Source organism: Streptomyces sp. NPDC001536 (genome assembly GCF_042894505.1).
Taxonomy (GTDB): Bacteria; Actinomycetota; Actinomycetes; order Streptomycetales; family Streptomycetaceae; genus Streptomyces.
In genome coordinates, this window is record NZ_JBIAVQ010000017.1 from 1 (window position 1) to 214,581 (window position 214,581).

Annotated in this window: 194 protein-coding genes, 7 tRNA genes and 1 riboswitch; of the genes, 58 read left to right on the forward strand and 143 right to left on the reverse strand. The window is 70.8% G+C overall.

What is annotated here, in order from left to right; translation table 11 throughout:
• The first annotated feature begins 430 nt into the window (after positions 1–430).
• Together ACFY0U_RS36525 and ptsP are read left to right on the forward strand one after the other, a co-directional pair.
• Positions 431–880: a PTS glucose transporter subunit IIA gene (locus ACFY0U_RS36525; RefSeq protein WP_388643242.1), complete on the forward strand. Its 450-nt coding sequence runs from the start codon at positions 431–433 to the stop codon at positions 878–880.
• A gap of 79 nt (positions 881–959) precedes the next feature.
• Positions 960–2,630, forward strand: coding sequence for a phosphoenolpyruvate--protein phosphotransferase (gene ptsP / locus ACFY0U_RS36530; RefSeq protein WP_388643651.1), 1,671 nt, complete (start codon positions 960–962; stop codon positions 2,628–2,630).
• A 69-nt stretch (positions 2,631–2,699) separates the two neighbouring features.
• Here the strand turns inward: ptsP and ACFY0U_RS36535 are convergent, their stop codons facing one another.
• Positions 2,700–3,593 (reverse strand): hypothetical protein, encoded by an 894-nt coding sequence (locus ACFY0U_RS36535; RefSeq protein WP_388643245.1) that lies wholly within the window; start codon positions 3,591–3,593, stop codon positions 2,700–2,702.
• A gap of 134 nt (positions 3,594–3,727) precedes the next feature.
• Positions 3,728–5,695 (reverse strand): acetoacetate--CoA ligase, encoded by a 1,968-nt coding sequence (locus tag ACFY0U_RS36540; protein WP_388643247.1) that lies wholly within the window; start codon positions 5,693–5,695, stop codon positions 3,728–3,730.
• Between the two features lie 213 nt (positions 5,696–5,908).
• Between ACFY0U_RS36540 and ACFY0U_RS36545 the strand changes: the two genes are divergently transcribed.
• Positions 5,909–8,275 carry a TIM-barrel domain-containing protein gene (locus tag ACFY0U_RS36545; RefSeq protein WP_388643250.1) on the forward strand — a complete coding sequence of 789 codons (2,367 nt, stop codon included), beginning with the start codon at positions 5,909–5,911 and terminating at the stop codon, positions 8,273–8,275.
• 1 nt (position 8,276) lies between these two features.
• Here ACFY0U_RS36545 and ACFY0U_RS36550 read toward each other — a convergent pair whose 3' ends face one another.
• Both ACFY0U_RS36550 and ACFY0U_RS36555 read right to left on the reverse strand, forming a co-directional pair.
• Complete coding sequence (locus ACFY0U_RS36550; RefSeq protein ID WP_388643253.1) at positions 8,277–8,813, reverse strand: NUDIX domain-containing protein; 537 nt, start codon at positions 8,811–8,813, stop codon at positions 8,277–8,279.
• A gap of 47 nt (positions 8,814–8,860) precedes the next feature.
• Positions 8,861–9,670, reverse strand: a complete 810-nt coding sequence (locus ACFY0U_RS36555) for a M15 family metallopeptidase (protein WP_388643254.1) — start codon at positions 9,668–9,670, stop codon at positions 8,861–8,863.
• 98 nt (positions 9,671–9,768) lie between these two features.
• On the opposite strand from ACFY0U_RS36555, the gene ACFY0U_RS36560 reads away from it, so the two are divergent.
• The 5 genes from ACFY0U_RS36560 to glpK all read left to right on the forward strand — a co-directional run bounded on the left by ACFY0U_RS36560 (position 9,769) and on the right by glpK (position 15,732).
• Positions 9,769–10,197: a Zn-ribbon domain-containing OB-fold protein gene (locus tag ACFY0U_RS36560; protein WP_388643653.1), complete on the forward strand. Its 429-nt coding sequence runs from the start codon at positions 9,769–9,771 to the stop codon at positions 10,195–10,197.
• On the forward strand, positions 10,194–11,384 hold the full coding sequence (locus ACFY0U_RS36565) for a lipid-transfer protein (RefSeq protein ID WP_388643656.1): 1,191 nt from the start codon (positions 10,194–10,196) through the stop codon (positions 11,382–11,384). The genes ACFY0U_RS36560 and ACFY0U_RS36565 overlap by 4 nt, the downstream gene beginning before the upstream one ends.
• Before the next feature lie 122 nt (positions 11,385–11,506).
• On the forward strand, positions 11,507–13,159 hold the full coding sequence (locus ACFY0U_RS36570; RefSeq protein ID WP_388643256.1) for an EAL domain-containing protein: 1,653 nt from the start codon (positions 11,507–11,509) through the stop codon (positions 13,157–13,159).
• Positions 13,160–13,472: 313 nt separating this feature from the next.
• On the forward strand, positions 13,473–14,198 hold the full coding sequence (locus ACFY0U_RS36575) for an MIP/aquaporin family protein (protein WP_388643257.1): 726 nt from the start codon (positions 13,473–13,475) through the stop codon (positions 14,196–14,198).
• A 22-nt stretch (positions 14,199–14,220) separates the two neighbouring features.
• On the forward strand, positions 14,221–15,732 hold the full coding sequence (gene glpK, locus ACFY0U_RS36580; RefSeq protein ID WP_388643258.1) for a glycerol kinase GlpK: 1,512 nt from the start codon (positions 14,221–14,223) through the stop codon (positions 15,730–15,732).
• 99 nt (positions 15,733–15,831) lie between these two features.
• Here the strand turns inward: glpK and ACFY0U_RS36585 are convergent, their stop codons facing one another.
• From ACFY0U_RS36585 to ACFY0U_RS36605, 5 genes are all read right to left on the reverse strand, one after another.
• Positions 15,832–16,440, reverse strand: a complete 609-nt coding sequence (locus ACFY0U_RS36585) for an ATP/GTP-binding protein (RefSeq protein ID WP_388643260.1) — start codon at positions 16,438–16,440, stop codon at positions 15,832–15,834.
• Positions 16,421–20,053, reverse strand: coding sequence for a hydantoinase B/oxoprolinase family protein (locus tag ACFY0U_RS36590; RefSeq protein WP_388643261.1), 3,633 nt, complete (start codon positions 20,051–20,053; stop codon positions 16,421–16,423). The genes ACFY0U_RS36585 and ACFY0U_RS36590 overlap by 20 nt, the downstream gene beginning before the upstream one ends.
• 116 nt (positions 20,054–20,169) lie before the next feature.
• Positions 20,170–20,565, reverse strand: coding sequence for a DUF742 domain-containing protein (locus ACFY0U_RS36595; RefSeq protein WP_388643263.1), 396 nt, complete (start codon positions 20,563–20,565; stop codon positions 20,170–20,172).
• A 9-nt stretch (positions 20,566–20,574) separates the two neighbouring features.
• Positions 20,575–21,009 carry a roadblock/LC7 domain-containing protein gene (locus ACFY0U_RS36600; RefSeq protein ID WP_046262091.1) on the reverse strand — a complete coding sequence of 145 codons (435 nt, stop codon included), beginning with the start codon at positions 21,007–21,009 and terminating at the stop codon, positions 20,575–20,577.
• Complete coding sequence (locus ACFY0U_RS36605) at positions 21,006–23,930, reverse strand: nitrate- and nitrite sensing domain-containing protein (RefSeq protein WP_388643264.1); 2,925 nt, start codon at positions 23,928–23,930, stop codon at positions 21,006–21,008. The genes ACFY0U_RS36600 and ACFY0U_RS36605 overlap by 4 nt, the downstream gene beginning before the upstream one ends.
• 419 nt (positions 23,931–24,349) lie before the next feature.
• Here ACFY0U_RS36605 and ACFY0U_RS36610 point away from each other — a divergent pair, with 419 nt between their 5' ends.
• Complete coding sequence (locus ACFY0U_RS36610; RefSeq protein WP_388643266.1) at positions 24,350–24,898, forward strand: hypothetical protein; 549 nt, start codon at positions 24,350–24,352, stop codon at positions 24,896–24,898.
• Between the two features lie 33 nt (positions 24,899–24,931).
• Here ACFY0U_RS36610 and ACFY0U_RS36615 read toward each other — a convergent pair whose 3' ends face one another.
• From ACFY0U_RS36615 to ACFY0U_RS36630, 4 genes are all read right to left on the reverse strand, one after another.
• Positions 24,932–29,578, reverse strand: coding sequence for a hypothetical protein (locus ACFY0U_RS36615; protein WP_388643267.1), 4,647 nt, complete (start codon positions 29,576–29,578; stop codon positions 24,932–24,934).
• A 37-nt stretch (positions 29,579–29,615) separates the two neighbouring features.
• The gene (locus ACFY0U_RS36620; protein WP_388643268.1) at positions 29,616–30,491 is read right to left on the reverse strand and encodes a hypothetical protein; all 876 of its coding nucleotides are present in this window, start codon (positions 30,489–30,491) and stop codon (positions 29,616–29,618) included.
• A 31-nt stretch (positions 30,492–30,522) separates the two neighbouring features.
• The gene (locus ACFY0U_RS36625) at positions 30,523–32,049 is read right to left on the reverse strand and encodes a hypothetical protein (RefSeq protein WP_388643270.1); all 1,527 of its coding nucleotides are present in this window, start codon (positions 32,047–32,049) and stop codon (positions 30,523–30,525) included.
• 77 nt (positions 32,050–32,126) lie between these two features.
• Positions 32,127–32,822 (reverse strand): GntR family transcriptional regulator, encoded by a 696-nt coding sequence (locus tag ACFY0U_RS36630; protein WP_388643271.1) that lies wholly within the window; start codon positions 32,820–32,822, stop codon positions 32,127–32,129.
• A 130-nt stretch (positions 32,823–32,952) separates the two neighbouring features.
• On the opposite strand from ACFY0U_RS36630, the gene ACFY0U_RS36635 reads away from it, so the two are divergent.
• From ACFY0U_RS36635 to ACFY0U_RS36655, 5 genes are read left to right on the forward strand one after another with little or no spacing between them, the layout of a single operon-like run.
• The gene (locus tag ACFY0U_RS36635) at positions 32,953–34,248 is read left to right on the forward strand and encodes an MFS transporter (RefSeq protein WP_388643274.1); all 1,296 of its coding nucleotides are present in this window, start codon (positions 32,953–32,955) and stop codon (positions 34,246–34,248) included.
• Positions 34,245–35,066 carry a putative hydro-lyase gene (locus ACFY0U_RS36640; protein ID WP_388643275.1) on the forward strand — a complete coding sequence of 274 codons (822 nt, stop codon included), beginning with the start codon at positions 34,245–34,247 and terminating at the stop codon, positions 35,064–35,066. The genes ACFY0U_RS36635 and ACFY0U_RS36640 overlap by 4 nt, the downstream gene beginning before the upstream one ends.
• A gap of 32 nt (positions 35,067–35,098) precedes the next feature.
• The gene (locus ACFY0U_RS36645; protein ID WP_388643278.1) at positions 35,099–35,857 is read left to right on the forward strand and encodes a LamB/YcsF family protein; all 759 of its coding nucleotides are present in this window, start codon (positions 35,099–35,101) and stop codon (positions 35,855–35,857) included.
• Complete coding sequence (locus tag ACFY0U_RS36650) at positions 35,854–36,471, forward strand: allophanate hydrolase subunit 1 (protein WP_388643281.1); 618 nt, start codon at positions 35,854–35,856, stop codon at positions 36,469–36,471. The genes ACFY0U_RS36645 and ACFY0U_RS36650 overlap by 4 nt, the downstream gene beginning before the upstream one ends.
• A complete protein-coding gene (locus ACFY0U_RS36655; protein ID WP_388643282.1) occupies positions 36,468–37,337 on the forward strand; it encodes a biotin-dependent carboxyltransferase family protein in 870 nt (289 codons plus the stop codon). Before ACFY0U_RS36650 ends, ACFY0U_RS36655 begins: the two co-directional genes overlap by 4 nt.
• A gap of 88 nt (positions 37,338–37,425) precedes the next feature.
• Here the strand turns inward: ACFY0U_RS36655 and ACFY0U_RS36660 are convergent, their stop codons facing one another.
• From ACFY0U_RS36660 to ACFY0U_RS36680, 5 genes are all read right to left on the reverse strand, one after another.
• A complete protein-coding gene (locus tag ACFY0U_RS36660; protein ID WP_388643284.1) occupies positions 37,426–38,271 on the reverse strand; it encodes an SGNH/GDSL hydrolase family protein in 846 nt (281 codons plus the stop codon).
• A complete protein-coding gene (locus tag ACFY0U_RS36665) occupies positions 38,268–39,422 on the reverse strand; it encodes a glycosyltransferase (RefSeq protein WP_388643286.1) in 1,155 nt (384 codons plus the stop codon). Before ACFY0U_RS36665 ends, ACFY0U_RS36660 begins: the two co-directional genes overlap by 4 nt.
• Positions 39,419–40,552 (reverse strand): glycosyltransferase family 4 protein, encoded by a 1,134-nt coding sequence (locus ACFY0U_RS36670; RefSeq protein WP_388643287.1) that lies wholly within the window; start codon positions 40,550–40,552, stop codon positions 39,419–39,421. Before ACFY0U_RS36670 ends, ACFY0U_RS36665 begins: the two co-directional genes overlap by 4 nt.
• Before the next feature lie 158 nt (positions 40,553–40,710).
• Positions 40,711–42,129: a HEAT repeat domain-containing protein gene (locus ACFY0U_RS36675; RefSeq protein WP_388643289.1), complete on the reverse strand. Its 1,419-nt coding sequence runs from the start codon at positions 42,127–42,129 to the stop codon at positions 40,711–40,713.
• A 300-nt stretch (positions 42,130–42,429) separates the two neighbouring features.
• On the reverse strand, positions 42,430–42,822 hold the full coding sequence (locus tag ACFY0U_RS36680; RefSeq protein WP_388643291.1) for an ankyrin repeat domain-containing protein: 393 nt from the start codon (positions 42,820–42,822) through the stop codon (positions 42,430–42,432).
• Between the two features lie 262 nt (positions 42,823–43,084).
• On the opposite strand from ACFY0U_RS36680, the gene ACFY0U_RS36685 reads away from it, so the two are divergent.
• Positions 43,085–43,279: a hypothetical protein gene (locus tag ACFY0U_RS36685; RefSeq protein WP_046262076.1), complete on the forward strand. Its 195-nt coding sequence runs from the start codon at positions 43,085–43,087 to the stop codon at positions 43,277–43,279.
• Positions 43,280–43,319: 40 nt separating this feature from the next.
• Positions 43,320–44,876, forward strand: a complete 1,557-nt coding sequence (locus tag ACFY0U_RS36690; RefSeq protein WP_388643294.1) for an ABC transporter ATP-binding protein — start codon at positions 43,320–43,322, stop codon at positions 44,874–44,876.
• Positions 44,877–44,984: 108 nt separating this feature from the next.
• Here ACFY0U_RS36690 and ACFY0U_RS36695 read toward each other — a convergent pair whose 3' ends face one another.
• Positions 44,985–46,484: a PLP-dependent aminotransferase family protein gene (locus ACFY0U_RS36695; RefSeq protein WP_388643297.1), complete on the reverse strand. Its 1,500-nt coding sequence runs from the start codon at positions 46,482–46,484 to the stop codon at positions 44,985–44,987.
• A 99-nt stretch (positions 46,485–46,583) separates the two neighbouring features.
• Here ACFY0U_RS36695 and ACFY0U_RS36700 point away from each other — a divergent pair, with 99 nt between their 5' ends.
• The 4 genes from ACFY0U_RS36700 to ACFY0U_RS36715 all read left to right on the forward strand — a co-directional run bounded on the left by ACFY0U_RS36700 (position 46,584) and on the right by ACFY0U_RS36715 (position 50,034).
• Positions 46,584–47,237 (forward strand): YitT family protein, encoded by a 654-nt coding sequence (locus tag ACFY0U_RS36700; protein ID WP_388643299.1) that lies wholly within the window; start codon positions 46,584–46,586, stop codon positions 47,235–47,237.
• Positions 47,234–48,001, forward strand: a complete 768-nt coding sequence (locus tag ACFY0U_RS36705) for a glycerophosphodiester phosphodiesterase (RefSeq protein WP_388643300.1) — start codon at positions 47,234–47,236, stop codon at positions 47,999–48,001. The genes ACFY0U_RS36700 and ACFY0U_RS36705 overlap by 4 nt, the downstream gene beginning before the upstream one ends.
• Positions 48,002–48,057: 56 nt before the next feature.
• Positions 48,058–49,404 (forward strand): MFS transporter, encoded by a 1,347-nt coding sequence (locus ACFY0U_RS36710; protein WP_388643302.1) that lies wholly within the window; start codon positions 48,058–48,060, stop codon positions 49,402–49,404.
• Between the two features lie 255 nt (positions 49,405–49,659).
• A complete protein-coding gene (locus ACFY0U_RS36715) occupies positions 49,660–50,034 on the forward strand; it encodes an RNA polymerase-binding protein RbpA (RefSeq protein WP_010046329.1) in 375 nt (124 codons plus the stop codon).
• A 106-nt stretch (positions 50,035–50,140) separates the two neighbouring features.
• Here the strand turns inward: ACFY0U_RS36715 and fxsA are convergent, their stop codons facing one another.
• From fxsA to ACFY0U_RS36735, 4 genes are all read right to left on the reverse strand, one after another.
• The gene (gene fxsA / locus ACFY0U_RS36720; RefSeq protein ID WP_388643305.1) at positions 50,141–50,695 is read right to left on the reverse strand and encodes an FxsA family membrane protein; all 555 of its coding nucleotides are present in this window, start codon (positions 50,693–50,695) and stop codon (positions 50,141–50,143) included.
• A gap of 78 nt (positions 50,696–50,773) precedes the next feature.
• A complete protein-coding gene (locus tag ACFY0U_RS36725; protein ID WP_388643307.1) occupies positions 50,774–51,568 on the reverse strand; it encodes a polyprenol monophosphomannose synthase in 795 nt (264 codons plus the stop codon).
• A 536-nt stretch (positions 51,569–52,104) separates the two neighbouring features.
• Positions 52,105–53,703, reverse strand: coding sequence for an amidohydrolase (locus ACFY0U_RS36730; RefSeq protein WP_388643310.1), 1,599 nt, complete (start codon positions 53,701–53,703; stop codon positions 52,105–52,107).
• Between the two features lie 123 nt (positions 53,704–53,826).
• Positions 53,827–54,267, reverse strand: coding sequence for an Lrp/AsnC family transcriptional regulator (locus tag ACFY0U_RS36735; RefSeq protein WP_030677853.1), 441 nt, complete (start codon positions 54,265–54,267; stop codon positions 53,827–53,829).
• A 269-nt stretch (positions 54,268–54,536) separates the two neighbouring features.
• Here ACFY0U_RS36735 and ACFY0U_RS36740 point away from each other — a divergent pair, with 269 nt between their 5' ends.
• Positions 54,537–54,971 carry a hypothetical protein gene (locus tag ACFY0U_RS36740; RefSeq protein ID WP_388643313.1) on the forward strand — a complete coding sequence of 145 codons (435 nt, stop codon included), beginning with the start codon at positions 54,537–54,539 and terminating at the stop codon, positions 54,969–54,971.
• Between the two features lie 29 nt (positions 54,972–55,000).
• Here the strand turns inward: ACFY0U_RS36740 and ACFY0U_RS36745 are convergent, their stop codons facing one another.
• The 3 genes from ACFY0U_RS36745 to ACFY0U_RS36755 form a co-directional block, all read right to left on the reverse strand.
• Positions 55,001–56,095 carry a phosphotransferase family protein gene (locus ACFY0U_RS36745; protein ID WP_388643314.1) on the reverse strand — a complete coding sequence of 365 codons (1,095 nt, stop codon included), beginning with the start codon at positions 56,093–56,095 and terminating at the stop codon, positions 55,001–55,003.
• 27 nt (positions 56,096–56,122) lie between these two features.
• Positions 56,123–57,223: a hypothetical protein gene (locus ACFY0U_RS36750; RefSeq protein WP_388643317.1), complete on the reverse strand. Its 1,101-nt coding sequence runs from the start codon at positions 57,221–57,223 to the stop codon at positions 56,123–56,125.
• Positions 57,224–57,563: 340 nt separating this feature from the next.
• Complete coding sequence (locus tag ACFY0U_RS36755) at positions 57,564–58,736, reverse strand: acyl-CoA dehydrogenase family protein (protein WP_388643320.1); 1,173 nt, start codon at positions 58,734–58,736, stop codon at positions 57,564–57,566.
• 336 nt (positions 58,737–59,072) lie between these two features.
• On the opposite strand from ACFY0U_RS36755, the gene ACFY0U_RS36760 reads away from it, so the two are divergent.
• Entirely contained in the window at positions 59,073–60,311 is a 1,239-nt protein-coding gene (locus ACFY0U_RS36760) for a glycoside hydrolase family 18 protein (RefSeq protein ID WP_388643323.1), read from the forward strand.
• Positions 60,312–60,375: 64 nt separating this feature from the next.
• Here ACFY0U_RS36760 and ACFY0U_RS36765 read toward each other — a convergent pair whose 3' ends face one another.
• The 3 genes from ACFY0U_RS36765 to ACFY0U_RS36775 form a co-directional block, all read right to left on the reverse strand.
• A complete protein-coding gene (locus ACFY0U_RS36765; protein WP_388643325.1) occupies positions 60,376–61,038 on the reverse strand; it encodes a TetR/AcrR family transcriptional regulator in 663 nt (220 codons plus the stop codon).
• A 62-nt stretch (positions 61,039–61,100) separates the two neighbouring features.
• Positions 61,101–61,241 (reverse strand): SCO1431 family membrane protein, encoded by a 141-nt coding sequence (locus tag ACFY0U_RS36770; RefSeq protein ID WP_388643327.1) that lies wholly within the window; start codon positions 61,239–61,241, stop codon positions 61,101–61,103.
• Positions 61,242–61,340: 99 nt separating this feature from the next.
• Positions 61,341–62,705 (reverse strand): peptidase C39 family protein, encoded by a 1,365-nt coding sequence (locus ACFY0U_RS36775; RefSeq protein ID WP_388643330.1) that lies wholly within the window; start codon positions 62,703–62,705, stop codon positions 61,341–61,343.
• A gap of 221 nt (positions 62,706–62,926) precedes the next feature.
• On the opposite strand from ACFY0U_RS36775, the gene ACFY0U_RS36780 reads away from it, so the two are divergent.
• Positions 62,927–63,547 (forward strand): uridine kinase, encoded by a 621-nt coding sequence (locus ACFY0U_RS36780; protein ID WP_388643332.1) that lies wholly within the window; start codon positions 62,927–62,929, stop codon positions 63,545–63,547.
• Positions 63,548–63,980: 433 nt separating this feature from the next.
• Positions 63,981–65,846 (forward strand): AAA family ATPase, encoded by a 1,866-nt coding sequence (locus tag ACFY0U_RS36785; RefSeq protein WP_388643335.1) that lies wholly within the window; start codon positions 63,981–63,983, stop codon positions 65,844–65,846.
• A gap of 108 nt (positions 65,847–65,954) precedes the next feature.
• Here the strand turns inward: ACFY0U_RS36785 and ACFY0U_RS36790 are convergent, their stop codons facing one another.
• The 9 genes from ACFY0U_RS36790 to ACFY0U_RS36830 form a co-directional block, all read right to left on the reverse strand.
• The gene (locus ACFY0U_RS36790) at positions 65,955–67,025 is read right to left on the reverse strand and encodes a hemolysin family protein (RefSeq protein ID WP_388643338.1); all 1,071 of its coding nucleotides are present in this window, start codon (positions 67,023–67,025) and stop codon (positions 65,955–65,957) included.
• Positions 67,022–68,350, reverse strand: coding sequence for a hemolysin family protein (locus tag ACFY0U_RS36795; RefSeq protein WP_388643339.1), 1,329 nt, complete (start codon positions 68,348–68,350; stop codon positions 67,022–67,024). The genes ACFY0U_RS36790 and ACFY0U_RS36795 overlap by 4 nt, the downstream gene beginning before the upstream one ends.
• Positions 68,351–68,524: 174 nt before the next feature.
• Entirely contained in the window at positions 68,525–68,968 is a 444-nt protein-coding gene (locus ACFY0U_RS36800) for a PH domain-containing protein (protein WP_388643341.1), read from the reverse strand.
• 14 nt (positions 68,969–68,982) lie between these two features.
• Positions 68,983–69,840: an ATP phosphoribosyltransferase gene (hisG, locus tag ACFY0U_RS36805; protein WP_388643343.1), complete on the reverse strand. Its 858-nt coding sequence runs from the start codon at positions 69,838–69,840 to the stop codon at positions 68,983–68,985.
• Positions 69,841–69,887: 47 nt separating this feature from the next.
• Entirely contained in the window at positions 69,888–70,160 is a 273-nt protein-coding gene (locus ACFY0U_RS36810) for a phosphoribosyl-ATP diphosphatase (protein WP_018534786.1), read from the reverse strand.
• A 34-nt stretch (positions 70,161–70,194) separates the two neighbouring features.
• Entirely contained in the window at positions 70,195–70,680 is a 486-nt protein-coding gene (gene ribH / locus ACFY0U_RS36815) for a 6,7-dimethyl-8-ribityllumazine synthase (RefSeq protein WP_030613284.1), read from the reverse strand.
• A gap of 17 nt (positions 70,681–70,697) precedes the next feature.
• Positions 70,698–71,996 (reverse strand): bifunctional 3,4-dihydroxy-2-butanone-4-phosphate synthase/GTP cyclohydrolase II, encoded by a 1,299-nt coding sequence (locus ACFY0U_RS36820; RefSeq protein WP_388643346.1) that lies wholly within the window; start codon positions 71,994–71,996, stop codon positions 70,698–70,700.
• A complete protein-coding gene (locus tag ACFY0U_RS36825; RefSeq protein WP_388643349.1) occupies positions 71,993–72,634 on the reverse strand; it encodes a nicotinamide riboside transporter PnuC in 642 nt (213 codons plus the stop codon). Before ACFY0U_RS36825 ends, ACFY0U_RS36820 begins: the two co-directional genes overlap by 4 nt.
• Positions 72,631–73,236: a riboflavin synthase gene (locus ACFY0U_RS36830; RefSeq protein WP_388643351.1), complete on the reverse strand. Its 606-nt coding sequence runs from the start codon at positions 73,234–73,236 to the stop codon at positions 72,631–72,633. The genes ACFY0U_RS36825 and ACFY0U_RS36830 overlap by 4 nt, the downstream gene beginning before the upstream one ends.
• Positions 73,237–73,382: 146 nt before the next feature.
• A riboswitch (FMN riboswitch) is annotated at positions 73,383–73,513 on the reverse strand.
• Positions 73,514–73,735: 222 nt separating this feature from the next.
• Between ACFY0U_RS36830 and ACFY0U_RS36835 the strand changes: the two genes are divergently transcribed.
• Both ACFY0U_RS36835 and ACFY0U_RS36840 read left to right on the forward strand, forming a co-directional pair.
• Positions 73,736–74,623 carry an RNA polymerase sigma-70 factor gene (locus ACFY0U_RS36835; RefSeq protein WP_388643354.1) on the forward strand — a complete coding sequence of 296 codons (888 nt, stop codon included), beginning with the start codon at positions 73,736–73,738 and terminating at the stop codon, positions 74,621–74,623.
• An 89-nt stretch (positions 74,624–74,712) separates the two neighbouring features.
• Entirely contained in the window at positions 74,713–75,453 is a 741-nt protein-coding gene (locus tag ACFY0U_RS36840) for an SDR family oxidoreductase (protein ID WP_388643357.1), read from the forward strand.
• Between the two features lie 39 nt (positions 75,454–75,492).
• Here ACFY0U_RS36840 and ACFY0U_RS36845 read toward each other — a convergent pair whose 3' ends face one another.
• Entirely contained in the window at positions 75,493–76,674 is a 1,182-nt protein-coding gene (locus ACFY0U_RS36845) for an ROK family transcriptional regulator (RefSeq protein WP_388643359.1), read from the reverse strand.
• 132 nt (positions 76,675–76,806) lie between these two features.
• Between ACFY0U_RS36845 and ACFY0U_RS36850 the strand changes: the two genes are divergently transcribed.
• The gene (locus ACFY0U_RS36850) at positions 76,807–78,018 is read left to right on the forward strand and encodes an MFS transporter (protein ID WP_388643360.1); all 1,212 of its coding nucleotides are present in this window, start codon (positions 76,807–76,809) and stop codon (positions 78,016–78,018) included.
• Here the strand turns inward: ACFY0U_RS36850 and ACFY0U_RS36855 are convergent.
• A complete protein-coding gene (locus ACFY0U_RS36855) occupies positions 77,978–78,436 on the reverse strand; it encodes an acyl-CoA thioesterase (RefSeq protein WP_388643363.1) in 459 nt (152 codons plus the stop codon). The two genes, ACFY0U_RS36850 and ACFY0U_RS36855, sit on opposite strands and share 41 nt — an antisense overlap.
• A gap of 146 nt (positions 78,437–78,582) precedes the next feature.
• Here ACFY0U_RS36855 and ACFY0U_RS36860 point away from each other — a divergent pair, with 146 nt between their 5' ends.
• Positions 78,583–79,977, forward strand: coding sequence for a uracil-xanthine permease family protein (locus tag ACFY0U_RS36860; RefSeq protein WP_388643366.1), 1,395 nt, complete (start codon positions 78,583–78,585; stop codon positions 79,975–79,977).
• Here the strand turns inward: ACFY0U_RS36860 and ACFY0U_RS36865 are convergent.
• Positions 79,959–81,080: a glycoside hydrolase family 6 protein gene (locus tag ACFY0U_RS36865; protein WP_388643658.1), complete on the reverse strand. Its 1,122-nt coding sequence runs from the start codon at positions 81,078–81,080 to the stop codon at positions 79,959–79,961. The two genes, ACFY0U_RS36860 and ACFY0U_RS36865, sit on opposite strands and share 19 nt — an antisense overlap.
• 172 nt (positions 81,081–81,252) lie before the next feature.
• On the opposite strand from ACFY0U_RS36865, the gene ACFY0U_RS36870 reads away from it, so the two are divergent.
• Both ACFY0U_RS36870 and ACFY0U_RS36875 read left to right on the forward strand, forming a co-directional pair.
• On the forward strand, positions 81,253–81,939 hold the full coding sequence (locus tag ACFY0U_RS36870) for a DUF5995 family protein (RefSeq protein ID WP_388643369.1): 687 nt from the start codon (positions 81,253–81,255) through the stop codon (positions 81,937–81,939).
• 66 nt (positions 81,940–82,005) lie between these two features.
• Positions 82,006–82,461 (forward strand): hypothetical protein, encoded by a 456-nt coding sequence (locus tag ACFY0U_RS36875; RefSeq protein ID WP_388643372.1) that lies wholly within the window; start codon positions 82,006–82,008, stop codon positions 82,459–82,461.
• Here ACFY0U_RS36875 and ACFY0U_RS36880 read toward each other — a convergent pair.
• The 8 genes from ACFY0U_RS36880 to ACFY0U_RS36915 all read right to left on the reverse strand — a co-directional run bounded on the left by ACFY0U_RS36880 (position 82,422) and on the right by ACFY0U_RS36915 (position 92,007).
• Positions 82,422–84,137 (reverse strand): flavin monoamine oxidase family protein, encoded by a 1,716-nt coding sequence (locus ACFY0U_RS36880; protein WP_388643375.1) that lies wholly within the window; start codon positions 84,135–84,137, stop codon positions 82,422–82,424. The genes ACFY0U_RS36875 and ACFY0U_RS36880 overlap by 40 nt on opposite strands.
• 48 nt (positions 84,138–84,185) lie before the next feature.
• A complete protein-coding gene (locus ACFY0U_RS36885; RefSeq protein ID WP_388643378.1) occupies positions 84,186–84,974 on the reverse strand; it encodes a carbon-nitrogen hydrolase family protein in 789 nt (262 codons plus the stop codon).
• Between the two features lie 330 nt (positions 84,975–85,304).
• Positions 85,305–86,519, reverse strand: a complete 1,215-nt coding sequence (locus ACFY0U_RS36890; protein WP_388643379.1) for an MFS transporter — start codon at positions 86,517–86,519, stop codon at positions 85,305–85,307.
• 105 nt (positions 86,520–86,624) lie between these two features.
• Positions 86,625–88,031 (reverse strand): HAD-IA family hydrolase, encoded by a 1,407-nt coding sequence (locus ACFY0U_RS36895; RefSeq protein ID WP_388643381.1) that lies wholly within the window; start codon positions 88,029–88,031, stop codon positions 86,625–86,627.
• A gap of 90 nt (positions 88,032–88,121) precedes the next feature.
• Positions 88,122–89,177 (reverse strand): ABC transporter ATP-binding protein, encoded by a 1,056-nt coding sequence (locus ACFY0U_RS36900; protein WP_388643383.1) that lies wholly within the window; start codon positions 89,175–89,177, stop codon positions 88,122–88,124.
• A 3-nt stretch (positions 89,178–89,180) separates the two neighbouring features.
• Positions 89,181–89,993 (reverse strand): ABC transporter permease, encoded by an 813-nt coding sequence (locus tag ACFY0U_RS36905; protein ID WP_388643386.1) that lies wholly within the window; start codon positions 89,991–89,993, stop codon positions 89,181–89,183.
• Positions 89,981–90,865 carry an ABC transporter permease gene (locus tag ACFY0U_RS36910; protein ID WP_388643388.1) on the reverse strand — a complete coding sequence of 295 codons (885 nt, stop codon included), beginning with the start codon at positions 90,863–90,865 and terminating at the stop codon, positions 89,981–89,983. Before ACFY0U_RS36910 ends, ACFY0U_RS36905 begins: the two co-directional genes overlap by 13 nt.
• Positions 90,862–92,007: an ABC transporter substrate-binding protein gene (locus ACFY0U_RS36915; protein ID WP_388643391.1), complete on the reverse strand. Its 1,146-nt coding sequence runs from the start codon at positions 92,005–92,007 to the stop codon at positions 90,862–90,864. Before ACFY0U_RS36915 ends, ACFY0U_RS36910 begins: the two co-directional genes overlap by 4 nt.
• Before the next feature lie 210 nt (positions 92,008–92,217).
• Here ACFY0U_RS36915 and ACFY0U_RS36920 point away from each other — a divergent pair, with 210 nt between their 5' ends.
• Positions 92,218–92,958, forward strand: a complete 741-nt coding sequence (locus ACFY0U_RS36920) for a GntR family transcriptional regulator (RefSeq protein WP_388643394.1) — start codon at positions 92,218–92,220, stop codon at positions 92,956–92,958.
• 140 nt (positions 92,959–93,098) lie between these two features.
• Here ACFY0U_RS36920 and ACFY0U_RS36925 read toward each other — a convergent pair whose 3' ends face one another.
• From ACFY0U_RS36925 to rpe, 7 genes are all read right to left on the reverse strand, one after another.
• On the reverse strand, positions 93,099–93,551 hold the full coding sequence (locus ACFY0U_RS36925; RefSeq protein WP_046260034.1) for an Lrp/AsnC family transcriptional regulator: 453 nt from the start codon (positions 93,549–93,551) through the stop codon (positions 93,099–93,101).
• Positions 93,552–93,561: 10 nt separating this feature from the next.
• A complete protein-coding gene (locus ACFY0U_RS36930) occupies positions 93,562–95,019 on the reverse strand; it encodes an amino acid permease (protein ID WP_388643397.1) in 1,458 nt (485 codons plus the stop codon).
• A 454-nt stretch (positions 95,020–95,473) separates the two neighbouring features.
• Positions 95,474–96,916 (reverse strand): GuaB1 family IMP dehydrogenase-related protein, encoded by a 1,443-nt coding sequence (locus ACFY0U_RS36935; protein ID WP_388643400.1) that lies wholly within the window; start codon positions 96,914–96,916, stop codon positions 95,474–95,476.
• A 131-nt stretch (positions 96,917–97,047) separates the two neighbouring features.
• Positions 97,048–97,347, reverse strand: a complete 300-nt coding sequence (locus ACFY0U_RS36940) for a barstar family protein (protein WP_388643403.1) — start codon at positions 97,345–97,347, stop codon at positions 97,048–97,050.
• On the reverse strand, positions 97,344–97,715 hold the full coding sequence (locus ACFY0U_RS36945) for a ribonuclease domain-containing protein (RefSeq protein WP_388643406.1): 372 nt from the start codon (positions 97,713–97,715) through the stop codon (positions 97,344–97,346). The genes ACFY0U_RS36940 and ACFY0U_RS36945 overlap by 4 nt, the downstream gene beginning before the upstream one ends.
• Before the next feature lie 40 nt (positions 97,716–97,755).
• The gene (locus ACFY0U_RS36950; RefSeq protein WP_171144130.1) at positions 97,756–98,799 is read right to left on the reverse strand and encodes a sugar-binding domain-containing protein; all 1,044 of its coding nucleotides are present in this window, start codon (positions 98,797–98,799) and stop codon (positions 97,756–97,758) included.
• A 78-nt stretch (positions 98,800–98,877) separates the two neighbouring features.
• Positions 98,878–99,564 carry a ribulose-phosphate 3-epimerase gene (gene rpe, locus ACFY0U_RS36955; RefSeq protein WP_388643408.1) on the reverse strand — a complete coding sequence of 229 codons (687 nt, stop codon included), beginning with the start codon at positions 99,562–99,564 and terminating at the stop codon, positions 98,878–98,880.
• Positions 99,565–99,698: 134 nt separating this feature from the next.
• On the opposite strand from rpe, the gene ACFY0U_RS36960 reads away from it, so the two are divergent.
• Positions 99,699–101,840: an MMPL family transporter gene (locus tag ACFY0U_RS36960; protein WP_388643411.1), complete on the forward strand. Its 2,142-nt coding sequence runs from the start codon at positions 99,699–99,701 to the stop codon at positions 101,838–101,840.
• Between the two features lie 80 nt (positions 101,841–101,920).
• On the opposite strand, the gene ACFY0U_RS36965 is transcribed toward ACFY0U_RS36960, so the two are convergent.
• The gene (locus ACFY0U_RS36965) at positions 101,921–103,339 is read right to left on the reverse strand and encodes an RsmB/NOP family class I SAM-dependent RNA methyltransferase (RefSeq protein ID WP_388643414.1); all 1,419 of its coding nucleotides are present in this window, start codon (positions 103,337–103,339) and stop codon (positions 101,921–101,923) included.
• A gap of 79 nt (positions 103,340–103,418) precedes the next feature.
• Positions 103,419–104,351: a methionyl-tRNA formyltransferase gene (fmt, locus tag ACFY0U_RS36970; protein ID WP_388643416.1), complete on the reverse strand. Its 933-nt coding sequence runs from the start codon at positions 104,349–104,351 to the stop codon at positions 103,419–103,421.
• A 254-nt stretch (positions 104,352–104,605) separates the two neighbouring features.
• Between fmt and ACFY0U_RS36975 the strand changes: the two genes are divergently transcribed.
• Positions 104,606–105,148, forward strand: a complete 543-nt coding sequence (locus ACFY0U_RS36975) for a hypothetical protein (protein ID WP_388643418.1) — start codon at positions 104,606–104,608, stop codon at positions 105,146–105,148.
• 222 nt (positions 105,149–105,370) lie between these two features.
• On the opposite strand, the gene ACFY0U_RS36980 is transcribed toward ACFY0U_RS36975, so the two are convergent.
• The 14 genes from ACFY0U_RS36980 to pyrR form a co-directional block, all read right to left on the reverse strand.
• Positions 105,371–107,524 (reverse strand): primosomal protein N', encoded by a 2,154-nt coding sequence (locus ACFY0U_RS36980; RefSeq protein WP_388643420.1) that lies wholly within the window; start codon positions 107,522–107,524, stop codon positions 105,371–105,373.
• A gap of 108 nt (positions 107,525–107,632) precedes the next feature.
• Positions 107,633–108,841, reverse strand: a complete 1,209-nt coding sequence (gene metK, locus ACFY0U_RS36985; protein ID WP_388643423.1) for a methionine adenosyltransferase — start codon at positions 108,839–108,841, stop codon at positions 107,633–107,635.
• 240 nt (positions 108,842–109,081) lie between these two features.
• The gene (gene coaBC / locus ACFY0U_RS36990) at positions 109,082–110,284 is read right to left on the reverse strand and encodes a bifunctional phosphopantothenoylcysteine decarboxylase/phosphopantothenate--cysteine ligase CoaBC (protein ID WP_388643661.1); all 1,203 of its coding nucleotides are present in this window, start codon (positions 110,282–110,284) and stop codon (positions 109,082–109,084) included.
• 100 nt (positions 110,285–110,384) lie between these two features.
• On the reverse strand, positions 110,385–110,657 hold the full coding sequence (rpoZ, locus tag ACFY0U_RS36995; protein WP_003982715.1) for a DNA-directed RNA polymerase subunit omega: 273 nt from the start codon (positions 110,655–110,657) through the stop codon (positions 110,385–110,387).
• Positions 110,658–110,721: 64 nt separating this feature from the next.
• Positions 110,722–111,279: a guanylate kinase gene (gene gmk, locus ACFY0U_RS37000; protein ID WP_388643426.1), complete on the reverse strand. Its 558-nt coding sequence runs from the start codon at positions 111,277–111,279 to the stop codon at positions 110,722–110,724.
• 60 nt (positions 111,280–111,339) lie between these two features.
• Complete coding sequence (locus tag ACFY0U_RS37005; RefSeq protein WP_003977346.1) at positions 111,340–111,663, reverse strand: integration host factor; 324 nt, start codon at positions 111,661–111,663, stop codon at positions 111,340–111,342.
• A gap of 339 nt (positions 111,664–112,002) precedes the next feature.
• The gene (gene pyrF / locus ACFY0U_RS37010) at positions 112,003–112,842 is read right to left on the reverse strand and encodes an orotidine-5'-phosphate decarboxylase (protein WP_388643429.1); all 840 of its coding nucleotides are present in this window, start codon (positions 112,840–112,842) and stop codon (positions 112,003–112,005) included.
• Positions 112,839–113,945 carry a quinone-dependent dihydroorotate dehydrogenase gene (locus tag ACFY0U_RS37015; protein WP_388643431.1) on the reverse strand — a complete coding sequence of 369 codons (1,107 nt, stop codon included), beginning with the start codon at positions 113,943–113,945 and terminating at the stop codon, positions 112,839–112,841. Before ACFY0U_RS37015 ends, pyrF begins: the two co-directional genes overlap by 4 nt.
• Positions 113,946–114,018: 73 nt before the next feature.
• Positions 114,019–117,327, reverse strand: a complete 3,309-nt coding sequence (carB, locus tag ACFY0U_RS37020) for a carbamoyl-phosphate synthase large subunit (RefSeq protein WP_388643434.1) — start codon at positions 117,325–117,327, stop codon at positions 114,019–114,021.
• Positions 117,320–118,462 (reverse strand): glutamine-hydrolyzing carbamoyl-phosphate synthase small subunit, encoded by a 1,143-nt coding sequence (gene carA, locus ACFY0U_RS37025; protein WP_388643437.1) that lies wholly within the window; start codon positions 118,460–118,462, stop codon positions 117,320–117,322. Before carA ends, carB begins: the two co-directional genes overlap by 8 nt.
• Entirely contained in the window at positions 118,459–119,040 is a 582-nt protein-coding gene (locus tag ACFY0U_RS37030) for a hypothetical protein (RefSeq protein WP_388643440.1), read from the reverse strand. The genes carA and ACFY0U_RS37030 overlap by 4 nt, the downstream gene beginning before the upstream one ends.
• Entirely contained in the window at positions 119,037–120,323 is a 1,287-nt protein-coding gene (locus tag ACFY0U_RS37035; protein ID WP_388643443.1) for a dihydroorotase, read from the reverse strand. Before ACFY0U_RS37035 ends, ACFY0U_RS37030 begins: the two co-directional genes overlap by 4 nt.
• Before the next feature lie 5 nt (positions 120,324–120,328).
• Complete coding sequence (locus tag ACFY0U_RS37040; RefSeq protein WP_388643446.1) at positions 120,329–121,306, reverse strand: aspartate carbamoyltransferase catalytic subunit; 978 nt, start codon at positions 121,304–121,306, stop codon at positions 120,329–120,331.
• A gap of 86 nt (positions 121,307–121,392) precedes the next feature.
• Positions 121,393–121,971, reverse strand: coding sequence for a bifunctional pyr operon transcriptional regulator/uracil phosphoribosyltransferase PyrR (gene pyrR / locus ACFY0U_RS37045; RefSeq protein WP_388643449.1), 579 nt, complete (start codon positions 121,969–121,971; stop codon positions 121,393–121,395).
• Between the two features lie 254 nt (positions 121,972–122,225).
• On the opposite strand from pyrR, the gene bldD reads away from it, so the two are divergent.
• Positions 122,226–122,726 carry a transcriptional regulator BldD gene (gene bldD / locus ACFY0U_RS37050; protein ID WP_003956405.1) on the forward strand — a complete coding sequence of 167 codons (501 nt, stop codon included), beginning with the start codon at positions 122,226–122,228 and terminating at the stop codon, positions 122,724–122,726.
• Positions 122,727–122,904: 178 nt separating this feature from the next.
• Here the strand turns inward: bldD and nusB are convergent, their stop codons facing one another.
• The 15 genes from nusB to ACFY0U_RS37125 all read right to left on the reverse strand — a co-directional run bounded on the left by nusB (position 122,905) and on the right by ACFY0U_RS37125 (position 136,677).
• Entirely contained in the window at positions 122,905–123,339 is a 435-nt protein-coding gene (nusB, locus tag ACFY0U_RS37055; RefSeq protein ID WP_046260054.1) for a transcription antitermination factor NusB, read from the reverse strand.
• Positions 123,340–123,341: 2 nt separating this feature from the next.
• The gene (gene efp / locus ACFY0U_RS37060; RefSeq protein ID WP_046260055.1) at positions 123,342–123,908 is read right to left on the reverse strand and encodes an elongation factor P; all 567 of its coding nucleotides are present in this window, start codon (positions 123,906–123,908) and stop codon (positions 123,342–123,344) included.
• Positions 123,909–123,959: 51 nt separating this feature from the next.
• Complete coding sequence (locus tag ACFY0U_RS37065) at positions 123,960–125,066, reverse strand: aminopeptidase P family protein (protein ID WP_388643452.1); 1,107 nt, start codon at positions 125,064–125,066, stop codon at positions 123,960–123,962.
• 136 nt (positions 125,067–125,202) lie between these two features.
• The gene (locus ACFY0U_RS37070; protein WP_388643454.1) at positions 125,203–126,045 is read right to left on the reverse strand and encodes a Pro-rich N-terminal domain-containing protein; all 843 of its coding nucleotides are present in this window, start codon (positions 126,043–126,045) and stop codon (positions 125,203–125,205) included.
• 164 nt (positions 126,046–126,209) lie between these two features.
• A complete protein-coding gene (aroB, locus tag ACFY0U_RS37075; RefSeq protein ID WP_388643456.1) occupies positions 126,210–127,301 on the reverse strand; it encodes a 3-dehydroquinate synthase in 1,092 nt (363 codons plus the stop codon).
• Positions 127,298–127,813, reverse strand: coding sequence for a shikimate kinase (locus tag ACFY0U_RS37080; protein WP_388643459.1), 516 nt, complete (start codon positions 127,811–127,813; stop codon positions 127,298–127,300). Before ACFY0U_RS37080 ends, aroB begins: the two co-directional genes overlap by 4 nt.
• Positions 127,810–128,994, reverse strand: a complete 1,185-nt coding sequence (gene aroC / locus ACFY0U_RS37085; RefSeq protein ID WP_388643461.1) for a chorismate synthase — start codon at positions 128,992–128,994, stop codon at positions 127,810–127,812. The genes ACFY0U_RS37080 and aroC overlap by 4 nt, the downstream gene beginning before the upstream one ends.
• Positions 128,995–129,165: 171 nt before the next feature.
• The gene (locus tag ACFY0U_RS37090; RefSeq protein WP_388643462.1) at positions 129,166–129,504 is read right to left on the reverse strand and encodes a hypothetical protein; all 339 of its coding nucleotides are present in this window, start codon (positions 129,502–129,504) and stop codon (positions 129,166–129,168) included.
• A 6-nt stretch (positions 129,505–129,510) separates the two neighbouring features.
• On the reverse strand, positions 129,511–129,963 hold the full coding sequence (locus ACFY0U_RS37095) for an acetyltransferase (RefSeq protein WP_388643464.1): 453 nt from the start codon (positions 129,961–129,963) through the stop codon (positions 129,511–129,513).
• Positions 129,964–130,082: 119 nt separating this feature from the next.
• Entirely contained in the window at positions 130,083–130,922 is an 840-nt protein-coding gene (locus ACFY0U_RS37100; RefSeq protein ID WP_388643466.1) for a shikimate dehydrogenase, read from the reverse strand.
• Positions 130,903–132,612, reverse strand: a complete 1,710-nt coding sequence (gene mltG / locus ACFY0U_RS37105) for an endolytic transglycosylase MltG (protein ID WP_388643470.1) — start codon at positions 132,610–132,612, stop codon at positions 130,903–130,905. The genes ACFY0U_RS37100 and mltG overlap by 20 nt, the downstream gene beginning before the upstream one ends.
• Before the next feature lie 122 nt (positions 132,613–132,734).
• A complete protein-coding gene (gene ruvX, locus ACFY0U_RS37110) occupies positions 132,735–133,199 on the reverse strand; it encodes a Holliday junction resolvase RuvX (protein WP_388643663.1) in 465 nt (154 codons plus the stop codon).
• Positions 133,200–133,201: 2 nt separating this feature from the next.
• The gene (gene alaS / locus ACFY0U_RS37115) at positions 133,202–135,874 is read right to left on the reverse strand and encodes an alanine--tRNA ligase (protein WP_388643472.1); all 2,673 of its coding nucleotides are present in this window, start codon (positions 135,872–135,874) and stop codon (positions 133,202–133,204) included.
• Positions 135,874–136,233 (reverse strand): hypothetical protein, encoded by a 360-nt coding sequence (locus ACFY0U_RS37120; protein WP_388643474.1) that lies wholly within the window; start codon positions 136,231–136,233, stop codon positions 135,874–135,876. The genes alaS and ACFY0U_RS37120 overlap by 1 nt, the downstream gene beginning before the upstream one ends.
• Before the next feature lie 9 nt (positions 136,234–136,242).
• Positions 136,243–136,677, reverse strand: coding sequence for a DUF948 domain-containing protein (locus ACFY0U_RS37125; protein ID WP_388643476.1), 435 nt, complete (start codon positions 136,675–136,677; stop codon positions 136,243–136,245).
• Between the two features lie 161 nt (positions 136,678–136,838).
• On the opposite strand from ACFY0U_RS37125, the gene ACFY0U_RS37130 reads away from it, so the two are divergent.
• Positions 136,839–138,974 (forward strand): ATP-binding protein, encoded by a 2,136-nt coding sequence (locus ACFY0U_RS37130; RefSeq protein ID WP_388643479.1) that lies wholly within the window; start codon positions 136,839–136,841, stop codon positions 138,972–138,974.
• 30 nt (positions 138,975–139,004) lie between these two features.
• On the opposite strand, the gene rpsD is transcribed toward ACFY0U_RS37130, so the two are convergent.
• From rpsD to ACFY0U_RS37145, 3 genes are all read right to left on the reverse strand, one after another.
• Entirely contained in the window at positions 139,005–139,619 is a 615-nt protein-coding gene (gene rpsD / locus ACFY0U_RS37135) for a 30S ribosomal protein S4 (RefSeq protein WP_030053239.1), read from the reverse strand.
• 304 nt (positions 139,620–139,923) lie between these two features.
• Positions 139,924–141,279, reverse strand: a complete 1,356-nt coding sequence (locus tag ACFY0U_RS37140) for a replication-associated recombination protein A (RefSeq protein ID WP_388643482.1) — start codon at positions 141,277–141,279, stop codon at positions 139,924–139,926.
• Positions 141,280–141,338: 59 nt separating this feature from the next.
• Positions 141,339–141,995, reverse strand: coding sequence for a vitamin K epoxide reductase family protein (locus ACFY0U_RS37145; protein WP_388643485.1), 657 nt, complete (start codon positions 141,993–141,995; stop codon positions 141,339–141,341).
• A gap of 146 nt (positions 141,996–142,141) precedes the next feature.
• Here ACFY0U_RS37145 and ACFY0U_RS37150 point away from each other — a divergent pair, with 146 nt between their 5' ends.
• From ACFY0U_RS37150 to ACFY0U_RS37165, 4 genes are read left to right on the forward strand one after another with little or no spacing between them, the layout of a single operon-like run.
• The gene (locus ACFY0U_RS37150) at positions 142,142–143,008 is read left to right on the forward strand and encodes an ABC transporter ATP-binding protein (RefSeq protein ID WP_388643488.1); all 867 of its coding nucleotides are present in this window, start codon (positions 142,142–142,144) and stop codon (positions 143,006–143,008) included.
• Positions 143,005–143,850: an ABC transporter permease gene (locus ACFY0U_RS37155; protein WP_388643491.1), complete on the forward strand. Its 846-nt coding sequence runs from the start codon at positions 143,005–143,007 to the stop codon at positions 143,848–143,850. The genes ACFY0U_RS37150 and ACFY0U_RS37155 overlap by 4 nt, the downstream gene beginning before the upstream one ends.
• Complete coding sequence (locus tag ACFY0U_RS37160) at positions 143,847–145,046, forward strand: sensor histidine kinase (protein ID WP_388643494.1); 1,200 nt, start codon at positions 143,847–143,849, stop codon at positions 145,044–145,046. The genes ACFY0U_RS37155 and ACFY0U_RS37160 overlap by 4 nt, the downstream gene beginning before the upstream one ends.
• Positions 145,043–145,669 carry a response regulator gene (locus tag ACFY0U_RS37165; RefSeq protein WP_388643496.1) on the forward strand — a complete coding sequence of 209 codons (627 nt, stop codon included), beginning with the start codon at positions 145,043–145,045 and terminating at the stop codon, positions 145,667–145,669. The genes ACFY0U_RS37160 and ACFY0U_RS37165 overlap by 4 nt, the downstream gene beginning before the upstream one ends.
• A gap of 48 nt (positions 145,670–145,717) precedes the next feature.
• Here ACFY0U_RS37165 and hisS read toward each other — a convergent pair whose 3' ends face one another.
• Together hisS and ACFY0U_RS37175 are read right to left on the reverse strand one after the other, a co-directional pair.
• Positions 145,718–146,980, reverse strand: a complete 1,263-nt coding sequence (gene hisS, locus ACFY0U_RS37170) for a histidine--tRNA ligase (RefSeq protein WP_388643499.1) — start codon at positions 146,978–146,980, stop codon at positions 145,718–145,720.
• Positions 146,981–146,990: 10 nt separating this feature from the next.
• Positions 146,991–147,701 (reverse strand): MBL fold metallo-hydrolase, encoded by a 711-nt coding sequence (locus ACFY0U_RS37175; protein ID WP_388643501.1) that lies wholly within the window; start codon positions 147,699–147,701, stop codon positions 146,991–146,993.
• Between the two features lie 180 nt (positions 147,702–147,881).
• On the opposite strand from ACFY0U_RS37175, the gene ACFY0U_RS37180 reads away from it, so the two are divergent.
• Positions 147,882–148,694 carry a peptidylprolyl isomerase gene (locus ACFY0U_RS37180; RefSeq protein WP_388643503.1) on the forward strand — a complete coding sequence of 271 codons (813 nt, stop codon included), beginning with the start codon at positions 147,882–147,884 and terminating at the stop codon, positions 148,692–148,694.
• A 135-nt stretch (positions 148,695–148,829) separates the two neighbouring features.
• Positions 148,830–150,059, forward strand: a complete 1,230-nt coding sequence (locus ACFY0U_RS37185) for a DUF349 domain-containing protein (RefSeq protein ID WP_388643505.1) — start codon at positions 148,830–148,832, stop codon at positions 150,057–150,059.
• 71 nt (positions 150,060–150,130) lie between these two features.
• On the opposite strand, the gene ACFY0U_RS37190 is transcribed toward ACFY0U_RS37185, so the two are convergent.
• From ACFY0U_RS37190 to pgsA, 15 genes are all read right to left on the reverse strand, one after another.
• Complete coding sequence (locus ACFY0U_RS37190) at positions 150,131–152,665, reverse strand: RelA/SpoT family protein (protein WP_388643508.1); 2,535 nt, start codon at positions 152,663–152,665, stop codon at positions 150,131–150,133.
• A 289-nt stretch (positions 152,666–152,954) separates the two neighbouring features.
• Positions 152,955–153,494, reverse strand: coding sequence for an adenine phosphoribosyltransferase (locus ACFY0U_RS37195; protein WP_388643510.1), 540 nt, complete (start codon positions 153,492–153,494; stop codon positions 152,955–152,957).
• Positions 153,491–154,600, reverse strand: coding sequence for a protein translocase subunit SecF (gene secF / locus ACFY0U_RS37200; protein ID WP_388643513.1), 1,110 nt, complete (start codon positions 154,598–154,600; stop codon positions 153,491–153,493). The genes ACFY0U_RS37195 and secF overlap by 4 nt, the downstream gene beginning before the upstream one ends.
• 2 nt (positions 154,601–154,602) lie before the next feature.
• Positions 154,603–156,360 (reverse strand): protein translocase subunit SecD, encoded by a 1,758-nt coding sequence (gene secD / locus ACFY0U_RS37205; RefSeq protein WP_388643516.1) that lies wholly within the window; start codon positions 156,358–156,360, stop codon positions 154,603–154,605.
• 132 nt (positions 156,361–156,492) lie between these two features.
• Positions 156,493–156,996 (reverse strand): preprotein translocase subunit YajC, encoded by a 504-nt coding sequence (gene yajC / locus ACFY0U_RS37210; protein ID WP_388643518.1) that lies wholly within the window; start codon positions 156,994–156,996, stop codon positions 156,493–156,495.
• Between the two features lie 174 nt (positions 156,997–157,170).
• On the reverse strand, positions 157,171–158,241 hold the full coding sequence (ruvB, locus tag ACFY0U_RS37215) for a Holliday junction branch migration DNA helicase RuvB (RefSeq protein WP_388643521.1): 1,071 nt from the start codon (positions 158,239–158,241) through the stop codon (positions 157,171–157,173).
• A 10-nt stretch (positions 158,242–158,251) separates the two neighbouring features.
• Entirely contained in the window at positions 158,252–158,857 is a 606-nt protein-coding gene (gene ruvA, locus ACFY0U_RS37220) for a Holliday junction branch migration protein RuvA (RefSeq protein ID WP_388643524.1), read from the reverse strand.
• Positions 158,854–159,393, reverse strand: a complete 540-nt coding sequence (ruvC, locus tag ACFY0U_RS37225) for a crossover junction endodeoxyribonuclease RuvC (protein ID WP_388643526.1) — start codon at positions 159,391–159,393, stop codon at positions 158,854–158,856. Before ruvC ends, ruvA begins: the two co-directional genes overlap by 4 nt.
• Before the next feature lie 141 nt (positions 159,394–159,534).
• Positions 159,535–160,287, reverse strand: a complete 753-nt coding sequence (locus ACFY0U_RS37230; protein ID WP_388643529.1) for a YebC/PmpR family DNA-binding transcriptional regulator — start codon at positions 160,285–160,287, stop codon at positions 159,535–159,537.
• Between the two features lie 48 nt (positions 160,288–160,335).
• Complete coding sequence (gene pdxT, locus ACFY0U_RS37235) at positions 160,336–160,947, reverse strand: pyridoxal 5'-phosphate synthase glutaminase subunit PdxT (protein ID WP_388643532.1); 612 nt, start codon at positions 160,945–160,947, stop codon at positions 160,336–160,338.
• 7 nt (positions 160,948–160,954) lie between these two features.
• Entirely contained in the window at positions 160,955–161,860 is a 906-nt protein-coding gene (pdxS, locus tag ACFY0U_RS37240) for a pyridoxal 5'-phosphate synthase lyase subunit PdxS (protein ID WP_171141454.1), read from the reverse strand.
• Between the two features lie 116 nt (positions 161,861–161,976).
• Positions 161,977–162,519, reverse strand: coding sequence for a hypothetical protein (locus ACFY0U_RS37245; RefSeq protein WP_388643536.1), 543 nt, complete (start codon positions 162,517–162,519; stop codon positions 161,977–161,979).
• A gap of 44 nt (positions 162,520–162,563) precedes the next feature.
• The gene (locus ACFY0U_RS37250) at positions 162,564–163,733 is read right to left on the reverse strand and encodes a glycosyltransferase family 4 protein (protein ID WP_388643539.1); all 1,170 of its coding nucleotides are present in this window, start codon (positions 163,731–163,733) and stop codon (positions 162,564–162,566) included.
• On the reverse strand, positions 163,730–164,638 hold the full coding sequence (locus tag ACFY0U_RS37255) for a phosphatidylinositol mannoside acyltransferase (RefSeq protein WP_388643542.1): 909 nt from the start codon (positions 164,636–164,638) through the stop codon (positions 163,730–163,732). The genes ACFY0U_RS37250 and ACFY0U_RS37255 overlap by 4 nt, the downstream gene beginning before the upstream one ends.
• Positions 164,635–165,363 carry a phosphatidylinositol phosphate synthase gene (gene pgsA, locus ACFY0U_RS37260; protein WP_388643665.1) on the reverse strand — a complete coding sequence of 243 codons (729 nt, stop codon included), beginning with the start codon at positions 165,361–165,363 and terminating at the stop codon, positions 164,635–164,637. Before pgsA ends, ACFY0U_RS37255 begins: the two co-directional genes overlap by 4 nt.
• Before the next feature lie 215 nt (positions 165,364–165,578).
• Here pgsA and ACFY0U_RS37265 point away from each other — a divergent pair, with 215 nt between their 5' ends.
• Together ACFY0U_RS37265 and ACFY0U_RS37270 are read left to right on the forward strand one after the other, a co-directional pair.
• Entirely contained in the window at positions 165,579–167,774 is a 2,196-nt protein-coding gene (locus ACFY0U_RS37265; protein ID WP_388643544.1) for an elongation factor G-like protein EF-G2, read from the forward strand.
• Positions 167,775–167,993: 219 nt separating this feature from the next.
• Entirely contained in the window at positions 167,994–169,661 is a 1,668-nt protein-coding gene (locus tag ACFY0U_RS37270; RefSeq protein ID WP_388643547.1) for a hypothetical protein, read from the forward strand.
• A gap of 21 nt (positions 169,662–169,682) precedes the next feature.
• On the opposite strand, the gene ACFY0U_RS37275 is transcribed toward ACFY0U_RS37270, so the two are convergent.
• Complete coding sequence (locus ACFY0U_RS37275) at positions 169,683–170,240, reverse strand: HIT family protein (RefSeq protein WP_388643550.1); 558 nt, start codon at positions 170,238–170,240, stop codon at positions 169,683–169,685.
• 67 nt (positions 170,241–170,307) lie between these two features.
• Here ACFY0U_RS37275 and ACFY0U_RS37280 point away from each other — a divergent pair, with 67 nt between their 5' ends.
• Positions 170,308–170,964, forward strand: a complete 657-nt coding sequence (locus tag ACFY0U_RS37280) for a potassium channel family protein (protein WP_388643553.1) — start codon at positions 170,308–170,310, stop codon at positions 170,962–170,964.
• A gap of 30 nt (positions 170,965–170,994) precedes the next feature.
• On the opposite strand, the gene thrS is transcribed toward ACFY0U_RS37280, so the two are convergent.
• The 3 genes from thrS to ACFY0U_RS37295 all read right to left on the reverse strand — a co-directional run bounded on the left by thrS (position 170,995) and on the right by ACFY0U_RS37295 (position 174,852).
• Positions 170,995–172,971 carry a threonine--tRNA ligase gene (gene thrS, locus ACFY0U_RS37285; protein WP_388643556.1) on the reverse strand — a complete coding sequence of 659 codons (1,977 nt, stop codon included), beginning with the start codon at positions 172,969–172,971 and terminating at the stop codon, positions 170,995–170,997.
• Positions 172,972–173,062: 91 nt separating this feature from the next.
• Positions 173,063–174,289 carry a hypothetical protein gene (locus ACFY0U_RS37290; RefSeq protein WP_388643559.1) on the reverse strand — a complete coding sequence of 409 codons (1,227 nt, stop codon included), beginning with the start codon at positions 174,287–174,289 and terminating at the stop codon, positions 173,063–173,065.
• Positions 174,286–174,852, reverse strand: coding sequence for a DUF4365 domain-containing protein (locus ACFY0U_RS37295; protein WP_388643562.1), 567 nt, complete (start codon positions 174,850–174,852; stop codon positions 174,286–174,288). Before ACFY0U_RS37295 ends, ACFY0U_RS37290 begins: the two co-directional genes overlap by 4 nt.
• A gap of 168 nt (positions 174,853–175,020) precedes the next feature.
• Between ACFY0U_RS37295 and ACFY0U_RS37300 the strand changes: the two genes are divergently transcribed.
• Positions 175,021–175,749: a 3'-5' exonuclease gene (locus ACFY0U_RS37300; protein ID WP_388643564.1), complete on the forward strand. Its 729-nt coding sequence runs from the start codon at positions 175,021–175,023 to the stop codon at positions 175,747–175,749.
• Between the two features lie 57 nt (positions 175,750–175,806).
• Here the strand turns inward: ACFY0U_RS37300 and ACFY0U_RS37305 are convergent.
• Together ACFY0U_RS37305 and ACFY0U_RS37310 are read right to left on the reverse strand one after the other, a co-directional pair.
• Positions 175,807–175,878, reverse strand: a tRNA-Val gene (locus tag ACFY0U_RS37305).
• 39 nt (positions 175,879–175,917) lie between these two features.
• Positions 175,918–176,364, reverse strand: a complete 447-nt coding sequence (locus tag ACFY0U_RS37310) for an SRPBCC family protein (RefSeq protein WP_388643567.1) — start codon at positions 176,362–176,364, stop codon at positions 175,918–175,920.
• A gap of 86 nt (positions 176,365–176,450) precedes the next feature.
• Here ACFY0U_RS37310 and ACFY0U_RS37315 point away from each other — a divergent pair, with 86 nt between their 5' ends.
• A complete protein-coding gene (locus ACFY0U_RS37315; protein ID WP_388643570.1) occupies positions 176,451–178,787 on the forward strand; it encodes an SCO7613 C-terminal domain-containing membrane protein in 2,337 nt (778 codons plus the stop codon).
• Between the two features lie 69 nt (positions 178,788–178,856).
• Here the strand turns inward: ACFY0U_RS37315 and ACFY0U_RS37320 are convergent, their stop codons facing one another.
• The 7 genes from ACFY0U_RS37320 to ACFY0U_RS37350 form a co-directional block, all read right to left on the reverse strand.
• On the reverse strand, positions 178,857–181,595 hold the full coding sequence (locus ACFY0U_RS37320) for a Tat pathway signal sequence domain protein (RefSeq protein WP_388643572.1): 2,739 nt from the start codon (positions 181,593–181,595) through the stop codon (positions 178,857–178,859).
• Between the two features lie 113 nt (positions 181,596–181,708).
• A complete protein-coding gene (locus ACFY0U_RS37325; protein WP_388643575.1) occupies positions 181,709–182,308 on the reverse strand; it encodes a hypothetical protein in 600 nt (199 codons plus the stop codon).
• Positions 182,309–182,332: 24 nt separating this feature from the next.
• Complete coding sequence (locus ACFY0U_RS37330) at positions 182,333–183,205, reverse strand: carbohydrate ABC transporter permease (protein ID WP_388643577.1); 873 nt, start codon at positions 183,203–183,205, stop codon at positions 182,333–182,335.
• A complete protein-coding gene (locus tag ACFY0U_RS37335; protein WP_388643580.1) occupies positions 183,202–184,158 on the reverse strand; it encodes a carbohydrate ABC transporter permease in 957 nt (318 codons plus the stop codon). The genes ACFY0U_RS37330 and ACFY0U_RS37335 overlap by 4 nt, the downstream gene beginning before the upstream one ends.
• Before the next feature lie 14 nt (positions 184,159–184,172).
• Positions 184,173–185,459: an ABC transporter substrate-binding protein gene (locus tag ACFY0U_RS37340; protein ID WP_388643583.1), complete on the reverse strand. Its 1,287-nt coding sequence runs from the start codon at positions 185,457–185,459 to the stop codon at positions 184,173–184,175.
• Between the two features lie 329 nt (positions 185,460–185,788).
• Positions 185,789–185,860: transfer RNA gene (locus tag ACFY0U_RS37345), tRNA-Val, on the reverse strand.
• Between the two features lie 63 nt (positions 185,861–185,923).
• On the reverse strand, positions 185,924–186,376 hold the full coding sequence (locus tag ACFY0U_RS37350; protein WP_388643586.1) for a TIGR02611 family protein: 453 nt from the start codon (positions 186,374–186,376) through the stop codon (positions 185,924–185,926).
• A 191-nt stretch (positions 186,377–186,567) separates the two neighbouring features.
• Here ACFY0U_RS37350 and ACFY0U_RS37355 point away from each other — a divergent pair, with 191 nt between their 5' ends.
• Positions 186,568–186,981 carry an SsgA family sporulation/cell division regulator gene (locus tag ACFY0U_RS37355; protein ID WP_004002642.1) on the forward strand — a complete coding sequence of 138 codons (414 nt, stop codon included), beginning with the start codon at positions 186,568–186,570 and terminating at the stop codon, positions 186,979–186,981.
• 242 nt (positions 186,982–187,223) lie between these two features.
• Entirely contained in the window at positions 187,224–187,784 is a 561-nt protein-coding gene (locus ACFY0U_RS37360) for a CGNR zinc finger domain-containing protein (RefSeq protein WP_388643589.1), read from the forward strand.
• Positions 187,785–187,850: 66 nt separating this feature from the next.
• Here the strand turns inward: ACFY0U_RS37360 and ACFY0U_RS37365 are convergent, their stop codons facing one another.
• Positions 187,851–188,003, reverse strand: a complete 153-nt coding sequence (locus ACFY0U_RS37365) for a hypothetical protein (protein ID WP_170068264.1) — start codon at positions 188,001–188,003, stop codon at positions 187,851–187,853.
• A gap of 155 nt (positions 188,004–188,158) precedes the next feature.
• Positions 188,159–188,599 carry a hypothetical protein gene (locus tag ACFY0U_RS37370; protein ID WP_388643593.1) on the reverse strand — a complete coding sequence of 147 codons (441 nt, stop codon included), beginning with the start codon at positions 188,597–188,599 and terminating at the stop codon, positions 188,159–188,161.
• Between the two features lie 199 nt (positions 188,600–188,798).
• On the opposite strand from ACFY0U_RS37370, the gene ACFY0U_RS37375 reads away from it, so the two are divergent.
• Positions 188,799–189,323, forward strand: coding sequence for a DsbA family protein (locus ACFY0U_RS37375; RefSeq protein ID WP_388643595.1), 525 nt, complete (start codon positions 188,799–188,801; stop codon positions 189,321–189,323).
• Between the two features lie 12 nt (positions 189,324–189,335).
• Here the strand turns inward: ACFY0U_RS37375 and ACFY0U_RS37380 are convergent, their stop codons facing one another.
• From ACFY0U_RS37380 to ACFY0U_RS37390, 3 genes are read right to left on the reverse strand one after another with little or no spacing between them, the layout of a single operon-like run.
• Positions 189,336–190,163: a GNAT family N-acetyltransferase gene (locus ACFY0U_RS37380; protein ID WP_388643598.1), complete on the reverse strand. Its 828-nt coding sequence runs from the start codon at positions 190,161–190,163 to the stop codon at positions 189,336–189,338.
• A gap of 54 nt (positions 190,164–190,217) precedes the next feature.
• The gene (locus ACFY0U_RS37385; RefSeq protein WP_388643601.1) at positions 190,218–191,039 is read right to left on the reverse strand and encodes an aminotransferase class IV; all 822 of its coding nucleotides are present in this window, start codon (positions 191,037–191,039) and stop codon (positions 190,218–190,220) included.
• A complete protein-coding gene (locus ACFY0U_RS37390; RefSeq protein WP_388643604.1) occupies positions 191,036–192,079 on the reverse strand; it encodes a chorismate-binding protein in 1,044 nt (347 codons plus the stop codon). The genes ACFY0U_RS37385 and ACFY0U_RS37390 overlap by 4 nt, the downstream gene beginning before the upstream one ends.
• Positions 192,080–192,256: 177 nt before the next feature.
• On the opposite strand from ACFY0U_RS37390, the gene ACFY0U_RS37395 reads away from it, so the two are divergent.
• The 5 genes from ACFY0U_RS37395 (at position 192,257) to ACFY0U_RS37415 (ending at position 192,707) form a co-directional block, all read left to right on the forward strand.
• A tRNA-Gly gene (locus tag ACFY0U_RS37395) sits at positions 192,257–192,329 on the forward strand.
• A gap of 39 nt (positions 192,330–192,368) precedes the next feature.
• Positions 192,369–192,442 (forward strand) — tRNA-Cys (locus ACFY0U_RS37400).
• 1 nt (position 192,443) lies between these two features.
• Positions 192,444–192,515: transfer RNA gene (locus ACFY0U_RS37405), tRNA-Val, on the forward strand.
• Positions 192,516–192,534: 19 nt separating this feature from the next.
• A tRNA-Val gene (locus tag ACFY0U_RS37410) sits at positions 192,535–192,606 on the forward strand.
• 29 nt (positions 192,607–192,635) lie between these two features.
• Positions 192,636–192,707, forward strand: a tRNA-Val gene (locus ACFY0U_RS37415).
• Between the two features lie 54 nt (positions 192,708–192,761).
• On the opposite strand, the gene ACFY0U_RS37420 is transcribed toward ACFY0U_RS37415, so the two are convergent.
• From ACFY0U_RS37420 to ACFY0U_RS37435, 4 genes are all read right to left on the reverse strand, one after another.
• Positions 192,762–193,052, reverse strand: coding sequence for a zf-TFIIB domain-containing protein (locus tag ACFY0U_RS37420; protein WP_388643606.1), 291 nt, complete (start codon positions 193,050–193,052; stop codon positions 192,762–192,764).
• Positions 193,053–193,132: 80 nt separating this feature from the next.
• A complete protein-coding gene (locus ACFY0U_RS37425) occupies positions 193,133–194,077 on the reverse strand; it encodes a phosphotransferase family protein (protein WP_388643609.1) in 945 nt (314 codons plus the stop codon).
• Between the two features lie 536 nt (positions 194,078–194,613).
• Complete coding sequence (locus ACFY0U_RS37430; RefSeq protein WP_388643611.1) at positions 194,614–194,793, reverse strand: hypothetical protein; 180 nt, start codon at positions 194,791–194,793, stop codon at positions 194,614–194,616.
• A 234-nt stretch (positions 194,794–195,027) separates the two neighbouring features.
• A complete protein-coding gene (locus ACFY0U_RS37435; RefSeq protein WP_046261530.1) occupies positions 195,028–195,267 on the reverse strand; it encodes a hypothetical protein in 240 nt (79 codons plus the stop codon).
• 196 nt (positions 195,268–195,463) lie between these two features.
• On the opposite strand from ACFY0U_RS37435, the gene ACFY0U_RS37440 reads away from it, so the two are divergent.
• Positions 195,464–196,795 carry a protein kinase gene (locus tag ACFY0U_RS37440; RefSeq protein ID WP_388643667.1) on the forward strand — a complete coding sequence of 444 codons (1,332 nt, stop codon included), beginning with the start codon at positions 195,464–195,466 and terminating at the stop codon, positions 196,793–196,795.
• Here ACFY0U_RS37440 and ACFY0U_RS37445 read toward each other — a convergent pair.
• The 11 genes from ACFY0U_RS37445 to ACFY0U_RS37495 all read right to left on the reverse strand — a co-directional run bounded on the left by ACFY0U_RS37445 (position 196,792) and on the right by ACFY0U_RS37495 (position 210,322).
• Positions 196,792–197,184 carry an NUDIX domain-containing protein gene (locus ACFY0U_RS37445; RefSeq protein ID WP_388643613.1) on the reverse strand — a complete coding sequence of 131 codons (393 nt, stop codon included), beginning with the start codon at positions 197,182–197,184 and terminating at the stop codon, positions 196,792–196,794. The two genes, ACFY0U_RS37440 and ACFY0U_RS37445, sit on opposite strands and share 4 nt — an antisense overlap.
• Positions 197,184–198,002 carry an RNA methyltransferase gene (locus tag ACFY0U_RS37450; RefSeq protein ID WP_171147777.1) on the reverse strand — a complete coding sequence of 273 codons (819 nt, stop codon included), beginning with the start codon at positions 198,000–198,002 and terminating at the stop codon, positions 197,184–197,186. Before ACFY0U_RS37450 ends, ACFY0U_RS37445 begins: the two co-directional genes overlap by 1 nt.
• 64 nt (positions 198,003–198,066) lie before the next feature.
• Entirely contained in the window at positions 198,067–199,299 is a 1,233-nt protein-coding gene (gene cobA, locus ACFY0U_RS37455; RefSeq protein WP_388643616.1) for a uroporphyrinogen-III C-methyltransferase, read from the reverse strand.
• 146 nt (positions 199,300–199,445) lie between these two features.
• Positions 199,446–203,315 (reverse strand): nicotinate-nucleotide--dimethylbenzimidazole phosphoribosyltransferase, encoded by a 3,870-nt coding sequence (cobT, locus tag ACFY0U_RS37460; RefSeq protein WP_388643618.1) that lies wholly within the window; start codon positions 203,313–203,315, stop codon positions 199,446–199,448.
• A gap of 366 nt (positions 203,316–203,681) precedes the next feature.
• A complete protein-coding gene (cbiE, locus tag ACFY0U_RS37465; RefSeq protein WP_388643621.1) occupies positions 203,682–204,893 on the reverse strand; it encodes a precorrin-6y C5,15-methyltransferase (decarboxylating) subunit CbiE in 1,212 nt (403 codons plus the stop codon).
• 103 nt (positions 204,894–204,996) lie between these two features.
• On the reverse strand, positions 204,997–205,635 hold the full coding sequence (locus ACFY0U_RS37470) for a GNAT family N-acetyltransferase (protein ID WP_388643623.1): 639 nt from the start codon (positions 205,633–205,635) through the stop codon (positions 204,997–204,999).
• 148 nt (positions 205,636–205,783) lie between these two features.
• A complete protein-coding gene (locus ACFY0U_RS37475) occupies positions 205,784–206,608 on the reverse strand; it encodes a MetQ/NlpA family ABC transporter substrate-binding protein (protein WP_388643625.1) in 825 nt (274 codons plus the stop codon).
• Positions 206,609–206,637: 29 nt separating this feature from the next.
• Positions 206,638–207,471 (reverse strand): MetQ/NlpA family ABC transporter substrate-binding protein, encoded by an 834-nt coding sequence (locus ACFY0U_RS37480; protein ID WP_388643628.1) that lies wholly within the window; start codon positions 207,469–207,471, stop codon positions 206,638–206,640.
• A gap of 78 nt (positions 207,472–207,549) precedes the next feature.
• Positions 207,550–208,275 carry a methionine ABC transporter permease gene (locus tag ACFY0U_RS37485; RefSeq protein WP_388643631.1) on the reverse strand — a complete coding sequence of 242 codons (726 nt, stop codon included), beginning with the start codon at positions 208,273–208,275 and terminating at the stop codon, positions 207,550–207,552.
• Positions 208,272–209,306 (reverse strand): methionine ABC transporter ATP-binding protein, encoded by a 1,035-nt coding sequence (locus ACFY0U_RS37490; RefSeq protein ID WP_388643633.1) that lies wholly within the window; start codon positions 209,304–209,306, stop codon positions 208,272–208,274. Before ACFY0U_RS37490 ends, ACFY0U_RS37485 begins: the two co-directional genes overlap by 4 nt.
• 365 nt (positions 209,307–209,671) lie before the next feature.
• Entirely contained in the window at positions 209,672–210,322 is a 651-nt protein-coding gene (locus tag ACFY0U_RS37495; RefSeq protein WP_388643635.1) for an HAD family hydrolase, read from the reverse strand.
• Between the two features lie 89 nt (positions 210,323–210,411).
• On the opposite strand from ACFY0U_RS37495, the gene ACFY0U_RS37500 reads away from it, so the two are divergent.
• The gene (locus ACFY0U_RS37500) at positions 210,412–210,771 is read left to right on the forward strand and encodes a hypothetical protein (RefSeq protein ID WP_388643637.1); all 360 of its coding nucleotides are present in this window, start codon (positions 210,412–210,414) and stop codon (positions 210,769–210,771) included.
• Positions 210,752–211,189, forward strand: a complete 438-nt coding sequence (locus ACFY0U_RS37505; protein ID WP_388643639.1) for a hypothetical protein — start codon at positions 210,752–210,754, stop codon at positions 211,187–211,189. Before ACFY0U_RS37500 ends, ACFY0U_RS37505 begins: the two co-directional genes overlap by 20 nt.
• 7 nt (positions 211,190–211,196) lie before the next feature.
• On the opposite strand, the gene ACFY0U_RS37510 is transcribed toward ACFY0U_RS37505, so the two are convergent.
• The 3 genes from ACFY0U_RS37510 to ACFY0U_RS37520 form a co-directional block, all read right to left on the reverse strand.
• Positions 211,197–211,694: a GNAT family N-acetyltransferase gene (locus ACFY0U_RS37510; RefSeq protein WP_388643641.1), complete on the reverse strand. Its 498-nt coding sequence runs from the start codon at positions 211,692–211,694 to the stop codon at positions 211,197–211,199.
• 46 nt (positions 211,695–211,740) lie between these two features.
• Positions 211,741–212,247 carry an RNA polymerase sigma factor gene (locus tag ACFY0U_RS37515; RefSeq protein ID WP_388643643.1) on the reverse strand — a complete coding sequence of 169 codons (507 nt, stop codon included), beginning with the start codon at positions 212,245–212,247 and terminating at the stop codon, positions 211,741–211,743.
• A gap of 74 nt (positions 212,248–212,321) precedes the next feature.
• Positions 212,322–213,485: a glycerophosphodiester phosphodiesterase gene (locus ACFY0U_RS37520; RefSeq protein WP_388643646.1), complete on the reverse strand. Its 1,164-nt coding sequence runs from the start codon at positions 213,483–213,485 to the stop codon at positions 212,322–212,324.
• Between the two features lie 332 nt (positions 213,486–213,817).
• Between ACFY0U_RS37520 and ACFY0U_RS37525 the strand changes: the two genes are divergently transcribed.
• On the forward strand, positions 213,818–214,492 hold the full coding sequence (locus ACFY0U_RS37525; RefSeq protein ID WP_388643648.1) for a lysophospholipid acyltransferase family protein: 675 nt from the start codon (positions 213,818–213,820) through the stop codon (positions 214,490–214,492).
• The last annotated feature ends 89 nt before the right edge of the window (positions 214,493–214,581 follow it).

Consider the following 214,581-nt stretch of genomic DNA (forward strand, 5'->3'; position numbering starts at 1 on the left):
GGGTATCAACTAAATCTGGCGTTGATTTTTGGCACGCTGTTGAGTTCTCAAGGAACGGACGCTTCCTTTGTACTCACCCTCTCGGGCTTTCCTCCAGGCGCTTCCCTTCGGTGTTCCAAACTCTATCAGTGTTTTTCCGACTCCCTGACCACTCTCCTGCGGACATGCAGAAGGTGACCCCGAGATAGGATCTGACAAGTTTGGGTGCTGCTGAGCAAGGACGCTGAGTAGCGCCGCTCGGCCTCAAGCAGGAGTACGACTGTACACGCGGCCCTGAAGCGCGTGCAAATCGTTTGGACTGGTGGTCTAGACCACTACGCGGTATCTTCCATGCGGAACCGTCAGTTCATATGGCATACGCTGCTCACAGTGCGCCGTCCGGGACAGGCAGTGACGACGCATATCGATCTCCACCCCTGGGAGGCTTCCCATGACCACCGTGACGTCCCCGCTTGCAGGACGCGCCATCGGACTGGCTTCTGTGCCCGATCCGGTCTTCTCCGGGGCCATGGTCGGCCCGGGTACGGCGATCGACCCCGTGCGCGAGGCCTCTGAGGCTGTCGCGCCCGTGGACGGAGTCATCGTCTCGCTCCACCCGCATGCCTTCGTCGTTGTCGACGATCAAGGTCACGGCGTGCTCACTCACCTGGGTATCGACACGGTTCAGCTCAACGGCGAGGGTTTCGAGCTGCTCGTCAACAAGGGCGACACCGTGACGCGCGGTCAGAGCATCGTGCGCTGGAACCCGGCCGCCGTGGAGGCTGCCGGCAAGTCCCCGGTCTGCCCGATCGTGGCTCTCGAAGCCGCGGCCGAGGCACTCTCCGAACTGCGTGACGACGGCGATGTGAAGGCCGGCGACAGTCTCTTCTCCTGGAAGTGACATCGACTCCGTCCCAGGACGGCAAGTAGTGGCAACCATCGCGGCGGCGGGACCCGCCGCACTATCGGAGACGGGTGAGATGGAGACAACGCTGCGAGGCGTCGGCGTGAGCCATGGTGTGGCGATCGGCGAGGTTCGGCACATGGGAACGGCGGTCCTGGAGCCGCCTGCCAAGCAGATCCCGCCTCAGGACGCGGAGCGTGAGCAGGGGAACGCCCGCAAGGCGGTGGAAGCGGTGGCGGCCGACCTGATGGCGCGCGGCAATCTGGCCGGGGGCGAGGCACAGGCGGTGCTCGAGGCGCAGGCCCTGATGGCCCAGGACCCGGAATTGATGGCCGACGTGGACCGGCGTATCGCCGTCGGCAGCACGGCCGAGCGGGCCGTGTACGACGCGTTCGCCGCGTACCGCGAGCTGCTGGCGGGTGCCGGTGAGTACCTCGCGGGACGCGTCGCGGACCTCGACGACGTGCGGAATCGTATCGTCGCCCGTCTGCTCGGAGTGCCCATGCCGGGCATCCCGGACAGCGACGATCCGTATGTCCTCGTGGCGCGTGACCTCGCGCCCGCTGACACAGCTCTGCTGGACCCCACTCTGGTACTCGGCTTCGTGACCGAGGAGGGCGGGCCGACCAGCCACAGCGCGATCCTGGCGCGGGCGCTCGGTGTACCCGCCGTGGTGGCGCTGCCGGGCGCCGGTGAGCTCGCCGAAGGCACTGTGATCGCCGTGGACGGCAGCACCGGCGACATCTTCGTTAACCCGAGCCAGGAGAAGAAGGCGCAGCTGGAGGCTGCCGCCGCCGAGCGCAAGGCCGCACTCGCTGCGTCGACCGGGCCGGGTGCCACGGCCGACGGGCACAAGGTGCCGCTGCTCGCCAATATCGGCGGTCCTGCGGATGTTCCAGCCGCCGTCGAAGCCGGTGCGGAGGGTGTCGGTCTTTTCCGTACCGAGTTCCTCTTCCTCGATGACAGCAAGAACGCTCCCTCCGGGGAGAAGCAGATCGAGGCCTACCGACAGGTTCTCGAGGCGTTCCCCGAGGGCCGTGTCGTCGTGCGTGTGCTGGACGCCGGTGCGGACAAGCCGCTCGACTTCCTGACCCCGGGCGACGAGCCGAACCCCGCGCTGGGTGTGCGGGGTCTGCGGACGCTGCTCGACCACCCGGACGTGCTGCGTACGCAGCTGACGGCTCTGGCGAAGGCCGCTGAGGGTCTGCCGGTCTACCTTGAGGTCATGGCCCCGATGGTGGCGGACCGAGCGGATGCCAAGGCGTTCGCCGACGCGTGCCGTGAGGCGGGCCTGCGGGCGAAGTTCGGCGCGATGGTCGAGATTCCGTCGGCGGCGCTGCGGGCGCGTTCGGTTCTGCAGGAGGTCGAGTTCCTGTCGCTGGGGACGAACGACCTCGCGCAGTACACCTTCGCCGCGGACCGTCAGGTGGGTGCGGTGTCCCGTCTGCAGGATCCCTGGCAGCCGGCTCTGCTCGACCTGGTCTCGCTGTCCGCCGAGGCGGCGAAGGCCGAGGGCAAGAGCTGTGGTGTCTGTGGTGAGGCGGCGTCCGACCCGCTGCTGGCGTGTGTGCTGACCGGTCTGGGTGTCACCTCTCTTTCCATGGGCGCGGCGTCGATTCCGTATGTGCGGGCGACGCTGGCGAAGTACACGCTGGCCCAGTGCGAGCGTGCCGCGGCGGCCGCTCGGGCGGCGGACAGTGCCGAGGAGGCGCGCAGCGCCGCTCAGGCGGTGCTGTCCGGCGAGTAGTCGGGCTGTTCCGGTCGTCGGTGCTTCTTGAGGGGCGCTCCACCTATGGGTGGGGCGCCCCTCCTGCGTTCAGTGGTGGTGTCCCGGCGTCGGGCCGTCCGGTCCGAGGTCGGGTGGCACGCAGTAGTCGACGTTCGATTCCGGTGAGATCAGGTCTCCGGATTCGATGTCGGTGCAGTACGCGTCGAAGACCTCGCCGGCGGTGAGGGGTTCGAGTCCTTCTCCGCGCAGCCGCCAGCCGTAGATGCGGTCGGTGGTGCCGGGAACGCTGGTCCGCATGACGAGTCCGCCGGGGGTCCGGGTCGCCAGGCCGAGAGCCAGGACCGTGGCGAATTCGAGGGCCTCGGCCTCGTCGAGTTGTGTGGTGCCGTCTGTGTTGATGTCGGCGTGGAGGACGGAGACGAGTGTTTCCGGCTTTGCCGTGACGCTGCAAACGAGGTGCCGGTTGCCTGGATGGGCCGTGTCGAGGATGCGGACGAGGAGGTCGGAGGCTCGGGCGAAGGCGGCTCGTCCGATGTCCTCACCGCAGGAGGCGCAGGCACCGAGGCGTGCCAGGAGCGTGGAGGCGTACTCCCAGGTGGCTTGGCGTACTGCTTCGTCGATCAGGTCGGGGACGAGTTCCGCCAGGGGGCGTCCGTCGTACGGGATGGTCGGGCCCGTGGCGGCGAGTTCGGCGGTGAAGCGGGTGCGGCTGGACGGGATGTCGGGTTCGAGGCCGGTGTCGGCGCAGTAGTCGGCGTACTCCTGTGGGTCGAAGAGGGCTACCGCGGTGTGGGTGCCTTGGGAGGCACGGGTTTTGAGGAGTGCCTCGACCTGTTGGAGATAGAGGGAGTGGTCGTCGAAGGTGAAGCTGCGGTAGCGCCGCATGCTCCGGAAGTCGTGCTCGTCGGTGAGCAGCCCGATGGTGCCGGCGATCTCGCGGCGCAGAACGCGTCGCATGGTCGGGTGGTCGGTGTGCGCCATGTTTCCCCCTGTGAGCTGTCGATCAATGCTCACTCACAGTAACCGGGGGCACTGACAACGGGGGCGGGGCGAGGTGGCGGGCGGCGCCGACGCGGTGTGAGGAAGGGGTCGGACTGCGTCGGCGGCCGAGTCGGTCAGGCGCGCTTGCGGGCCAGGTCCTCGTAGAAGTGGAGCAGGTCGAGGTTGTCGATGGAGCCCGGATTGACGGCCTTGTCGAGGGGGGTGCCCTGGAGGAGGCGCTTCACGGGGACTTCGATGCGCTTGCCGGTGAGGGTGTGCGGGATGCCGGGGACTTCGATGATCTCGTCGGGGATGTGCCGTGGGGAGAGCTGTTCACGGATGGTCTGCTTGACGCGGCCCAGGAGGGTCTCGTCGAGGACGGCCCCGGGGGCCAGGTGGACGAAGAGGGGCATCCAATAGCCGCCGTCGGGCTGCTCGATGCCGATGACGAGAGACTCCTTGATCTCGGGGAGGCGCTCGACGGCTTCGTAGATGTCGGCGGACCCCATGCGGACGCCCTGGCGGTTGAGCGTGGAGTCGGATCGGCCGTGGATGACGACGGAGCCGCGGGAGGTGACGGTGATCCAGTCGCCGTGGCGCCAGACGCCTGGGTAGGTGTCGAAGTAGCTGCCGTGGTAGCGGCTGCCGTCCGGGTCGTTCCAGAAGCGGATCGGCATCGACGGCATGGGGTTGGTGACCACGAGTTCGCCGACCTCGTCGATGAGGGGTTTGCCGGCGGGGTCCCAGGACTGGAGGTCGGTGCCGAGGCCGGGGGCCTGGAGTTCGCCGATGTGGACGGGGAGGGTGGGCACGGCGCCTGCGAAGCAGGAGCAGACGTCGGTGCCGCCGCTGACCGAGGCGATCCACAGGTCGTCGCGCACTTCGTCGTGGAGCCAGCGGAAGCCGTCGGGCGGCAGCGGGGAGCCGGTGGTGGCCACGCACTGCACCGTGGAGAGGTCGAAGTCGCGGCCGGGGTGCACGCCCGCCTTGCGACAGGCCATGACGTACGCGGCCGAGGTGCCGTAGAGGGTGGCGCGGGTGCGTTCGGCGATGCGCCACTGGGCGCCGGTGTCCGGGTAGCCGGGGCTGCCGTCGTAGAGAACGATCGTCGTGCCCGTGAGGAGGCCGGAGACGAGGAAGTTCCACATCATCCAGCCGGTCGACGTGTACCAGAAGAAGCGGTCGTCGGGGCCGAGGTCGCAATGCAGGCCGAGCTGTTTGAGGTGTTCGACGAGGATGCCGCCCTGGGACTGGACGATGGCCTTGGGCAGGCCGGTCGTGCCGGAGGAGTACAGCACCCAGAGCGGGTGCTCGAAGGGCACCTGTTCGAAGACGGGTTCGACGTCACCCTGTGTCAGGGCCGCCCAGTCCAGGGCGCCGTCCGGGGCGTCGGTGCCCAGGAGGGGGATGTGGACGACGGCCCGCAAGGTGGGCAGTTCACGGCGCAGTTCAGCCACCGTGTCGCGGCGGTCGTGCTCCTTGCCGCCGTAACGGTAGCCGTCGACGGTGAACAGGACGACGGGTTCGACCTGCTGGAAGCGGTCCAGGACGCTGCGGGCGCCGAAGTCGGGGGCGCAGGACGTCCAGACGCCGCCCACCGCGGCGGTGGCCAGAAGGGCGACGACGGCCTGCGGGATGTTGGGGAGGTAGCCGCTGACTCGGTCGCCGGGGCGTACGCCCAGGGCGCGCAGTTCGGCGGCGAGGGAGCCGACCTGGCGGCGTAGTTCGGACCAGGTGACGGGGCGCGGTTCGTTGGTCTCGTCGACATGCAGGAGGGCCGGTTCGTCCGCGCGGGTGGCGGCCGCGCGCAGGGCGTGTTCGGCGTAGTTCAGGGTCGCCCCGGGGAACCACTGGGCGCCGGGCATCGAGCGGTCGCCCAGTACGCGCGCGTAGGGCGTCGAGAACCGTACGTCGAACCATTGCGTGACGGCTTTCCAGAAGGTGTCCAGCTCGTCGACGGACCAGCGGTGCAGTGCGGGGTAGCCGCCTTCGGCCGGGGCGCCGTGGTGCTCGGCGGCCCAAGTCTGGAATCTGGTGACCTGCGCCTGTGCGATGCGTTCCGGATCTGGCTGCCAGAGCGGCTGAGGGTTCACGGTCGACATGGGGCGGCTCCCGGACTGTGCGCGTCGTGTGCGTCTCCCGCGCACGGGCTGGGGTGTGCGCGCGACGCGGATGACACGGACGATGCCATGTGATCGACTTCTGCACCAGGGTGCGCCCCACACAGTCCGTGTCGTGAAGATGTGGTCCCGGCACGGGTGAACGGCAGTTGAACGACACGCGTGTGTGGGGCGGTCAGTGGCAGGGTGAGCAGCATGAACGGTCGTGACCTGGTGCGTTCGATAAAGACGGTCGGTTCGGCGGGGGCGGCCCAGGGGTTGCGTTCCGTACGGGCCTCGTGGCGTATGCGGCGGGCGGATGCCGCCGGGCTGCCGCCGCGGGGGGCCGAGCGTGCTCGGGTGCCCGGGCCGGTGCGGGAGGTGGAGCCGGGGCCCGGCGGCGGGGTCGTCCGGTTCAGCCGTTCCGAGCTGCGGATCACGGTCGCGGTGAACGGGGCGGTTTTCTGGGGCTGGGACGGAGCGGCTCCCGAGCCGTCGTACGCGCTGGCGGGGCGCTGTCCTGAGCCGGATCCGCGGGCGGTGCTGGAGCCGGACAAGGACGGCGGCTGGCGGGTGGTGGCCGAGCGGGCGACGGTCGTCGTCTCCCGGCACGGTGCGATCGAGGTGCGTACGCCCGGTGGAGTGACCGTGCGCCGGGATCTGCCGCCGCGATGGTGGGAGCCGGTCGGTGGGGGCGCGGCGCGCTGGATGCAGCGGTCGGAGGTGCCCGCGGACGCGCGGTTCTTCGGGCTCGGCGGGCGGGCGTCGGGGCCCCGGTTGAGGAACGGGACGTACCGGCTGTGGAACACCGATCCCGGCAGGTCCTTCGGTACGGCCGACGATCCGCTGTACATCACGATGCCGGTGCAGTTCGTGGTGTCCGACGCGGCGACGCATCTGGCGTTCCACGACACCTCGTGGGACGGCACGGTGACGTTGCGGGAGGGCGAGGAGGGTGCCGGTTCCGGGCACGACCGGGCCGGGACGTGCGAGCTGCGGATGACCGGTGGTCCGCTGCGCTGCTGGGTGATGGTGGGCACCCCCGCGCGCGTGCTGCTCGCCTGGGCCTCGCTCACCGGTGCGCCCGCGCTGCCGCCGGAGTGGGCGCTGGGGCACCATCACGCGCGGTGGGGATTCGGGAGCGAGCAGGAGGTGCGGCGGATCGTCGCGGGCTACCAGGAGCGTGGACTGCCGCTGGACGCCGTCCACTTGGACATCGACCACTTTGACGAGCACCAGGTGTTCACCGTCGACCAGGAGCACTTCCCCAAGCTGCCGCAGCTCGCCGAGGAGCTGCGGCGGGACGGGATCCGGCTGGTGTCGATCGTGGACGCGGCGGTCAAGGCCGAGCCCGGCAATGCCGTGTTCGACAGTGGTGTCACCGAGGACGCGTTCGTGCGGGATGCTGCGGGGCGGCTCGTTCGGGGAGTGGTCTGGCCCGGCGAGGCGGTCTTCCCGGATTTCACGCACGCGCGTGTGCGTGAGTGGTGGGGCCGCCTCTATGAGGAGCGGCTCGCTCAGGGGTTCGCGGGCTTCTGGCACGACATGAACGAGCCCACCTCGTTCGCGGCCTTCGGGGAGTCGACCCTGCCGCGCTCGGCCCGCCATGAGCTGGACGGTCAGGGCGGTGACCATCGTGAGGCGCACAACGTGTACGCGCTCTGCATGGCCCGCGCGGGGTACGAAGGTGTGCGGGAACTGGCTCCTCAGGAGCGTCCGTTCGTGTTCTCGCGGTCCGGGTGGGCCGGCATGCAGCGCTATGGGGGTACGTGGTCGGGTGACGTGGCCACGGGCTGGCCGGGGCTGCGGGCGTCTCTGTCTCTGGTGATGGGGCTCGGCCTGTGCGGGGTGCCCTATTCGGGGCCGGACGTGGGCGGCTTCGACGGGAGTCCGTCGCCCGAGCTGTATCTGCGCTGGTTCCAGCTGGGCGCGTATCTGCCGTTGTTCCGTACGCACGCGAGTCTGCGGGCGGGGCGCCGGGAGCCGTGGGAGTTCGGTCCGGAGGTGCTGGAGCACGCGCGCGTGGCGCTTCTGGAACGCCGGCGGCTGCTGCCGTACTTCGTGACGCTGGCGCATCTGGCGAGGCGTACCGGGGCGCCGTATGTGCGGCCGTTGTGGTGGGGGGCGCCCGAGGACCGGGCGCTGCGGGAGTGCGAGGACGCGTTCCTGCTGGGCGACAGTCTGCTGGTGGCGCCGGTGCTCGATCCGGGGGCGGACCGGCGTGCGGTGCAGCTGCCGCGCGGGCGGTGGTACGACACGGTGACCGAGCGGGCGTATCAGGGGCCGGGGCAGGTCCTCGTGGACGCTCCCTTGTCGCGGATCCCGGTGCTCGCGCGCGCGGGTGCCGTTCTTCCCGTGCGCGGGGAGGACGGTGGGCTGGAGCTGGAGGTGTGGGCGCCGGCCCGGGGACGGACCGGCGGCGGGCTGGTCGTGCCCGACGCGGGTGACGGGTGGGACGAGCCGGAGATCGAGCGTTATGCGGCCCGTTGGCAGGGACGGCGGGTGGTTGTCGAGCGGGAGGGTGAGGACGGCGTGAGTGCGCCGCCTCACCGGGTGCGTGTGCGGGGGGTCGGGGAGCGCTAGGTCAGATGTACCGGCCCTCGAACCAGGCCCGTACGGCACGTGTGTGCAGCGGGAAGGCGAGCTCTTCGGGCCTGCGCAGGAGGTGCCAGCCCTCCGTCTCGTCCGTCGCGGCGGATGCGGGCAGGCCCTCTGCCGGGCGTTCCGGAAGCGACCCGAACAGCAGGAGGTGGCCGTCGGGCGAGCTCATGGCGTCGACGAGGCGTACGTCGCGGCTCGCCGCGTCGATGCCGGTCTCCTCCTTGAGTTCACGGACGACGGCCTGGCGCCAGTCTTCCCGGTCGTCGATGTAGCCGCCGGGCAGTGCGATGCCCCCGCGCGCGGGGGCGATGGTTCGGGTGACGACGACCAGGGCGGTGCCCTTCGTGTCGTAGACCGGCTGGAGTGCCACCGCGACGGGCAGCGGGTTGCGGTAGGCCACGGTGGCGCAGTCAGGACAGGTGCGGGGCCAACCGGAGACGCCCTCTCCGTAGGGCGCTCCGCAGCTCGAACAGTGGGAGTCGCGCGCGGAGTTGGGGGTGGGGTGTTGAGTTTCGGACACGCGGCGGACTGTATCCGATCACAGGAAGGGCGTCTTCCGGGGGCTGCTCAGTGTTTGCTCGTGAGGGACTTCCAGGACACCGGGAAGTCGAAGAAGGTGTCCGGGTAGGGCTCCGGCTTGAACGTGTAGTGCCACCATTCCTCAGCCAGGTTCACGAAGCCGAGGTCTTCCAGGGTGGTCTTGAGCAGGAGCCGGTTGTCTCGTTGTGCGCCCTGGATGCGGGGGTCGAGGGTGTGGGAGAGGGTGTCGAAGCAGTCGAATCCGGTGCCCATGTCGATGGAGTTGTCGGGGAAACGCTCGTCCTGGGGCGCGTAGCAGGGGACGAGGGTCTCACCGGGGTGGTAGGGCCGCGTCGGCTTGGCGGGGAGCTTCACGATGGTGAGGTCCATGGTCGAGCCGCGGCTGTGGCCGGACTTCTCGGCGATGTAACCGTCCGCGAAGAGACGCGTCTTGTCGACGTTCGGGTAGAACTCGGCCTTCATGGCCTGGTCGTCGAGGTCCTTGGCCCAGCGGACGAAGTGATCGACCGCGCGCTGGGGGCGGTAGCAGTCGTAGACCTTGAGGGTGTAGCCCTGCCGGAGCAGCTTCAGCTGGGCTTTGTGGAGTGCCTCGGCGGCGGGCTTCGTGAGGATGCAGATCGGCTGCGCGTAGCCGTCGATGCGTTCCCCCACGAAGTTGTGCGGGGTGAAGTAGCGCATCTCCTGGATGATCGTGGGGTCCACGGTTCTCAGGGCGACGAAGTCCTTCGGCGCCTTGGGTTCCGGTGTCGCCCGGGCGGTGGTGGCGGCGGCGGTCACGGTCAGCAGGGCGGCGAGCGTGGTGACCAGGCCGCGCACTGCGCCGGAGAGTCGTGTCATGCCTCTGCCCCTGCCCATCTCCGGCCTCCCGTGACACACTTCTGACGTTCCGTCAGATCCTATGCCCGGGAGGAACTGTGTCACGTGCACGAACGCCCGTGGTGGCAGGGTGGTTCGCCGGCGAGGGGGGCGATTTCCGTCTCCTCGGCACCCGTTGCTCGGCCTGCGCCTCGGTCTTCTTCCCCCGCGAGGACACCCACTGCCGCAATCCCGCGTGCACCGGCGGCGAGCTGGCGGAGGTTCCGCTGTCGCGGCGCGGGCGGGTGTGGTCCTACACGGACAGTCAGTACCGGCCTCCGTCACCCTATGTGACCGATCCGGAACTTCCGTGGGAGCCGTACACGTTGATCGCTGTGGAGCTGGAATCCGAGCGGATCGTGGTGCTGGGGCAGGGGGTTCCGGGGCTCGCCGTAGGCGATCTGGCGGTGGGCATGGAGGTGGAGGTCGTTCCCGGTGTGCTCCATGAGGACGCGGAGACGGTGTGGACGACGTGGCGGTGGCGGCCGACGACGGGGGTGACGGAATGACGGGTGAGGTGACGGTGCTCGGTGCGGGCATGCACCCGTGGGGCAAGTGGGGACGGAGCTTCGTCGCGTACGGGGTGGCGGCCGCCCGCGCGGCGCTCGCGGACGCCGGGCTGGACTGGCGGGACGTCGGTTCGATCGTGGGGGCGGACACCGTGCGTGGTGGCTATCCGGGGTATGTGGCCGGCGCGACCTTCGCGAAGGCGCTGGGCTGGCAGGGGGCCCGGGTCACGAGCGTGTACGCGGCGTGCGCGTCGGGGGCGCAGGCCGTCAACACCGCGCGGGCGCAGATACTTTCGGGGCTCGCGGACGTGGTGCTCGTGGTGGGTGCCGATGCGGCACCGAAGGGGTTCTTCCGGCCGGCGGGCGGAGATCGGCCCGACGATCCGGACTGGCTGCGGTTCCGCGTTCTCGGAGCCACGAATCCGACGTACTTCGGGCTGTACGCGCGCAGGCGGATGGCCGTGCACGGGGACACCCCGGAGGACTTCGCGCAGGTGAAGGTGAAGAACGCCGCCATGGGCGCGCTGAATCCGCTCGCGCGCTACCGCAAGCGGGTCACCGCCGAGGAGGTCGCCGCCTCCGCGGTGGTCGCTGATCCGCTGCGGCTGCTCGACATCTGCGCGACCTCGGACGGCGGGGCGGCCCTGGTGCTCTCCAGCATGGAGTTCGCGCGGCGGCACGGGACGGCGGAGCCGGTGCGGATCCGGGCGGTGTCGACGGTGACGCCGCGCTATCCGAACACGGTGCTGGATCTGCCCGATATCGCCACGGACTCCGCGGTGGCAGTGGAGCCCGGCGACGACACCTTCCGGGAGTCGATAGCCCGCGCCGCCTACGAGGAGGCAGGTGTCGGGCCCGAGGACGTTTCCCTCGCCGAGGTCTACGACCTTTCCACCGCCCTGGAGTTGCAGTGGTACGAGGACCTCGGGCTGTGCGGTGAGGGTGAGGGGGCGAAGCTGCTGCGGGAGGGCGCGACGGCTCTGGGCGGGCGCATACCCGTGAATGCCAGCGGCGGGCTGGCGTCCTTCGGGGAGGCGGTGCCGGCGCAGGCGATCGCCCAGGTGTGTGAGCTCACCTGGCAGTTGAGAGGTGCGGCGGGTGACCGGCAGGTGGCCGGGGCACGGGTGGGGATCTCGGCGAACCAGGGGCTGTTCGGACACGGTTCGGCCGTGGTCGCGGTGCGGTGAGGCGCATCGGGCCGCCAGACGGGGCAAGGGCTTTCCCGTACGCTCCGTGATCACCCCGGAATCCTGCGTGAACGTCTCATGAACTGCGCTCGGGCGTGCGCCCGCGGCGCCATCATGCTGGCGTGCACTCCTGGACGGACACTCTCCGCTTCGCCTTCCAGCCGGTGGTCAATCTGACGACCGGAGGGGTCGCGGCGCTGGAGATACTCGCCCGACCGGAGACCGGCGACATCCTGGCCGAGGCCCGCCGCGATCCAGAACTCGACGGCAGGCTGGCCGTGTCGGCGGTCCGGGCGGCGGCGCGCAAGGAAACGCTGCTGCCGCTGCACGTCAACGTGTTCGCCGGCACCCTCGCCGACCTCGGCGGGCTCACCCCGCTCCACGCGGCGGTGCGTGAGGCGGGGCGGCTGCCCTGGGAGGTGACGATCGACGTCGGGCCGCCGTTCACGCATGTGCCGCAGCAGGCGCTGCTGGAGGCGGTGGCCGCGCTGCGCGGCCAGGGGTTCCGGATCAGCGCGGACGGCGTCGGGGACGGCGACGTACCCCTGCGGTTGCTCACCGACCTGGCGCCCGACCTGGTGAAGCTCGACGCCTCGCTGCTGGCCCGGCCCGCGGCGGTGCGGGCGATGCGGACGCTGTGCGACCAGATGGGGGCGCTGCTGTCCGTCGAGGGCGTGGAGACCGAACTCCAGTGTGCGGCCGCGGTGTCGGCGGGTGCGCAGCTGGCACAGGGCAACCTGTTCGCTCCCCCGGCCCGGTTGCCCGCCGCGGACGTGTACGTGCCGCCCCGCTCCCCCGGCTCCGCCGCACCGTCACGGTCGGGGCCGTCGGTTCGGCAGTTCGTACGGCCCGCCGCCTTGCTGGCCGCCACCGCGTCCGCGGGCCATGTGCGGGCGCTGCTGACCGGGTCGCCGGAGGTGTCCGGGGTGCTGCTCGTGGACGCGCACGGGGTTCCGGTCCGGTCGGTGCACCGCTCCCGCTTCCTGCTGTCGATGTCGGGGCGCTACGGGCACGCGCTCTACGCCGATCGCCCCGCCGCCAAGCTGGGCGATCCGCCGCGCACGGTGGGCATCGACGCCACCGCCTGGGAGGTGCTCGACGTGGTGGCGGTCGGCGACCGGGACCGCACCTCGGACGATGTGGCCGTCGTCGACCGGTACGGCCGGTGCGTCGGTGTCGTACGTCTGGCCGACCTCGTTCGGGCGCTGGCCGAGTCCCGGGTCGAGGAGGCGGCGGGGCTCAATCCGCTGACGCGGCTGCCCGGTTCGGACGCGATCACCGGTGAGGTGGACCGGCGGATCGCGGACGGGCGGACGTTCGCGCTGAGCTGGCTGGACGTGGACCACTTCAAGCAGGTCAACGACGGGGCGGGGTTCGCGGCGGGCGACGAGTTGATCCGGTCGGTGGGGCGGGCGCTGCAGCGTGCGGCATCGGACAGCACTCACGTGGGCCACATCGGCGGGGACGACTTCCTCGTGCTGGCCGATCCGGACGGGCTGGATCCGGTGGCTGCCTCGGTGCTGGACGCGCCCTGGTCCGCGGGCGGGCGTCCGGTGTCGTTGTCGCTGGCCACGGTGCTGTGTACGCCGGGCAGCGTCACGGACCACCGGCAGGCGGCGGCCTGGCTGGCCCCGCTGAAGAAGGCCGCGAAGTCGATCGGTGGGGCGAGCTGGGTGCTGGGCCGAGCGGGACTGCCCGGGCACGAGGTCAGGCGCGGGGCGGGAGCCTCCGCCGCGACCGCGGGATGCGGGGTGGCGGAACCCGGGCGGGGCTGAGCCGCTCGCCACGAGGAGGGTGCGTGCCCCCAACCGTTGCCGTCCGCGTCCTTGACGCCCCCTGGACACCGGTGAACACTTCCGATGTCAGTCGACATCGTCGTACATTCTCGGCGTATCCACGCACTGCGCTGTGCGGGCCCCCTGAGTCACGGTCCGTTCCCCCACGGGCGATTCGGCTGCGACGGCACGCTCGTCACGGACGCCGGGCGGGGCGCGGGATCTCCCTGCCTTCGGCTGAAGTCGCCATGGGAAACGCACCCTGCACGGAGGACCGGGGTCGAGCACCCCGGGCCAGGGCCTAGGAGCCGCCATGAGCAACGGAGACGTATTTGTCGGGGAGATCATCGGAACCGCCATCCTGATCCTCCTGGGCACGGGAGTGGTCGCCGCCGTCGTACTGAACTACTCCAAGGCGAAGGACGCGGGCTGGGTGGTCATCACCTTCGGGTGGGGTTTCGGCGTGCTCGCCGGTGCCTACACCGCCGCACCGCTGTCCGGCGGCCACCTCAACCCGGCGGTGACGCTCGGGATCGCCGTCGACACGGGCGACTGGGACCAGGTCCCCCTCTACATCGCCGGACAGATGGTCGGCGCCATCCTCGGGGCGGTGCTGTGCTGGCTGGTCTACTTCGCGCAGTTCCAGGCCAACGCCGAGGAGGACAAGGCGCAGCCGACACTGGGGATCTTCTCGACCGGGCCCGCGATCCGCCATCCCGTGGCGAACCTCGTCACGGAGATCATCGCGACCGTCGCTCTGGTGCTGCCGATCCTCGCCTTCGGCCTGACCGAGGGCCTCGGCCAGACGGGCGTCTCGATCCTGATCGTGTCGTTCCTGGTCGTCGGCATCGGTATGTCACTCGGCGGTCCCACGGGATACGCCATCAACCCGGCCCGTGACCTGGGCCCTCGCATCACCCACGCCTTGCTCCCGATCCCCAACAAGGGCACCTCGGACTGGGGTTACGCGTGGATCCCGGTGGTGGGGCCGCTGATCGGCGGAGCTCTGTCCGGGGTCATCTTCAACGCAGCGTTCTGAAGCATCCGACGAAGGGGACGTCATGACGGACAAGTTCGTCGCCGCGATCGACCAGGGCACCACCTCCAGCCGTTGCATCATCTTCAACCAGGACGGCGCCATCGTCGCCGTCGACCAGCGTGAGCACCGGCAGATCTTCCCCAAGCCGGGCTGGGTGGAGCACGACGCCACCGAGATCTGGTCCAAGGTGCAGGCGGTGGTGGCCGGCGCGATCGCCAAGGCCGGGCTGCGCGCCGACCAGCTCAGCGCGCTCGGCATCACCAACCAGCGCGAGACGACGGTCCTGTGGGACCGCGCCACGGGCAAGCCCGTGCACAACGCGATCGTGTGGCAGGACACGCGCACCGCGGCCCTGACCAACCAGCTCGGCGGCTCGGACGGACAGGACCGCTTCCGCGAGCAGACCGGGCTGCCGCTGGCCACGTACTTCTCCGGTCCGAAGGCGGCCTGGCTGCTCGACAACGTGCCCGGGCTGCGCGCGCGTGCCGAGAACGGCGAGATCGCCTTCGGCACCATCGACTCCTGGCTCATCTGGAACCTCACCGGCGGCACCGACGGCGGGCAGCACGTCACGGACGTGACGAACGCCGGCCGCACCATGCTGATGAACCTCGAGACCCTCCAGTGGGACCAGTCCATCCTCTCCGCGATGAACATCCCCGACGCCGTCCTGCCCGAGATCAGGTCCTCGGCCGAGGTGTACGGCACCGCCGTCGGCCAACTCGCCGGTGTGCCGGTCGCGTCGGCCCTGGGCGACCAGCAGGCGGCCGTGTTCGGACAGGCCTGCTACGACGTGGGTACGGCGAAGAACACGTACGGCACGGGCAGCTTCCTGCTGCTCAACACCGGCAACCGGCCGGTGGCGTCGAAGAGCGGGCTGCTGACCACGATGGGGTACAAGATCGGCAGCGAGGCGCCGGTCTACTGCCTGGAGGGGTCTATCGCCATAACGGGCGCGCTCGTCCAGTGGTTCCGGGATCAGCTCGGCATCATCCGCACCGCCGACGAGATCGAGCCGCTGGCGGCGAGTGTCGAGGACAACGGTGGGGCGTACATCGTGCCCGCGTTCTCCGGTCTGTTCGCGCCCTACTGGCGCTCCGACGCGCGCGGTGTCATCACCGGGCTCACCCGGTACGTCACGAAGGCACACCTCGCGCGCGCGGTGCTGGAGGCGACGAGCTGGCAGACGCGCGAGGTCGTGGACGCCATGTTCCAGGACTCCGGGGTGCACATCACGACCCTGAAGGTCGACGGCGGCATGACCAAGAACAACCTGCTGATGCAGCACCAGGCGGACGTCCTCGATGTTCCGGTGGTCCGCCCGAAGGTGTCCGAGACGACCTGCCTGGGCGCGGCCTACGCGGCCGGGCTGGCCACGGGAGTGTGGAACGACCTGGACGAGCTGAAGTCGCACTGGCAGAAGGACGTCGAGTGGACGCCCGCCATGGAGTCCTCGGTGCGCGACCGTGAGTACCACAACTGGCGCAAGGCCGTGGAGAAGAGCTTCGCCTGGCAGGAGGACGAGGAGAACTAGCGGCACGCGTGCGTGCGCTCCGACGACCGCACGCACGCGTGGTGCTCATCAGACGCGGCCCGTACCCCGGTCGGCGGGGGTACGGGCCGTACCCGTGGATCAGGTCGTGACGGCGGCCCGGCGACGCTCCGCGACGTAGGCCATCGCGTGCCGGACCACGCCGACGAGCACATCCTTGACCGACTCACGGTCGCGGGCGTCGCACAGCAGCAGCGGTACGTCCTCGTCGAGGTCGAGGGCCTGGCGGACCTCCTCGGCGGGGTAACGGGCCGAGCCCTCGAAGCAGTTGACGCCGACCACGAAGGGGATGGAGCGCCGCTCGAAGTAGTCGACCGCGGCGAAGCAGTCCTCCAGGCGGCGCGTGTCGGCGAGCACGACGGCCCCGAGCGCGCCCTCGGAGAGCTCGTCCCACATGAACCAGAACCGTTCCTGCCCGGGCGTCCCGAAGAGGTACAGCACCAGGTCCTCGCGGAGCGTGATGCGCCCGAAGTCCATGGCCACGGTGGTGGTGCTCTTGCCCTCGACACCGCTGATGTCGTCGACCGGGCGGCCTGCCTCGGTGAGCAGTTCCTCGGTGCGCAGCGGCCGGATCTCGCTGACCGCGCCCACGAGCGTGGTCTTGCCCACGCCGAAGCCGCCGGCCACCAGGATCTTGAACGTGACGGGCTCGACCGGGGGCTTGCCGCGCTCAGAACGCCCGAAGATCATCGGTCTCTTCTCCTGCTTGGTGGGGGTGGGGCGACGGTGGGCCGTAGCCTCCGCCGCCGGGGGTTTCGATGACGAGTACGTCGCCGGGCTCGACGTCGGCGGCGTCGCTGCCGCCGAGTTCGGTGACCGTGCCGTCCGCGCGCTCCACGCGGTTGGCGCCCAGCGCGCCGGGCGCGCCGCCCGCCATGCCGTACGGCGGGACCCGGCGGTGCTGGGAGAGGGTGGAGACGGTCATCGGCTCCAGGAACCGGATGCGGCGCACCACACCGTCCCCACCGCGCCACCGTCCAGCGCCGCCGCTGTCCCGCCGTACCGCGAACTCGTCGAGCCGGACGGGCAGTCGCCACTCCAGGACCTCGGGGTCGGTGAGCCGCGAGTTGGTCATATGGGTCTGGACGGCGGACGCTCCGGGGAAGCCGTCGCCCGCGCCCGATCCGGAGGCGACGGTCTCGTAGTACTGGTGACGGGCGTTGCCGAAAGTGACGTTGTTCATGGTGCCGGAGCCCTCGGCCTGGACGCCGAGCGCCGCGTAGAGGGCGCCGGTGATGGCCTGGGAGGTCTCGACGTTGCCGGCGACGACGGCGGCCGGCGGCTCGGGCGCGAGCATCGAGCCGGGCGGTACGACGATCCTCAGGGGACGCAGACAGCCGTCGTTGAGGGGGATGTCGTCGGCCACGAGGGTCCGGAAGACGTACAGGACGGCCGCGTTGACCACCGCGAACGGGGCGTTGAAGTTGCTGTCCAACTGGCCCGAGGTGCCGGTGAAGTCGACGGTCGCGGAGCGGTTGTCGCGGTCCACGCGCACGCGTACGCGGATGACGGCGCCCGAGTCGGTCTCATAGGCGTACGCGCCGTCGTCAAGGGTGTCGATGACCCGGCGTACGGATTCCTCGGCGTGGTCCTGGACGTGTCGCATGTACGCCTGGACGACGTCGAGGCCGAAGTTCTCGATCATGCGGGCGACTTCGTCGACGCCCTTCTGGTTGGCGGCGATCTGGGCGCGCAGGTCGGCGAGGTTGGTCTGCGGGTTGCGGGAGGGGTAGGGCGCCTCGGTGAGCAGGCGGCGGGTCTCGTCCTCGCGGAAGCGGCCGTTCTGGGCGAGCAGCCAGTTGTCGAAGAGGATTCCCTCCTCCTCGATGGTGCGGCTGTTGGCGGGCATGGAGCCCGGGGCAATGCCGCCGATCTCGGCGTGGTGGCCTCGCGAGGCGACGTAGAAGAGGATCCCCCGGTCACTCTCCGTGCCCTCGGTGTCGAAGACCGGGGTGATCACCGTGACGTCCGGCAGGTGGGTGCCGCCGTGGTACGGGTCGTTGACCGCGTAGGTGTCCCCCGGCCGCATCCGGGCGCCGCGCCGCCGGATGACCTCCTTGACGCTGGTACCCATCGAGCCCAGGTGGACGGGGATGTGCGGGGCGTTGGCCACCAGGTTCCCGTCCGGGTCGAAGAGGGCGCAAGAGAAGTCCAGGCGCTCCTTGATGTTGACGGACTGGGCCGTGGATTCGAGGCGGGCGCCCATCTGTTCGGCGATGGACATGAAGAGGTTGTTGAAGACCTCGAGAAGAACCGGGTCGGCTTTCGTGCCGAGATCGGAACTCTCCGTAACCGTAGTCCGTTCCATGACCAGATGCCCGTCGTCTCGCGAAACGGCCTGCCAGCCGTCGTCGACGACGGTCGTCGAACTGGCCTCGGTGATGATCGCGGGGCCGGTGACCGTCTCGCCGGGTGGCAGGTCCTCTCGGCGGTGAAGGGGTACGTCGCGCCAGGCGCCGCCCGTGTGGAGGCGGACGGTTCCGGGAGCGGCGGTGCGGCCTTGGTACGGGGTCAGGGCCGAGAGATCGGGGGGTTGGGTGATGCCGGTGGCTTCCACGGAGAGGGCTTCGACGACGATCGGGCGGTCGAGCGTGAAGGAGTACGTGGCGCGATGACGTGCTTCGAAGACCTGACGCATCTCGCCGGGTTCGGTCAGCTCGACGGTGAGGGTGGTGTCGGTGCCGTCGTAGCGCAGTTGGGCGCGGCGGGTGACCCGGATGCGGACGTCGGGGACGTCCTCGGCGAGGAGTTCGGCGCGGGCGGCGCTCTCCAGGTCGTCGGCGGTCTTGAGGACGCCCGGCATCGCGGCGGTCTCCAATGGGGCCTCGACGGACTGTTCCCGCATGGCGGTGGTGTCGGCGAGGCCGATGCCGAGTGCGGACAGGACACCGGCCATGGGCGGTACGAGGACGGTGCGGATGCCCAGCGACTCGGCGACCCTGCATGCGTGCTGGCCGCCGGCGCCACCGAAGGTGGTGAGGGCGTAGCGGGTGACGTCGTGGCCCTTCTGGACGGAGATCCGCTTCACGGCGTTGGCGATGTTGGCGACCGCGATCTGGAGATAGCCCTCGGCGACCTGCTCGGGCGTGCGCTCGTCGCCGGTGCGCTCGCGGATCTCGCGCGCGAGGGCGGCGAAGCGGTCGCGGACGAGTTCCGCGTCGAGGGGCTGGTCGCCGCCGGGGCCGAACACCGTGGGAAAGTGGGCGGGTTGGATACGGCCGAGCATGACGTTGGCGTCGGTGACGGCCAGCGGGCCGCCCGCGCGGTAGCAGGCGGGGCCCGGGTCCGCGCCCGCCGAGTCCGGCCCTACGCGGTAGCGGGAGCCGTCGAAGTGGAGGACCGAGCCGCCGCCCGCCGCGACGGTGTGGATGTCGAGCATGGGGGCGCGCAGCCGGACGCCGGCGATCTGGGTGGTGAAGACGCGTTCGTACTCGCCGGCGAAGTGGGAGACGTCGGTGGAGGTGCCGCCCATGTCGAAGCCGATGACGCGGTCGAAGCCGGCGAGTTGGGACATCCGGGCCATGCCGACGATCCCGCCTGCGGGCCCGGACAGGATGGCGTCCTTGCCGCGGAACTGTCCGGCCTCGGCGAGGCCGCCGTTGGACTGCATGAACATCAGCCGTACGCCGTGGAGTTCGTCGGCGACGTGCTGGACGTAGCGGCGCAGCACCGGCGAGAGGTAGGCGTCGACGACGGCGGTGTCGCCGCGCGGGACCAGCTTCATCAGCGGGCTGACCTCGCTGGACAGCGAGATCTGCGGGAAGCCGATCCGGGCGGCCAGCTGTCCCACGGCCTGTTCGTGGGCGGGGTGGAGGTGGCTGTGCATGCAGACCACGGCGACAGCGCGGATCCCGTCGTCGTACGCCTCCTGGAGGGGGCCGGTCAGGGCGTCCAGGTCGGGGGCGCGCAGGACGGTGCCGTCGGCGGCGATGCGCTCGTCGATCTCCACGACCCGCTCGTGGAGCAGCGCGGGGAGTTCGATACGGCGGGCGAAGATGTGGGGGCGGTTCTGGTAGGCGATGCGCAGGGCGTCGCGGAAACCGCGGGTGACGATCAGGAGGGTCCGCTCGCCCTTGCGTTCCAGGAGGGCGTTGGTGGCGACAGTGGTGCCCATGCGGACGGCTTCCACGGGGGCCTCGGAGCCGTCGAGGAGTTCGCGCACTCCGGTGACCGCGGCGTCGGTGTAGCGGGTGGGGTTGTCGGAGAGCAGTTTGTGCGTGAGCAGTCGGCCGTCCGGGCGACGCGCGACGATGTCCGTGAAGGTGCCGCCCCGGTCGACCCAGAACTGCCAGCCTGTCGTCACGTCCGTCTCCCTGATCGCGCTGTTCGGCACCGTATCCGCAGAGTGGCGGGAGACCGTCTGCGGATGGTCGTCGACGATCAGTCAGATCATATCGGGAGGGCTGTTTCGGTGCCCGGTCACAGGGCTCTGAGACCGTTGATCACATCGCGCAGGATGCTCTCGTCCGGCAGCTCGGCGGGCGGCACAGGGCGGTTCACATGGACGAACTCCGCGTCCACGAGATCGCCCACCAGGACCCGTACCACGCCGATGGGCAGGTCGAGTTCGGAGGACAGCTCGGCGACCGACTGCGGGGCGTCCCTGCACAGGTCGACGATGTCCACGTGCTCCGGGGACAGCGTGTGGTCGCCTTCGGGGTCGTCCGCCTGCGCCTCCGCGACGACCACCGCGATGAGGTCGAGGCGGTGCTGAGCCGCACTGGTGGTGCGGCCACGCGTCATGGCGTACGGACGGACGACCGGTCCGGCCTCGTCGTCGAACCAGTGGCTTCTTCCCTGACCGTCTTGGCTCATGTCATCTCACTACCCGCCCTGAGGCAGATCGGTGCGCGGAGTGGATGCCAGATGTACACCGACCCGCTTGACGAGGAGCGTCATCTCGTAGGCGACCAGGCCGACGTCGGAGTCCGCGTCCGAGAGGACGGCGAGGCAGCTGCCGTCGCCGGCGGCCGTCACGAACAGGAAGGCGTCGTCGAGCTCGACGACCGTCTGCCGGACGTTGCCCGCCTCGAAGTGGCGGCCCACGCCCTTGGCGAGGCTGTGGAAGCCCGAGGCGACGGCGGCCAGGTGCTCGCCGTCCTCCCGGGTCAGGTCCTTGGACACCCCCGTCGCCAGCCCGTCGCCGGAGAGCACGACGGCCTTGCGGATGCTTGCTACGCGGTCGACCAGGTCGTCCAGGAGCCAGTTGAGCTCGCCGGAGTTGGTTGTGCTGTGGCCGGTCGCCTTCGGTGCGGTCATCGACCGTCCCCCTTAGTTCCTCGTGGTGCTGTGCCGCTGTGGGTGTCGTCGCCCGCGGCGTCGTTCTCCGCACGGCCGCGCTGCCAGCCGCGCTGGAGCGATGCCATACGGCTGCGTACCTGGTCGGCGTCCCGTTCGTCGAGCCCCGTGCGGTCCTCGGTGCGGCGCCCGGCCGGACTCTGCTTCAGCTGCGGGGCCAGGTTGGCCTGGCGTACCCGGCGGGGCAGCGGGCCGGTGCCCGGGGCGGTGTCCCGCGGTGCGGCGCCGTGTCCGGTCGGCTGGGCCGTGGCGTCGGTGCCGGGCTCCTGTGGCACAGGACGGGAGCCGGTCCGCTCCAGGGCGGTACCGGGGCCGCTCCGGTGGGGTGCGACGCCCTCTGGAGCGGGTGTGGAGGACTCGCCCGCGCCGCTCGACGCGATCTCGGCGCGCCGGGTGCGCCTGGGGAGGCCGGGAGCGCCGGACGGCGGCCCGCCGAGTTCGCGCCCCGTGGTCGTCGGGGCTTCGGCGCGTTCCTCGTCCAGGCGGTCGGCGACACCGGTGGCGCGGCGCTGCGGTCCCGTCGCGCGCCTGCGGGCGGGCAGGGGCGGAGGTTCCTGGAGATGCGACCGGTTCGGGCCGGCCGGGGTCTCGTCGTCGCTCTGCTCCCGCTGCTCGGTCACCGGGCGGCCGTGCGAGCTGACCAGCTTGGGGGTGTGGCGGCGGGGCAGCGGCACCGGGGCGTTCAGGTCGTGGTCGGGGGTGTCGTGGCGGTCCTCGCCCCGGGTGGCGTCCGTGCGGACCAGGGAGTGGCGCGGGCGGAACAGACCGCCGCGTTCGCTGTCCTCGTCGTCGAGCGCCCCGGGGAAGTCGTCGATGGCGTCCAGGTCGACGGGCGCCTCCAGCTCGACGGGACCGTCCAGGAGCCCTCCCGTGAGGCCGGGCAGCGGCACCGGCACCTGGGCGAGCTGGGCCCGGCGGGCTTCCTCCAGCTCGGCCTCCTTGGAGGGCTGGGGGCGGTCCAGGCGGAAGCCGATGCCGTTGGTGTCCGGGATGTCGTCCGTCAGCAGGGCGTTCGGGATGAACACGACGGCCGTCGTGCCGCCGTACGGCGAGGGCTGGAGCGAGACCCGGACGTTCTGCCGCTGGGCGAGCCGGCTGACCACGAACAGTCCCAGCCGGTCGGTGTCGGACAGCTCGAACTCGGGTGTCTCCGCGAGCCGGAGGTTGGCGTCCAGAAGGGCGTCGGCCGCCATGCCGAGGCCCCGGTCGTGGATCTCCAGGGTGAAGCCGTTGGCGACGCGCTCGCCCAGCACCTGGACGGCGGTGTGCGGCGGGGAGAACACCGTGGCGTTCTCCAGGAGTTCGGCGACCAGGTGGGTGAGGTCCGCGACGGCGGGGCCGGTGACGGCGACCCGCGGCAGTCGGCGGACCTCGATGCGCTCGTAGTCCTCGACCTCGGCGACGGCGGCGCGTACGACGTCCATGAGCTGGACGGGCTTGCGCCACTGCCGCGAGGGGGCGGCGCCGGAGAGGATCACGAGGCCCTCGGCGTGGCGGCGCATACGGGTGGTCAGGTGGTCGAGGCGGAACAGGTCGGCGAGTTCGTCGGTGTCCTCGGTCCGGCGCTCCATGGTGTCGAGCAGGGTGAGCTGCTTGTGCAGGAGCACCTGGCTGCGGCGGGCGAGGTTCACGAAGACCTCGGAGACACCGGCGCGGAGTTCGGCCTGCTTGACGGCGGCCTCGACGGCGGCGCGCTGGAGGGTGTTGAGGGCCTGGCCGACCTCGCCCATCTCGTTCTTGTCGTACTCCAGACGCGGGACCTCGGTCTCCACGTCGACCTGTTCGCCCGCGGACAGCCGGCGCATGACGCTCGGGAGCCGTACGCCGGACGCCTCGTGTGCTTCGAGGCGCAGCTGCCGCAGGTCGCGGATGAGACCGCGGCCGATGCGCACGGAGAGGACGACCGAGAACAGCAGGGCGAGCAGGCCGAGGACGCCGGCCACGGCTGCCTTGATGATGACGCCCATCGCGACGGGCTGCACCCGGTCCTGATAGCGGTCGCCCGCCTGGTCGTTGAGGGTGGCGAGTTCGTCGAGGACGCTGGCGGCGGTGGCGTCCCAGCTCTTGGCGGTGACGAACCGGGGGGTGCCGGGCTCGGAGTCGACGACGATCTTCTCGGCGGAGCGCAGCGACGCGGTGGACGCGTTCTTCCAGAACCTGTCGTAACGCTCGCGTTCGGCCGCGGGCAGCACCGGCAGGCTGACGTCGTACAGCACGGTGCGCTGGGCGATCAGGTCGGAGACTTCGCGGATCTCTCCGTGCGTGAGGTCGCCGACCACGAGGGCGGAGCCGAGCAGGGCGTCCTCGCGGGAGAGGAGTTCGCGGGCGCGGGTGATGTTGACGAGGGCACGGGCCTGCTTGTCCATCTCCACGCTGTCCACCCCGTCGAGGGAGGCCAGCAGGGCGTAGCAGGGGTCCACGAGCCGGTTGTAGCGCTCAAGGGCCTGGGCCCGGTTCACCGCGTCTTCCTCGACGCTGCGGCGCAGCGAGTCGATGCCGCCGAAGGCGTCCAGTACGGCGGTGAGGCGTTCCTCGTCGTCCTGGTCCATGCCGTCGCGGACGTCGGGGTCCTTCGCGCTCTGGCGGATCTTGGCGATGGCGTCGTCGGTGGCCGTGCGGGTCTCGCGGAGCGCGGCGAGCGCGTCCGAGGCCCGTGGGTCGGCCAGATAGACGAGGGTCTGGCGGCGTTCCTGCTGCAGGACGCGGACGGTGTCCTCGGCGGGGTAACCGAGGTCCTCCACGACTGTGGACACCTGGAACAGCTGGGCGACCGCCCGTCCCGTGAGTACCGTGGCGAAGCCCCAGATCGCTGTCAGGGACACCAGCGGCACGAGAAGCAGCGCCACGATCTTCCGGCGGATCGACTTCCCGCGAAAGCGCATGGCCTCCCCCAGCTCGACCCCCGCCGGCCGGGGGTACACATGTACGTCAACAAACGGCGCGAGCCTACTACCGTCACACAGTTAACTCGAAGAGGCGTCCGGAGTGCGAACTTCCGCACCGGTGACGCGAGATGGGGAGTTGTCCGGGCATTGGGGGAGATTGCCGCCCGGAAACACGGGGAGACGGCTCGTACGGATCCGACTGTAATGGCTGGCCAGTTGGCCAGAATTTTTCGTTTCTTGGGAATCTTCAGAGCGTCTCGTTCGTCCTTCTCTTCGGGAAATGGGTGCAAAATCGGCCACACGAGCCGCATCCCGCACCCGGGCGGCGTAAAACAGCGCAAGCCGGGCAGCCACTGGGGAGACGTGTGTTCGCACACGGAGCAAGGGGTCTGCTGGCGGTGGGGAGTGACACGTTGATGGGCACGGCGGAGCGGCAAGAGGCGCTCGTGGACGGCGCTGCGGCGCACCTGACGGAGCGGCGGAGTCCCGAGGCACTGGATCGCGACATTCCAGCGCAGGAGAGCGGGACCGGGCCGGGGGCCACCGAGCACGCCACGCCGGAAGAGGAGCCGTACTACCGGCCGTTGTGGATCGACGAGGCCGCGCCGCGGCGTCGGATGCCCGATCCGGTGCGCAGGTCGGCGGTGCGCGCGGTCCTGATCATCGCCGTGACGCTGATCCAGGCGATGGTGGCGTTCCTGTGCACCCTGGCCGGATCCTGGCTGGCGTTCCCGATGGTCCTCAGCAGTGTGGCGAGCACCGTGGTGGCGACGTGGGGCGCCCTGGACGTCTGGGTGACCCGTCAGGTCTGGAACCAGCGCAACGGCGTCGTGTCGGCCCCGAGCAGCACCGCCCGGGCCCTGCGGCGCGAGCGGCGCAGGGCCCGGCGCCAGACGCGGGCCGCGCAGCGGGCACAGGCCCGGATACAGCGGCGGGGCGGCGCGGGGCAGTTGTCGCACTCCTGAAGGGCGGCACCTGCCCACGCACCGGCCCTGCTCTCAGGACGTCGCCGGTGTCGGCCGCTTGAACATCCGGGTCGCCGTGATCTCGCTGTGGCCCGCTTCCTCCGACCGGGCCTGCTGCGGCAGTCCCGGGCGGAGGTGTTCCTCCACGCTGATGTACTTCAGGCCCGCCCTGAGGTCGGCGTCATTGCGCAACCTGATGACCAGCGGGAACTCAGCGAGCGCGGTGGTGTCGAACAGGCCCGTGGTGTACAGGAGTTGGACCCCCAGGGCATCCGAGACCGCCCGCTGGAGCTCCAGCAGATAGGTCGCGTTGGCCCGACCGATCGGGTTGTCCAGGAAGAGCGTGCCCGCGTGCCGGTGCTTGTCGCGGCCCCGGTCGTTCGACCGCAGCGCGGCCATCGTGCAGTACAGCGCGATGGCCGCCGTGAGCAGCTGACCACCGGAGAACACGTCGCCCATCTGCCCGACCGGCACGCGCTCGGCCCTCAGCACGGCATCCGGCTTGAGGATCTCGACGGCGATCCCCTTGGGCTGCAGCGCGGCCCCGACTCCCCTCAGCAGCAGGGACATTCCGTCGCGCCGCAGGTCGGAGTTCTTCTTCACCGCCGCGCGCGTGGCCTCGTCGATGACCTCGCCGAGCCGCTCGGTCAGCGTCGCCTGGTCGGGCTCCTCGAAGCGGATCCGCAGGAACTCCTGCCCGGACCACTCGCCGAGCCCCTCGGGCAGCCGGGACAGCCGCTGGGCGGATCGCAGGGTCGCCAGCGCCGACTCGACGAGCCCGCGCAACCGGTCCACGATCGAGTCCCGGTTCCGCTCCAGCTGCGCCAACTCGTCGGTGAGGACCCGCAGTCGGGGCGCGAAGGCGTCCGCCCACTTGTGGGCGTGCTCCGGCAGCGCGGAGGCGGGCAGCTCGCGGATCTGCTGACGCGCGGGGGTGCGGACCTGCTCGTAGCGCGTGGAGTTGGCGTGCCGGACGAGGATGTCGCTGGCCTCGCGTACGGCGGCCTCGGCGGCGGACAGGTCCGCGGCGCAGCCGCGCAGCGACCGGCGGGCCTCGGCGGCGGACTGCCGGGCCTCCTCGGGGCTGCCCGGGTACGGCTCCGGCTCCTCCTGGTCCTCGTCGGGGGTGTGCTCGCGCAGCAGATCGCGCAGCATCGCGGCGATCTCGTCGAAGCCGCCGGCCGCGTCCTCGGCGGCGCGGTGGGCGTCCAGGAGCTCGGCGTGCGCCTCCCGGGCCTGCGTCAACGCCTCGGTGCGGGAGGCGAGTTCGGCGGTCGCCGTGCGCAGCAGTGCCTGTGCGTGCTCGGCGTCGCGGGGCTCCAGCTCCTCGGACAGTTCGGTGTGGGCCTCACCGTCCTCGGGTGCGTGCCGCTCGGCCTCACCGCGCAGCCGTCCGAGCTGCTCGCTCGCGGTGGACATCCGCGTCTCCAGAAGCTGCACGAGCTCCTCGGCGCGGGCGGCGGCGGCCTGCCGGGACGGCCCGTCGGAACCGTCGGGCGACTGCAGGAGCTGCTCCGCGCGCGTGCGGACCTTGTTGCTCAGCCGGTCCAGGTCGGCCAGGGCCGCGCCGGCCTCGCTCTCCGCCCGGGCCTGCTCGGCCCGCAGGTCGGCGCCGACACCGACCTTCTCGTACAACTGTGAGGCGGCCCGATAGGCCTCCCGCAGAGCGGGCAGCGAGGCCTTCGGATCGTCGGCGTCGCTCTCCGGCACGTCGTCGGGGGCACCCGCGATCTCCGAGCGCTCGGCGCGCAGCGCACGCGCGGTGCGCCGGGCGTCGTCGGCGGCCCGCTGAGCGGCACGCCGGTCCTCGTCGGCGGCCCGGGCACGCTCAAGGCAGGTCTGGGCACGGGCCTCCGACTCGGCGGCCTCGTCGGCGAGTTCGCGCAGCTTGACCTGCCAGCCGGCCCGCTCACGCAGCCGGAAGGCGAGCCCGGCGAGGGCGTCGGCGGCACGCCGGGCCCTCTGCGCGGCCTCCTGGCGCTCGTCGCGCACCCGCACGGCCTCGGCCGCGGCCTCGTCGGCCTCGGCCCGCACGGCCCGCGCCTCGGCCAGCTCGGCCTCCGACTCCTCGGCGAACGCCCGCGTGTCGCGTGCGGACTGCGCCAGCTCGACCAGCCGCCCGGCCGGACAGCCGGTACGCCAGGAGGACAGCCGCGCGGACAGTTCCCGGTCCTTGCCGAGCCGGGCCGCGAGCGCGCGGATCTCCTCGTCGCGCTCGGTCGCCCGGGCCCGTAGCGTCTGCCGCTCCTCGTCGGCGGCGTGCTCGTCGTGCATGGCCGGGTTCGGCGGTACGAGGAAGACGGCCTCGCTCCCTGAGTCGGGCGCCGGGGTCGGGGCGAGCAGGGCCGCGGCCGTGCCGACGGCGACGGCGGACCGCGGGAGCAGTGCCGCCTCGCTCAGCGCCTCGCGGGCCCGTGCGTGCGTGTCGGGGTCGGTGATGATCACGCCGTCGACGAGCTCGGGCCGGGCGGCCAGCACGCGTGCGTGGTCGGCGGGGTCGACGGCCTGGGCGAGATAGCGCCAGCCGGGGAGCGCCGGGATGCCGTGCTCGCCGAGGAACTCCACGGTGGCCAGCACGTCCGGGCCCGGCGGCAGCAGTCCGCCGTCACCGAGGGCGCCGAGGATCCGGGAGTCGTCGGCGGCGGCCGTGCGCAGCTCGAAGAGGTGGCGCTCGGCGGAGGAGACGGCGTCGTCGAGCAGCTCGCGCAACTCGTCGGCGAACCGGTCGAGTTCCTCGGGGGTGAGAGTGCCCGCCGGCCCGGCCGGACCGTCGTTCTTCGTGCCCTCGGTGCCCGCCCGGGGCACCGGCACTCCCCCGTGGCCGGCATCGGAGGCCCCGGTCAGGCTGAGCAGTTCCGCGAGGCGCGGCTCCGCCGCCAGCCCCTCGGCGAGCCGCTTCTCGGCCTCGTAGGACCGCTCGGCGGCCGTGGCCGCGTCCGCGGCACGTGCCGCCGTCAGCTCGGCGCGGGACTCCGCGGAGCCCGCTTCGCGCGCGTGCTCGCCGGCGCGGTGCGAGGCCTCGCGCGCGGTGTCCCAGGCGGCGACGGCCGTCTTCTCGGCGTCGCTGGCCGCGAGGGCCGCCCGCGCGGGGTCGGCGTCGGGCGCGCTGTCGTCCAGCCAGCCGGCCCGTACGGCCTCGGCGGTCTCCTGTTCGACCTCGGTCAGGCGCTGCCGCAGATGCCCGACCTCGCTGCGGGCGCGCTGCGCATCGGTGGCCGCGCTGGTGGAGTCCTGGTACGCGGCCTCGCCGACCTCCTGGAGGGCGGCGGAGCGCTCCTCCCCCTCGTTGGCGAGGTTCTCGGCGCTCTCCGCGGCCGCGTGCAGGGCGCGTACGAGGTCGACGGCGGCCTTGGCCCGGGCGGCCAGCGCGGGGGCCGCGTCCCGCTCGGCCTCCTGGATCGCGGCGGACACGCGCGCGACCCGGTCGGCGGCGGCGCGGTGCCGCAGGACGGCCTCGGCGGCCTGCCAGGCCGAGTGCAGGGTACGGGCGTCGGCGAGCTCGCGCTTCTGCGCGGCGGCGGACTTCTCGGCTCCGGCCAGCGCCAACGAGGCGTGCCGGAAGGCGAGTTCGGCCGCGATCAGCGCACTGCGCTCCCGCGCGCCCTCGGCATGCGTGACCGCGTACGCGGCGGCCGTGACCCGCTGGGCGAGGTCGGCGGCGCGCACCCGCTCCCGGGCGCCGCGCGCGGAGAGTCTGCGGGCCAGTGTCCGCGTACGGCGTTCGGCGCCGGCGTGGATGTCACGCGCGCGTGAGCGTGCCTCGGCGGCCTCGACGATCCGCCCGAGGAGGTCCACCGACCCGGCGGTGAACTCCCGTTCGGCGATCAGCTCGGCCCTGCGGCCCAGCTTGTTGCCGAAGCCGCTGACCAGGTCGGCGAGCCCGTCGGTGTCCCGGGTGTCGGTCACGGCCCGCAGCAGCAGGTCGGTGAAGTCGGAGTCCTTCTTGACCGCGAAGAGACCGGCCGCCTCGCCCTCGTCGGCGTTCATCTCCCGCTGGTAGCGGAAGAGTTCGGGGTCGAGGCCGAGGTCGCCGAGGTGCTCGATCCAGCGGTCGTGGATCTCCTCCCAGTGCACCTCCAGGTGCGGATACGCCTTGCCCGCCTCGGTGATGGCGTCCCGGAAGCCCTTCATGGTGCGGCGTCGGCCCAATGCTCCGGACGCGCCCTCGACGGCCGGGCGCACGGCGGTGGACTCGGCGACGGGCAGGTTGTCCAGGGACAGTCCGGGCCCGGGCCGGAAGGAGTACCAGGCCTCGGCGAACTTCCGCGGGTCGTTGGAGACCTGTCGTCCCCGCCACTCGCTCACCTTGCCGACGACAACACACTCGCCGGTCAGGGTGTGCTGCCACTCCAGCGCGACATGTCCGCAGTCGTCGGCGAGCAGGAACTTGCGCAGCACGCCGGAGCTGGCGCCGCCGAGGGTGTTGCGGTGGCCCGGCAGCATGACGGAGAAGATCAGCTTGAGCAGTACGGACTTGCCGCCGCCGTTCTCCAGGAAGAGCACGCCGGCGGGCGCGGGCCGGCGCGGCGGGCCGACGGGCTCCTCCTCGAAGAACTCCGCCTGGGTGGGCGCGGGGTCGGGCACTTCCGCGCCGACGCCGCGCAGGTCAAGCACGGTGTCGGCGTAGCGCGCACCGGCGGGGCCGATGGAGTAGAGGCGGACCCGGGACAGCTCGTACATGGCGGACTCTCGTAAGTCTTCGGCAGGTGGGGGGAGTTCAGGAGTGGAACGGCAGTCCGGCGTCGGCCACCAGCTCGTCGGCGGTGTCCTCGGCGGGCAGCAGGGTCGGTGTGCCGTCGGTGACCGGGACGACGCCCAGTTCCAGCAGCTCAGCCATGGCGGCGCTGCCGGCCATGTCCCGTACCTGGAGCTGGTAGCGGGCCGTCGTGCGATACGTGCCGCCGTTGTCGTCGCCGGTGCGCTGCAGGAACCCGGAGTCGGTGAGGAAGGCGACGGCCTTGCCCACGATGCCGGTCGTGGAACCCGCGAGTCTGCGCGCGTCCTTCGTGGCACCGGTCGCGCTGCGTCTCACCCAGATCCGCCAGGCGGCCTCGAGCCCGGGTGCGTCGGTGGCGGGGTCGGTGTTCTCGCCCAGTTCGTCGGCCCGCTCCTCCAGCCGGCGGCAGGCCTGCCGGACGAAGGCGTCGACGCCGTTGACACTCACCCGCCCGATGTACCCGTCGTCGGCGAGGTCCTCGGGCCGTGGGAACGCCATGGCGGCCACGGCGAGATGGGCCAGCCCGTGTAGGAACCGGTCCGAGCCGTCCGCGGAGGTCCGTCGCGCGTAGTCGCCCATCCGCACGGCGAACACGGAGTCCTCGGCGGCGGTCACGGCCATCCCCGCGCGCGGGGAGACCTCCAGCACGACGAGTCCGAGCCCGGCGGCCACGGCATCGGCGAGCCGGGCGAACGGAGGATCCTCCCGGTAGCGCCGCAGCAGCTCGGTGTACTCCTGGTCGCGGGCGGGCTGGAGCTTGGGCTGAAGGCCGAAGGCGACGAGCCGAGCCGCGTCGGCGGCGTCGGCGGGCGTGACGACGGCGGACACCGGCGCGGGTCCGGCTTCCGGCTCACTCCACTCGACGTGCTCGGTCACGGTCGGTCTCCTTGCTGCGCTGTTGCTCGGCTCATGCTGCTTCTGTCCTGTCCGCCGCCATGCCCGCCGCGTCGAGCAGCGCCGTCCCCACGATCAGGTCGGCCCCGCCGAACTCCGGGTCGTCCAGCTCGGTCCCGTCGTCCACGGCGAACAGCAGCTTCTCCTCGCCCTGCCGATACGCGGTCCCCACCGCCGGACTGGCCGCGTGAACCGCCAACAACGCGACGAGATACGGCAGATCGGGGTCCAGACGACGCGCCTCGGCCAGCAGCCCCGACAACCGCCGCGGCGCATCCGCGGGCAGATCGAGCAGCTCCATCGCCGAGGCCAGCTGCTCCTCGCTGAACCGGCTGTCGTCGGGCGTGGCGATGAGGTCCGGCTCGGGCATCTCCGCGCCCAGGTGCTCGCGCTCCACCGGCGGCGTCAGCAGTATGTCGACGAGGTCCCCGACCCGTACCGACACCGGCGTACGCAGCCCGGTCCCGCGGGCGAAGAACGCGTCGGTGACCCGGACGGCCTGCTCCAGGGGCAGTGGCAGCACGGGCGCGACCAGATGCCCGTAGAGGTCTATCCCCGACGTCGTCATGGGTGTGGCGAAGGCCTGCCGGTCCTGCTCGGCGCGGAACAGCGGTCCCGCCTCCAGCAGTCGGGACTGTAGCTGTGTGTGGCGGCGGATGCAGTCCTTGACGATGTCGACCAGTTCGGCGGCCCGCCGCTTCTGCTCCGGGTCCTCGGACTCGTCCCGGGCCTTGCGGATGTTGGTGAGGATCGCGTTCTCGTGGCGGTAGCGGTCGGCGACGTGGTCGAGCGCCTCGGTGATCATGTCGGGCACCGCGTTGAGCCAGTCCACCGCGCGGACGTTGCGCCGGGTGGCGTCCAGGGCCCGGCGCAGTGTCTCCGAGTACTGCACGGTCCGGTACCGGGCCTGCTCGGCGGCCAGCTGGGCGTCGGCCAGGCGGCCGCGGCTGATCAGCACCTCCAGCTTGACCTCGGCGGCGATCTGCGCGCTGGTGACGTCGGTGTCGAGGGCGCCGACCAGGACGTTGACGGCCTCGTCCGTCGTACGGAGATACACCGAGCCTCCGGGGCCGGGTACCTCCTCGATCAGCTTGAAGTCGTAGTCACGCCGGACATATGTGCCGTCGGTGGCGAACGTGCCGTAGACCGCCCGGAATCCACGGTCCACGCTGCCGACGTTGATCAGGTTCTCCAGGACCCACCGGGCCACCCGCTCGTGCTCGACGACGGGCCGCTGCGGGGCCTGGGCGGCGATGCGCGGGATGAGACGGGCGACTATCTGGTCGTGGTCGGCGCCCGTGTCGAAGTCCATGTTCAGAGTGACCAGGTCGATGGCCGAGAGGGCCACCTCGGCCATGCCGTACACCGAGTACTCGCCCGCCAGATTGGCCTTGCGTGCGTCGAGGTCGTGCAGCGGCGCGGTGCAGGCGAGCGCGCGCAGCCGCCGCGCCAGCCCCTCGTCGGCGGCCGGGCCCGGTGCCGGGCGCGGCCCCGCGCTGAGCTGGGGCGGAACACTGTCCGTCGTTGCAGGCGAAGTCACGGTGCACAGACTAGGCCCTCGGTCTGACAACGGCCCAAACGTCACAGAAGCGACCCCGCACCCCAGCGATAGGAACGCTAGCCGTCCTCGCCGACCCGCCGCCGGTACACCTCGACCACCCGCTCCAGCGAGTCGTCCAGGTACACGGCGAGCAGCTTCTCGGCCTCCCGGCGGTCCCCGGACTGCAAGGCCCCGAGGATCTGGCGGTTGCGGGCGAGATACGGCTCGTGGAGCGCCTTCGGATCGTCCACCACGTGGAAGGCGAGCCGCAGTTCGGCGAAGACGCTGCGCATCAGCTCGTCGGTGCGCGCGCTGCCCGCGAGGGCGACCAGTTCGCGGTGGAAGTGGATGTTGGCGGTACCCAACGCTTTCCAGTCACCTTCACGCACCGCCCGCTGCCCCGCGGCGACGGCCTCGGCGAGCCCTTCTTCGGCGTACGGCGGCTCACCGAGCCCGCGTACGACGGCGCACTCGACGAGGCGGCGGGTGCGGTAGATGTCCTCGACGTCCTCCACCGTCAGGACCCGCACGAAAACGCCCCGGTTCAGCTCGTGGACGAGCAGACGTTCATGGGTGAGCAGGCGGAACGCCTCCCGCAGGGTGTTGCGGGAAACTCCGAGCGCGCCTCCGATGCTGTCCTCCGACAGCCGGGTGCCGGGTGGGAAGTAGCCCTCGGCGATACGGCTTCTGAGGATGTCCGCGACCCGCTCCGCCGTGCTGGTGCGGCCCAGGAGGGCGCGGTCGTCGGCCAGTCCGGTCAGCTGCTCTGCCATGCCCGGAATTCAACCGCAGACACGAGAACGAAACAACACGCCTATTGAAGGATCGTTGAACGATCCTCTACCTTGCTGCTCACCGCACGGCTCAGTCCCGCACCCTCCGTCCTCCCACTGCGAGGTGCACATGAGCACGACTCCCCCGCCACCGGCCATGACCGCACAGCCCACGACCACCGAACGCCCCGCCGACGACGGGGCGTTGGGCTGGTTCCGCGCCCTCGGACCGCGCGGCCGCCGCGCCTTCGCCGGCGCGTTCGGCGGCTATGCCCTCGACTCGTACGATTACTTCACGCTCCCGCTGAGCATGGTCGCGCTGGCCGCGTACTTCGGCCTGGACAGCGGCCAGACCGGCCTGTTCACCACCGTCACGCTGCTCGCCTCCGGGCTCGGCGGCGCCCTCGCGGGCGTGCTGGCCGACCGGGTCGGCCGGGTCCGGGCCCTGATGATCACGGTGATCACCTACGCGGTCTTCACCGTGGCCTGCGGCTTCGCGCCGAACTTCGAGTCACTGCTGGTCTTCCGCGCCCTCCAGGGCGTCGGCTTCGGCGGCGAGTGGGCGGTCGGCGCGATCCTGGTCGCCGAGTACGCGAGCGCGAAACACCGGGGCCGCACGCTCGGTGTGATCCAGAGCTCGTGGGCCGTCGGCTGGGGTCTGGCCGTGCTCGTGTACACCCTGGTCTTCTCGGTCTTCGACGACGACCTGGCCTGGCGCGTGATGTTCTGGACGGGCGCGCTGCCCGCGCTGCTCGTCGTCTGGATGCGCCGCCGGGTGCAGGACGCGCCCGAGGCCGTCGCGGTCCGCGAGAAGAGCGCCGGCCAGACCTCCTTCACGGCGATCTTCAAACCCGGCCTGCTGCGTACGACGATCTTCGCGGGCCTGCTCTCCACCGGTGTCCAGGGCGGCTACTACACCCTCGCCACCTGGGTTCCGACGTATCTGAAGACCGATCGCGGACTGTCGGTCGTCGGCACCGGCGGCTATCTCACCTTCCTGATCTCCGGCGCCTTCCTCGGCTATCTCACCGGCGGCTACCTCACCGACCGTCTCGGCCGCCGCCGCAACATCTGGCTCTTCGCGCTCCTGTCGGCCGTCTGCATCCTGGCGTACGGCAACATCCCGGAGGGCGCCAACACCCTGCTCCTCGTGCTCGGCTTCCCGCTCGGGTTCTGCATGTCGGCGATCTTCAGCGGCTTCGGCTCCTTCCTGGCCGAGCTGTACCCGACGGCGGTGCGCGGCACGGGACAGGGCTTCACGTACAACGCCGGGCGCGCGGTGGGCGCCGTCTTCCCGACCACGGTCGGTTTCCTGGCCGACAGCTGGGGTGTGGGCGGCGCGCTGGTCTTCGGCGCGATCGGCTACGGCATCGCCGCACTGGCGCTCTTCGGCCTGCCGGAGACCCGCGGAAAGGAGCTGGTGTGAACCGCACAGAGGACCGCCCCCTGACCCTCGTCGACGAGCACGCGCACGCGTGGAGCCCGCGCCACGCCCGGAACCGTTTCCGGGCGGGCCTGACCGGCCCCACCTCCGGGGTCGCGGCCGGCCACACCCAGGTCAACCTGATCTCGGTGCCCGCGGACTGGGCCTACGACATGCTGCTGTTCTGCCAGCGCAATCCGAAGCCGTGCCCCGTGCTCGACGTCACGGACGCCGGTTCCCCTACGACGGTCCTGGCCGACGGCGCGGACCTGCGCACCGATCTGCCGCGCTACCGGGTGTGGCAGGACGGCGAGCTGGTGGACGAGCCGACCGATGTGCGTGCGCACTGGCGTGACGACCTGGTGTCGTTCCTGATCGGGTGCAGCTTCACCTTCGAGTGGGCCCTGACCGAGGCCGGCGTCCCGATCCGCCATCTTGAGCAGGGCCGCAACGTCCCGATGTACGAGACCAGCTGGCAGTGCCGGCCCGCGGGACGGCTGCACGGCCCGATGGTGGTGTCGATGCGTCCCGTGCCGCCGCAGCACCTGTCGGCGGCGATCCGGGAGAGCAGTCTGCTCCCGGCCGTGCACGGCGGCCCCGTACACTGCGGCGACCCGTCGACCCTCGGCATCGATGACCTCGACCGCCCCGACTTCGGGGACCCGGTGGACGTCGAGCCGGACGACATCCCGGTGTTCTGGGCCTGTGGCGTGACCCCGCAGGCCGCGGTGATGGCCTCGCGCCCGCCGTTCGCCATCACCCACGCGCCCGGGCAGATGTTCCTCACGGACGCCCGCGACCAGCAGTACCGAGTGGCCTGAGAAGCGGCCTCGGAAGGAGACTCGGAAGTTCCATGACCTCGATCGATCTCAACGCCGACCTCGGCGAGGGCTTCGGCCGCTGGCAGCTCACCGACGACGAACGGCTGCTGTCCGTCGTCACGAGCGCCAACGTGGCCTGCGGCTTCCACGCCGGGGACGCGGCGACCATGCGGCGGGTGTGCGAGCAGGCGGCCGAGCGCGGCGTACGGATCGGCGCCCAGGTCTCCTACCGGGACCTGGCCGGGTTCGGGCGGCGCGCGATGGACGTGCCGTCCGCCGAGCTGGCGGCCGAGGTGGCGTATCAGATCGGTGCCCTGGAGGTCTTCGCGCGGGCGGCGGGCACGCGCGTGTCGTACGTCAAGCCGCACGGCGCGCTCTACAACCGGGTCGTGCACGACGAGGAACAGGCCGCGGCGGTCGTCGACGGCGTGCTCCTCGCGGACGCGACCCTGCCCGTCCTCGGTCTGCCCGGTTCGCGTCTGCTGGAGCTGGCCGGGAAGGCGGGCCTGCCGACGGTCACGGAGGCGTTCGCGGACCGCGCCTACACCGATGGCGGCACGCTGGTGCCGCGCGGCGTGCCGGGCGCGGTCGTCACCGATCCGGACACCGTCGTGGAGCGCTCGGTGGGGCTGGCCCGGGACTGCGCGGTCACCGCGCACTCCGGCGCGCGCATCGAGGTCCGGGCACGCTCGCTGTGCCTGCACGGGGACACCCCGGGCGCCGTGGAGCTGGCCCGCCGGATCCGGGAGCGGCTGACGGCGTCGGGCGTCCTTGTGGCGGCCTTCGCATGAGGGCGCTGCCCGTCGGCGACGGCGCGCTGCTCGTCGAGGTCTCCTCGGGCGAGGAGGCGCAGGCGCTCCACGCGGAGCTGCTGCGCCGCCGCGCGGAGGGCTCGCTGACCGTGGCCGAGATCGTCCCCGCGGCCCGCACGGTCCTCCTCGACGGCCTGACCGACCCGGCCCGGCTGGCCTCCGAACTGACCGCCTCCGCCGTACCGCCGTCTCCCCCACGCGCGCGTGACGTCGTCGAACTCCCGGTGCGCTACGACGGCCCCGACCTGGCCGACGTGGCCGCGCACTGGGGCGTCCCACCGCGCGAGGTGGCCCGCATCCACGCGGCCACCGAGTTCACCGTCGCCTTCTGCGGGTTCGCCCCCGGCTTCGGCTACCTCACCGGCCTGCCGCAGCGCTACGACGTCCCGCGCAGGGCGACCCCGCGCACGGCCGTCCCACCCGGTTCGGTGGCTCTCGCGGGCCCGTACACAGGCGTGTACCCGCGCTCGTCGCCGGGCGGCTGGCAGCTGATCGGTACGACGGACTCGGTGCTGTGGGACCACGCGCGTGTGCCGGCGGCACTGCTGTCGCCGGGCACGCGCGTGCGGTTCGTCCCGGTGGGTGCGGCATGACGGACCGCGCGCTCGCCGTCGTACGGTCCGGGGCGCTGACCACCGTGCAGGACCTGGGCCGTCCGGGCCACGCCCACCTGGGCGTGCCCCGCTCGGGGGCGCTGGACGGTCCCGCGGCGGCCCTCGTCAACCGCCTGGTCGGCAACGCCCGGGACGCGGCCGTCCTGGAGACCACGCTCAACGGCTGTGCCGTACGCCCCCGTTCGGCGGTCCTCGTGGCCGTCGGCGGCGCCCCCTGCCCGGTGACGGTGGACGGCCGCCCGGTCGCCTGGGGCGCCCCGGTACCGGTCCCCGCGGGCGCCCTCCTGAACGTCGGCACGGCCGTCGCCGGTCTGCGCACCTACGTGGCCGTCTCCGGCGGCATCACCGTCGACCCGGTCCTCGGCAGCCGCTCCACGGACCTCCTGTCGGGCCTCGGCCCACCCCCACTCACGGACGGCGCGGTCCTGCCCCTGGGCACACCGACACACCTCCACGCACCCGTGGACGCCGCCCCGCAGCCGGCGCCCCCGGCCGAACTCGTCCTACGGGTGACCCTGGGCCCGCGCGACAACTGGTTCACACGGGAGGCGGTACGAACCTTCACGTCCCGCACCTACCGGGTCTCCTCCGCGAGCAACCGCATCGGCCTGCGCACGGAGGGCCCGGCACTGGAACGTGCTCTCCCGGGCGAACTCCCGAGCGAGGGCATGGTCCTGGGCGCGGTCCAGGTCCCGCCGGACGGCCGCCCGGTGGTGTTCCTGGCGGACCACCCGACGACGGGCGGTTACCCGGTGATCGCGGTCGTCCGCACCGAGGACCTGGCGGCGGCGGCCCAAGCGGTGCCCGGCATGCCGGTCCGCTTCATAGAGGTACGCCGCCGCTGAGCGCCCCGTCAGGGGCGCGGGGCTGTATCAATTTGCGGCTCCGCCGCGCGGGCGCGACCAGCCCCCACGCACCCGCAGACGAAGACGGTTAAGCCGCCTCCTGGGCAGACAGAGCAGACAAAGCAGCCGAAACCGCAGCGGACGCCCGAAAATCAAGCCTCGCACTCGTCCCCCGAGCCCGATGCCCCACCTCATCCACCGCAAGCCTCAACAACTGCGGCAACAGATCGGTGCACCGCCGAGCCACCCACCCCGTACCCGCCGTCGCCAGCCACCACAGACTCGCGGACTTGGTAGGCAGCGGAAACTCCGGCTCGGGCGAGGGCGCGGCCCCCGTCGCAAGCCCCGCCTCCGCCAGGAGCGCATGGAACCGCACGGCCAGCTGCCGATGCCCCCGCTCCCCCGGATGGAGCCGGTCGGCACTCCACATCGCCCGGTCCATGAGCCACGCCCCCTCGGCGGCATGCAGATGCACCGCCCCGTACCGCTCGGACAGCGCGTGCACCACCGTGTTGACCGCCCGTTGCCGTCGAGCCAGCGGACGCGCCAACGCCCCCGGCAGCCCCAGCATCGCGCCCGGGTCGGGCAGACAGGCCGTGAGCACCACCGCCCCCTGTGCGACGAAGGCCGCGTACACGGCGTCGAGCCGTGAGGCCACGGCATGGATGTCGAAGGTGCAGCGCAGGGTGTCGTTGACGCCGACGACGACGGACACGACGTCCGGACGCAGCGCGAGCCCGGCGGGCAACTGCCGTTCCAGCACGTCCCGCGTCTGGGATCCACTGACCGCGAGGTTGGTGAACTCCACGGACTCCACCGACTCGCCGAGCCCGCCGGCGAGGAGCGCGGCCCAGCCGCGCCACCCCTCGCCGACGGGATCGCCCACGCCCTCGGTCAGCGAGTCCCCGAGGGCGACGAACCGGACCGGTCTCATCGGACGCCTCCGGGCACGGAGACCGGCGCGTCGTGCGCGGCGAGGAACGCCTCCACCGCCGTACGCCATCCGAAGCACTCCGCACGCGCGCGTGCGGCTTCCCGGCGTGCGGCGGCGGGCCGATCGAGCAGCATCTCCACGGCGTCCGCGAAGGCACCCCCGTGGTCCGCCGCGACGGCCCCCGCGGAACCGATCACCTCGGGCAGCGCCGATGAGGCGCTCGCCACGACCGGCGTCCCGCACGCCATCGCCTCCAGCGCGGCGAGCCCGAAGGTCTCGGCCGGTCCGGGGGCCAGGCACACGTCGGCGGAGGCCTGGAGCGCCCCGAGCAGCCCGCGGTCGGAGACGTGTCCGAGGAAGACGACCGGCAGCCCGCGCGCCCGCTGTTCGAGCCGCGCCCGCAGCGGACCGTCCCCGGCCACCACCAGCCGCGCCCGCCGCCCACGCCGTACGAGCGCCTCCAGGGCGTCCAGCGCCGTGCCGGGCCGCTTCTCCACGGAGAGCCGGGTGCACGTCACGAGCAGCGTCTCGTCCGCGCGCGCGTACCGGGCACGCACCCCCGGGTCGCACAGCGCGGGGTGCCGCTCCACCAGGTCGACGCCCAGCGGCGCCCGTACGACATTGCGCGCCCCGATGCGCACGAACTCCCGCTCGGCGAACTCGGTGGTGCACACCACGCGCGCGTACGTGTGTGCCGTACGCACGTTGAGCGCGTCCGCGGCCCGCCTGGCCGCGCCCTCCGGGACACCCCAGGTGCGCAGGACGCCGTCGGCGGTCTCGTGGGAGACCATCACGGCGGGCACCCGGGCCCGCCGCGCCCACCTGCCGGTCCACCGGAGCGTGGTCCGGTCGGAGACCTCCAGCCGGTCGGGGGCCAGCTCCTCCAGCAGCCGGGCCACCCGCCGTTTGTCGGCGAGCACCCGGTAGCCGCCGGTGCCCGGCAGCAGCGGGCCGGGCAGGGTGATCACGCGGCCCTGTTCGGTCTCGACATCGCTGACCCGCTCGCCCGGCACCACGAGCACGGACTCGTGTCCGGCCGCCCGGTACCCCTTGCCGAGCTCGCGCAGTGCGGTGCGCAGGCCTCCCGAGGCGGGTGCGACGAAGTTGGCGAGGCGGACGATCCGCAACGCGTCCGTGCCGGTCGGCTTCATGCCGCCACCGCCGTCCGCGGTGTGGCGAGCACGCTCGCGTAGTGGCCGATCAGCTGGTCGCCGACGGCGGCCCAGGTGCGTCCCTCGACCATGGCGCGCGCGGCGGTGCCGTACGCGGACCGCAGCCCGGGGTCGGCGGCCAGGGCCCACACGGCGTCCCGTACGGCGGCCGCGTCGCGAGGCGGGACCAGCAGCCCGGTGCGCCCGTGGGCGACCAGGTCCAGCGGGCCGCCGGCGGCGGGCGCGACGACGGGCACGCCGCTGGCCATGGCCTCCTGCACGGTCTGGCAGAAGGTCTCGAAGGGACCGGTGTGCGCGAAGACGTCGAACGAGGCGAAGATCCGGGCGAGTTCGTCGCCGGTACGACGGCCGAGGAAGACCGCGCCCGGGAGTGCCTCGGTCAGGCCGGGCTGACTCGGCCCGTCGCCCACGACCACGACCCGCACGCTTTCCAGGCCGCACACACCGGCGAGCAGTTCGACCTGCTTCTCGGGGGCGAGGCGCCCGACGTAGCCGACGATCAGCTCGCCGTTCGGGGCGAGTTCGCGGCGCAGCGCCTCGTCCCGGTGCTCGGGGCGGAAGCGGACGGTGTCCACGCCACGCGGCCACAGCTTCACCCGGGGGACGCCGTGGGTCTCCAGGTCGTGCAGGGCGGCGCTGGACGGGGCGAGGGTGAGGTTCGCGGCGGCGTGCACGGAGCGGATGCGGCGCCAGGCGGCCGCCTCGCCCGCGTGCACATAGGTGCGGGCGTATCCGGCGAGGTCGGTCTGGTAGACGGCGACGGCGGGGATGCCGAGCCGGGCGGCGGCGGCCATGCCGCGGACGCCGAGGACGAAGGGACTGGCCAGGTGGACGATGTCGGCGCGGTGCTCGGTGAGGGCCGCGGCGACGCGTCGGCTGGGGAGGGCGACGCGTACCTGGGGGTAGCCGGGGAGGGGGAGGGAGGGGACACGGACGACGGGGCAGGGCGCGAGGGTGTCCACGCCGGGCCCGCTGCCGGCCGCGGTGGCCGGTGCGACGACGAGCGGAGAGTGACCGCGATCTACGAGGTGCCGGGCGGTCTGGAGCGCGCAGTGGGCCACGCCGTTCACATCGGGGGGAAAGGATTCGGTCACGATGACGACACGCATAAGGGTGTTGTCGCCCTGCTGGACGTGCTCGCGTCAACGTCGATCTTTCCGAACGAGGAACGTCCCATGAGCGTTCCCTCGCACCCCCGCGCAGGTCAGGCCGTGTCCATGCGCACCTGACCCGCGGGTCACCCCGAGTTCACCCTGGGGGCAGGCCTTCACATCATGGTGGCGTCCGGTCCGATCCGGCTGCGTACGGCTGTCTGGACCTCTGCTTCCTCGGCCGGATCGGCGGCGAGGCGGCGAAGCTGTTCGACGACCCGGGCGTCACCGGTCTCGGCGTGCCGGGCGGCGATCTCGCGGGTGGTCTCCTCGCAGTCCCAGAGGCACTCGACGGCGAAACCGGTGGGGTAGGAGGGGTCGGTGGCGGCGAGGGCCCGGGCGGCCCGGCCGCGCAGATGGGAGGAGGCCGTCTCCCGGTAGATGTGGCGGAGCACGGGTGCGGCGCAGGTGATGCCGAGCCGTCCGGTGCCGTCGACGAGGGTCCACAGGGTCGGCGCGTCCGGCCCTTCGCCTCGTACGGCCTCTCGTAGGGCCACGAGCACCAGGTCCTTGTCCTGCGCTCCGCCGCGGCAGGCGAGCATGCGTCCGGCGGCGGCGCCCAGCGGGTCGGGCCGGTGGGCCCAGCCGCGGGCCCGGTCGACGGCGGCGACACTGCGCATACGTTCGAAGGCGTCGACGGCGGCCTCCACGACCGGTGCCGAGCCGGTGACCACGGCCGCCTCGATCAGATCGAGGGCGTCGGGATCACTGCCGTCGGCGAGGTAGCGCAGCGCGGTGCAGCGGGCGCCCTCGGTGCCGTCCTGGGCGGCGGCGACGATCTCGGCCCGGTCCTCCGGACCCGCGACGGCCATGAGGCAGCGGGCGGCCGGCACATGGCGCGCGACGCCGCGTTCGATGCCCTGCTCGGCCCACTCGAAGACCGCCTGCACGCTCCACCCCGGACGGGGCCCGCTAGGTCGCATCTGGCGTTGCCAGCGGTCGAAACAGCCGGTCTCCTGGGCGGCACGCACGCGTGTGGCGATGGATTCGCGCGGATCCTCGGCCCACAGCCGCCACGGCCGTGGTTCGAAGGCATCGCGCACGGTGGCGGCCAGTTCGGCCTCGCCCTCGGCGTCGGTGCCGAAGCGGGCCAGCACGGGGGCGGCCAGGGCGCGCAGCCCGGCGTCGTCGTCCCTGAGGGCGAGCTCGTCCAGGGCCCAGGCCCAGTTGGACCCCGAGGCGGCGTACCTGCGCAGCAGTTCGAGCGCGTCCCGCCTGCCGTAGGAGGCGAGGTGCCCGAGGACCGCCAGGGCGAGCCCGGTGCGGGACTCCTCGTCGTCCAAGTGGTCCTCGACGTCGAAGAGGTGAGCCTCGATCTCGTCCAGCTCGCCGTTCAGGTCGAGGTAGAGACGGGCGTAGTAGAGGGAGCGGTTCTCCACCTGCCAGTCGTGGCGGGGGTCCCGCAGCACGCAGTGGTTCAGAGCCGCGAGCGCCTCGGCGCGCGGTGCGGTGAGCGCGTGCAGTGTGCCGTCGCCGCGGCCCCTCTGGAGGAGGCCGAGCAGCGTACCGCTGGGCGCTATGACCGGTTCGAACATGGGAAACAGCCTCACATCAAGCGTCGACGCAACCGGGATCTTGCTTTACCTGGCCGCGTGACAACACGTCGGGGCGCCCGCCGTTTCCTGCTTGCTGTAGACCATCTTCCTCTGCCTCTCGTCGGTGGCCCATGCGGGCCGCATCACGGCCCGCGCGGTGCGGCAACACCTGCCCAGCCATCGCGTCCGTGAATCACGACGTCATGATGACTCGGCACTTACATCTGCCGCGACCGAAATTTCGGCGGCCCTGTACCGCCTCCCCCGTTTTCCGTGTTTTCGCTGGTCAGAACATCAAGGTCAGTGTGCGCCGAACAACTCGAGCAGTTCGGTCTTGGCGAACATGCGAGCGGTGTCGAGGGCCGACGGGGTCCCCGCGGCCGGGTCGGCACCGTTCTCCAGAAGAGCCTTGATGACGTCCGTCTCACCCTTGAAGACCGCCCCGGCGAGCGGGGTCTGGCCTCGGTCGTTGATCCGGTCGGCCTCGGCGCCCCGGGCGAGCAGCGCGCGCACCGCGTCGGCGTGGCCGTGATAGGCGGCGAGCATCACGAGGGAGTCGCCGCGGTCGTTGGTGAGGTTGGCCGGAACACCCGCGTCGACATACGCCACGAGCGCCTCGGTCTGACCCCGGCGGGCCAGATCGAAGATCTTGGTCGCCAGCTCCACGACCTCGGGGTCGGGGGCTTCAGTCATCGGCCGGACCGCCTCTCATACAACCGTTCAGGTGAATCGCCAGGGTACTGGCTCGCGCCGCACATGACCCGATGTGCCGGAGGTAAAGATCACCACTGACCCGGTCGGACGCAAGTCCCCTGCTCATCCGGCCGAAGCCGACCCCGCCGAGCGAGTGAAATCAATCGAAATTCACCCAGTTGCACCTTTTATCGTATGGATACATCCTGTGATCCTGGAAGTACTCATGGTGACTGTCCCCACCTGAACCAGGAGCACTCACATGATCTTCTCCATCTCGGGCGTCGTGCTGCTCGGCATCGTCGTCTTCATCTTCTTCCGCAAGGACGGCCTCAAGGCGTCCCACGCCCTGGTCGCCGCCCTGTTCGGCTTCTACCTGGCAAGCACGGCCATCGCCCCCAGCATCAAGGCGGGCGGCGAGAGCCTCGCGAGCCTCCTCGGCGGCATCAAGTTCTGACGCCGTTCCTCCCGTCCGTACGCACCTCCAGGAGACAGCAGTGGTCCGGCGCCCCCTCCCCCGCATCCTGAGCACAGGCAGCGCGCAGATCGCCCGGAGCCGGGAGCTGGCCCGCACGGCGGCCGACAGCGCCACCGACGTCCTCCACCCGCTGATCACGATCACTCGCGGTCTGCGCCGGCTGGCTTCGGCCGGGCGGCGCAGGTGGGCCGACACCCCCAAGGACAAGCGCGGGCCGCTGCTTTTCCTGGTGGCGTCGGTGGTCCTGGTCGTGGCGCTCGTGCCGTACGGTCCGCTGCTCGCCGTCGTCACCCTGATGGCGGCGGCGGCATGGCAGGGCCGGGACCGCACCCCAGCGGCCCCGGAGGGCCCCGACGAGTCGCAGACCCAGCGCCTGCGGTCTCTGTACGAGGCCCTGGTGCCGTACTTCTCGACCGCCGAGGACCCCGATCCCCTCTTCGCCCACGGCGGCGAATGGGACAAGGCCTTCCCGGTCTACGAGTTCGACGAGACGGGCCGGATCACCCACCTCGTGATCCGCTACCCCGCGTACTTCCTGGACGGCGAGGCCGACTCCCGCGCGCGGATCGAGCAGTTGCTGCACGCCAAGTCCGGCCGCGGCCGCGAGTACCGCTTCGCCTGGGACGAGGAGGGCAACCAGCTCTCCGTCACCGTCCTGCCGCCGCTGCCCACCGACATCGCCGCCCAGCGTTTCGTCACGTCCCCCGGCGAGACGGTCCTCGGCTTCACCGATCCCACCGAGGTCCAGCGCACGCTCCCGCTCACCTACGGCGAGGAGCAGCGCGACGTACCGCCGGTCGTGTGGCGCACCGGAGTCCGCTCCACCGAGCCGCACCTGCTGGTCATGGGCCAGCCGGGCAGCGGCACCTCGACCCTGCTGCGCTCCATCGCGCTCCAGGCGCTCCAGTACGGCGACGTGGTGATCGTCGAGGGCAGCGGCACCGGCGAGTACGCCTGCCTCACCGGCCGGGACGGCGTCCTGGCGGTCGAGTGCGGGCTGACCGGGGCGCTGGCGAGCCTGGAGTGGGCCGCCACCGAGACGGAGCGGCGCCTGATCGCCATGAACCACGCCCGCCAGGCGGGCCACCAGCCACCGGACGACACCAAGCGTCCGCTGTGGATCCTCCTGGACCGCCCGAGCGCGTTCACGCACCTGGCCGCCGCCGACGGCCATCGCGACCCGCAGTCCCTCCTCCAGGTCCCCCTGCGGCACGGCCGCGCGGCGGGCGTCACCGTGGTCGTGGCCGACCAGTTCGACAGCGCGGACGCGCTGAGCGACGCGGTACGCCAGCACACACGCGCGCGTGTCGTGCTGGGCCCGGCGACGCCGGAGCAGTTGACCGCGGTCCTGGGCGCTCCCCCGCGCACGACTCCGGCCGCCGACGTCCCGCCGGGCCGCGGCTACGCCCGCCTGGGCACGGGGCCCGTGCATCGCCTCCAGGTGCCGGCGACGCCGGACCCGCACGACGAGGCGACGAGCGACGCGGCGCGGGAGGCGGTGCTGGCGTTGCTGCCGCCGCGGACGACGCCGGCGGATTCGGTCCCCGTGGAAGCGGTGGCCGCGGACGCGCCGTAAGTGGTTGCGGTAGTCGTGCGACTGCGGGGCGCAGGGGGCTGATCGCGCCCACGCGGCGGTAGCCGCAGATCGATACAGCCCCGCGCCCCTAAGTACATCCAGTCGGCGTCACGCCACAAACGTGCGCGGCGCTTCCCCGCCCCCGGACGCTCCGCTCTCCACCAGCTTCGCCGCCATCGCCAACCGCGCCGCAGCCTCCTCGGCCACCGCACCCCCCACGGTGAACGGCAGCCGCACATACCCCTCGAAGGCACCGTCCACCCCGAACCGGGGCCCGGACGGCACCCGAACCCCCACCCGCTCGCCGGCCTCGGCGATCCGAGACCCGGACAGACCCCCGGCGCGCACCCACAACGTCAGCCCACCCCGAGGCACCTCGAACTCCCAGGTCGGCAGCTCCCTGCGCACCGCCGCGACCAGCGCGTCCCGGTTCTCCCGCGCCTGCACCCGCCGCACCTCCACGGCCTGCTCCCAGCCCCCCGTGCTGAACAGCCAGTTCACGGCGAGCTGCTCGACCACGGGCGTCCCCAGATCGGCGTACGCGCGTGCCGCGACCAGGCTGCGGATGACGTCCGGCGCAGCCCGCACCCAGCCGATGCGCATGCCCGCCCAGAAGGCCTTGCTGGCCGAGCCGACCGTGATCACCGTGGACCCGGCGGGATCGAACCCGCACACGGGCCGCGGCATCTCGACCCCCTCGTCCAGCCACAGCTCGCTCATCGTCTCGTCGGCGACCAGGACCGTTCCCGCCGACCGCGCCGCGTCCACCAGCCGGCGCCGCTGGTCGTCGTCGGCGAGGGCGCCGGTCGGGTTGTGGAAGTCGGCGACGATGTACGCGATCCGCGGCGCCGCGTCACGCAGCACCTGCCGCCAGCGGTCCATGTCCCAGCCGCTCAGCCCCTCGGCCATCGCGACGGGCACGAGCCGGGCGCCGGCCTCACGCATCAGCTGGAGGATGTTGGCGTACGACGGCGACTCGACGGCGATGCGCTCGCCGCGGCCCCCGAAGAGATGGCAGATCGCGTCGATGGCGCCCATCGCCCCGGTCGTCACCATGATCTGCTCGGGCATGGTGGGGATCCCTCGCGCGGTGTACCGGTCGGCGATCATCGCGCGCAGCGCGGGCAGCCCCGCCGGGTAGTCGCCGTGGGTGTGGGCGTACGGCGGCAGCTCCTCCAGGGCGCCCTGCACGGCTCGGGTCAGCCACGGCTCGGGCGCGGGCAGCGCCGCGCAGCCCAGGTCGATCACCGAGCCGAGCGCCTCGGGCGGAAGGGGCTCCAGGCCACGCGCCGGCAGCGGGTTGCCGGCCGGTACGGCCGTCCAGCTTCCGGCGCCGCGCCGCGACTCCAGGAAACCCTCGGCGCGCAACGCCTCGTACGCCGCCGCCACCGTCGTACGGCTGACGGACAGGGACAGGGCCAGCTCGCGTTCGGCGGGCAGCCGGGCGGCCACCGGGACACGGCCCTCCAGCACCAGCAGCCGGATGCCGTCGGCGAGCGCCCGGTAGGCGGGCGGGCGGCGCGTGCCGGGGCCCGCGGGACGGTCCTGCTGGGAGTTGAGCAGCCGGGCGAGCTGCGCCGCTCCCATCGCCGAGGTCCACTGCGCCATGGAAATCAGTCCACCTTCCCCGAATTGGCCATGGATGATGCTTCCACCCACGCCACAGGGTGTCATGGACCAGGCCACCACGACCACAGGGGGCACCACTTGTCCGCACAGAGCCGGCTCGGGCGCCGGCTGATCCAGCTGTACGTCGGTCTCGCCCTCTACGGAGCGAGTTCCGCGCTGCTCGTCGAGGCGGGCCTGGGCCTGGAGCCCTGGAACGTGCTGCATCAGGGCCTCGCCGAGCTGACGGGCCTCACGATCGGCGTCGTGTCGATCTTCGTGGGCGCGGCGGTGCTCCTGCTGTGGATCCCGTTGCGCCAGCGCCCGGGCCTCGGCACGGTCTCCAATGTCTTCGTGGTGGGCATCGCCATGGACGGCACGCTCGCCGCGGTGCCCGAGGCCCGCACCCTGGCCGTACGGATCCCCCTTCTGCTGGCGGGCATCCTGCTCAACGGCGTGGCCACCGGTCTCTACATCGCCGCCCGTTTCGGGCCGGGACCCCGGGACGGTCTGATGACCGGCCTGCACCGGCGCACGGGCCGCTCGATCCGGCTGATGCGGACCGCCGTCGAGATCGCGGTCGTCGCGACCGGCTTCGCCCTCGGCGGCACCATCGGTGTCGGCACGGTGCTCTACGCGGTGTCCATCGGCCCGCTCGCCCAGCTCTTCCTACGGGTGTTCGACGTCCCTTCGGCATCGGACAGCAGCACGGTCGTTGCCACCGGGCAACCCGGGCGCGCGATACTGCGCAGGTGAGCACCCGGATACGCCACCCCTACCTCGACCATCCCGGCCCGATCCCCTTCGCCCACCGGGGCGGGGCGGCGGACGGTCTGGAGAACACCCTGCTGCAGTTCCGGCGGGCGATCGAGACCGGCTACCGGTACCTGGAGACCGACGTGCACGCCACGGCGGACGGGAGGCTCGTCGCCTTCCACGACAGCACCCTGGACCGGATGACCGACGGGGCGGGCCGGATAACGGACCTGCCCTGGGCGGACGTGCGGCACGCGCGCGTGGCGGGCAAGGAGCCGGTGCCGCTCTTCGAGGAGCTCCTGGAGACGTTCCCCGAGGCCCGCTGGAACGTCGACATCAAGGCCGAGCCGGCGCTCCATCCCCTCCTGGAGCTGATCGAGCGCACCGGCGCCTGGGACCGGATCTGCGTCGGCTCCTTCTCCGAGGCCCGGGTCGTGCGCGCCCAGCGCCTGGCCGGCCCGCGCCTGGCGACCTCGTACGGCACCCGGGGCGTCCTCAATCTGCGGCTGCGCTCCTGGGGTGTGCCGGCCGCGCTGCGCGGCTCCGCGGTCGCCGCCCAGGTGCCCGAGGCCCAGAACGGCATCCAGGTCGTCGACCGCCGCTTCGTGCGGACCGCCCACGCGCGCGGGCTCCAGGTGCACGTGTGGACCATCAATGATCCCGATGCCATGCACCGGCTCCTGGACCTGGGAGTGGATGGCATCATGACCGATCACATCGACACGTTGCGCAAGGTCATGGAGGACCGGGGCGTCTGGGTCTGAGGGCCCTCGCTCCCCTGGAACCGCGGACTGGGCGCGGGACCAGTGAGGGGGCCGGGTTGGGCACCGACGCCATACGGACCACGGGCGCCGACGAGGCCGCCGAGCGGCGGCGCGAGCAGCGCGGCTGGTACTTCTACGACTGGGCGTGCTCCGTCTACTCGACGAGCGTGCTCACCGTGTTCCTCGGTCCCTATCTGACGTCGGTCGCCGAGAAGGCCGCCGACGCGGACGGATACGTCCATCCTCTGGGCATTCCGGTGCGGGCCGGCGCCTTCTTCGCGTACTCGGTGTCCCTGTCCGTGATCCTGGCCGTGCTGGTGATGCCCCTGGTCGGCGTGGCGGCCGACCGCACGGGCCGCAAGAAGCCGCTGCTGGCGGCCGCCGCCTACACCGGGGCCGCGGCGACGACGGCCATGTTCTTCCTCGGCGGCGACCGCTATCTGCTCGGCGGCGTCCTGCTCATCGTCGCGAACGCCGCGTCGGCCGTGGGCGCGATGCTCTACAACTCCTACCTCCCGCAGATCGCCCCGCCCGAGGAACGCGACGCGGTCTCCTCCCGGGGCTGGGCCTTCGGCTACGCGGCGGGCTCGCTGGTGCTGGTGGTCAACCTGGTCCTCTACACCGCCCATGACTCCTTCGGCCTCTCGGAGGGCATGGCGGTACGGATCTGTCTGGCGTCGGCGGGCCTGTGGTGGGGTGCCTTCACGCTCATTCCGCTACGCCGCCTGCGCGACCGCCGTACACCGGCGAGGGAAGCGACCGCGCCCGGCTTCCGCCAACTGGCGGCCACGTTCCGCGACATGCGCCGCCACCCGCTGACGCTCTCCTTCCTGCTGGCGTACCTCGTCTACAACGACGGCATCCAGACTGTGATCTCCCAGGCCTCCGTCTACGGCTCCGAGGAGCTCGGCCTCGGCCAGTCGACACTGATCGGCGCCGTCCTGCTGGTCCAGGTGCTGGCGGTGGCGGGCGCCCTGGGCATGGGCCGGCTGGCCCGGGTGTACGGCGCCAAGCGCACGATCCTCGGTTCACTGGTGGCCTGGACGCTGACCCTGGCGGCCGGCTACTTCCTGCCGGCCGGCGCGCCGGTGTGGTTCTTCGTCCTGGCCGCCGGGATCGGCCTGGTCCTCGGCGGCAGCCAGGCCCTCTCCCGCTCCCTGTTCTCCCATCTCGTCCCGCCGGGCAAGGAGGCCGAGTACTTCTCGGCGTACGAGATGAGCGACCGCGGCATGAGCTGGCTGGGCCCGCTTCTGTTCGGGATCACCTACCAGCTGACGGGAAGTTATCGGGACGCGATCATCTCGCTGGTGATCTTCTTCGTCCTGGGGTTCTGCCTGCTCGCACGGGTTCCGGTGCGCCAGGCGATCAGCGACGCGGGAAATCCCGTTCCGGAGAAGATTTAGCGTTCAGCGCGAAAGGGCGGTAGTGTACGCGTTTGGCCTGCCAGGCGTACCGTTACTGCGCGTCAAAGATACCGAAACGCTGGGTGACATCTGCTAGCAGATGTGACAAACCGGGCGCCGGTGGGTACAACAAGGGGCGGCTACGACGGCGACGCATGACCCGGAACGGGAATCTTTACCGCCGACCGGACGTTGACCGGATGACGACGACAGCGACACCTGTCCTGTGGGCGACAAGCCCGGGAGGCACGATTCATGAGTGAGCGAGCTCTTCGCGGCACGCGCCTCGTGGTGACCAGCTACGAGACGGACCGCGGCATCGACCTGGCCCCGCGCCAGGCCGTGGAGTACGCATGCGAGAAGGGACATCGCTTTGAGATGCCCTTCTCGGTCGAGGCGGAGATCCCGCCGGAGTGGGAGTGCAAGGTCTGCGGGGCCCAGGCACTCCTCGTTGACGGCGACGGCCCTGAAGAAAAGAAGGCCAAGCCCGCGCGTACGCATTGGGACATGCTGATGGAGCGGCGCACCCGCGAGGAACTCGAAGAGGTCCTCGAGGAGCGCCTGGCCGTTCTGCGCTCAGGGGCGATGAACATCGCGATTCACCCCAGGGACAGCCGCAAGTCCGCGTAGTCCCGCCGCGGTTTGGGCGGAACACAACGCAATATCGAGACCGCGGGCGCCGTACTTCCTGTACGGCGCCCGCGGTCTCGTGCGTTCGGCGCGAGCCGAGCCGGGCTCAGCCCATCAGCGGAGGACGCGGCTCCCGGGGCGCGTCCCCGGGCTCGTCCCGGATGACCTCGCCCTGGACGACCTTGCCGTCGGGGCGTTGCATACGGGCCTGCTGGAAGGCGTCGCCCAGGGTGCCCGGGGCGGCCTCACGGAGCTTGCGCTCGAAGGTGCGCTCCGCGCGGCGGGCGATGACCTTCTGGACCGGCGGGATCAGCAGGACCAGGCCCACCGCGTCCGAGATCAGACCGGGGAGCATGAGGAGCAGGCCGCCCAGCATCAGCAGACCGTTGCCACCGCCGCCGGAGGGGGCCGTGCCGCGCTGGAGCGCCTCGTTGAGGTTCTGGAAGGCCCGTCGGCCGGCCCGCTTGATGACCACCGCGCCGAGCACGAGGCCGGCAAGCAGCAGCAGGAACACCAGGAACCCGTTCGTGGCACCCGCCACCACGGTCAGCAGCCAGATCTCCAGCACCAGCCACGCGGCGATCCCCAGCGGCAGGAAGGTGCGCAGCCGGGAGCGCGGGGGCCGGGCGGGGTACGTCGGGGTCGGAGCGCCAGTCGTCATGCGTCCAGTGTGCCTGGACACGGCTCAGCACGGGATAAGGGGACGATCAGCGGGGCCTGTGCGGCCCTGCGGCTGCCGTCAGGCCTTCTTGTCGCGGCCCAGCACCTTGCCGACCCGCTCCCCCACGCCCCATGTGGTGACCCGCCACAGGGCCTCCACGAGGATGTCGCGGCTCATCTTGGAGTCGCCGTGCTCGCGCTCGACGAAGGTGATGGGGACCTCGACGACGTGGTACCCGGCCTTGATCGCGCGGCGGGCGAGGTCGACCTGGAAGCAGTAGCCCTGCGAGGCGACCTCGCCGAGTCCGAGGCCTTCGAGGGTCTCGCTGCGGAAGGCGCGGTAGCCGCCGGTGACGTCCCGGATGGGGACGTCGAGCAGGACGCGCGAGTAGAGGCTGCCGCCGCGGGAGATGAACTCGCGGGACTTGGGCCAGTTCACGACCCGGCCACCGGGCACCCAGCGGGAGCCGAGGACCAGGTCGGCGCCCTTGAGGGCGGTCAGCAGACGGGGCAGCTCCTCGGGCTGGTGGGAGCCGTCGGCGTCCATCTCGACCAGGACGCCGTAGCCGTGCTCCAGGCCCCAGGCGAAGCCCGCGAGGTAGGCGGCGCCGAGGCCCTCCTTGCCCTTGCGGTGCAGGACCTGGACATGGTCGTCGGTGGCGGCCAGTTCGTCGGCGAGCTTGCCGGTGCCGTCGGGGCTGTTGTCGTCGGCGACGAGCACGTGCGCCTCGGGGACGGCCTTGCGCACCCGGCCGACGATCGACTTGATGTTCTCCGCCTCGTTGTAGGTCGGAATGATCACCAGAGCCGTGCCGAGCGGGCCGAACTGCCTCCCGTGGCCCTGTGCCGCGAGGGTCCCGTCGCCGTCGTTCACTGCTGCCCCTTCAGGTTCGTACGCAGGCGTCCACCATAGTCGTCGCCGCCTGGGCCGACGTGACAGGACGTTCGTATGGTGGTGTCGTTTTAACAAAAGCGGGGTAAGAACGCGCTTCTCGACAGCTGTGCGTACTGCGGATGGGGGCCCGGCGCCCTTCGGGCCGACCTGGGACCCGCTGGCTGCGGATCGACCGAAAGCCGTTGTCTACTGAGCGCCCGGGCCCCACCCGGGTCACACCTCCCCGACCGGCCGGAACGTTCCCTCGCGGCGGCGCGGGCGCTGAGCCTGGCTCCCAGTGGCGGTGCCCGGTGCGGCACACCGTCCCTGACCCAGCGGCGCGGCGACGAGTTGACGGACGTTCCCCGGTCGGGCGTCCGGTGGTGGACTGGGCCGAACCTACCGGCCCCCTGCCGTCGGCTGTCAACAGCCGTTTGAGCTGGGCGTCTTCCCTCAAAGCCCTGGTCAGTGCGGAGGATACGCAGGTCGCGAGACGGGGCGGCGGCGCCCGATCGGAGGCGCGCCACCCCGGGAGATCACTCGCCCGGCCGTACGAACACGGTCCGGCCCCCCACCACGGTGCGCAGGCAGATCGGGAGGTCGGCGCCCGGCGACAGGTCGGGCAGGCCGGGGGTGCCGGAGCGGGGGTCGGTGGACCAGCGGGCGACCCGGTCGTCAGGGGCCTGGACGACGAGCTCGTCCGTACGCCAGACCGCGTAGTCGGCGGGTGCGCCCGGCACCAGGACGCCCGCGTCGTCCCGGCCGATCGCCCGCCAGCCGCCCCGCGTGTGGGCCGTGAACGCGGCGCGCACGGAGACGCGGTGCTCGGGTGTGCGGTGGAAGGCGGCGGCACGGACCGTGCCCCACGGGTCGAGCGGGGTGACGGGGCTGTCGGAGCCGAAGGCGAGCGGCACGCCGGCCTTCAGGAGCGCCGCGAACGGATTCAGGGCGCGCGCCCGTTCCACGCCCAGGCGCTGGGCGTACATGCCGTCCTCGCCGCCCCACAGCGCGTCGAAGGCGGGCTGCACGGAGGCGGTCAGGCCCAGGTCGGCGAAGGCGGCGATGGTCTCGGGGGTGAGCATCTCGGCGTGCTCGACGCGGTGCCGGGCGGCGCGGATCCGGGCCAGGCCGACCTTCTCGGCGGCGGCGCGCATGCCCTCGACCACGGCGGTCACGGCGGCGTCGCCGATCGCGTGGAAGCCCGCCTGGAGGCCCGCCTCGGTGCAGGCGACGACGTGCGCGGCCACGGCGGCCGCGTCCAGGTAGGCGGTGCCCGTGTGTCCGGCGTCGGTGTACGGCTGGTGCAGACAGGCGGTGTGGGAGCCGAGGGCACCGTCGACGAACAGGTCACCGGCCGCACCCAGGGCGCCCAGTTCCCGTGCCTTGTCGACATCCTGCTCGGCCCAGTAGCCCACGACCCGCGGTCCGGCCTCCTCGGCGGCGAGCCGCAGCAGGCCGGTGAAGTCGTCCTCGGAGGAGATCTCGGGGCCGGCGCACTCGTGGACCGAGCCGATGCCGAGGGCGGCTGCGCGGGCGAGCGCGGTGCGCTGTGCCTCGACGCGCTGGGCCGGGGTGATGGCGGCCAGGGCCGTGGCGCGTACGGCGTGGTGGGCGTCGGCGGTGAGCGGGCCGTCGGGGCGGCCCAGGGACGTCATGTCGAGCAGGGCCGTGGTCACGACCGCCGAGTGCACGTCGATCCGGGACAGATAGAGCGGGCGGCCGCCGGTGGCCTCGTCCAGCTCCGCGCGCGTGGGCGGCCGTCCGCCGGGCCAGCGGGCCGCGTCCCAGCCGTGGCCGAGCAGGACGCGGTCGTCCGGGCGGGCACCGGCGAAGTCCCGCACACGGGCGAGGGCCGTCTCCAGAGAGGGCGCGTCGGACAGGTCCAGGCCGGTCAGTGCGAGCCCGGTGGACGTCGTGTGCACATGCGCGTCGGTGAACGCGGGCGTGACGAGAGCGCCATCCAGATCGACGACCTCGTCGACCCCGTCCGCGAAGGCGTCGGCGGCCCCTTCCGAACCGACCCAGGCGACTTGGCCACGCTCGACGACCATCGCGGTGGCGAAAGGGTCAGCGGGGCTGTGGACCTCACCGCGGCGAAGGAGAACGGTCTGGGGTACGGCGCTGGACTCACTCATGGTGAACAGTTTCGCGCCTGATGCCGGCTCCTCCGAACAGAGGGCACCTTCAGCGCCCCGTAAGGGGCGCGGGGAACTGCGCGACCAGCCACAGACAACCCGCACTCGCCGACGAAACGCCCCTCAAATCCTCGGTGGGCGAGCCTCATACGGGGTCGACAGCACCACCGTCGTCCGCGTCGACACCCCCGCCAGCGACCGCAACCGAGCCAGCAACTCCTCCAGCTCGTGCGGCGTGGCCACCCGCACCTTGAGGATGTAGTTCTCGTCGCCCGCGACACTGTGGCAGGCCTCGATCTCCGGCACCCCGGCAAGCCGCTCGGCGATGTCGTCCGGCGCACTGGGATCGAACGGTTTCACCGAGATGAACGCGGTCATGGGCAGCCCGACGGCCTCGGGGTCCACGACGGCGGCGTACCCGCGGATGACGCCACGCTGCTCCAGCCGGCGCACCCGCTGGTGCACGGCCGACGTGGACAGGCCCGTGGCCTTGCCGAGGTCTGTGTAACTCATCCGCCCGTCCTTGACGAGCAGCTGCACGATCTGACGGTCCAGCTCCTCCATGGCGCAAGAACCTACAGTGCCCTTGATCTCCTCGGATACCTGAGCGGCGCAGGTCATACCCGGTTCGTGATGTGGCCGAGAGCTACCTGTGAGCCATCTGAGGGACAAAGCGGCCGCCCGGGGCATCTGCAAGCGGCATGTGACGAACGCCACAGTGCCCGAACAGTCTCCGTGATGTTCTCGTGATTACCGCCGAGACGGGGCGGGAAGTGCTTGCTGTGGTCGAGGCCGCAGCGCCTTTCACGGCCCAGCCCGAGGGGGAGAACCCAATGCAGAGTCTTAAGCGCCCTGGTCGTACCGCACCCAAGCGACTCCAGGCGGTCGCCGAGCCCGAGCCGGAGGGCGTCGAACCCGACGCCCTCGACGACGAACTCGACGCGTACGACACCTTCGAGATGTTCCGGGTGGTCTGCCCGGACTGCGCGCAGCCCATCGCGCTGCTGGCGGACGAGGAGGTCTTGCCGGAGCACGCGCTGTGCGTCTCGCCCTGGAACCCGTTCGGGCTCACGGTCTGCGCCGGCACCGGCCGCCTCGCCTCCGAGGCGCGTGCCGCGGACGAGGACCTGGAGCCCCAGGAGCAGGACACCGCCCTGCTGTTGACGCTCCCTCAGGGGCTCGACTGGCGGACCCAGCCCTTCTCGCACGTCGGCGGACCGGGCTCGCGCCCCATCAGGGTCCCCGTCATGCGGCGCCACGCCGCCTGAGCGCGTCCCGGTAGCGGAAACCGCCTCGCTCAATCCCAGTAGCTGCCCTGCACCATGGCTCGCAGGCTGCCGTGGTGCAGGATCAGTGTGTCCGGGTCCGCCGGGACGACCGCCTCACCGAAGTACACCTGCCGATAGGCGACACGCAGCATGACGACGGCGTGCCGCAGGGCTGCGTACAGCGTGTGGAAGTCCATGTCCCGCGGTGTGTGGCCGGTGAGTTGGGCGTAACGCTCCTCCACCCGGTCGCGGCGGAAGAAGTCCGGCAGGCCGGGCTGCCCGAAGGCGACCGTCAGGTCCTGGAAGAAGCGGTGCAGGTAGATCGTCCAGCCGAGGTCCACCTCGCGCGGGGCGAGTGCCGCCATCTCCCAGTCGAGGACGGCGGCGGGTTCGAATCCGTCGTAGACGACGTTCCCGATGCGCGCGTCACCCCAGTTGAGGACCTCAGTGCCGGGGTCGGCGGGCCAGAGGTGGTCCAGCCGGTCGAAGGCTTCCTCGATGAGGGGTGAGCGGGCGACGCCGTCGACGACCCATTCGTAGTACGCGCGTTGGGCGGCGACGTGTCGGCGCAGGGCATCGCCCTCGCCGGGAAACGCGAGGAACTCGGCGTCCCGCACAGGCACTTGGTCGTGCAGTCGGGCCAACAGGCCTACCGAGGCCGCCTCCAGGCGCTCGCGCTCGGCGTCGCTCGCCGCGTGCAGCCAGTTGCCCTCGTATGTGTAGGGCATGACGTCCGGCGGCACCCGCCCCTCGACGCGCTCCATGACGAAGAAGGGCGCGCCGAGCGGGCCCGGGTCCTCCTCCAGCCACAGCACCTTCGGCACGGGCAGGTCCGAGCGCTCCCCCACGACACGCATCGTGCGGTACTGGCGGACCATGTCGTACACCGGGAAGACGGTGTACGCCGCCGGATCCGCGGCGAGCCGCAACGCGCAGGCGCGCAACGGGGGTTCGGGGTGCTCGATGTCGAAGAGCAGGGTCTCGCTGGACATGCCGTTGGACGCGGGGACGGTGACACCGACGGCCTTGGCGCCGGGCAGGCGGGTGCCGAGCCAGGCGGTGAGGTGGCGTGCGATGTCCTCCGGGTCGCGGGTGCTGGTGCGCGGGCGAGGTGCCGTCGTCATGTGGTCAACCCCCTTGTGACAGCCGGCTCACGGTGCGACCGAGTCGAAGCCGGTGAACCCGCTCGGGTCGTGCCGTCCGAACGAGCCGTGCTCGAAGATGCCGTGGCCGGTCCGGCCGTCGAGGCGGAAGCGGGCGGCATGGTCGGTGACGCCGTACGCGGCCAGAGTGTGCGGCAGCGTGAGGTCGTAGGTGCGCCGGTCGGTCCAGCCGTGGCCGCGCCAGGTGCCGTGCTGCCAGTCGTCGGCCGGCGGGTAGCCGGCGCCGATCGCCAGCGGGGAGGAGGTGAGGATCTCGACCTCCAGCTCCCGCGGTTTGCGCACGTCGCCGAGGTGGACGAGGGCGCGTTCGGGGTGGCGGGTGCCGGAGCGGTAGGTGATCTCGGGCTGGGGCCAGCCGAGTTGGCGGTCGGGGTGGCCGGGGCGGACGAGGGTGGCGTCGTTGAGGACGCGGTAGCCGTCGGCGTCCTCCTGGACGATCACCATCAGGAAGCGGTCCTCGAAGCGGACGGGGCACCAGAGCCAGTGGAAGCCCTCGGTGGGATGCTCCTCGGCGAGTCGGCCGCCTTCCTCGCCGGGGACGGGTCGGACGCCCCAGCTGCGGTCGCGGGTGCCGGTCCACTCCGTGGGGGTGACACGGAACTCCTCGCCGCCGGCGCGCACGGAGCCCGCCACGCCGCCCGCCTGGACGAAGCGACGCCCTTCCAGGGTGAGCCGGCCGCCCCGGCGCTGCACGTGGTGGGGTTCCCACAGGGCGGGGAACGCGGCGGTCCAGGTCAGGTCGTAGGACAACGAGTCGTCGTCGCAGACGAGGCGCAGACGGTGCAGCGGCTGCTCGACCTCGATCCTCAGCGGCCCCACCACGAGCCGCATCCGGTCCTCGCCGAGGGCGTCCGAGGCCCGCACCGCGTGCAGGGTGTCCCCCACCCGCAGCGTCGCGTACGCGTCGATCACCCCCAGGTTCGGGTACACCCCGAGCCCCGCGATCAGCAGCGCCCGCCCCTGGTGATCGAGGACGTGGAAGATGCACCGGTCGTAGGCGTTCCGGTCCCCCGTCGCCACGTGCTTCATGGAGAGCGGCACCTGGTGCACGGGGTACTCGTCGAGCGGTACGGGACGGTCGTCGGCCACGGCGGACCTCCCTGGAGGCGGCTGGGCTGACGGTACGTCAGACCGTCGCAGGTGGCCAGATACGTGCCGCACGACGTCGGTGAACTCACGGTCGATTCCGTCGGCGGGTGACCTGCCCGGCCGTCACCGCGTTGCCCTGGTATGACCCCCACATTTTCGGCGACCGGGCGTCAGCGCCGGGTGTTCGTGCCGCCACCCGCAGAATCGGTTCCGCCGCCGCAGGACCCGCCCATCTACCGGGATCTGCTGCGCACCTGGGCCGACCGGGGCCGGACCCTGCCGGGGCGCCACGACCCGGAATGGGCCCGGCTCGCGGCGCCGCAGGTCAGGCCGGGTCAGTTCAGCGCGTCTCCGGACCCGCTAGGTGACGGGCGATGACCATCCGCTGGATCTGATTGGTGCCCTCGACGATCTGGAGGACCTTGGCCTCGCGCATATAGCGCTCGACCGGGAAGTCCGCGGTGTAGCCGTATCCGCCGAGGACCTGGACGGCGTCGGTGGTGACCTTCATCGCGGTGTCGGTGCAGTGCAGCTTGGCCATCGCGGCCTGCTTGGCGAACGGCCGGCCGGCGTCCCGCAGCCGCGCCGCCGCCAGGTACAGCGCGCGGCCCGCCTCGATCTGGGTCGCCATGTCGGCGAGCATGAAGCGCAGTCCCTGGAAGTCGGCGATCGCCTTTCCGAACTGCCGTCGCTCGGTCGCGTACGCCACCGCGTGGTCCAGCGCCGCCTGCGCCACCCCGATCGCGCAGGCCGCGATGCCGAGCCGTCCGGAGTCGAGCGCGGACAGGGCGATCGCGAAGCCCTGCCCCTCCTCGCCGAGGCGCCGGTCGTCGGACACGCGCACGCCGTCGAGATGAACCTGGGCGGTGGGCGAGCCCTTCATGCCCATCTTCTTCTCCGGCGCCGCCCCGCTCAGCCCCTCGGCGTCGCCGGGCACGAGGAAGGCGGTGATCCCGCGGGCGCCCTCCTCACCGGTCCGCGCCATGACGGTGTAGAAGTCGGCGATTCCGCCGTGCGTGATCCAGGCCTTGGTCCCGGTGATCACCCAGTCGTCACCGTCCCGTACGGCCTTGGTCCGCAGGCTCGCGGCGTCGGAACCGGACGAGGCCTCGGACAGGCAGTACGCGCCGAGCAGTCCGCCGCCGAGCATCGCGGGCAGATGCTCGACCTGCTGCTCCTTGGTGCCGTAGGCCGCGAGGGCGTAGGAGGCGAGGGTGTGGACGCTGACACCGAGGCCGACGGTGAGCCGGGCCGCGGCGAGCTCCTCGAGGACCTGGAGGTAGACCTCGTAGGGCTGGTCACCGCCGCCGTACTCGGAGTCGTAGGGCAGTCCGAGCAGTCCGGACCGCGAGAGCAGGGTGAACACCTCACGCGGGAAGCGTCCGGCGTCCTCCTCCTCGGCCGCCTTCGGGGCGATCTCCTGCTGCGCGATGTCGCGGACGAGTGAGATCAGCTCCCGGGCCTCGTCCGTGGGCAGTTGACGGTCCACCGGCTGCGGGGCGCGGTCGGGCATGGCGACGCTCTCCTCCCTGTGTAGGGCACATCGGCGTGCGCCTTTGGATGGGGGCGGCTCCGCCGGGTCTTGCTGAGGGCTGGGCCGATGGTCGCACTTCCGGGTCTCGGAAGCTGTTGACCAGCGGCTCTGCGCTGTGAGTATGCCCGATCGGAGCCATCGAGTCACCAGTTAACGACCGCTTACTTCAGGAAATCGACCCGGAGTCCACCAGCCCGCGAAATTGGTCCGAACCATTGACGGACTGGTCTAGTCCTCCTACTGTTCCGAACCACCGCTTTACCGCGTCCATGCCAATCGGCGCCCGTTCCCTCACCCCCCACGAGGAGACACCCGATGCACGACTCCCCTCGTCCCCGCGCCCGGTTCCGGGCGCTTCTGTCCGCCGCGTGTTGCGCGGTCCTCGGTGCCGGGCTGCTCGCCGGCGCGGGCACCGCGACCGCCGAACCAGCGGCGAAGCCCGCGGTGAAGGCCGGCTCCAAGGTCGTCGGCTACTTCACCGAATGGGGCACCTACGACCGCAAGTACTACGTCAAGAACATCGAGACCTCCGGCTCCGCGGCGAGGCTCACCCACATCAACTACGCCTTCGGCAACGTCACCGGCGGCAAGTGCGCGATGGGCGACTCCTACGCGGCGACCGAGCGGACCTACACCGCCGCCGAGTCCGTGGACGGCGTCGCCGACACGTGGGACCAGCCACTGCGCGGCAACTTCAACCAGCTGCGTGAGCTGAAGAAGAAGCACCCGGGTCTGAAGGTCATCTGGTCCTTCGGCGGCTGGACCTGGTCCAGCGGCTTCGGCGAGGCCGCGAAGAACCCGGCCGCGTTCGCGCAGTCCTGCTACGACCTGGTCGAGAACTCCAAGTGGGCCGATGTCTTCGACGGCATCGACATCGACTGGGAGTACCCGAACGCCTGCGGCAACACCTGCGACACCAGCGGCCGGGCGGCCTTCAAGAACCTGATGTCGGCGCTGCGGGCCAAGTTCGGCACCGGCAACCTGGTCACCGCGGCGATCACGGCCGACGCCACCCCGGGCGGCAAGATCGACGCGGCGGACTACGCGGGCGCGGCGCAGTACGTCAACTGGTACAACCCGATGACCTACGACTACTTCGGCGCCTGGGCCGCGACCGGGCCGACGGCTCCGCACTCGGCGCTCACCTCGTACAGCGGTATCCCGCAGGCGGGTTACCACACCTCGGCGACCATCGCGAAGCTCAAGGGCCTCGGTGTCCCGGCCTCGAAGCTGCTGCTCGGCCTCGGCTTCTACGGGCGCGGCTGGACCGGCGTCACCCAGTCGGCACCGGGCGGCACGGCGACCGGTCCGGCGGCGGGGACGTACGAGGCGGGCTTCGAGGACTACAAGGTGCTCAAGACGAAGTGCCCGGCGACCGGCACGGTGGGCGGCACGGCGTACGCCAAGTGCGGCAGCAACTGGTGGAGTTACGACACCCCGTCGACCATCGCCACGAAGATGGCCTACAAGAACCAGCAGGGGCTGGGCGGCACGTTCTTCTGGGAGCTGAGCGGGGACACCTCGGGCGGTGAACTGATCAAGGCGATCAACTAGTCGGTCCCGAGAGGGACTCGGGGCGGGGGGACCACGAGCCCTCCGCCCTCTCCGTCGTCCGGGGTCAGGCGTCCCGGCGGGCCGGGGCGGGGGCCGGGAAGGCGGGGTCCAGTTCCTCGATCGCGCGCATGGAGGCGCCGAGCGTCTTCACCAGGAGTTCGCGCATGGTGTCACGGGAGAGCTGGGCCGGGCGGTCGATCCAGTCGAGTGTGGCGCCCTCGACGCTGCACACCCAGGCGAACAGGCCCATGCGGGCCAGCGCCGAGATGTCGGTACGGCCGTACGCCCCGTCGGCGATGGTCGCGACGATCGCCTCACGCACACTGTCCCGGATGGCGTGCACCTCGGCGTCGAAGCCGACTCCGCCGCTGACGACGGTGCGGTACGCGGCCTGGTTGTGCTCGGCGAAGCGCAGATAGCTGTCGATCGTGCGCTGGACCCGGTCCACCTGGGGCAGCTGAATGCCGCTCGCCGCGAAGGTGACCAGGTCGGCGACGGAGTCCTGGATGATGGCCAGGTAGTAGCCCCGCTTGGACTGGAAGTAGTAGTAGATCAGCCCTTTGGCGACATGCGCCTGGCGGGCGATGTCGTCCATCGAGAGCGCGTCGTAGGACCTGTCGGCGAACAACCTCCGCCCGATCGCGATGAGTTCGGCTCGGCGCGCAACCGAACGATCAGTTCCGCGCGCCTTGGGACGGGCACCGTCGCGCTGCTGGCTGATATTCAATTTCGACCCTGGTCTCAACGGGGCGGGACACCCGCAGTATGTCAGGTCAACTATGGGTCAGGTCACAGCAGGCCGAGCTGCGTCACGAGCATCGCGACCACCACGACGAGGGTCCAGCCCATGACGTGTTCGAAGGCCTTCGGGCCGTCTTCCTTGGGTCCGCCGGTGCGGACGCGGGTGGCGGTGGCTGAGTTCGCAGTCATGTGTCCACCTTGCCACCGAGCAGGGCTTTTGCGGCAGAGACGTCGGTCACAGCGGAAAGGCCCCGGTTTACCGGGGCCTCGTCCCGTCTGGGGTGTGACTCAGCGCACGCCCACCGCCGCGAGAGCCTTGCACTGCCGTGCGGTCGACTTCGCCGGGAAGTAGAGGTAGCAGACCCCTCCGGTGCCGGAGACGACCTTGCCGCTGGCGTTGTACCGCTTGGTGCGGAGCCAGATCTTCTCCCACTCGGCCCGCTTGTAGACCCGCCGCACCGCCTCGTCGCTGGGCGAGGCCGGGTCGTTGGCGATCACGTCGCCGTCGGCGGTGAAGCCGATCACGGTCATCAGATGGCCGGAGGTGCCGTAACCCGCGCCCGTCAACTCCTCCTTGAGGAAGGACTGGGACGTTATGGCCGGGATACCGGCCGCGATCAGCGTCTCCAGGTCGGTGAGGGAGCCGAGCCGGGTGACCACGCCCTGGAGGTCGTCGAAGGTGGCCGCGTAGGCCGCGTTGAACGGCCAGTTCCCGCAGCCCTCGTACTGGTAGTCGAACGTGTACCGGGCCGCGTGACAGACCTGCGGATCGGCGTAGGTCGGGTCGACCCAGGCGAGCTGCTCCGGGGTGAGCCGGCCGCCCCAGTACTCGATGATCATCTGCGAGGAGGTGGGGCTGCACCAGGCCTCGCCGCCGTTGTCGTACTCCGGGTACTGACCGGCGTGGATCTCCTGCGAGTAGCGCGGGACGATCAGCTCCTGGGCGAGGCCTGGCGTGGAGGCCGGGACGGTGAAGCGGTCCGGGATGTCGGAGCCCATCGCGCCGAGCCGCCACACGGTGGGGGTCTTCTTGGTACCCGGCTTGCGGTAGAGGGTCAGGCGCAGACGGTACGAGGTGAGGCGCAGGCCCGTCGCCGGGTCGTCGACGGCGAAGGTGTCCGTCCAGACGCTGCTCTTGTCGTCGGTCTGGTCGTCGACCGAGGTCCGCCGGATGTCCTGGTCGCCGGCGGCCCAGCGGCCCATGACGTACCAGGGGGTGTCCGTGCCGTCGGAGTAGGTGCCCTTCAGCTCGACCTGGAGCCAGGTGCCGTCCGGGGTGTGCGCGTTCCAGGACGCGATCGCCTCGGTGGCGGGGACGGCGAGCTTGTGGACGGGGGACGTCCAGGTGGCGTACTCCCAGGCGGCCGTCTTCCCGGTGTGCGGGTCCGTGTAGTCGACGCTGCCCGCGGCGGCGCCGATCACCACGCCGGGCCGGGCACCGGCGACGGCACGGGCGCCCTTCGCACTGCCGGAGCGCCAGTCGGTGTACGTGGTCCAGAAGCGGTTGTCGACGAGGCGGGCCGGGGCGGCCCGGCCGGTGTCCGCGTCGCTCACGTCGTCGGCGGCGGCCGCCGGGCTCGCCGCACCGGCCACCGCCGCGGCGACGGCGGCGGCCAGGACGGTTCTGCGGGACGGCTGTTCGGCTCTGCTCATGGGCGGAATGACCCCCAAGTTGTCCGAGTCTGGGCAGGTCCACTGCACGGTTGTGCGCCAACTATGGCCAAAGCCGCACGCTCCTGCCAGCACTTCGGGCCATGCCACGCCCACGAATATGGGACTGGACCACTGGCATGACCTGCGACGGCTTCCGCCCGCACCGCCGCTAGAGTGCTGATCGCTCCCCGTCGCACTCGTGAAAGCTCCAGGAACCGGCCATGCGTGCCCTCGCCGACCGCCTCCGCGACCTCCCGCCGTCCTGCGGCCCGGTCCGTCTCATCGCCGTCGACGGTCACGCCGGCTCCGGAAAGTCCACCTTCGCCGGACGGTTGGCGGCCGCACTGGACGACGCGCCGGTGCTGCACCTCGACGACATCGCCAGCCACGACGAGCTGTTCGGCTGGACCGACCGGCTGCTGACCCAGGTGATCGAGCCGCTGAGCCACGGCGAGACCGCCCATTACGCCCCCTACGACTGGCACACCCGCCGCTTCGGCCCGCCCCTCGCCCTCCCGGCGGCCCCCGTGGTCCTCGTCGAGGGCGTCGGCGCGGGCCGCCGCGCACTGCGCCCGCACCTGGCACGGCTGCTGTGGATGGAGTTGCCCCACGAGGAGTCCTGGACCCGTGGCCGGTCGAGGGACGGGGAGGAACAGCGGGAGTTCTGGGCCGGGTGGGTCCGGGCCGAGGCCGCACACTTCGCCGAGGACCCCTCGCGCCCGTACGCCGATCTTCTGGTTCGGCAGGGACAGAAGGGGTACGAGGTACTCCCGGGGCCTGTCGGGACGGTTGGACCGGACTTCGACATCACTCTGGGTGACGGACCATCCGCTGTGTGCTGAACTTGTGAAGACCCTTGCGTCCGAACTTCCCGGAGTGCTTCAACTCGGCTTGACCGGGGGGCCGTACAGGACTTACGTTCTGAATGTGCGGCCTTTCGCAGCCGCCCTCAGACGCGAAGCCCCCGGTTGTTCCCCCGTGATCGGGGGCTTCGTTCTGCCCTCAACTCCCTCTCCGGGCGCTACGAGCCGCGATTCGCTCACCCTCGGTCACCATCGTGTGTGCGCCCCGTCTGCTCCCACCTCGCCAAACGGCCTGTGCGGCACCCTTCGGCGGGCCCCACCCCCGCAGGTACGATGCCCTCGGTGCGACCTACGGACGGGCAGCTCTGCGCACCGTCGCAACTCCGGTCCGCAGCAAGGCGGTTCGATCAAGGCGGTCGGCGGGCGACGGCCCGGTGACCAACCAACGGGGGCACGGTTTGTGGGGGACGTGATGGACTTCGGCACGCAGGGCCCGCAGGCCCCGGCCGACCTCGCCTGGCTGCGAGGTGTGGATGCCTACACGATGGGCGCCTATCCGCAGGCGGAGGAGGAGTTCCGCGCCGCGGTGCGGATGGACCCGGGGATGGCCGACGGCTGGCTCGGGCTGCACGCGTTGCGCGTCGACACGACGACCGCGCTGCTGCGGATGTTCCGGCACCGGGAGCGGTTCGGGGAACAGCGCGCCCGGCACCGCCGCACCCTCAACTCCTGGTACTGGCTGGGCTGGTGGGTGCAGCCCGTGCTGGAGAGCCCGCGCGACCTGCTGCTCGCGCACGCCTCGCACTGGCTGGACGGACGCCATGTCCCGGAGCTGGACCGGGCCCTCGCGAGCCTGCCGCCCGTGGACACCGACGCCCAGGTGCGCTTCCTGCACGCCTGTCGCGCCTATCTGGTCAAGGACTGGGACCAGCTCGTCCGGCACACCGACCCGCTCATCGACGATTCCCTGCTGGGCATCGAGGCGGGTCTGTTCGGCGGCATGGCCCGGGTGCGCCTGGAGATGTACGGACAGGCGGAGCCGCTCCTGTCGGCGGCTCTGATGCGCTGTCGCAGCGAACAGCCCCAGCGCAAGGAGCTGCGCTACTGGCTCGCCCGCGCCCACGAGGGCACCGGCCGCTCCGCCGCCGCCCTCCCCCTCTACCGTGCGGTGCACCGCGTCGACCCGGCCTTCATGGACACCTCGGCCCGGCTCGCGGCGATCGCCGAGGGCGACGGCTACGACGACGCCGCGGCGGACCTCGCCTCGATCGCGCTCTCCGGCGCCCAGGACGTCCTGGAGGGACCGGACGGACTCGACCCGCTCTTCGGCGGCGCCGACGGACGTGACCTCAAGTTCTCCGACCCCGACCTGCCGCCCGTCGGCCCGCTGCCCTCGGTGTCCGACCCCTCGGTGCGCGAGAAGACCGTCCCGACACAGGCGCTGCCCGCCGGTCCCACCGACCCCGTCTTACTGGAGGAGGCGCTCACCGAACTCGAGCGCATGGTGGGCCTGGAGCCGGTGAAACGCCAGGTCAAGGCCTTGTCGGCGCAGCTGAACATGGCGCGGCTGCGCGCCGGGCAGGGTCTGCCGGTCCAGCCGCCCAAACGGCACTTCGTCTTCTCCGGCCCCTCGGGCACCGGCAAGACCACCGTCGCCCGCATCCTCGGCCGTGTCTTCTACGCCCTCGGACTGCTCGGCGGCGACCACCTCGTGGAGGCCCAGCGCGCCGACCTCGTCGGCGAGTACCTCGGGCAGACCGCCGTGAAGGCCAACGAGCTCATCGACTCCGCGATCGGCGGGGTGCTCTTCGTGGACGAGGCGTACTCGCTCTCCAACTCCGGTTACGGCAAGGGCGACGCGTACGGCGACGAAGCCTTGCAGGTGCTGCTGAAGCGGGCGGAGGACAACCGGGACCACCTGGTCGTCATCCTCGCCGGTTACCCCGAGGGCATGGACCGGCTCCTCGCCGCCAACCCCGGGCTGTCCTCCCGCTTCACCACCCGGGTGGACTTCCCCTCGTACCGGCCCCTCGAACTCACCTCCATCGGCGAGGTGTTGGCCCATGAGAACGGTGACGTGTGGGACGAGGAGGCTCTCGACGAACTGCGGTCGATCGCCGGGCATGTGGTGGACCAGGGGTGGATCGACGAGCTGGGGAACGGACGGTTCCTGCGGACGCTGTACGAGAAGAGCTGTGCGTATCGGGATCTGCGGTTGTCCACGTACCCGGGGATGTTGACTCGGGACGACTTGTCGACTCTGCGACTGCCGGATCTGATGCAGGCGTACGGGGAAGTGCTGTCCGGGCGTGGGCCGCAGGACCCCTCGGCGATGTGAGGGACGCCTACGAGCCCGGGAGCTCCCGGTTCGTCGGCGGGTGCGAGTAGTCCGTGGTTGCTCGCGCAGTTCCCCGCGCCCCCTGCGGGGCGCGGGGTGCAGCCTGCGTCAGCTCGCCACCGCTTCCTTCGGCTCCGCCATCCTCGGATGCGGCGGCGTCTCGCGGTGGTCCGGGTCCGTCACCTCGCCCACCAGGAGTTCCAGTACGTCCTCCAGGGCCGCCAGGCCCAGGACCTTGCCGGAAGCGTCCGCCACCTGGGCCAGGTGTGTGGCCGCTCGGCGCATGACGGTCAGGGCGTCGTCCAGGGGGAGTTCGGACCGCAGGGTCGTCATCGGGCGCCAGAGCTGCTGGGGTACCGCCCGCTCCGATTCCTCCAGGTCCAGTACGTCCTTCACATGCAGATAGCCCATGAAGGCGCCGTTCTCGGCCACCACCGGGAAGCGGGAGTAGCCGGTGCGGGCCGTGAGCTCCACGACCTGGCCCGGTGTGACCGAGGGGCCCACCGTCACCAGTGACTCACGCTTCAGCAGGACGTCCGTGACCGGGCGGGAGCCCAGTTCCAGGGCGTCCTCGAGGCGCTCCTGCTCCTCCGGGTCCAGCAGGCCCGCCTGGCCGGCGTCCTCCACGAGCCGGTTGAGCTGCTCGCTGGTGAAGACCGCCTCGACCTCGTCCTTGGGCTCGACACGGAAGAGACGCAGGATGCCCTGGGCGCAGGCGCCGAGGGCGATGGTGATCGGCTTGCAGACCCGGGCGAAGGCGACCAGGCCGGGACTCAGCCACAGCGCGGCCTTCTCCGGGGCGGCCATCGCGAGGTTCTTCGGGACCATCTCGCCGATGACGAGGTGGAAGAAGACCACCGCGGCAAGCGCGATGACATAGCCGAGCGGGTGGATCACGCCGTGCGGCATGTGGACCCACTCGAAGACCGGCTCAAGGAGCTTGGCGACGGTCGGTTCGGCCACCGCGCCCAGGGTCAGCGAGCAGACAGTGATACCGAACTGGGCCGCGGCCATCATCTGCGGCAGCCGCTCCAGGCCGTACAGCACCTGACGGGCCCGGGCCGTGCCGAGCGGTTCGATCTGGCTGCGCCGGACGGACACGAGGGCGAACTCGGCGCCGACGAAGAAGCCGTTGGCGAGCACGAGCAGCGCGGCGAACAGGAGTTGGAGCACGCTCATCGGGCGGCCTCCACAACCGCGGGGGCCGTTCTGACCAGTCGTACGCGCTCGGCGCGGTAGTGCCCGACCTGGCGTACCGAGAGCCGCCAGCCGGGGAGTTCGGCCCGGTCGCCCACGGCCGGGATCCGGCCGAGCAGGTCGGCGACGAGCCCGGCGACCGTCTCGTACGGTCCCTCGGGCACGTCGAGGCCTATGCGCTGGAGGATGTCGACACGGCAGCTGCCGTCGGCGTCCCAGGCGGGCCTGCCGTCCTCCGACGGGGCGGCGGCGATCTCGGGGACGTCCAGACCGTCGTGCTCGTCGCGGACCTCGCCGACGATCTCCTCGACGATGTCCTCCAGGGTGACCACCCCGGCCGTACCGCCGTACTCGTCGACGACGACGGCGATGGGCTGCTCGCTGCGCAGCCGGGCCAGCAGCGGCTGGACCGGGAGGGTCTCCGGGACCAGCAGGGCCGGGCGGGCGATCCTGCCGACCGGGGTACGGAGCCGGTCGTGGGTCGGGACGGCCAGGGCGTCCTTGAGGTGGGCCATGCCGACGATCTCGTCGATCTTCTCCCGGTAGACGGGGAAGCGGGACAGGCCGGTGGCGCGGGTCAGGTTGACCACATCCTCGGCGGTCGCGGACACCTGGAGCGAACTGACCTTCACGCGCGGGGTCATGACGTGCTGCGCGGTCAGCTCGGCCAGCGACAGGGTCCGTACGAAGAGGTCGGCGGTGTCCTGTTCCAGGGCGCCGGCCTGCGCCGAGTGCCGGGCCAGGGAGACGAGTTCGCCGGGGGTGCGGGCGGAGGCCAGTTCGTCGGTGGGCTCGACGCCCATGGCGCGGACCAGTCGGTTGGCGACGGCGTTCAGCGCGGCGATGACCGGGCGGAACAGGCGCGCGAAGGCGTGCTGCGGGCCTGCGACGAAGCGCGCGACCTGGAGGGGCTTGGACACCGCCCAGTTCTTGGGCACGAGTTCGCCGATCACCATCTGCACGGCGGAGGCCAGCAGCATGCCGACGACCACGGTGACACCGGAGACGGCTCCCTCGGGGACGCCGACCGCGGTGAACGGGCCGTGCAGCAGCTCCGCGAGCGCCGGTTCGGCGAGCATGCCGACGACGAGGGAGGTGATGGTGATGCCGAGCTGGGTGCCGGAGAGCTGGAAGGAGAGCTCCTTGAGCGACTCGACGACCGTACGGGCTCGCTTGTCACCCTCGGCGGCGGCCTTCTCGGCGTCCGGTCGCTCGACCGTGACAAGGCCGAACTCGGCGGCCACGAAGAAGCCGTTGGCGAGAATCAGCAGGAAGGCAGCCGCCAGGAGCAGCAGGGGGATGGTCATGCCGCCGCCTCGTGATGTCGGGAGGGGGCGGCGCAGGTACTACAGGACGATCCGTCCATCGCTGGAGGGAATCACTCCTCGGATAGCAGTGGGCCTCTGAAGACCGGGGGGAACATCAGCGGCGGAGGCGCCACGAAAACGCCTCCGCCAACAGATTAATCAAGACATGGCCATCTACGGCAGATCCCCCGGGCTGTGGGACTCGACGAGCGACCGCAGGGCGCGGGCGTCGGCGATGGCCTGCTGCTTGGCGATACCGGGCTGGATGCCGAGGGCGGGCAGGCTGGTGCCGTCGGTGAGGTTGAGGAAGACCCAGGGGTCGCCCGGCCGGAGATTGACCTGGACGATCTCGGCCCAGTCGAGATGCCGCTTGCCGGCGATGTTCACGACGGTGACGCCGGACTCGTCGGCGACCACCTTCACGCGAGCGAGCAGGGCCAGCACACCGGCCAGGAGCGCCGCGGTGAAGACGAAGCTCAGGCGCTCACCGGGGCCGAGCTTCTCCAGCAGCAGCGCGATCACCGTGATGACCACGAAGAGCGCGACGGCGGCGGTGAGCAGGACGGCCCGGGTGCGGCCCGGCCGGAAGGTGACGGGGAGGGTGGGAGCGTCGGACATGGCTGCGCGGTCCTTCAGAGACGGCAGGCGTGGATGGACGTCGTCAGGATGGCCCGCGCTCCGATGTCGTACAGGTCGTCCATGATCCGCTGCGCTTCCTTGGCCGGGACCATCGCACGGACGGCGACCCAGCCCTCGTTGTGCAGCGGGGAGACGGTCGGGGACTCCAGGCCGGGTGTGAGGGCGACGGCCTTCTCCAGCTGCTCGACGCGGCAGTCGTAGTCCATCATCACGTACGTCCGGGCCACGAGGACGCCCTGGAGGCGGCGCAGGAACTGCTGCACCTTGGGCTCGTTCTCCGAGGAGGTGTCGGCGTCCACGCGGCGGATCACGACCGCCTCGGACTTCATGATCGGCTCGCCGAAGACCTCCAGGCCCGCGTTGCGCAGCGAGGTGCCGGTCTCGACGACGTCCGCGATGACCTCGGCGACACCGAGCTCGATGGCGGTCTCGACGGCGCCGTCGAGGTGGACGACGGAGGCGTCGACGCCGCTGTCGGCGAGGTGGCCCTCGACGATGCCCTCGTAGGAGGTGGCGACCGTCTTGCCCTTGAGGTCCTCGACGCCGGTCGCCGTGCCCGGCTTGGCGGCGAAGCGGAAGGTGGAGCGGGCGAAGCCGAGCGGGAGGATCTCCTCGGCCTTCGCTCCGGAGTCGATCAGCAGGTCCCGGCCGGTGATGCCGATGTCGAGGCGGCCGGAGGAGACGTAGATCGCGATGTCACGGGGGCGGAGGTAGAAGAACTCGACCTCGTTGACCGGGTCGACGATCCGCAGCTCCTTGGACTCCCGGCGCTGCTGGTAGCCGGCCTCATGCAGCATCTCCGCCGCAGGGCCTGACAGGGAACCCTTGTTGGGGACGGCGATGCGCAGCATGAGGCGAGCTTCCTTCTTTTCGTGCGGGAATGGGGTGCGGGTACGGCTCAGAGGTGGGCGTAGACGTCGTCCAGCGAGATTCCGCGGGCGACCATCATCACCTGGACGTGGTACAGCAGCTGCGAGATCTCCTCGGCGGCCGCCTCCTTGCCCTCGTACTCGGCGGCCATCCAGACCTCGGCGGCCTCTTCGACGACCTTCTTGCCGATGGCATGGACGCCCTTGCCGACCAGCTCTGCGGTGCGGGAAGTGGCGGGGTCGCCGGTGGCGGCCTTCTGCTGGAGCTCGGTGAAGAGCTCCTCGAACGTCTTATTGGACATGGTGACGCTCAGCCTATGCCACACCCGGGTTCCGTCAGCGCCACGGTTCAGATACTGAGCGGAGGGTGGCCGCGGTGGCCACCGCCGCCGTCACCGCCTCGTGCCCCTTGTCCTCGTTGGAACCCTCGATGCCCGCCCGGTCCAGGGCCTGTTCCTCGGTGTCGCAGGTCAGCACGCCCATGCCGACGGGGACGCCGGTCTCGACGGAGACCTGGGTGAGGCCCTGGGTCACGCCCTGGCACACGTACTCGAAGTGGGGGGTGCCGCCACGGATCACGACGCCGAGGGCGACGATCGCGTCGTAGCCGCGGCCCGCGAGGACCTTGGCGACGACCGGGAGCTCCCAGCTGCCGGGGACCCGCAGGAGGGTCGGCTCGTCGATCCCCAGGTCGTGCAGGGCGCGCAGGGCGCCGTCCACCAGACCGTCCATCACCTTCTCGTGCCACTGCGCCGCGATGACGGCGACCCGCAGGTCACCCACATTGCGTACGGACAGCTCCGGTGCACCCTTGCCGCTCACGTTCTCTGATCTCCTCGTCACTGGTTGCTGCAGGTGGACGTCGACGCCGCCGCGGCCGTGTCCAGCCAGGGCAGGTCGTGTCCCATCCGGTCGCGCTTGGTGCGCAGGTAGGTGAGGTTGTGCTCGCCCGCCTGTACCGGCATCGGCTCCCGGCCGTTGACCTTGAGTCCGTGGCGCAGAAGGGCGTCGGACTTGTCGGGGTTGTTGGTCATCAGACGCACGCTGCGCACCCCGAGGTCCTCCAGGATCTGGGCGCCCGCTCCGTAGTCCCGGGCGTCGGCGGGCAGGCCGAGTTCCAGGTTGGCGTCGAGGGTGTCGCGGCCGCGCTCCTGGAGCTCGTAGGCGCGCAGCTTGGAGACCAGGCCGATGCCGCGCCCCTCGTGGCCGCGCAGATAGACCACCACTCCCCTGCCCTCGTCCTGTATGCGCTCCAGGGAGGCGTCCAGCTGGGGTCCGCAGTCGCAGCGCGCGGAGCCGAAGATGTCGCCGGTCAGGCACTCGGAGTGGACGCGCACCAGGACGTCCTCGCCGTCGCCGATCTCGCCGTGGACGAGGGCGACGTGCTCGACGCCGTCGACGGTGGAGCGGTAGCCGTACGCCGTGAACTCGCCGTGGGAGGTGGGGAGGTGGACCTCGGCCTCGCGGCGGACGGTGGGTTCGGCGGTCCGGCGGTAGGCGATCAGGTCCTCGATGGAGATGATCGTCAGGCCGTGCTTGCGGGCGAACGGGATCAGTTCGGGCAGCCGCAGCATGTGCCCGTCCTCGCCGGCGATCTCCACGATGGCGCCGGCCGGGCGCAGGCCCGCGAGCCGGGCGAGGTCGACGGCGGCCTCGGTGTGGCCGTTGCGCGTGAGGACGCCGCCGGCCTTGGCGCGGAGCGGGAAGATGTGGCCGGGGCGCACGAAGTCGGTGGGTTGGGCGTCGCCGCTCGCCAGCAGCTGGAGCGTGGTGGCGCGGTCGGCGGCCGAGATGCCGGTGCTCACCCCGTGGGCGGCGGAGGCGTCCACGGAGACGGTGAACGCGGTCTTCATCGACTCGGTGTTGTCCGCGACCATCTGCGGCAGTTCGAGGCGCTCCAGCTCCTCGCCCTCCATGGGGGCGCAGATCAGGCCACGGCACTCGCTCATCATGAAGGCGACGATCTCGGGCGTCGCCTTCTCGGCGGCGATGACGAGGTCGCCCTCGTTCTCCCGGTCCTCGTCGTCGACCACGACGATCGGGCGGCCGGCGGCGATGTCGGCGATGGCCTGCTCGATCGGGTCGAGCGTGAGGTCCTCGATGCCGTCCGTGCTGTACAGGATCGGTGCCGTGCTCATGCCGGCGCTCCTTCCAGAGCGGGCCGCGTGCCCTGGCGGGAGCGCAGCCACCAGTCGCGCATGCCCCACAGGACGAGCGCGCCGTAGATGACGTAGACGAAGCCGGAGAAGGCGTAGCCGTTGGCGAAGTTGAGGGGGACGCCGACCAGGTCGACCAGGAGCCAGGCGAACCAGAACTCGACCATGCCGCGCGCCTGGGCGTACATGGCGACGATGGTGCCGACGAAGATGTAGGCGTCCGGCCAAGGGTCCCAGGACAGGCTCGGGTACGCCTTGAAGAGCAGGGCGACCGCGACGGTGCCGGCGGCGGCCGCGCCGGCCATCGCCGCGCGCTCTCGCCAGGTGGCGAACCGCGGGCTGATGTGGCCGTCCGCCGATCGGCCCTTGCTGCGGTTCCACTGCCACCAGCCGTAAAGCGCGACGATCATGACGATCACCTGCTTGCCCGCGCTGCCGGTCAGGTGGCCGAAGAAGGCGCCGAAGAGGATGAGGCCGGCGAGGAACTGCACCGGCCAGTTCCACACGGAGCGCAGCCCGCCGAGGAGCAGGGCGATCAGGCCGAAGATGTTGCCGATCATGTCCGACCAGAGGATGTGCTGGTCGAAGGCGGTGAACGCCTCGGAGTTCAGCCAGTTCACTTGGCTGCTCCCTGCGTGCTCGCGAGCAGCCGCTCGACGTACTTGGCGACGACGTCGACCTCGAGGTTGACCGGGTCGCCGGGCTGCTTGTGGCCGAGCGTGGTCAGGTCGAGGGTGGTCGGGATGAGGCTGACGGTGAAGTAGTCGGGGCCGGCGTCGACGACGGTGAGGCTGATGCCGTCGACGGTGATGGAGCCCTTCTCCACGACGTAGCGCGAGAGGTCCGCGGGGAGGGAGACCTTGACGATCTCCCAGTGCTCGGAGGGCTTGCGCTCCAGGACCCGGCCGGTGCCGTCGACATGGCCCTGCACGATGTGGCCGCCGAGCCGGGCGCCCACGGCGGTCGGGCGTTCGAGGTTGACGCGGGAGCCGACGGCGAGGGCGCCGAGGCTGGAGCGGTCGAGGGTCTCGGCCATGACGTCGGCGGTGAACTCGTCGCCCTCGTGCTCGACGACGGTGAGGCAGACGCCGTTGACGGCGATCGAGTCACCGTGCTTCGCGCCCTCGGTGACGACGGGGCCCCGCAGCCGGAAGCGACACGCGTCGCCGAGGTTCTCGACGGCGGTGATCTCGCCCAGCTCTTCGACGATTCCGGTGAACACTTCCCGGGTCCTCCTGCCACATCGGGGCACGGACTCCGGGGCTGTCGATGACGACAGAATGAACGAGCAGGAGCACTGGGGGCGACGCCGGACAGACCCGCCCGCGTGGACGAGTAGATACGGCGGCGCGCACGAATGCCCGCCCGCCGCGCACTGCCTCCCATCCGGACTTTAACCGTCGGTCCAGGAATTTCACCTGGTCAACCGGTCACTGGAAGTGACCGGGTCGCGGACTGTAACCGCCGGTTCGGACTTTCACCGACCCCGGAGTGCGCTGCTTTAAGGTACAGAGCCAGTGTGCCACGGCTGATTGAGGTCCATACGGGTGAGCGATGTGGAGTGGCTCACAGGTGCTGTCACTGGACTTCTCAACCCGCCCGACCTGGTGGACTCTTTGGTCTAGTCCTTTTTGGATCTCCACATACGGCCCGGCGGCGGTGACGACGGCCCTTGCCCGCCGCCGGGTCCCTCATCACCCGGACATGGCAGGGTGACCCGCATGACGAGCGCGATCGCCGACGAGTTCGAGAGCCACCGTCCCCGGCTGTTCGGCCTGGCCTATCGCATGCTGGGCTCCGCGGACGAGGCCGAGGACACCGTCCAGGACGCCTATCTGCGCTTCAGCGGCGCCGACCGGGCCGCCATCGGGCAGCTCGGGGCGTGGCTCGCGAAGGTCGTCACCAATCTCTGCCTCACCCGGCTGACCTCGGCCAGGGCGCGGCGCGAGAGCTACGTCGGGAGCTGGCTGCCGGAGCCCGTCGTCACCTCGGACGGCACGCTCGGCCCGCTGGAGTCGGCCGAGCAGCGCGACGCGGTGTCGATGGCGGTGCTGGTCCTGCTGGAGCGCCTCACCCCGACCGAGCGGGCGGTGTACGTGCTGCGGGAGGCCTTCGCCTACGGATACCGGGCGATCGCCGACGTACTCGATCTGAGTGAGGCCAACTGCCGTCAGTTGCACCGCAGGGCGGTACAGCGGGTGGGTGGACCCGAGTCGCGGTTCGTGGCCGCTCCCGAGCGGCAGGAGGCGCTGGTCGCCTCGTTCGTCGCCGCGTCCCGGGAAGGCGACCTCGTCGGTCTGGAGAAACTGCTCGCGGCCGACGCGACCTGGTGGAGCGACGGGGGCGGCAGGGTGTCCGCGGCCCTGCGGCCGGTCGAGGGGCGCGAGAAGGTCGTCCGCTTCCTGCTGGGCGCGTTCGAGAAGTGGGGCCGGGGGCTGCGGTTCACCACGGCGGAGGTCAACGGCGGGACGGGGGTCGCCATGTGGGCGGGCGAGGCGCTCGCCGCCCTGGTGACCTTCGATGTGCGGGACGGGTTGATCGGCGACATGCGGGCCGTACTGAACCCGGACAAACTGGAATTCGTACGCGGTCAGCTCGCCCATCCCTAGGGGCCTGTCACATTTCACCGGGGTATGCGGTCTCAGCTGACGAAGGACGTTCCACCGGGGAGCGTCCGGCGTCCGAAGGAGCTGACAGCATGACCACGATCCTGGTGACCGGCGGTACCGGAACCCTCGGCCGGCTCGTCGCCGAACGGCTGCGGGCGGGCGGGCACGAGGTGCGGGTGCTCAGCCGGCACGCCCAGCCGTACGCCGTCGACCTGCGCGAGGGGGGTGCCGCGCTGGACGCCGCGCTCGACGGCGTGGACACGGTCGTGCACTGCGCGTCCACGCAGACCGGCGGGGACGAGAAGGCGGCCGCGAACCTGATCGCGGCGGCGCGGCGGGCCGGGGTGGGGCATCTGGTCTACATCTCGATCGTCGGCGTCGATCAGGTGCCGTTCGGGTACTACCGGTCCAAGCTCGCCGTGGAGAAGCAGGTCGAGGAGTCGGGGCTGGGGTGGACCGTGCTGCGGGCGACGCAGTTCCACGATCTGCTGGTGAGGGTGTTGCGGGCGATGGCCAAGTCGCCGGTCATCGTGCTTCCCGCGGGGGTGAGCGACCAGCCGATCGAGGTGGCCGAAGTCGCGGACCGGCTGGCCGAGTTGGCGGCCGGGCCGCCCGCGGGGCGGGTGGCGGACCTGGGCGGCCCCGAGGTGCGGTCGTTCGAGTCGCTGGCCCGGGCCTATGTGAAGGCGACGGGGCGTCGGCGGGCCGTGCTGAACGTGCCGTTGGCGGGCAAGGCGTACCAGGGGTTCCGGGCGGGTGGGCATCTGACGCCGGAACGGGCTGTGGGGAAGGGGACGTTCGAGGAGTACCTGGCGCGGCAGCACAGCTGAGTGCGGGCGCCGGTGGGGATGGTCGCGCGGTTCCCCGGGTCACTGACGCTCGGGCGGCGCGAACAGCTCGTCCTGCGCGCGGTCCCGTGCCGTCAGCAGAGCGCCGCGCGACACCGCACCCCCGCCGAGGAGGCTCGGACGTACCTCCGTCGCCAGCGGTGACATACGGCGAACTCGCTCCTCCACACGCGCCGCGAGTTCGCCCCCGCCCGCCTGCCCGACCTCGCCTCCCAGGACCACACACCCGGGGTCCAGGATCGCGACGACCGACGACACACCCACGGCGAGCCGGTCGGCCAGGGCGTCCAGGAAGCCGTCCGCCCGCTCCGCGACAGCCGCCCTCACCAGCGCCGCGGCGAGCGGCTCGGAACCTGCGGCGGCGCCCGCCACCCCGTACTCCCCCGCCAGCTCCGCGACCGCCGCCGACCCCGCCAACGAGTGGAACCCCCCGTCGCACCCCGTCGCCGAGGGCAGCCCCCGCGTCCCCGGCACCGGCAGGAACCCGATCTCCCCCGTCCCCCCGGAGGCGCCCCGGCGCAGGGAACCGTCCAGCACCACCGCGGCCCCCGTGCCGTGCCCCAGCCACAGCAGCACGAACGTGTCCCGGTCCCGCGCCGCCCCGTCCCGCTGTTCCGCCAGCGCCGCGAGGTTGGTCTCGTTCTCGACGTGGACACGGGCCTGCGGGAGGCGTTCCTGGAGGGCGGCGACCAGACGGCGGTGCCATTCGGGCAGGCCGGTGGAGTTCCGGAGCTCGCCCGTGACCGGGTCGATCAGGCCGGGCGCGCCGATGCCCACGGTGTGCAGCCGGTCCACGCCCGCCTCCTTGGCCGTGCGCTCGACCAGCGTCACCGCCTGCTCGACCGCCGGCCCCGTCCCCGTGTCGTCGCCGATCGGCACCGACGCCTCGGCCAGCACGCGCCCCAGCAGGTCCGAGACGAGCACGGAGACGCCTTCGGTGCGGACGTCGAGCGCCGCCAGATGGGCGAGGTCCGCGACGATGCCGTAGAGCTTCGCGTTCGGTCCGCGGCGCTGCTCGCCCGACTCCCCGACCACCTCGATCAGATCGGCGGCGATGAGGCGTTCCACCAGGTCGGCGACGGTGGGGCGGGACAGGCCGGTCAGCTGCTTCAGCTGCCCTGCCGTCAACGGGCCTTCCTGCTGGAGCAGTCGCAGGGCGAGCCGGTCGTTGATGGCCCGGGCGGTGCTGGGGGATGCGGGCATGCCGGGATCCTTCCAGATCGGCCGGGCCCCAGGGGCTGCGCGAGGACGGCCTTCCATCGACTATCTATCAGGCAGGGACCCTGATAGTTTACGTCGCCGGTGGGGACCGGAGACCGCGAAGGGGCGGGGAGAATGAGCGAAGTGCAGTACGACCAGCGTCAGGTGAAGCGCGCCCGGTACGCCGTGGCCGCCGTCTTCGCCGTGCACGGCGCCGTCACCGGTTCGTTCGCCACCCGTGTCCCGTGGATCCAGGACCACGCCTCGGTGAGCGCGGGCCAGCTGGGCCTCGCCCTCGCGTTCCCCGCGCTCGGCGCCTCCGTGGCCATGCCGCTGGCGGGGAGCATCAGCCACCGTTTCGGCGCGCGGAACGCCCTGCGCGGCCTGATCTCCCTGTGGACGCTGGCCCTGGTGCTGCCGGCCCTCTCGCCGAATCTGCTGACCCTGTGCCTGTCCCTGTTCGTGTACGGCGCCACCGCCGGTATGGCGGACGTGGCGATGAACGCGCTCGGCGTCGAGGTCGAGAACCGGCTCGACCGGTCGATCATGTCCGGCCTGCACGGCATGTGGAGCGCGGGCGCCCTGGTGGGCTCGGCGGCCGGCACCCTCGCCGCCCATCTGGGCTCGGACGCGCGTCTGCATCACGCGCTGGCGGCGGCCGTGCTCACCTTCCTCGGCCTGCTGGCCTGCCGTTGGGTGCTGGACCTCCAGCCCACCGAGGACGAGGAGCCGCCGCCGCGGTTCGCGCTGCCGCCGAAGTCGGCCCTGCTCATCGGCGCGGTCGGCTTCTGCGCGGTGTTCGCGGAGGGCGCCAGCCTGGACTGGTCGGCGGTGTATCTGCGGGACCAGCTGGAGACCTCGGCGGGGCTCGCGGCCGCCTGCACCACGGGCTTCACGCTCACCATGGCGATCGCGCGGCTCGCCGGCGACCGGATCGTGGACCGCTACGGCGCGGTGCGCACGGTCCGCACGAGCGGGGTCCTGGCCGTGCTCGGCGGGCTGCTCATCGTCCTGGCGAACCATCCGGCGGTGGCGATGGCCGGGTTCGCGCTGATGGGGCTGGGGATCGCGGTGGTCGTGCCGCTGTGCTTCGCCGCCGCCGGCCGCAGCGGTTCCAACCCCAGTCTGGCGATCGCGGGCGTCGCGACCATCACGTACACCTCCGGCCTGGTCGCCCCGAGCGCGATCGGCACCATCGCGCAGGCGACCAGTCTGCTGGTGTCGTTCGTCCTGGTGACCGTGCTGGCGAGCGGGCTCGTGGCCTTCGCCGGTGTGCTGCGCGCCGGGGACCGGGACCGTCCGAAGGTCAGCCGGCCGGCCGCAGCAGTTCCCGACCGGCGGCCCTGAACCGCTCGGTCCACGGCGCGGGGCGCATCGTCTCGAAGTCCAGCCGCACCAGCACACGGGCGCCCTGCGCGTAGGTCACCGAGCCGTCCCGCGAGCAGAAGCGGAAGCCGTACGTCAGACCGGTGGTGCCGAGCCGCTCCAGCCACAGGTGGACGGCGTAGGTGCCGGTCCTGGTGACCGGGGCCTCGTAGCTGATCCGCAGCTCCTTGACCGCGTTGCAGGCGTCGCCGGCCGCGACCCAGTCGCCGTCGAAGTGGATGCCGTGCTCCTGCCACAGCTCGGTCCAGGCCTGCTCGACCTTGAGCGGGTAGCGGGCGTTGTGGAGCAGTCCGAGGGCGTCCAGATCGTCGAAGTGGACGGTGACGGGGATCAGCCGGCCGTAGGCGAGGGCGGGGGCGGTCGGGACTTCGGCGGTCACGGGTGGGGCTCCAGGGACGTACGGCAGGGATCTCCTCATATTAAGCGGGCGCTCACTCCGGAGTCGGCCCCGGGGCGGTGACCTGGGCGGATCTCCCTGACAATGGGTCCGGACATCCGCACGTACGACGAAAGCGAACCCGCACCATGGATCTTGGCGTCGGCTGGAAACTGCACGGCGACGGACGCACCCCGGCGCCCGGAGCGGTGGTCCGCCCCGACGAGCGGCTGTCCTGGCCGCGCACGGTCGGACTCGGTGCGCAGCACGTGGTGGCGATGTTCGGGGCGTCCTTCGTGGCGCCGGTCCTGATGGGCCTGGACCCCAATCTCGCGATCATGATGTCCGGCGTCGCAACCGTGATCTTCCTGCTGGCCACCCGCGGCCGGATGCCCAGCTATCTCGGCTGCTCGCTCTCCTTCGTGGGCGTCGCCGCGGTGATCCGCGCGCAGGGCGGTACGAGTGCCACGGTGACCGGCGCGGTCTTCGTCGTCGGTGTCGCGCTGTTCCTGGTCGGTGTCGCCGTGCAGCGGTTCGGGGCGCGGATCATCCACGCCGCGATGCCGCCGATCGTCACCGGCGCGGTGGTCATGCTGATCGGCTTCAACCTGGCCCCGGTGACGGCCAGCACCTATTGGCCGCAGGACCAGTGGACGGCTCTGCTGGTCATGCTGTTCACCGGTCTGGCGGTCGTCTGTCTGCGTGGTTTCTGGTCCCGGATCGCGATCTTCCTCGGGCTGGTCTTCGGCTACGGCATCTCCTGGGCCTTCGACCGGATCTTCGGCCGGATCCACTCGGTGGACGCGAGCGGCAAGCTCACCGACCACTGGCGGCTCGACCTCTCCGCGGTCGGCCAGGCCGACTGGATCGGGCTCCCCGCCTTCCACGGCCCCTCCTTCGAGTGGTCGGCGATCCTGGTCGCGCTGCCCGTCGTCATCGCCCTGGTCGCGGAGAACGCCGGACACGTCAAGGCGGTCGGCGAGATGACCGGCGACTCGCTGGACGACAAGCTCGGCACCGCGATCTCGGCCGACGGCGTCGGCTCGATGCTGTCCACCGCGGTGGGCGGCCCGCCCAACACCACGTACTCCGAGAACATCGGCGTGATGGCCGCGACCCGCGTCTACTCCACGGCCGCGTACTGGGCCGCCGCCGGTTTCGCGCTCCTGTTCGGCCTGTGCCCGAAGTTCGGCGCGGTCGTCGCCGCGATCCCCGGCGGAGTGCTCGGCGGCATCACCGTGATCCTGTACGGCATGATCGGCCTGCTCGGCGCGCAGATCTGGATCAACGCCAAGGTGGACCTGCGCAATCCGCTCAACCTGGTGCCGGCCGCGGCGGGCATCATCATCGGCGTCGGCGACGTCACCATGAAGTTCACCGACACCTTCTCGCTGAGCGGCATCGCGCTGGGCACGCTGGTCGTCATCACCGGCTATCACGCGCTGCGGGCCTTCGCCCCGGCCCACCTCAAGACGCAGCAGCCGCTCCTCGACGAGGGCACGTCCTCCTACGACGAGACGGGGGCTCAGCGCGCCAAGTCGTAGGCGTACGACGGGGTGAACGTGCCGGGCGAGCCCTTGCAGCCGTCCGACTCCCCCGGCAGCTTCACCCACAGATAGCCGTCGATGCGGGCCTCGCCGGTGTTCAGGGTCGGGGTCCGGCCCAGCTTGCGGCCGTCGGGGTCGCACCACTCGCCGTCGGCCGGGGCGCCGTTGCCGTTGCGGCTGGTGTCGATGACGGCGCCGAGGCTCGCGGGGCCCCGGAGGGCGTCGAGGACCCGTCGGTCGTAGGCGATCTCGTCGGCGGTGTGGTGGAAGTTGGAGACATTGCTGAAGACCCCGTCGGAGGAGGCGGCCGAGGCGGCACCCGCCTGCCGTAGCAGGTCGGCCTGTTTGGCCGCGGGAAGCCAGCCGGAGTGGCCGGCGTCGAAGTAGACCCGGGCCTTCGGGTTCGCGTCCTTGAAGGTCCGCCCGGCACGGGCCAACGAGGCGAAGCGGTCGGCCCGTTGAGCGGCGGACAGACAGTCGGACTGGGCTATCGAGTCGGGTTCCAGGATCACGACGACCTCGCCGGAGCCGAGCCCGGCGGCGAACCGGTCGATCCAGGCGTCGTAGGCGTCGAGGTCCGGCGCCCCGCCCTGGGAGGCCCCGCCGCAGTCGCGGTCCGGGATCCCGTAGGCCACGACCACCGGCACCCGGCCCTGGGCCGCGCCGCCGGAGGTGACCGCACGCACACGTGCCGTGATGGTGTCCGGTGTGTAGTCGGCGAACCAGACCGCCGCCGGCTGGTCGGCGATCCGGGACCGTATGACGTCGTGGCGCGCGTCGCCGGGGTTGTCGCGGACCCAGTCGAGGACCTGGGACTCGGGGTGGCGGTAGAGCCGGGTGGCGACGGCCGCGGTCTCCTGCTTCTTCTCCGTCCTCGTCGGCGAGGGCGTCGGGCTCGCCGGCTTCTTCTTCGGGGAGGCGGACGCGGAAGCCGATGTGGTGACCGAGGGGGACGGCGAGGGCGCGGGCGGCCGGACGTCCAGGGTCGGGGAGTCCGTCACCTCGGGACGGGCCTCGTCGGAGCCCCGCCCGTCGTCCAGCGCGGACATCATCCCGGTCGCGGTGCCCACGGCGACCACGACGGAGGCCGCCGCGACCATGCCGTTGCGCCGGGCGGCACGTCGGCGCCCGGCCCTGCGTTCGGCCAGGCGGTGGGCACGTTGGCCTGGCACCTGCTGATCCCCTCCCCCTACGGCGGTGGCGTTCCCCCGTTCTGGGGAAGCGCCGGGCCCGCCGACACTTCGGCCAGCCTAGGCCTGCGACCCTGCCTCCATGCCGCAGTTGGAACAGTTCGTCACTCCCGTCGACGCCGTCGTCTCCCGGATGCGTGCCCTGGACGAGGCGCTTCCGGAACGGGACGGGATCGCGGTGTTCAACCGTGTCTACCTCGCCGTCACGGAGGCGGTGGACCGGGGTATCGACACGGGCCGGTTCACGGACGCGCGCGCCGCGATCACGCTGGACGTGCGGTTCGCCGAGCGGTATCTGCGGGCCGTCGAGGCGGTGGCCGACGAGCGCCGCCCGCCCGCGTGCTGGCGGCCCCTGTTCCAGTACCGCCGGCATCCCGGCGTACGCCCGCTGCAGTTCGCGCTCGCGGGCATCAACGCGCACATCGGGCACGATCTCGCGCTGGCCGTCGTGGACACCTGTCGTACGCTCGGCTGCGAACCCGTCGACGTGGAGGACGAGTTCGACCGGGTGGGCGATCTCCTCGTCTCGTTGGAGGAGCGCATCCGCGAAGATCTGATGCCGGGCCCCGACCTCCTCCAGATCGCCGACCCGCTGACCCATCTGCTCGGCGCGTGGAGTCTGGAGCGGGCCCGGGACGCCACCTGGACGGCGGCCCGCGCACTGTGGGCGCTGCGCGGACTGCCCGATGTCGCCGGGGAGTTCACCGAGCGGCTGGACACGGCGGTGGGGTTCGCGGGACGGATGCTGCTCACCCCGCTGCCGGACTGATCCGGCCCGGCCGGGAACCGGACGGCGACCGGGCCTGTCTGGGCTCACGTGGCCGATCTTCTCTTCGTGACCCTGGTCTTCGCGCCGTTGGTGACGCCGTTCGTCGTCGTGGGCCTCGCCCTGGCGCTGGCCAAGCGGGCCTACGACCGGGAGCTCGGCAGCGGACTGCGGCCGCCCGACGCCGTGTCGTGCGCGCTGCTGGCGGTGCTCGCCGGCACGGCCGCCCTCGGCGCGTATGCCTACGGCGTCATGCAGGGCTTCTACATCCTGGACCCGGACCAGATGTGCGCGGCCGCCGGTGCGCGCGGCGACCGCGTGGTGACGCGGATGGAACTGCCGGTCAGCGTGCAGTGCGTCACCGGGGACGGTGAGGGGACCGAACTGGTGCCGGGCTGGGTGAACCCGGTCGTGTACGGCGGCCTGGTCCTCTGCGTGCTGGCCGTCGGGACGGCGGTCTCCTCGGGAGTCCGCCGTCGACGGGCTCAGTCCTCCGGCAGTTCGACCGGCGCGATCTCGTCGTAGACGTCCCCCGGCCCCGGGTTCGTCGCGTCGGTCGTCCCGCCGAAGTGGTGCATGACCCCCCACACCGCGTTCAGCGCGGTCTGGACCGCGCCCTCGGCCCAGCCGGCCGTCCAGGAGATGTCGTCGCCGGCGAGGAAGATGCCCCGCTTGTCCTCGGGCAGCCGGTCCTGCATGAAGTGGGTGAACAGGCGCCGCTGGTAGCGGTAGTGGCCGGGCAGGTTGGCCTTGAACGCACCCATGAAGTAGGGCTCGTTCTCCCATGACACCGTCACCGGGTTGCCGATGATGTGCTTCCTGATGTCGACCTTCGGGTAGATCTCGCCGAGCGACTTCAGCATGACCTCCATCCGCTCGTTCGCGGACAGCGGCAGCCACTTCAGGCTGTCGTCGCACCAGGTGTAGGACAGGCAGATCACGGCCGGCTTGTCCGGACCGTCGTCGAGGAGGTAGGTCCCGCGCGTCATACGGTCGGTGAGGGTCATCGACATGACGTCACGGCCGGTCGGATTTCCCCTGTCGTCGACGGCCTTGTCCAGCCAGAACGGCCGGTCGACGGGGACGAAGAGCTTGGAGCTCTCCATGTAGTGGGTGCGCTCGATCGCCGTCCAGTGGTCGATCGGGAAGAGCGAGTCGTCGCAGGCGATCTTCGACAGCAGCATCCAGGACTGGGCGGTGAAGATCGCCGCCCGGTAGGTGCGGATGTCGCCGTTCGCGTCCGTCACGGTGATCTGGTTGTTCGCCGTGCGGTGCAGGCGGGTCACGGCCGGGCGGGGCTCGCCGTTCAGGTGCAGGCTCGCCAGTGAGGTGCCGTAGGGCCAGTGGACGATCTTCTCGGGCTCGCGCTCCCAGAGCCGGAGCGGAAGCTGCTGGGAGCCGCCCACGATGCCGCGGTGGTGGTCGTCTGCCTCGGTGTAGACGACCCGCAGGATCTCCAGGATGGAGTTGGGGAAGTCGGTGTCCCAGCCACCGGTGCCGAAGCCGACCTGGCCGAAGATCTCGCGGTGCCGGAAGGACTTGAAGGCCTCCGAGTCGCAGAGGAAGCCGTAGAAGGTCTGATTGTCGAGCTTCTCGACGAGCTTCGCCCAGATCTCGCGGATGCGCGGGACGTCCCGCTCCCGCATGGCCTGGTTCATGTCGGAGAAGTCGGCGCCCTCTTCGAGGCACTTGTTCCAGGCGGCGGCGACGTCACGGTAGACCTGCGGCAGGTCCTCGACCGTCTCGGCGTAGTGCGACTCGCCCTTGAGGTCCACGACCGTCGAAGGGGTCGCCTCCGCCAGCGGGTTGGGGAAGGGCTGCGTCTTCAGGTCCACCAGGTCGATGTAGTGCTGGAGCGCCGTGGAGGACGGCGGGAAGCGCATCGCGCCCATCTCGGCGGTGAGGCCTTCGGTGCCCGGGCCGTCGAAGCCCACGGTCCGCAGCCGGCCGCCGATCCGGTCGGCCTCGTACACGACCGGCTTGAGGCCCATCTTCATCAGCTCGTACGCGGCGACGATGCCGGACAGGCCGCCGCCGATCACCGCGACCTCGGTGCCGTGCTCGGTCGCCGGTATCTGGCCGAGGCCGGCCGGGTGGGCGAGGAAGTCGTCGTACGCGTACGGGAAGTCCGGGCCGAACATGGTGATCGGCGGCTGCTGCTCGTCGGCGTGCTGGACGGCGTTGGGCACCGTGGACGTCATGGGGTACGGACTCCTAGCGAATACGAAAGACGGGGGACGCTCAGACGCTCAGACCAGGGACCCGTAGAGCCCGGGGCGGCGGTCGTGCAGATACGGGTTGGCCTCGCGGGAGGCGGCGAGGGACACGGGGTCGGCGTCCGCGAACACCAGCTCCTCGCCGCGTCCGGCGCGGGTGCGGGCGACGCCGTCGGGACCGGCGAGGGTGGAGAGCCCGACGAACTCGAACTCCCCTTCCTGGCCGACCCGGTTGACGTAGGCGACGTACATCTGGTTCTCGAAGGCGCGCACCGGGATCATCGACTCGGCGACGAACTGGAAGGGGTGCATCTGCGCGGTCGGCACGATCAGGAGGTCGGTGCCGGCGAGGGCGTGGGCGCGGACGTTCTCCGGGAACTCGACGTCGTAGCAGATCATGAGGCCGACGGTCAGTCCGCCGAGCTCGGCCTGGACGACCGGCTGCTCCCCCGGTGTGAAGTGGTCGCGCTCGAAGCAGCCGAAGAGGTGGGTCTTGCGGTAGCCGGCGAGGCGGTCGCCCGTGGCCGAGATGAGCTGGGCGGAGTTGAAGACCGCGTCCCCGGAGCGCTCCGGGTAGCCGTACGCGATGGCGAGACCGTGCCGTGCGGCGATCTCCGCGACCGCGTCCGCGCTGTCCCCGTCGGCCGGCTCCGCGAGGCGGGCGATGTCGTCGCCGATCGCGTACCCGGTCAGGAACATCTCCGGCGCTGCCAGCAGTGCGGCGCCCGCGGCGGCGGCACGGCCCGCGGCCTCGTCGAGGACCTTGAGGTTCTCGACGACCGAGCCGGGGCGGCCGGAGCTCTGGAGCAGGGCGGTACGCATGCGTGTCCTCACCGGGGCGAAAGGGTGGATGTGGGGGCCATGTAGACGGTACGGCGGGCTGACCAGGGCGGACAAGAAGGAGCCGTTGCGCGCCGGTGAGCGGTTTGTTGCGTCCGTGCGGGGCGGGGCGGCGATTCGTTGCGTACCCGCCCATTCGCCCTGAGGCGTACGCGGTGCGGGGCCTCGGGGCAGTGGTGACCGTCCCGTTCGGCTGCGGAAAGGATCGTCATGAACCGTCGTACGAGGATCGCAGTGCTCGGCGCCACCCTGTTCCTCGGTCACAGCTGGGCGACGACCGGGGATCTGGGCCCGAGGGACCTGCAGGGTGCGTCAGATCCGCCCCGTTCGAGAAGGTGTGGCAGCGCGACTTCCAGCCAGTGCCAGTGCCAGCGCCGTCACCAGGTACGGCACCGCCAGCACCGCGAAGACCGTGCTGTGGGCCGCGGTCGTGCCCAGCAGCGCGTACGCGCCGAAGGTGGCGACCGTGACCAGCTCCGTGCCCAGGCTCGCGACGGAGGTGAGGGTGGCCCGGCGGGACTCGTCGATACGGTGCTGGAGGCGGACGTCGGCGAGCACCTCGGCCAGCTGGAACCCGCCGAAGGCGAGGCCGACGAGCGCGATGCCGGCCGGGGTCCCCAACCCGGCGCCGACGGCCAGGGCGAGCGCGGAGCCCGCGAGCAGCCAGGCCATCCCGGGTGTGCCGAGGCGTTCGGCCGGCCCGGTCAGGAGGCTCGCCGCCGTGACGAGGGTCCACACGAGCAGGATCAGATAGGGCACGGTCGTCTCCGCCACGCCGGTGTCGCGGGCCAGCAGGGGCGTGTACTCGTCGAGCGCGCCCCACACCGCGGCGACGGCGGGTACCAGCAGCAGGGCGCCGCGTACGGTACGGTCCTCGCGGACCACGGCCAGTCCGGTCCGCAGGGTCGTCCACCAGCCGTCGCCCCCGCTCTCCGGCCGGGCCCGGTGCTCCGGCAGCCGGGTCGCCGCCACGGCGGCCAGCAGACAGGCCAGCACACTGCCCGCGCCCACCAGCGCATAGCCGCCGAGCGCGAACACCGGCCCGGCGAGACCGATCGACGCCATGGTGGCCGCCAGCCGCGCCGCGCGCACCCGTCCCATCACGCGCGCGTACCGGTCGGCGGCGCCGAGCCGGTCCAACTCGTCGTAGGCCAGCGCCTCGAAGGAGCCGGAGCAGAGCGCTCCGCCGACACCCCACAGGACGAACCCGAGCGCGAAGGCCCAGTACGCGGGGACGACCACCCACAGGGCGAAGCCGACGGCGTTGAACAACGGGCCGATCCACAGGAGGAGCCGTCGGGAGACCGCGTCGGCCAGGGCGCCCGAGGGGACCTCCAGCACGACGGCGGTGATCGACCACAGGGCGAACAGGGAGGAGATCTGCCAGAGCGACATCCCGGTGTCGGCGAAGAGCAGCGCGTACACCGGGTAGAGCAGGACGAAGTCGTCGAGGAACGCGTAGCCGTACAGCGTGGCCGTCAGCCGGCGGATGCCGGTCGCGGGCACACGTGTGGGTGAGAGTGTCATGAGGCCTTCCCGGAAGGGCGGATCGGACGTCGTCGGTACGGCGTCCGAGGCGGCCCTCGGGAGGCACGGCTGGTGGATCAATGTCGCCAGGTCATGACACCGATGCTAGACAGTCCCGGCCCCGCTGCCCAGTGAAAAAGTGGTGATCACCGCCGCGTGGTCGGACGGCCAGTCGTTGTCCTCGACGTCCGGCCAGGTCCGGGGCGTGCCGCTGACGTACGTCCGGGAGTCGAGCACCCGCAGCCCGCGGTGCAGCACGAAGTCGATCCGGTCCTGCGGCTCCGGCGGGGCCTGGACCGGCGACCAGGTGTGACCGGGCTCCGCCACGGGGTCCGGGTGGGCCTGCCGGTAGGAGTCGGCGAAGCCCGCTTCCTCGGCCGCCTTCGTGACCGGCCACTCGATGTCCGGCCAGTCCAGGTGCGAGGGAGTGTTGAAGTCACCGACCAGGGCGACGGGCACGGTGTCGTCGATCCTGCCCAGCGCATCCTGCATCTGGGCGAGCCGCACCCCCTCGTGCGCGGCCGACGGCACGTAGGGCCCGTAATGCTCGTAGTCCAGGTGGACCGACCAGACATCCACCTCGGCCCCGTCGGCGACCCGGAGACGGACCCCCGCCGCCCCGTAGAAGCCCACCTCCGGGTCCCCGAAGGTGTCCGTGATCGGGTGGCGGCTGATGACGCCCAGGTTGACCCCGGCCCGGTGGTGGTACCAGCCGAGGGCCTCGGCGAGCTCCTGTGCGGCGGTGCCGTACGTCTCCTGGAGACCGACCACGTCCACCTCGGTCTCGGCGATGACCTTGAGCTGTTTGGCCCGGTGGTCGTGGACCTTGGTGCCGCCGTACCAGAGGTTCCAGGTCATGACGCGGAGCCGGTACGGCAGCAGGGCGCGCAGCCGGTCGACGGTGACCCCCTCCAGACCGGACAGCACGGTCCGGCCCGGCGCCGCCTCGATCGGCGCGAGGGAGGGCACGGCGAGCACGGCACACCCGGCGGCCTCGGCGGAGGCGACCCCGGTCTCGGTGTCCTCGACGGCCACGCAGCCGGCGGGGTCGACGCCCAGGGCCCGGCAGGCGGCCAGGTAGGGGTCGGGGGCCGGCTTGGTGCGGGGTGTGTCGTCGGCGGTCACGGAGACGGCGAAGCGATCGGCGCCGAGCGCTTCGAGGACGGTGTCGGCGACCGCTCTCGGGGAGGCGGTCACCAGGGCCGTGGGCACCCCCTCTCGGGCGAGGGCACGCAGCAGGTCGAGCGCGCCGGGGCGGGGCACGATGCCGGTGCGCACGCGGTCGGCGAACTCCCGGTGGAGCGCGTCGGCCAGCTCGCCGGCCGGGGTGCCCGTGGCCGCGGACAGCCAGGCGGCGGTGTCCTCGACCGCGCGGCCGAGCACCTCCGGCTGGTCCGCCTCGGTCAGGGTCCGGCCGGCCACCTGTTCCACCGCCTCCCACCACAGCCGCTCGGTGTCGACGAGCGTGCCGTCCATGTCGAACAGGACGGCCTGGAGCGGGAGTCGGGTCACGACGGTCTCTTTCCTGTGGGGGGATCGGTTGTGCGTGTTCCCTGTGAGGGACCGCGTGTTCCTGTGGGGGATCGGCTGTTCGTACGGCCGTCAGCGGCCACGTTCGGCGACCAGGACCGGCCGCTCGGGCAGCGCCACGCTCACCGCGGCCCCCGCCCCGAGCCCGGCGGCCTCGTGCGCGGGCAGGTCGGCCTTCACGTCGGTGCCGTCGGCGAGCCGGACGGTGACCCGGACGGCCGCGCCCAGGAAGGACGTGGCGACCACGCGCGCCTTGCCCTCGTCCTCGGCGGTGACCCGTACGGCCTCGGGCCGCACCAGCACGTCCACCTCGGCCGCCGAGGGCACCGGCCCGTCCACGGGCAGCCGCTGCCCGAGCACGTCCACCACCCCGTCGGTCACCCGTCCCGGAATCCGGCTCATCGTCCCCACGAACTCGGCGACGAAGGCGGTGGCCGGACGGCCGTACAACTCGGCCGGGGCCGCGCACTGTTCGAGCCGCCCCGCGTGCATCACCGCGACCCGGTCGGCCATCGACAGGGCCTCCTCCTGGTCATGGGTCACGAACAGGGTGGTGATCCCGAGCTCCTGCTGGAGTCGGCGGATCTCCTCGCGCAGGCTGAGCCGCACCTTGGCGTCGAGCGCCGACAGCGGTTCGTCGAGGAGCAGCACCCGCGGCCGCAGCGCGAGCGCCCGGGCCAGGGCGACGCGCTGCTGCTGACCGCCGGAGAGCTGGTGCGGGAAGCGGCCACCCTTGTCGGCGAGGCCGACCAGCTCCAGCAACTCGACGGCGCGAGCCCGTCGTTCAGATGTGCGCACCTTCCGCATCCGCAGCCCGAAGGCCACGTTGTCGACGGCGTCGAGGTGCGGGAAGAGGCTGTACGACTGGAAGACCATCCCGGCGTCACGGCGGTGGGCCGGCACCCCGGTGACGTCCTCGCCGTCCACCAATACCTCGCCGGAGTCGGGGTGTTCGAAGCCCGCGAGCATCCGCAGCGCGGTGGTCTTGCCGCAGCCGGACGGGCCGAGCAGGGCGAGGAGCTCACCCGGCTGGACGGTCAGGTCGAGTCCGTCGAGGGCGACGGTGGGACCGAACTCCCTGCGCAGGCCCCGGAATTCGACGGTGGCCGCCTTGTCGAGCGTCTTCATGGTTCATCCCCGGGAAGTAGGACGGGCGCGTCCGCCGAGACCGGCCAGGACGAGGAGCAGCACCCATGTCACGAGCAGGCTGAGCACGGACACGGCGACGGAGAGCTGGGCCTGCGAGCCGCTGACGTTCACGATCCACACCGCGAAGGGCTGGAAGCCGAGCAGCTGGGCGACCGTGAACTCACCGAGCACCAACGCCAGCGTGAGGAAGGAGGAGTTGAGGAGGGCGCCGCGCAGATTGGGCAGTACTGCCTGGACCAGCGCCTGCGGCCAGCTCGCGCCGCAGCTGCGGGCGGCCTCGACGAGGGTGCGGACGTCGACCGCGCGCAGCCCGGCGTCCAGGGCGCGATGCACGAAGGGCAGGGCCATCACGACGTAGGCCAGGACGAGGACGACCGGGAAGTCGGGGTTCTGGATCGCCACGAACGTCTGGAACAGCGGGGTGCGCGAGAGATGTTCGGGCCCCCACTTCAGGACCGTGATGATGCCGGCGACGAGCGCGATCGGCGGTACCACCAGCGGCAGTTGGCACACGACCTCGACGACCGGTCGCAGCCGGGGCGACCCCAGCCGCAGGGCCACCGTCGCGGGCACCATCAGGAGCAGCACGACGACGATGGTCGCGAGGGCCAGTTCCAGCGAGAGCAGCAGGCTGGTGACGAAGCCGTCGGTGGAGAAGATCCGGGTGTAGGCGTCGAAGGTGAGGCCCTGCCCGGGCACGTCGACCGTGAAGACGACCGACGCGGCGAGCGGCACCAGGAAGTACAGCCCGGCGAGGCCGTAGACGCCCCACCGCCACAGGTTCAGGCGAGCCATCGCGCGCTCCGTCGTTGCAGGGGCAGGTACACGGCCATGACCAGGCCCGCGATGAGGACCATGTCGAGGCTGAGGGCGAGCGCCACGTTCTCCTGGCCCACGAGCACGTTGCCGGAGAGCGCGTCGGCGATCTGGAGGGTGATCAGCGGGATGGAGCTGCCCACGATCGCGGCGGCGGTGGCGTACGCGGCGAAGGCGGTGCCGAAGAGCAGCACGAGCCCGCCGAGCAGCGAGGGCGCGAGGACGGGCAGGGCGACATGGCGCCAGTACTGCGCGGTGGTCGCCCCGTTGTTCTGCGCGGCCTCGCGCCACTGGACGCGCAGGCCCTCCAGGGCCGGGGTGATGGTGAGGACCATCAGCGGGATGAGGAAGTACAGGTAGACGATCACCAGTCCCCAGAAGCTGTAGAGGTCCCAGCCCTTGTCGCTGAGGCCCAGGTGCCGGGTCAGCACTCCGGCGTTGCCGAGGGTGGCGACGAAGGCGAAGGCCAGCGGGACGCCACCGAAGTTGGCGAGGACGCCGGAGGCGGTGAGGACGGCCTCGCGGAGCGCCCGGTGCCGGGAGGTCACCACGGCCTGGGCGAGCGGCAGTCCGAACAGGGCGGCCAGCACGGCCGACACGGCGGACAGTTTGACGCTGCCGAGGAGAGCGGTGAGGTACGCGCCCTGCACCGAGGCGGTCAGGTTGGCCGTACCGAACCCGCCGGTGGTCTTCACGGTGAACGCCCCGTCCAGGATGGCCCAGGCGGGCAGCCCGAAGGCCACCGCGGTGAAGGCGAGCAGCGGGGCCACGGCGAGCCAGCCGAGGGACCGGCGCCGCCGCTTCACCGCGACGGTCGGCGCCGAGTCCACTCGTACGGCGGTGGCCGTCATCCGGAGACGGCCTTCGCCCAGCCCTGTCCGAGCACCGTCTTGGCCTTGTTCTGCTGGGCCTCGGTCGGGAAGCTCGGCGTGCCGGAGACCTCGGGCAGCTTGGCCGCGGCGGTCTTGTCGAGGGTGCCGGCCTTCTCCATGGCGGTCATCAGGGCCGGGCGGGCGTACCCCTTGAGCCACAGGTTCTGGCCCTCGGCGCTGTAGAGGTACTCCTGCCACAGCCGGGCGGCCGCCGGATGCGGGGCGTCCTTGTTGATCGCCTGGGAGTAGTACTGCGAGAACTTGCCGTCGCTCGGGACCGACACCGTCCAGTCGACGCCCTTGGACTTGAACTCCTCGGCGTACCCGGCGTTGAGGTAGTCCCAGTCGATGCTGATCGGCGTCTCGCCCTTCTCGACGGTGGCCGGGGTCGACTCGACGGGCGTGTAGTTGCCGTTCTGCTTCAGCTTCTTGAAGAAGTCGAGGCCGGGCTGGATGTCGTCGAAGGAGCCGCCGCTGGCGAGCGAGGCCGCCCAGACGCCGCCGAAGGCCGAACCGGACTTGGTCGGGTTGCCGTTGAGGGCGACCTGGCCCTTGTACTGGGGCTTGAGGAGGTCGGCGAAGGTGGTCGGGCAGGTCTTGACGCGCTTGGCGTCGCAGCCGATGGAGATGTAGCCGCCGTAGTCGTTGTACCAGCGTGCCTGTGCGTCCTTCTGCTCCGCCGGGATGTCGGCGAAGGAGGCCACCTTGTACGGCGCGAGCAGCCCCTGCTGGGCCGCGCTGATGGCGAAGGAGCTGCCGAGGTCGAGCACGTCGGGGGCGCGGTCCTGGCCCTTGCGGGAGGTGACGGCGTTGATCTCGTCCTGGCTGGCGCCGTCGGGGTTCTCGACGGCGATCTTGATGCCGTACTTCTTCTCGAAGCCGTCGATGAGGGCGCCGTAGTTGGCCCAGTCGCGGGGCAGCGCGATGGCGTTGAGCGTGCCCTCCTTCTTGGCCGCCTTCACCAGGGCGTCGAGTCCGCCGAAGTCGGCGGCGGAGGTGGCGGTCGCGGCGTTCTTGCCGTCGGCGGTGGTCGAGGAGTTCTCGGGGGCGGCGCCGCAGGCGCTCAGGGCGAGGGCGGCGATGACGCCGAGGGCTGCGGTTCTCGGCAGGGACACGGTCACGGCTTCTCCAGGGGACGCGCGAGGGAGAACTTGTGTGCAGAACTTGTCTGAACAAGTTGGCCTTAGTAAGGCCGCCGCTGGTGTCACGTTCGTAAACTCTGGAGAAACGCTGGCCCCTGAATTCCCGCACAATCAGCCGTCTCTCGGATCCCTGTCGGATGTCGACTACGCTGGTCACGCTGTGCACAGCTGTCGACTCAGAGGGGAAGCATGCCGGCGCGACACGAGGAGATCGCCGACGCACTGCGCCGGGCGATCGACCGCGAGGAGTACACAGTCGGCAGCCGGCTGCCCGCCGAGACGGACCTCGCGGCCCACTACGGCGTCTCGCGCGGCACGGTCCGTCAGGCCGTCGCGGCACTGACCGCCGAGGGCCTCATCGGCTCCCGTCAGGGCGCCCGCCGGGTGGTGCTGGCCAGCCGTCGCAGCCAGAGCTTCGCCGAGCTGCGCAGCTTCGCGCAGTGGGCGCGTGCGATGGGACGCGAGGCGACGGGGCGGGTGGTCGCGCAGGGGTACCGTCCGGCGACGCAGGAGGACGCGGTACGTCTCCAACTACGCGCCGGGACACAGGTGTTGCACGTCCTGCGGGTGCGCGGCCTGGACGGCGAGCCGGTGTTGCTGGAGCGGACCGTGTACGCCGACTGGATCTCCCCCGCCGTCGAGCCGATCGAGCCGGACTGTCCGTCGGTGACCCAACGCCTGTACGACGACAGGGGGTTGGTCTTCGCGTACGGCGAGCATGTCATCGACGCGGTCTCGGCGGGCGCGCAGGATGCCGAGCTGCTGCTCGTCCGCCGTACCAGTCCGCTGTTGCGCGTGCGCCGGGTGACGACGACCCGCGAGGGGCGCCCGGTGGAGTGGTCGGACGACCGCTACCGCTCGGACGCGGTGAGCTTCAGCGTGCACAACTCGATGGACAACAACGCGCTGGCGCGGAAGACGGCGGAGTAGAGCTCGGGGGTGCGGGCCGTTGCCGGGTGCGGGTGCGTCGTGGCCTTGGAGGAAGGGCCAGGTGACGTGCTCTTAGGGGCGCGGGGAACTGCGCGACAAGCCACGACGCACCCGCACCCGCCCCACGACCGCACCACCCCTCACCCAGGCGCCCCCGAAGAAAACCTCCGCAGCAGCGGCGACAGCACCAGCACCGACTTGGTCCGCTCCACGAACGGCTCCCCCGCGATCCGCTCCAGGACCCGTTCGAAGTGCCGCATGTCGGAGGCGAAGACCTGGACGACCGCGTCCGCGTCCCCGGTGACGGTGGACGCGGCGACGACCTCCTGGTAGCGCTCCAGGCCCCGCCGGATGGTGTCCGGCGAGGTGTTGTGCCGGCAGTAGATCTCGACGAACCCCTCGGTCTCCCAGCCGAGGGCCGACGGGTCGACCCGTACGGTGAAGCCGGTGATGGCCCCGGTGGCGCGCAGCCGGTCCACGCGCCGTTTCACGGCGGGCGCGGAGAGGCCGACGATCTGCCCGATGTCCGCGTAGGAGCGGCGGGCGTCCTCGGCGAGGGCGTGGACGATGCGTTCGTCGAGATCGTTGAGCACGGTGGGTGGATCAGCTCTCAGGTGTTGCGAGACGGGAGCGGCGATAGCCGTATACGAAGTAGAACACGAGCCCGGCTGCCATCCAGACTCCGAAGACCACCCAGGTGACGGCCGACAGGCTGCCCATCATCCAGACACAGAACCCGAGCCCCAGCGCGGGCAGCACCGGGGACAGCGGCACCCGGAAGGTACGCGGCATGTCGGGGCGGCTCCGGCGCAGCACCACGACGGCGATGTTGACCAGCGCGAAGGCGAAGAGCGTGCCGATGCTGGTGGCGTCGGCGAGCTGGCCCAGCGGGATCGCGGCGGCGAGGACACCGCAGAACAGGGACACGATGACCGTGTTGGCGCGGGGCGCCCCGGTCCTGGGGTGGACGCGCGCGAACACCTTCGGCACGAGTCCGTCGCGGGACATCGCGAAGAGGATGCGCGTCTGGCCGTAGAGCACGGTCAGGACGACGCTCGCGATGGCGATGACGGCACAGGCGGCCAGCAGGGTCCCCCAGAAGGTCTGTCCCGTCACCTCGCGCATGATCTGGGCCAGCGCCGCCTCCGAGTCCCCGAACCGCTGCCAGGGCTTCGCACCGACGGCGACGGCCGCGACGAGGACGTACAGCGCCGTCACGACGACCAGCGACAGCATGATCGCGCGCGGCAGGTCACGCTGCGCGTTCTTCGCCTCCTCGCCGGCGGTGGAGGCGGCGTCGAAGCCGATGTACGAGAAGAACAGCGTCGCCCCGGCCGCGCTCACGCCCGCCATGCCGAGCGGCATGAAGTGCTCGTAGTTGCCGGAGCGGAAGCCCTGGATGCCGATGGCGCAGAACAGCACCAGCGCGGCGATCTTCACGACGACCATGACCGTGTTGGCCCGCGCGGACTCCTTCGCGCCGCCGAGCAGGAAGGCCATGGCCAGGAGTACGACGATCAGCGCCGGCAGATTGAAGATGCCGCCGTCGCCGGGCGGCGCGGACAGGGCGTCCGGAATGGTGACGCCGATGGTCCCGTCGAGCAGTTCGTTGAGGTACTCGCCCCAGCCGACGGCGACGGCCGCGACCGAGACGCCGTACTCCAGGACCAGACACCAGCCGCAGACCCAGGCGACCAGCTCGCCCATCGTCGCGTACGCATACGAGTACGAGGACCCGGAGACCGGGATCGTGCCCGCGAGCTCGGCGTAGGACAGGGCCGAGAACAGTGCCGTCAGACCCGCGATCACGAAGGACAGGGTGACGGCCGGACCGGCCTCGGGCACGGCCTCGCCGAGGACGACGAAGATGCCGGTGCCGAGCGTGGCACCGATGCTGATCATGGTCAGCTGCCAGAGCCCGAGGGAGCGCCGGAGACTGCCGCCCTCGCCCTGGCCTCCCTCGGCGACCAGGCGCTCCACCGACTTGCGCCGCACAAGGCGCGCACCGACTCCCGGGGATCGTGATGTGCGCTGTTGCGGGGGTGCGCCTTGGTCGAGCACGCGCTGACTCCTTCGTCACTGCATTCGAGTACAGCGCATGACCCTATGAGCCGGGGCATCACGGTCGTAATGCAGCAACCTTGCGCGTATCCGCAAGATCCTTGCGTTCATCGCGGGGTGGCGGGTGTTCGTTGCACAAGGGCTGATCAGGGCAGATCCTTCACGAGAAACGTGCAGGCGCCGACGCACTCCCGGGTCGTTCCGTCATGGTCCTCGTACGCGTAGCGGTCCAGGTAGTCGACCAGCGGGCGGTACCCGAGCCGGACGGAGAGGGCGGCCGCGCGGGGGTTGTCGTTGCCGACGCCGATGCGACGACCGTCAGCCCGCGTACTGGTCGAGCAACGCCACGTCGGCGGTCCGGCACACAGTGATCTCCATGCACCCGACGGTAGAGGGCGAGAATGCGCACGGCCCCCGATTCTCAACGGGGGCCGTGCGCAAGGAGGTTCAACCATCAGCTCCAGCTGGCGTGCAGCGGCTTGCCCTCCGCGTAGCCGGCCGCGCTCTGGATGCCCACGACCGCCTTCTCGGCGAACTCCTCCAGGGAGCCCGCACCGGCGTAGGTGCAGGAGGAGCGGACGCCCGCGATGATCGAGTCGATCAGGTCCTCGACGCCGGGCCGGGCCGGGTCGAGGAACATCCGGGAGGTGGAGATGCCCTCCTCGAACAGCGCCTTGCGGGCCCGGTCGTACGCCGACTCCTCGGACGTACGGTTGGCCACCGCGCGCGCGGACGCCATGCCGAACGACTCCTTGTAGAGCCGCCCGTTGGCGTCCTGCTGAAGGTCGCCCGGGGACTCGTACGTGCCCGCGAACCACGACCCGACCATCACGTTGGACGCACCGGCCGCCAGCGCCATGGCGACATCGCGCGGGTGCCGGACACCGCCGTCGGCCCAGACGTGCTTGCCGTACTTCTTCGCCTCGGCGGCGCACTCCAGCACGGCCGAGAACTGCGGCCGGCCCACACCGGTCATCATGCGGGTGGTGCACATGGCACCGGGACCCACACCGACCTTGATGATGTCCGCGCCCGCCTCGATCAGATCGCGCACACCCTCGGCGGCCACGATGTTGCCCGCGACGATCGGCACCTGCGGGTCCAGCGCCCGCACCACCTTGATCGCGCTGATCATCGACTCCTGGTGGCCGTGCGCCGTGTCGATGACGAGCGTGTCGACGCCCGCGTCGAGCAGCTGCTTGGCCTTGCCCGCGACATCGCCGTTGATACCGACGGCGGCGGCGATGCGCAGCTTGCCCTGAGCGTCCACGGCCGGCGTGTACAGCGTCGCCCGCAGGGCGCCCTTGCGGGTGAGGATGCCGGCGAGGCGGCCGTCCTTGTCCACGGCGGGGGCGTAGCGGCGGTTGGCCGCGTCCAGGCGGTTGAAGGCCTCGCGCGGGTCGATGTCGGCGTCGATCAGCACCAGGTCCTTGGACATGACGACCTCGAGCTGCGTGAAGCGGTCCACGCCGGTCAGGTCCTGGTCGGTGACGACACCGATGGGCCGGCCGTCCTCGTCGACGACCACGCCGGCGTTGTGCGCCCGCTTGGGCAGCAGGGCCAGCGCGTCGGCGACGGTCTGGTGCGGGGCCAGCACGATCGGGGTGTCCAGGACGTGGTGGCGGCTCTTCACCCAGGACACGACGTCGGTGACGACCTCGATCGGGATGTCCTGCGGAATGACGACCAGGCCGCCGCGCCGGGCCATCGTCTCGGCCATACGGCGCCCGGCGATGGCGGTCATGTTGGCGACGACCAGCGGGATCGTGGTGCCCGTGCCGTCCGGGGAGCTGAGGTCCACACCCTGACGCGAGCCGACCGCACTGCGGCTGGGGACCATGAAGACGTCGTCGTACGTCAGGTCGTACGCGGGCTGGATGTCATTGAGGAAACGCACGTGCTGCACATCCCAGTCGTTCAGAGGTGGCCCCCGGACAGGTCAGCCAGGGGGAAGAGCACGTACTTCATTGTCCCATGTCCACCGGAATGCGATGCCCGGACGGATCGTCCAAGCAGGTCAGAGGCGCGTTAGGAGGATCCTCCGAGTGCGAGCGTGACCGTGAGCGCGGAGGCCTGCGAGAACACCTCACGGGCGACCGCCCACTCGTCCGGGCGCGCCTCGGCGTACGGCTCCCAGTTCCGTACGACGACGAATCTGTCCCCGACCGTGTCCTCGGGCCAGAGTCCCGGGTCGGAGAGGACGTCGGCCAGCGCGTCCCAGTTGCGCCCGAAGTACTCCGGAAGCCGCAGGTCCCGGGCACAGCGCTCCATCAGGCTCGCCTTGTCCGTGACCCCGTCGAGGTCCAGCGTGGCCACGACCGCCGTCATCTCAGTACCGCCCTGAACGAGTCGTAGTGATCATCGGTGTAGTAGATCTCGTCGCCCTGCCCGGTGACAATGCGCCGGGCCCCCCGATCGCGCGAGCCCGGCGTGGGGACGGTGTATTCGTGGTAGTAACCGCGCTTGTGGGCGGGCAGCCGCCGCTCGAAGTTCCCGAAGACACTGCCGTCCTTCTCGTACGGGAACGGGCCACCCGCGTCGATGAGGTCGAGCGTCTCGCGGGCCTGGGCGGGCAGCCGCGACTCCTGGACGGTGGCCATGCCGGCGGCCCACTGCGGACCGCCGTCGTCGGCCGCACACCCCGTCAGCGGAAGGAGGAGAAAGACCAGCACCCGGGGGACGAACCGCAGCAGCATGCCCTACACGCTGCCACGGCCGCCCCCTCGTGACCTTCCGTCAGGGGCCGTCCGGGTCAGCGCGGTTCAGCGCCGGCTTCGGCGTCTGACCCGCCGTCAGCAGCACGTCGGCCGCCGAGGTGTCCGTCACCAGGCTGGTGACGAGCCCGGAGCGCAGCACGGCGTCGATGGCCATCGCCTTGCGCGCCCCGCCCGCGATCGCGACGACCTCGGGGATACGGCGGAGCTGGTCCGCCTTGACGGTGATGCACCGCTCGCCCAGGTCCCGGCCCACCCGGCGCCCGTCGGCGTCGAAGAGGTGCGCGGAGGTCTCCGCGGCGACGCCGAGGGTCGAGTAGTGCGCCCGCTCCTCTTCGCTGAGCATGTCGTAGACCGTGGAGACGCCAGGCCCCCAGGAGCCGATGGAGACACAGGCGACCGTGACCTTGTCGAAGTACTCGAAGGCCCGGGCGATCCCGGTCTGGTTGCGCAGCGCCGCCGCGGTGGCCGCGTCCGGCAGCAGCATCGGGGCGTAGATCGGGTGGGCGTCGCCGCCCGAGACCTGCGCGGCCCGCCGTACCGCCTCCACCGAACCGCGCTCGGCGGTCCCGGCGTCGTACACGCCCGTCAGCTGCACCACCGTGCACGGTGGCAGCCGGTCGAGGGCCGCCGCCATGTGAATGGTGGAGCGGCCCCAGGCCAGGCCCAGGACATCGCCCTCGTTGACGAGTTCGCCGAGCAGGTCGGCGGCCGTCTCGCCGAGGTTCTCGGGGTCGGGCGAGTCCTCCGCCTCGGCCGGTGACTCCACCACGACCGCGTGCCGCAGGCCGTACCGGGCGCGCAGCGCGTCCGAGCGCTCGGCGTCCAGCTCGGCGGGCACACGGATCTCGATGCGCACGAGATCCCGCTCGAGGGCGGTCTCCAGAACCCGGGCCACCTTGAAGCGGCTCACGCCGAACTCCTCGGCGATCTGGATCTTCGACTTTCCCTCGAGGTAGAAGCGGCGGGCCATGGCCGCCGCCTGCACCAGCTCAGCGGGTCCCATCCGCATGGCTGACCGGCCCGCCGACATACCCGACACGGCCATCTCCTCACTGCTGTTCACACTCTGGATTCGCCGTTCATCCTTGCAGATCCGGCGGACTTGATCAGCCCTGATGGGAGCCGTTCACGTTCCTGTGGCTCAGTGGCCGCATGCCCAGCTCGCCTTGGCGGTCGCCCCCTCGGCTCGGTTGCGCAGTGCACGTACCGCCTCGGCCGGGTCGGACGCGCCGTACACGGCCGATCCGGCGACGAAGACATCGGCGCCCGCGTCGGCGCACTGCTCGATGGTGGAGGCCGAGACTCCGCCGTCGACCTGGAGCCAGAGTTCGAGGCCGTGCTTGCTGATCAACTCGCGGGTGCGGCGAATCTTCGGGAGCATGATGTCGAGAAACGCCTGTCCCCCGAAGCCCGGCTCGACCGTCATGATCAGGAGCATGTCGAGCTCGGGGAGCAGATCCTCGTACGGCTCGATGGGCGTCGCGGGCCTGAGCGCCATGGACGCGCGGGCGCCCTTGGCCCGGATCTCCCGGGCGAGCCGGACCGGAGCGGCGGCGGCCTCGACGTGGAAGGTGACGGAACCGGCCCCCGCCTCTACGTACTGGGGCGCCCACCGATCGGGGGCCTCGATCATCAGATGGCAGTCCAGCGGAGTGTCCGTCGCACGGGCGAGCGACTCTACGACCGGCACCCCGAGCGTGAGGTTCGGGACGAAATGGTTGTCCATGACGTCGACGTGGAGCCAGTCGGCTCCCTCCACCGCCTTCGCCTCGTCCGCGAGGCGGGCGAAGTCTGCGGACAGAATGCTGGGGTTGATCTGCGCGGCCATGACCCAACTCTGCCACGTCCGGGCACGAATGTTCGCGCCGGTCCAGACCTAAGCCGTTCATCGGATGTTGTGCCGGGGCAAGCCGTGCCATATTGGGCGGCCGACCATGAGGCTTCGGGGCTGCGGGGGTGGCCATGACCGGGAAGCAAGGCATCGGGCATCTGGTGTGCGGACGGCGCGCCAAGTGGGTCGTCCTGGCGCTGTGGATCGTCGCGCTGTTCCTGACCGCGCCCTTCGCCCAGAAACTCACCGACGCCCAGGACAACGACGCCGCCTCCTGGCTGCCCGGCTCCGCCGAGTCCACGCAAGTCCTCAAGATCTCCGAGGACTTCAGGCCCGAGCAGATCCCCGCGGTCGTCGTCTACGCCCGTGCGGACGGTCTGACCGCCCAGGACCGGGCGCGGATCGAGGAGGACGCACGGCAGATCAAGGAGCTCCGGGACCACGGCATCCGCGGCGCGGAGACCCGCGGCCCGGTCTTCGACCGTGAGACGGATCCGCGCGCGGCCCAGATCCTCGTACCGATCACGATGGACGAGAAGGGCTGGGAGGAGATCGCCCCCGCGGTCGACACCATCCGGGAGGACGTCGGCGAGGGCGGCGACGGCCTCGCGGTGCACATCACCGGCCCGGGCGGCACCTCCGCCGACTTCTCCGAGGCCTTCGAGGGCATCGACTCCACGCTGCTGCTGTCCGCGATGGGCGTCGTCATCGTGATGCTGCTGATCACCTATCGCAGCCCCACCCTGCTCCTGGTCCCCCTGCTCTCGGTCATCGTCGCCCTGTTCACCGCACAGGCCCTCATCTACCTGCTCGCGGAGCACGCGGGCCTGACGGTCAACGGCCAGAGCGCGGGCATTCTCACGGTCCTGGTCTTCGGCGCGGGGACGGACTATGCCCTGCTCCTCGTCGCCCGCTACCGCGAGGAACTGCACCGACACGAGGACCGGCACGAGGCGATGGCGCTGGCCCTGCACCGCGCGGGCCCGGCCGTGATCGCGTCCGGCGCGACCGTCGTGCTGAGCATGCTGGTGCTGCTGGCCGCGGAGATGAACTCGACCAGCGGCCTCGGCCCGGTCGCGGCGATCGGCGTGGCGGTGGCCCTGCTGGCGATGATGAGCCTCTTCCCCGCCCTGCTGGTGATCTGCGGCCGCTGGATCTTCTGGCCCGCGATCCCGCACTTCGGCGACCCCGACCGCATCGAACGGGGCCTGTGGGCCCGGATGGGCCGCCGTATCGCCCGCCGGCCGCGCATGGTGTGGACCGTCACCGCACTGGCCCTCGCGGTCTGCTCGCTGGGCCTGATCCAGCTGCGCGCCGAGGGCATCAGCAACGCGGACGCGTTCACCGGGAAACCGGACTCGATCGTCGGCCAGGAGGTCTCCGCGCGCTACTTCCCGGCGGGCAGCGGCGATCCCCTGGTCATCATCAGCAACCAGGCGCAGGCGCAACAGGTGGGCGAGGCCGTGGCCGCCACCGACGGCGTCGTCCCCGAGTCGCTGGGCCTGCCACCGGGCACGAAACCGTCGTTCGAAGGCAAGGTCCTGTTCGAGGCGACCATGACCGACCCGGCCGACAGCGAGGCGGCGAAGCAGACCGTCGAACGCGTCCGGGACGCCGTCCACGCGGTGCCGGACGCCGACGCCCAGGTCGGCGGGGGTACGGCCTCCCTGCTCGACATGGACAAGGCGACCACGCACGACAACATCCTGATCATCCCGCTGGTGCTGATCGTCGTCATGCTGATCCTGTGCGCCCTGCTGCGCGCCCTGATCGCTCCGCTGCTGCTGATCGGGACGGTGATCCTGTCGTTCGCGGCGGCCCTGGGAATCAGCGCGCTCGCGTTCAGGTATCTGTTCGACTACGCGGGAGAGACGACGGACTTCCCGCTCTTCGTCTTCGTCTTCCTGGTGGCCCTGGGCATCGACTACAACATCTTCCTGACCACCCGCATCCGCGAGGAGGCGGCCCGCCAGGGCACCCGCCCGGGCGTGGTCACCGGCCTCGCGGCGACAGGCGCCGTCATCACCTCGGCAGGCCTGGTCCTGGCCGGCACCTTCGCCGCCCTCGGCACCCTCCCCATGGTCGCCTTCGCCGAGATCGGCTTCGCGGTGGCCCTGGGCGTCCTCCTGGACACCTTCATCGTCCGTTCGGTACTGGTGACGGCCCTGTTCCTGGACGTGGGCCCGAGGGTGTGGTGGCCCCACAGGCTGGCGAAGGAGGACGGTAACGCACCGGCGGTGACGGAATCAGAAACGGTGAGCCAAACCCCCTAGGGACGCGGGGAACTGCGCGACCAGCCCCAGACGGCCTTCAGCCGCGATGTGTCCGCACCCCCACGGCGAAAAGGCGAACCTCACCCCGTCCGACGGATCAACGCCAGATACATCGCATCGGTCCCATGCACATGCGGCCACAACTGCACATCCGGCCCCTCACCCAGCGCCGGCACCCCCGGCAGCAAGGCCCGCGCATCGATCAACTCCGCATCGGGCCACTGCTTCAGCACGTCCTCGACAACGGCCCGCGTCTCGGCAAGGTGCGGCGAACAGGTCGCATACCCCACAACCCCGCCCACCCTGACGGAGTCCAGCGCGGTCTTCAGCAGCCCCCGCTGCAACAACCCGAACCCCTCAAGATCCTCCGGCCGCCGCCGCCACCGCGCTTCCGGCCGCCGTCGCAACGCCCCCAGCCCGGTGCACGGCACATCCATCAGCACCCGGTCGAAACTGCCCGACCGCCACGGCGGCCTGAGCCCGTCCGCGGCGATCACCTGATACGGCCCCGGATTCCCGTCCAGCGCCTTCGCCACGAGCCCGGCCCGGTGCGGCTGCTTCTCGGAGGCCAGCAACACCGCACCCCGCTCCGCGGCCAGCGCGGCCAGCAGCGCGGCCTTGCCACCGGGCCCCGCGCACCCGTCGAGCCACTTCCCGTCCGGCCCCTCCAGAGGCGCGTTGGCGAGCGCCAGGGCCACCAGCTGGCTGCCCTCGTCCTGCACGCCCGCACGGCCCTCCCGTACGGCCTCGATGGCCCCGGGCTCGCCGCCCTCGGCCAGCCGCACGGCGTACGGCGACCAGCGCCCGGCGACGGCGGCCTCCTCCCGCAGCAGCTCGTCGGTGCCGGCCCGGCCGGGCCGGGCGACCAGCGTCACCTCGGGCCGTTCGTTGTCCGCCGCCAGCAGCTCCTCGATGCCGGCCCGCGGGCCGCCGAGCGAGTCCCACAGGGCGGAGACGACCCAGCGGGGGTGCGAGTGCACGACGGCGAGATGCTCCTCGGGGTCGTCCTCGTACGGCGGGGCCACGCGGGCGATCCATCCGTCCAGATCGTCCTGTGCGACCTTGCGCAGCACGGCGTTCACGAACTTGGCCCGCCCGTCACCGAGCACCACGCGCGCGAGCTCGACGGAGGCGGACACCGCGGCGTGCGTGGGAATCCGCGTCCCGAGCAGCTGATGGACCCCGAGGCTCAGCACGTCGAGGACCGGCGGGTCGACCTCCCGCAGCGGCCGGTCGACACAGGCGGCGATGACGGCGTCGTACGTCCCCTGGCGCCGGAGCGTCCCGTAGACGAGCTCGGTGGCCAGCGCCGCGTCCCGGCCGTCGAAGTCGCCCTTCTCCCGCGCCTTGCGCAGCAGCGGCGGGAGAACAAGGTTGGCGTACGCGTCGCGCTCGTCCACGGCCCGCAGGGCCTCGAAGGCGAGGAAGCGGACGGGGTCCTTCTTGGGCCGACGGTAGGGCTTGCCGGACGGGCGGGGCCCACGGGACTGGTCGCTCACGAAAAAGGTGCTCCGGATGTGTTGACGGGATACGCACCAAGCGTACGTCCCACCTGTGCGCGCGTTGCCCGCCGAGGGATCAGGCGCCGAGCGTCTCGCCGTCGCCGATCCGCACCCCGCGCGCCCAGTCGGCGGCCTTCATCGGCTTCTTGCCCTGGGCCTGCACCCACAGCAGCTCCACGCCGTGGGAGCCGGTGCCCACGTGGACGCTGTTCTTGCCGACGGCGAGCTGTGCCGGGGCGAGGTCGGTGCGCTCGGGCGCGGGCCCCACCTGGATGAGCTTGAGCCGCTCGCCGCGGAAGACCGTCCAGGCGCCGGGGGCGGGCGTGCACCCGCGTACGACCCGGTCGACCCGCAGCGCCGGGGTGCCCCAGTCGACCTGCGCGTCCTCGACGGTGATCTTCGGAGCGAGGGTGATGCCCTCGGCGGGCTGCGGTACGGCCTTCAGGGTGCCGTCCTCGATGCCGTCCATGGTCGCCGCGAGCAGTCCGGAGCCGGCGAAGGCGAGCCGGGTCAGCAGGTCGCCGCTGGTGTCGGTGTACCGGATCTCCTCGGTGACGGTGCCGTAGACGGGCCCGGAGTCGAGGCCCTCCTCGATGAGGAAGGTGGAGGCCCCGGTGATCTCGTCGCCCGCCATGATGGAGTGCTGCACGGGCGCGGCCCCACGCCAGGCGGGCAGCAGCGAGAAGTGCAGGTTGACCCAGCCGTGGGCGGGGATGTCGAGGGCGACGCGGGGCAGCAGTGCCCCGTAGGCGACGACGGGGCAGCAGTCGGGGGCGATCTCCCGCAGCCGCTCCAGGAACTCCGGGTCCCGCGGCTTGAGGGGCTTCAGCACCTCGATGCCCGCCTCCACGGCCCGCTCGGCCACCGGGCTCGCGACGAGTCGGCGCCCCCGCCCGGCCGGCGCGTCGGGCCGCGTGACGACGGCGGCCACCTCGTGGCGCCCGGAGGCGATCAGAGCGTCCAGAGCGGGAACGGCGACCTCGGGGGTACCGGCGAAGACCAGCTTCATGGGTGGGTTCGGGCCTCTCGGGCGGGGGTTGTGCGGGCAACGCACAAGTCTATGACCACGGAAAGAAATACCGCCGACGGAGTGGACCGTGCCGGAATCGAGGCGCGAACCCCCCTCCCGGGGCGCACGCATATGCCGCTACGCCCCCACTGCGTGACCAGCGGAGCGCCCAAGCGTTGGTCAAGAAAGAGTTGACCACAACGGGCCGCTGTAGCGGCCCGATCCTTTTCATCGCCGGTTCGAGAGGCTTGTTCATGGCCGACCACGCAACCCACGACGCCCAGGCTCGGGCCAGCCTGCACTTGCTGGTGCGGGACATCGAGCGGGTCCGCCGGCAGGTGGACGCACTGCGCACGCTCACCGCCCAGTTGGGGAACGTCTACCGCCCGCGCCGCTCCGGCCCCTCCACGGGCTTCGTCGTCTACGGACGCGCCCCCGCGCCGACGGTCCGTCTCGCGCAGGAGCTGCGGGACAGCGTCGAGACCCTGGTGACGGCCGCGGTCGACTTCGACCGCTCGCTCGGCTTCTCGTGGGACGCGGTGGGCTCCGCGCTCGGGGTCACCAAGCAGGCGGTCCACCGTCGCTACGGCGCCCGCCGCGCCGCGACCCAGGCGGCCGCCGAGGCCGAGCGCACCACCGAGGCGCCGAGCACCCACACGGTCAGCGTCAACACCGGTATCCCCGCGGTACCGACGGTCCCCGCGGCCCGCTCCATGCCCACCCAGCCGACGGCGGGCAGCCCGGCCCTACGCGAAGAGGCCCGCCCCACCGCCTTCCCGGGCCCCCGCAACGGCTGACCCCACCACGACCCCTGCCCTCCCGGGCTCCCTGGGAGGGCAGCCGCATGCGTGGCCGGTCCCGCGCACGCCCCGTCACAAGCCGCCGCAAGCCGCCGACGGCGCTCAGCCCCCACAGGGGCCACCCGCACCCGACAACGAAAGCAGCACGGGCGGTGCGGGTGGGAAACCCATCCGGCCGAAGGCCGGATGCCCACAACGCACCCGCACCGGACAACCAAGTCACCCGATGTCAGGCGGATCGATCCGCACCCGCACCACCGGCTCCCCACTCCCCCGAGCCATCCGTGCGGCCTGCGCAGCCTTCAGCGCGGACGCCAGCACCGCCCCCTTCCCCGGCGGCACCCGAATCAACACCCGCTCCCACCGCTCCCCCGGCGGCGCCGCCCCCACCCGCCGCGGCCCCTGCGCACCCGTGACAGCCATCGGCACCGGCCCCAACACCTCCGCCTCCCCCGGCAGTTCCACCGCACCGAGAAACGCCGCGACCGCCTCCCCCACCCCCGACACCGCCGCCATCCGCGACACCGGCGGAAACCCCAACTCGGCCCGCTCGGAAAGCTCCCGCACCGCGTGCCCCACGGGATCCCACCGCACCAACGCCTGCACAGGCCGCAACGTCGGCTCCGCGACGACGACCACGGTGCCCCCCACCCCCTGCGGCCGCACGAGCGCCGCCGCGGCGATCCACCTGCGCAACGCGTCCTCACCGGCCCGCAGATCGGGCCGCCCGAGCATGGCCCACCCGTCCAGCAACAGCGCGGCCGCATAGCCGCCCTCGGCCACCGGCTCGGCCCCCGGCGTACTCACGACGAGCGCGGGCGCCCCCGGCACGGTGTCCAGTACATGCTCCCGCCCGGAGGTCCGCACCGGTACGGCGGGAAACGCCCGCCCCAACTCCTCCGCGGTCCGCCGAGCCCCCACGACCTGGGCCCGCAGCCGGAACCCGCCGCACTCCGGACAGTGCCAGGCACCGTCCTCACGCCCGCACCACCCGCACCGCAGGGCATCCACGCCCTCCTGGGCCTCCAACGGCCCCGAACAGTGCCGACACCGCGCGGGCGCCCGGCAGTTGGCACACGCCATCCGCGGCACATACCCACGCCGCGGGACCTGCACGAGCACCGGCCCCTGCTTCAGCCCCTCCCTGACGGCCTGCCAGGCAAGGGTCGGCAGCCGGGCGGCGCGCGCGGCCCCGTCCCTGGCCAGATCCCCGTCCCCCACGGTCCGTACGAGCGGCGCGGCACCCCGCACCTGCTCGCGCACGGCGACGATCGGCGCCGCCCACCCGCTCTCGACGAGCTGCGCGGCCTCCACGGTGCAGCTCCAGCCGCCCAGCAGAAAGCCGCACCTGTCCTGGGCGGCCCGCAGCAACAGCACCTCACGGGCGTGCGGCTGCGGCGCGTGCGGCTCGCTGTGGCTGTCGTCCCCGTCGTCCCAGATGGCGACGAGCCCGAGATCCCGTACGGGCGCGAACATGGCGGCCCGGGTCCCCACCACGGCCCGTACGCTCCCCCGCCGCACGGCGAGCCACTCCCGGTACCGCTTCTCGGGCCCCGCGTCGGCGGTGAGCACGGCATGCCGCCCTTCCCCCAGCAAGGCGGTCAGCGCGGCATCGACCCGCGCGACGGCCCGCCCGTCCGGCACCACGACGAGCGCCCCGCGCCCGGAGGCCAGTGTGGCGGCGACGGCCCGAGCCAGTTCGTCACACCACTCGGGCCCGGGCAACGCGTTCCAGACGGCCCGCGGCGCCCCACCCGAGGCGAGCGCCTCAAGAAAGCCCGCCCCCCGCTCGTACCGGCTCCAGGACCCGGCCTCAGGCACCCCGGGCGGCGGGAGCGGCTCCGCCGAAGCCATCTGCTCGGCCCGTGCGCTCCGCGGCGGCACGGCGAGCTGCAGCACATCGGCGAGACTCCCGGCATACCGATCGGCCACGGCCCGGGCGAGCCCCAACAGCTCCTGGCCGAGCACGGGTTCGGGCGACACGACCTGAGCCAGCGCGGCCAACGGCCCGGCGTAGTCGGACTCGGCGACCCGCTCGACGAGAAACCCGTCGATCAGTCCGCCACCCTCACGCCGCCCGTCCCGCACCCGTCCGCGCCCGGCCCCGAACCGCACCCGGACGCGCACCCCGGGCTGCGCCTCGGCGTCGAGTTCCTCAGGCACCGCGTAGTCGAAGTACCGGTCAAGATGCAGTACGCCCTTGTCCACGAGCACCCGCGCGACGGGCAACTCCTTGGCCAGCGCGGCCCCCCGCCAGGTCCGCGGCTTTGCCCGCGGCACCTTCGCCTTCCGCACACTCTCCCGAATGAACGCAAGCTGCTCAGGCGGCGCCCCCTCGCCCCCACCACCGACCTGCTCATCCTCGCTGCTCACGCTTGCATTCTTACCAAACCCCACTGACATCCGACGCCGCCCGAACGCACCGAAGCCCGGCGTCCCCCAAGGGACGCCGGGCTTCGGGAAGAACCGTGGTGCCGGGCCTTACAGCCCCGCCGCCTTGCGCAGCGCGTCCACCCGGTCCGTGCGCTCCCACGTGAAGTCGGGCAGCTCACGGCCGAAGTGGCCGTACGCGGCGGTCTGGGCGTAGATCGGGCGGAGCAGGTCAAGGTCGCGGATGATCGCGGCCGGGCGGAGGTCGAAGACCTCGTCGATGGCCTTCTCGATCCTCTCGGCGTCGACCTTGGCGGTGCCGAAGGTCTCGACGAAGAGACCGACGGGCTCGGCCTTGCCGATCGCGTACGCCACCTGCACCTCGCAGCGCGAGGCGAGACCGGCCGCGACGACGTTCTTGGCGACCCAGCGCATCGCGTACGCGGCCGAACGGTCCACCTTGGACGGGTCCTTGCCGGAGAAAGCGCCGCCACCGTGGCGGGCCATACCGCCGTACGTGTCGATGATGATCTTGCGGCCGGTCAGACCCGCGTCACCCATCGGACCGCCGATCTCGAAGCGGCCGGTCGGGTTGACCAGGAGACGGTAGCCCTCGGTCTCCAGCTTGATGCCCTCGTCGAGCAGCGCCTTCAGCTCCGGCTCCACGACGAACTCGCGGATGTCGGGGGCGAGCAGCGACTCCAGGTCGATGTCGGAGGCGTGCTGCGAGGAGACCACGACCGTGTCGAGGCGGACGGCCTTGTCGCCGTCGTACTCGATGGTGACCTGCGTCTTGCCGTCGGGGCGCAGGTAGGGGATCGTGCCGTTCTTGCGGACCTCGGACAGACGGTTCGACAGACGGTGGGCCAGGAAGATCGGCAGCGGCATCAGCGTCGGCGTCTCGTCCGTCGCGTAGCCGAACATCAGGCCCTGGTCGCCGGCGCCCTGCTTGTCGAGCTCGTCCTCGTCGCCCTCGACCCGCTTCTCGTAAGCGGTGTCGACACCCTGCGCGATGTCCGGGGACTGCGAGCCGATGGACACCGAGACGCCGCAGGAGGCGCCGTCGAAGCCCTTCTTCGAGGAGTCGTAGCCGATCGCGAGGATCTTGTCCCGCACGAGCTGGGGGATCGGCGCGTACGCCTTGGTGGTGACCTCACCGGCCACGTGCACCAGGCCGGTCGTGATGAGGGTCTCGACCGCGACCCGGGAGGTCGGGTCCTCGCGCAGGAGCGCGTCGAGAATGGTGTCGCTGATCTGGTCAGCGATCTTGTCGGGGTGACCCTCGGTCACAGACTCCGAGGTGAACAGACGACGGGACACAACGCTCCCTGGGGTTGCAGCGGCTGCTGGCTGATCATGGGCGGACGGGCTCGGGGGCTGCGCCCGGCATCGTCCGAGAACAGTTTATCGGTCGTGCTCAGCCACGGGGTCACCTGTCTCGCCAGGCGGGAGCCCTGTGACCTGCGGCACGGGCATTCTGCCCAATCCCGAGCGGGCTTGGCCAGGCCCGCCACGCCTCTATTACCGAGGTGTCAGAGCGCAGTGAAGCGAATGAAACATTCACTTCATGCGCCGGGCCACCAGATCCCACACGATTTCGGCCAATGCTTCCTTCGGGCCGTGCGGGACCGGCGTCTCGGTGCCGTCGGCGCCCAGCACCACCGCCTCGTTCTCTTCCGCCCCGAAAGTCTTGCGCTCCCCCACCTCGTTGACGACGAGTAGGTCGCAGCCCTTGCGGGCGAGCTTGGTACGGCCGTTGGCCAGCACGTCGTCCGTCTCGGCGGCGAATCCGACGACCACCTGTCCGGGGTGGGCCCGGTCGGCCGAGATCTCCGCCAGGATGTCCGGATTCCGCACCAGGACGATGGGTTCCGGTTCCTGGCCGTCCTTCTTCTTGATCTTTCCGGCCGCGTATGTCTCGGGACGGAAGTCCGCGACGGCGGCGGCCATGACGACCGCGTCGGCGTCCTCGGCCGCCTTCAGGACGGCTTCACGCAGGTGTACGGCCGTGCCGACGGGGACGACGTCCACGCCTGCCGGGTCCGGAAGGCCGGTGTTCGCGGCGATGAGCGTGACGCGGGCGCCGCGGGCGGCGGCGGTGCGGGCGAGGGCGTAGCCCTGCTTGCCGGAGGAGCGGTTGCCGAGGAAGCGGACCGGGTCGAGGGGTTCACGGGTGCCGCCGGCGCTGACGACCACATGCCGTCCCTTGAGGTCCGGCTCGGTGACGCCCCGGGCCAGGACGCGGCGGCAGACCTCGAAGATCTCCCCCGGGTCGGGCAGCCGGCCCTTGCCGGTGTCGACGCCGGTGAGACGCCCGACGGCCGGCTCGATCACGACCGCGCCCCGGCGGCGCAGCGTCGCCACGTTCTCCTGGGTGGCCGGGTGCTCCCACATCTCGGTGTGCATCGCGGGGGCGAAGACGACCGGACAACGGGCGGTCAGGAGCGTGTTGGTGAGCAGGTCGTCCGCGAGGCCGTGGGCGGCCTTCGCGAGCATGTCGGCGGTGGCCGGGGCGACGATCACCAGGTCGGCGTGCTGTCCGATGCGGACGTGCGGCACCTCGTGGACGTCGTCCCACACCTCGGTCGAGACCGGGTTGCCGGAGAGGGCGGACCAGGTGGCGGCGCCGACGAAGTGCAGGGCGGAGGCGGTGGGCACCACACGTACGTCGTGGCCCGATTCCGTCAGTCTGCGCAGCAGCTCACAGGCCTTGTACGCGGCGATGCCGCCGCTGACCCCCAGCACGACCCTCGGCTTGTCCACCAGGACTCCCATCCCTCGAACCTACGACTCCCATGACACACCACAGGCCCGACAGTCGCGCTGCCGGGCCTGTGGAAAAGCCAACTGCAATATGAAAGTACTACTGCGCGGGGCCCTCGACGGCCTCGGACGTCAGCAGACCCGCGTTGATCTCGCGGAGCGCGATCGAGAGCGGCTTCTCGTGCACGTGGGTGTCGACGAGCGGACCGACGTACTCGAGGAGGCCCTCACCGAGCTGCGAGTAGTACGCGTTGATCTGGCGAGCACGCTTGGCCGCGTAGATCACGAGGCTGTACTTCGAGTCGGTGGCCTCGAGGAGCTCGTCGATCGGAGGGTTGATGATGCCCTCGGGCGCGGTGATGGAAGAGGACACGCTCTGCCTTCCGATGGGTGGGAAAGAATCAGTGTGGATGATCAAGCCTCAATGAAAGGCACGATCACACAACTTCCATCAAGGCTAGCAGCTCACGCGCCACGTCCTCGACGGAGGTGTTGACCAAGGTCACATCGAACTCGGGCTCGGCCGCCAGCTCGACCTTCGCCGCCTCAAGACGGCGCTCGATCACCTCCGGCGGCTCGGTGCCACGTCCCGTGAGCCTGCGCACCAGCTCCTCCCAGGAGGGCGGGGCCAGGAACACCAGCTGAGCCTCGGACATGGACTCGCGGACCTGCCGGGCGCCCTGGAGGTCGATCTCCAGGAGAACCGGCTCGCCCGCCTCCAGCCGCTCCAGCACCGCGTTGCGCGGGGTGCCGTAGCGATTGCCGGCGAACTCGGCCCACTCCAGCAGCTCACCGTTGGCGATCAGCTTGTCCATCTCCTCGTCGGTGACGAAGAAGTAGTGGACACCGTGCTTCTCGCCGGGGCGGGGCTTGCGGGTCGTCGCCGACACCGAGAGCCAGACCTCGGGGTGTTCCTTGCGCATATGGGCGACGACCGTGCTCTTGCCGACCCCTGAGGGGCCGGAGAGCACGGTCAGCCGCGGACGTTCACTCATGCAGCGATTATTCCAGCAATCCCGGGGTGCCCGGGACTCCCGGTCCGGACTGTGCCGGACTCAGGAACCGGTGCTGCCGAACTCACGCTCCAGAGAAGCGATCTGGTTCGAACCGAGACCCCGCACACGGCGGCTCTCGGAGATGCCCAGTCGCTCCATGATCTGCTTGGCGCGGACCTTGCCCACGCCGGGCAGCGACTCGAGCAGGGCGGAGACCTTCATCTTGCCGATGACGTCGTTCTCCTGGCCCTGCTTGATGACCTCGTGGAGAGAGGCGCCGGAGTGCTTGAGTCGATTCTTGACCTCGGCCCGCTCCCGGCGAGCCGCGGCGGCCTTTTCGAGCGCGGCTGCGCGCTGTTCAGGGGTAAGGGGCGGAAGAGCCACGCCTACGTCACCTCGGATGTTGAACTGTCGGATACGGACCGGTGAGGAACCTAGTCGCCCCACACCTGGGGAGCCACGAGCAACACGCTTGCCCGTTCACTCTGCGTCGGAGACTAGCGGCCAACTCCGCCAGAGTCAGCGAGAACAGCGGAAAAGTCCTGGTCAGCCTCCGTCAGGCCGGACATTTCAGGCATACTGCCCCGGATTTGAGGATGTATTCAGCCTCAAGTCGTCCTGGAAGCACTCATCGGAGGTCTCGACCGAGCGTCTCGAACGCCTCGGACGACCGTCATACGACCGCCATGGCGACCTTGGTCCCCCACCACGGCGACGTCGGCCTCACGCCACGGCGGCCCGGGTCTCCTCCGCGAACCGCTCCGCGGCCGCCCGCAGCGCGCCGACGTCGGGACCGTGCCGCAGGACCCCCCGGCTGACGTTGGGGACGACATTGCGCACCACGGAGCCGAACACCTTGGGAAGATCGGCCGCAGTGGCCCCCTGGGCGCCGATGCCGGGCGCGAGGAGCGGACCGTTGATGTCCAGGTCGTAGGACGACAGATCGCCCAGCGTGGCACCGACGACGGCACCGAAGGAACCCAGGGGCTCCTCCCCCGCGTTCTCGGCCGCCAGATGCGCCAGCATCGTCGCACCGACGTTGCGGCCGTCCGCGCGGATCGCGTGCTGGACCTCGCCGCCCTCGGGGTTGGACGTCAGCGCCAGCACGAACAGACCGGCGCCGCTCTCCCGCGCCAGCGCGACCGCCGGCGAGAGCGAGCCGTAGCCGAGGTACGGCGAGACGGTGAGGGCGTCGGAGAACAGCGGGGAGTCCTTGTGCAGGAAGGCCTCGGCGTACGCGGCCATGGTCGAGCCGATGTCGCCGCGCTTGGCGTCCATGACGACCAGCGCACCGGCCGCCCGCGCCTCCTCGACCGACTTCTCCAGGACGGCGACACCGCGCGACCCGAAGCGCTCGAAGAACGCGCTCTGCGGCTTGAGGACGGCGACCCGGTCGGCGACCGCCTCGACGACCGTGCGGCTGAACCGCTCCAGCCCGGCCACGTCGTCGTTCAGGCCCCATTCGCTGAGCAGGGAGGCGTGCGGGTCGATGCCGACGCACAGCGGGCCGCGCTCGTCCATGACATGCCGAAGGCGCGCGCCGAAGGGTGCGAGAGAGCTCATGCCGGCTTCCTTACGTCGGCGCCGACCGCGTCGGCGAGCGTGGCGTACGGGCTCGTGCGGAGGCGAGCGGCGAGCCCCTTGTGGATGGTGCGGCCCCAGAAGGGCCCCTGGTAGACGAACGCGCTGTAGCCCTGGACGAGCGTGGCACCGGCGAGGATGCGCTGCCAGGCGTCCTCGGCGTCCTCGATGCCGCCGACGCCCACGAGGGTGATGCGGTCGCCCACGCGCGCGTAGAGGCGCCTGAGCACCTCCAGGGAGCGCGCCTTGAGCGGGGCTCCGGACAGGCCGCCGGTCTCCTTCACGAGCGAGGGTTCGGATGTCAGACCGAGGCCCTCGCGCGCGATGGTCGTGTTCGTGGCGATGATCCCGTCCAGGCCGAGCTCGACGGCCAGGTCGGCCACCGCGTCGACGTCCTCGTCCGCGAGGTCGGGCGCGATCTTCACCAGGAGCGGGACACGGCGGCTGGTGACCGTACGGTCGGCGGCCTCGCGTACGGCGCTCAGGAGCGGCCGCAGCGCCTCGGTGGCCTGAAGATTGCGCAGCCCGGGGGTGTTCGGCGACGACACGTTCACGACCAGGTAGTCGGCGTAGGGCGCGAGCCGCTCGGTCGACTTCACGTAGTCGGCGGCGGCCTCGGCCTCCGGTACGACCTTGGTCTTGCCGATGTTGACACCCACGACGGTGTTGAAGACGGGCGTACGGGAGGCCAGGCGGGCCGCTACGGCCAGCGAGCCCTCGTTGTTGAAGCCCATGCGGTTGATGAGCGCGCGGTCCTTCACGAGCCGGAAGAGCCGCTGCTTGGGGTTGCCGGGCTGGGCCTCCCCCGTCACCGTGCCGATCTCCACGTGGTCGAAGCCCAGCATCGACATGCCGTCGATGGCGACGGCGTTCTTGTCGAAGCCGGCGGCGAGCCCGAAGGGGCCGTGCATGCGCAGCCCGAAGGCCTCGGTGCGCAGCTCCTCGTGGCGGGGGGCGAGGGCGGCGGCGACGAAGGTGCGGAGCACGGGAACGCGGACGGCGAGGCGGATCCAGCGGAAGGCGAGGTAGTGGGCCTTCTCAGGGTCCATGCGCTTGAAGACGAGCTGGAAGAAGATCTTGTACATCGAGTGTCCTCTTGAAGTCTCAGGTGACCTCACGAAGAGGGGGACACCGTCTCCGGTGTCCCCCTCAGGGCTGCTAGTCGCGGGCGGCGGTCAGGTGTTCCGCGTGTTCCTGCAGTGAGCGGACGCCCACGTCACCGTGGTTGAGGGCGTCGATGCCCTGGACGGCGGCGGCGAGCGCCTGGACCGTCGTCAGGCACGGGACCGACCGTGCCACGGCCGCCGTACGGATCTCGTAGCCGTCGAGGCGGCCACCGGTGCCGTACGGGGTGTTGACGATGAGGTCGACCTCGCCGTCGTGGATGAGCTGGACGATGGTCTTCTCGCCGTTGGGGCCGGTGCCCTCGGACTGCTTGCGCACGATCGTGGCGTTGATGCCGTTGCGCTTGAGGACCTCGGCGGTGCCGGAGGTGGCGAGCAGCTCGAAGCCGTGGGCGACCAGCTCGCGCGCCGGGAAGATCATCGAGCGCTTGTCGCGGTTGGCGACCGAGATGAACGCGCGGCCCTTGGTGGGCAGCGGGCCGTAGGCGCCGGCCTGCGACTTGGCGTACGCCGTGCCGAAGACCGAGTCGATGCCCATGACCTCACCGGTGGAGCGCATCTCCGGGCCGAGGACGGTGTCGACGCCGCGGCCGTGGATGTCGCGGAAGCGCGACCACGGCATGACGGCCTCCTTGACGGAGATCGGCGCGTCGAAGGGGAGCTCGCCTCCGTCGCCGTTGGCCGGAAGCAGCCCCTCTGCCCGCAGTTCGGCGACGGTCGCGCCGAGCGAGATCCGGGCGGCGGCCTTGGCCAGCGGTACCGCGGTCGCCTTCGAGGTGAAGGGGACGGTGCGGGACGCGCGCGGGTTGGCCTCCAGGACGTAGAGGATGTCACCGGCCATCGCGAACTGGATGTTGATCAGGCCGCGCACGCCGACACCCTTGGCGATGGCCTCGGTCGAGGCCCGCAGGCGCTTGATGTCGAAGCCGCCGAGCGTGATCGGGGGCAGGGCGCACGCCGAGTCGCCGGAGTGGATGCCGGCCTCCTCGATGTGCTCCATGACGCCGCCGAGGTAGAGCTCCTCGCCGTCGTAGAGGGCGTCGACGTCGATCTCGATGGCGTCGTCGAGGAAGCGGTCGACGAGGACCGGCCGGGAGGGGCTGATCTCGGTCGACTCGGCGATGTAGGAGGCGAGGCGGGTCTCGTCGTAGACGATCTCCATGCCGCGTCCGCCGAGGACGTACGACGGCCGCACCAGGACCGGGTAGCCGATCTCGTCGGCGATGGCCTTGGCCTCGGCGAAGGTGGTCGCGGTGCCGTGCTTGGGGGCCGGGAGGCCGGCCTCGGCGAGCACGCGGCCGAAGGCGCCGCGGTCCTCGGCGGCGTGGATGGCCTCCGGCGAGGTGCCCACGATCGGCACGCCGTTGTCCTTGAGCGCCTGCGACAGGCCCAGCGGGGTCTGGCCGCCCAGTTGGACGACGACACCGGCGATGGGGCCCGCGAGGGACTCCGCGTGGACGATCTCCAGCACGTCTTCGAGCGTCAGCGGCTCGAAGTACAGGCGGTCGGAGGTGTCGTAGTCCGTGGAGACGGTCTCCGGGTTGCAGTTGACCATCACGGTCTCGTACCCGGCCTCGCTCAGCGCGAAGGAGGCGTGGACGCAGGAGTAGTCGAACTCGATGCCCTGGCCGATGCGGTTGGGGCCGGAGCCGAGGATGATGACGGCCGGCTTCTCGCGGGGAGCGACCTCCGTCTCCTCGTCGTAGGAGGAGTAGAAGTACGGCGTCTTCGCGGCGAACTCCGCGGCGCAGGTGTCGACCGTCTTGTAGACCGGGCGGATGCCGAGCGCGTGCCGCACCTCGCGGACGACGTCCTCGCGCAGGCCGCGGATCTCGCCGATCTGCTGGTCGGAGAAGCCGTGCCGCTTGGCCTCGGCCAGCAGCTCGGGGTCCAGCTTCGGCGCCGCGGCGAGCTCGTCGGCGATCTCCTTGATGAGGAAGAGCTGGTCGACGAACCAGGGGTCGATCTTCGTGTACTCGAAGATCTCCTCGGGCGTGGCGCCCGCGCGGATGGCCTGCATGACGGTGTTGATCCGGCCGTCGGTGGGCCGGACGGACTCCGCGAGCAGCGCGTCCTTGTCGCCGGGCTCGCCGACGAAGGTGAACTGGCTGCCCTTCTTCTCCAGCGAGCGCAGCGCCTTCTGGAAGGCCTCGGTGAAGTTGCGGCCGATGGCCATGGCCTCGCCGACCGACTTCATGGTGGTGGTCAGCGTGGAGTCGGCCTGGGGGAACTTCTCGAAGGCGAAGCGCGGGGCCTTGACGACCACGTAGTCGAGCGTGGGCTCGAAGGAGGCCGGGGTCTCCTGCGTGATGTCGTTGGGGATCTCGTCGAGGGTGTAGCCGACGGCGAGCTTGGCCGCGATCTTGGCGATCGGGAAGCCGGTCGCCTTGGAGGCGAGGGCCGAGGAGCGCGACACGCGCGGGTTCATCTCGATGACGATCACCCGGCCGTCGACCGGGTCGATCGCGAACTGGATGTTGCAGCCGCCGGTGTCGACGCCGACCTCGCGGATGATCGCGATACCGACGTCACGAAGGCGCTGGTACTCGCGGTCGGTCAGCGTCATCGCGGGTGCGACGGTGATCGAGTCGCCGGTGTGGACGCCCATGGGGTCGAAGTTCTCGATGGAGCAGACGACCACGACGTTGTCGTTCTTGTCGCGCATCAGCTCCAGCTCGTACTCCTTCCAGCCGAGGATGGACTCCTCCAGGAGCACCTCGGTGGTCGGGGAGAGCGTGAGGCCCTGGCCCGCGATGCGGCGCAGCTCCTCCTCGTCGTGGGCGAAGCCGGAACCGGCGCCGCCCATGGTGAAGGAGGGGCGGACGACGACGGGGTAGCCGCCGAGCGTCTCGACGCCCTTGAGGACGTCGTCCATGGAGTGGCAGATGACCGAGCGGGCGGACTCGCCGTGCCCGATCTTCGCGTTCACGGCTTCGACGACGCCCTTGAAGAGGTCGCGGTCCTCGCCCTTGTTGATGGCCTCGACGTTGGCGCCGATGAGCTCGACGCCGTACTTCTCCAGCGTGCCCGCCTCGTGCAGCGAGATCGCGGTGTTGAGGGCCGTCTGGCCGCCCAGGGTGGGCAGCAGGGCGTCGGGGCGCTCCTTGGCGATGATCTTCTCGACGAACTCCGGGGTGATCGGCTCGACGTAGGTGGCGTCGGCGATCTCCGGGTCGGTCATGATCGTCGCCGGGTTGGAGTTGACCAGGATGACCCTGAGGCCCTCGGCGCGCAGGATGCGGCACGCCTGGGTGCCGGAGTAGTCGAACTCGGCGGCCTGGCCGATGACGATCGGGCCGGAGCCGATGACCAGGACGGACTGGATATCGGTGCGCTTAGGCACGCTGGCCCTCCATCAGGGATACGAAGCGGTCGAACAGGTAGGCGGCGTCGTGCGGGCCCGCTGCCGCTTCGGGGTGGTACTGGACGCTGAAGGCCGGCTGGTCGAGCAGCTGGAGGCCCTCCACCACGTTGTCGTTGAGGCAGACGTGGGAGACCTCGGCGCGGCCGTAGGGGGTGTCGGACACCTTGTCGAGCGGGGCGTCGACGGCGAAGCCGTGGTTGTGCGCGGTGACCTCGACCTTGCCGGTGGTGCGGTCCTGCACCGGCTGGTTGATGCCGCGGTGGCCGTACTTCAGCTTGTAGGTGCCGAAGCCGAGCGAGCGGCCGAGGATCTGGTTGCCGAAGCAGATACCGAAGAGCGGGGTCCTGCGCTCCAGGACCGCCTGCATGACGGAGACCGGGTGGTCGGCGGTGGCGGGGTCGCCGGGGCCGTTGGAGAAGAACACGCCGTCCGGGTTCACGGCGTAGATGTCCTCGACGGTCGCCGTGGCGGGCAGCACATGCACCTCGATGCCGCGCTCGGCCATGCGGTGCGGGGTCATGCCCTTGATGCCGAGGTCGACGGCGGCGACGGTGAACTTCTTCTCGCCGATCGCGGGGACGACGTACGCCTCCTTGGTGGCGACCTCGGCGGAGAGGTTGGCGCCCTTCATCTCGGGGGCCTGGCGGACCTCGGCGAGCATGGTGCCGTCGTCGGGCAGCGCGTTGCCGGAGAAGATGCCGACGCGCATGGCGCCGCGCTCCCGCAGATGGCGCGTCAACGCGCGCGTGTCGATGCCGGAGATGCCGACGACGCCCTGCCGGGTGAGCTCCTCGTCCAGGGAGCGGCGCGAGCGCCAGTTGGAGGGCACGCGCGCGGGGTCGCGCACGACGTAGCCGGCGACCCAGATCCGCTGCGACTCGGCGTCCTCGTCGTTGACACCGGTGTTGCCGACGTGCGGGGCGGTCATCACGACGACCTGGCGGTGGTACGACGGGTCGGTCAGCGTCTCCTGGTAGCCGGTCATCCCGGTGGAGAACACGGCCTCGCCGAAGGTCTCCCCCACGGCCCCGTAGGCGCGGCCGCGGAAGATCCGGCCGTCCTCCAGGACGAGTACCGCGGGAACCTTCGAGGCTCCCCTTGTGGAGGTCGTCATCGTGCGCCTTCCGTTTCCGTCTTCTTGTTGATCATGGAGTTAATGACGTCGACCCACTCGTTGTGCTCGGCCGCGCGGTCCGAGCGGAAGCCGGAGTCCAGCAGCCGGTCGCCGTGCTCCCAGGTCACGACCAGCAGTCCGCCCTCGGTGAGGACCTTGCCGGCGATGCCCTTGTCGAGCCGGGCCTCGCGCAGTGCGGCGGCGGGGACGAAGAAGTCGGCCGCGCCGGGGCGTACGACGTCCAGTCCCGCGTCCGTCAGCGTGAGCTCGACCCGGCTGCGGGTGCCGAGGCCGTGCGCCACGATGCGGTCGAGCCACTGCCCGGCGGTGGTGGAGCCGTGGTAGCGGCCGCTCATCGTCAGTTTCGCCGCACCGGGCTCGGACGGCGCGGTGGGCAGCTCGGGCAGGTCGCCCTGGAGCGTGCCGCGCCATTTCCAGCCCTCGCGCATCAGCCAGTAGATGAGCGCGACGAACAGCGCGAGTCCGACGAGCCACCCGATACGGGCGGCCCAGTCGGTGACCTCGGCTGATTCCTTCTCCGCTGCGAGACCGGTGGCCAGGAGGATTGCAGATGTCACGTGAGCTTCCCGTCGACGAGCGTGGCCTTGCCCCGGAGCCACGTGTGCGTCACACGGCCCGGCAGCTCACGCCCCTCGTACGGGGTGTTCCGGCTGCGCGAGGCGAAGCCCGCGGGGTCCACGTCCCCACGGTATTCCGTGTCGACGAGCGTGAGGTTGGCGGGCTCACCTGCCGAGACGGGGCGACCGTGTCCGGTGGCCCGCCCGATCTGGGCGGGCTTGAAGGACATGCGGTCGGCGACCCCGGCCCAGGTGAGGAGCCCGGTGTCCACCATGGTCTCCTGCACCACTGACAACGCGGTCTCCAGGCCCACCATCCCCATGGCGGCCGCGGCCCACTCGCAGTCCTTGTCCTCGTGCGGGTGCGGGGCGTGGTCGGTGGCGACGATGTCGATCGTGCCGTCGGCCAGCGCCTCGCGCAGGGCGAACACGTCGCGCTCGGTGCGCAGCGGCGGGTTGACCTTGTAGACCGGGTTGTAGGTGCGCACCAGTTCGTCGGTGAGGAGCAGGTGGTGCGGGGTGACCTCGGCGGTGACGTCGATGCCGCGGGACTTGGCCCAGCGGACGATCTCGACGGAGCCGGCGGTCGACAGGTGGCAGATGTGGACGCGGGAGCCGACGTGCTCGGCGAGCAGGACATCCCGGGCGATGATCGATTCTTCGGCCACGGCGGGCCAGCCGCCGAGGCCGAGCTCGGCCGAGACGACGCCCTCGTTCATCTGGGCGCCCTCGGTCAGCCGCGGTTCCTGCGCGTGCTGGGCGACGACCCCGCCGAAGGCCTTCACGTACTCCAGCGCCCGGCGCATGATCACCGCGTCGTCGACGCACTTGCCGTCGTCGGAGAACACGGTCACACCGGCCGCCGACTCGTGCATGGCCCCCAGCTCGGCGAGCTTGCGGCCCTCCAGGCCCACGGTGACGGCGCCGATCGGCTGCACATCGCAGTACCCGTGCTCCTGGCCGAGCCGGTAGACCTGCTCGACGACCCCGGCGGTGTCGGCGACCGGGAAGGTGTTGGCCATGGCGAAGACGGCCGTGTAGCCGCCGGAGGCCGCCGCGCGCGTGCCGGTCAGGACCGTCTCGGAGTCCTCGCGACCGGGCTCGCGCAGATGGGTGTGCAGGTCGACCAGGCCCGGGAGGAGGACCTTGCCGCCGGCCTCGACGACCTCGGCGCCCTCGTCCGACAGACCGGCGCCCACCTCGGCGATGACGTCACCGTCGATCAGGACGTCCTGCGGCTCGCCGCCGAGCACCTTCGCACCACGGATCAGGATCTTGCTCATGTCTCTTACTTCTCCTCGATACGGGTGTGGCTGACGGCGGGCTCGTTGCCACCCAGCAGCAGGTACAGAACGGCCATCCGGATGGAGACTCCGTTTGCGACCTGCTCGACGACGGTGCAGCGGTCGGAGTCGGCGACCTCGGCGGTGATCTCCATGCCGCGGACCATCGGCCCGGGGTGCATCACGATGGCGTGCTCGGGCATCTTCGCCATGCGGTCGCCGTCGAGGCCGTAGCGCCGCGAGTACTCGCGCTCGGTCGGGAAGAACGCGGCGTTCATCCGCTCGCGCTGCACGCGCAGCATCATCACCGCGTCGGACTTGGCGAGCGTGCTGTCGAGGTCGTACGACACCTCGCACGGCCAGGACTCGACGCCGACCGGCACCAGGGTCGGCGGGGCGACGAGGGTGACCTCGGCGCCGAGGGTGTGCAGCAGGTCGACGTTGGAGCGGGCGACCCGGCTGTGCAGGACGTCGCCGACGAGCGTGATGCGCTTGCCGGAGAGGTCCTGGCCGAGGCCGGCGTCCCTGCCGATGAGGCGGCGGCGCATGGTGAAGGCGTCCAACAGGGCCTGGGTGGGGTGCTGATGGGTGCCGTCACCGGCGTTGATCACGGCGGCGTCGATCCAGCCGGAGGTGGCGAGCCGGTACGGGGCTCCGGAGGCGCCGTGCCGGATGACGACGGCGTCGACGCCCATGGCCTCCAGGGTCTGGGCGGTGTCCTTGAGGGACTCGCCCTTGGACACGCTCGACCCCTTGGCCGTGAAGTTGATGACGTCCGCGGACAGGCGCTTCTCCGCTGCCTCGAAGGAGATACGCGTGCGCGTGGAGTCCTCGAAGAAGAGGTTGACGATCGTGCGGCCGCGCAGGGTCGGCAGTTTCTTGATCGGCCGGTCGGCGACCCGGGCCATCTCCTCGGCGGTGTCGAGGATCAGGACGGCGTCGTCGCGGGTGAGGTCGGCGGCCGAGATGAGATGACGCTGCATCTGTCAGGCTCCGTAAGGCAGTTCACGAAAGAGGGAGATTCCGGGCAGGCGAGGGCACACCGAAGCAGACGTACCCCGTCGGCCTGCTACTGGGTCTGCTTGGCACCGAGCAGCACGGTGTCGCGACCGTCCTCCTCGGCGAGCAGGACCTTGACCGTCTCCCGCAACGACGTGGGGAGGTTCTTACCGACGTAGTCGGCGCGGATGGGCAGTTCGCGGTGGCCGCGGTCGACGAGGACCGCGAGCTGCACCGCGCGCGGACGCCCGATGTCGTTCAGGGCGTCGAGGGCGGCGCGGATGGTGCGGCCGGAGAAGAGCACGTCGTCGACGAGGACGACGAGGCGGCCGTCGATGCCGTCACCGGGGATCTCGGTGCGGGCCAGCGCGCGCGGCGGGTGCATGCGCAGGTCGTCCCGGTACATGGTGATGTCGAGCGAACCGACCGGAATCTTGCGCTCGGTGATCTCCTCGAGCTTGGCGGCGAGCCGCTGGGCGAGGAAGACGCCGCGGGTCGGAATGCCGAGGAGCACCACGTCGTCGGCGCCCTTGGCGCGTTCGACGATCTCGTGGGCGATGCGGGTCAACACGCGTGCGATGTCGGGGCCTTCGAGAACGGGCCGGGCATCGGACGACGTGTCCTGCTGGGTGTCCTGCTGCTTGTCCATATGGAAACGGACCTCCTTCTCCGCCTCACGGGACGGACCTTAAAGGACGTCGGAATTGCGCCATCCACGGTAGCAGGCCGGGACGACCACCCCGTTCACCCCCTTGGCCCAATCAGCCACCACGCTCACGGAAGAGTCGGTGTGGACCATTCGGCTTGACGCACAAGAGTCACGCTGCGTAACCTCACAGTGAGTTACCAGACGCGCGGCAGGAAACAACCCCAGTCGCGTTGATCCAGTGTCCGGGGAGCTATATGTCCAGCGAATACGCCAAACAGCTCGGGGCCAAGCTCCGGGCCATCCGCACCCAGCAGGGCCTTTCCCTCCACGGTGTCGAGGAGAAGTCCCAGGGACGCTGGAAGGCGGTCGTGGTCGGTTCGTACGAGCGTGGCGACCGTGCCGTGACCGTGCAGCGTCTCGCCGAGTTGGCGGATTTCTACGGCGTACCCGTCCAGGAGCTGCTGCCGGGCACCACGCCGGGCGGAGCCGCGGAGCCGCCGCCGAAGCTGGTCCTGGACCTGGAGCGGCTGGCCCACGTGCCGGCCGAGAAGGCGGGCCCCCTCCAGCGCTACGCCGCGACGATCCAGTCGCAGCGCGGTGACTACAACGGCAAGGTGCTCTCGATCCGCCAGGACGACCTGCGCACACTCGCCGTCATCTACGACCAGTCGCCCTCGGTCCTCACCGAGCAGCTGATCAGCTGGGGCGTCCTGGACGCCGACGCGCGTCGCGCGGTCTCCCACGAGGAGAGCTGAGCCGCTTCCAGCCTCAGCAGAAACGTGCCGCCGGGGTGGCCGGACTTCATGGTTCCGGCCACCCCGGCGGCTTTCTGCGGCCCTCGGGGGCCTCGCGGGCACCGGGATGCCAGAGGGCCCGCAGCGCTCACGCTGCGGGCCCTCTGGCATGTCGTACCTCTGGCGGCCTGGCGGCCTCTTACGCCTCGTCGCGACGCAGAGACGGCTTCAGGTCCTTGAAACGGCCCAGCAGGCCGTTCACGAACGCCGGCGACTCGTCCGTGGAGAACTCCTTCGCCAGCTGCACCATCTCGTCCAGCACGACGGCGTCCGGGGTCGCGTCGACCCAGATCAGCTCGTGCGCGCCGAGACGCAGGATGTTGCGGTCCACGACCGGCATGCGGTCGAGTGTCCAGCCGACCGAGTACTGCGCGATCAGCTCGTCGATGCGCTTCGCGTGCTCCGCGTAGCCCTCGACCAGCTGCATCGTGTACTCGCTGACCGGCGGCTGCCGGGTGTCGTCCCGGGACAGCCGGATCCAGTCCGCGAGGACCGTCAGGACATCGACGCCGCGCTGGTCGCCCTCGAAGAGGATCTGGAAGGCGCGCTTGCGGGCCGTGTTGCGGGCAGCCACGGTTAGCTGTTCACCCGGCCGAGGTAGTCGCTCGTGCGGGTGTCGACCTTGATCTTCTCACCGGTGGTGATGAAGAGCGGCACGTTGATCTGGTGACCGGTCTCCAGGGTGGCGGGCTTGGTGCCACCGGTGGAGCGGTCGCCCTGAAGGCCCGGCTCGGTCTCCTGGACGACGAGCTCGACGGCGGCCGGCAGCTCGACGAAGAGCACCTCGCCCTCGTGCTGCGCGACGGTGGCCGTGAAGCCCTCGATGAGGAAGTTCGCGGCGTCGGCGACCGTCTTGCGGTCGATCATCAGCTGGTCGTAGGTCTCCATGTCCATGAAGACGAAGTACTCGCCGTCCATGTACGAGAACTGCATGTCGCGCTTGTCGACAGTGGCCGTCTCGACCTTGACGCCGGCGTTGAACGTCTTGTCGACGACCTTGCCGGACAGCACGTTCTTGAGCTTGGTGCGCACGAAGGCCGGGCCCTTGCCGGGCTTGACGTGCTGGAACTCGACGACGGACCAGAGCTGGCCGCCTTCGAGCTTGAGCACAAGGCCGTTCTTGAGGTCGTTCGTGGAAGCCACGGTTGCGGAATCTCCTGGACTGACGTGGACGACCCCGGCGCACGCACCTGGCTAAAGGGCGAGCAGCTCCTTGGTCGTGATGGTGAGTAGCTCGGGTCCGCCGTCCGCCTCGGGGCGTACGACGAGCGTGTCATCGATCCGGACACCGCCCCGGCCCGGGAGGTGGACCCCCGGTTCGACGGTGACCGGCACGCAAGCGTCCAGTTTACCCATGGCCGCGGGGGCCAGCTGCGGGTCCTCGTCGATTTCGAGCCCTACGCCGTGTCCGGTGAGCACCGGAAGGCCCTCCGCGTACCCCGCGGAGTCCAGTGCCTGCCGGGCCGCGCGGTCCACATCGCGGTAGGCCGCACCGGGTGCGAGAGCCTCCCTTCCGGCCCGCTGGGCAGCGAAGACGAGGTCGTACAGCTCGATCTGCCAGTCCGCAGGCGACGTACCGATCACGAAGGTACGACCGATCTCACAACGGTAGCCGCGGTACGTCGCCCCGAGGCACACGGAGAGAAAGTCACCTTCTTCGACGCGGCGGTCGGTGGGGCGGTGGGCCCGTCGGCCCGAGTTCGGCCCGGTGGCGACCGAGGTGGGGAACGCGGGGCCGTCGGCGCCGTGGTCCACGAGGCGCCGCTCCAGTTCGAGAGCCAGGTGCCGTTCGGTGCGGCCGACGAGGATGGACTCCAGGAGCTCCCCGAGGGCCTGGTCGGCGATCTCCGCGCCGATGCGGAGGCAGGAGATCTCCTCCTCGTCCTTGACGATCCGGAGCTGCTCGACGGCTCCGCCGAGGTCGGTGAGGCGCAGGCGCGGGACGACCGAGCGGATGGCTCTGTGCCGGGCGACGGTGAGGTGGTGTTCCTCCACCGCCAGGGAGTCGCCGCCCTGTGCGGCGGCGAGGTCACCGGCCGCGACGGCGGGATCGCCGCCGGCGCCGGGGAGGGTGTGCAGTCTCAGGGCCTCGTCCGGGCGGCCGTCGGAAGGACGGTCGTCCGGTGGGCCGGAGCACACCAGCAGGTCCTCGGTCTTGCCGAGGAGCAGGACGGCGCCGAGCGGGGCTGCGCCCGCGAGGTAGCGCACGTTGGCGGGGCGGGAGATGAGGGCCGACGTGCTGCCGACCGCGTTGCAGCGTTCCCTCAGCCTTGTGCGGCGGGCCGCGTAGACCTCTGACATGACACGAGCGTAGGAGCGGTGTCCGAGTTGTGCTGGTTGGGAGGGTGCCGTTCGGGGGATGGGGTGCCTCTGCAGGCTGTGTGCCGACTGACGGCCGGTGGGGGCTGGTCGCGCAGTTCCCCGCGCCCCTTAGGTGTCACCAGCTAGGCGGGCTTGCAATGGACCGGGCGAGTACGTCGTCCAGTACCCGTGCCGTCTGGGGGACGTCCAGCTGCGAATTGTCGATGATCGGCAAACCCGAGCCGTACCAGCCCGCCATGCGGCCGTGGATGCGGGCGACCTCCTCGTCCGTGAGGCGGCGGTTGCCGGAGCGTTCCGCGTTGCGTTCCAGGACGATCTCCAGGCCGGGGAGGAGGACCACCGGGAGCAGGCCCGGGCCCACGTGCCGCTTCCAGCCGCCGAGGCCGACCACCGGGCGGTCGGGGAAGACGGCGTCGTCGAGGATGCAGGAGATGCCGTTGGCGAGGAAGTTGCGGGCGGCGAAGCCGCAGGTGCGGCGGGCGAGGCGGTACTGGGCCTCGGAGTGGTCGTTCCAGCCGGACTGAGGGTCGGCGAAGCCCGAGCGGACCCATTCGCGGACGTCGTCGAGGCTGATGTGGGCGGTGGGGACCCGGCGGTGGTCCGCCCAGTACTTGGCGACGCTCGTCTTGCCGGCGCCCGCCGGGCCGATCAGCAGGACCGCGAGGGTCGTGCCGGCGGGGTCGGGCGCGGCCGGGGCGGGCGGGGTCGCGGGGACTGCGACGGGGCCGCCGGGGGGCAGCGGTACATGGCCGGTGGTGTCCGGGGCCGGAGGGGCCGGCGGATGGGGAGGCTGGGGGGCGAAGCCCGGTGCCGGGGGCGGTGGGGGCACCGGGGCGGAACCCTGGTGCGCACCCGGAGGGTGGGAACCCGGGTGGTGTGCGGCCGGCGACCAGCCGACGGCCGGTCCGTGCCCCGGCTGGTGGGGCGGCGGCAGCGGAGAACCCACTGCGTGCTGCATCCGGTGCCACTCCGTCTCGTACAGGCAATTGGCGCTGGCAGCAGGGTACGAACCCCGCTCCTTACCGAACGGTACCGTCCCCGGCCGCCGTTTGGTGAACGGCCGGGGACGGCCCTAAGTGCCCGTGCCCGTAAGGCAAATCGGACGGACGGCTCCTCTGCGGACTACTCGCCCACCTCGCCGTACGCGGCGAGCAGCACGGCCGGGTCGGGGCCCTCCAGGACGGTGGGCTTGCCCAGTCCGTCCAGGACGATGAAGCGCAGCAGGTCGCCGCGGGACTTCTTGTCGACCTTCATGGTCTCCAGCAGCTTGGGCCACTGGTCGTAGCGGTAGTGCAGCGGCAGGCCGACCGACTCCAGGACCGTGCGGTGCCGGTCCGCCGTGGCGTCGTCCAACCGGCCCGCGACACGGCCGAGTTCGGCGGCGAAGTGCATGCCTACGGCGACGGCGGCGCCGTGCCGCCACTTGTACCGCTCGTTCTTCTCGATGGCGTGGGCCAGCGTGTGACCGTAGTTGAGGATCTCCCGCAGACCCGACTCCTTGAGGTCCGCGGAGACGACCTCGGCCTTGACCCGGATGGCACGCTCGATCAGCTCGGACGTGTGCGGGCCCGCCGGGGTGCGCGCGGCCTGCGGGTCCGACTCGATGAGGTCCAGGATCACCGGGTCGGCGATGAAACCGGCCTTGATGATCTCGGCGAGGCCGGAGACGTAGTCGTTGACCGGCAGGGAGTCCAGCGCGGCCAGGTCGCACAGCACACCGGCCGGCGGGTGGAAGGCGCCGACGAGGTTCTTGCCCTCGGCGGTGTTGATGCCGGTCTTGCCGCCGACGGCCGCGTCCACCATGGCCAGGACGGTGGTGGGGATCGCGATCCAGCGGACACCGCGCAGCCAGGTCGCGGCCACGAAACCGGCGAGGTCGGTGGTCGCGCCGCCGCCCACACCGACGACGACATCGGAGCGGGTGAAGTTGGACTGGCCGAGCGCCTTCCAGCAGTAGGCGGCGACCTCGGCGGTCTTGGCCTCCTCCGCGTTGGGCACCTGGATGGCGACCGCCTCGAAGCCCTGCTCGGCGAGGTCGGCCCGCAGCGCCTCACCGGTCTCGGCGAGCGCCTCGGGGTGGATCACCGCGACCCGCTTGGCCTTGGGACCGACCAACGCACCGAGCTCGCCCAGGAGTTGACGGCCCACCAGGACCTCGTACGGCTCGCTGCCCGCGGTGCCGCCGACCTGGATCCGCGTCACTGCCTCGCTCATGCTTCCTTCAACTCCAGTGCGTCCAGGGCGGCTTGGGTGACTTCTTCGGGCGTACGGCCATCGGTGGCGACGACCGCCGTGGCGATGCCCTCGTAGAGGTGCCGCCGCGCCTCCATCAGCTCGCGCCACTGCTTGCGCGGGTTGACCGCGAGCAGCGGACGGGCGGTGTTGAGGCCGGTGCGCTTGACCGCTTCCTCGACGTCCATCGAGAGGTAGACGACGCGCTGGCCCGCGAGCAGCGCGCGGGTGTCCTCGTCGAGGATCGAGCCGCCGCCGAGGGCGAGGACCCCGTCGTGCTCGGCGAGCGCCTTGTGCACGGCGGCCTTCTCGATCGCCCGGAAGACCGGCTCGCCCTCGTCGACGAAGATCTCGGCGATGGTCCGGCCCTGCTCGGCGACGATGTCGTCGTCGGTGTCCCGGTAGCCGACGCCCAGCCGCCCGGCCAGCAGCTGCCCGACGGTGGACTTGCCCACGCCCATCGGGCCGACCAGCACCACCTGGGGACCGGTCATCGGATGGCCAGGTGCTCGAGGTACGACTGGACGTTGCGGCGGGTCTCGGGGACCGAGTCGCCGCCGAACTTCTCCGCGACGGCGTCCGCGAGGACCAGGGCGACCATGGCCTCGGCGACGATGCCGGCGGCGGGGACCGCGGAGACGTCGGAGCGCTGGTGGTGGGCCTGGGCGGCCTCGCCGGTGGTGACGTCCACGGTCTGCAGGGCGCGCGGGACGGTCGCGATCGGCTTCATCGCGGCGCGTACCCGCAGCAGCTCGCCCGTGGTCAGGCCGCCCTCGGTGCCGCCGGAGCGGCCGGAGACGCGGCGGATGCCCTCGGGGGTGTTGACGATCTCGTCGTGCGCCTTGGAGCCGGGCACCCGCGCCAGCTCGAAGCCGTCGCCGAGCTCGACGCCCTTGATGGCCTGGATGCCCATGAGCGCACCGGCCAGGCGGGCGTCCAGCTTGCGGTCCCAGTGCACATGCGAGCCGAGGCCCACGGGGACGCCGTAGGCCAGGATCTCGACCACGCCACCGAGGGTGTCGCCGTCCTTGTGGGCCTGGTCGACCTCGGCCACCATCGCCTTCGACGCGTCCGCGTCCAGGCAGCGCAGCGGGTCGGCGTCCAGCTTCTCGACGTCGGCCGGGGTCGGGTACACACCCTGCGGGGCCTTCACGGAGCACAGCTCGACGACATGGCTGACGATCTCGATGCCGGCCGTCTCCTTGAGGTACGACCGGGCCACCGCACCCAGCGCCACCCGCGCCGCCGTCTCGCGGGCCGAGGCACGCTCCAGGATCGGGCGGGCCTCGTCGAAGCCGTACTTCTGCATGCCGGCGAGGTCGGCGTGACCGGGGCGCGGGCGGGTCAGCGGAGCGTTGCGCGCGAGCCCGGCGAGGATCTCCTCGTCGACCGGGTCGGCGGACATGACCTGCTCCCACTTGGGCCACTCGGTGTTGCCCACCATGATCGCGACCGGGGAACCGAGGCTGAGGCCGTGCCGGACGCCGCCGAGGAAGGTGACCTGGTCCTGCTCGAACTTCATCCGGGCACCGCGTCCATAACCGAGGCGGCGCCGGGCGAGGTGGTCCGCCACCATCTCCGTGGTGATCGGCACGCCGGCGGGAAGGCCCTCCAGCGTCGCGACGAGTGCGGGGCCGTGGGACTCCCCCGCGGTCAGCCAGCGCAACCTGCTCAACGGTGCTCCTCAGTGCTCGCGCCCTCGTACTGCCCTGCGTACGCGCGTCCTCGCGTACGGCAATGGCGCGACCGGGTGCGCGGCCCCGGCCCGCCACCTTCGATCCTCCCATGTCCGGCCCGCTCCTCCCGCCGCTGGTCCATCAGGCGGACGGATGCGCACCGGAACGGCTCAGACGGAACCGTTCCCCTGCCGGTTCTGCGGCGCGTAGGCCCCCAGGAAGTCGGCACCGCTCTGCTGGGCGGACGTCGGCTGCGGCGGGGCCGGCTGCTGCTGGGGCGCGTACGCACCGAGGTAGTCGGCGCCGCTGCGCTGCCCGTACTGCGCCGCCGCGTGGACCGGCTGACCACTGCGCAGCGCACGCCGGTAGTCGATCTTGCGCTTGAGCTTGATGCCCCAGGACACGAGCACCGCGAGCACGACCAGGGCGAGCACCGTGATCTGCACCCAGTCGGGCATGAACTTCAGTACGGCCTCGAATATCTCGCTCTTGCCGGATGCCATCTGCATGCCCGGTCAGCCGCAGTGGCCGAAGGCACTGGTGTAACTGTCCCAGAAAATGCCGTTGTCGACGTACTCGATACCGCCCGTGTACTTCACGCACTTGTTGGCCGCAGACGCGTAAACAGGACCCGCGTAGTAGCTGTAGGTGCCCTTGTCCCGCTTCCAGGTTCCGCCTTGCACGAGAATTCCGGCCTCGGTGAGGTTGGCCTCACCGACGTACCCATTGATATGCATGGTCACCACGCAGTTGTTGCCGGAAGAGGCGTTGTACAGGAGCGACACTCGCGCGGCGGGCTTGTTCGTGGTGGTGTCGAAGCCGACCGTGTGGGACTCCAGCACGTAGTAGCCCGAACCGCACGCCGCTTCAGGAGTCGACGCGGCCGCGGCCGCCGGGGTGGCACCGATCACCCCGACAACGCCTGCCATTCCGAGCGCGGCCGCGACAGAAAGAATGCGCCTCTTCATCACAATTCCCCTCCGACAGTGATCGAGAAATGGATCATAACAGCTTTGCGTGTCATGGCCCGATCAAACGGAATAGGGGATTCCGAGCTCGTGGTCACAGCATTTCGCGAAGCGTGCACTCAGCCGCGCGCCAGACTCCGTTCACCCGCTGCCCGCATCGCCGCCAGCGGCGCGGGAGAACACCCCGTCATCTGCTCGACCTGGAGCACGGCCTGGTGCACGAGCAGGTCGAGGCCGCTGATGACGGCCCCGCCGTACGCCGACCAACGAGCGGCGAGCGTGGTGGGCCAGGGATCGTAAAGGACGTCGAAGAGCGCTGCGGGGCGTTCGGGGATGCGCGGAGCCAGCTCGTCGGTGGGCCCGGCGGGGGTGGTCGCGATGACCAGCGGGGCGCTCAGCGCCTGCTCGGCGTCCGACCAGTCGGCGATACGCACCGCCACATCCAGCCGCTCGGCCCACTGCCGGATCTCGGCGGCGCGGGCTCCGCTGCGCACATACACGGTGACCTCGCCGGTGCAGATGCGGGCCAGGGCGGCCAGGGCGGAGGAAGCGGTGGCTCCGGCGCCCAGGATCGCGGCGGTGTCGACCTTGTCGATGCCGTGCTCGCGCAGGGCGGCGACCATGCCGGGGATGTCGGTGTTGTCGCCGACGCGGCGGCCGCCCTCGGCGAACACGACCGTGTTGACAGCCTCGACCGAGGCCGCCGTCTCGCTGATCTCGTCGAGCAGCGGGATGACGGCCCGCTTGAGGGGCATCGTCAACGACAGCCCGGCCCACTCCGGCCCGAGCTCCGCGAAGAACCCGGGCAGCGCGGCCTCATCGACCTCGAACCGGTCGTACGACCAGCCCGTGAGCCCCAGCTTCTCGTACGCGGCACGGTGCAGCACCGGCGAGAGAGAATGAGCGATGGGCGAACCGAGCACGGCGGCCCGGCGGGCGTCAGTTGCCCCTGCTTGCATCGAACTTGTCCTTGAGTCTCTGGAATTCTTCGTGCGTCCTGGCGAATTCGGTCTTGCTCACGCCGTCGGTCGCCACGAAGTAGTACCAACCGTCGTCGGTCGGATTCAGCGTCGACTTGATCGCGTTGTCACCCGGGTTCCCGATCGGGCCGGGCGGCAGACCCTTGTTGGTGTACGTGTTGTACGGGTCCTTGTCCTTGTTGATCTCCGACTCGCTGATGTCGATGTTGCTCTCGTTCTTCGCGTAGTTGAAGGTCGAGTCGAACTGGAGGAAGCCGTAGGTCTGCGGGTTCGAGTAGTCGAGGCGGTTGTAGACCACTTCCGCCATCCTGCGGTAGTCGCTCGTGGTCTTGCCCTCGGCCTGGACAAGGCTCGCGATCGTGATGATCTCCATGGGGCTGTCCAGCTTCAGCGCCTTGGCCTTGGCTTCCAGGTTGAGCGCGGCGTACTTCTTCGTGGCCGCGGACACCATCTCCTTCAGAACCGTCTCGGGCTTCATGCCGTCGGCGGCGGGATAGGTGCCCGGGTGCAGGAAGCCCTCCAGCGGATCCTTCATCTCGCTGTTGTCTTCCGCCCAGTCCGGAAGTCCGAGGCTCTTGTACTTGGCCTCTGCGGCCTTTCTGGTGGCACCCGATTTGAGACCGAGTTTGTCGTCGATCATCTTGTAGACGGCGATATTGCGCTGCCCCGGCGTGACCATGACGGCGTTCTGGCTCTTCGGGTCGAGCATCAGCTCCACCGCGCTCTTGGCCGACATCTCCTTGTTCATCACATAGGCACCGGCCTGGATACGGCCCGAATCGTCGTTCTGCGTGAACGCGGACACGAAGGCGTCGACGCTCTTGACGACGCCTGCCTCCTTGAGCAGGCGCCCCATGTCCGCGCCGTTGGCGCCCTTCGGGACCACGACCGACACCGTCGCACTCGTACCGTCGCCCGCGTAGTCCGGAGCCGAAGAGAAACGATCCTGGTAGAACTGATAGCCGAAGTAGCCCACGCCACCGACCCCGCCGCCGAACACCAGCAGGACCACCAGGCAGGCACAGCCACTGCGCCGCTTCTTCGGTTTCTTGCCGCCGCGCCCCCTGCGGTCGCCGCGTCCGCCCTGGTCATCGGTGTCGTCGGTGTCGTCCTCGTCGTCACCGCCGCCCGCGAAGAAGGCGTGTTCGCCCTGGTCGGGGCCGGGATCCCAGTCCGCCCGCTGCGGTTCGGGCTCGGTGCGCCGGCGGCTCGGGGGCTCCGGCGGCGGGTAGGCGTCGGGGGTGCCGTAGTAGTCCGGCTGCTCCCCGGTGCCGTACGCGGCGGCCTGCTGGCCGTAGGGGTCCGACGGGTCCGTGTACTGGACGTGCGTGTGCGTCCCGGTGCCCCAGCCGTTGTTGTCGTACTGCTGGTTCTGCTGTTGCTGGGCCGCGTACTGCTGCTGGTCGTAGCTCTGCTGCGGGTCGTACTGCTGCTGGCCGTACTGCTGCTGGTACTGCTGCTGCGCCTGACCGTAGTCGGCCTGCTGGCCGGTGCCCCAGTCGCCGTACTCGGGCTGCTGCGGCTGCTGCGGATAGTGCTGCGGCTGGCCGCCGTAGGCAGCTTGCTGGGCGTCGTGGCCCTGCTGCCCTTCCCATCCGCCGTCCCCGTAGTACGGGTCCTGCGGATGCCACGGTTCGGAGCCTTCCTGGCCCCGGCCATACTCAGTCATCGATCCCCTAGAGCCGCGAGGCGGCGGTCGCGCGGCTTGTGGCCCGGCATCAGTTCCGCCTCTCTCTGTGCGGCATCTGTTCGAACAGCGCCGCAGTCGCGCGGAACGTTACCGTATCGCGATCAGATGACCACTTCGACGCTCTCTCCGGGTGCTTTACCTGACACCCGTTCGGATTCGAGCGCCTGCTGGAGGATGATCACAGCGGCTGCCTGGTCGATGACGGAGCGGCCCTTCTTGGATTTCACACCCGAGGCGCGCAGTCCCTGGCTGGCCGTCACGGTCGTCATCCGCTCGTCCACCAGGCGTACCGGAATCGGCGCGATGCCCTTCGCCAGCTCCTGGGCGAAGGCCCTGACCTTGACCGCCGCCGGGCCCTCGCCCCCCTTGAGGGAGCGAGGGAGACCGACGACGACCTCGATCGGCTCGTACTCCTCGACGATCTGCTTCAACCGTCGATGGGCGGCCGGGACGTCCCGGCCGGGGACCGTCTCCACCGGAGTGGCGAGGATCCCGTCGGGGTCGCACGAGGCGACCCCGATCCGGGCGTCCCCGACGTCGATGGCGAGTCGGCGGCCTGTGCGCATCGTCACTTCGCGGTGTCCGTGACCAGCCGCTCGACGGCCTCGACGGCCTCGCCGATCGCCGCCGGGTTCTGGCCGCCGCCCTGGGCGACGTCCGGCTTGCCGCCACCGCCGCCGCCGAGGGTCTTGGCGGCCGTACGGACCAGGTCGCCGGCCTTGAGGCCACGCTCACGGGCGGCCTCGTTGGTGGCGATGACCGTGAGCGGCTTGCCGTTGACCGTGGTGAACAGCGCCACGACCGCGGCCCGACCGCCCTGGATGCGGCCGCGTACGTCGAGGACCAGCTTGCGCAGGTCGTCGGCGGTGGTGCCGTCCGGGACCTGACCGGTGACCACGGCGATGCCGCGGACGTCCTTGGCGGACTCGGCGAGACCGGCCGCGGCCTGGAGGACCTTCTCGGCGCGGAACTTCTCGATCTCCTTCTCGGCGTCCTTCAGCTTGCCGAGCATGGCGGAGACCTTCTCCGGGAGCTCCTCCGGGCGGCCCTTGATCAGCTCCTGGAGCTGGGCGACGACCGTGTGCTCACGGGCGAGGAAGTTGTAGGCGTCGACGCCGACGAGCGCCTCGATACGGCGCACACCCGAGCCGATCGACGACTCTCCGAGCAGCTTGACCAGGCCGAGCTGCGAGGTGTTGTGCACATGGGTGCCGCCGCACAGCTCCTTGGAGAAGTCGCCGATGGTGACGACACGGACGCGCTCGCCGTACTTCTCGCCGAACTCGGCGATGGCGCCCTGCTTCTTGGCCTCGTCGAGGCTCAGGATCTCGGCGTGCACATCGAGGTCGCGGGCGAGCACCTCGTTGATCTTCTGCTCGACGTCGGTCATCACGGCCGTGGGAACGGCGGACGGCGAGCCGAAGTCGAAGCGGAAGCGGCCGGGCTGGTTCTCGGAACCGGCCTGGGCGGCCGTCGGGCCGAGCGCGTCGCGCAGGGCCTGGTGGGTGAGGTGGGTGGCCGAGTGGGCTCGGGCGATGGCCGTACGGCGGCGGGAGTCGATCGAGGCGTGGGCCTTGGCACCGACGGTGACCTCGCCGAACTGGACGACGCCCTTGTGGACGTAGACGCCCGGGACCGGCTTCTGGCAGTCGCGGATCTCGATGACGGCACCGGAGTCGACCTTGATCCTGCCGGTGTCACCGATCTGACCGCCGCCCTCGGCGTAGAACGGGGTGCGGTCCAGGACGATCTCGACCTCGTCGCCCTCGGTGGCGGCCGGCGAGGAGGCACCGTCGACGAGGATGCCGACGATCGTGGACTCGCCCTCGGTGTCCGCGTACCCGATGAACTCGGTCTCGCCGACCTTGTCCGCGATCTCGCGGTAGGCACCGGCACCCGCGTGGCCGGTCTTCTTGGCCTGGGCGTCCGCCTTGGCGCGCTCCCGCTGCTCCTTCATCAGACGGCGGAAGCCGTCCTCGTCCACGGACAGCCCCTGCTCGGCGGCCATCTCCAGGGTGAGGTCGATCGGGAAGCCCCAGGTGTCGTGGAGCAGGAACGCCTTGTCGCCGGCGAGGACCTTGCCACCGGAGGCCTTGGTCTCGGTGACGGCGGTGTCGAGGATGTTGGTGCCGGCCTTCAGCGTCTTGAGGAAGGCGGCCTCCTCGGCGAGGGCGACCTTCTCGATGCGCTCGCGGTCGGTGACGAGCTCGGGGTACTGCTGGCCCATCATCGCGATGACGGTGTCGACCAGGTCGTGGACGACCGGACCGGTGGCGCCGAGGAGGCGCATGTTGCGGATGGCGCGGCGCATGATGCGGCGCAGGACGTAACCACGGCCCTCGTTGCCGGGGGTCACGCCGTCGCCGATGAGCATCACGGAGGTCCGCATGTGGTCGGTGACCACGCGCAGGGAGACGTCCGACTCGTGGGCGTCGCCGTAGGCGACACCGGTCAGCTCGGTGGCCTTCTTGATGACGGCCATCGAGGTGTCGATCTCGTACATGTTCTGCACGCCCTGCAGAATCATCGCGAGACGCTCCAGGCCGAGGCCCGTGTCGATGTTCTTGCTGGGGAGCTCGCCGAGGATCTCGAAGTTGTCCTTGCCGATGCCCTCGCCGCGCTCGTACTGCATGAAGACGAGGTTCCAGATCTCCACGTACCGCTCGTCGTTGACGGCGGGGCCGCCCTCGACGCCGAACTCGGGGCCGCGGTCGTAGTTGATCTCGGAACAGGGGCCACAGGGTCCGGGGACGCCCATGGACCAGTAGTTGTCCTTCATGCCGAGGCGCTGGATGCGCTCCTTCGGCACCCCGACGACCTCGTGCCAGATGCGCTCGGCCTCGTCGTCCTCCAGGTAGACGGTGATCCAGAGCTTCTCCGGCTCCAGGCCGTAACCACCCTTGTCCTGGGGCGTGGTGAGCAGCTCCCAGGCGTACTTGATGGCGCCTTCCTTGAAGTAGTCGCCGAAGGAGAAGTTGCCGCACATCTGGAAGAACGTGCCGTGCCGGGTGGTCTTGCCGACCTCTTCGATGTCGGGCGTACGCACGCACTTCTGCACGCTGGTCGCGCGCGCCCACGGCGGCTTGACCTCACCGAGGAAGTACGGCTTGAAGGGGACCATGCCGGCGGGGACCAGGAGCAGAGTCGGGTCGTCCGCGATGAGCGACGCCGAAGGGACGACGGTGTGACCGCGCTCCTCGTAGAAGCTCAGCCAGCGGCGGCGGATCTCGGCCGACTCCATCAGTGGTCCTCGTTTCGGTTGTACGGGTACGTCCGGTACGTCGATCCCTCGACGTACTTCGGGTTGTTGCGGTTCTCGATGGCGGCGTACCGCCGGGGCGCGGGGAGTTCGGGGTCGACCGGGGCGTTCAGCCCCAGTGCGTCGCCGAGTTCTTCCTCCCGCTGGACCATGTTGTCGCGGACGTCGAGCGCGAAGCCGACCGCGCGGTCCTTGATGCGGTGACCGGCCTCGAGCGCCTTGTTCGCTGCGGTCGCGGCGAGGCTCTCGGGGGTCAGCTGCTTCAGCTTGCGGTTGACCTTGGTGGTGGCCCACACACCGGCGGCGACGCCCGAGGTGAACCAGAACGTACGGCGGAACATCGCTAGGTCTCAGTCCTTCTTCCGCTTGCTCCGTCGTGACGCCGGAACGGTGCGGCCCACGATCACGGTACGCCGGGGTGCCTTGACGGGCACGTCGTCCTTGCGGCCGCTGATCGCCCTGCGCACGCCGTATCCGAAGGCCGCGACCTTGACCAGGGGGCCGCCGAAGGTGGAGGCGACGGTGGTGGACAGCGCGGAGGCGTTGGAGGTGACTTCCTGGACGTCCGAGGCGATCGCGTCCACCCGGTCGATCTGGGTCTGCGCGGAGCGGACCGCCGAGGAGGCGTCCGCCAGGAGCGGGACGGCCTGATCGGTCACGTCCGCCACCAGCTTCGTGGTCGCCCTGAGCGTCTGGGCCAGCCTCGCCAGCGCGACGGCGAGGAAGGAGACCAGGATCGCCCAGAAGACGGCCACCAGGATCCCGGCCACCTCGCCACCGGACACTACGCACCCGCTCCCGTATACGTGCCTGAACATCGAAAAAGTCGTGCGGTGAGCCTATCGCGCCGCGGGCGGGGCTCCGCACCGGATTACCGTGCGCGCGCGGGCGGAGTCGCCCGAAGCGATTGTACGGACCGAACACGCTTCAGTACGCTCCGTGTTCCATGCGTGACGATCGGCTCTACGACGGCAATCTCCCCCTCGAACTGGACGCGTTCGTGGGCCGCTCGGCCGAACTCACCGCACTCTGTCTGGCTCTGGAGAGCTCGCGGCTGGTGACCCTGACCGGCGCCGGGGGCATCGGCAAGTCCCGGCTGGCGGCGCGGGCGGCGCTCCGGCACGGGGCGTGGCGGGTCGACCTGGCGTCGGTGCGCGATCCGGAGTTCGTCGACTTCGCGGTCGTGGAGGCGCTGGGGCTGACCGACCACACCACACGGCTGCCGCGCGAGATCCTGCTCGCGCACCTGGCGGAGCCGGGGCGTGAACTCCTGCTGGTTCTCGACGGGTTCGAGCATCTGGTGGACGCCTGCGCCGAGCTGGTGACGGATCTGCTGCACCGGGTGCCGGGGCTCAGGGTGCTGGCCGTGGGCCGCCGACCGCTGTCCGTGGCGGGCGAGCGGGTGTTCGCGCTGGAGCCGCTCGCCGAGGCGGAGGCCGTGGAGCTCTTCGTGGACCGGGCGCGGCGGCAGGGCGTGGCCGTCGCCGCCGATGCCGACGTACGGGAACTGTGCCGGCGCCTCGACGGCATCCCGCTCGCCGTCGAGCTGGCCGCCGGGCGGCTGCGGGCCCTGTCCCCCGGTCAGTTGCTGGAGCGGCTCGACGACCGGTTCCGGCTGCTGACCGGCGGTGGGCGGGACTCGCTGCCCCGGCATCGGACGCTGCGTACGGCGATCGGCTGGAGCCATGAGCTGTGCACGCCTCAGGAGCGGCTGCTGTGGTCGCGTCTGTCGGTGTTCGCCGGGCCGTTCGACCTGGAGGCCGTGGAGTACGTGTGCAGTGGCGCCGGGCTGGCCGAGCAGGATGTCCTCGACGTCCTGACGGAACTGCTCACGCAGTCCGTGGTCGGGCGCGAGGAGACAGCGACGGGCGTGCGCTACCGGATGCTGGACACGGTCCGGGTGTACGGCGCCGAGTGGCTGGAGGCGACCGGGGACGCGGACCGGCTGCGGCGCCGGCACCGCGACTGGTACCTGGGCCTGGCGACCTGGTGCGAGCTGGACTGGTTCTCCCCGCGGCAGACCGAGGTGGCCGCGCGCATCGAGGCGGAACTGCCGAATCTGCGGTACGCCCTGGACCACTGCCTGGCCGACCCGGACGAGGCGCATCTGGGCCAGTACCTCGCGGGTTCCCTCTGGTTCTGCTGGGTCGGCTGCGGACGGCTCTCGGAGGGCCGGCACTGGCTGGAGCAGGCCGTGCGGCTGGAGTCCGACAACGAACTGTCCCGGCTCAAGGCCCTGTGGGTGCTCGGCTACGTGGCGATCCTCCAGGGCGACACGGTGGCGGCGCTGGCCGCGCTCCACGAGTGCCGGGAGGAGGCGGAGCGGTCCGCGAACCCGACGGCGGTGGCGTACGCCGAGCACCGCGCCGGCTGTCTGGCCCTGATCAGCGACGACATGGCCCGCGCGGAGACGCTGCTGCGCTCGGCGCTGGAGCGGTACCGGGAGATCGGCGAACTCAACAGCAATGTCCTGATGGGCCAGGTGGAGCTGGCGATGACGCGGGCGTTCCAGGGCGATCTGCCGGGGGCGGTGCAGCTGTGCCAGGACGTCCGCCGGGTCTGTGAGGACCACGGCGAGAGCTGGACGAGGTCGTACGCGCTGTACGTGCTGGCGTACGCGGCCTGGAGCGAGGGCGATCCGGCGGCGGCCCGCACGCTGCTGACCGATTGTCTGGGCGCCGCCCACGCCTTCCGCGATCTGCTCGGCTCGGTGCTGTCGATCGAACTGCTGGCCCTGGTCACGGCGGCCCAGGGCGACAGCGCGGAGGCCGCGGTCCTCCAGGGCGCCGCCGCCGCGATGTGGCCCTCGGTGGGTCTGCCGCTGTTCGGCTCCGCCCACTACAACGCGCCGCACGAGCTGTGCGAGGCGATGGCCCGCGAGGACCTGGGCGACGAGCGGTACGCGGAGTGCGTACGGACAGGGGGCCGGCTCGGCCGGGACGCGGCCGTGGCCCGGGCGCTGGGGCGGATCCCGGACGCGCTGCCCGCGCCGCGCGGACCGGCACGGCACGCTCAGGGCGCCGTGGCCATGCAAAAGCCCGCCGCCTCGCCCACCCGGAAGGGCGGGGAGACGGCGGGCTGAGGTGGTGCGTGTCCTACGTCCTGCTGGTGATCAGCGGGCGTAGTACTCGACGACGAGCTGCTCGTCGCAGATCACCGGGATCTCCTTGCGGTTCGGCTCACGGTCCAGGCGGAACGCCAGGGCCTTGAGGTTCACCTGGAGGTAGCGCGGGGTCTCACCCTCGGGGGCGAAGCCGCCCTCACGGGCGATGGAGAAGAGGGTCTTCTCACGGCTGCGCTCGCGGACCATCACGACGTCGTCGGGACGGACGCGGAACGACGGCTTGTCGACCTTGCCGCCGTTGACCTCGATGTGGCCGTGGACGACCATCTGGCGGGCCTGGTAGATCGTGCGGGCGATGCCCGAACGCAGGACCAGCGCGTCGAGACGGCGCTCGAGCTCGATGATCAGGGCCTCACCGGTCTTGCCCTGCACCTTGGAGGCACGCTCGTAGGCGCGGACGAGCTGACGCTCGGACACGTCGTACTGCGCACGCAGACGCTGCTTCTCCAGCAGACGGACCTTGTAGTCCGAGTTCTGCTTGCGGCCGCGGCCGTGCTCACCCGGGGGGTAGGGACGGGCCTCGAAGTACTTGACGGCCTTCGGGGTCAGCGCGATACCGAGGGCACGCGACTTCTTGACCTTGGGGCGGGACTGATTCGCCACTTGATCTTCCTTGTCTGTTTCTACGGCTTGTCAGGGTTGAGGGAGGTCGCATCCGCAGCCGGGGAAACCCTCCGGGTCCGTTGCCGGGCCTGGTGGGCAGCCGCTCCCCTGGTCTGGGCACATACGTGCAGCACGCGAGTGGCCCACCGACCGGTCCCGTCCTGCGACGAGTGGTGGTGGGCTGCCCGCGACACCAATCGAACGGTGCGCGACGCTCCTGGAGCCGATCCGAGGACCGGACTCCGGCTGACTGTCCTGTTCTGACTGCACAGGACGCAGCACTCCGAGGGAGTCTACAGGGCGCTCAGGACCGCTTGCGACCGAGGTGCTGCCGGGTCCACTCGACCGCGTCCGCGTACCGCGCCTCGGCGCCGTGCCTGGTCGGCGTGTAGTACTCGCGGTCCTTGAGGGCGTCCGGGGCGTACTGCTGCTCGGCGATTCCCTCGGGCAGATCGTGCGGATACACGTACCCCTGCGCGTGGCCGAGCTTGGCGGCGCCCTTGTAGTGCCCGTCGCGCAGATGGGGCGGCACGGAGCCGGCCAGGCCCTTGCGTACGTCCTCCATGGCGGCGCCGATCGCCATGGTCGCGGCGTTGGACTTGGGGGCGAGCGCGAGGGCGATGGTGGCGTGGCTGAGGGTGAGGGCGGCCTCGGGGAAGCCGATCATGGCGACGGCCTGCGCGGCGGCCACCGCTATGGGGAGGGCGTTGGGGTCGGCGAGGCCGATGTCCTCGCTGGCGGAGATCATCAGACGGCGGGCGATGAAGCGGGGGTCCTCGCCGGCCTCGATCATCCGGGCCAGGTAGTGCAGCGCGGCGTCGACGTCCGAGCCGCGGATGGACTTGATGAGGGCGCTGGCCACGTCGTAGTGCTGGTCGCCGTCGCGGTCGTACTTCACGGCCGCGCGGTCGACCGTCTCCTCCAGCGTGGTGAGGGAGATCTCCGCCTCGCCCTTGTCGAGCGCGGCCCCGGCGGCGGCCTCCAGGGCGGTCAGGGCCCGGCGGGCGTCGCCGCCGGCGATCCGCAGGAGGTGCTCCTCGGTGTCCTCGGGGAGGGTGACGGCGTCCTTGAGGCCGCGCTCGTCGCTCAGCGCCCGCTTCAGGAGCCCTCTGACGTCGTCGTCCGTGAGGGGTTCGAGGGTCAGCAGCAGGGACCGGGAGAGCAGCGGGGAGATCACCGAGAAGTACGGGTTCTCGGTGGTCGCCGCGATCAGGGTCACCCAGCGGTTCTCGACGGCCGGGAGAAGGGAGTCCTGCTGGGCCTTGCTGAAGCGGTGGATCTCGTCGAGGAAGAGGACGGTCTCCTTGCCGTACCCACCGGTGGCACGGCGGGCTCCCTCGATGACCGCGCGGACCTCCTTGACGCCCGCGGTGATCGCCGACAGTTCGACGAAGCGCTTGTTGGTGGCCTTGGAGACGACGTACGCGAGGGTCGTCTTCCCGGTGCCGGGCGGGCCCCACAGGATCACCGAGGACGGGCCCGCCGGGCCGCCCGTGCCCTCGCCGACGAGACGGCGCAGGGGCGAGCCGGGCTTCAGCAGATGCTGCTGGCCCACCACCTCGTCGAGGGTGCGCGGGCGCATCCGCACCGCCAGGGGACTCCCCGCGGGGTCTTTCTCCTGGCGTTCTTCTGCGGCTGCGGTGAACAGGTCGGGCTCCACGTCCAAAACCCTAGTTCACCGCACTGACAATCCGGCCGGGCCCTCGGAAGGCCCGGGGATCAGCTGGTCCAGAAGTCCCACCAGCGCGTCAGGATCAGCATGCCGATGATCCCGATGTGCAGGACCGGCAGCACCCAGGTGAACTCGCCGAAGAAGCCCTTCAGCCAGCGCGGGGCGGGCAGGAAGCCGTTGCGCACGTTGAACGAGGTCACGTACCAGAACATGATGATCGTCGCGACCCAGGCCAGGGAGCACCACAGGCACAGCGCGTTGATCCGGTACAGCGACTGGAACATCAGCCAGGCGCAGAAGGAGACACCGAAGAGGGTGCCCGCGTTGAAGGTCAGCCAGTACCAGCGCGGGAAGCGGGCGCGGCCCAGCAGGCTCATGCCGACGCAGATGACGATGCCGTAGGCGACGAGGCCGAGCATCGGGTTGGGGAACCCGAAGGCGTGGGCCTGGTCGCTCTCCATGACGCTGCCGCAGGAGACGACGGGGTTCAGGCTGCACCCCGGGGTGAAGGTCTTGCCCTCGACCTTGGCCTCGAGGAGCTTGAACTTGTCGATCGTGATGACCCACGCCGCGAGCAGTCCGGCCGCGCCGGTGAGCACCAGCATGACGGCGAAGGCACGGCTGCCACCCACCGACCGTGGCTCAGCGGCCGTCCGCTCCGGCTCGGGCTCGGTGGAGACGTCTTTGACTGTGGTCTTGCTCATCACGCCGATTCCGTCTGCTTGAGAGTTGGACCTTCTTCGGGCAGGGGCCATTGTGCCGTACACGGGGCCGTGTCCACCGTTCGGTGGACATAAGGAAGTACGCCCGGTCGTCCCTGAGCGTTGGGTTCCGGCCCAGGCTCGAAGGTATGACAACACACGCGAACGGACTCGCGGTGGACGTACGGGGGCTGCGCAAGCAGTACGGCGACGTGACCGCGGTCGACGGTATCGATCTCGGCATCGGCAGGGGCGAGGTGTTCGGCCTGCTGGGGCCCAATGGCGCGGGCAAGAGCACCACGGTGGAGATCCTCCAGGGCAACCGGAGCCGGGACGCGGGCGAGGTCCGGGTGCTGGGCGCGGATCCGGCGAAGGGCACACGCGTGTGGCGCTCACGTGTCGGAATCGTCTGGCAGGACGAATCCGCGCCCGCCGAGTTGACGGTCCGCGAGACCGTACGGCATTTCGCCGGCTACTACCCCAAGCCGCGTGACCCGGAGGAGGTCATCGGTCTGGTGGGGTTGGAGGCGAAGGCGGGCAGCCGGATCAAGGCGCTGTCGGGCGGGCAGCGCCGCCGTCTCGACGTGGCGCTCGGTGTGATCGGCGGTCCCGAACTGCTGCTCCTGGACGAGCCGACGACCGGCTTCGACCCGGCGGCCCGGCGTCAGTTCTGGGACCTGATCCGCACCTTGTCCGACGAGGGCACGACCATCCTGCTCACCACGCACTACCTGGAGGAGGCGGAGGCCCTGGCCGACCGCCTCGCCGTGGTGACCGCGGGGCGGATCGTCGCCGAGGGCCGCCCGGCCGCGCTGCGGGACCGGTACGGCACCGAGGCCACCGTCGAGTGGACCGAGCCGGACGGCGCCCCGCGCACCGAGCGGACGGCCACCCCGACCCGCACGGTCGCCGAGCTCGCGCACCGCTTCGACGGCGAGATCCCGGGGCTGCGGGTGAGCCGCCCCACGCTGGAGGACGTCTACCTCCGGCTGACCGGACAGGAGGACGCACGATGACCACGACCGTCGTACGGACACGCCCGGACGCGGTCGCCGAGCGGCTGCCCGGCGCCTTCGGCATCGGCCTCCGGCGCGGCGCCCTGGAGCTCAGGCAGTTCTTCCGGCAGCGCGACCAGGTGGTGTTCACCTTCGCCTTCCCGGTCGTCTTCCTGTTCCTGTTCGCGTCGATCTTCGGTGACGACGTGGAGGGCGCCGGCATCACGGCCTCGCAGCTCTACGTCCCCGCGATGATGGCCGCCGGCATCATGTCGACGAGTTTCCAGTCCCTCGGCATCTCGATCGCCATCGAGCGCGACGAGAAGGTGCTGCGCCGGCTCCGTGGCACCCCCATGCCGCCGGCCTCGTACTTCCTCGGCAAGATCTGGCTGGTTCTGGTCACCGGTCTGATGGAGACGGCGATCCTGCTGCTCGTCGGCACCACGCTGTACGACGTCGACCTGCCCTCGGACGCCACGCGCTGGTTCCACTTCACCTGGATCTTCGTCCTCGGACTGACGGCGTGCGCCCTGCTGGGCATCGCGATCAGTTCGGTCCCCAAGTCCGGCAAGAGCGCCACGTCCGTGGTCGTCCTGCCCTTCCTGGTCCTCCAGTTCATCTCCGGGGTGTACATAGCGATCGACACCATCCCGGACTGGATGCTGAACATCGGTGCCCTGTTCCCCCTGAAGTGGATGTGCCAGGGTCTGCGCGGGGTGTTCCTGCCGGACTCGGCACAGGTCGTCGAACAGGCCGGCGGCTGGGAGTTCGGCCGTGTCGCCCTGGTCCTGGGGGCCTGGTGCGTCGGAGGATTGCTGCTGTGCCTGCTGACCTTCCGGTGGAAGAACCGGCGCGACGGATGAGGATCCCCTCCGGGCTGGTGGGCGCCTACACCTGGGACCGCTCGTTCCGGCTCTGGGACACGTACTTCGCGATCGTCTGGCTGGCCACCTCGGTGTTCGTGCTCGGCACGGACTTCCCGGGGTGGCCGGTCCGTGTCACGGCGGCGGCGCTGCTCGTGCCGTTGATCCCGCTGTACGTCGTGGTCGGGCGCCCCATCCTGCGGGGCGATCCGCCGGACGAGCGCCGGGCGTTGGTTTTCCTGGCGGCCATGATGGCCCTGTTCCTGCCGTCGGCGGTGCTGGTCGGCGAGACACGGCTGATGACGTTCGCGCTCGTACCGCCGTGCTTCATGACGCTGCGCGTCCGGTGGGCACTGGGGGCCGTGGCCGTCATCAACCTCGTGCCGGTCGTGGGCTGGGCCCTGTTGTGGTGGCCGAGCAACCAGGAGGTCTTCTTCAACTCGATGTTCGCCGTCGTCACCTTCGTCTTCTCGATGGCCCTCGGCAGTTGGATCATCCGGATCATCGAGCAGAGCCAGGAGCGGGCCGAGCTGATCGCGGAGCTGGACGCGAGCCGACACGAGGTGTCGCGGCTGTCGGCGGCGCACGGGGCGCTGGCCGAGCGGGAGCGGATGGCCCGGGAGATCCACGACACGCTCGCCCAGGGCTTCACCAGCCTGCTGATGCTGGTCCAGGCGGTCGAGGCGGAGCTGGAGTGCGACGTGCCGCAGGCCCGCCGCCATCTGGCGCTCATGGACGAGACGGCCCGGCAGAACCTGGCCGAGGCACGCGCGCTGGTCGCCGGAGCGGCACCGGCGGACCTGGACGGCGCCTCGCTCCCCGACGCGCTGCGTCGACTCGCCGACCGCCACGCGGCGACGCTGGAGGTGACGGGTCCGGTGCGGCCGTCGCCTGCCGGGGCCGAGGTGGTGGCCCTGCGCTCCTGCCAGGAGGCCTTGTCGAACGCCCGTAAGCACGCGGGGAGTTCGGCGTCCGTCGGGATCGCCCTGACGTATGCCGAGGAGACACTGACGGTGTCCGTACGGGACGACGGCCGCGGTTTCGACCCCTCGTCCGTGACCGACGGCTACGGACTGGCGGGGCTGCGCGCCCGGGCGGCCGAGGTCGGCGGGACCGCCCGGGTGGACAGCACCCCGGACGTCGGCACCACGGTCACCGTCCGACTGCCCGTACCGCCCGTGAGGAGCTCATCGTGATCCGGATCGTCCTGGCCGACGACCACCCCGTCGTACGGGAAGGGCTGCGGGCCATGCTGAGCGCCGAGCCGGACCTGGAGGTGGTCGCCGACGCGTCGAGCGGCCCCCAGGCCGAGGCGCTGGCGGCGGAGCTCCGGCCCGACATCGTGCTGATGGACCTGCGGATGCCGGGCGGCGGGGGTGTGGACTCGATCGAGCGGATGGCCGCGGCGGGGCTGCCGTGCCGGGTGATCGTCCTCACGACGTACGAGACGGACCGCGACATCCTGCGGGCCGTGGAGGCGGGAGCGGCGGGCTACCTGCTCAAGGACCTGCCCCGCGGGGAGCTGGCGGAGGCGGTACGGGCCGCTGCCCGCGGCGAGACCGTACTGGCGCCGTCGGTGGCGGCCCGCCTGGTGGACCAACTGCGGACCAAGCCGGAACGTCCACGGCTGTCCGATCGCGAGACGGCTGTGCTGCGGCTGGTGGCGGAGGGGTGCACCAACGCGGAGATCGGGCGGCGGCTGTACATCGGGGAGTCGACGGTGAAGACGCACTTGCTGCGGGTCTTCGGCAAGTTGGGGGTGGACGACCGGACGGCGGCGGTGACGAGTGCGATGCGGTACGGGCTGCTGGACCAATGACGAAGGCGCCGGGTCCCTTGGAGGGACCCGGCGCCTCACCACGCCGTACTAGCCGAGCCGGGCCTCCAGCTCGGCCACGATCTCGTTGACGCCGATCGCCGTCTGCTCACCGGACTCCATGTCCTTGAGCTGGACGACGCCCTCGGCGAGGTCGCGTTCGCCGGCGACGACCGTGTAGCGGGCGCCGCTGCGGTTGGCGTTCTTCATGGCGCCCTTGAGGCCCTTGGCACCGTAGGAGAAGTCGGCCGCGATGCCCACCTTGCGCAGCTCGGTGACCTTCGCGAAGAGGACGCGACGGGCCTCCTCGCCCAGCGGGACCGCGAACACGCTGGTCGTGGAGGGGAGTTCGAGGTCGACGCCCTCCGCCTCCAGCGCCAGGACCGTGCGGTCGACGCCCAGTGCCCAGCCCACCGACGGCAGCGCGGGGCCGCCGATCATCTCGGACAGGCCGTCGTAGCGGCCGCCGCCGCCCACCGCGGACTGGGAGCCCAGACCGTCGTGGACGAACTCGAAGGTCGTACGGGTGTAGTAGTCCAGGCCGCGCACCAGCTTGGGGTCGTCCTCGAAGGCGACGCCCGCCGCGGTGATCAGTTCACGGACCTCCTCGTGGTACGCCTTGCAGGCGTCGCAGAGGTAGTCCCGCAACAGGGGTGCGCCCGTCAGCTGCTTCTGGACGGCCTCGCGCTTGTCGTCCAGGACCCGCAGGGGGTTGATGTCCGCGCGGCGCAGCGTCTCCTCGTCGAGGTCGAGCCCCCGCAGGAAGTTCTGGAGCGCCTCCCGGTACACCGGACGGCACTCCTTGTCGCCCAGGCTGTTGAGGAGGATGCGGAAGTCGCGCAGCCCCAGCGAGCGGTACGCCTGGTCGGCCAGGATGATCAGCTCGGCGTCCAGCGCCGGGTCCTCCGCACCGATCGCCTCGGCGCCCACCTGGGAGAAGTGGCGGTAGCGGCCCTTCTGCGGGCGCTCGTAGCGGTAGTACGAGCCCGAGTACCAGAGCTTGACGGGGAGGTTGCCCGCCTTGTGAAGGTTGGCTTCCAGCGCCGCGCGCAGCACGGAGGCCGTGCCCTCGGGGCGCAGGGCGAGCCGGTCGCCGCCCTTGGTCTCGAAGGCGTACATCTCCTTCGTCACGATGTCGGTGGACTCACCGACACCGCGCGCGAAGAGCTCGACGCTCTCGAAGCCGGGTGTCTCGATGTAGCCGTAGCCGGAGTTGCGCAGCGGGGCCGCGATCGCCTCGCGGACCGCGAGGAACTTCGCGCTGTCCGGCGGGATGAGGTCGTACGTGCCCTTGGGGGCCTTGAAGGTGCTCACGGAAGGTTCGTCACATTCCTCGTCGGGGAGCGTCGACATCCGCTCCCAGGCCGGCGGCCACCTGCCGCAGATACGGATTGGTGGCACGCTCACGGCCGATGGTCGTGTGCTCGTTGTGGCCGGGCAGCACCACGGTCGAGTCGTCGAGCGGCAGGACCACGCGGGCCAGGGACTCGAGCATGTCGTCCATGGAGCCACCGGGGAAATCGGTGCGTCCGATGGAGCCGGCGAACAGCAGGTCGCCCGAGAAGAGAAGCGGCGGGATGTCCGCCGACTCGGGCATGCCGAAGGTCACCGACCCCCTGGTATGGCCGGGCGCGTGCGCCACGGTGAGCTCCAGTCCCGCCAGCTCCAGCTTCGCTCCGTCGGTCAGCTCCTTGACGTCGTCCGGCTCCCCCACGGTCAGCTCGCCCATGAGCGGCATCCCGAGGGTGCGGCCGAGCGCCTTCTCCGGGTCGCTCATCATGAACCGGTCCTCGGGGTGGATCCACGCGGGTACGTCGTGCGCTCCGCAGACCGGGACGACCGAGGCCACATGGTCGATGTGGCCATGGGTGAGGACGACGGCGACGGGCTTGAGCCGATGCTTCTTCAGCGCCTCTTCGACTCCCTGGGCGGCCTGATGGCCCGGGTCGATGATCACGCACTCCTCACCGGCGGCGGGGGCGACGAGATAACAGTTCGTCCCCCAGGCCCCGGCGGGGAACCCGGCAATGAGCACGATCGTCCTTCGTTGTGTCGATAAGGGTGGGCTTAAAAAACGGCTGCGCCTGTGGTCAGAGCCTACCGGCGCTGCCGTTTCCTCAGCGAACCCATATACGGTACGGGGCAAACGCACGCGGTCGGCTCACTAGACGCAGGCGTCCCAGCAGGCGTACGAGACGCATGAGGAGAGAACCCGGTGGTCACCCAGGAACAGCGGAAGCGGCAGCTCGCCCGGGAGAAGTTCTTGCGGCAGCAGCAGCGGCGCACGGCCGCGCGGCGCAAGGCCCGCATGCGCAACTCCGTGATCGCGTCGGTGCTCGGCGTGATCCTGGTGGGCAGTCTGGCGCTCTATACGTCGGACGTCCTCAAGGGCGACGACGACAAGGCCAACACCGCGGCCACGCCGTCGGCGACGCCCAGCGCGATCGCCGACCCCTGCAAGAAGCCCGCGGAGGGCAAGGCCAAGACGGCGACCTGGAAGAAGGAGCCGTCGATGACGATCGACAAGTCGGCGAAGTACACGATGAAGCTGGCGACGACGTGCGGTGACATAGACATCGCGCTCAAGACGAAGGCGGCCCCGCACACCGTCAACTCGTTCAACTTCCTCGCCGCCAAGGGCTACTTCGACCACACCAAGTGCCACCGGCTCACCACCAACGGCATCTACGTGCTCCAGTGCGGCGACCCGACGGGCAGCGGCAGCGGTGGTCCCGGATACACGATCCCGGACGAGAACCTGAAGGACAAAAGCCTCAAGGACAACGTCTACCCGGCGGGCACCATCGCGATGGCGAACACCGGGCAGGCGCACACCGGCGGCAGCCAGTTCTTCCTCGTCTACCAGGACAGTCAGCTGCCGCCGAGCTACACACCGTTCGGTACCGTTTCCGAATCCGGTATGACGGTCCTGAAGAAGATCGCGGCCGCAGGTGAGAGCACCGGAGCGGGTGACGGCGCTCCCAACGCAACGGTCGTGATCAACAAGGCGACTGTCACCAAATCCTGACCCTCAACAGCCAAATTTCGGTCGCGCGGGATGCGGACAGGCAACCCGCCGGTCGCCTATGTTGGCCGTGACGAAACTGTGGACGATGCCCGGGGGCGCTGAAGCCCTCTGCAGGCATCATGTGGAGGAGGCGCTGTGAGCAGCGACCCGTGGGGCCGCGTCGACGAGACGGGGACCGTGTACGTGCGTACGGCCGACGGCGAGCAGGTCGTCGGTTCCTGGCAGGCCGGCTCCCCTGAGGAGGCGTTGGCCTACTTCGAGCGCAAGTACGAGGGCCTGGTTGTCGAGATCGGCCTCCTCGAGAAGCGAGTGAAGACCACCGATCTGTCGGCGAAGGACGCGCAGGTCGCCATCGACCACATCCGCGAGCAGGTGGACGCGCACCACGCGGTCGGTGACCTGGACGCCCTCAAGGTGCGTCTGGACAAGCTCGTGGAGACGGTCGAGAAGCGTCGCGAGGAGCGCAAGCAGCAGCGCGCCAAGCAGTCCGACGAGGCCCGCCACTCCAAGGAGGCGCTGGTCGTCGAGGCGGAGGAGCTCGCGCAGTCCGACCAGTGGCGGGCCGCCGGTGAGCGGCTGCGGGCCCTGGTGGACACCTGGAAGGGTCTGCCGCGCCTGGACCGCAAGTCCGACGACGAACTGTGGCACCGCTTCTCGCACGCCCGGTCGGCGTTCTCCAAGCGTCGCAAGGCTCACTTCGCGTCGCTCGACGCGCAGCGCGAGGAGGCCCGTAAGACCAAGGAACGACTGGTCTCCGAGGCCGAGGCGCTGTCCGGCTCCACGGACTGGGGTCCGACGGCCGCCCGCTACCGCGAGCTGATGGCGGAGTGGAAGGCCGCGGGCCGTGCCCAGCGCGAGCACGAGGACGACCTGTGGAACCGCTTCCGCGGCGCCCAGGACGTCTTCTTCGCCGCCCGCAGCTCGGTCTTCGCGGAGCGCGACGCCGAGCAGTCGGAGAACCTGAAGCTCAAGGAGGAGCTGGCCGAGGAGGCCGAGAAGATCCTCCCGGTCACCGACCTCAAGGCGGCGCGCTCCGCGTTCCGCCAGATCAACGAGCGCTGGGAGGCCATCGGCCACGTCCCGCGCGACGCGCGTCCCAAGGTCGAGGGCCGGATGCACGCCGTCGAGCGGGCCATCCAGGAGGCCGAGGAGACCGAGTGGCGCCGGACCAACCCGGAGGCACGCGCGCGTGCCGCGGGTCTCACCGGCCAGCTCCAGGACGCCGTAGCCAAGCTCCAGGGCCAGATCGAGCAGGCCCGCGCCCAGGGCAACAACGCCCGCGCCGACAAGCTCCAGCGTGAGCTCGAGGGCCGTCAGGCGCTGCTGGACCAGGCGCTGAAGGGCCTGGAGGAGTTCGGCGGCTGACCGGCCGCGGTTCGGCTTCTACGACGAGAAGGGCCCCGTACCTCGGTACGGGGCCCTTCTCGTCGTATGCCCTACGACCGGGCGCGCGCCGACGTCACACGGTAGACGTCGTAGACGCCCTCCACGCCGCGTACCGCCTTCAGGACGTGGCCGAGGTGCTTCGGGTCGCCCATCTCGAAGGTGAAGCGGGAGGTGGCGACACGGTCGCGGGAGGTCTGGACGGCCGCGGAGAGGATGTTGACGTGCTGGTCGGACAGGACGCGGGTGACGTCGGAGAGGAGCCGGGAGCGGTCCAGGGCCTCGACCTGGATGGCGACCAGGAAGACCGAGGACTGGGTGGGCGCCCACTCGACCTCGAGGATGCGCTCGGGCTCGCGGGACAGTGACTCCACGTTCACACAGTCGCTGCGGTGAACCGATACGCCGCTACCGCGCGTGACGAAACCGATGATGGGGTCGCCCGGTACGGGGGTGCAGCAGCGCGCGAGCTTGACCCACACGTCGTCGACGCCCTTGACCACGACGCCGGGGTCGGCGCTGGAACGGCGCTTGCGGCCGCGGCCGCGGGACGGCGGGACCGCCTCGTCGATCTCCTCGGTGGCCGCCTCCTCGCCGCCGAGCGCGGAGACCAGTTTCTGCACGACGTTCTGCGCGGAGACATGGCCCTCGCCGATCGCCGCGTACAGGGCGGAGATGTCGGGGTAGCGCATCTCGTGGGCGAGCGTCACGAGGGAGTCGCCCGTCAGGATGCGCTGGATCGGCAGGTTCTGCTTGCGCATCGCGCGGACGATGGCGTCCTTGCCCTGCTCGATCGCCTCGTCGCGGCGTTCCTTGGAGAACCAGGCCCGGATCTTGTTGCGGGCGCGCGGGGACTTGACGAACCCGAGCCAGTCGCGGGAGGGACCGGCTCCGGCGGCCTTGGAGGTGAAGACCTCCACCAGATCGCCGTTGTCCAGGGTGGATTCGAGCGGCACGAGGCGGCCGTTGACCCTCGCCCCTATGGTTCGGTGGCCGACCTCGGTGTGGACCGCGTAGGAGAAGTCCACGGGGGTCGCGCCGGCGGGCAGCGCTATCACGTCGCCCTTGGGCGTGAAGACGAAGACCTCGTTGCGCGACAGGTCGAAGCGCAGGGACTCCAGGAACTCCCCGGGGTCCTCGGTCTCCTTCTGCCAGTCGAGCAACTGGCGCAGCCACGCCATGTCGTTGAGGTGGTCGTCCTTGCCGGTGGTCCTCGGCTGGTCCGAGCGCACCTTGGAGGTGCCGGCGACGGCCTCCTGCTTGTACTTCCAGTGCGCGGCGATGCCGTACTCGGCGCGGCGGTGCATGTCGAACGTGCGGATCTGGAGCTCGACGGGCTTGCCGTTGGGGCCGATGACCGTGGTGTGCAGCGACTGGTACATGTTGAACTTGGGCATCGCGATGTAGTCCTTGAACCGCCCCGGAACCGGGTTCCAGCGGGCGTGGACGGTGCCCAGGGCCGCGTAGCAGTCCCTGACGGTGTCCACGAGGACGCGGATGCCCACCAGGTCGTAGATCTCCGCGAAGTCACGGCCGCGGACGATCATCTTCTGGTAGACGCTGTAGTAGTGCTTCGGGCGCCCGGTGACGGTCGCCTTGATGCGGGCGGCCCGCAGGTCCTGCTGCACCTCGTCGGTCACTATGGCGAGGTACTCGTCACGCTTGGGGGCGCGCTCGGCGACGAGGCGGACGATCTCGTCGTACATCTTGGGGTAGAGGATCGCGAAGGCGAGGTCCTCCAGTTCCCACTTGATGGTGTTCATGCCCAGTCGGTGGGCGAGCGGCGCGTAGATCTCGAGGGTCTCGCGCGCCTTCTTCTCCTGCTTCTCGCGCTTGAGGTAGCGCATGGTGCGCATGTTGTGCAGGCGGTCGGCGAGCTTGATGACCAGGACGCGCGGGTCCTTGGCCATGGCGACGACCATCTTGCGCACGGTCTCGGCCTGCGCGGCCTCGCCGAACTTGACCTTGTCGAGCTTGGTCACGCCGTCGACGAGCAGGGCGACCGAGTCGCCGAAGTCGCGGCGGAGCTGGTCAAGGCCGTACTCGGTGTCCTCGACGGTGTCGTGCAGCAGGCCCGCCATGAGGGTGGCCGGATCCATGCCGAGCTCGGCGAGGATCGTCGTCACCGCGAGGGGGTGCGTGATGTACGGGTCGCCGCTCTTGCGCTTCTGGCCGCGGTGCCAGCGCTCGGCGACCTGGTAGGCCGTCTCGATCTTGCGGAGGGTCGCGGTCTCGATCTTCGGGTCGTTGCTGCGCACTATCCGCAGCAGGGGCTCCAGGACCGGGTTGTACGGGTTGGAGCGCTGGACGCCGAGACGGGCGAGACGGGCGCGGACGCGGTTGGAGGAGCCGGAGCGGGCGGGCTGGCCGGCCGGCGGGCGGACCGCGGCGGGCGTGGACGCGGGCGCGGGGCGCTCGGGCGCCGCCGGCTTGGGGCGCGGCTGCTCGGCCGACTTGTCGACAGGCGCGGACTGGGCGTGCTCGACCGAGCCCTGCGCGGCGTTCTTCGCGCTCGGCGCGGGCGTGGCCGCGGCGCCTGCCGAAGGCTCGGGCTTGGCGGCGGTCAGTGGCTGGGCCTCGTCTGGCAAGAGGACTCCTCGTGCGCGAACCGGGTCCCCCGATCAGGCTCCGGAGACCCCATGGTAGCGATCCCGCGGCCCGGGATCGCCTTCAGGCGGATGTGAGGACCGTCTACCGATGAAACGTGAGGGGCGGGCGTCGGCATTCCGGGACGTGTCCGAGGGGGCGGGGCGCATGGCCGACTGCGGCGCCGCTGGGGCTGATCGCGCGGTTCCCCGCGCCCCTTCAGGGGCGCGAAACGGCCGCCCCGGGTATACCAGGACGGCCGTTTTTGAGACCTGGCGCACTATGGCGGCCTCAGACCACCAGCAGCGCTTCCAGTGGAGCGCCCTCCAGGGCCGTTTCCAGGCGGGGGCGGCCCGCGAGGAAGCCGAGCTCCATGAGGACCGCGAGGCCCGCGACCTCTGCGCCGGCCCTGCGGATCAGCTGGATCGCGGCCTCGGCGGTGCCGCCCGTGGCCAGGACGTCGTCGACGATCAGGACACGGTCCTCGGCCGACAGGTCCTCCGCGTGCACCTCGATCTCCGCGGAGCCGTACTCCAGGTCGTACGCCTGGCCGAGGGTCGCTCCGGGGAGCTTGCCCGCCTTGCGTACGGGGATGAAGCCGAGGCCCGCGCGGACGGCCACCGGGGCGCCGAGGATGAAGCCGCGGGCCTCCAGGCCGACGACCTTGGTGGCGCCGGTGCGTCCGGCGATCTCCGCGAGCGCGTCGGTCAGCGCGGTGAACGCCGCCGGGTCCGCCAGGAGCGGGGTGATGTCCTTGAACATCACCCCCGGCTCCGGGTAGTCGGCCACATCACGGATGCGGCTGAACAACAGCTCCTTGATGTCGGTCATCGGCGCTTCCCCGAGGGTCGGCCGCGGCCCCGGCTGCGCGAGGCGGGCTGGGTGCGCGGGCCGACGACCGCGTGGGCGTCCTCCGGCTCGTCACCGCGCGGGTCCTCGGCACGCGCCTCCGCGAGGTCCTCCTCGGCGGTGGCCTGGGCGCGCTTGGCCAGGACCCGCTTCTTGAGGGACTTCATCTGCGGCTCGAGTTCCTTGAGGTCGGCGACGAGCGGCGTGGCGATGAAGATCGAGGAGTACGCACCGGCGGCGAGACCGACGAACAGCGACAGCGAGATGTCGTTGAGCGTGCCCGCGCCGAGGAAGCCGCCACCGATGAACAGCAGGCCCGCCACCGGGAGCAGCGCGACCACCGTGGTGTTGATGGAGCGGACCAGGGTGCTGTTGATCGAGCGGTTGGCGATGTCGCTGTAGGTCCAGCGGGTCTGCTTGGTGATGTCCTTCGTCTGCTCCTTGAGGGAGTCGAAGACGACCACCGTGTCGTAGAGCGAGTAACCGAGGATGGTCAGCAGACCGATCACCGTACCCGGCGTGACCTCGAAGCCGACGAGGGCGTAGATGCCGACGGTGATGGTGATGTCGTGGATCAGTGCGACGAGCGCCGCGATGGCCATGCGCCACTCGAAGGCGATCGCCAGATAGATCACCACCAGGACCATGAAGATCGCCAGACCCTGCCAGGCCTTGTTGGCGATCTGGTCGCCCCAGCTCGGGCCGACGAGGTCGGCGGCGATCTTCTCCGGGTCGACCTTGAAGTCCTCGGCGAGCTGGTTCTTGATCTGGTCGGACTGCGTGGTGTCCATACCGGCGATCTGGATGCGCAGCGTGCCGTTGCCGAGCTTCTGCACGACGGCGTCGTGGCCGGAGGCCTCTTCCGCGTACTCCTGGGCCTGGGAGACCGAGACGCTGGTCTTCTCGGTGGTGAAGACCGCGCCGCCCTGGAAGTCGATGCCCATGTTCAGGCCGCGCACCGCCAGGCCGACGATGGCCGTGATGGTGATCAGGATCGAGATGCCGTACCAGAGCTTGCGGTGGCCGACGAAGTCGTAACTGATCTCGCCACGGTGCAGTCGGGCGCCGAGGTTGCCGAGTTTCGACATGCTCACGCCTCCTTCGTCTCAACGGGGGCGGGACGGCGGGTGCGGCGCAGTGGCGGCTTGGCACCCAGGCTCTTCGGGTCCAGGCCGGACCACTTGTTGCCGCTCGCGAAGAACTTGCGGCGGGCCAGCAGCGTCATCAGCGGCTTGGTGAAGAAGAAGACCACGACGACGTCGAGGACGGTGGTCAGACCCAGCGTGAACGCGAAGCCCTGGACCTTGCCGACGGTGACGATGAACAGCACCGCGGCGGCGAGGAACGACACGAAGTCGGAGACCAGGATGGTGCGCCGGGCACGCGGCCAGGCCCGCTCGACGGCGGGACGCAGGGAGCGGCCCTCACGGATCTCGTCCCGGATGCGTTCGAAGTACACGATGAACGAGTCCGCGGTGATACCGATGGCGACGATGGCACCGCACACGGCCGGCAGGTTCAGCGCGAAGCCGATGGCCGGGCCGAGCAGCGCCATGAGCACATAGGTGAGGATGCCGGAGACCAGCAGCGAGGCGATCGCGACGAGCGACAGACCGCGGTAGTAGAACACCAGGTACAGGACGACCAGCGCGAGGCCGATCGCACCGGCGAGGAGACCGGCGTGCAGCTGGTCGGTGCCGAGCGCGGCGGTCACCGTGGTCACGCTCTGCTCCTGGAAGGAGAGCGGGAGCGCGCCGTACGACAGCATGTTGGCGAGGCCCTGGGCCTCCTCCTGCGTGAAGCTGCCGGAGATCTGGGCCTGGCCGCCGGTGATGGACTGGCTGACGTACGGGCTGGAGACGACCTGGCCGTCGAGGACGATGCCGAACTCGTTCTGCGGCTGGGTGTTCTGGGCCAGCTGGGCGGTGATGTCGGCGAACTTCTTGGCACCGCTCTTGTTGAAGTCCATCGTGACCTGCCAACCGGCGGCGGTCTGCGTGTCGTAGACGGCCTGGGCCTTGTCGACCTCGGTGCCGGCGACGGCGGCCGGGCCGAGCAGGTACTTGTACCAGACGCCCTGGATCTCACCGCAGCCCACGGTGGAGTCCTCGGGCTTGGCGCCGTCCCCGGCCTTGTTGCGCTGTGCCTGCTTGGAGCAGTCGAGGGCGGCGTACGCGGCCTGGAGCTTGGCGTCGGCGGAGGTGCCGCCGCTCGCGGAGGCGGAGGGGCTCGCGGAGGCGGAGGCCGAGGCGGACCCTGACGGGGTCGGGTCGGCCTTCAGCGCGTCGGAGGCGGCGCGGCCCTGCGTGGTGGCGGAGGCCGACGGGGAGTTCGACGAGGTCGCCTTCTCACCCGTGGTGGCCGACTCGCTGGTGGAGGGGCTCGGCGAGGCGCTGGAGGAACCGCTGGCGGACGCGCTCGGCGAGGCCGTCGCGGCGGGGGCGCCGGTGGCCTCCTGGGCCAGCACCGGACGGAAGTACAGCTTCGCGGTGGTGCCGACCTGGTCCCGGGCTTCCTTGGAGTTGGTGCCCTTGGGGATGTTCACGATGATGTTGCGGTCGCCCTGGGTCTGCACCTCCGCCTCGGAGACGCCCAGGCCATTGACACGGCGGTTCATGATCTCGACCGCGGTGTCCATGTTGGCCTTGTTGATCGCGGACCCTTGGTCGGCCTTCGCCTCCAGCGTGATGCTGGTACCGCCGGCGAGGTCGATGCCGAGACGCGGCGTGGTGTGACCGGAGAGGAACATCCCTCCGGTGAGCGCCACGATGGCGATCAGGATCAGGGCCAGCGAGCGCCCTGGCTTGCTCTGGGCACTCGCGCTGCGGCCCCTCTTGGGTGCTGCCACCTTCTCGTACTCCCTCTCGGGCCGCTCCGCGCCGGGTCATCGGGCGGGCGGCCATGACATGGTGTCGGGATCCCGTGCGAGCTGCGTACGCCCGAGGGCGCGCAGGCCTGGCCCGCGCGCCCCGGGATACGGCTACTTCGCGTCGGAGTCGCCGTCGGTCTTCTTCGGCTCGTCGTCCGTCTTCGCCTCGGCGGCCTCGGCGGCCGGCTCGGCCTCGTCGGCGGGCTCGTCCTTCTTGCCGAGGTCAACGGACTTGTCGTCGTCGGAGGCGGCGGCAGCTTCGTCGGCGGACTCGTCGGTCTCGGTGAGGGAGGAGGCGTCGTCGGGAACGACGTCGGTCTTCAGGTCGTGCTCGACACCGTGGACGATGCGGTTGTACTCGTCGTCCGTCAGGACGGCACCGATCGCGTTCTTCGCGAAGAGGAGTTCCACTCCGGGGCCCGCGTCGACGAGGATCGTGTCGTCGTTGACCTCCTTGACCGTGGCGTACATGCCCCCGATGGTGCGGATGCCACTGCCGGGCTCCAGCTGGTTCCGCATCTCGGCGGCCTGCTGCTGCTTCTTCTTCGCCGACCGGGTCATCAGGAACATGGCCCCGATGAGCACGATGAACGGGAGGAGGGTCACGAGACTCACGGGTCGGTACTTCCTTCACGCGACCGCGATGGTGAGCGGCCTGATGGTTGGGGGTGTGCGCGCCGCCGACAACGGCGGCATCGGCGGAGTCTAAGCGAGTCCGCGTGCAGGGAACAACGCTCAGCATGGCACCCGGGTTCCTGGCCGGGCCAATCCCGCGCCGTCACAAAGGCATCACGTCCCGAACAGGTCTCCTTGTCCGTTTCCTGTCGCTGCCGAGCGGGGCGGGGTGAGTCCGAGGTGTGCCCATGCGGCGGGAGTGGCGACGCGACCACGCGGTGTACGGGCCAGCAGACCCTCCCGGACGAGGAAGGGCTCGGCGACCTCCTCGACGGTCTCGCGCTCCTCCCCCACCGCGACGGCGAGGGTGGACAGGCCGACGGGGCCGCCGCCGAACAGCTTGAGCAGGGCCTCCAGGACTCCGCGGTCCAGACGGTCCAGGCCGCGGGCGTCGACCTCGTAGACCTTCAGCGCGGCCGACGCGATGTCACGGGTGATGAAACCGTCCGCCTTGACCTGGGCGTAGTCGCGCACCCGGCGCAGCAGCCGGTTGGCGATACGGGGCGTGCCGCGGGAGCGGCCGGCGATCTCGGCGGCGCCGTCGGTGTCGATCTCGACGTCGAGGAGGTTCGCGGAGCGGTGGATGACGCGCTCCAGCTCGGCGGGCTCGTAGAACTCCATGTGCGCGGTGAAGCCGAAGCGGTCGCGCAGCGGGGGCGGCAGCAGGCCCGCGCGCGTGGTGGCGCCGACCAGGGTGAACGGGGGGAGTTCCAGGGGGATGGCGGTGGCGCCGGGGCCCTTGCCGACGATGACGTCGACGCGGAAGTCCTCCATCGCCATGTACAGCATCTCCTCGGCGGGCCGGGACATGCGGTGGATCTCGTCGAGGAAGAGGACCTCGCCCTCCTGGAGCGAGGAGAGGATCGCGGCCAGGTCGCCGGCGTGCTGGATGGCGGGGCCCGAGGTGATGCGGATGGGGGCGCCCATCTCGGCGGCGATGATCATCGAGAGGGTGGTCTTGCCCAGGCCGGGGGCGCCGGAGAGCAGCACGTGGTCGGCGGTGGCGCCCCGCGCGCGTGCGGCGCGCAGGACGAGGTCGAGCTGCTCGCGGACCTTCTCCTGGCCGATGAACTCGTCCAGGTCCTTGGGGCGCAGGGCAGCCTCGACGGCCTGGTCCTCACGGTCGGCGACAGAGCCCACCAGCCGCTCGGGGGCGGTCGCGTCGGTGGTGTCGTCCCAGTTCACTGACGGTCTCCTAGCGGGCGCGGTTCAGGGTCTGCAGGGCGGCCTTCAGCAGCTGGCCCACCTGTGGGGTGCCCCCGGCGGCCTCGGCCTGGGGTGCCACGGCGGACACGGCCTCGTCGGCCTCGCGGGTCGCGTAGCCGAGGCCGATCAGCGCCGCGTGCAGCTGGTCGCGCCAGCCCTGGGTGACCGGGGAACCGACGGCCGGGGCGCCGATCGGCTCGCCGAGGCGGTCCTTGAGTTCGAGGAGCAGCTTCTGGGCGCCCTTCTTGCCGATGCCGGGGACGGCGATCAGTGCCTTCTCGTCGCCCGTGGCGACCGCTCTGCGCAGGGCGTCCGGGGTGTGCACGGCGAGCATCGCCTGGGCCAGGCGGGGGCCGACGCCGCTCGCGGTCTGGAGCAGCTCGAAGACCTGGCGCTCGTCGTCGTCCACGAAGCCGTAGAGCGTCAGTGAGTCCTCCCGTACGACGAGGGAGGTGGCGAGCTTGGCCGGCTTGCCCAGGCGGAGCGTGGACAGGGTGTTCGGCGTGCACTGCACGGCCATGCCGACCCCGCCGACCTCGACGACGGCGGCGTCGGGGGCGAGGGCGGCGATCGTGCCGCTCACGAAGGCGATCATGCCGTACGGCCTTTCGTAGCGTTGGCTGTGTACAGGGCGACGGCCTGCTGGAGCCGGTTCTGTGCGGGGGCGCGCCAGATGTGGCAGATGGCGAGCGCGAGGGCGTCGGCGGCGTCGGCGGGTTTGGGCGGTGCGTCGAGCCGGAGCAGGCGGGTGACCATGGCGCCGACCTGGGCCTTGTCGGCGCGGCCGCTGCCGGTGACGGCGGCCTTGACCTCGCTGGGGGTGTGCAGGGCGACGGGGATGCCGCGGCGGGCGGCGCAGAGCATGGCGACGGCGCTGGCCTGGGCGGTGCCCATGACCGTACGGACGTTGTGCTGGCTGAACACCCGCTCCACGGCGACGAATTCGGGCCGGTGCTCGTCGAGCCACTGCTCGATGCCCCGCTCGATGGCGACGAGCCGGAGCCCCAACTCGGCGTCGGCGGGCGTGCGGACGACACCGACGCCGATCATGGTCAACGGCCGCCCCGCGACCCCCTCCACGACACCGACACCGCACCGCGTCAGTCCGGGGTCCACCCCGAGTACGCGCACCGCGTCCCCTCCCACTCGATCGCCTGTTTGTGCAGGCTATCTGCTGCCACCGACAACGGCGGCGGGCCGGTGGGGTGTGTCCCACCGGCCCGCCGAATCCGCTCAGTTCGCGGCAGCGCCACGCGTCAGTTCGCGGCAGCGCTACGCGTCGACCTTCTCCATGACCTCGTCGCTGACGTCGAAGTTGGCGAAGACGTTCTGCACGTCGTCGCTGTCCTCGAGGGCGTCGATCAGCTTGAAGATCTTCCGGGCGCCTTCCTCGTCGAGCTCGACCTGCATGGTCGGGACGAAGTTGGCGTCGGCGGAGTCGTAGTCGATCCCGGCGTCCTGGAGGGCGGTGCGGACCGCGACCAGGTCGGTGGCCTCGGAGAGGATCTCGAAGGACTCACCGAGGTCGTTGACTTCCTCGGCACCGGCGTCCAGGACGGCTCCCAGGACGTCGTCCTCGGTCAGCTCGCCCTTGGGGACGACCACGACGCCCTTGCGGTTGAAGAGGTACGAGACGGAGCCCGGGTCGGCCATCGAGCCGCCGTTGCGGGTCATGGCGACACGCACGTCCGAGGCGGCACGGTTGCGGTTGTCGGTGAGGCACTCGATGAGCACCGCGACACCGTTCGGGCCGTAACCCTCGTACATGATCGTCTCGTAGTCGGCGCCACCCGCCTCGAGACCGGCGCCGCGCTTGACCGCGGATTCGATGTTCTTGTTGGGGACCGAGCTCTTCTTGGCCTTCTGGATGGCGTCGAACAGCGTCGGATTGCCGGACACGTCGGCGCCACCGGTGCGGGCCGCGACCTCGATGTTCTTGATCATCTTCGCGAAGAGCTTGCCGCGCTTGGCGTCGATCACGGCCTTCTTGTGCTTCGTCGTAGCCCATTTAGAGTGGCCGGACATCTGCCTGTCTCCTTCGCGTAACCCATCCAAACAACGAACGCAGAGATCCTACAAGGACTCCGCAGCCCGGTTCGCGCGCACCATGTCGACGAACAGGGAGTGCACGCGGTGGTCGCCGGTCAGCTCCGGGTGGAACGACGTGGCGAGCGCGTTGCCCTGGCGGACCGCGACGATGTGACCGTCGTGCTCGGCGAGCACCTCGGTCTCGGCGCCGACGGACTCGACCCAGGGGGCGCGGATGAAGACGCCCTCTACAGGATCGCCCTCGACGCCCTCGACGTCGACCGTCGCTTCGAAGGACTCGTTCTGGCGGCCGAAGGCGTTGCGGCGCACGATCATGTCGATGCCGCCGATGGTCTCCTGGCCCGAGCGCGGGTCGAGGATCTTGTCGGCCAGCATGATCATGCCCGCGCAGGTGCCGTAGACAGGCATGCCGGCACGTACACGCGCGCGTAGGGGCTCCATCACGCCGAACAGGACGGCCAGTTTGGAGATGGTCGTGGACTCTCCGCCGGGGATGACGAGGCCGTCGATCCCGGCGAGTTCCTCGGGGCGCCTGACCGGCCTGGCCACGGCGTCCGCCGCGGCCAGGGCGATGAGGTGCTCCCGTACGTCGCCCTGGAGGGCCAGGACGCCGATGACAGGGGCTTCGTTCGACATGGGGTGGTTACCAGCCGCGGTTGGCGTAGCGCTCGGCCTCGGGGAGGGTGTCGCAGTTGATGCCGACCATGGCCTCGCCCAGGTTGCGGGACGCGTCCGCGATGATCTTCGGGTCGTCGTAGAAGGTGGTGGCCTTCACGATGGCGGCGGCGCGCTTGGCCGGGTCGCCGGACTTGAAGATGCCGGAGCCGACGAAGACGCCCTCGGCGCCGAGCTGGCGCATCAGGGCGGCGTCGGCGGGGGTGGCCACGCCACCGGCGGAGAACAGCACCACCGGGAGCTTGCCGAGCTCGGAGACTTCCTTGACCAGCTCGTACGGGGCGCGCAGCTCCTTGGCGGCGGCGTACAGCTCGTTGTTGTCGTAGCCGCGCAGACGGGCGATCTCGTTCTTGATCTGGCGCAGGTGGCGGACGGCCTCGACGACGTTGCCGGTGCCGGCCTCGCCCTTGGAGCGGATCATGGCCGCGCCCTCGGCGATACGGCGCAGGGCCTCGCCCAGGTTGGTGGCGCCGCAGACGAAGGGGGTCGTGAAGGCCCACTTGTCGGAGTGGTTGACCTCGTCGGCCGGGGTGAGGACCTCGGACTCGTCGATGTAGTCGACGCCGAGCGACTGCAGGACCTGGGCCTCGACGAAGTGACCGATGCGGGACTTGGCCATCACGGGGATGGAGACCGCCTCGATGATCTCCTCGATCATGTTGGGGTCCGACATCCGGGCCACGCCGCCGTCCTTGCGGATGTCGGCGGGGACCCGCTCCAGGGCCATGACGGCCACGGCGCCGGCGTCCTCGGCGATCTTCGCCTGCTCGGCGTTGACCACGTCCATGATCACGCCACCCTTGAGCTGCTCGGCCATGCCGCGCTTCACACGGGCGGTGCCGGTCTCGGGAGCCTGGTTCTCGGTGATGGACACGGGTTGACCTCGCTGATGTGAAAAGAGGATTTCTGCAGCACCGAGGAAACGTGAAGAGAGCAGTCCACAGCAAGGGCCAATGAGGAGGCGGTGGATCGTTTTGCGAGCGGCCGCGGCTATGCGGCCCGGTCCAGCAGGGCCACCGGAGGCTCGTCGTCCATCTCGAACGCCATCGGGAACGGGGCGTGACCGGCCAGCCGGAACCAGCGGACCTTGCGGTGGCGCCGCAGGGCACGGGCGGCCCGCACGGAGTCGTTGTGGAAGCGCCGGGCCATCGGCACCCGGCGCACCGCCTCGGCCAGCTCCCGGACGGCTGCCACTCCCCCGGGCGCCTCCCGCACCGTCTCCACCTGCGGCGTCTCCCCGAAGACGGCCCGCAGGGCCTGGCTCAGCTCGCTCTCGGCGACCTCCCGCTGCTCCTCCTCGGCCTGCCGCGCGGCGTGCGCCGCCTCGTAGAGCACGATCGAGGCGGCCGGGTCGAGGACACCGGAGGTCGCCAGCTCCTGGGCCACCGAGGCGCGCCGCAGCAGCTGGGCGTCCAGCGCGGCCCGGGAGGCGTCGATCCGGGCGTGCAGCCGGTCCAGTCGTCCTGCGGTCCAGCTCAAGTAGAGGCCGATCGCGATCAGGGCGACGAGGATCCAGATCAGGGTTGGGGTCACGGGCGCAAAGGTTACCGACGTCCGGCCCCGGCCCTACGCCCCCCTCAGTCCCGCGCCAGCCCGAACCGTGACAGCAGACCCGTGGTGCGGTCGTCCTCGGCCGCCGCCACCGCCGCGGCGCCCGCCGTCACCGTCTCGTACACCGACAGGATGTCCGCCCCGACCGTCGACCAGTCGAACCGCCGTACGTGGGCGCTCCCGCGCTCCCGCAGTTCGGCCCGCCGCTCCGGATCGGCCAGCAGCCGCAGCGCCGCCTCGGCCAGCGCGTCGGCGTCCTCGTTGGCGAAGAGCTCGCCCGCCGCGCCCTGGTCCAGCACCTGGGCAAAGGCGTCCAGGTCCGAGGCGAGCACCGGGGCCCCCGCCGACATCGCCTCGACCAGGATGATCCCGAAGCTCTCGCCGCCGGTGTTGGGGGCGACGTACACGTCGACGCTGCGCAGGAAGCGCGCCTTGTCCTCGTCGCTGACCATGCCGAGGAACTCCACGCGTGAGCGGAGTTCCGCGGGCAGGTTCTCCACGGCTTCCTCCTCGTCGCCGCGCCCGGCCACCAGGAGCCGGGTCTGCGGGCGCTCGGCGAGGATCTTCGGCAGCGCCTTCATCAGCACCGGCAGGCCCTTGCGGGGCTCGTCGATGCGTCCGACGAAGCCGAGGGTGTCGCCCTGCCACTCGGGCTTGGGCTCGGCCCTGGCGAAGAAGTCGACGTCGACGCCGTTCGGGATGACGACCGCGTCGCCGCCGAGGTGTTCCACCAGCGTGCGCCGGGCGTACTCGCTCACCGCGATACGCGCGCTGATCTTCTCCAGGGCGGCCTGGAGGATCGAGTACGCGGCGATCATGGCCTTGGAACGCGGGTTGGAGGTGTGGAAGGTCGCCACCAGCGGCCCCTGCGCCGCCCAGCAGGCCAGCAGGCCCAGGGAGGGCGAGGACGGCTCGTGGATGTGGACGACGTCGAACTCGCCGTCGTGCAGCCAGCGGCGCACCCGCGCGGCGCTGAGGAAGCCGAAGTTCAGCCGGGCCACCGAGCCGTTGTACGGCACCGGCACCGCACGGCCCGCCGAGACGACGTAGGGCGGCAGCGGGGTGTCGTCGTCGGCCGGGGCCAGCACGGACACGTCGTGGCCGAGCCGGATGAAGTACTCGGCGAGATCGCGGATGTGGAACTGGACGCCGCCGGGCACGTCCCAGGAGTAGGGGCAGACGATGCCGATCTTCACGAGGGCCCCTTACTGGGGTCGAGATCCTTGAGCCACAGCCGCTGGAGCATGTGCCAGTCCTCCGGATGGTCGGCGATCCCCGAGGCGAAGGCATCGGCCAGCGCCTGTGCCATGACAGACGTCTTCTCGGCGCGGGTACCTGTCTCGGGTACCTCGACCGGGGGGTGCACCCTGCCCCGCATGACGGGCGAGTCGTCGTACCAGAGCGTCACCGGCAGCAGCAGCGCGCCGGTCTGTTGGGCGAGGAGTGCCGGGCCCGCGGGGATCCGGGTGGCCTCGCCGAAGAACTGGACCTCGACGCCGGAGGAGGACAGGTCGCGCTCGGCGACCAGGCAGACCAGCCCGCCGTCGCGCAGCCGCCGGGCCAGGGTGCCGAAGGCGGTGCCGCCGCTGTGCGGCAGGACCTCCATGCCGAGGCCCTCGCGATAGGCGACGAACCGGTCGTAGAGCGTCTCCGGCTTGAGCCGTTCCGCGACGGTGGTGAACGGCGTATCCAGCACGGTGGTGACCCAGGCGCCGGCGAGGTCCCAGTTGGCCATGTGCGGCAGCGCCAGGATCACGCCCCGCCCGGAGGCGAGGCCCTCGGTGAGGTGGTGCAGGTCCTTGGGGTCGAAGCCGCCCTTGACGCGCTCCTTGCTCCAGGCGGGCAGCCGGAAGGACTCCATCCAGTAGCGCAGGTAGGAGCGCATGCCCGCGCGGGAGAGCTCGGCGAGGCGCTCAGGGGTCGCGTCGGGCACCACGCGCGCGTAGTTGCTCTCCAGCCGCTGCACGCCCTTGCCGCGCTGCTTCCAGGCGAGGTCGGCGATGGTCCGGCCGAGGCGTACGGCGACCGGCTCGGGGAGCTTCTTCACCGCTCCCCAGCCGAGGCCGTACAGCGCGTCGGTCAGCCGGTCCTGGGCACTCACTTCGCCGCCTCGCTCCCCTGGGTCTCCTGCGGGGTGGCCGCGTCGGCCTCCGCCGCCTCACGACGGACCGTGACGACGCGCTGGATCAGCGTGACCAGGCTGCCGACGGCGACGATCCACAGAGCGATCGGCAGCAGGTACTGGATGCCCGGCACCCCGAACCCGTGCAGTCCCGCGAGACCGGCCGCGACCAGCGAGATCACCAGGCGTTCGGCCCGCTCGACGAGACCGTTGACGGCGACCGGCAGCCCGATCGACTCGCCCCGGGCCTTGGTGTACGACACCACCTGGCCGCTCGCCAGACAGAAGATCGAGACGGCGCACAGCACGAGGTCGTCGCCGCCACCGGCGTACCAGAGGATGAAACCGCCGAAGATCGCGCCGTCGGCGACCCGGTCAAGGGTGGAGTCCAGGAAGGCGCCCCAGCGGCTGGAACGGCCGAGCTGGCGGGCCATGTTGCCGTCGACCAGGTCCGAGAACACGAACAGCGTGATCACGATCGTGCCCCAGAAGAACTCGCCCATGGGGAAGAAGACCAGCGCCCCCGCGACCACCCCTGCGGTGCCGAGCAGCGTCACCGTGTCAGGGCTGACGCCCCTTCTGATGAGAAATGAGGCGAACGGTGTGAGGACACGCGTGAAGAATGCACGCGCGTACTTGTTCAGCATGGCCTTCCCGAGGGTCGGTGTGGCCGCGCGGCCCCTGCTGGCCACCGGCTGGCCCATCGTAGCCACGCGCGCGCATGTGCGAACGCCGGGCACTCTCGGCCCGTGTCACGGCCGCACGGCATACGGGTAACGGTGCGATCGCGTCCGCCGTATGGACGCACCGTGACGGGAGTGGAAAGCTCGAAGAACCGCGGGCGTCGCCGGAGCCGCCATCGCCGCGGATCCGCATGTCCGCGCCCACAGTGACCTCACCGTGCACGGGAGGCAAGGCCATGGGCGACAAGGCGAACGCACACCCCGGAGCCGCCGGCAGGGCAACAGCGGCCGACCACCCCGCGTCCGTACGGAATGTGGTGCTGGTCGGCCACTCCGGATCGGGCAAGACGACATTGGTGGAAGCTCTCGCACTGACAGCGGGGGCGGTGAACCGGGCGGGCCGCGTGGAGGACGGCGGCACCGTCTCCGACTACGACGAGATCGAACACCGGCAGAACCGTTCGGTCCAGCTCTCCCTGGTGCCCGTCGAATGGGACGGCATCAAGGTCAACCTTCTCGACACCCCCGGATACGCCGACTTCGTCGGAGAACTGAGGGCCGGTCTGCGAGCGGCGGACGCGGCCCTTTTCGTCGTCTCGGCCTCCGACGGCGTGGACGGCTCGACCCGCATGGTGTGGGAGGAGTGCGCGGCCGTCGGCATGCCGCGCGCGATCGTGATCACGCATCTGGAGTCCGCGCGGGCGGACTTCGAGACGATGACACAGACCTGCGCGGAGGCGTTCGGCGGGGACGACCCCGACGCCGTGCTCCCCCTGTATCTGCCGCTGCACGGCCCCCAGGGGCCGGACGGGCACGCCCCCGTGACCGGTCTGACCGGCCTGCTCTCGCAGAAGCTGTTCGACTACTCCTCCGGCGAGCGCAAGGAGTCCGAGCCGGGCGAGGACCAGCTGCCGGAGATCGAGGAGGCCCGCAACCGGCTGATCGAGGGGATCATCGCCGAGAGCGAGGACGAGACCCTCATGGACCGCTACCTCGGCGGTGAGCAGGTCGACGTCAAGACGCTGATCGAGGACCTGGAGCGGGCCGTCGCGCGCGGGGTCTTCTTCCCCGTCCTGGCCGCCGCCCCCGCGGCCGAGGGCGCCAAGCAGGGCCTCGGCACCGTCGAGGTGCTGGAGCTCGTCACCAGGGGCTTCCCGACGCCCTTCGAGCACCCCACGCCGGGTGTCACCACCATCGACGGCAAGCCGCGCGAGATCAAGGCCTGCGACACGGACGGCCCGCTGGTCGCGGAGGTCGTCAAGACGTCCTCCGACCCCTACGTCGGCCGGGTCTCCCTCGTCCGCATCTTCTCCGGCACCCTGCGCCCCGACGAGACGGTGCACGTCTCCGGGCACGGTCTGGCCGACCGCGGGCACGAGGACCACGACGTCGACGAACGCGTCGGCGCGCTGTCCACCCCGTTCGGCAAGCAGCAGCGCCCGGTGAGCCACGCCATCGCCGGCGACCTCGTGTGCGTGGCCAAGCTGAGCCGCGCGGAGACCGGAGACACCCTCTCCGCCAAGGACGACCCGCTCCTGATGGAGCCCTGGGAGATGCCCGACCCGCTGCTGCCGCTCGCCATCGAGGCGCACAGCAAGGCCGACGAGGACAAGCTCTCGCAGGGCCTGAGCCGGCTCGTGGCCGAGGATCCGACCATGCGGCTGGAGCAGAACCAGGACACCCACCAGGTGGTCCTGTGGTGCCTGGGCGAGGCACATGCCGACGTGGCGCTGGAGCGGCTGCGCAGCCGCTACGGCGTCCAGGTCGACGTCGTGCCGCACAAGGTCTCCCTGCGGGAGACGTTCGCCGGCAAGTCGGCGGGCCGCGGCCGGCATGTCAAGCAGTCCGGCGGGCACGGGCAGTTCGCCATCTGCGCGATCGAGGTGGAGCCGCTGCCGGGCGGCTCGGGCATCGAGTTCGTGGACAAGGTCGTCGGCGGCGCGGTGCCCCGGCAGTTCATCCCGTCCGTCGAGAAGGGCGTGCGGGCCCAGGCCGCCAAGGGAGTTGCCGCCGGGTACGCGCTGATCGACGTACGGATCACGCTGCTCGACGGCAAGGCGCACTCGGTGGACTCCTCCGACGCCGCGTTCCAGACGGCCGGCGCGCTGGCGCTGCGGGAGGCGGCGGCGGACGCGAAGATCCATCTCCTCGAACCGGTGGCCGAGGTGAGCGTCCTGGTCGGCGACGACTACGTGGGCGCCGTGATGAGCGACCTGTCCGGCCGGCGCGGCCGGGTGCTCGGCACCGAGCAGACCAGCGGGAACCGCACCGTCGTCAAGGCCGAGGTGCCCGAGATCGAGATCGGCCGGTACGCCGTCGACCTGCGCTCCCTGTCGCACGGCACGGCACGCTTCAACCGCTCCTACGCACGGCACGAACCCATGCCGCCCCAGATCGCCGAGAGGATCCGTGAAGAGGCGCGCGACTCCTAGGAGTTGGCGCGGGGCACACTACAAGTGGCGTTCCTGGAACGCACCCCTCCGAGTCGGCGGGCAGCTTCGGCCGTCCGCCGACGAATGTCGGTGGCGGCGGATACGCTGATGGCAGTGATCAAGTCGGGCCCGCAAGCCGGGACGGCCTGATCAACAGGTGTGCGGGGCAAGGAAGTCGGGAAGGCCGCAGGAGCGACCAGGCGGCGATCGGGGGCGGGAATGACCGTTGGAACCGGTTACGAGAGCGTCTTCGGACCACAGGTTCCGCGCTCGGGCGACGAGAGCCAGACAGCCACGTTCGCCCTCGCCTCAGCCGCGTACCGGGACAATCCGGTCGAGGACATCACGAAGGCCAACAGCGAGTGGCACGAGACCACCGTCAAGGAAGGCCAGAAGTGGACCGGCGGCCTCTTCAAGCCCAACCTCGGTGAGGCGTTCTCCCGGGCCGTGATCGAGCGCATGATCGGCCCGGGACGCAAGCCCCTCATCCAGTCCTTCGGCACCGAACCGCAGGTCGTCGTCGACCACTGCCTGGCGGCCTACCGCCTCCGCCGGGAGCGGGACAAACGGCTGTCCGCCGTCATGGTGCTGTGCGGTGTGCTGTTCCTGCCCGGACTCCTGGTCTGGCTCCTGGTCTTCTCGATCCGCACCACCATCGACAAGAACCCCAACAAGAAGGCCTCCGCCCTCGCCACCGCACTCCTCGTCGGCGTCGGCGCGCTCGCCGTCATCTTCCTGGTCAAGATGCCGTTCACGGGCTTCTGGGGCTGGTACGCACGCGCCTGTGTGGTCCTTCCCGTCATCGGCTGGTTCTGGGCCAAGCAGATCTGCGATCGCTCGACGCGGGACCTGCGGGGCCGCTGGGACGGACTGATCGCGGGCAGCAGCGTCGGAGCCCAGGTCCCCGAGGCGGTGCCGAGCAGCCCCGGCGAGACCCAGGCCGAGCAACTGCGGCAGTCGCTGGCCCGGTTGAGCACCGAGCAACTGTCCAACTCCATCTTCTACGCCGGTCCCAAGGGCATCCTGGGCATGGGCACCCGCTGGGGCAGCTGGCAGCTCGCCGAGGACCTGGTCCAGGCCGACCCGGACCGGGAGATCCACCCGTTCCGCAGCTGGGACGTCATCCGCGCCATCCACGACAAGCTGCGCATGCTGGAGCGGAACACGATCAACACCGGCGGCTTCCCGAAGGCGTCCATACGGCACTGGATCGTCACGCCGATCGGCGAGAACGCCAAGGCGGTGGCCCGGACCGAGCAGTCGACGGACATCGAGGCGTTCCAGCACCGGGCCCACTCCATACAGGACATCTGCAACAAGCAGCAGTTCGGCAGCGGGGACCGGCACTACCTCGGGGTGCAGTGGACGCTGTGGGACGGCCAGTTGATCCTCACGATGATGATCACTGTCACCGTGCTGCACGAGACCCTGCGCATCGAGGTCACCGGCCATGCGCTGGGCCCGGTCAACCCGCTGTTCATGGGCAAGCCCGAGGACCCGACGAAGGACGTCCCGAAGTCGTTCCGGCCGTGGGAGACCCGCAAGGTGAAGCTCCCGCTGGTCCCCACCAACGAGGTCGTACGCCTCGCCGTCCGCGCCCCGCTCTCCTGGTACCCGCCGCTGCTGAACTGGCTCGGCGGGACGATCACCCTCCCCGAGCCGTTCGGTCTGCGGCACGTGTGGGCCGACAAGCCCTGGCGCCACCGCTTCATGGCCGACGACGCGATGCGCGCCGCGACCCCCGTGCTGCGCGTGGTGCACGCGGCGGCGATCAAGGTCCTGGAGGACAACGGCGTGGACACCGAGAAGTTCGGCAACCGGTCGGCGTTCCTCAGCACCGCGGTGCAGGACCCGGCACCGAGGAAGGCCGACCTCTACGACGCGTAGCCGCCCGGATGCCCGGCCCGCTCAAACGGGCCAGGCGTCCGCCAGCATCTTCCGGGTGTCCGCCAGCAGCTGCGGCAGCACCCTCGTGTGGCCCACGACCGGCATGAAGTTCGTGTCGCCGCCCCAGCGCGGGACGATGTGCTGGTGGAGGTGGGCGGCGATACCGGCACCGGCCACCGTGCCCTGGTTCATGCCGATGTTGAAGCCGTGGGCGCCGGACGCGGTGCGCAGCGCGGTCATCGCCTGCTTGGTCAGGGCGGCCAGCTCGATGGTCTCCGGCTCGGTGAGGTCCGTGTAGTCGGCGACGTGACGGTAGGGCACGACCATCAGATGGCCGCCGTTGTACGGATACAGATTCAGCACCGCGTACACCTGCTCACCGCGCCGGACGATCAGACCGTCCTCGTCGGACTTGGCCGGAATGGAGCAGAAGGGACATCCGTCGTCGGCACCCGGGCCGGTCGGCTTGTTCTCGCCCTGGATGTAGGCCATCCGGTGGGGCGTCCACAGACGCTGGAACGCGTCCTGGGTCCCCACTCCCCACTGCTGCTCCGGCTCACTCGTCATGCAGGGAAGCATATGGCTTCGCCCGTTCGCGGCGTGTCGGCGGGGTTGCGGCGAAACCCCCCGGGGCCAAGCTGGGGCAGTGGACGACGACAGCCCCAAGGCCCGCTGGGAGCGGCGCACCGAGGTCCCCCTCGCCGTGGCCTCACTGGTGTTTCTCGCCTCGTACGCGATCCAGGTCCTGGCGCACGATCTGCCGGACGGTTGGCGGGACCTGTGCCTCGCGGCGACGCTGGCCGCGTGGGCGCTGTTCGCCGCCGACTACGCCGTGCGCTGGCGGCTCAGCGGACAGCGGCTGCGCTTCGTACGGACGCACTTGCTGGACACGCTCGTGCTGGCGCTGCCTCTTCTGCGCCCCCTGCGGGTGGTGAAGGCCTACGAGGCCGTCCAGCGGCGCCACGGCCGGCCCCGGCTCGCCCTGCACGCACGCGTGATCGTGTACTCCGGTCTGTCGACGCTCCTGCTCGGCTTCACGGGCGCTCTTGCCGTCTACCAGCAGGAACGCGGAGCCTCCGGGGCGACCATGCGCACCTTCGGGGACGCCGTGTGGTGGACCTGCGCCACCCTCTCGACAGTCGGCTACGGCGACGTCGTCCCTGTCACGCCCAGGGGACGCCTGATCGCGGTCGGGATCATGGCCATCGGGCTGGCGCTGCTGGGCGCGGTGACCGGCACGTTCGCGTCCTGGCTGCTCCAGGTGTTCTCGCGGGAGGACGACGAGAGGCCCCCGGGAGGCTGAACCTCCCGAGGGCCCCTCACGCCTGGCGGATCAGACCTGCGCGCGCTCCTCGACGACCTTCGCGATCTTCGCGATGGCCTCGTCGAACGGGATGCCGTTCTCCTGCGAGCCGTCGCGGTAGCGGAAGGAGACCGAGCCGCCCGCCATGTCCTCGTCGCCCGCGATGACCATGAAGGGCACCTTCTGCTTCTGGGCGTTGCGGATCTTCTTCTGCATACGGTCCGAGGAGGAGTCCACCTCGACCCGCAGCCCCTGCTTCTTCGCCTCGGCGGCGAACTTCTCCAGGTACTCGACGTGCCCGTCGCCGATCGGGATGCCGAGCGCCTGCACCGGGGCCAGCCACGCCGGGAACGCGCCCGCGTAGTGCTCCAGAAGCACGGCGAAGAACCGCTCGATGGAGCCGAACAGCGCGCGGTGGATCATGACCGGACGCTGCTTGGAGCCGTCGGGGCCCGTGTACTCCAGGTCGAAGCGCTCGGGCAGGTTGAAGTCGAGCTGGATGGTCGACATCTGCCAGGTCCGACCGATCGCGTCCTTGGTCTGGACGGAGATCTTCGGGCCGTAGAAGGCGGCGCCGCCCGGGTCGGGGACCAGGGGCAGGCCCTGCTTCTCGGCGACCTGGCGCAGCGTCTCCGTGGCCTCTTCCCAGACCTCGTCCGTGCCGACGAACTTCTCCGGGTCCTTGGTGGACAGCTCCAGGTAGAAGTCGGTCAGACCGTAGTCCCGCAGCAGGCCGAGGACGAAGGTGAGCGTCTTGTCGAGCTCCTCCGACATCTGCTCACGGGTGCAGTAGATGTGCGCGTCGTCCTGCGTGAAGCCACGCGCACGCGTGAGGCCGTGCACGACGCCGGACTTCTCGTACCGGTACACGGTCCCGAACTCGAAGAGGCGCAGCGGCAGCTCACGGTAGGAGCGGCCGCGCGCGTCGAAGATCAGGTTGTGCATCGGGCAGTTCATGGGCTTGAGGTAGTAGTCCACGCCCTCGTCGAGCTGCATGGGCGGGTACATGCCGTCGGCGTACCAGTCCAGGTGCCCGGACTGCTCGAAGAGCTTCCCCTTCGTCGCGTGCGGGGTGTAGACGAACTCGTAGCCCTCCTCCTCGTGGCGGCGGCGCGAGTAGTCCTCCATGACCCGGCGGATGATGCCGCCCTTGGGGTGGAAGACCGCGAGGCCGGAGCCGATCTGCTCCGGGATGGAGAACAGGTCGAGCTCGGAGCCGAGCTTGCGGTGGTCGCGCTTCTCGGCCTCGGCGAGGAAGTCGAGGTGCGCCTTCAGCTCGTCCTTGGAGGGCCAGGCGGTGCCGTAGATGCGCTGGAGCATCGGGTTCTTCTCGCTGCCGCGCCAGTAGGCGGCCGCGTTGCGCATCAGCTTGAACGCCGGGATGTTCCGGGTGGTGGGCAGGTGGGGACCGCGGCAGAGGTCCTTCCAGCACAGGTCGCCGGTCTTGGCGTCGAGGTTGTCGTAGATCGTCAGCTCACCGGCGCCGACCTCGACGTCCGCGCCGTCGTCGGAGGAGGCCGAGCCCTTGAGGCCGATCAGCTCCAGCTTGTACGGCTCGGCGGCCAGCTCCTCGCGGGCGGCCTCGTCGGTCACCACACGGCGGGCGAAGCGCTGACCGCGCTTCTGGATCTCCTGCATCTTCTTCTCGATGGCCTTGAGATCCTCGGGCGTGAACGGCTTCTCGACGTCGAAGTCGTAGTAGAAGCCGTCCTTGACCGGCGGGCCGATGCCCAGCTTGGCCTCGGGGAAGAGCTCCTGCACGGCCTGCGCCATGACGTGCGCGGTGGAGTGGCGCAGGATGTCGAGACCGTCCTTGGAGGAGATCTCGACGCCCTCGACCTCGTCGCCCTCGGCGACGACGTACGCGAGGTCCTTCAGCTCACCGGCCACGCGCGCGGCGATGATCGAGCGCTCGCCGGCGAAGAGCTCGGCGGCCGTGGTGCCCGTCGTCACCGTGCGCTCTTCCCGCTCGGAATCGCGTTGGATGATCACACGGACGTCTGACACCGGACTCTCCTGACTGAAGGTGGACGCGGGCGCCGTACCGTGAGCGCGCGCAATAGGGGATCGTACCGACCCCGCACCCTCCTCCGCGAAATCAGTCCCCTCCGGGGGCCTCCCCGCAGGCCTCCTCGAAGAAGTCGAGATTCTCCTGGAGGGACTTCATCAGCCGGTCCCGCTCCGCCTCGTCCACCTGCACGGGTGCGACCCCGGAGGCCCCGGTGAGCCTGCGGAACCCGCCCCGGCTCTCCAGCCGCCCGTGCACCCGCACCGGCAGCCCGACGAGGTGTGCGTGCCCCGCGATCCGGTACCCCTCCTCGTCCAGGGTGAGCCGGATGTGCGGCACCTCGGCGCCGGCGATCACCCGCAGCCGTACGCTGCCGTCCCCGCGCGGCCCCGACCGGCGCATCCGCACCACCGCACCGGTGATCCGCACCGGCACGGACGGCTCCTCGCGCAGATAGCGGGCCCCGGCCTCGCGCAGCACGGGCAGATCGCCGGGCGAGAACTCGACGGGCTCGACCCCCGCGGCACAGCCCGCGGGCACCCCGGCGGCGGGCGCCCACTCGACGGCGATGCGCGCGCCCTCGGTCCCGCGCACGAGGGCGATCAGTGCCTCGGTGAGCTCCCGGCTGACGCCCGCCTCGACGGCGCCGTCGAAGGCGTCCATGCCGCCGGTGGCCCGCTGGTAGTCGATGGCCTCGCGGGCGGCGTACAGGGCCTGGTGGAGGCGTACGGCGAGGGGGCGCCCGGTGCCGACGGGCACGAAGGCGGTCAGGGCACCGCCGGTCGCCGTGCCGACGAGCACGCTCTCCATGAGGGTGGCGGCGGCGCGGCGGTGGCGGGCGCCGTAGTACCCGGCACGCGCGCGGGTGGCGAGCGCGCCGGCCAGCAGCATCTGGCGGGCGGCGGCGCGCAGTTGTTCCTCCACCGTCCAGGGCGCGGTGCCGCCCGGTCCGGTGGGGGCGTCCCGCCACCAGCGGATCTCGTCGCTGGGCACGGCGAGGCCGACGAGGACCTCGCGGGCGGAGGGCGTGCCGCTGCGGGCGAGGGCGACGAGCGCCTCGCCGAGCAGGTCGTCGCTGTCGGGGAAGGCGCGGCTCTCGGGTACGAGCAGGCTCGTCCCGCCGCCGCCCGCCCCGGGCGGGGTCCAGCGGCCGTAGCGTCCGGGGGCGCCGCCGCGGCGCTGCCAGCCGTGCCGGTGCAGCAGGGCGCCGAGGACCGCGGGGTCGACCTCGTCGGGTTCGGGGGCGCGGTCCCAGGCGGTGTCGACCGGGTGCGGTCGCACGGGCCGCAGCGCCTCCTCCAAGGGGCGGTGGGTCATGGTCTGCCTCCCGTCCCGACCCGCGTCATGATCTCGCACAGCGCCCGGTCGTCGAAGATGCGTGAGGTCGGTATCCGCACGGTGGTGCGGGTCCGGCCGGTGATCGGGTGGCCTGCCAGGTTGAGCCAGTAGCAGCAGTGCCTGAGGTCGAGCCGGTCGTGGCTGGCGCGCAGCCAGTCGTCCTGGGATCTCGGCACGAGCATGACGACGAGGATCTTGTGCACCGAGACGGGGGTGCGCGCGAGCTTGCGCAGATGGTCGTTGTCGAGCGTGAAGGAGAAGAACCGGCCCGGGGGGTTCGGCGGGACCTGGTAGGTGCACTTGAGCTGCACCTTGATGGTGACCTCGTCGTCGACGGTGTGCCCGGGCGAGCCGTGGCTGACGTGCCAGTCGATGCCGTTGTCCGGAAAGGGCTGCGACAACGAGCAGCCGGCCGCCGCCGCGACGGCGTGCAGATAGCCCACCTGCAGCGTCTCCATGCAGGCGGTGGTGGCGAGGGTGCCGCGAAGGGTGCCCGTGCGCTCGGGCAGCAGCCCGCCCCGCTCGGGCTGCGCTATCGCCATGACCAACAGCCTTCCACGTTCGGTGAATCCGCACCGCGGGTCGCTGAACTGCAAAGACCCGTATTCCTGTTGTGTCCTTCCGGCGTACGGCGCAAACAGCCCGGGTATCACCAAACAGGCAGAAGACGGTGCGTCAGCTGCCGTGGGTGAACGAGGGGTTGTGTTGGAATGACGTGCTGGTACGAAGGGCCCCTGGCCGCCTTCGACACGGAGACCACGGGCGTCGACGTCGAGACCGACCGGATCGTGTCGGCCGCCGTCGTCGTCCAGGACGCCCCGGGCACCCGGCCGCGGGTGACCCGCTGGCTGGTGAACCCGGGTGTGCCGGTGCCGGAGGCGGCGACGGCGGTACATGGACTGACGGACGACCATCTGCAGCGCAACGGCCGCTGGCCGGCGCCGGTGATGTACGAGATAGCGGAGCACCTGACCGAACAGGCCGCCGCGGGCCGCCCGCTGGTGGTCATGAACGCGCCGTTCGATCTGACCATCCTGGACCGGGAGTTGCGCCGCCATCGGGCTTCGTCGCTGGACCGCTGGTTCGAGTCGTCGCCGCTGCTGGTGCTGGACCCGAGAGTCCTGGACAAACATCTGGACCGCTACCGCAAGGGCCGTCGCACGCTGACGGACCTGTGCGCGCACTACGAGGTCACGCTGGACGGCGCGCACGACGCGGGCGCGGACGCGCTGGCCGCGCTGGATGTCGTACGGGCGGTGGGGCGCCGTTTCGCGGCCCGTCTCGAACGGCTGAGCGCGAACGAGCTGCACGCGCTCCAGGCGGGGTGGCATGCGGCACAGGCGCGGGGGCTCCAGGCGTGGTTCGCGCGCAGCGGCGCCCCGGAGGCGGTGGACCCGGCGTGGCCGCTGCGTCCGGAGCTGCCCGCGGCGGCCGCCTGACAAGGGGCCTCGACACAAAGAAGCCGGTCCGCGTGACGCGGACCGGCTTTCTCCCGGTGGGCGATACTGGGTTCGAACCAGTGACCTCTTCGGTGTGAACGAAGCGCTCTCCCACTGAGCTAATCGCCCGGGAACGGACTGAACAATACAGGGCTCCGCGCCCTTCCTTCAAACCGCTTCCAAGTGCGCGGCCAGACCCCGCCGTCCGGCCCGCATCATCAGCCAGTGGTTGGCGCGGAACACCGGCCGTCCGGGCACGGCGAGGCGCCTCAGGAGCGGCTTGTGCACGTCGACCACCTGGTCGTAGCGGGCGAGGCTGCGCACCCCGACCCCGCCGACCGTCCAGCGCGCCCATCCCTCCAGGTCCCCGGTCATCGCGATCTCCAGCACTCCGGCCGCCCGGTCGCGCCGCACCTCCCGCGCGGTGAAGACCAGGTCGTACGGCAGAGTGGCCCGGATGGTGATGACACCGGTGGTGTCGTCGAGGCGGTTCACCTCGCGGACCTGGGGCCACCAGCGGGGGTAGTCCTCGGCCTGTTCCAGGGCGTCATAGACGGTGGCGGGCGCCGCGCTCAGGGCCCACTGCGTGCGGAAACGGTAATGGGTCCAGTCCATGCACAGAGTCTGCCCGCACGGATCTGAGTACGTTCTGAGTACGCGCACTCATGCCCTACGACGTGACGCGGACCACACTCCAAGACATGACGCACATCCCGCCCCCGGCCGAAGAGCTGCGGCTCCTCGACGCCGAGCTGTGGCAACTCGACCGCCGCCGGGCCCAGTTGCTGACCCGACGGGCCTGGCTGGTCGCCGCGCTCCAGCCGCGGCCGACGACGCAGCCGGCCCCTGGGGCATCGCCTCGCCCCGAGACCAGCGCGCCCGGCGTGCAGAACCTTCTCCTGCTGCTCGGCGGTGTCCTGCTCACGATCGCCGCCATGGTGTTCACGCTGGTCAGCTGGGGACACATGGGGATCGCCGGCCGGGGTCTGGTGCTCGGCGCACTCACGCTGGCCGCGCTCGCGGCTCCGCTGCCCCTGGTGAAGCGCGGGCTGCGGTCGACGGCCGAGTCGGTGGCGGGCCTGGGTCTGGCGCTGACGGTGCTCGACGCGTACGCGCTGTACGCGGTCGCCTTCCCGGGCACGGGCGGCGCGGGCTACACGGCGGTGGCGTCGGCGCTGCTGGCGGGGCTCTGGACGGCGTACGGCCTGCTGCCGCGGGCGGCGGAGCTGCGTCTGCCCTTCCCGGCCGCGCTGGCCGCGGCCCAACTCCCGCTGCTCTTCTGGGCGGTCTCGTCCTCCGTGGGCTCCCACGGCATCGCGGCCGCGCTGTTGGCGACGGCGGCGTTCGACACGGCTGTCGCGCTCCGGGTGACCCTCAAGTCGGTACGTGTCGTCGCCACCGCCGGCGCGTACGGCCTGGGTTCCGTGGGCGCGCTGACGGCCGGCTGGCTGTCCTGGACGGCCTCCGGTCCGAGCGCCGCCGCCCGTGCGGCGGCGCTCGTCCTCCTCGCGGCGGCGATCGCGCTGGGCGCGGCCTGGCGCGGCGGCCTGGGCAAGGGCCACGCCGTCGGCCTCGCCGTGACCTCGGGCCTCCTCGCGGTCGCCGCCGCGGGCGGCGCGGTCCGGCCCGCGGTGCCGGACGCGTGGACGGTTCCGGTGCATCTGGCCTGCGGGATCGCCCTGCTGGCGGCCGTGCGGACCGGCCGGCTGCCGGAGGCGGTGCGTGACGGGCTGGCCTGGTCCTCCGCCGCCGTACAGGGACTCGCGGTGCTGTGGGCGCTGCCGCTCGTGGCGATCACGCTGCTGGGGCCGGTCACCTGGACCTCGCGAGCATGGTCCGGGGCACCGGCGACCATGCGTGAGGCGGTGACGGTGGACGTGCCCTGGCCGCCGGACGCGGCGACGGCTCCGCTCGTCCTGGTGGCCGTCGCGGCGGTGCTCGCCCTGGCCGTCAGGAACACCGACGTACGCCCCCGGGCCCTGACCGGCGCCCTGGCGCTCACCTGGGCGGCGGCCCTGACGCTTCCCGCGGTCCTCGAACTCCCCTACACGACCGGCCTGCTGACGCTCGGCGCCCTGACCGCGGTCGCCCTCGCATCACCGTACGGCCAGCCGACGGCGACGCTCCTCGCTCTCGCCACCTCCGCCAACCTCACCTTCACCGCGCTGGCCTCACAGACGGCGACCCTCACCACGCTCTGCGCCCTCACCGCGTTCTTCGCGGCGGTCTCCTGGCGGCTGACGTCCGTCACGGCCCCGGCCGCCCTCACGTACGCCACCGCGCTGGCCTGCGCGACGGGCGCCGCCGCGGACTGGCCGCCGCAGCACACCGCGCTGCTGGTCCTGGTGGTCCCGACGACCGCGGCCCTGATCGCACCGCGGGTGACCGAACGCGTTCCGCTGGAGGTGACCGGAGCGGCCGCCGGACTGCTCGCCATCGGCCTCGCGACGCCCGACCTGCCGCTGCTCGCGCTGGTCCTGGCCCTGTGCGCGGTGATCGCCGCGGGCACGGCGATCCGCCCGGACCGCCGCCCGGTCGGCTACGCGGCCGCCGTCCTGTTCGTCCTGGCGACCTGGGTACGCCTGGCGGCCTGGGAGGTCGGCATGCCCGAGGCGTACACGATCCCGGTGACCGTCCCGGCGCTGGTCGTCGGCTTCCTGCGCAGGCGCCGCGATCCCCAGACGTCGTCCTGGACCGCGTACGCCCCCGGCCTCGCCGCCACGCTCCTCCCGAGCCTGGCCACGGCCTGGACCGACCCGAACTGGACCCGCCCCCTCCTGCTGGGCCTGGCCGCCCTGTCCCTCACCCTGCTGGGCGCCGGCCACAACCTCCAGGCCCCGCTGGTGCTCGGCGGCTCGGTCCTGACCTTGGACGCCCTGCACGAACTCGCCCCGTACATCGTCCAGGTGACCGACGCGCTCCCCCGCTGGGTGCCCCCGGCCATGGCGGGCCTCCTCCTGCTCGCACTGGGAGCGACGTACGAACAGCGCATCAGGGATGTCCAAAGGGTGCGGAACATCCTGGGAAGGATGCGCTGACCCACCCAGGGGCGCGGGGAACTGCGCGACCAGCCACGACGGTCCCGCAGTTCCCCACGGACTCAGCCCCTACGAAGGCATCTTGTCTCCGAGAAGCGCCAGGTTCTCGATCGCCGCGAGCCCGTACAACGCGGTGTCGTTCGTCGACACCCACACCGCCTCACTACCCGGCACCAACGCCACCGGCCCGCTCAACTCCTCCGTCTTCCAGGGCGCCGACTCCTTGTACCCGTCGGAGTTGTAGAACTTCTCCCAGGCCCGCTTGGCCAGCTTCGCGTCCCCGGTCTGCACGGCCGCGTACGCGTCGAGCCGCGAGTGCCCCTGGAACAGCAGCAGCGTGCCGAAGTTGGACCCGTACCGCGCCGCCTGCTCGGCCTTGGTGGCGTTGAAGTAGCGGCAGTAGTCGTAGTACGCCTCGTTGAACTTCGGGATGTCGACGAGGTCGATGAGCTCGGCGCACAACTCGTTGAGACCGAAGACGGCGGAGAGGTGCGAGACACCGACCGCCGGTGCCGGGGCGATGGCGAACTTGCCGGTGTCGAGGTCGTACAGCCCACTCCCCTGCACGAACCCGTTCGGCTGGGCGCCGATCGTCTCCATGGTCGACAGCACCCGCGCCTTGGCCTTCTCCCACTTGGGCCCCTTGCGCTCCCACTCGGTCAGCCAGGCCGACACGAGACCGCTCCAGTCGGTGCCGAAGCCGATCGACAGCGCGTGCCGGTCGGGTGTGTACGGCTCGGTGCGGATCTTGCGGATGGGGTCGAGGACGAGGAAGGTCTCGTCGGAGTCGACGTTGGCGTGCATGAGGTCGCCGACGCGCTCGTCCGCGGTGAGGAAGTAGTAGTAGCGGCGGTACGTCGTGTTGGCGATGCGCTGCTGCTTGGCGCTGTCGGCGTAGTGCTGGACGCCGTGCCGGGTGCCGAGCCCGGCCCACTTGCCCAGGTGGTAGACGTCGACCTCGCCGGTGTGCCGGGTCATCGCCTCGGCGAAGCGGAAGATGTCGGCGCGGCCACTGCGGAGGTACGCGAACCAGAGCCAGAGGTCCGGCGACAGCTCGGAGTTGTCCCAGGCGTAGCCGCCGATGTCGTACCGCCACTGGTGTCTGACGGTGTCATAGGTGTGCATGATGTCGCCGTAGTCCCAGAAGCCGTACCAACGGCGCTGCTCCACCTGGTCCTTGTAGTAGGTGAAGAGGAAGTCGAGGTGGTCCTCGATCTTCGCCTTGGCGGGCGTGGAGCGGTCGGGCTCGGAGTACAGGCCCGGGCCGAACACCTTCGCCTTGATGAGCTGCTTGGGCGGCGCCGCGAGCTGCGGCAGCACCCGTACGGCCTCGACCTGTTCGGCGAGCCTGGCCGGGGCCGGGGTCGACTCGTTGGCCCAGAACAGCAGTTCCGACGTACGGGCGATGCCGTACGGCGTGCCGAACTCCGGCTCGTAGTCCTCGTAGGTGATGTTGAGGCCTTCGAGTTGCTCGGCGAAGGTGTCCTGGCCCATGCCGTCGTGGTAGAAGCGCAGGTCCATCGGCTGGGCCTCGGGCGACCAGAGCCAGAGGGTGACCTCGGCCTCGTCGGTCTGGGCGTCGCGGATGTCGAGCTGGGCCGGGAACTTCTCCCAGAAGTCCCGCAGACCGAAGGAGAGTCCGCCGCTGACGCCACCGACGTAGCCGAAGCCGGAGGCCCGCTTGCCGCCGCCGGCGCCGATCCAGCCGTGGCCCTTCTTGGTGCGCTTGCGCAGGGTGAAGCCGTCGGCGGAGAGCTGGGAGAGGGTGTAGTCGCCCCACTCGGGGATGTACTGGAGACGGGTGGTGACCCGCTGGTCCCAGGTGGACGGGTCGGGCAGCTTCTCGCCCGCGTACTGGGCCGCCTGCACGGCCGCACCGGGGTCGCGGCGCAGTCCGGTGATGCCCTTGACGGCCTCGCGCAGCAGACCGGTGCCGTCGCCGCCGATGCGGATGTGACGGTCGTAGGACTGGTCGCGCATCGGCACGGTGAAGCGGACGCCGATGCCGCGGATGAAGTCACCGCTGGCCTTGCCCGGCTCCTGGGTGCCGTCGAAGGTGATGGTGTGCACCATGCGGAAGGAGTCGGCGCCCGCGTAGAAGTACAGCCGGATGGAGAACGGGAGCCAACTCCGGTCGCCCTTGCGGTGCTTGCCGTCGATGCGGACGACCGCGCGGACCGGGCCGTCCTGCTCGACGGTGACCTCGGAGATGGCGCCGTCGAAGCGCTCGGTCTTGACCGCGCCCTGGTCCTCGTCCTCGATCTCGGGCTGCCGGATCAGGACCAGCTTGCCGTTCTTGGCGATCTCGGTGGAGCCGCGGGTGACCGACTTGATCAGCGTGGCACCGGACTTGCCGATCTTCGCGGTGATGACACCGGTGGAGACGGTGATGGTGCCGCCGCTCTTGTCGACGGTGACCTTCTTGTCCGGTACGGCGGCCTCGCCGGCGGCGAGGGTGAGCTTGCCGTTGCCCGAACTGACCGCGTGGGCGGTCCACTTGAGGGACCCGTCCGGCCAGTAGGCGATCGGCCAGGACTGCACGGGTACGGACGTGCCGTCCGCGTCCGTCAGCGCGAAGGTCTGGTCCTCCTGGTAGACACCCTTCGGCCAGGGGACGCCGAGCGTGGAGCCGGGTGCGGCACCCAGCCCGCCGTCCTCCAGCCAGTCCAGGGTCACGGGATCGCCGTCGGCCTCCGCGGCTCTCGGCGCGGCCTGCGCGTCCTTGGCTCCTAGGGCCCAGCTGAACTGTGCGGCGGCGCCGGCGACGGCGGCCGCCTTGAGGATGGACCTGCGGGGGATGGGAGACATGGGGGTCCTGCCTTTCCTTCCGTGCGGGAAGCTTTTTCCGTGCAGGTGGTCAGGGGCATGACAGAGAGAGGTACGGCGCCCGGGGCGCCGACCTGGTGCGGGGGCGCCGCCCGTCAGCGGCGCCGGTAGCGCTCCTCGACGGCCACGGCCGCCGCAGCGACGGCCCCGAGGACGGGGACCGCCAGCGGTGCGATGAACATGGCGGACAGGGCCACGACGCCCAGCCCGCAGACGATCAGGAAGGACCCGGCGGGATCGAGCACGGTCCGCCGCCCGGCGTCCGCGAGCAGCAGCCGCCAGGCGTCACCGGGCGTCCAGTCCGCCGCCGCCCGCAGCAGGGCGACGGCGACCCCGATCAGCGCGAAGATCCCGACCGCTCCGACGAGCGGCCCGCCGGGCAGCCCGGCCCGCGCGGCCAGGACGTCCACCCAGACCGCGGCGGCCACCGCCCACCCGGCGAGCCCGACGACCCACCCGCCGCGCAGGGCCGTACGGAAGTCCGCGACGAACTCCCGCCAGCCCCCGCCCTCGTGCGTCGTACGACGCCGCAGATGCCGGGCGCCGGCGGCGAAGGCCGCGGGATAGGTGACGACCCCGAGACAGGCCACGGCGATCCACACCCCGGTGAGCAGGGACTCGGCGAAGACCGAGAAGCGCTCGCCGAACATGGACTCTCTGCGCCGGGAGCCGGCCTTCACTCGTGCTTGCGCCATGGTGACCGCCTCAGCCCTTTCCGCTCACTTCAGTCCGGACGTCGCCATACCGTCGATGAGATACCGCTGGAAGGCCATGAAGAAGGCGATGACCGGCACCAGCGCCACCAGCGACATCGCGATCATGCTGCCGTAGTTGGAGATGCCCTCCTGGTCGCGGAACATCATCAGGCCGAGCGAGACGGTGTACTTGTCGGGGGTGTTGAGGTAGATCAACGGCCCCATGAAGTCGTTCCAGGCGTTGATGAAGGTGAAGATCGCACTGGTGATGATCGCGGGCCGGCTCAGCGGCAGCACGATCGACCAGTAGGTGCGCAGATGTCCGCAGCCGTCGAGCTTGGCGGCCTCGTCCAGCTCCTTGGGGAGTCCGCGCATGAACTGCACCATCAGGAACACGAAGAAGGCTTCCGTGGCCAGGAACTTGCCCGCGACGAGCGGCACCAGGGTGTCGGTGAGCTCCAGGTTGCGGAACAGCACGTACTGCGGGATGAGCAGCACGTGGTACGGCAGCAGCAGGGTGCCGATCATGAGCGTGAACATCAGGTTCCGCCCGGCGAACCGGATCTTGGCGAAGGCGTACGCCGTCAGCGAGCTGGACAGCACCACACCGACCACGGCCAGACCCGCGTACATCAGCGAGTTGGTGAAGAAGCTGGTGATGGAGATGCCCGAGATACCGTCGGCGAGCCCCGAGAAGTTCGCCCAGACCGGCTTGGTGGGCAGCAGGTCGAGGCTGGCGATGATGTCCTTGCTCGGCTTGAACGAGGCGCCGAGCACCCAGATCACCGGGTAGAGGACGACCGCGAGGACGGCGAGCGCGCCCACGTGCCAGATGATCGATCCGGTGCGCTTGCGCTCGCCGGCGGTGCGCACGGCAGGGGTGGTGGCACTGGTCACTTGGCGGCCTCCTCGTAGTGCACCCACTTCTTCTGCGACCAGAACAGGACCGCCGTGACGAGCGCCACCGCGATCACCAGCGTCCAGGCCATCGCGGAGGCGAAGCCCATCTGGGCCTCCTTGAAGCCCTTCTGGTAGAGGTAACAGGTGTAGACGAGGGTGGCGTCGGCGGGCCCGCACCGGGTGTCGGAGACGACGTAGGCGGAGCCGAACACCTGGAACGCGTGGATGGACTCCAGCAGCACGTTGAAGAACAGCACCGGGGAGATCATCGGCAGCGTGATGTTCCAGAACCGCCTGAGCGGTCCGGCCCCGTCGACCTCGGCGGCCTCGTACAGCTCCTGCGGGACCTGCTTGAGACCGGCCAGGAAGATGACCATCGGCGCGCCGAACTGCCAGATGCTCAGGGCCACCAGGGCGTAGATGACGTAGTCGGGGTTGCCGATCCAGCCGCCCACGTCGAGTCCGAAGACCTTCTGGGTACGGTCCACGACCGCGTCGTCCGAGAACAGCGCCCGCCATACGAAGCCGACGGAGACGCTGGCGCCGATGAGCGAGGGCATGTAGAACGCGGCCCGGTACAGGCCCTGCCCCTTCCGCTTCTGCGCGAGCAGCAGCGCGACACCGAGCGCGAGCAGCAGCTTGAGCGGGGTGGCCACGACGACGTACTTGAGGGTGACCTCGACCGACTTCTGCCAGCGCGGGTCCTGGAACATCGTCGTGAAGTTGTCCAGGCCCACCCACTTGGGCGGGGTGAACAGGTTGTAGCTGGTGAACGCGTAGTACAGCGACGCGATCATCGGCCCCGCCGTGAGGACCAGGAACCCCGCGATCCACGGCGACATGAAGAGATAGCCGGCGAGGTTCTCGCGGCGCCGCCCGCGCCGCCCGGCGGAAGGAGCGGCGGACCGCTTCTTCGCCGGACGTGCGGGCGCTTCCTTGACGAGCGTCATGGTGGTACGTCCCCTCAGCCCGCGAACGCGGCCTTGGCCTCGCTGAACAGCGCCTTGGCGGCGTCGGCCGGCTTGGTCTTGCCCTGGGCGACCTCGGCGCCGAGGCGCAGGAACGCCGCCTCGATGACGTCGGCGCCGGACGGGTGCGGGGTGATCTTCCCGAGCACGCCGGCCTTGGCGACCTCGTCCTCGTAGGCCGCGACGCCCTTGTTGTTGGCGTCGGTGGGCTTGAACGCGTCGTACTGCTCGGTGGTGGCGAGGATGCCGCGGTCGTAGCCCATGATCTTGCCGACCTCGGGGTCGTGGACCATGAAGGAGATGAACTGGGCGACTTCCTTGGGGTGCTTGGTCCCGGAGAAGCCGCTCATCATCAGCGAGCCGAGGTACTGGCCGGTCTGCTTGCCGTCCGTGGTGGGGATCGGCGCGAGACCGTAGTCGGACTCGCCCTCGCCCTCGTAGCGGATGGAGAAGTTGTCCCAGGTGAACTCGGACGCGGCGAGGCCCGCCGACAGGCCGGACTTGGGCGCGACCTGCTCGATCTTCTTGGGGTCGGCGACCAGGCCGGACCGCACGCGCTTGTAGCCGTCCTCCCACCACTGCGTCAGATCGTCCTCGGTGAAGCCGAGATCGGAGTCGGTGAAGAAGGCCTTGCCGTTCTGACGCAGATACAGGTCGTAGAGGTACATGATGCCGAAGTAGCCGGTGTCACCGGCGATCTTCAGCTTGTCCTGGACGGTCTGGAGCGCGTCGAAGTACTCGTCCCAGGTCCAGCCGAACTTGGCCTCGACGCCCGCCTTCTTGAAGGCCTTGAGGTCGATGACGAGTGCCATGGTGTTGGCGCCGACCGGGATGCCGAGCTGCTTGCCGTCGACCTGACCGTTCGCCAGAACGCCGTTGCGGAAGTTCTCCAGGTCCAGATTCCCGGCGTCCGCCTGCGCCTTGAGATCAAGCAGAACACCGCGCTTGTCGTACTTGCGCAGGAAACCGACCGCATTCTGGAAAACGTCCGGCGGATTCCCGCCGGAGGCCTGTGTCTGGAACTTCTCCCAGAACGCCGCGTAGTCGGTGAATTCGGGCTTTATCTTGATCTTCGGGTACTTCTTCTCGAAGAGCGCGATCGTCTTCTTGATGGCGATGGTGCGCGGCTCGCCACCCCACCACGCGTAACGGAGTGTCACCGTCCCGTCTCCGGAACCGCTTTCACCACCGCACGCGGTCGTCGCTCCCAGGCCGATGGTGGCGGCCGAGGCCCCGGCCACCTTCAGGATCGTACGCCTCTCAACATTCTTGCTGGTTCCCATGGTTGGGCCCCCTCCCCGCAGCGTCATTGCCGCCTGCATGAATCGTTTCAAGTAAGCGCTTGCTGGCACAAGCTACGAGGGGCCTCGGAGTGCGTCAATGATTCGGACAGGAATTTCTTGTGGGGCCGCTGGGCGAGTTGACGGCTCGGCAGGAGACTGTGCCGCGGCACAGACTGCGAAGTTGCTGGTGAGAGGCCGCAGTTCGATGGATCGAACGCGAACTGGCCTGTCGTACCCGGAGGTTGTCCGGCCGAAAATCGCCGGAGGATCCGAGGGCCGAAAACGCCGAGTGCCCGTCTGCGGTGAAGCAGACGGGCACTCGGTCCGGGTGGGCGATACTGGGTTCGAACCAGTGACCTCTTCGGTGTGAACGAAGCGCTCTCCCACTGAGCTAATCGCCCGGACGCAGGAAGAACATTACCCCATGTCAGGGGGTGCTTCCGCACCCCCCGCGGGGTCGCCGATCACTGGTCCTTGATGTTCCACGGCATCTCGAAGCCGAACTTGTAGAGATACACCGCGCCGATCGCGGCCACGATCACCAGGCCGATCGACGTCAGGATGATGTTGCGCCGGCGCACCTTGGGATCGAGCGCCTTCTGCGCCGCCTCGGTCACCTTGCGCTTGGTCCAGCGCAGTACCAGCTGGGCCCAGACGAACTCGGTCGCCCAGATCGCCATGCCGCCGAAGATCACGACCCAGCCGGGTCCCGGCAGCGGAAGCATGATGATGCCCAGGACCACCACGGCGAGGCCGATGATGAAGATCCCGACCTGCCAGCTCAGGTGCAGCACGCGGCGCGCCTTGATGAATTCCGGCGCCTTGGAACCGAGCCCCTGCTCGCCCTGCGCCCCGCTGGTCTCCGACTCGTCTGTTGCCACGGCCACCTCGGCCCGCTCGTCACTCCCCGTATTCATACGGCCAAACTTTACCCGAGGGAAACCGGTCACCGAAATGGTCGTACCTCGCGAACGGTGTCTCGGCCGGAAGAGTTACGTAAAGGCACGCAAAACACTCAGAGGGGTTTACAACGGCACCGTAGGTGGCATGTCGATTTCGCCGACGTGCGAATCCCCGAGCGCACACTGAGCGAAAGGCCCTGGCGCTTATGAACACCACGGTCAGCTGCGAGCTGCACCTGCGCCTCGTTGTGTCGAGCGAGTCCTCCCTGCCTGTCCCCGCAGGCCTGCGGTACGACACGGCCGACCCCTACGCCGTGCACGCCACCTTCCACACCGGAGCCGAGGAGACCGTCGAGTGGGTGTTCGCCCGCGACCTCCTCGCGGAGGGCCTCCACCGGCCCACCGGCACCGGCGACGTCCGAGTCTGGCCGTCGCGCAGCCACGGTCAGGGCGTCGTGTGCATCGCCCTGAGCTCCCCGGAAGGCGAAGCACTGCTCGAGGCCCCGGCCCGGGCCCTGGAGTCGTTCCTGAAGCGAACGGACGCCGCCGTGCCCCCCGGCACGGAGCACCGCCACTTCGACCTCGATCAGGAGCTCTCGCACATCCTGGCGGAAAGCTAGGGCGCGAGGCCTCACCAAGCCGCCCGGCGCCGTCGACTCGGGGTGACGGCTCGGGCCAAGACAACCGCATATGGGTACGCACACCGGCGCCGTCGCCGCGGATTCTCGCGGGGCGGCGCCGGTGCGTGTGCCCAATACCACCGGTTCGACGGGTCCGAGGCCGGTACGGGGGCCCGTGGAGCCATTACCATCGGCCAGCATCGGCGGGCGCCCGCCCGACCCCCCAGGCCAGGGAGCGAAACGTGCTGATCACCCATGACACCCGGTGTGCCCTCGATGCCGTGGTGGATCTGGTGAACACCGCACCGGAGGACACCACGACTCCGGACGCGCTGCCGGACGTCGCGGCTCTCGAGGATTTCGTACAAAAGCACGAGATCAGTGATGTCGGGGTGCTCTCGGAGTTCGACCTCTCCGCGGTGCGCAAGATCCGCGGCCGGTTCGCCTCGATCTTCTCGGCCTCCGACCCCCGCGCCGCGGCCGGGCTGATCAACGAGCTGGTGGCCGCGGCGGGCACCACTCCCCGGCTCACCGACCACGACGGCTACGACTGGCATGTGCACTACTTCGCGCCCGGTGCCTCCATCGCCGACCATCTGGCGGCGGACTGCGGCATGGCGCTGGCCTTCTTCGTGGTCGCCGGGGAGCAGGAGCGGCTGCGGCGCTGTGAGGCCCCCGACTGCCGGCACGCCTTCGTCGACCTCTCCCGCAACCGGTCGCGGCGCTACTGCGACAGCCGTACGTGCGGGAACCGGCTGCATGTGGCCGCGTACCGGGCGCGCCGCAAGGAGGCGGCGGGCTGACTCCGGGCTCTCACGACGGTGTCGACGCGGTACCCGGCGGGTGACGCCGGGCACCGCGGGTACGGCTCAGAGCAGCAGCAGATCGTGCAGCGCAGCCATGAGCAGCAGACACCCGATCACCGCAAGAAAGATCATCAGCGGTGGCTGGGAAAGGGCGAAAAGGCACCCGCGCGGCTCGTCCTGCGGCGGCGCGGTGTCGCTCTGTGTCGTGTCCAGCATCTCGCGGGCGATGATGACGCAGTCGGCACCGGTCGGGTGACCAACACGCCAGGAAAGAACGGCAGTTCGCCGGATTCCGTGACGAACGGATCAAGGTGTGGACGAGTCCGGGACAGACGCGGCCCGACTGTGTCGTTTCAGTCCGCCCGCACCCGTCATATGCCGTGCTTCTTCAGAATGGCCTCGATGTCACTGAAGTCGTCCCCGGCGCCGGCGCGGGGTGTGGCGGCGGGACGGGTCGCCGGCCGGGAGGTCTGGCCCAGCGAGGGCGCGGAGGCCGCCGGGGCGATCGCCTCGCTCTGCGCGGCCCGGGCCGCCTTGCGCTCCTTGCGGGTACCGCCGCGCCGGCGCTCCACCGCGCGCGTGCTCATGAAGAGCAGCCAGGAGACCCCGAGGACGCCGAAGCCGGCCCAGGCCGTCGGGCTGAACGCGGTGTCCGCCACCCAGTCGACGACGCCGGTCATCACCAGGCCGAGGGGCACGAGAGAGTACGCGGCGAGACGGGCGGCGGCGAGGAAGCGCTTGCGGTACGCCGTGACCGCCGCGATGCCCAGGCCGGCCGCGGCGGCGGCGGAACAGACGGTCTCGGCAATCATCCGGTCCTCCAGGCAGGGCTAGGCAGGGCGGTTCGTCCCTTCCATCCTGCACCGCCCCCACCCCACGGGGCCATGGTCCGGCCCGACATCAGGGACATCTCCGGGTCGGGTCCTCCGCAGGTGCCGGTCGAGGTGGGGGTCCCCCGCGGCGTTCCGGGGCCGATTGGGTCGTCCGGGGCACGGCTGGGAGACTGGGACCATGAGTGACTCCTCCCCCGTGTCTCCCGTCGCCCCCGTGCTCGACGTCTGGTGCGATCTCCAGTGCCCGGACTGCCGGACCGCCCTGGAGGACGTCCGGGCCCTGCGTGCCCGCTACGGCGACCGGCTGGAGCTGCGGCTGCGGCACTTCCCGCTGGAGAAGAACAAGCACGCCTTCGCCGCCGCGCAGGCGGCAGAGGAGGCCGCGGAGCAGGGCAAGGGCTGGGACTACGTCGAGGCCGTCCTGGGCCGGGTCGAGGAGCTGGGCCGCAAGGGAGAACCCTTCCTGGTCGAGGTGGCCGGCGAACTGGGCCTGGACGCCGAGGAGTTCGACACCGCGCTCATCGACGGCCGGCACATTCTGATCGTGGACGCCGACCAGGCCGAGGGCAAGGCGATCGGCGTGACCGGCACCCCGACGTACGTCATCGACGGCGAGCGCCTCGACGGCGGCAAGAGCCAGGAAGGGCTGCGCGAGCGCGTCGAGGAGATCGCGGACCGGCTGCTGGCCGCGCGGGGTGCCTGAGCCGTCGTACGTCTACAGCAGCGTCTTGTAGAAGGCGTACTGCGTCGTCTCGTAGCCGAGTGACTCGTACAGCCGCTCGGCCGGGGTGTTGCCCGCGAAGACGTTCAGACCCAGGGTCCGCTTTCCGAGGGCGTACGCCTGGGCCTCCGCCAGCACCATGAGGGTGCGGCCGTGTCCGCGGCCGCGGTGGGCCTCGTCCACCTCGACGTCGTAGACGTAGGGCTTGCCGTCGCGCAGGGCGAGCCAGAGGACGCCCACGCGCGTGCCCTCGTGCTCCAGGATGCTGAGCCGCGTGTTCTCGGTGGCGAGGCCCTGCGGCAGGAGCGTGTCGTGGTCGCGCTGTGACTTGGCGCGCGCCTCGGGCTCCGGCACGCCCCGTGCGATCCAGGTACGCGCGTAGTCCTCCGACTCGTGCAGCAGCCAGGCGTCGAAGTCGGCCTCCGTCATGGGGCGGGCCACACTGCCGGCGGGCAGCTCGGGCGGGGTGTCGCCCAGTTGCTTCACCATGCCGCGGTTGCGCAGGACATAGCCGAGCGCCTTGACCAGCCGCAGGGCCGCCTCGGCGGACGCCGGTACGCCGGACGCCTCGATCTCGCGGCAGCCCCAGCCGCGAGCGACCTCCTCGGCGGCGAGCGCGGCCACCGTGCCCCGGCCGCGCCGCCGGTCGGGTTCCTCGATTCGCAGGTCGTGGATGCGGGCCACCGAGTCGCCGAAGGACGGTGACGTGCCGAGGTGTATCGCGCCGACGGGGCGGCTGTTCACGCACACCTGGAAGTGGCGTGAACGCGTGCCGTCGGCGTTGTGCTGGAGCGGCTCGGTCGGCCGCAGGGTCGTGGTCATCAGGGGAGTTCTACCCGCCGTGGCCCTCCGAGTCAGCCCATTTTATTAGGCCTTTCACGGGTCCAGGTCGTCGCCCGAGCGCTCGTCGAAGATCCGCATGGCCTTCGCCGTGACCGGTCCCGGGACGCCCGGCAGTTCCCGGTCGTCGACGCGGTGGACGGCCTGTACGTCCCGCAGGGTGGAGGTGAGGAAGACCTCGTCGGCCCGCTCCAGGACGTCCAGTGGCAGGTCGGTCTCCTTGGCGCCGGTCCATTCGACCGTCAACGCGCGCGTGATGCCCGCGAGGCAGCCGGAGGCGACCGGCGGGGTGTGGATCTCGCCGTCCAGGACGACGAAGACGTTCGACCCGGTGCCCTCGCAGAGCTGCCCGACCGTGTTGGCGAACAGCGCCTCGGACGCGCCGTGCTCGCGGGCCCGGGCGAGGGCCACGACGTTCTCGGCGTACGAGGTGGTCTTGAGTCCGGTGAGGGCGCCGCGTTCGTTGCGGGTCCAGGGGACCGTGATCACGGACGTGGAGTCGGGGCGGCGGGTGGTCTCGCCGAGGGCGACGACCAGGGTCGGGCCGTGTTCGCCGCGGTCGGAGCCGAGGGGTCCGTGGCCGCCGGTGTAGGTGATGCGGAGCCGGCCGAGCGGCATCGGGTTGGCTTCCAGTACGGCGGCACAGCCCCGGCGCACCTCGTCGAGGTCGGGGTCGGGCAGGCCGAGGCCTCGCGCGGAGCGGGTCAGCCGGTCGAGATGCCGGGTCAGCGCGAACGGCTTGCCCTCCACGGCCTTCACCGTCTCGAAGATGCCGTCGCCCACGGTCAGCCCGTGGTCGAAGACGGAGACACGGGCGGACTCGATGTCCTGGAGCCCGCCGTCGAGCCAGATCTTCACGTCAAGTCCCTCTCGTCGACCTCGTACGTTCCCGACGCTACCGCGAGCAGTCGGGCCGCCTTCAGCTCGGTCTCCCGCCACTCCCCCTCGGGGTCCGAGCCCCAGGTGATGCCGGCGCCGGTGCCGAAGCGCAGCACGCCCTCCGCGCGGTCGATCCAGAAGGTGCGGATGCCGACGGCCAGCTCGCCGGTGCCCCGGTCGGCGTCGACCCAGCCGATGCCTCCGCAGTACGGGCCGCGGGGTGCCGTCTCCAGGGCGTCGATGATCCGCAGGGCACTGGACTTGGGGGCGCCGGTGACGGAGCCGGGCGGGAAGGCGGCATCGAGCAGTTCGGGCCAGCCGGCGCCCTCGCGCAGTTCGCCGCGGACCGTCGAGACGAGGTGGACGAGGCCGGGGTGCTTCTCGACGGCGCACAGGTCGGGGACGCTGACGCTGCCGGTGGCGCAGACCCGTCCGATGTCGTTGCGGACCAGGTCCACGATCATGACGTTCTCGGCGTAGTCCTTCTCCAGGAGGTCCGCCTCGGTGCGCCCGGTGCCCTTGATCGGGCCGGACTCGACGATCCGGCCGTCGCGCCGCAGGAACAGCTCGGGGGAGGCGGTGGCTATCTCCACGCCGTGCTCCGGCAGCCGGATCGTTCCTGCGTACGGTGCCGGGTTGCCGCGTGCCAGCAGGGCGGTCAGCGCGTCCACGTCGGCGTCGGGCGCGACGGGTGCGGTCAGCACGCGGCAGAGGTTGGCCTGGTAGACCTCGCCGGCCGCGATGTGCTCACGGATGCGGCGGACGCCCGCCGTGTATCCGGCGCGGTCCAGGGAGGACGTCCAGCCGTCGGCCGCCGGGCCGTGCCACGCTCCCGGCACCGGGGCGGGCACCGGCTCCTGGCGTACGTCCCGGAAGCGGGCGCAGGTCAGACGGCCCTCGAAGTCGGCGCAGACCGCCCAGAAACCGCTGGAGTCCAGGGCGGCCGGGTCGCTCGTGACGTCGAGGAGACCGGTGGCGACGCGGTCGCCGAAGCGGGCGAGGGGAGCAAGGTCGAGCACGCGTCGAGTCTATGGCGGGTGACCCGGAGGTGACCTGGTCATGTCCCTCAGGAGCCTGTGACCACGTGCGTGAGCGGGTGCAGCGCAGCACGCTGCACAAACGCGTTTTTGTGCTGGCCCCGGAATCCGCTAGAGTTCAACACGTCGCCGGGCCGCGAGAGCGGGACGGAAAGACAGGCGAACGTAGCTCAGTTGGTAGAGCGCAACCTTGCCAAGGTTGAGGTCGCGAGTTCGAACCTCGTCGTTCGCTCGAAAGAGCAAGGGGATCTTCCCGACCCCCTACACTCCTGGTGGAGTGGCCGAGAGGCGAGGCAACGGCCTGCAAAGCCGTCTACACGGGTTCAAATCCCGTCTCCACCTCCAAGGACGATTAGCTCAGCGGGAGAGCGCTTCCCTGACACGGAAGAGGTCACTGGTTCAATCCCAGTATCGTCCACTGGATCTCCGGATCCCCCGCGCGATTAGCTCAGCGGGAGAGCGCTTCCCTGACACGGAAGAGGTCACTGGTTCAATCCCAGTATCGCGCACGCAGCCCCTCTCTCGGGGTGGCTGACCTGGACGATTAGCTCAGCGGGAGAGCGCTTCCCTGACACGGAAGAGGTCACTGGTTCAATCCCAGTATCGTCCACACATCGAAGCCCCCGGCCCTGCGGCCGGGGGCTTCTTCGTGTTCGGTCGGCGGTCAGCTGGAGAACAGCATGTGGCCGAAGCTCTTGTGACGCTTGTGGCCGTAGTGGCCGCCGTGGTGACCACCGTGCTGCGGGGCGCCCCAGGCGGGGGCCGGCGGCGCGGGGTAGGCCTGCGGGGCGCCAGGGGGCGGCGGGACGGGCTGGGAGTACTGGCCTTCCAGACGGGTCAGCGCCTCCAGCTCGCCGTAGTCGAGAAATATCCCGCGGCAACCGCTGCACTGCTCGATCTGAACACCGTTGCGGTTGTACGTGTGCATGGGTGCGTGACACTTCGGACACTGCATCGTCGGCTCAACTCCTCGCCGGTTGGTCCTGCTTCGCGTTACGCCAGGACAGACACTGTCCGGCTCCGGTCGGTTGCACCCTACTTCGCGTCGGTGCGGGTCAACTCGGGTGGGGCGGAACCCATTCGGGCACAGGCGTCGACGAGGAGCTGTTCGACCTCGTCCAAGGCGCGGTTCGCCGCGGTGGCCTTGGCTAGGGCGCGGGCGGCGGTCTGCACGGTGAGGGCGCGGGCCGGGACGTCCAGGGCGGACCAGGGGTCGCCGTCGGCGGGGACGGCGGGGCCGCCTGCCGCGCGGTAGGCGTCGAGGAAGCGGGTCCACTCGTCGGGTGGGAGGAGGCCGCAGGCGTACCAGGCGGCCGGGCGGGCGAGGTCCCAGGCGGGGACGCCTCGTCCGAGGTCGTCGACGTCGATGAGGCGCCAGGGGCCGTCGGGGGCGGGGTGGCGGACGAGCTGGCCGAGGTGGAGGTCGCCGTGGCACAGGGTGGTGGTGTCGGGCATGGGGGTCTCGGCGCGGGCCCAGGCGGGGAGGGCGGACCATGCGGCGAGGACGGGGCGTACGAGGGGTTCGGGGGCGGTGGGTGTGGCCTGGAGGCGGGCTATGGACTGGGCCGCCTTGGCGGGGCCGCGCATGAGGGGGGTGCCGGGTGGGGTGGGGGTGCGGTGGAGGTGGGCGAGGAGGGTTGCGGCCTCCTCCCAGGGGGCCGTGTCCGGTTCTTCCGGGTCCACGGGGGTGCCGTAGGGCCAGAACGTGACCAGGCGGCCGTGCAGGGTGACCGGCTTCGGGGTGAGTGGGGGGAGGAGGACGTCGGGGAGGGCTGTCGCCGTGGTGAGTCGGGCGGTCAGGTCGGTGGGGGGTGTGTTCGGGGCGTGGGCTTTCGCGACGGTGTCGGCGTGGCGGACGACGGTGGCGTCGGGGCGGTCGGCCAGGACGCGTGTTGCTCCGCAGGGGCAGGTGCCGGTGTGGGAGTGGGCCCTGGCCTTGACTCGGGCGGTGAGCTCGGAGAGCAAGGGGGTGGTGGTCACGGGGCTCCCTGGGGGGTGGTGCGGTGTCTGGTCGTGAGGGTACGGGGAGGGGGGCGCGGTGGCTGTTGGGTGCTGGGTGTTGGGGCTGGCCCCGGGCTGTTTTCGCCCCCGCCGCCCCTACCCGTCCCATCCTCCAGGGGCGCTGCCCCTTCGACCCCGCTTCCTGGGGGCTGCGCCCCCAGACCCCCGCTTCGGCCCTGAAGGGGCCTCGTCCTCAAACGCCGGACGGGCTGAAAGGTGCGGACCGGCGTCGAGAAGCGAAGCCCCCAGCGGGTGGGTGGGGAACCGGGACGGCGCGAGACCGGCGTTGAGGGGTGCGGCCGGTCGCGGTGGGTGGGGGATCGGAACGGGGCAGCCTCGTTCTCAGAGGCCGAGTGCGTGCGGATCCCCATCCCCGGTCGGCTCCGGGCACAGCAATGCCGGCGCAGCTCCCCAGCTGCGCCGGCATTTGTGCCGTCCGCCGCACCCCCGTCCCCACGGGGTTTCATGGGTGGATGTCCCCGCCCGGACCGCTCTTCCGGGCCTGGGGTCGCCGCTCAGCGCCCCAGCATCACGCCCACGGACGACGCTTGTGTGGCCACTGTCTCCCAGCCGTCGAAGACGAGGAGGAGCAGGGCCGCCAGGGGGAGGGCCATGAGTGTCGCCACCAGGGGGTGGCGACGGCCCTGACGGCGTTGCCTGGTGCGGATCATCGTCCGCGGTGCCGTGTGGGCCATGGTCCCTCTCCTGACCGTTCTGCGTTGTCTTTGGCAGCGGCGGGTGTCTGACCTCGGGGGACGAGTGCTGCACCCGCCGCTTGACCTCAAATCTAGGCGTCCGGCTCTTGTCGCACGTCATGCCCTCGTACCGATTGGCTGGCCTCCCGGAGGATGAGCCATGACCTGGGGAGTACTCCCCTGGGTGGAGACGAGGACCTCGGTCTCCGGGTCTTCCCGGAGGGGGTGCCCGCTCTATCCCGCTTTCTCCGAGCCGTCCTCGCGCGGCACCGGCTGTTCCACCAGCGCCAGGACCCGGGTCGCCATGAAGCGGGCCGTGCGGACCACTGAGCCGCTCCGGGTGACTTCGCTCACTTCCACCACACCTCGGCGTACCGCTGTCTCCACCCGGCGGCCCGCCCTGCTCGCCACCACCTCGTATGTGCGCGTCGTGTCCCCTGCGTCCACGACTATCTCCACGCGATCACCCTTCACGGGTTCAATCCCCCTTCGAAGAAAGGTGGTTGGGATCAACGGGAGAGCGAACCCACCCTGTTCTCCCGCTCCCTGACCACCCCTCAATTCTCCCACCCAGCACTGACAATCCATCGGGACGAGAGGGCGCGGCCTCTGCGCGCGGGCGGCCGTGGAAACGTAAGCTGTGGCTCGTCACACGGACCGGGCAGCGGGGATGAACATGGCGATGATGCGCCTGAGGCGCGAGGACCCGCGCGTCGTCGGCTCGTTCAGGCTTCACAGACGGCTCGGCGCGGGCGGGATGGGCGTCGTCTATCTGGGCTCCGACAAGAAGGGGCAGCGGGTCGCGCTGAAGGTGATCCGGCCCGATCTGGCGGAGGACCAGGAGTTCCGTTCGCGGTTCGCGCGTGAGGTCTCGGCGGCCCGGCGGATTCGCGGTGGGTGCACGGCACGGCTCGTGGCCGCCGACCTCGACGCGGAACGGCCGTGGTTCGCCACGCAGTACGTGCCCGGTCCCTCCCTGCACGACAAGGTCGCCGACGAGGGGTCCCTGGGTGCGGCCGAGGTCGCCGCCATCGGGGCCGCGCTGTCGGAGGGGCTCGTCGCCGTGCATGAGGCGGGGGTCGTGCACCGGGATCTCAAGCCGTCCAACATCCTGCTGTCCCCCAAGGGGCCGAGGATCATCGACTTCGGCATCGCCTGGGCGACCGGGGCCTCCACGCTCACGCATGTCGGTACGGCCGTCGGGTCGCCCGGCTTCCTCGCGCCCGAGCAGGTGCGCGGCGCCGCCGTCACCCCGGCCACGGACGTGTTCTCGCTGGGGGCCACCCTGGCGTACGCGTCCATGGGTGACTCGCCCTTCGGGCACGGCAGTTCCGAGGTGATGCTGTACCGCGTGGTGCACGAGGAGGCGCAGCTGGCGGGGGTGCCCGACGCGCTGGCCCCGCTGGTGCGTGCCTGTCTCGCCAAGGATCCCGAGGAACGGCCCAGCACGCTCCAACTGTCGCTGCGGCTCAAGGAGATCGCCGCGCGGGAGGCGCAGGGGATTGCCGATGTACGACCGCCCGCACCTCGTGCGGGGGAGGGTGACCGTCCCACGGGGCGGCTCGCCGAGCCGAGCTATCCGGAGCAGCAGCGTGTGCAGCGGCGTCCGCAGGGGCAGGCGCCGGGACCCACTCAGCGCACTCCCCCACCCCGTGGCACGTCCTCGCGCGGGCCCGCGTCGGCACGGGGCGGGGCTCCGTCCCGGGGCGGGGCGCGGCCCACGCCCGCCGCACGGAACACAACGCGGTCCGGAAACCGTCCGGCGCCCCGCAGCGGTACCGGTCGTCCGGGTCCCAGGACCACGGGGACGGGGCGGCGGCCCGCCAATCCACGGCTGCTGCGTCAGCGGCTGTTCGTGTTCGTCGTGGTGACGCTGCTGGTGGCGCTCGGTATCGCCGCGGCCCAGGGATGTCAGGGGCCGGCGAGAGGGATCGGCGGCGACCGTGATGTCGTACGCCATCAGCAGGTGCAGCTGTCGCCCGCGGACGGGTCGTACGACTAGAGCGTCGGCAGGATCTTGTCGAAGAACTCGAGGTCGCCCTCGAAGATCGGGGCGAGCGTCGGGAACTGCTCCGGGGTGATCCAGCGGGCCTCGGCCACTTCCACGGGGTCCGGGACCACCTCGCCCTCGTCGGCGCGGGCGGTCCACCAGTGGAGGCGGTAGCGGCCGTCGTCGGTCTCGGACTCCCAGACCTTCGCGAGGGGTTCGACGGTGAGGCCGACCTCTTCGTGGACCTCCCTGAGCAGCGCCTCTCGTTGGGTCTCCCCCGGTTCGATGCGGCCGCTCAGGGGTTGCCAGTAGCCGGGGCGGGAGATGGTGGGGCCGCGGCGGACGACCAGGAGTCGGTCGGCTCTCAGCAGGACCGCGACGATCGCCTCGCCCTGGGGCATCAGAGTTCGGGGCGGCCCGTGGCCACCGCGTAGAAGGCGACCGCGGCCGCCGCGCCGACGTTGAGGGAGTCGACGCCGTGGGCCATGGGGATGCGGACCCATTCGTCGGCGGCGACCAGCGCCTGGGTGGAGAGGCCGTCGCCTTCCGCGCCGAGCATCAGGGCGACCCGGTCCATCTTGTGCGGGGCGGCCTCGTCGAGGGTCCTGGCCTTCTCGTCGGGCGTCAGCGCCAGGAGGCTGAAGCCCGCCTCGCGGACCGACTCCAGGCTCTTGGGCCAGGTGTCCAGGCGGGCGTAGGGGACCGAGAAGACCGCGCCCATCGAGACCTTGACGCTCCGGCGGTACAGCGGGTCGGCGCAGTCCGGGGAGAGCAGGACCGCGTCCATGCCGAGCGCCGCCGCCGAGCGGAAGATCGCGCCGATGTTGGTGTGGTCGTTGACCGACTCCATGACCACCACCCTGCGGGCGGTCTGGAGGAGGTCGGTCGCCGTCGGGAGCGGCTTGCGCTGCATGGAGGCGAGCGCGCCGCGGTGCACGTGGTAGCCGGTGACCTGTTCGGCGAGCTCCGGGCTGACCGCGTAGACCGGGGCGGGGAGCTCGTCGATGACGTCGCGCATGACGTCGACCCACTTGGCGGACAGCAGCATCGAACGCATCTCGTACCCGGCGTCCTTGGCCCTTCTGATGACCTTCTCGCCCTCGGCGATGAACAGGCCCTCGGCCGGTTCTCGCTTGCGGCGCAGTTCGACGTCGGTCAGGCCTGTGTAGTCGCGCAGGCGCGGGTCGTCGGGGTCCTCGACGGTGATGAGATCGGCCACAGGGTGATACTGCCTTGCTCTGGGTGCGGTGCCAACGGCTCGGTACGAGTTGGGTTACCCGGGGTTACGCGGACGGGTCCGGGCCGACCTTCACGACCTCGCCGATGACGATGACCGCCGGGGGCTTCACGTCCTCGCGCACGACCGTCTCGCCGACCGTCGCGAGGGTCGCGTCGACGCGGCGCTGGGCGGCCGTCGTGCCCTCCTGGACCAGGGCGACGGGGGTGTCGGCCGGTTTGCCGTGCGCGACCAGCGTCTCGGCGATCTTTCCGATCTTGTCGACGCCCATGAGGATGACCAGGGTTCCGGTGAGCTTGGCCAGCGAGGCCCAGTCGACCAGCGAGCGCTCGTCGTCAGGCGCGACATGGCCGCTGACCACCGTGAACTCGTGTGCGACACCGCGGTGGGTGACCGGGATGCCGGCCGCGCCCGGGACCGAGATCGAGCTGGAGATGCCGGGGACGACGGTGCAGGGGATGCCGGCCTCGGCGAGGGCGTGCAGTTCCTCCATGCCGCGGCCGAAGACGTAGGGGTCGCCACCCTTCAGGCGTACGACGGACTTGCCCTGCTTGGCGTGCTCGATCAGGGCGTTGTTGATGGCCTCCTGGGCCATGAAACGGCCGTACGGGATCTTCGCCGCGTCGATCACCTCGACGTGCGGCGGGAGTTCGGCGAGGAGGTCGCGCGGGCCGAGGCGGTCGGCGATGACGACGTCGGCCTCGGCGAGGAGACGGCGGCCGCGGACCGTGATGAGGTCGGGGTCGCCGGGGCCGCCGCCGACGAGGGCGACGCCGGAGGTGCGGGTGCGGTGGTGGGGCGCGACCAGGGTGCCGTCGCGGAGGCCTTCGACCACCGCGTCGCGGATGGCGGCGGTGTGGCGGGGGTCGCGGCCCTTGGCGTCCGTGGTGAGGACGGCGACCGTGACGCCCTCGCTGTGGCCGGTGGCCGGGGTCCAGGCCGTCGCCTGGTCGGCGTCGTCCGAGCGGACGCACCAGACGCGGTGCCGCTCGGCTTCGGCGGAGGCCGCGGTGCTGGCCTCGGGGTCGCTGGTGGCGATGAGCGCGTACCAGGCGTCGGCGAGGTCGCCTTCGGCGTACGGCCGCTTCTCCCAGGTGATCTCATGGGCGTCCGCCATCGCCTCGACCGAGGGGGTCGCTTCGGGGGAGACGAGGAGGACGTCCGCGCCCGCCGCGATCAGAGCCGGGAGACGGCGCTGGGCGACCTGGCCGCCGCCGAGGACGACGACCTTGCGGCCGGTGAGGCGGAGGCCTACGGGGTAGGCGGGGTTTTCGGCCATGAGGGTGCGGCTCCTCGTACGGGCGATGCGATGGGCGCTACGGCTCTGGAGCTGCCCTGACGTGCGGATTTTAAGCTGCGGATTCAGCGTACGGCGGGGGTGGGGGGCGCGCAGGAACGCGTACCCCGACCACCCCCGGTTCCGGCCTACTTCTCGGTGACTCCCGCCGAGTCGAACGTCGCCACCTCGTGCATGGCTCTCGCCGTGCTCTGCACCAGCGGCAGGGCGAGCAGGGCGCCCGTGCCCTCGCCCAGGCGGAGGTCGAGATCGACCAGGGGGCGCAGACCGAGCTTGTTCAGGGCGGCCACATGCCCGGGCTCCGCGCTGCGGTGGCCCGCGATGCAGGCCGCGAGGACCTCGGGGGCGATGGCACGCGCGACCAGGGCGGCGGCGCCGGCGCTGACGCCGTCCAGGATCACCGGGGTGCGCAGGGACGCGCCGCCCAGCAGGAGGCCGACCATCGCCGCGTGTTCGAAGCCGCCGATCGCGGCGAGTACGCCGATGGGGTCGGCGGGGTCCGGCTGGTGGACCTCGATGGCACGGCGGACGACCTCGGTCTTGCGGGCGAGGGTCTCGTCGTTGATGCCGGTGCCGCGGCCGGTCACGTCGGCCGGGTCGGTGTCCGTGAAGACCGAGATCAGGGCGGCGGACGCGGTGGTGTTCGCGATGCCCATCTCGCCCGTGAGCAGGGCCTTGTTGCCGGCCGCCACCAGATCGCGGGCCGTCTCGATGCCGACCTCGATGGCCTGCTTGGCCTCCTCGCGGGTCATCGCGGGACCGGTGGTCATGTCGGAGGTGCCCGCGCGGACCTTGCGGGGCAGCAGACCGGGGGTGGCGGGCAGGTCGGCCGCCACGCCGACGTCGACCACGCACACCTCGGCGCCGACCTGACTGGCGAAGGCGTTGCAGACCGCGCCGCCGCCGAGGAAGTTGGCGACCATCTGGGCCGTCACCTCCTGCGGCCAGGGGGTGACGCCCTGGGCGTGGACACCGTGGTCACCGGCGAAGATCGCGACGGCCGCGGGCTCCGGAATGGGCGGCGGGCACTGCCGGGACAGGCCCGACAGCTGCGCGGAGATGATCTCCAGCATGCCGAGCGAGCCCGGCGGCTTGGTCATCCGCTTCTGCCGCTCCCAGGCCTCGCCGAGCGCCTTGGCGTCCAGCGGGCGGATCTGGGAGACGGTCTCGGCGAGCAGGTCGTGCGGCTCCTCGCCGGGCAGCGCGCGACGGCCGTACGTCTCCTCGTGGACGACCCACGACAGCGGGCGGCGCTTGGACCAGCCGGCCTGGAGCAGCTCGGGCTCGTCCGGGAACTCGTCGACATAGCCGACGCAGAGATAGGCGACGACCTCCAGGTGCTCGGGCAGCCCGAGGGAACGGACCATCTCGCGCTCGTCGAAGAAGCTGACCCAGCCGACGCCGAGACCCTCGGCGCGGGCGGCGAGCCAGAGGTTCTCGACGGCGAGCGCGGAGGAGTACGGGGCCATCTGCGGCTGGGTGTGCCGGCCGAGGGTGTGGCGGCCGCCGCGCGTGGGGTCCGCGGTGACGACGATGTTCACCGGGGTGTCGAGGATGGCCTCGATCTTCAGTTCCTTGAACTGCTTGGCCCGGCCCTTGGGGAGGGACTTGGCGTACGCGTCGCGCTGACGCATGGCCAGTTCGTGCATCGTGCGGCGGGTCTCGGCCGAGCGGATGACGACGAAGTCCCAGGGCTGGGAGTGGCCGACGGAAGGCGCGGTGTGGGCCGCCTCCAGGACACGGAGCAGCACCTCGTGCGGGATGGGGTCGCTGCGGAAGCCGTTGCGGATGTCGCGGCGCTCACGCATGACTTTGAGGACGGCCTCGCGCTCGGCGTCGTCGTAGGCGGGCGCGGCCGGGCCGGTGGACTGACGTACTTCTTCCACGGGGGCCGTGCTTTCTTCCTGATCGGCGGCCCGGGTGTCCAGGTCGTCGGCATGCTGTACGAGTTCGGGGTCGCCGTCACGGGGTGCGGGGACGGCGGGGTGCTCCTCCGGGGGGAGGACGAGGGGCTGGGGCGGGGTCGGGGCCAGGTGCGGGGTCGTCGGGACCGAGCCCTCGACGGGCACGAACTCGCCCACGGGCTGCGGGGTCTCCGCGGCCGGCTGGTCCTGGTTCTGGCCTTGGTCCTGGTCCTGGTCCACGAACAGGACCTGGGGGCCCGCGGGTTCGGCGACGAGCGACGGGGCGGGGAACGGGTCGGCCTGTGCGACGGGCGCGGGGGCGTCCGCGGGGGCGGGTGCCTCCGGGACCGGCGCGAGGTCGGGGGCGTCGGCGAACTGTGCGGCCGCGTCGACGAGGGCCGGCTGCTCGGTCTGCTCCTGCGGGACGTCCGCGGGGGCGGGGGTGGTCTCCGGCTGCGCGAACTGTTCGGCCGCGGCGGGCGACTCCGGGTGCGCGGCGGCCTCGATGTCAACGGGGTGCGGCGGCTGCTCCGCTTCGGTGGATTCGGGGGACGGCACGGGATCGGGAGCCGGCGGGGCTGTCGGGGCCGCGGCTTCGACAGGCTCGGGTGCGGGGGCCGGGGCTTCGGGGGCCGGCACGGGCTCGGGGGTCGGCAAAGGCTCCGGTACGGCGGCCTCGGGAGCGGGGGCGTCCGGGACCGGCACGAGCTGCGGCTCGGTGGGCTCGGCCAGGACGGCTTCGGGCTCGGCGGGCTCGGCTACGACGACGGCGGGCTCGGCGATCTGAGCGAGCTCCGGGCCGGCGGCTTCCGGTTCCGGTACGGCCTGTGGCTCGACGGGCTCGGGCGCGATCGGCGCCTCGGGGATCTGCGCGAGGTCCGGGAGGGGCGCGGCAGCTGGGGTCTGATCGGCGTCGGGCGCTGCGGCGGGAGCCGGGAGCTGGGCGACGTCAGTCACCTCTACGGCGTCCGGCACGGGAGCCGCGTCCGGTACCTCGACGGGACCCGGCACCTGGACTGCACCGGCGGGTTCCTCGGCAGCGGAATCCTGAGCGGCATCGGCAGCCTCCACGGCGGCCGGGACCGACACGGCCTCCGGAGCCGGAGCGACCCCGGCCTCGCCGGCGGACTCGGGACCATCGATCTGCCCGGCGGCGGGAGCTTCCCCGCCTTCCGGAGCGGGCACCGCGGCCGGACCCTCGCCGCCCTCCGGGAACCCCCCGTTCACGTCGCTCTGAACAGCCTCGGCCTCCGGCACGTAAGAATCGCCGGGGACGCCCTCGGCGGCCGGGAACCCGGCCACGGGAAGCCCCTCGGACTCGGCGGCACCCCCGGCTTCCGGCCCGTACTCGGCGACCACGGCCTCCCCGTACGCCAACCCGGCGTCCGGCACGCCGTCGGCACCCACCATGGGCTGCTCGGCGTACGCGTTCTCCTGAGGTTGCGGTGCGCCGGTCGCCGCGACCGCCTCCGTCGCGAGGCGGGCCACCGCTGCCTGGGCGGCGCCCACCGGCTCGGGGCTCTGTTCCGGCACCGGGACAACCGTTTCGGCAGCCGGGGTCACGGTGCCCACCGGAGTCGGGGCACCCCAAGGGGCCGCGCCCTGCGGGGACATCTCGCGCAGCGGCTGCGGGACGTCGAGGTACTCGGGGCCCGCGGTGGGCGGACCCGGCTGGCGGACCGGCGCACCCGCGGGGCCGCGGTCGGCGAGGGAGCGGACCGGGCTGGCGGAGGCGTCGGGGATGGGCGGGCCGAGGTGCAGGGGCCGGCGCGGGGTGATCGGCGGGATCGGCAGCGACGGGGCCGCCACCGGCTCGGGCGCGCGGACCGCGCTGAGATCGTGCGCGCCGCTGTCGCGGCCGGACATCTCGTGCGGGCCGGGCGCGTGGACCGTCTCGACGACGGGCTCCGGTGCCGGTGGGGCGACCTCGTTGCCCCATGCGCCCTGGGCGCCGGGCAGCAGCAACAGGTCTTCGTCCTCGGCGGTGGTCTCGGAGAGGTAGGTGTACGCACCGTGCGCGGGAACGCCCGGCTGTTCCACCATGCCTGCGTTCTCCGGCAGTCCCTCGCCCGGGACCTGGCCGGTGTCGGTCATGCGTACCCCTCGCCCATCGGTTAGTGCTTCTACGACCAGCTCACCGGGGACGGCGCACCGACCGCCCCCGCAGTGAAGAACGAGCGTGCGTGCCCAGCGGCACGAACGGCCCGCCGAGAAAGACGACAAAGCCATTAACTGGCATTGTCCCGGCCGTTCCCCCGTCGCGACAGCTTGATCCGCGACAGCCCGCTGTGGACTGCGCCACGTTGCGCGTCCTCCGGTTCTGCCGTACCACACCCACCCCAAAACGGGCGCGTTTTCCGGACATTGACGAACGAAAGGCCGGTCCACCGGAGCGGTACAACAGTCGGCCAGCCTACCGCGCGCAGTACGACAACAGGATCACGGGACCAACAAATGGGGTCATGTCGCGCGGTCCGGCAGCACCCCGCTGAGCAGGAACGCTACGCTCCGCTCCTTCTCCGTCCAGGCCCGTGTGTCGAGTTCGACGGACTGGATCAGGGCGCACTCGACCCGGTAGCCGTGTTCGGTCAGGTCACGGCCGACGAGTTCGGCCTCGTCGCGCGTCATGGCGTGGGCGACGATGCCCTGCGGGCGGCGGTCGGCGACCGCGGAGACCACGGCCGCTCCCCCGCCCCCGACGCGCACGACGTCGGGCTCGGGGAGGTTCTCCAGCACGTGCGGGGCGGTGCCGCGCACGATCTGGACCTGGACGCCGAAACGGCGGGCGGCGGCGTCGGTGCGGCCGCAGGCGACGAGGTCCCGGTCGACGGCGATGACGGCGGCACCGGCCCGGGCGGCCTCGACGGCGAAGGCTCCACCGCCGCAGCCGATGTCCCACACGAGGTCCCCGACGCGCGGTCCGAGGCGGGCGAGTTGGGCCGCGCGGAGCAGATCCGTCTCCCCCTCGCCGAGCGGGCCGTCGTAGACCTCGGCGGGCAGTGCCCAGCCGCGGGGTCCGGCGGCCGGCTCGCGGCCGGAGATCCAGCCGCCGCCCTCCACCGCGCTGACCGGGCCCCCGATGACGATGACGACGTTCGGGTCGCGCCAGCTGTGGTCCGCGGCCTTGTCGGAGGTGAGGATGGTGACCTGTTCGCGCTCGGTGCCGAGTTCCTCGCAGATGACGAAGGTGCGGTGGACGCCCTCCATCAGCAGGCCGAGTTCGGCGGGGCCTGCGCCGGGCGAGGTGAGGACGGCGACCTTGGTGTGGGCTCGGCACACGTTCACCGCGCGTCGCAGGGTGCGCCGGTGTGCGACGACCACCTGTGCGTCGTCCCAGGGCATGCCGGCGCGGGCGAAGGCGGCGGCGACCGAGGAGACGGCGGGGACGACCTCGACCTCCAGGCCGAACTCGGGGGCGCGCAGGGTTCGTACGACTCCGAAGAACCCGGGGTCCCCCTCGGCGAACACGACCGCGGTGCCGCGATGGCCGGCGATCCGGCGGGCGGCCAGCGAGACGCTGCCGAGACGGACGCGTTCGGCGGTGGCCGGCACCTCGGGCAGGGCCAGGTGGTGGGCGGCGCCCGCCACCAGCGTGGCCGCACCGAGGGCGGAGCGTGCCGCGGCGGTCAGCGGCGAGCCGTCCCAGCCGATCACCGTCACCCGGTCGGCCATCTTCGTCAGTCTCCAGAGGGTTTGCGCAGGTCGTCAGGGGCGGGCTCCGTGAGGGTACCTGGTCGACCCGACGAACACCGCAGCGGACCCTTGGCCCTCTGGTTCAGTTCCAGTCGCCGTACGAGGTGAAACCGTCGGAGTCGGTCAGCTGCTCGCCCGCGCTCTCGACGTCTTCCGGCAGCAGGCTCCAGACGATGAAGTCGGTGCGGACATCGGTCCAGGTGCCGTCCTCGGTGCGGACATGCGCTATGCAGGCGTTGCGCAGGACGCCCTCGCTGATGCAGCCGATCTTCTGGGCGACCTGCTGGGAGGCGGTGTTGTCGGCCGCCGTGCGCAGCTCTACGCGCTCGAACTTCTGGTCGGTGAACAGCCACTGGGCGGTGGCGAGCGCCGCCTCTGAGGCGTAGCCCTCGCCGCGCGCCCAGGGTGCGATGACGTACGACAGCTCGGTGGAGCGTACGTGCCAGTTGGTCTTGGCCAGCTGGACGATGCCGACCAGGCGTTGGGTGAGGAACTCGGTGACCGCGAGGTCGAGGCCGCGGCCCGACTCCCGTTCGGTCGGCGCGCACTCGGTGATCCAGGTGCGGGCCTGGTCCTCGGTGTAGGGCTGGGGGACGTCGGTCCAGGCCCCGACCTGCTCGTCGTTCATCATCTCGGCCAGCGCGGGCACATCGTCCTCGTCGAGGGCACGCAGCACCAACCGCTCCGTGCTGATGGAGATGTTGGGGAAGGTGCTACTCATGCGCCGCTCCGTAACCTTCGGAAAACCTTCAAGTCCTGCCGGGCTCCTGCTGAACTGCCCAGCATGCAGCATGAAAGCACTGAACCGCACCGCAGGGTCCACCCGGGGTGAGCGAGTGGACCCTGTGCGTGGCGATACGCGGTATACGTCAGCCGGAGGTGACCGGCAGGACGCTGCCCTGGTACTTGTCCTCGATGAACTTCTTCACGTCGGAGGAGACGAGGAGCCTCGCGAGCTTCTCGACCCGGGGGTCGTCCTCGTCGCCCTTCTTGACGGCCAGGAGGTTGGCGTAGGGGTTGTCCTTCGCCGACTCCAGGAGGATCGCGTCCTTCGCGGGGCTGTAGCCCGCGTCCTGGGCGTAGTTGTTGTTGATGACGGCCACGTCCACGTCGTCGAGCGAGCGCGGCAGCTGGGCGGGCTCCAGTTCCTTGAACTTCAGGTGCCTGGGGTTGGCCGTGATGTCCGCGGGCGACGCGTTCGCGCCCGCGCCGTCCTTGAGCGTGATGAGGCCCTCGGCGGCGAGGAGCTTGAGGGCGCGGCCCTCGTTGGTGGTCTCGTTGGGCACGGCGACGGTGGCTCCGTCGGCGAGCTTCGCGATGTCCTCGACCTTCTTGGAGTACACGCCCATGGGCGGCAGGTACGCCTTGACGACCGAGACCAGGTTCGTGCCCTTGGACTTGTTGAACTCGTCCAGGAAGGGCTGGTTCTGGTAGAGGTTCGCGTCGAGCGTGCCCTCCTGGAGCGCGGTGTTCGGCAGGACGTAGTCCGTGAACTCCTTGATCTCCAGGTCGAGGCCGGCCTTCTCGGCGAGGTTGTCCTTGATGTACGTCAGGACCTCGCCGGCCGGGACGGCGGTGGCGCCGACGACCAGGGCGTCGTCGTCACCTCCACCGCTCTTGCCGGAGTCCGAGCCGCAGGCGGTGAGCCCGAAGGCCAGCGCCAGGGCCGCTACGGCTGTGACGGACTTGCGCATGTGTTCGGTCCCCCTGTTGATCAGTGCGCTCAGAACGAGGCGATGACGGAGCCGTCGTACTTGTCCTCGATGAACTTCTTGACCTCGGCGGAGGTGAGGAGCTCGGCGAGCTTCTTCACGCGCGGGTCGTCCTCGTTGCCCTCCTTGACGGCGAGGAAGTTGCCGTACGGGTTGTCCTTGGCGGACTCCAGGACGAGGGCGTCCTTGGCGGGCGAGAGGTCGGCCTCGATGGCGTAGTTGCCGTTGATGACCGCGGCGTCGACGTCGTCCAGGGAGCGCGGGGTCTGGGCCGCCTCCAGCTCCTTGAACTTGAGGTTCTTGGGGTTCTTGGTGATGTCGGCAGGGGTCGCGTCGTTGCCCACGCCGTCCTTGAGCGTGATGATCCCGTTGGCGTCGAGCAGCTTGAGGGCACGGGCCTCGTTGACGCTGTCGTTCGGGACGGCGATCGTCGCGCCGCTCTTGAGGGCGTCGGCGCTCTTCACCTTGTTCGAGTAGAGGCCGAGCGGCTCCAGGTGGACCGTCACGACGGGCACGATGTGGGTGCCGTTCTTCTTGTTGAAGTCGTCGAGGTACGGCTGGTTCTGGAAGTAGTTGGCGCCCACCGAACCGTCCTCGGTCGCCGTGTTCGGCGTGACGTAGTCCGTGAACTCCTTGACCTCCAGGTCGAGGCCCGCCTTCTTCGCCAGGTTGTCCTTGACGTAGGTGAGGATCTCGGCGTGCGGGACGGGGCTCGCGGCGACGACCAGCGGGCCGCTGGTGTCGGAGGACGCGGAGGTGGAGTCCTCCGAGCCGCAGGCGGTGAGCCCGAAGGTGAGGGCGCCGGCGGCGAGGACTGCGGTGGTGAGCTTTACGGTGTTACGCACGAAAAGTGCCTTTCCTTTTGGGCGGAGCTGTCCCGTGATGGGGTGCACGGGAAATCTGAGGGGTTGTCTACGTGGGGCTCAGGCGGTGTTGCTCTCGGCCGTCGAGGCCTTCAGCAGCCGCAGCTTCGGTGCCGGACCGCCGCGTCCACCACGGCTGTGCAGCGAGCGGGCGGCGTAGTCGCCGGCGAACTGGATCAGTGAGATGACGACCGCGAGGATCGCGACGGTGATCCACATGAGCTCGGTCTCGAAGCGCTGGTAGCCGTAGCGGATGGCGATGTCGCCGAGGCCGCCGGCACCGACGGTGCCGGCCATCGCGGAGTAGCCGATGAGGGCGACGATCGTGGTCGTGGTGCTGGCGATCAGCGAGGGCAGCGACTCCGGTACGAGGACCTTGCGGACGATGGTCCAGGTGTTGCCGCCCATCGACTGCACGGCCTCCACGAGTCCGCCGTCCACTTCGCGGACCGCCGTCTCGACCAGGCGCGCGAAGAACGGGATGGCGCCGATGGCGAGCGGCACGATCGCGGCCTCGCGGCCGATGGTCGTGCCGGTGATGGAGCGGGTGAAGCCCATCAGCGCGACCATCAGGATGATGAAGGGCATCGAGCGGGCGACGTTCACGACCTGCCCGATGACCTTCTGCGCGACGACGTTCTGGAGCAGTCCGCCGCGGTCGGTGAGGACGAGGAGGATGCCGAGCGGGAGTCCGCCGACAACGGCGATGACGGTGGACCAGCCGACCATGTAGAGGGTGTCCCAACACGCCTGCTCCAGCAGGGGCTGCATCTCGGACCAGGTCACTTGGCACCTTCCTTCACCAGCAGGGGCTCCTGGCCCACGACGTCGATCTGGAGACCCTGTTCACGCAGGAAGCCGATCGGTACGACGTTGTCCTCGTAGCGGCCGGGCAGTTCGATGCGCATCCGGCCCACCTGGAGGCCGCCGACGGTGTCGATGGCGGCACCGAGGATCGAGATGTCGATGTTGTAGGTGCGCGACAGCTGGGAGATGACCGGCTGGGTCGCGGCCTCGCCGTGGAAGGTGACGTCGATGACGGTGCGGTCCTCGCCGGTGGCCTCGCCGCCGACCGGGAAGAGCGCGGTGGCCAGCTCGGAGCCGGGGGTGGCGAGCAGCTCGCTCACCGTGCCGGACTCGACGATGCGGCCGTTCTCCATGAGGGCGGCGGAGTCGCAGATCGACTTCACGACGTCCATCTCGTGGGTGATGAGGAGGACGGTGAGGCCGAGCTGGCGGTTCAGGTCGCGCAGCAGCTGGAGGATCGAGCGGGTGGTCTCCGGGTCGAGGGCGCTGGTGGCCTCGTCGGACAGGAGGACCTTGGGGTCGCCGGCCAGGGCGCGGGCGATGCCGACGCGCTGCTTCTGGCCGCCGGAGAGCTGGGCGGGGTAGGCCTTGGCCTTGTCGGACAGGCCGACGAGGTCGAGGAGTTCGAGCGCCTTGCGGGAGCGGTCCTTGCCGGATGTGCCGAGGATCTCCAGCGGCAGCTCGACGTTGTCCTGGACGGTCCGCGAGGACAGCAGGTTGAAGTGCTGGAAGACCATGCCGATACGGCTGCGGGCCTGCCGGAGTTCCTTGCCCGCCCGCGGACCGCGTCCGGCGAGGGCGGTGAGGTCCTGGCCGGCCACGGTGACCGTGCCGGCGGTGGGCTTCTCGAGCAGGTTGACGCAGCGGATGAGCGAGGACTTGCCGGCACCGGACTGGCCGATGACGCCGTAGACCTCGCCTTCGCGGACGTGGAGATCGACGCCGTCGAGGGCGGTGACCTCACGGCCGCGCGAGCGGTAGACCTTGGTCAGGCCCGTTGTGGTGATCACTGGGGTTTCCGTCACTGTCGGGTGCAGGGCGTGGGTGTGCCCTGGCGGGTGCATTCGGTCGGGAACGCGGCACGGTTCTCGTGCGGTGGCACAGGAGCCGGGGAGAACATGTGCGCGGGGCGGCGTCGGTCACGTACGGGATTCAGCGCACGGACATGCCACGGCGTCTCGCTTCGGGGCGCGAGCTCGGGGTGGTGCGGGGGCCCTCTAGAAGGCGCACATTCGACACATACAGCGAGCACCGGGCGTCATGGTCGCCTCGGTCGCAAGGGTGCGGCTGCTCGTCGTGGTCATGGAATCAGTAAAGCAGACGTACGGTCCTGACAAAGCGCCGCTGTCCGCATGCTGGACAGCGGCGGACAGGGTCAGGCGCGGACGGAGATCTCCACTCCGGCGCCGGTGACCAGTGCCGACAAGGCCGACAGGTTGTCGACGACGAGGTCCGCGTCGAGCTCGTGGGCCTGGTGGGTTGTGGCCAATGCCACGGTGGTCATCCCGGCGGCGCGACCGGCCCTGAGTCCTGCCGGGGCGTCCTCGAAGACGACACAGTGGGCCGGGTCGACGCCCAGGGCGCGGGCGGCGAGGAGGTACGGCTCGGGGTCGGGCTTGCCGCGGGTGACGTCCTCGGCGGCGACGAGGGTCTTGGGCAGGATGCCGACGGCGTCGAGCCGGGCCTCGGCCAGGCGCCGGGTGGCGGAGGTCACGACGGCCCAGCGGTCACCGGGCAGGGAGTCGAGGAACGCCTTCGTCCCCGGCAGCAGATGCACGCCCCCGTTGGGCACGTCCTCCACCTCCAGCTTCTCGATCCGCGCGACCGCCTCCGCCACGACCTCGGCCGGCAGCAGGTCGGCGGCTATCTCGGCAGCCGTCCGCCCGTGCAGCTCGACCCGCCCGAACTCCTCGGCCGTGATCCCGTACTCCCCGGCCCACTGCCGCCAGCAGCGGTCCACCGAGGCGAGGGAGGAGACGAGAGTGCCGTCGTTGTCGAAGAGCAGGGCTTGCGCGTGGATCGTCATGGTCCAGACCCTACGGGGGCCGCCGGGGCCCGCCGGACGGGGTCGGGGGCGAGGGCATCGGGGATTTCCGGGCGTAATAGGGTCGGCGCATGCTTGATGTCCTGACGCTTGTGACCGGCGTCGCCGCGCTGTTGCTCGCCGCGTGGTGCGGGTGGGCGGCCTATCGTGATGAGCCGACGAAGGACTGGCACTTCATCGGGATGGGTGTGGTGTCGCTGCTGGCGCTGGTGCAGCTGGTGGTGGGCATCGTGCAGCTGGCTCGGGGCGAGAAGCCGGAGCAGGGGACGACGATCTTCGTGGCGTATCTGCTGGGCGCGTTCGCGTGCGTCCCGGCCGCGGGGCTCATGTCGCTGTCGGAGCGGTCGAAGTGGGGCTCGGTGACGGCTGCCGCCGGCGCGGTCGTGCTGGCCGTTCTCGAGGTGCGGCTCTATGACATCTGGGGAGGCTGAGGTGACCGTGACGGAGGGCGAGTCGGCGAAGAACCGATTGGTCAGCGGTCCTGGCACGCTGCTGGTGTGGCTGTACGGCGTGATGGTCGTCGGTGCGGTGTCGCGCTCGATCTACCAGATCGCCACCGAGTACGACCGGGCACCGCTGGCCTACTCCCTGTCCGCCGTCGCGGGTCTGGTGTACGGCTTCATCACGTACACGCTGGTGCGCGGCGGGGAGACCGCCCGCAAGGCGGCGCTGGTGTGCTGCGCCGCCGAGCTGGTGGGTGTGCTGACGGTGGGCACCTGGACCCTGCTGGACCCGTCGGCGTTCCCCGACGCGACCGTCTGGTCCGACTACGGCATGGGGTATGTCTTCATCCCCGTACTGCTGCCGCTGTCGGCCATCTACTGGCTCCGTAAGGCGCGGACCGTCTGAAAGAGCTTCAGGCCGTCGCCGCGTAGGTGTCGGCCGGCTTCTCCAGGACGATCATCGGAACTCCGTCCGCGCCCTTGGACGTGCCGACCGCCTCGTAGCCCACCTTGCGGTAGAGGCGGAGGTTGCCCTCGCTGCGGTGGCCCGTGAAGAGGCGGAACCTGGTGGCGCCGCGCTCCTCGACCAGCGCCGATTCGGCCGCGCGCAGCAGTCGTGCGCCGATGCCGTGGCCCTGGAGCCGGGGGTGGACGCAGAGCTTGCCGATGGCGGCCGAGCCGTCCTCGGTGATGCGGCCCCGTACCGAGCCGACCACCTCCTCGCCGAGGCGGGCCACGAAGACGCAGTCCGCGGCGACCTCCTCACGGACCGAGTCCAGGGTCTGGACGAGCGGATCGATGCGGTAGTTGCCGTACAACGCCGCCTCGCTCTGGAAGCACAGGTACTGGAGCCTGAAGATCTGCTCCGCGTCCTGTTCGGTCGCCACCGAGATGGTCACGCTCATGCCCATGTGCGCACGCCTCCCGCTCACCTGATCGCCACTTCGTCCCTCACTCCTATCCCCGCGCTCCGCGGGCCGCAACCTCCGGTGTGAGCAATCGGCGAAGACAACCCAGGCATCTGGAACGTTCCGGACCGAGACTGCCCTGTGAGATACCCAACTCCCCCGCGATTTCCCGATAGGTGAGGTCCATCGGGGAGAGCAGCGCCTCCATCAGTCTCGGGCAGCGGCCGGGCAGACGGCGTACGGCATCACGCAGCGCCCGGCCGCGGGCCGCCGTGAGGGCGAGGTGTTCGGGGGTGCGGTCCACGTCGTCCACGGGCTCGGCCTCGTACGGCCGTTCGAGCCTGGTCGTACGGCGGGTACGGCGGGACTCCGCGCGGACGGCTCTGCGCAGCCAGCCCTGCGGGTCGGTCGGCGGGCCGTCGGTGTCGAGGCGTTCCAGGAGGCGGAGCCAGACCGCCTGTTCCAGGTCGCCCGGTTCGGTACCGGTGGCATGCGCCTCGGCGGAGGCCTCGGCGGTGAGCAGGGGGCGCAGGGTGGCCACGAGGTCGTGCGTCATATGCCTGACGACGCGGCCGCCCGGGCGGCGGGTTGCCCGGACGGCCCTTTGTCACCCCAACCGGGGTCTTACGCTCAGCCGTTGACGAAATCCTGGCGGGCCAGCAGACCGGTGTCCGGGTTGTCGGTGAAGACACCGTCGATGCCCGTGGCGAAGTACGCGCGGTAGGCGCCGAAGACATCGCCGTACGCGTCGGGGTCGGTGCCCTTGCGGAAGTTCGCGGGCAGGAACGGGTTCTCGTTGCGCATGGTGTACGGGTGCAGGAGCAGGCCCGCCTTGTGCGCGTCCGCGACGAGGGTGGTCGGCGTGGTGAGGTTGCCGTTCGCGTCCTTCGGGATGACCAGGTCCAGGGTCGGGCCGATGCCCTGGGCGTAGCCGGCGATCTCCTTGAGGCCCTTGGGCGTGATCAGGTCGGCGACCGTGCGCGGGTCGCCCGTCTCCACGAAGTCCCAGGGGCGGCTGGTCGCGGAGGAGAGCAGGACGACCAGCGGATTGCCGACCAGCTTGTTCAGCCGCTGGATGCTGGTGGGCTCGAAGGACTGGAGGATGACCGGCGCGTTCTTGCCGTCCTTGCCGTACTTGCGCAGCAGCTTCGCGACCCGCTCCTCCAGGCCCAGGCCCAGCTTGCGGAAGTACGTGGGGTGCTTGGTCTCGGGGTAGATCCAGACCTGCTTGCCGCGCTTGCGGGTCTGCTCGTCCTGCCACTTCAGGACCTCTTCGAAGGTGGGGATCTCCCAGCGGCCGTTGTAGAGGGTGTTGTGCGGACGGTTGGCCGGGATGCGCTCGATCGCGCGCAGGGTCTTCAGCTCGGCGAGTGTGAAGTCCTCGGTGAACCAGCCGGTGACGGAGACGCCGTCGAGGAGCTTGGTGGTCCTGCGCCCGGCGAACTCGGGGTGGTCCGCGACGTCCGTCGTGCCGCCGATCTCCGGCTCGTGACGGCAGACGATGTGACCGTCCTTGGTGGGCACCAGGTCGCCGGCCTCGACGACATGGGCGCCGAGGTCGAGGGCGAGCTGGTACGAGCCGAGGGTGTGCTCCGGCCGGTAGCCGCTGGCGCCCCGGTGGCCGATGATCGTCGGCACGGGCAGGCTCTTCACCCCTCCACCATGCCGCGCCTCGCCCGCTCTCGCCGTACCCGGCATTCCCAGGACCGCTCCGCCCGCACCGAGCACCGCGGCGCCCAGAAGGGCCCGCCGTCCGGTCCCGCCCGCCTGCTCGTCCGAGTTCTGCGTTCCCATGAGGGCCCTCCCTGCGTCGGCTCTTCAGTGCGGGCCGATCGTAGGTGCGTGTACATGACGGACGGGAGACCTCCGGCGGAACACGCGGGTGACGCTGAATGTCGTACCGAGGGTTTGAGTTGACGACTCATCAGAAGGGGTACGCGATGTGCGTCACATCATGGCCAACGGGTTACGGGCGGTACACCGTGCGCCACCGCAGGTAAACCAGCGTCAACAGTGCGTAAGACCTCGGTGAACCCGGTGAACCCGATGTGCGCGCGCACGGGGAGCGCGAGTATCGTCCTCACCTGCACAGACATATACCGATTCACTTGACACCGGAGGGTCCGTTGTCCCGCTTCGCGCTCATCAAGGCAGTGCTCGGACCGATCATGCGCCTGATGTTCCGCCCCCGGGTGGAGGGCGCGGAGCACATCCCGGGGGACGGTCCCGTGATCCTCGCCGGCAACCACCTCACGTTCATCGACTCGATGATCATGCCGCTGTTCTGCGACCGTCAGGTCTTCTTCATCGGCAAGGACGAGTACGTCACGGGCAAGGGCCTCAAGGGGCGGCTGATGGCCTGGTTCTTCACCGGCTGCGGCATGATCCCGGTCGACCGGGACGGCGGGCGCGGTGGTGTCGCGGCGCTGATGACGGGGCGCCGGGTGCTGGAGGAGGGCAAGGTCTTCAGCATCTACCCGGAGGGCACGCGGTCCCCCGACGGGCGGCTGTACCGGGGGCGCACGGGTATCGCACGGCTGGCCATGATGACCGGGGCGCCGGTGGTGCCGTTCGCCATCATCGGGACGGACAAGGTGCAGCCGGGTGGCGCGGGGTTCCCTCGGCCGGGGCGGGTCACCGTGCGGTTCGGTGAGGCGATGGAGTTCTCCCGGTACGAGGGGATGGACCGGGATCGGTATGTGCTGCGGGCGGTGACGGACTCCGTGATGACGGAGGTCATGCAGCTGTCGGGGCAGGAGTACGTGGACATGTACGCCACGAAGGCGAAAGCTGCCTACTGACTTCCTCGGGGTGTTGTCGGGGGTGGTGACGGGTGGTGATCCCTGCGGTAGGCCGGTGGTATGCGGTACGCGCAGGGTGGCGGGCTGAC

Coding starts and splice junctions, on each gene's coding strand:
- ACFY0U_RS36760 (WP_388643323.1), top strand. CDS start 59,073: ATGCACGACTCCCCTCGTCCCCGCGCCCGGTTCCGGGCGCTTCTGTCC.
- ACFY0U_RS36655 (WP_388643282.1), top strand. CDS start 36,468: ATGACGGACCGCGCGCTCGCCGTCGTACGGTCCGGGGCGCTGACCACC.
- secF (WP_388643513.1), bottom strand. CDS start 154,600: ATGTCGAAACTCGGCAACCTCGGCGCCCGACTGCACCGTGGCGAGATC.
- ACFY0U_RS36800 (WP_388643341.1), bottom strand. CDS start 68,968: ATGTCCGACGCTCCCACCCTCCCCGTCACCTTCCGGCCGGGCCGCACC.
- ACFY0U_RS37355 (WP_004002642.1), top strand. CDS start 186,568: ATGAACACCACGGTCAGCTGCGAGCTGCACCTGCGCCTCGTTGTGTCG.
- ACFY0U_RS36770 (WP_388643327.1), bottom strand. CDS start 61,241: ATGACTGCGAACTCAGCCACCGCCACCCGCGTCCGCACCGGCGGACCC.
- ACFY0U_RS36775 (WP_388643330.1), bottom strand. CDS start 62,705: ATGAGCAGAGCCGAACAGCCGTCCCGCAGAACCGTCCTGGCCGCCGCC.
- ACFY0U_RS37365 (WP_170068264.1), bottom strand. CDS start 188,003: ATGCTGGACACGACACAGAGCGACACCGCGCCGCCGCAGGACGAGCCG.
- ACFY0U_RS36860 (WP_388643366.1), top strand. CDS start 78,583: ATGGATCTTGGCGTCGGCTGGAAACTGCACGGCGACGGACGCACCCCG.
- ACFY0U_RS36900 (WP_388643383.1), bottom strand. CDS start 89,177: ATGAAGACGCTCGACAAGGCGGCCACCGTCGAATTCCGGGGCCTGCGC.
- ACFY0U_RS36730 (WP_388643310.1), bottom strand. CDS start 53,703: ATGAGTGAGTCCAGCGCCGTACCCCAGACCGTTCTCCTTCGCCGCGGT.
- ACFY0U_RS36810 (WP_018534786.1), bottom strand. CDS start 70,160: ATGTCCAATAAGACGTTCGAGGAGCTCTTCACCGAGCTCCAGCAGAAG.
- ACFY0U_RS37325 (WP_388643575.1), bottom strand. CDS start 182,308: ATGGCGCAAGCACGAGTGAAGGCCGGCTCCCGGCGCAGAGAGTCCATG.
- ACFY0U_RS37265 (WP_388643544.1), top strand. CDS start 165,579: ATGGGCGACAAGGCGAACGCACACCCCGGAGCCGCCGGCAGGGCAACA.
- ACFY0U_RS36600 (WP_046262091.1), bottom strand. CDS start 21,009: ATGACCGCACCGAAGGCGACCGGCCACAGCACAACCAACTCCGGCGAG.
- ACFY0U_RS37380 (WP_388643598.1), bottom strand. CDS start 190,163: ATGACCACGACCCTGCGGCCGACCGAGCCGCTCCAGCACAACGCCGAC.
- ACFY0U_RS37440 (WP_388643667.1), top strand. CDS start 195,464: ATGAACATGGCGATGATGCGCCTGAGGCGCGAGGACCCGCGCGTCGTC.
- ruvA (WP_388643524.1), bottom strand. CDS start 158,857: ATGATCGCCTTCGTGAGCGGCACGATCGCCGCCCTCGCCCCCGACGCC.
- ACFY0U_RS36905 (WP_388643386.1), bottom strand. CDS start 89,993: ATGGCTCGCCTGAACCTGTGGCGGTGGGGCGTCTACGGCCTCGCCGGG.
- ACFY0U_RS36670 (WP_388643287.1), bottom strand. CDS start 40,552: ATGCGTGTCGTCATCGTGACCGAATCCTTTCCCCCCGATGTGAACGGC.
- ACFY0U_RS36740 (WP_388643313.1), top strand. CDS start 54,537: ATGCAGAGTCTTAAGCGCCCTGGTCGTACCGCACCCAAGCGACTCCAG.
- ACFY0U_RS36645 (WP_388643278.1), top strand. CDS start 35,099: ATGACCTCGATCGATCTCAACGCCGACCTCGGCGAGGGCTTCGGCCGC.
- ACFY0U_RS36615 (WP_388643267.1), bottom strand. CDS start 29,578: ATGTACGAGCTGTCCCGGGTCCGCCTCTACTCCATCGGCCCCGCCGGT.
- ruvX (WP_388643663.1), bottom strand. CDS start 133,199: ATGCGCACAGGCCGCCGACTCGCCATCGACGTCGGGGACGCCCGGATC.
- ACFY0U_RS36540 (WP_388643247.1), bottom strand. CDS start 5,695: ATGTCGACCGTGAACCCTCAGCCGCTCTGGCAGCCAGATCCGGAACGC.
- ACFY0U_RS37035 (WP_388643443.1), bottom strand. CDS start 120,323: ATGAGCAAGATCCTGATCCGTGGTGCGAAGGTGCTCGGCGGCGAGCCG.
- ACFY0U_RS37270 (WP_388643547.1), top strand. CDS start 167,994: ATGACCGTTGGAACCGGTTACGAGAGCGTCTTCGGACCACAGGTTCCG.
- ACFY0U_RS36745 (WP_388643314.1), bottom strand. CDS start 56,095: ATGACGACGGCACCTCGCCCGCGCACCAGCACCCGCGACCCGGAGGAC.
- ACFY0U_RS37520 (WP_388643646.1), bottom strand. CDS start 213,485: ATGGGAACGCAGAACTCGGACGAGCAGGCGGGCGGGACCGGACGGCGG.
- ACFY0U_RS36885 (WP_388643378.1), bottom strand. CDS start 84,974: ATGCGTACCGCCCTGCTCCAGAGCTCCGGCCGCCCCGGCTCGGTCGTC.
- glpK (WP_388643258.1), top strand. CDS start 14,221: ATGACGGACAAGTTCGTCGCCGCGATCGACCAGGGCACCACCTCCAGC.
- ACFY0U_RS37500 (WP_388643637.1), top strand. CDS start 210,412: ATGCTTGATGTCCTGACGCTTGTGACCGGCGTCGCCGCGCTGTTGCTC.
- ACFY0U_RS36610 (WP_388643266.1), top strand. CDS start 24,350: ATGGGCACGGCGGAGCGGCAAGAGGCGCTCGTGGACGGCGCTGCGGCG.
- rpe (WP_388643408.1), bottom strand. CDS start 99,564: ATGGCCGCGCAGATCAACCCCAGCATTCTGTCCGCAGACTTCGCCCGC.
- pyrF (WP_388643429.1), bottom strand. CDS start 112,842: ATGAGCTCTCTCGCACCCTTCGGCGCGCGCCTTCGGCATGTCATGGAC.
- aroB (WP_388643456.1), bottom strand. CDS start 127,301: ATGAGCGAGGCAGTGACGCGGATCCAGGTCGGCGGCACCGCGGGCAGC.
- ACFY0U_RS37095 (WP_388643464.1), bottom strand. CDS start 129,963: ATGAAGAGGCGCATTCTTTCTGTCGCGGCCGCGCTCGGAATGGCAGGC.
- fxsA (WP_388643305.1), bottom strand. CDS start 50,695: ATGACGACTGGCGCTCCGACCCCGACGTACCCCGCCCGGCCCCCGCGC.
- ACFY0U_RS36890 (WP_388643379.1), bottom strand. CDS start 86,519: ATGACACTCTCACCCACACGTGTGCCCGCGACCGGCATCCGCCGGCTG.
- ACFY0U_RS36880 (WP_388643375.1), bottom strand. CDS start 84,137: ATGACGTCCACGGTGCCCAACGCCGTCCAGCACGCCGACGAGCAGCAG.
- ACFY0U_RS36835 (WP_388643354.1), top strand. CDS start 73,736: ATGACGAGCGCGATCGCCGACGAGTTCGAGAGCCACCGTCCCCGGCTG.
- ACFY0U_RS36555 (WP_388643254.1), bottom strand. CDS start 9,670: ATGACACGACTCTCCGGCGCAGTGCGCGGCCTGGTCACCACGCTCGCC.
- ACFY0U_RS36595 (WP_388643263.1), bottom strand. CDS start 20,565: ATGAGCCAAGACGGTCAGGGAAGAAGCCACTGGTTCGACGACGAGGCC.
- ACFY0U_RS36675 (WP_388643289.1), bottom strand. CDS start 42,129: ATGTTCGAACCGGTCATAGCGCCCAGCGGTACGCTGCTCGGCCTCCTC.
- ACFY0U_RS36920 (WP_388643394.1), top strand. CDS start 92,218: ATGCCGGCGCGACACGAGGAGATCGCCGACGCACTGCGCCGGGCGATC.
- cobA (WP_388643616.1), bottom strand. CDS start 199,299: ATGGCCGAAAACCCCGCCTACCCCGTAGGCCTCCGCCTCACCGGCCGC.
- carA (WP_388643437.1), bottom strand. CDS start 118,462: ATGACGACCTCCACAAGGGGAGCCTCGAAGGTTCCCGCGGTACTCGTC.
- ACFY0U_RS36695 (WP_388643297.1), bottom strand. CDS start 46,484: ATGGCGCAGTGGACCTCGGCGATGGGAGCGGCGCAGCTCGCCCGGCTG.
- ptsP (WP_388643651.1), top strand. CDS start 960: ATGGAGACAACGCTGCGAGGCGTCGGCGTGAGCCATGGTGTGGCGATC.
- ACFY0U_RS37510 (WP_388643641.1), bottom strand. CDS start 211,694: ATGGGCATGAGCGTGACCATCTCGGTGGCGACCGAACAGGACGCGGAG.
- mltG (WP_388643470.1), bottom strand. CDS start 132,612: ATGACTGAGTATGGCCGGGGCCAGGAAGGCTCCGAACCGTGGCATCCG.
- ACFY0U_RS36635 (WP_388643274.1), top strand. CDS start 32,953: ATGAGCACGACTCCCCCGCCACCGGCCATGACCGCACAGCCCACGACC.
- ACFY0U_RS37475 (WP_388643625.1), bottom strand. CDS start 206,608: ATGCGCAAGTCCGTCACAGCCGTAGCGGCCCTGGCGCTGGCCTTCGGG.
- ACFY0U_RS36975 (WP_388643418.1), top strand. CDS start 104,606: ATGGCCGACCACGCAACCCACGACGCCCAGGCTCGGGCCAGCCTGCAC.
- ACFY0U_RS37065 (WP_388643452.1), bottom strand. CDS start 125,066: ATGTCAGAGGTCTACGCGGCCCGCCGCACAAGGCTGAGGGAACGCTGC.
- fmt (WP_388643416.1), bottom strand. CDS start 104,351: ATGAAGCTGGTCTTCGCCGGTACCCCCGAGGTCGCCGTTCCCGCTCTG.
- ACFY0U_RS37300 (WP_388643564.1), top strand. CDS start 175,021: ATGACGTGCTGGTACGAAGGGCCCCTGGCCGCCTTCGACACGGAGACC.
- pyrR (WP_388643449.1), bottom strand. CDS start 121,971: ATGGACAAGCAGCAGGACACCCAGCAGGACACGTCGTCCGATGCCCGG.
- ACFY0U_RS36660 (WP_388643284.1), bottom strand. CDS start 38,271: ATGAGACCGGTCCGGTTCGTCGCCCTCGGGGACTCGCTGACCGAGGGC.
- ACFY0U_RS36525 (WP_388643242.1), top strand. CDS start 431: ATGACCACCGTGACGTCCCCGCTTGCAGGACGCGCCATCGGACTGGCT.
- ACFY0U_RS37315 (WP_388643570.1), top strand. CDS start 176,451: ATGACGCACATCCCGCCCCCGGCCGAAGAGCTGCGGCTCCTCGACGCC.
- ACFY0U_RS37370 (WP_388643593.1), bottom strand. CDS start 188,599: ATGATTGCCGAGACCGTCTGTTCCGCCGCCGCCGCGGCCGGCCTGGGC.
- ACFY0U_RS36735 (WP_030677853.1), bottom strand. CDS start 54,267: ATGGAGGAGCTGGACCGTCAGATCGTGCAGCTGCTCGTCAAGGACGGG.
- ACFY0U_RS36960 (WP_388643411.1), top strand. CDS start 99,699: ATGACCGGGAAGCAAGGCATCGGGCATCTGGTGTGCGGACGGCGCGCC.
- ACFY0U_RS37375 (WP_388643595.1), top strand. CDS start 188,799: ATGAGTGACTCCTCCCCCGTGTCTCCCGTCGCCCCCGTGCTCGACGTC.
- ACFY0U_RS37320 (WP_388643572.1), bottom strand. CDS start 181,595: ATGTCTCCCATCCCCCGCAGGTCCATCCTCAAGGCGGCCGCCGTCGCC.
- ACFY0U_RS36790 (WP_388643338.1), bottom strand. CDS start 67,025: ATGAGCGTGCTCCAACTCCTGTTCGCCGCGCTGCTCGTGCTCGCCAAC.
- ACFY0U_RS37495 (WP_388643635.1), bottom strand. CDS start 210,322: ATGACGATCCACGCGCAAGCCCTGCTCTTCGACAACGACGGCACTCTC.
- cbiE (WP_388643621.1), bottom strand. CDS start 204,893: ATGGCCGACCGGGTGACGGTGATCGGCTGGGACGGCTCGCCGCTGACC.
- ACFY0U_RS37100 (WP_388643466.1), bottom strand. CDS start 130,922: ATGCAAGCAGGGGCAACTGACGCCCGCCGGGCCGCCGTGCTCGGTTCG.
- ACFY0U_RS37070 (WP_388643454.1), bottom strand. CDS start 126,045: ATGCAGCACGCAGTGGGTTCTCCGCTGCCGCCGCCCCACCAGCCGGGG.
- ACFY0U_RS36840 (WP_388643357.1), top strand. CDS start 74,713: ATGACCACGATCCTGGTGACCGGCGGTACCGGAACCCTCGGCCGGCTC.
- pgsA (WP_388643665.1), bottom strand. CDS start 165,363: ATGGGCCAGCCGGTGGCCAGCAGGGGCCGCGCGGCCACACCGACCCTC.
- ACFY0U_RS36780 (WP_388643332.1), top strand. CDS start 62,927: ATGCGTGCCCTCGCCGACCGCCTCCGCGACCTCCCGCCGTCCTGCGGC.
- ACFY0U_RS36945 (WP_388643406.1), bottom strand. CDS start 97,715: ATGCTGCTGCGGTTCGTCCCCCGGGTGCTGGTCTTTCTCCTCCTTCCG.
- ACFY0U_RS36715 (WP_010046329.1), top strand. CDS start 49,660: ATGAGTGAGCGAGCTCTTCGCGGCACGCGCCTCGTGGTGACCAGCTAC.
- ACFY0U_RS37515 (WP_388643643.1), bottom strand. CDS start 212,247: ATGACGCACGACCTCGTGGCCACCCTGCGCCCCCTGCTCACCGCCGAG.
- ACFY0U_RS36575 (WP_388643257.1), top strand. CDS start 13,473: ATGAGCAACGGAGACGTATTTGTCGGGGAGATCATCGGAACCGCCATC.
- ACFY0U_RS36785 (WP_388643335.1), top strand. CDS start 63,981: ATGGACTTCGGCACGCAGGGCCCGCAGGCCCCGGCCGACCTCGCCTGG.
- gmk (WP_388643426.1), bottom strand. CDS start 111,279: ATGAGTGAACGTCCGCGGCTGACCGTGCTCTCCGGCCCCTCAGGGGTC.
- ACFY0U_RS37120 (WP_388643474.1), bottom strand. CDS start 136,233: ATGTTCCGCCGTACGTTCTGGTTCACCTCGGGCGTCGCCGCCGGTGTG.
- ACFY0U_RS37160 (WP_388643494.1), top strand. CDS start 143,847: ATGAGGATCCCCTCCGGGCTGGTGGGCGCCTACACCTGGGACCGCTCG.
- ACFY0U_RS36845 (WP_388643359.1), bottom strand. CDS start 76,674: ATGCCCGCATCCCCCAGCACCGCCCGGGCCATCAACGACCGGCTCGCC.
- ACFY0U_RS37145 (WP_388643485.1), bottom strand. CDS start 141,995: ATGAGCAAGACCACAGTCAAAGACGTCTCCACCGAGCCCGAGCCGGAG.
- ACFY0U_RS36910 (WP_388643388.1), bottom strand. CDS start 90,865: ATGACGGCCACCGCCGTACGAGTGGACTCGGCGCCGACCGTCGCGGTG.
- ACFY0U_RS37445 (WP_388643613.1), bottom strand. CDS start 197,184: ATGCCCCAGGGCGAGGCGATCGTCGCGGTCCTGCTGAGAGCCGACCGA.
- ACFY0U_RS37335 (WP_388643580.1), bottom strand. CDS start 184,158: ATGACGCTCGTCAAGGAAGCGCCCGCACGTCCGGCGAAGAAGCGGTCC.
- ACFY0U_RS37015 (WP_388643431.1), bottom strand. CDS start 113,945: ATGTACAAGATCTTCTTCCAGCTCGTCTTCAAGCGCATGGACCCTGAG.
- ACFY0U_RS37350 (WP_388643586.1), bottom strand. CDS start 186,376: ATGAATACGGGGAGTGACGAGCGGGCCGAGGTGGCCGTGGCAACAGAC.
- ACFY0U_RS36940 (WP_388643403.1), bottom strand. CDS start 97,347: ATGACGGCGGTCGTGGCCACGCTGGACCTCGACGGGGTCACGGACAAG.
- ACFY0U_RS37130 (WP_388643479.1), top strand. CDS start 136,839: ATGCGTGACGATCGGCTCTACGACGGCAATCTCCCCCTCGAACTGGAC.
- ACFY0U_RS37090 (WP_388643462.1), bottom strand. CDS start 129,504: ATGCAGATGGCATCCGGCAAGAGCGAGATATTCGAGGCCGTACTGAAG.
- ACFY0U_RS37420 (WP_388643606.1), bottom strand. CDS start 193,052: ATGCAGTGTCCGAAGTGTCACGCACCCATGCACACGTACAACCGCAAC.
- ACFY0U_RS36755 (WP_388643320.1), bottom strand. CDS start 58,736: ATGCCCGACCGCGCCCCGCAGCCGGTGGACCGTCAACTGCCCACGGAC.
- ACFY0U_RS36630 (WP_388643271.1), bottom strand. CDS start 32,822: ATGGCAGAGCAGCTGACCGGACTGGCCGACGACCGCGCCCTCCTGGGC.
- ACFY0U_RS36865 (WP_388643658.1), bottom strand. CDS start 81,080: ATGGTCGCGGCGGCCTCCGTCGTGGTCGCCGTGGGCACCGCGACCGGG.
- ACFY0U_RS37340 (WP_388643583.1), bottom strand. CDS start 185,459: ATGGGAACCAGCAAGAATGTTGAGAGGCGTACGATCCTGAAGGTGGCC.
- ACFY0U_RS36850 (WP_388643360.1), top strand. CDS start 76,807: ATGAGCGAAGTGCAGTACGACCAGCGTCAGGTGAAGCGCGCCCGGTAC.
- ACFY0U_RS37505 (WP_388643639.1), top strand. CDS start 210,752: ATGACATCTGGGGAGGCTGAGGTGACCGTGACGGAGGGCGAGTCGGCG.
- ACFY0U_RS36650 (WP_388643281.1), top strand. CDS start 35,854: ATGAGGGCGCTGCCCGTCGGCGACGGCGCGCTGCTCGTCGAGGTCTCC.
- ACFY0U_RS36535 (WP_388643245.1), bottom strand. CDS start 3,593: ATGGCGCACACCGACCACCCGACCATGCGACGCGTTCTGCGCCGCGAG.
- ACFY0U_RS37290 (WP_388643559.1), bottom strand. CDS start 174,289: ATGACCCACCGCCCCTTGGAGGAGGCGCTGCGGCCCGTGCGACCGCAC.
- ACFY0U_RS36545 (WP_388643250.1), top strand. CDS start 5,909: ATGAACGGTCGTGACCTGGTGCGTTCGATAAAGACGGTCGGTTCGGCG.
- ACFY0U_RS36685 (WP_046262076.1), top strand. CDS start 43,085: ATGATCTTCTCCATCTCGGGCGTCGTGCTGCTCGGCATCGTCGTCTTC.
- ACFY0U_RS36605 (WP_388643264.1), bottom strand. CDS start 23,930: ATGCGCTTTCGCGGGAAGTCGATCCGCCGGAAGATCGTGGCGCTGCTT.
- pdxT (WP_388643532.1), bottom strand. CDS start 160,947: ATGTCGAACGAAGCCCCTGTCATCGGCGTCCTGGCCCTCCAGGGCGAC.
- ACFY0U_RS37195 (WP_388643510.1), bottom strand. CDS start 153,494: ATGACCGACATCAAGGAGCTGTTGTTCAGCCGCATCCGTGATGTGGCC.
- ACFY0U_RS37430 (WP_388643611.1), bottom strand. CDS start 194,793: ATGGCCCACACGGCACCGCGGACGATGATCCGCACCAGGCAACGCCGT.
- ACFY0U_RS37230 (WP_388643529.1), bottom strand. CDS start 160,287: ATGTCCGGCCACTCTAAATGGGCTACGACGAAGCACAAGAAGGCCGTG.
- bldD (WP_003956405.1), top strand. CDS start 122,226: ATGTCCAGCGAATACGCCAAACAGCTCGGGGCCAAGCTCCGGGCCATC.
- ACFY0U_RS37150 (WP_388643488.1), top strand. CDS start 142,142: ATGACAACACACGCGAACGGACTCGCGGTGGACGTACGGGGGCTGCGC.
- ACFY0U_RS36665 (WP_388643286.1), bottom strand. CDS start 39,422: ATGAAGCCGACCGGCACGGACGCGTTGCGGATCGTCCGCCTCGCCAAC.
- ACFY0U_RS37470 (WP_388643623.1), bottom strand. CDS start 205,635: ATGAGTAGCACCTTCCCCAACATCTCCATCAGCACGGAGCGGTTGGTG.
- ACFY0U_RS36820 (WP_388643346.1), bottom strand. CDS start 71,996: ATGAGCACGGCACCGATCCTGTACAGCACGGACGGCATCGAGGACCTC.
- ACFY0U_RS37310 (WP_388643567.1), bottom strand. CDS start 176,364: ATGGACTGGACCCATTACCGTTTCCGCACGCAGTGGGCCCTGAGCGCG.
- ACFY0U_RS36565 (WP_388643656.1), top strand. CDS start 10,194: ATGACGGGTGAGGTGACGGTGCTCGGTGCGGGCATGCACCCGTGGGGC.
- ACFY0U_RS37275 (WP_388643550.1), bottom strand. CDS start 170,240: ATGCTTCCCTGCATGACGAGTGAGCCGGAGCAGCAGTGGGGAGTGGGG.
- ACFY0U_RS37080 (WP_388643459.1), bottom strand. CDS start 127,813: ATGACCGGTCCCCAGGTGGTGCTGGTCGGCCCGATGGGCGTGGGCAAG.
- ACFY0U_RS36795 (WP_388643339.1), bottom strand. CDS start 68,350: ATGACCATCCCCCTGCTGCTCCTGGCGGCTGCCTTCCTGCTGATTCTC.
- ACFY0U_RS36870 (WP_388643369.1), top strand. CDS start 81,253: ATGCCGCAGTTGGAACAGTTCGTCACTCCCGTCGACGCCGTCGTCTCC.
- ACFY0U_RS36585 (WP_388643260.1), bottom strand. CDS start 16,440: ATGATCTTCGGGCGTTCTGAGCGCGGCAAGCCCCCGGTCGAGCCCGTC.
- ACFY0U_RS37295 (WP_388643562.1), bottom strand. CDS start 174,852: ATGGCGATAGCGCAGCCCGAGCGGGGCGGGCTGCTGCCCGAGCGCACG.
- ACFY0U_RS37040 (WP_388643446.1), bottom strand. CDS start 121,306: ATGCAGCGTCATCTCATCTCGGCCGCCGACCTCACCCGCGACGACGCC.
- ACFY0U_RS36680 (WP_388643291.1), bottom strand. CDS start 42,822: ATGACTGAAGCCCCCGACCCCGAGGTCGTGGAGCTGGCGACCAAGATC.
- ACFY0U_RS37155 (WP_388643491.1), top strand. CDS start 143,005: ATGACCACGACCGTCGTACGGACACGCCCGGACGCGGTCGCCGAGCGG.
- hisG (WP_388643343.1), bottom strand. CDS start 69,840: ATGCTGCGCATCGCCGTCCCCAACAAGGGTTCCCTGTCAGGCCCTGCG.
- cobT (WP_388643618.1), bottom strand. CDS start 203,315: ATGACCGACACCGGCCAGGTCCCGGGCGAGGGACTGCCGGAGAACGCA.
- alaS (WP_388643472.1), bottom strand. CDS start 135,874: ATGGAGTCGGCCGAGATCCGCCGCCGCTGGCTGAGCTTCTACGAGGAG.